This window comes from Marinicella rhabdoformis (assembly GCF_009671245.1).
Classification (GTDB): domain Bacteria; phylum Pseudomonadota; class Gammaproteobacteria; order Xanthomonadales; family Marinicellaceae; genus Marinicella; species Marinicella rhabdoformis.
Map to the genome: position 1 here is coordinate 1 of NZ_VTFS01000004.1, position 230686 is coordinate 230686.

195 protein-coding genes and 1 other RNA gene (1 of these 196 cut by a window edge) are annotated in these 230686 nt (G+C 41.7%); 82 read left to right on the forward strand and 114 right to left on the reverse strand.

What is annotated here, in order from left to right; genetic code table 11:
- Positions 1–192 (forward strand): hypothetical protein (locus tag FET73_RS15140; protein WP_218944313.1); only part of this gene is annotated, 192 nt, incomplete at its 5' end.
- A gap of 53 nt (positions 193–245) precedes the next feature.
- Here FET73_RS15140 and FET73_RS10605 read toward each other — a convergent pair.
- On the reverse strand, positions 246–4193 hold the full coding sequence (locus tag FET73_RS10605) for a DEAD/DEAH box helicase (RefSeq protein ID WP_154223934.1): 3948 nt from the start codon (positions 4191–4193) through the stop codon (positions 246–248).
- A gap of 88 nt (positions 4194–4281) precedes the next feature.
- On the opposite strand from FET73_RS10605, the gene FET73_RS10610 reads away from it, so the two are divergent.
- The 5 genes from FET73_RS10610 (at position 4282) to FET73_RS10630 (ending at position 10564) form a co-directional block, all read left to right on the forward strand.
- Positions 4282–4770 carry a c-type cytochrome gene (locus FET73_RS10610; protein ID WP_154223935.1) on the forward strand — a complete coding sequence of 163 codons (489 nt, stop codon included), beginning with the start codon at positions 4282–4284 and terminating at the stop codon, positions 4768–4770.
- Between the two features lie 141 nt (positions 4771–4911).
- Complete coding sequence (locus FET73_RS10615) at positions 4912–6243, forward strand: hypothetical protein (protein WP_154223936.1); 1332 nt, start codon at positions 4912–4914, stop codon at positions 6241–6243.
- Positions 6244–6249: 6 nt separating this feature from the next.
- Positions 6250–7662: a hypothetical protein gene (locus tag FET73_RS10620; RefSeq protein WP_154223937.1), complete on the forward strand. Its 1413-nt coding sequence runs from the start codon at positions 6250–6252 to the stop codon at positions 7660–7662.
- A gap of 138 nt (positions 7663–7800) precedes the next feature.
- Complete coding sequence (locus FET73_RS10625) at positions 7801–9120, forward strand: hypothetical protein (protein ID WP_154223938.1); 1320 nt, start codon at positions 7801–7803, stop codon at positions 9118–9120.
- A gap of 1 nt (position 9121) precedes the next feature.
- Entirely contained in the window at positions 9122–10564 is a 1443-nt protein-coding gene (locus FET73_RS10630) for a hypothetical protein (protein ID WP_154223939.1), read from the forward strand.
- Between the two features lie 99 nt (positions 10565–10663).
- Here FET73_RS10630 and FET73_RS10635 read toward each other — a convergent pair whose 3' ends face one another.
- A complete protein-coding gene (locus tag FET73_RS10635) occupies positions 10664–11656 on the reverse strand; it encodes a branched-chain amino acid aminotransferase (RefSeq protein ID WP_154223940.1) in 993 nt (330 codons plus the stop codon).
- A gap of 145 nt (positions 11657–11801) precedes the next feature.
- Here FET73_RS10635 and FET73_RS15145 point away from each other — a divergent pair, with 145 nt between their 5' ends.
- A complete protein-coding gene (locus FET73_RS15145; protein WP_218944314.1) occupies positions 11802–14009 on the forward strand; it encodes a mechanosensitive ion channel domain-containing protein in 2208 nt (735 codons plus the stop codon).
- Between the two features lie 33 nt (positions 14010–14042).
- On the opposite strand, the gene panD is transcribed toward FET73_RS15145, so the two are convergent.
- From panD to FET73_RS10685, 9 genes are all read right to left on the reverse strand, one after another.
- Positions 14043–14435: an aspartate 1-decarboxylase gene (panD, locus tag FET73_RS10645; RefSeq protein ID WP_154223941.1), complete on the reverse strand. Its 393-nt coding sequence runs from the start codon at positions 14433–14435 to the stop codon at positions 14043–14045.
- Positions 14436–14493: 58 nt separating this feature from the next.
- On the reverse strand, positions 14494–15267 hold the full coding sequence (locus FET73_RS10650) for a type III pantothenate kinase (protein ID WP_154223942.1): 774 nt from the start codon (positions 15265–15267) through the stop codon (positions 14494–14496).
- Entirely contained in the window at positions 15264–15926 is a 663-nt protein-coding gene (locus FET73_RS10655) for a phosphopantothenoylcysteine decarboxylase domain-containing protein (protein WP_154223943.1), read from the reverse strand. Before FET73_RS10655 ends, FET73_RS10650 begins: the two co-directional genes overlap by 4 nt.
- Complete coding sequence (locus tag FET73_RS10660; protein ID WP_154223944.1) at positions 15923–16456, reverse strand: flavoprotein; 534 nt, start codon at positions 16454–16456, stop codon at positions 15923–15925. Before FET73_RS10660 ends, FET73_RS10655 begins: the two co-directional genes overlap by 4 nt.
- Complete coding sequence (gene panC, locus FET73_RS10665) at positions 16453–17280, reverse strand: pantoate--beta-alanine ligase (RefSeq protein WP_218944315.1); 828 nt, start codon at positions 17278–17280, stop codon at positions 16453–16455. Before panC ends, FET73_RS10660 begins: the two co-directional genes overlap by 4 nt.
- Positions 17280–18065 carry a 3-methyl-2-oxobutanoate hydroxymethyltransferase gene (gene panB / locus FET73_RS10670; protein ID WP_154223946.1) on the reverse strand — a complete coding sequence of 262 codons (786 nt, stop codon included), beginning with the start codon at positions 18063–18065 and terminating at the stop codon, positions 17280–17282. The genes panC and panB overlap by 1 nt, the downstream gene beginning before the upstream one ends.
- Positions 18062–18937, reverse strand: coding sequence for a DUF2520 domain-containing protein (locus FET73_RS10675; RefSeq protein ID WP_154223947.1), 876 nt, complete (start codon positions 18935–18937; stop codon positions 18062–18064). Before FET73_RS10675 ends, panB begins: the two co-directional genes overlap by 4 nt.
- Positions 18938–19086: 149 nt before the next feature.
- Positions 19087–19674 carry a YhgN family NAAT transporter gene (locus FET73_RS10680; RefSeq protein WP_154223948.1) on the reverse strand — a complete coding sequence of 196 codons (588 nt, stop codon included), beginning with the start codon at positions 19672–19674 and terminating at the stop codon, positions 19087–19089.
- 18 nt (positions 19675–19692) lie between these two features.
- Positions 19693–20523 (reverse strand): outer membrane protein assembly factor BamD, encoded by an 831-nt coding sequence (locus FET73_RS10685; protein ID WP_154223949.1) that lies wholly within the window; start codon positions 20521–20523, stop codon positions 19693–19695.
- Positions 20524–20557: 34 nt separating this feature from the next.
- On the opposite strand from FET73_RS10685, the gene rluD reads away from it, so the two are divergent.
- The 4 genes from rluD to FET73_RS10705 all read left to right on the forward strand — a co-directional run bounded on the left by rluD (position 20558) and on the right by FET73_RS10705 (position 26618).
- Positions 20558–21562, forward strand: coding sequence for a 23S rRNA pseudouridine(1911/1915/1917) synthase RluD (rluD, locus tag FET73_RS10690; RefSeq protein ID WP_154223950.1), 1005 nt, complete (start codon positions 20558–20560; stop codon positions 21560–21562).
- Between the two features lie 160 nt (positions 21563–21722).
- A complete protein-coding gene (gene pgeF, locus FET73_RS10695; protein ID WP_154223951.1) occupies positions 21723–22430 on the forward strand; it encodes a peptidoglycan editing factor PgeF in 708 nt (235 codons plus the stop codon).
- An 89-nt stretch (positions 22431–22519) separates the two neighbouring features.
- Positions 22520–25594 (forward strand): efflux RND transporter permease subunit, encoded by a 3075-nt coding sequence (locus FET73_RS10700; protein ID WP_154223952.1) that lies wholly within the window; start codon positions 22520–22522, stop codon positions 25592–25594.
- Positions 25575–26618, forward strand: coding sequence for an efflux RND transporter periplasmic adaptor subunit (locus FET73_RS10705; protein ID WP_154223953.1), 1044 nt, complete (start codon positions 25575–25577; stop codon positions 26616–26618). Before FET73_RS10700 ends, FET73_RS10705 begins: the two co-directional genes overlap by 20 nt.
- Positions 26619–26644: 26 nt before the next feature.
- On the opposite strand, the gene FET73_RS10710 is transcribed toward FET73_RS10705, so the two are convergent.
- The 7 genes from FET73_RS10710 to FET73_RS10740 form a co-directional block, all read right to left on the reverse strand.
- A complete protein-coding gene (locus tag FET73_RS10710; protein WP_154223954.1) occupies positions 26645–27550 on the reverse strand; it encodes a hydrogen peroxide-inducible genes activator in 906 nt (301 codons plus the stop codon).
- Positions 27547–30168: an aminopeptidase N gene (gene pepN / locus FET73_RS10715; protein ID WP_154223955.1), complete on the reverse strand. Its 2622-nt coding sequence runs from the start codon at positions 30166–30168 to the stop codon at positions 27547–27549. Before pepN ends, FET73_RS10710 begins: the two co-directional genes overlap by 4 nt.
- Before the next feature lie 60 nt (positions 30169–30228).
- The gene (tatC, locus tag FET73_RS10720; protein WP_154223956.1) at positions 30229–30972 is read right to left on the reverse strand and encodes a twin-arginine translocase subunit TatC; all 744 of its coding nucleotides are present in this window, start codon (positions 30970–30972) and stop codon (positions 30229–30231) included.
- Positions 30969–31298, reverse strand: a complete 330-nt coding sequence (gene tatB / locus FET73_RS10725) for a Sec-independent protein translocase protein TatB (RefSeq protein WP_154223957.1) — start codon at positions 31296–31298, stop codon at positions 30969–30971. Before tatB ends, tatC begins: the two co-directional genes overlap by 4 nt.
- Positions 31299–31304: 6 nt before the next feature.
- Positions 31305–31523, reverse strand: a complete 219-nt coding sequence (gene tatA / locus FET73_RS10730; RefSeq protein WP_154223958.1) for a Sec-independent protein translocase subunit TatA — start codon at positions 31521–31523, stop codon at positions 31305–31307.
- A 78-nt stretch (positions 31524–31601) separates the two neighbouring features.
- The gene (locus FET73_RS10735; protein WP_154223959.1) at positions 31602–32492 is read right to left on the reverse strand and encodes an NHL repeat-containing protein; all 891 of its coding nucleotides are present in this window, start codon (positions 32490–32492) and stop codon (positions 31602–31604) included.
- Positions 32493–32610: 118 nt separating this feature from the next.
- Positions 32611–33189 (reverse strand): TetR/AcrR family transcriptional regulator, encoded by a 579-nt coding sequence (locus FET73_RS10740; protein WP_154223960.1) that lies wholly within the window; start codon positions 33187–33189, stop codon positions 32611–32613.
- 147 nt (positions 33190–33336) lie between these two features.
- Here FET73_RS10740 and FET73_RS10745 point away from each other — a divergent pair, with 147 nt between their 5' ends.
- Positions 33337–35805, forward strand: a complete 2469-nt coding sequence (locus FET73_RS10745; protein WP_154223961.1) for an acyl-CoA dehydrogenase — start codon at positions 33337–33339, stop codon at positions 35803–35805.
- Positions 35806–35884: 79 nt separating this feature from the next.
- Here the strand turns inward: FET73_RS10745 and FET73_RS10750 are convergent, their stop codons facing one another.
- From FET73_RS10750 to FET73_RS10760, 3 genes are read right to left on the reverse strand one after another with little or no spacing between them, the layout of a single operon-like run.
- Positions 35885–38308: a [protein-PII] uridylyltransferase family protein gene (locus FET73_RS10750; protein WP_154223962.1), complete on the reverse strand. Its 2424-nt coding sequence runs from the start codon at positions 38306–38308 to the stop codon at positions 35885–35887.
- Positions 38309–38312: 4 nt separating this feature from the next.
- Positions 38313–39416: a TRAP transporter substrate-binding protein gene (locus tag FET73_RS10755; protein WP_154223963.1), complete on the reverse strand. Its 1104-nt coding sequence runs from the start codon at positions 39414–39416 to the stop codon at positions 38313–38315.
- A 4-nt stretch (positions 39417–39420) separates the two neighbouring features.
- Positions 39421–39870 (reverse strand): DUF4124 domain-containing protein, encoded by a 450-nt coding sequence (locus tag FET73_RS10760; RefSeq protein ID WP_179952234.1) that lies wholly within the window; start codon positions 39868–39870, stop codon positions 39421–39423.
- A gap of 116 nt (positions 39871–39986) precedes the next feature.
- Here FET73_RS10760 and pssA point away from each other — a divergent pair, with 116 nt between their 5' ends.
- The 5 genes from pssA (at position 39987) to FET73_RS10785 (ending at position 47047) form a co-directional block, all read left to right on the forward strand.
- Positions 39987–40817, forward strand: coding sequence for a CDP-diacylglycerol--serine O-phosphatidyltransferase (gene pssA / locus FET73_RS10765; protein WP_154223965.1), 831 nt, complete (start codon positions 39987–39989; stop codon positions 40815–40817).
- Positions 40807–42504, forward strand: a complete 1698-nt coding sequence (locus FET73_RS10770; RefSeq protein ID WP_179952235.1) for a SpoIIE family protein phosphatase — start codon at positions 40807–40809, stop codon at positions 42502–42504. Before pssA ends, FET73_RS10770 begins: the two co-directional genes overlap by 11 nt.
- A gap of 45 nt (positions 42505–42549) precedes the next feature.
- Positions 42550–44514: an alpha/beta hydrolase family protein gene (locus FET73_RS10775; protein WP_154223967.1), complete on the forward strand. Its 1965-nt coding sequence runs from the start codon at positions 42550–42552 to the stop codon at positions 44512–44514.
- A 114-nt stretch (positions 44515–44628) separates the two neighbouring features.
- Positions 44629–44978, forward strand: an RNA gene (rnpB, locus tag FET73_RS10780) — RNase P RNA component class A.
- Positions 44979–44998: 20 nt separating this feature from the next.
- Entirely contained in the window at positions 44999–47047 is a 2049-nt protein-coding gene (locus FET73_RS10785; protein ID WP_154223968.1) for a RelA/SpoT family protein, read from the forward strand.
- A gap of 89 nt (positions 47048–47136) precedes the next feature.
- Here the strand turns inward: FET73_RS10785 and FET73_RS10790 are convergent, their stop codons facing one another.
- On the reverse strand, positions 47137–47916 hold the full coding sequence (locus FET73_RS10790; protein ID WP_154223969.1) for a thiol:disulfide interchange protein DsbA/DsbL: 780 nt from the start codon (positions 47914–47916) through the stop codon (positions 47137–47139).
- Positions 47917–47979: 63 nt separating this feature from the next.
- Complete coding sequence (locus tag FET73_RS10795) at positions 47980–48594, reverse strand: c-type cytochrome (RefSeq protein ID WP_154223970.1); 615 nt, start codon at positions 48592–48594, stop codon at positions 47980–47982.
- A 124-nt stretch (positions 48595–48718) separates the two neighbouring features.
- Here FET73_RS10795 and yihA point away from each other — a divergent pair, with 124 nt between their 5' ends.
- From yihA to uvrD, 3 genes are read left to right on the forward strand one after another with little or no spacing between them, the layout of a single operon-like run.
- Entirely contained in the window at positions 48719–49357 is a 639-nt protein-coding gene (yihA, locus tag FET73_RS10800) for a ribosome biogenesis GTP-binding protein YihA/YsxC (protein WP_154223971.1), read from the forward strand.
- A complete protein-coding gene (locus FET73_RS10805; RefSeq protein ID WP_154223972.1) occupies positions 49354–50463 on the forward strand; it encodes a hypothetical protein in 1110 nt (369 codons plus the stop codon). The genes yihA and FET73_RS10805 overlap by 4 nt, the downstream gene beginning before the upstream one ends.
- Before the next feature lie 11 nt (positions 50464–50474).
- Complete coding sequence (gene uvrD / locus FET73_RS10810) at positions 50475–52661, forward strand: DNA helicase II (RefSeq protein ID WP_154223973.1); 2187 nt, start codon at positions 50475–50477, stop codon at positions 52659–52661.
- Here the strand turns inward: uvrD and FET73_RS10815 are convergent.
- The gene (locus FET73_RS10815; RefSeq protein ID WP_154223974.1) at positions 52658–53386 is read right to left on the reverse strand and encodes a hypothetical protein; all 729 of its coding nucleotides are present in this window, start codon (positions 53384–53386) and stop codon (positions 52658–52660) included. The two genes, uvrD and FET73_RS10815, sit on opposite strands and share 4 nt — an antisense overlap.
- Before the next feature lie 151 nt (positions 53387–53537).
- Positions 53538–54491, reverse strand: coding sequence for a carbon-nitrogen hydrolase family protein (locus FET73_RS10820; RefSeq protein ID WP_154223975.1), 954 nt, complete (start codon positions 54489–54491; stop codon positions 53538–53540).
- 169 nt (positions 54492–54660) lie between these two features.
- Between FET73_RS10820 and FET73_RS10825 the strand changes: the two genes are divergently transcribed.
- Positions 54661–55422: a MipA/OmpV family protein gene (locus FET73_RS10825; RefSeq protein WP_154223976.1), complete on the forward strand. Its 762-nt coding sequence runs from the start codon at positions 54661–54663 to the stop codon at positions 55420–55422.
- Positions 55423–55463: 41 nt separating this feature from the next.
- On the opposite strand, the gene glnD is transcribed toward FET73_RS10825, so the two are convergent.
- Together glnD and map are read right to left on the reverse strand one after the other, a co-directional pair.
- Positions 55464–58079, reverse strand: coding sequence for a [protein-PII] uridylyltransferase (glnD, locus tag FET73_RS10830; RefSeq protein ID WP_154223977.1), 2616 nt, complete (start codon positions 58077–58079; stop codon positions 55464–55466).
- A gap of 17 nt (positions 58080–58096) precedes the next feature.
- Positions 58097–58867 (reverse strand): type I methionyl aminopeptidase, encoded by a 771-nt coding sequence (map, locus tag FET73_RS10835; protein ID WP_154223978.1) that lies wholly within the window; start codon positions 58865–58867, stop codon positions 58097–58099.
- An 88-nt stretch (positions 58868–58955) separates the two neighbouring features.
- Between map and hemB the strand changes: the two genes are divergently transcribed.
- Together hemB and aroE are read left to right on the forward strand one after the other, a co-directional pair.
- Positions 58956–59945, forward strand: coding sequence for a porphobilinogen synthase (hemB, locus tag FET73_RS10840; RefSeq protein WP_154223979.1), 990 nt, complete (start codon positions 58956–58958; stop codon positions 59943–59945).
- Entirely contained in the window at positions 59942–60751 is an 810-nt protein-coding gene (gene aroE, locus FET73_RS10845) for a shikimate dehydrogenase (protein ID WP_179952236.1), read from the forward strand. Before hemB ends, aroE begins: the two co-directional genes overlap by 4 nt.
- On the opposite strand, the gene nth is transcribed toward aroE, so the two are convergent.
- From nth to FET73_RS10935, 18 genes are all read right to left on the reverse strand, one after another.
- Positions 60752–61387 carry an endonuclease III gene (gene nth, locus FET73_RS10850; RefSeq protein WP_154223981.1) on the reverse strand — a complete coding sequence of 212 codons (636 nt, stop codon included), beginning with the start codon at positions 61385–61387 and terminating at the stop codon, positions 60752–60754.
- A 5-nt stretch (positions 61388–61392) separates the two neighbouring features.
- On the reverse strand, positions 61393–62433 hold the full coding sequence (locus FET73_RS10855) for a sulfotransferase (RefSeq protein ID WP_154223982.1): 1041 nt from the start codon (positions 62431–62433) through the stop codon (positions 61393–61395).
- Between the two features lie 21 nt (positions 62434–62454).
- Complete coding sequence (locus tag FET73_RS10860) at positions 62455–63669, reverse strand: hypothetical protein (RefSeq protein ID WP_246172731.1); 1215 nt, start codon at positions 63667–63669, stop codon at positions 62455–62457.
- 91 nt (positions 63670–63760) lie between these two features.
- On the reverse strand, positions 63761–65059 hold the full coding sequence (locus FET73_RS10865) for a glycosyltransferase family 4 protein (protein ID WP_154223984.1): 1299 nt from the start codon (positions 65057–65059) through the stop codon (positions 63761–63763).
- Positions 65056–66324, reverse strand: a complete 1269-nt coding sequence (locus tag FET73_RS10870) for a sulfotransferase family protein (RefSeq protein WP_154223985.1) — start codon at positions 66322–66324, stop codon at positions 65056–65058. The genes FET73_RS10865 and FET73_RS10870 overlap by 4 nt, the downstream gene beginning before the upstream one ends.
- Positions 66321–67709 (reverse strand): hypothetical protein, encoded by a 1389-nt coding sequence (locus tag FET73_RS10875; protein WP_154223986.1) that lies wholly within the window; start codon positions 67707–67709, stop codon positions 66321–66323. The genes FET73_RS10870 and FET73_RS10875 overlap by 4 nt, the downstream gene beginning before the upstream one ends.
- A 13-nt stretch (positions 67710–67722) precedes the next feature.
- The gene (locus tag FET73_RS10880) at positions 67723–68430 is read right to left on the reverse strand and encodes an ABC transporter ATP-binding protein (RefSeq protein ID WP_154223987.1); all 708 of its coding nucleotides are present in this window, start codon (positions 68428–68430) and stop codon (positions 67723–67725) included.
- 1 nt (position 68431) lies between these two features.
- Positions 68432–69214: an ABC transporter permease gene (locus FET73_RS10885; RefSeq protein ID WP_154223988.1), complete on the reverse strand. Its 783-nt coding sequence runs from the start codon at positions 69212–69214 to the stop codon at positions 68432–68434.
- Positions 69215–69219: 5 nt separating this feature from the next.
- Positions 69220–70590 carry a formyl transferase gene (locus FET73_RS10890; protein ID WP_154223989.1) on the reverse strand — a complete coding sequence of 457 codons (1371 nt, stop codon included), beginning with the start codon at positions 70588–70590 and terminating at the stop codon, positions 69220–69222.
- Positions 70591–70593: 3 nt separating this feature from the next.
- Positions 70594–71703 carry a membrane protein insertase YidC gene (locus tag FET73_RS15280; RefSeq protein WP_154223990.1) on the reverse strand — a complete coding sequence of 370 codons (1110 nt, stop codon included), beginning with the start codon at positions 71701–71703 and terminating at the stop codon, positions 70594–70596.
- Positions 71700–72815 (reverse strand): CDP-glycerol glycerophosphotransferase family protein, encoded by a 1116-nt coding sequence (locus FET73_RS10900; protein ID WP_154223991.1) that lies wholly within the window; start codon positions 72813–72815, stop codon positions 71700–71702. The genes FET73_RS15280 and FET73_RS10900 overlap by 4 nt, the downstream gene beginning before the upstream one ends.
- A 4-nt stretch (positions 72816–72819) precedes the next feature.
- Positions 72820–73599, reverse strand: a complete 780-nt coding sequence (locus FET73_RS10905) for a phosphocholine cytidylyltransferase family protein (RefSeq protein ID WP_154223992.1) — start codon at positions 73597–73599, stop codon at positions 72820–72822.
- Positions 73596–74213 (reverse strand): gamma-glutamyl-gamma-aminobutyrate hydrolase family protein, encoded by a 618-nt coding sequence (locus FET73_RS10910; protein ID WP_179952237.1) that lies wholly within the window; start codon positions 74211–74213, stop codon positions 73596–73598. The genes FET73_RS10905 and FET73_RS10910 overlap by 4 nt, the downstream gene beginning before the upstream one ends.
- Complete coding sequence (locus FET73_RS10915; RefSeq protein ID WP_154223994.1) at positions 74213–77212, reverse strand: PEP/pyruvate-binding domain-containing protein; 3000 nt, start codon at positions 77210–77212, stop codon at positions 74213–74215. The genes FET73_RS10910 and FET73_RS10915 overlap by 1 nt, the downstream gene beginning before the upstream one ends.
- Before the next feature lie 19 nt (positions 77213–77231).
- Positions 77232–77438 carry a hypothetical protein gene (locus FET73_RS10920; RefSeq protein WP_154223995.1) on the reverse strand — a complete coding sequence of 69 codons (207 nt, stop codon included), beginning with the start codon at positions 77436–77438 and terminating at the stop codon, positions 77232–77234.
- A gap of 92 nt (positions 77439–77530) precedes the next feature.
- The gene (locus FET73_RS10925) at positions 77531–79639 is read right to left on the reverse strand and encodes a sulfatase-like hydrolase/transferase (RefSeq protein ID WP_154223996.1); all 2109 of its coding nucleotides are present in this window, start codon (positions 79637–79639) and stop codon (positions 77531–77533) included.
- A gap of 84 nt (positions 79640–79723) precedes the next feature.
- On the reverse strand, positions 79724–80812 hold the full coding sequence (locus FET73_RS10930; protein ID WP_154223997.1) for a PilT/PilU family type 4a pilus ATPase: 1089 nt from the start codon (positions 80810–80812) through the stop codon (positions 79724–79726).
- A 16-nt stretch (positions 80813–80828) separates the two neighbouring features.
- Complete coding sequence (locus FET73_RS10935) at positions 80829–81275, reverse strand: tellurite resistance TerB family protein (protein ID WP_179952238.1); 447 nt, start codon at positions 81273–81275, stop codon at positions 80829–80831.
- A 70-nt stretch (positions 81276–81345) separates the two neighbouring features.
- Here FET73_RS10935 and FET73_RS10940 point away from each other — a divergent pair, with 70 nt between their 5' ends.
- A complete protein-coding gene (locus FET73_RS10940) occupies positions 81346–82641 on the forward strand; it encodes a transglycosylase SLT domain-containing protein (protein WP_154223999.1) in 1296 nt (431 codons plus the stop codon).
- Between the two features lie 14 nt (positions 82642–82655).
- Positions 82656–84422: an ArnT family glycosyltransferase gene (locus FET73_RS10945; RefSeq protein ID WP_154224000.1), complete on the forward strand. Its 1767-nt coding sequence runs from the start codon at positions 82656–82658 to the stop codon at positions 84420–84422.
- A gap of 9 nt (positions 84423–84431) precedes the next feature.
- Here the strand turns inward: FET73_RS10945 and FET73_RS10950 are convergent, their stop codons facing one another.
- From FET73_RS10950 to FET73_RS10965, 4 genes are all read right to left on the reverse strand, one after another.
- Positions 84432–85649, reverse strand: a complete 1218-nt coding sequence (locus tag FET73_RS10950) for an alpha/beta hydrolase-fold protein (protein WP_154224001.1) — start codon at positions 85647–85649, stop codon at positions 84432–84434.
- Positions 85650–85783: 134 nt separating this feature from the next.
- Positions 85784–86791 carry a DUF2333 family protein gene (locus FET73_RS10955; protein ID WP_154224002.1) on the reverse strand — a complete coding sequence of 336 codons (1008 nt, stop codon included), beginning with the start codon at positions 86789–86791 and terminating at the stop codon, positions 85784–85786.
- Between the two features lie 80 nt (positions 86792–86871).
- Complete coding sequence (locus tag FET73_RS15400; RefSeq protein ID WP_179952239.1) at positions 86872–87321, reverse strand: pilin; 450 nt, start codon at positions 87319–87321, stop codon at positions 86872–86874.
- Between the two features lie 153 nt (positions 87322–87474).
- Entirely contained in the window at positions 87475–88167 is a 693-nt protein-coding gene (locus FET73_RS10965) for a hypothetical protein (protein WP_154224004.1), read from the reverse strand.
- A gap of 353 nt (positions 88168–88520) precedes the next feature.
- Between FET73_RS10965 and FET73_RS10970 the strand changes: the two genes are divergently transcribed.
- Complete coding sequence (locus FET73_RS10970) at positions 88521–90182, forward strand: ArnT family glycosyltransferase (RefSeq protein ID WP_179952240.1); 1662 nt, start codon at positions 88521–88523, stop codon at positions 90180–90182.
- 148 nt (positions 90183–90330) lie between these two features.
- Here FET73_RS10970 and FET73_RS10975 read toward each other — a convergent pair whose 3' ends face one another.
- The 8 genes from FET73_RS10975 to FET73_RS11010 form a co-directional block, all read right to left on the reverse strand.
- Positions 90331–93324 (reverse strand): spermine/spermidine synthase domain-containing protein, encoded by a 2994-nt coding sequence (locus FET73_RS10975; protein WP_154224006.1) that lies wholly within the window; start codon positions 93322–93324, stop codon positions 90331–90333.
- A 278-nt stretch (positions 93325–93602) separates the two neighbouring features.
- Entirely contained in the window at positions 93603–94415 is an 813-nt protein-coding gene (locus FET73_RS10980; RefSeq protein ID WP_154224007.1) for a class I SAM-dependent methyltransferase, read from the reverse strand.
- A complete protein-coding gene (locus tag FET73_RS10985) occupies positions 94412–95353 on the reverse strand; it encodes a lysylphosphatidylglycerol synthase domain-containing protein (protein WP_154224008.1) in 942 nt (313 codons plus the stop codon). Before FET73_RS10985 ends, FET73_RS10980 begins: the two co-directional genes overlap by 4 nt.
- A complete protein-coding gene (locus FET73_RS10990) occupies positions 95337–96101 on the reverse strand; it encodes a class I SAM-dependent methyltransferase (RefSeq protein ID WP_154224009.1) in 765 nt (254 codons plus the stop codon). The genes FET73_RS10985 and FET73_RS10990 overlap by 17 nt, the downstream gene beginning before the upstream one ends.
- A complete protein-coding gene (locus FET73_RS10995; protein WP_154224010.1) occupies positions 96085–97131 on the reverse strand; it encodes a glycosyltransferase in 1047 nt (348 codons plus the stop codon). Before FET73_RS10995 ends, FET73_RS10990 begins: the two co-directional genes overlap by 17 nt.
- Positions 97118–97981 (reverse strand): glycosyltransferase family 2 protein, encoded by an 864-nt coding sequence (locus tag FET73_RS11000; RefSeq protein WP_154224011.1) that lies wholly within the window; start codon positions 97979–97981, stop codon positions 97118–97120. The genes FET73_RS10995 and FET73_RS11000 overlap by 14 nt, the downstream gene beginning before the upstream one ends.
- Positions 97978–99885, reverse strand: a complete 1908-nt coding sequence (locus FET73_RS11005) for a hypothetical protein (RefSeq protein ID WP_154224012.1) — start codon at positions 99883–99885, stop codon at positions 97978–97980. Before FET73_RS11005 ends, FET73_RS11000 begins: the two co-directional genes overlap by 4 nt.
- Before the next feature lie 88 nt (positions 99886–99973).
- Positions 99974–100405, reverse strand: coding sequence for a pilin (locus FET73_RS11010; RefSeq protein ID WP_154224013.1), 432 nt, complete (start codon positions 100403–100405; stop codon positions 99974–99976).
- 655 nt (positions 100406–101060) lie between these two features.
- On the opposite strand from FET73_RS11010, the gene FET73_RS11015 reads away from it, so the two are divergent.
- On the forward strand, positions 101061–101819 hold the full coding sequence (locus FET73_RS11015; RefSeq protein ID WP_154224014.1) for a sulfotransferase family 2 domain-containing protein: 759 nt from the start codon (positions 101061–101063) through the stop codon (positions 101817–101819).
- A gap of 512 nt (positions 101820–102331) precedes the next feature.
- Here the strand turns inward: FET73_RS11015 and FET73_RS15505 are convergent.
- The 3 genes from FET73_RS15505 to FET73_RS11030 form a co-directional block, all read right to left on the reverse strand.
- Entirely contained in the window at positions 102332–102877 is a 546-nt protein-coding gene (locus FET73_RS15505; RefSeq protein ID WP_154224015.1) for a transposase, read from the reverse strand.
- A gap of 80 nt (positions 102878–102957) precedes the next feature.
- Entirely contained in the window at positions 102958–105156 is a 2199-nt protein-coding gene (feoB, locus tag FET73_RS11025) for a ferrous iron transport protein B (protein ID WP_154224016.1), read from the reverse strand.
- Positions 105157–105170: 14 nt separating this feature from the next.
- On the reverse strand, positions 105171–105398 hold the full coding sequence (locus FET73_RS11030) for a ferrous iron transport protein A (RefSeq protein WP_154224017.1): 228 nt from the start codon (positions 105396–105398) through the stop codon (positions 105171–105173).
- A gap of 266 nt (positions 105399–105664) precedes the next feature.
- On the opposite strand from FET73_RS11030, the gene argS reads away from it, so the two are divergent.
- The 3 genes from argS to FET73_RS11045 are packed head-to-tail and all read left to right on the forward strand — an operon-like array spanning position 105665 to position 111470.
- Complete coding sequence (gene argS / locus FET73_RS11035; RefSeq protein WP_154224018.1) at positions 105665–107455, forward strand: arginine--tRNA ligase; 1791 nt, start codon at positions 105665–105667, stop codon at positions 107453–107455.
- Between the two features lie 3 nt (positions 107456–107458).
- Positions 107459–108037, forward strand: a complete 579-nt coding sequence (locus tag FET73_RS11040) for an SPOR domain-containing protein (RefSeq protein ID WP_154224019.1) — start codon at positions 107459–107461, stop codon at positions 108035–108037.
- 7 nt (positions 108038–108044) lie between these two features.
- A complete protein-coding gene (locus FET73_RS11045; RefSeq protein ID WP_154224020.1) occupies positions 108045–111470 on the forward strand; it encodes a trypsin-like serine peptidase in 3426 nt (1141 codons plus the stop codon).
- A 7-nt stretch (positions 111471–111477) separates the two neighbouring features.
- On the opposite strand, the gene FET73_RS11050 is transcribed toward FET73_RS11045, so the two are convergent.
- The 3 genes from FET73_RS11050 to FET73_RS11060 form a co-directional block, all read right to left on the reverse strand.
- Positions 111478–112452: a lysophospholipid acyltransferase family protein gene (locus FET73_RS11050; RefSeq protein ID WP_154224021.1), complete on the reverse strand. Its 975-nt coding sequence runs from the start codon at positions 112450–112452 to the stop codon at positions 111478–111480.
- A gap of 189 nt (positions 112453–112641) precedes the next feature.
- Positions 112642–115218 carry an ATP-dependent chaperone ClpB gene (gene clpB, locus FET73_RS11055; RefSeq protein WP_154224022.1) on the reverse strand — a complete coding sequence of 859 codons (2577 nt, stop codon included), beginning with the start codon at positions 115216–115218 and terminating at the stop codon, positions 112642–112644.
- Between the two features lie 116 nt (positions 115219–115334).
- Positions 115335–116309 (reverse strand): hypothetical protein, encoded by a 975-nt coding sequence (locus FET73_RS11060; protein WP_154224023.1) that lies wholly within the window; start codon positions 116307–116309, stop codon positions 115335–115337.
- A 151-nt stretch (positions 116310–116460) separates the two neighbouring features.
- Here FET73_RS11060 and FET73_RS11065 point away from each other — a divergent pair, with 151 nt between their 5' ends.
- Both FET73_RS11065 and FET73_RS11070 read left to right on the forward strand, forming a co-directional pair.
- Positions 116461–119052 (forward strand): choice-of-anchor D domain-containing protein, encoded by a 2592-nt coding sequence (locus FET73_RS11065; protein WP_179952243.1) that lies wholly within the window; start codon positions 116461–116463, stop codon positions 119050–119052.
- Positions 119039–119866 carry a sulfotransferase family protein gene (locus FET73_RS11070; RefSeq protein WP_154224025.1) on the forward strand — a complete coding sequence of 276 codons (828 nt, stop codon included), beginning with the start codon at positions 119039–119041 and terminating at the stop codon, positions 119864–119866. The genes FET73_RS11065 and FET73_RS11070 overlap by 14 nt, the downstream gene beginning before the upstream one ends.
- An 11-nt stretch (positions 119867–119877) precedes the next feature.
- Here FET73_RS11070 and rimI read toward each other — a convergent pair whose 3' ends face one another.
- Positions 119878–120354: a ribosomal protein S18-alanine N-acetyltransferase gene (rimI, locus tag FET73_RS11075; RefSeq protein WP_154224026.1), complete on the reverse strand. Its 477-nt coding sequence runs from the start codon at positions 120352–120354 to the stop codon at positions 119878–119880.
- A gap of 88 nt (positions 120355–120442) precedes the next feature.
- Here rimI and mgtE point away from each other — a divergent pair, with 88 nt between their 5' ends.
- Entirely contained in the window at positions 120443–121810 is a 1368-nt protein-coding gene (mgtE, locus tag FET73_RS11080) for a magnesium transporter (RefSeq protein WP_154224027.1), read from the forward strand.
- A 4-nt stretch (positions 121811–121814) separates the two neighbouring features.
- On the opposite strand, the gene tsaB is transcribed toward mgtE, so the two are convergent.
- Entirely contained in the window at positions 121815–122468 is a 654-nt protein-coding gene (gene tsaB / locus FET73_RS11085; RefSeq protein WP_154224028.1) for a tRNA (adenosine(37)-N6)-threonylcarbamoyltransferase complex dimerization subunit type 1 TsaB, read from the reverse strand.
- Positions 122469–122508: 40 nt separating this feature from the next.
- On the opposite strand from tsaB, the gene FET73_RS11090 reads away from it, so the two are divergent.
- Positions 122509–123318, forward strand: a complete 810-nt coding sequence (locus tag FET73_RS11090) for a M23 family metallopeptidase (RefSeq protein ID WP_246172732.1) — start codon at positions 122509–122511, stop codon at positions 123316–123318.
- Between the two features lie 81 nt (positions 123319–123399).
- Positions 123400–128232, forward strand: coding sequence for a beta strand repeat-containing protein (locus FET73_RS11095; RefSeq protein ID WP_154224030.1), 4833 nt, complete (start codon positions 123400–123402; stop codon positions 128230–128232).
- A 34-nt stretch (positions 128233–128266) separates the two neighbouring features.
- Here FET73_RS11095 and ttcA read toward each other — a convergent pair whose 3' ends face one another.
- Positions 128267–129076: a tRNA 2-thiocytidine(32) synthetase TtcA gene (gene ttcA, locus FET73_RS11100; RefSeq protein WP_154224031.1), complete on the reverse strand. Its 810-nt coding sequence runs from the start codon at positions 129074–129076 to the stop codon at positions 128267–128269.
- A 76-nt stretch (positions 129077–129152) separates the two neighbouring features.
- Here ttcA and FET73_RS11105 point away from each other — a divergent pair, with 76 nt between their 5' ends.
- Positions 129153–129356 carry a DUF465 domain-containing protein gene (locus FET73_RS11105; protein ID WP_154224032.1) on the forward strand — a complete coding sequence of 68 codons (204 nt, stop codon included), beginning with the start codon at positions 129153–129155 and terminating at the stop codon, positions 129354–129356.
- A gap of 105 nt (positions 129357–129461) precedes the next feature.
- On the forward strand, positions 129462–130316 hold the full coding sequence (locus tag FET73_RS11110) for a hypothetical protein (RefSeq protein ID WP_154224033.1): 855 nt from the start codon (positions 129462–129464) through the stop codon (positions 130314–130316).
- Between the two features lie 43 nt (positions 130317–130359).
- Here the strand turns inward: FET73_RS11110 and FET73_RS11115 are convergent, their stop codons facing one another.
- Together FET73_RS11115 and FET73_RS11120 are read right to left on the reverse strand one after the other, a co-directional pair.
- Positions 130360–131667 carry a DUF1501 domain-containing protein gene (locus FET73_RS11115; protein WP_154224034.1) on the reverse strand — a complete coding sequence of 436 codons (1308 nt, stop codon included), beginning with the start codon at positions 131665–131667 and terminating at the stop codon, positions 130360–130362.
- Positions 131668–131678: 11 nt separating this feature from the next.
- On the reverse strand, positions 131679–133469 hold the full coding sequence (locus FET73_RS11120; protein ID WP_154224035.1) for a DUF1800 domain-containing protein: 1791 nt from the start codon (positions 133467–133469) through the stop codon (positions 131679–131681).
- Positions 133470–133671: 202 nt separating this feature from the next.
- Between FET73_RS11120 and FET73_RS11125 the strand changes: the two genes are divergently transcribed.
- The 3 genes from FET73_RS11125 to FET73_RS11135 are packed head-to-tail and all read left to right on the forward strand — an operon-like array spanning position 133672 to position 136397.
- On the forward strand, positions 133672–134322 hold the full coding sequence (locus FET73_RS11125) for a plastocyanin/azurin family copper-binding protein (RefSeq protein ID WP_246172738.1): 651 nt from the start codon (positions 133672–133674) through the stop codon (positions 134320–134322).
- Positions 134323–134354: 32 nt separating this feature from the next.
- Entirely contained in the window at positions 134355–135203 is an 849-nt protein-coding gene (locus FET73_RS11130; RefSeq protein WP_154224037.1) for an AAA family ATPase, read from the forward strand.
- Positions 135204–135218: 15 nt separating this feature from the next.
- Positions 135219–136397: a vWA domain-containing protein gene (locus FET73_RS11135; RefSeq protein ID WP_154224038.1), complete on the forward strand. Its 1179-nt coding sequence runs from the start codon at positions 135219–135221 to the stop codon at positions 136395–136397.
- A gap of 5 nt (positions 136398–136402) precedes the next feature.
- Here the strand turns inward: FET73_RS11135 and FET73_RS11140 are convergent, their stop codons facing one another.
- The 5 genes from FET73_RS11140 to FET73_RS11160 all read right to left on the reverse strand — a co-directional run bounded on the left by FET73_RS11140 (position 136403) and on the right by FET73_RS11160 (position 141385).
- Positions 136403–137197, reverse strand: a complete 795-nt coding sequence (locus tag FET73_RS11140) for an MBL fold metallo-hydrolase (RefSeq protein ID WP_154224039.1) — start codon at positions 137195–137197, stop codon at positions 136403–136405.
- Complete coding sequence (gmk, locus tag FET73_RS11145) at positions 137194–137814, reverse strand: guanylate kinase (protein WP_154224040.1); 621 nt, start codon at positions 137812–137814, stop codon at positions 137194–137196. The genes FET73_RS11140 and gmk overlap by 4 nt, the downstream gene beginning before the upstream one ends.
- A gap of 64 nt (positions 137815–137878) precedes the next feature.
- A complete protein-coding gene (locus FET73_RS11150; protein WP_154224041.1) occupies positions 137879–139012 on the reverse strand; it encodes a hypothetical protein in 1134 nt (377 codons plus the stop codon).
- Between the two features lie 2 nt (positions 139013–139014).
- Entirely contained in the window at positions 139015–140172 is a 1158-nt protein-coding gene (locus FET73_RS11155) for an MBOAT family O-acyltransferase (RefSeq protein ID WP_179952245.1), read from the reverse strand.
- A gap of 346 nt (positions 140173–140518) precedes the next feature.
- The gene (locus FET73_RS11160; RefSeq protein ID WP_154224043.1) at positions 140519–141385 is read right to left on the reverse strand and encodes a YicC/YloC family endoribonuclease; all 867 of its coding nucleotides are present in this window, start codon (positions 141383–141385) and stop codon (positions 140519–140521) included.
- Between the two features lie 133 nt (positions 141386–141518).
- On the opposite strand from FET73_RS11160, the gene FET73_RS11165 reads away from it, so the two are divergent.
- The 6 genes from FET73_RS11165 to FET73_RS11190 all read left to right on the forward strand — a co-directional run bounded on the left by FET73_RS11165 (position 141519) and on the right by FET73_RS11190 (position 149806).
- Positions 141519–144788 carry a VPS10 domain-containing protein gene (locus FET73_RS11165; protein ID WP_154224044.1) on the forward strand — a complete coding sequence of 1090 codons (3270 nt, stop codon included), beginning with the start codon at positions 141519–141521 and terminating at the stop codon, positions 144786–144788.
- A 146-nt stretch (positions 144789–144934) separates the two neighbouring features.
- The gene (gene mutL, locus FET73_RS11170; protein ID WP_154224045.1) at positions 144935–146830 is read left to right on the forward strand and encodes a DNA mismatch repair endonuclease MutL; all 1896 of its coding nucleotides are present in this window, start codon (positions 144935–144937) and stop codon (positions 146828–146830) included.
- Between the two features lie 41 nt (positions 146831–146871).
- Positions 146872–147120, forward strand: a complete 249-nt coding sequence (locus tag FET73_RS11175; RefSeq protein ID WP_154224046.1) for a hypothetical protein — start codon at positions 146872–146874, stop codon at positions 147118–147120.
- Positions 147121–147145: 25 nt separating this feature from the next.
- Positions 147146–148051: a tRNA (adenosine(37)-N6)-dimethylallyltransferase MiaA gene (gene miaA, locus FET73_RS11180; RefSeq protein ID WP_154224047.1), complete on the forward strand. Its 906-nt coding sequence runs from the start codon at positions 147146–147148 to the stop codon at positions 148049–148051.
- An 817-nt stretch (positions 148052–148868) separates the two neighbouring features.
- The gene (gene dtd / locus FET73_RS11185; protein WP_154224048.1) at positions 148869–149309 is read left to right on the forward strand and encodes a D-aminoacyl-tRNA deacylase; all 441 of its coding nucleotides are present in this window, start codon (positions 148869–148871) and stop codon (positions 149307–149309) included.
- A complete protein-coding gene (locus FET73_RS11190) occupies positions 149306–149806 on the forward strand; it encodes a hypothetical protein (protein ID WP_154224049.1) in 501 nt (166 codons plus the stop codon). The genes dtd and FET73_RS11190 overlap by 4 nt, the downstream gene beginning before the upstream one ends.
- 276 nt (positions 149807–150082) lie before the next feature.
- Here the strand turns inward: FET73_RS11190 and FET73_RS11195 are convergent, their stop codons facing one another.
- Positions 150083–150700, reverse strand: coding sequence for a rhomboid family intramembrane serine protease (locus FET73_RS11195; protein WP_154224050.1), 618 nt, complete (start codon positions 150698–150700; stop codon positions 150083–150085).
- Positions 150701–150882: 182 nt separating this feature from the next.
- Between FET73_RS11195 and FET73_RS11200 the strand changes: the two genes are divergently transcribed.
- The gene (locus FET73_RS11200) at positions 150883–152805 is read left to right on the forward strand and encodes a S9 family peptidase (RefSeq protein WP_154224051.1); all 1923 of its coding nucleotides are present in this window, start codon (positions 150883–150885) and stop codon (positions 152803–152805) included.
- Between the two features lie 51 nt (positions 152806–152856).
- On the opposite strand, the gene FET73_RS11205 is transcribed toward FET73_RS11200, so the two are convergent.
- The 3 genes from FET73_RS11205 to FET73_RS11215 are packed head-to-tail and all read right to left on the reverse strand — an operon-like array spanning position 152857 to position 155175.
- Positions 152857–153264: a hypothetical protein gene (locus FET73_RS11205; protein WP_154224052.1), complete on the reverse strand. Its 408-nt coding sequence runs from the start codon at positions 153262–153264 to the stop codon at positions 152857–152859.
- 23 nt (positions 153265–153287) lie between these two features.
- Positions 153288–153917, reverse strand: coding sequence for a Pycsar system effector family protein (locus FET73_RS11210; RefSeq protein WP_218944316.1), 630 nt, complete (start codon positions 153915–153917; stop codon positions 153288–153290).
- A 10-nt stretch (positions 153918–153927) separates the two neighbouring features.
- Complete coding sequence (locus tag FET73_RS11215) at positions 153928–155175, reverse strand: DUF819 family protein (RefSeq protein ID WP_154224054.1); 1248 nt, start codon at positions 155173–155175, stop codon at positions 153928–153930.
- Between the two features lie 299 nt (positions 155176–155474).
- On the opposite strand from FET73_RS11215, the gene FET73_RS11220 reads away from it, so the two are divergent.
- Positions 155475–155948 carry a Slp family lipoprotein gene (locus FET73_RS11220; protein WP_154224055.1) on the forward strand — a complete coding sequence of 158 codons (474 nt, stop codon included), beginning with the start codon at positions 155475–155477 and terminating at the stop codon, positions 155946–155948.
- A gap of 744 nt (positions 155949–156692) precedes the next feature.
- Here FET73_RS11220 and FET73_RS11225 read toward each other — a convergent pair.
- Positions 156693–157154 (reverse strand): FKBP-type peptidyl-prolyl cis-trans isomerase, encoded by a 462-nt coding sequence (locus FET73_RS11225; protein ID WP_154224056.1) that lies wholly within the window; start codon positions 157152–157154, stop codon positions 156693–156695.
- A 38-nt stretch (positions 157155–157192) separates the two neighbouring features.
- The gene (locus tag FET73_RS11230) at positions 157193–160171 is read right to left on the reverse strand and encodes an aminotransferase class III-fold pyridoxal phosphate-dependent enzyme (protein WP_154224057.1); all 2979 of its coding nucleotides are present in this window, start codon (positions 160169–160171) and stop codon (positions 157193–157195) included.
- An 88-nt stretch (positions 160172–160259) separates the two neighbouring features.
- Between FET73_RS11230 and FET73_RS11235 the strand changes: the two genes are divergently transcribed.
- Complete coding sequence (locus tag FET73_RS11235; protein ID WP_154224058.1) at positions 160260–161297, forward strand: isoaspartyl peptidase/L-asparaginase family protein; 1038 nt, start codon at positions 160260–160262, stop codon at positions 161295–161297.
- A 63-nt stretch (positions 161298–161360) separates the two neighbouring features.
- Here FET73_RS11235 and FET73_RS11240 read toward each other — a convergent pair whose 3' ends face one another.
- Positions 161361–161768: a hypothetical protein gene (locus FET73_RS11240; protein WP_154224059.1), complete on the reverse strand. Its 408-nt coding sequence runs from the start codon at positions 161766–161768 to the stop codon at positions 161361–161363.
- A gap of 72 nt (positions 161769–161840) precedes the next feature.
- The gene (locus FET73_RS11245) at positions 161841–162989 is read right to left on the reverse strand and encodes a murein hydrolase activator EnvC family protein (protein WP_154224060.1); all 1149 of its coding nucleotides are present in this window, start codon (positions 162987–162989) and stop codon (positions 161841–161843) included.
- A 131-nt stretch (positions 162990–163120) separates the two neighbouring features.
- Here FET73_RS11245 and FET73_RS11250 point away from each other — a divergent pair, with 131 nt between their 5' ends.
- From FET73_RS11250 to FET73_RS11260, 3 genes are read left to right on the forward strand one after another with little or no spacing between them, the layout of a single operon-like run.
- Positions 163121–163543 carry a rhodanese-like domain-containing protein gene (locus FET73_RS11250; RefSeq protein WP_154224061.1) on the forward strand — a complete coding sequence of 141 codons (423 nt, stop codon included), beginning with the start codon at positions 163121–163123 and terminating at the stop codon, positions 163541–163543.
- Positions 163544–163589: 46 nt separating this feature from the next.
- Complete coding sequence (gene secB, locus FET73_RS11255) at positions 163590–164075, forward strand: protein-export chaperone SecB (protein WP_154224062.1); 486 nt, start codon at positions 163590–163592, stop codon at positions 164073–164075.
- Entirely contained in the window at positions 164075–165061 is a 987-nt protein-coding gene (locus tag FET73_RS11260) for an NAD(P)H-dependent glycerol-3-phosphate dehydrogenase (RefSeq protein ID WP_154224063.1), read from the forward strand. Before secB ends, FET73_RS11260 begins: the two co-directional genes overlap by 1 nt.
- A 102-nt stretch (positions 165062–165163) precedes the next feature.
- Here FET73_RS11260 and FET73_RS11265 read toward each other — a convergent pair whose 3' ends face one another.
- The 4 genes from FET73_RS11265 to lysM form a co-directional block, all read right to left on the reverse strand.
- The gene (locus tag FET73_RS11265; protein ID WP_154224064.1) at positions 165164–165646 is read right to left on the reverse strand and encodes a LabA-like NYN domain-containing protein; all 483 of its coding nucleotides are present in this window, start codon (positions 165644–165646) and stop codon (positions 165164–165166) included.
- The gene (locus FET73_RS11270) at positions 165643–167319 is read right to left on the reverse strand and encodes a DEAD/DEAH box helicase (protein ID WP_154224065.1); all 1677 of its coding nucleotides are present in this window, start codon (positions 167317–167319) and stop codon (positions 165643–165645) included. Before FET73_RS11270 ends, FET73_RS11265 begins: the two co-directional genes overlap by 4 nt.
- A 152-nt stretch (positions 167320–167471) precedes the next feature.
- The gene (locus FET73_RS11275; protein ID WP_154224066.1) at positions 167472–168365 is read right to left on the reverse strand and encodes an alpha/beta hydrolase family protein; all 894 of its coding nucleotides are present in this window, start codon (positions 168363–168365) and stop codon (positions 167472–167474) included.
- A gap of 115 nt (positions 168366–168480) precedes the next feature.
- A complete protein-coding gene (gene lysM / locus FET73_RS11280; protein WP_154224067.1) occupies positions 168481–168990 on the reverse strand; it encodes a peptidoglycan-binding protein LysM in 510 nt (169 codons plus the stop codon).
- Positions 168991–169139: 149 nt separating this feature from the next.
- Between lysM and FET73_RS11285 the strand changes: the two genes are divergently transcribed.
- Entirely contained in the window at positions 169140–171044 is a 1905-nt protein-coding gene (locus FET73_RS11285; RefSeq protein ID WP_154224068.1) for an MFS transporter, read from the forward strand.
- Here FET73_RS11285 and FET73_RS11290 read toward each other — a convergent pair.
- Entirely contained in the window at positions 170993–172207 is a 1215-nt protein-coding gene (locus tag FET73_RS11290) for a trans-sulfuration enzyme family protein (protein WP_154224069.1), read from the reverse strand. The two genes, FET73_RS11285 and FET73_RS11290, sit on opposite strands and share 52 nt — an antisense overlap.
- Before the next feature lie 172 nt (positions 172208–172379).
- Here FET73_RS11290 and FET73_RS11295 point away from each other — a divergent pair, with 172 nt between their 5' ends.
- The 4 genes from FET73_RS11295 to FET73_RS11310 are packed head-to-tail and all read left to right on the forward strand — an operon-like array spanning position 172380 to position 177714.
- Positions 172380–173849 (forward strand): TyrR/PhhR family helix-turn-helix DNA-binding protein, encoded by a 1470-nt coding sequence (locus tag FET73_RS11295; RefSeq protein ID WP_154224070.1) that lies wholly within the window; start codon positions 172380–172382, stop codon positions 173847–173849.
- Between the two features lie 10 nt (positions 173850–173859).
- Positions 173860–175569 carry a bifunctional sulfate adenylyltransferase/adenylylsulfate kinase gene (locus FET73_RS11300; protein ID WP_154224071.1) on the forward strand — a complete coding sequence of 570 codons (1710 nt, stop codon included), beginning with the start codon at positions 173860–173862 and terminating at the stop codon, positions 175567–175569.
- A gap of 1 nt (position 175570) precedes the next feature.
- Positions 175571–176476: a 5'-3' exonuclease gene (locus FET73_RS11305; protein WP_154224072.1), complete on the forward strand. Its 906-nt coding sequence runs from the start codon at positions 175571–175573 to the stop codon at positions 176474–176476.
- On the forward strand, positions 176473–177714 hold the full coding sequence (locus tag FET73_RS11310) for a sigma-54-dependent transcriptional regulator (RefSeq protein ID WP_154224073.1): 1242 nt from the start codon (positions 176473–176475) through the stop codon (positions 177712–177714). The genes FET73_RS11305 and FET73_RS11310 overlap by 4 nt, the downstream gene beginning before the upstream one ends.
- Before the next feature lie 115 nt (positions 177715–177829).
- On the opposite strand, the gene FET73_RS11315 is transcribed toward FET73_RS11310, so the two are convergent.
- The 3 genes from FET73_RS11315 to FET73_RS11325 all read right to left on the reverse strand — a co-directional run bounded on the left by FET73_RS11315 (position 177830) and on the right by FET73_RS11325 (position 181039).
- On the reverse strand, positions 177830–178444 hold the full coding sequence (locus tag FET73_RS11315; protein WP_154224074.1) for an HNH endonuclease: 615 nt from the start codon (positions 178442–178444) through the stop codon (positions 177830–177832).
- A 103-nt stretch (positions 178445–178547) separates the two neighbouring features.
- Complete coding sequence (locus FET73_RS11320) at positions 178548–179876, reverse strand: NupC/NupG family nucleoside CNT transporter (RefSeq protein WP_154224075.1); 1329 nt, start codon at positions 179874–179876, stop codon at positions 178548–178550.
- Between the two features lie 80 nt (positions 179877–179956).
- Positions 179957–181039 carry an FAD:protein FMN transferase gene (locus FET73_RS11325; protein ID WP_154224076.1) on the reverse strand — a complete coding sequence of 361 codons (1083 nt, stop codon included), beginning with the start codon at positions 181037–181039 and terminating at the stop codon, positions 179957–179959.
- 24 nt (positions 181040–181063) lie between these two features.
- Here FET73_RS11325 and FET73_RS11330 point away from each other — a divergent pair, with 24 nt between their 5' ends.
- The 6 genes from FET73_RS11330 to FET73_RS11355 all read left to right on the forward strand — a co-directional run bounded on the left by FET73_RS11330 (position 181064) and on the right by FET73_RS11355 (position 185048).
- Entirely contained in the window at positions 181064–182281 is a 1218-nt protein-coding gene (locus FET73_RS11330) for a porin family protein (RefSeq protein ID WP_154224077.1), read from the forward strand.
- Positions 182282–182316: 35 nt separating this feature from the next.
- Entirely contained in the window at positions 182317–182814 is a 498-nt protein-coding gene (locus tag FET73_RS11335; protein ID WP_179952247.1) for an FMN-binding protein, read from the forward strand.
- Positions 182814–183545, forward strand: a complete 732-nt coding sequence (locus FET73_RS11340; protein WP_154224079.1) for a PepSY domain-containing protein — start codon at positions 182814–182816, stop codon at positions 183543–183545. The genes FET73_RS11335 and FET73_RS11340 overlap by 1 nt, the downstream gene beginning before the upstream one ends.
- 65 nt (positions 183546–183610) lie before the next feature.
- Positions 183611–183796, forward strand: coding sequence for a hypothetical protein (locus FET73_RS11345; RefSeq protein ID WP_154224080.1), 186 nt, complete (start codon positions 183611–183613; stop codon positions 183794–183796).
- A gap of 26 nt (positions 183797–183822) precedes the next feature.
- Positions 183823–184266, forward strand: coding sequence for a hypothetical protein (locus tag FET73_RS11350; protein WP_154224081.1), 444 nt, complete (start codon positions 183823–183825; stop codon positions 184264–184266).
- Between the two features lie 182 nt (positions 184267–184448).
- A complete protein-coding gene (locus FET73_RS11355) occupies positions 184449–185048 on the forward strand; it encodes a LysE family translocator (protein WP_154224082.1) in 600 nt (199 codons plus the stop codon).
- Between the two features lie 25 nt (positions 185049–185073).
- On the opposite strand, the gene FET73_RS11360 is transcribed toward FET73_RS11355, so the two are convergent.
- Positions 185074–185310: an accessory factor UbiK family protein gene (locus FET73_RS11360; RefSeq protein ID WP_154224083.1), complete on the reverse strand. Its 237-nt coding sequence runs from the start codon at positions 185308–185310 to the stop codon at positions 185074–185076.
- Between the two features lie 99 nt (positions 185311–185409).
- On the opposite strand from FET73_RS11360, the gene rnr reads away from it, so the two are divergent.
- A complete protein-coding gene (gene rnr, locus FET73_RS11365; protein WP_154224084.1) occupies positions 185410–187599 on the forward strand; it encodes a ribonuclease R in 2190 nt (729 codons plus the stop codon).
- The gene (gene rlmB / locus FET73_RS11370) at positions 187596–188324 is read left to right on the forward strand and encodes a 23S rRNA (guanosine(2251)-2'-O)-methyltransferase RlmB (protein ID WP_154224085.1); all 729 of its coding nucleotides are present in this window, start codon (positions 187596–187598) and stop codon (positions 188322–188324) included. Before rnr ends, rlmB begins: the two co-directional genes overlap by 4 nt.
- Positions 188325–188340: 16 nt before the next feature.
- Here the strand turns inward: rlmB and FET73_RS11375 are convergent, their stop codons facing one another.
- The 8 genes from FET73_RS11375 to FET73_RS11410 all read right to left on the reverse strand — a co-directional run bounded on the left by FET73_RS11375 (position 188341) and on the right by FET73_RS11410 (position 196716).
- On the reverse strand, positions 188341–189078 hold the full coding sequence (locus FET73_RS11375) for a thioredoxin fold domain-containing protein (RefSeq protein ID WP_154224086.1): 738 nt from the start codon (positions 189076–189078) through the stop codon (positions 188341–188343).
- Between the two features lie 103 nt (positions 189079–189181).
- Positions 189182–189970 carry an oxygen-binding di-iron domain-containing protein gene (locus FET73_RS11380; RefSeq protein ID WP_154224087.1) on the reverse strand — a complete coding sequence of 263 codons (789 nt, stop codon included), beginning with the start codon at positions 189968–189970 and terminating at the stop codon, positions 189182–189184.
- A gap of 58 nt (positions 189971–190028) precedes the next feature.
- Positions 190029–190697 (reverse strand): OmpW/AlkL family protein, encoded by a 669-nt coding sequence (locus tag FET73_RS11385; RefSeq protein ID WP_179952248.1) that lies wholly within the window; start codon positions 190695–190697, stop codon positions 190029–190031.
- A gap of 137 nt (positions 190698–190834) precedes the next feature.
- Positions 190835–193240 (reverse strand): glycerol-3-phosphate 1-O-acyltransferase PlsB, encoded by a 2406-nt coding sequence (gene plsB / locus FET73_RS11390; protein WP_154224089.1) that lies wholly within the window; start codon positions 193238–193240, stop codon positions 190835–190837.
- 59 nt (positions 193241–193299) lie between these two features.
- Complete coding sequence (locus tag FET73_RS11395) at positions 193300–194127, reverse strand: hypothetical protein (RefSeq protein ID WP_154224090.1); 828 nt, start codon at positions 194125–194127, stop codon at positions 193300–193302.
- Between the two features lie 73 nt (positions 194128–194200).
- On the reverse strand, positions 194201–195532 hold the full coding sequence (gene hslU / locus FET73_RS11400; protein WP_154224091.1) for an ATP-dependent protease ATPase subunit HslU: 1332 nt from the start codon (positions 195530–195532) through the stop codon (positions 194201–194203).
- Positions 195533–195542: 10 nt separating this feature from the next.
- Positions 195543–196097 (reverse strand): ATP-dependent protease subunit HslV, encoded by a 555-nt coding sequence (gene hslV, locus FET73_RS11405; RefSeq protein ID WP_484502573.1) that lies wholly within the window; start codon positions 196095–196097, stop codon positions 195543–195545.
- A 103-nt stretch (positions 196098–196200) separates the two neighbouring features.
- Positions 196201–196716, reverse strand: a complete 516-nt coding sequence (locus FET73_RS11410) for a YkvA family protein (protein WP_154224092.1) — start codon at positions 196714–196716, stop codon at positions 196201–196203.
- A gap of 97 nt (positions 196717–196813) precedes the next feature.
- On the opposite strand from FET73_RS11410, the gene FET73_RS11415 reads away from it, so the two are divergent.
- Genes FET73_RS11415 through FET73_RS11425 form a run of 3 tightly spaced genes read left to right on the forward strand, consistent with a single transcriptional unit; the run spans position 196814 to position 200245 of the window.
- Positions 196814–197464, forward strand: a complete 651-nt coding sequence (locus FET73_RS11415; RefSeq protein WP_154224093.1) for a M48 family metallopeptidase — start codon at positions 196814–196816, stop codon at positions 197462–197464.
- Positions 197465–197493: 29 nt separating this feature from the next.
- Entirely contained in the window at positions 197494–198951 is a 1458-nt protein-coding gene (locus FET73_RS11420) for an Era-like GTP-binding protein (protein WP_154224094.1), read from the forward strand.
- A gap of 40 nt (positions 198952–198991) precedes the next feature.
- Positions 198992–200245, forward strand: coding sequence for a YcjF family protein (locus tag FET73_RS11425; protein ID WP_179952249.1), 1254 nt, complete (start codon positions 198992–198994; stop codon positions 200243–200245).
- Positions 200246–200272: 27 nt separating this feature from the next.
- Here the strand turns inward: FET73_RS11425 and FET73_RS11430 are convergent, their stop codons facing one another.
- The 7 genes from FET73_RS11430 to FET73_RS11460 all read right to left on the reverse strand — a co-directional run bounded on the left by FET73_RS11430 (position 200273) and on the right by FET73_RS11460 (position 208329).
- Positions 200273–202255 carry an ATP-dependent helicase gene (locus FET73_RS11430; RefSeq protein WP_154224096.1) on the reverse strand — a complete coding sequence of 661 codons (1983 nt, stop codon included), beginning with the start codon at positions 202253–202255 and terminating at the stop codon, positions 200273–200275.
- Between the two features lie 17 nt (positions 202256–202272).
- Complete coding sequence (locus tag FET73_RS11435; RefSeq protein ID WP_154224097.1) at positions 202273–205020, reverse strand: EAL domain-containing protein; 2748 nt, start codon at positions 205018–205020, stop codon at positions 202273–202275.
- Positions 205021–205118: 98 nt separating this feature from the next.
- Entirely contained in the window at positions 205119–205934 is an 816-nt protein-coding gene (gene mutM / locus FET73_RS11440) for a bifunctional DNA-formamidopyrimidine glycosylase/DNA-(apurinic or apyrimidinic site) lyase (protein WP_154224098.1), read from the reverse strand.
- The gene (gene nudC, locus FET73_RS11445; protein ID WP_154224099.1) at positions 205934–206818 is read right to left on the reverse strand and encodes an NAD(+) diphosphatase; all 885 of its coding nucleotides are present in this window, start codon (positions 206816–206818) and stop codon (positions 205934–205936) included. The genes mutM and nudC overlap by 1 nt, the downstream gene beginning before the upstream one ends.
- A 17-nt stretch (positions 206819–206835) precedes the next feature.
- Positions 206836–207171 carry an iron-sulfur cluster insertion protein ErpA gene (erpA, locus tag FET73_RS11450; protein ID WP_154224100.1) on the reverse strand — a complete coding sequence of 112 codons (336 nt, stop codon included), beginning with the start codon at positions 207169–207171 and terminating at the stop codon, positions 206836–206838.
- On the reverse strand, positions 207161–207601 hold the full coding sequence (locus FET73_RS11455; protein ID WP_154224101.1) for a bactofilin family protein: 441 nt from the start codon (positions 207599–207601) through the stop codon (positions 207161–207163). The genes erpA and FET73_RS11455 overlap by 11 nt, the downstream gene beginning before the upstream one ends.
- Positions 207602–207615: 14 nt before the next feature.
- The gene (locus FET73_RS11460; protein WP_154224102.1) at positions 207616–208329 is read right to left on the reverse strand and encodes a DUF6776 family protein; all 714 of its coding nucleotides are present in this window, start codon (positions 208327–208329) and stop codon (positions 207616–207618) included.
- Positions 208330–208392: 63 nt separating this feature from the next.
- On the opposite strand from FET73_RS11460, the gene FET73_RS11465 reads away from it, so the two are divergent.
- The 7 genes from FET73_RS11465 to FET73_RS11495 are packed head-to-tail and all read left to right on the forward strand — an operon-like array spanning position 208393 to position 214137.
- Positions 208393–208824 (forward strand): CopD family protein, encoded by a 432-nt coding sequence (locus FET73_RS11465; protein ID WP_154224103.1) that lies wholly within the window; start codon positions 208393–208395, stop codon positions 208822–208824.
- A 44-nt stretch (positions 208825–208868) separates the two neighbouring features.
- Positions 208869–210122 (forward strand): serine hydroxymethyltransferase, encoded by a 1254-nt coding sequence (gene glyA, locus FET73_RS11470; protein ID WP_154224104.1) that lies wholly within the window; start codon positions 208869–208871, stop codon positions 210120–210122.
- Positions 210123–210126: 4 nt separating this feature from the next.
- A complete protein-coding gene (gene nusB, locus FET73_RS11475; protein WP_154224105.1) occupies positions 210127–210579 on the forward strand; it encodes a transcription antitermination factor NusB in 453 nt (150 codons plus the stop codon).
- Positions 210580–210599: 20 nt separating this feature from the next.
- The gene (thiL, locus tag FET73_RS11480; protein WP_343032286.1) at positions 210600–211490 is read left to right on the forward strand and encodes a thiamine-phosphate kinase; all 891 of its coding nucleotides are present in this window, start codon (positions 210600–210602) and stop codon (positions 211488–211490) included.
- Positions 211490–211969, forward strand: coding sequence for a phosphatidylglycerophosphatase A family protein (locus FET73_RS11485; protein WP_154224106.1), 480 nt, complete (start codon positions 211490–211492; stop codon positions 211967–211969). Before thiL ends, FET73_RS11485 begins: the two co-directional genes overlap by 1 nt.
- On the forward strand, positions 211966–213048 hold the full coding sequence (locus FET73_RS11490; protein WP_154224107.1) for a saccharopine dehydrogenase family protein: 1083 nt from the start codon (positions 211966–211968) through the stop codon (positions 213046–213048). The genes FET73_RS11485 and FET73_RS11490 overlap by 4 nt, the downstream gene beginning before the upstream one ends.
- A 9-nt stretch (positions 213049–213057) precedes the next feature.
- Positions 213058–214137, forward strand: a complete 1080-nt coding sequence (locus tag FET73_RS11495) for a mechanosensitive ion channel domain-containing protein (RefSeq protein ID WP_154224108.1) — start codon at positions 213058–213060, stop codon at positions 214135–214137.
- On the opposite strand, the gene FET73_RS11500 is transcribed toward FET73_RS11495, so the two are convergent.
- Complete coding sequence (locus tag FET73_RS11500; protein ID WP_154224109.1) at positions 214124–214324, reverse strand: hypothetical protein; 201 nt, start codon at positions 214322–214324, stop codon at positions 214124–214126. The genes FET73_RS11495 and FET73_RS11500 overlap by 14 nt on opposite strands.
- Before the next feature lie 406 nt (positions 214325–214730).
- Between FET73_RS11500 and FET73_RS11505 the strand changes: the two genes are divergently transcribed.
- Positions 214731–216239, forward strand: a complete 1509-nt coding sequence (locus tag FET73_RS11505) for a YifB family Mg chelatase-like AAA ATPase (protein ID WP_154224110.1) — start codon at positions 214731–214733, stop codon at positions 216237–216239.
- Here FET73_RS11505 and FET73_RS11510 read toward each other — a convergent pair whose 3' ends face one another.
- The 4 genes from FET73_RS11510 to FET73_RS11525 all read right to left on the reverse strand — a co-directional run bounded on the left by FET73_RS11510 (position 216240) and on the right by FET73_RS11525 (position 220492).
- Positions 216240–216968: a helix-turn-helix transcriptional regulator gene (locus FET73_RS11510; protein ID WP_154224111.1), complete on the reverse strand. Its 729-nt coding sequence runs from the start codon at positions 216966–216968 to the stop codon at positions 216240–216242.
- Between the two features lie 152 nt (positions 216969–217120).
- Positions 217121–217324 carry a dodecin family protein gene (locus FET73_RS11515; protein ID WP_154224112.1) on the reverse strand — a complete coding sequence of 68 codons (204 nt, stop codon included), beginning with the start codon at positions 217322–217324 and terminating at the stop codon, positions 217121–217123.
- A gap of 165 nt (positions 217325–217489) precedes the next feature.
- Complete coding sequence (locus FET73_RS11520; protein WP_154224113.1) at positions 217490–219295, reverse strand: M2 family metallopeptidase; 1806 nt, start codon at positions 219293–219295, stop codon at positions 217490–217492.
- Between the two features lie 126 nt (positions 219296–219421).
- Entirely contained in the window at positions 219422–220492 is a 1071-nt protein-coding gene (locus FET73_RS11525) for a hypothetical protein (RefSeq protein ID WP_154224114.1), read from the reverse strand.
- 190 nt (positions 220493–220682) lie between these two features.
- Between FET73_RS11525 and FET73_RS11530 the strand changes: the two genes are divergently transcribed.
- From FET73_RS11530 to FET73_RS11555, 6 genes are all read left to right on the forward strand, one after another.
- The gene (locus FET73_RS11530; protein WP_154224115.1) at positions 220683–221588 is read left to right on the forward strand and encodes a DMT family transporter; all 906 of its coding nucleotides are present in this window, start codon (positions 220683–220685) and stop codon (positions 221586–221588) included.
- An 80-nt stretch (positions 221589–221668) separates the two neighbouring features.
- Entirely contained in the window at positions 221669–222106 is a 438-nt protein-coding gene (locus tag FET73_RS11535; protein WP_154224116.1) for a DUF4389 domain-containing protein, read from the forward strand.
- A 128-nt stretch (positions 222107–222234) separates the two neighbouring features.
- Positions 222235–222435, forward strand: a complete 201-nt coding sequence (locus FET73_RS11540; protein ID WP_154224117.1) for a hypothetical protein — start codon at positions 222235–222237, stop codon at positions 222433–222435.
- Positions 222435–223220, forward strand: coding sequence for an SDR family oxidoreductase (locus tag FET73_RS11545; protein ID WP_154224118.1), 786 nt, complete (start codon positions 222435–222437; stop codon positions 223218–223220). The genes FET73_RS11540 and FET73_RS11545 overlap by 1 nt, the downstream gene beginning before the upstream one ends.
- Before the next feature lie 4 nt (positions 223221–223224).
- Positions 223225–224670 (forward strand): aldehyde dehydrogenase, encoded by a 1446-nt coding sequence (locus FET73_RS11550; RefSeq protein WP_154224160.1) that lies wholly within the window; start codon positions 223225–223227, stop codon positions 224668–224670.
- A 278-nt stretch (positions 224671–224948) separates the two neighbouring features.
- A complete protein-coding gene (locus FET73_RS11555) occupies positions 224949–225479 on the forward strand; it encodes a hypothetical protein (protein ID WP_179952250.1) in 531 nt (176 codons plus the stop codon).
- Between the two features lie 16 nt (positions 225480–225495).
- Here FET73_RS11555 and FET73_RS11560 read toward each other — a convergent pair whose 3' ends face one another.
- The 4 genes from FET73_RS11560 to FET73_RS11575 all read right to left on the reverse strand — a co-directional run.
- Positions 225496–226080 (reverse strand): class I SAM-dependent methyltransferase, encoded by a 585-nt coding sequence (locus FET73_RS11560; protein WP_154224120.1) that lies wholly within the window; start codon positions 226078–226080, stop codon positions 225496–225498.
- Entirely contained in the window at positions 226077–227783 is a 1707-nt protein-coding gene (locus FET73_RS11565; protein WP_154224121.1) for a proline--tRNA ligase, read from the reverse strand. The genes FET73_RS11560 and FET73_RS11565 overlap by 4 nt, the downstream gene beginning before the upstream one ends.
- Before the next feature lie 70 nt (positions 227784–227853).
- Positions 227854–230208: a sialidase family protein gene (locus FET73_RS11570; RefSeq protein ID WP_179952251.1), complete on the reverse strand. Its 2355-nt coding sequence runs from the start codon at positions 230206–230208 to the stop codon at positions 227854–227856.
- 161 nt (positions 230209–230369) lie between these two features.
- Positions 230370–230686, reverse strand: the 3' portion of a protein-coding gene (locus FET73_RS11575; RefSeq protein ID WP_154224123.1) for a DUF4124 domain-containing protein. 205 nt of this gene lie beyond the right edge of the window; the window shows 317 of its 522 coding nt (coding positions 206–522); its start codon lies off the right edge, out of view; its stop codon occupies positions 230370–230372.

The window sequence follows — 230686 nt, forward strand, 5'->3', positions numbered from 1 at the left end:
ACCGCTTTCAAAATCTTTTCCCTTCATCTCGAAGGGCTGCGTATTATCGCTTTATTTTCACCTTATGCAAGCGGTTTTTTCATCTTTTTGAAATTTAATTCAAAGCCAATCAAAAAACCTTTTAAACAGTCACTTTTCGTGACCACTGCCTCACAAGGTGTGCGAATTATAGACCCAAAAACTTTCTTGTAAACCCTTTTGTGACACTTTTATGAAATTAGTTTTATTGGATTAAATGCAAGCCCTTATGCAGCAACAGTTTCACTCTTTTTAATCAGCTCATAAGCTTCAGGCAAGGCATATTGCATGCCTTCCATTCCTTCAATGAATCGGCCAGCCAATAATTCGCCCCTGGCTTCCATGCGTTGCAATGACCTTATCGCTACCGACCATTTGATGGGCTGCTTTTCTCTTTGCCATATATCATAACTCAGTACACCATAACGGGAAAGCATCCAATCTATACATTGTTCATAGTCAAACCGACCATTCGGCAGCACACTCCATCGACCCATCATCTCTAAATAGCCATATGGATTCGGACTCCTTCGCATTGAACGTTTTGCTTTTTGTATTTGACGCGTTCGTTCTGCCGGCGATTTACTGAAGACACGCGCTGCCTGAAATCCATCAGTAGCTATCAAGCCGTGTTTTAACAAATGTATCAAACACTGCTCTATGGTGATCGGCAACAAACTTAACTGCACCTTTATGTCTCGAAAGAACAAAGCGCCTTTTGTTTTCAGCAACTCATAAACAAGACTTGCTTCTGGAGCCAATACCAACTTATCTTCATCCACTGCTACAAAAGCGGCATTTTCTACGTTTAAAAATGTCAATTTAGTTTTTTGTAATGAACTTGATGCCAATGTTGAGCTTATTGACTTAATCTCAGCCCGCTTCCATAAGTAAGCCCCACTTTGACATAATTGATCCAACATCAAACCATCATAATTGGCCACCCTGGACTGTAATATCTCTTCTTCCCATTCTGATGCTGTTGCTGCGAACCCTTGAAACATTTCCAACACTGCTTGCACGCCTTCTAAACCAACCAAAGGTTCGGTTTTGTATTGCCACACGCTAAGGAATTGTTCATAGGCTTCAATTGATATGGTTTTGACCAGTTGACGCTTCTGTCCCAAATGCGTTTTTCGCAAACGCGCCAATATATGCCGCTCAATCCAGTAGTCATCTTGAAATCGAAAAACCACACCTTGTTGTTCTAATGCCAACAGGGCTTGGTGCATTAAACTCGCCGCCACTGGTAATCGCTTCAATAGGTCTGCTTCCGTCAAAGCACCAAAGATTGACAAGCGGTTCATCACCAACTCTTTTAATGATGCTTCAAAAGCAGTGAGGCTGTCATTCGCTGCCGGCTTTTTGAATGGTTCAAAAGCATCTGGCCATACATTATATATATGTGTCTGCTGTGACAATGTAAAATAGGCCGTTTCACCATGAAATCTGATTGGCAACAATCGACCGGTTGCCAACATATCTTTAATAGTCAGTTGATGTTCTTTTAGTTCATCCGGCCACACCACGCCACAATAACTGATCCATTCATATAACTCATCAGTATCTCTGACTTGTGGCTGAATACTGAGGTTGAATCGCTCAATCTCTTTTGGGCTCAAAACCTGCGCCATAAATGAATCATTCAAACCTTGCGTATGAATCGCCAGCGTTCTTCGCTCCTCTGCCGGTGCCTCATCCAAAAAGGCAAAATTCCTCGCATTGATGATAGCCATAGAAGCAGGTGATGGCGTTTGGCTGTCAACAAAATGTAGATTAACTTCTTGTGACCTGATTTGAGACAACAATTCGGCCAAACCTTCAATGTCCATGATCCCTTGGGTACAATCCCAAAGCGTTTGCCATACCAGTGGATGGTCTGGTACCGTGCGATTACCTGCCAAGTTCTCAGCACAGGCAATTTGGTCTGGAAACACTTCTGCCACCAAGTTTTCTGCTGCATTGCGCTGAAATTGTGGTAACACACGCTTGCTACCATTGCGCCGTTTAACCGCCAAAGCCACTGAAGCGTTCCAACGCCACTGGGTAACAAAAAATGGCGTGTCCAATAATGCTTGAATCAACACGTCTTTAACCGTTTCTGGATTGAGGTAATCTTTGATGCTGGCCAATTCGAAACTGTGGGTAGAGCTCAATGACAATATCAAAGCATCTTCGATAGCCGCTGCCTGTAACTCAAAATTGAATTGCTTACAAAATCGTTTGCGCAATGCCAATCCCCAAGCCCGATTTAAACGTGAACCATAAACCGAATGCACCACCAAGTGCATGTCGTTATTTCCGTCAAAGAAACGCTCTACCACAATGTCAGATTGACTGGGCATGCGTGCCAATACATTCTGGGTATTTAATGCGTAATTGATTAATTGATCCACGCCACGTTCTGGAATGTGCATCGCTTTTACCAATTGACCTACTTTTGTTGCCGATTCATTGTGCGATTGAAGCTGTTGCCTCACCCTTGACACAGCCTCACTCAATGTATCGGATCGCCACATCGTGACACCAAACCAAAAGGGTATGTTAGGCGGCTGCCCATTGGCGTCCTCGACAAACACGGTTCCGGTGGTGACTTTAAGTATTTTGTAAGAATGATTTCCCAGTTGAAAAATATCACCCGGCAAACTTTCAAACGAAAAATCTTCATTCAAAGTGCCAATCTTGATGTCATCAGGTAGAAGCCTGACATCGTAATCAAACTGATCTGGTATCGTTCCACCATTCAAGACAGCAGTTAACATGCTGCTTTTGCGCGCCCGCACTTCATCAGTGACGGCATCAAAGAACACCAACGCCTTTTGAAAAGTCGCCCGTTTAGAAAAGCCATCGGCCAACATTTGAATCACTTGATAAAACTGTGACGACGTCATATTGCGATACAAATAGGCAGACTTAAACAAATGGTAAAGCTGTTTAACAGGCCAAGATTTACCGGCCACTTCTGCCACAATTTGTTGTGACAACACATCCAAAGGCTGATCAGGAAAAGCTATGTGCTCAAGTTCATCACCAGCTATGGCTTGCATCAATGCTTCAGCCTCAAGTAAATCATCAACGGTCAAAGGAAACAACAAGCCTTTCGGAGTGCGGTTCACACCATGACCTGAACGACCGACACGCTGTAAGAAAGCCTGAATGCTGCCCGGTGACCCTATTTGGCAAACCAAGTCCACATCTCCAATATCTATACCCAATTCCAAAGAGGCTGTAGCAACTATGGCCTTCAACTGGCCATTCTTCAATGCTGTTTCAGCTTCTAAGCGGTGCTTCTTAGCCAGCGAACCATGGTGTGCTGTGACCAAGCCATCACCTACTCGCTCGGCGAGGTGTTTGGCTGCCCGTTCTGAAAGCCTTCGGTTATTCACAAAAACAACAGTGGTCCGATGCGCATTAATCTCTTTTGCCAAAGCATCGTAAACTTCTGTCCACTGCTCATTAGACATGATAATTTCTAGTGGCGTTTCTGGAATGACGACCTGCAGCACCATATCTCGTTTGTGACCTAAGTCGATGATCGATGAAAATTCTGGGTGCAAAATATAATCACGCACTTTCTCTATGGGCCGTTGCGTTGCAGAAATGGCGATTCGTTGCGGCCTCTTCAAAGTCAATGCTTCCAAACGCATCAAACTCAATAGCAAATGTGCACCACGCTTGTTCGGCGCCAACGCATGAATTTCATCAATAATGACCGTTTCAATACCGCCCATCATGGCACGACCCGCCTTTGATGTGATGATGTTGTACAAAGATTCTGGGGTTGTAACGAGAATGTGCGGCGGTTTTTTCTTAATTTTCTCTCGCTGATAGGCCGTTGTATCACCCGTCCAGACTTCAGCCCTGATTTCACTGGCACTTGCTTTTTCGCTGAACAAGCTTTGAATTTCGGCCAATGGTTGTTGTAGATTAAGGTGTATGTCATTGCTTAATGCCTTAAGTGGCGAGACATAAATGACTTTTAAAACCTCAGTTTCTGGCTTGATAAACAAGCGGTTGATGGCCGAAAGAAATGCCGCCAAGGTCTTACCAGAACCCGTCGGCGCTGCAATCAAAACATCCTTTCCCGTGTCAATTTCACGCCACGCCGCCTTTTGAACTTCCGTTGGCTGTTCAAATTTTTGGTCAAACCATTGTTGTATGAGGTGATTAAACATTTGGCAAAGTAAAGCTTAACAATTATAATGCCCCGATTAGTGAGGCCTCAAAGGTCTCTGGGCATGACAAATTAACAAAGGATAATTCATGAGTGATCAAGATTCGATATTTTTTAGAAACTTTTCTATTCTACTGGCAGTACTGATTTTATTGACCATTATTTTGGCAGTTGGTGCCAGCATGTTTCAAGATAACTTGGTAGAAAACTTAAAAGACCGTGCCGATCGCTCAGGCATACAAGCTGACATTAAGCCTGCAGCTTCTGTGAATACTGACCCAAATGCCGTGGTTGAAGTGGCTGTAGCTCAAGTTGCACCATTTGACGGTTCGACAGACGGCGAAATGATTTACAACAATGTGTGTGCAGCATGTCATGGTACAGGTGCTGGTGGCGCTCCGAAATTAGAAGCTGCAGCTTGGGCCGGTCGTTTGGACAAAGGAAGCGACGCGGTATTGGCCAATGCCATCAATGGTTATACCGGCGATGCCGGCATGATGCCAGCCAAAGGTGGTCGTGCTGACTTAACTGATGAACAAGTTCAAGCAGCTGTTGAATTCATGACCAGCAGCTTATAAAGCCACACAAACAACTCATTAAAAAGGCGGTCAATGACCGCCTTTTTTGTGCCAATCGAATACCACTTACCCCCCCCTGGTTTAACAATTAAATAACGTTCCGGCAACTATAATTTCTGTTCATTTACCTACATACTCATCATGAAGTTCAAATTAACACTCACATTATTGCTGACATCATGCCTCAGCCATTCAGCCATGCTCAACAACAATGGTACTGGAGAATTTCATATCATCCCGCTTTATTCCACCAGTAACAATTTATATTCAACGGTAACCATTTCCCAAATACCAGTTGATGGCTGGCGTGGTACAGCTGTAAAAATTCACGTCAAACCCTCCCTCAACAGCGAACCTATACTCAGTTATAATGTTTATTTGACACCCAATGACAAATGGAGTTTTGCTGTGGGGAGTCAGACAGTCGGGGGTGTAAGAAAGTTAATTCATTCGTCATTTGACAACAGCTGTACGCCTGAATTTGAGGCTGTCGCTTGGGAGAATGGTGAAACAGATCGTGACATTTCGGACCTGACCTTTGGTTATATAGAGGTTATTGAGATGGGTCAATTTGAATTCAACGAATCTAATCCTGATGGTGTATTTCCCATAGTCGACTATTTAGGAAATTTTGATTGCCAAGATATAGACAACGCTTTTCAAACTGACGGCGTTTTTGATTCTGATTCAACCTACACTAACCATGGCCTACTGCCGGCAAACAACTCGCTGTCTGTAGAATCTTCCCTTATCAACGTGCCAGAAGGTGTGCAATACACCGTTCCTGTCACCACTTTTTCAAACTTTTTCCCTGACGATGAAGCTTTCCATACACGCCCTAATTCAAATCTACCCACATTGAATGAAGCCAAACCAGAGTCCTTGATATGGCTGGACGGAATGGCCACCAATTTAACTTTTGAAAATGGCATCGATGCCATCAATGCCTTGTTATTAAAGTCTAGTTTGAAGACACCATTCATCACATTTGATGGCATTGCTGCAGCAACAGGTATTAGCCTAACAATGCCAACCTGGGCCTTCAACGAAAACAGCAGTCAAGGCCCGTCTTGTGATGCACAACATACATATACCTTTAAAACACGTACGATTGACAGAGAGGGCAAGTCAAATCCAGACAACAGTTCAACTCACGCCCTGTGTGGTAACACAACCCTAATTAACCTAAAAACTGAGCGAAGCCTTTTTGGAGAAGTCAATGAGCAAGACATCAGTCCGTCTAACAATCATGAGGGTATATTCGCCATCGAATTCACTGATGTGATGACAATAACAGGAACTGACGAAGCCACCGATAAACAATACGCACTTTCTGGTCTGCCCGTGATTGGTGTCACATTCAACAAAGCCACCAATGCAAATGCTGCCCCTGGGTTATTGGCACAATATGGTGTATCTCAAGCCATAAACGGCCGGATGAACATTTCTGTAATAGATACTGACAAGGAGTAAAACCAAATGAAAAAAACAACCTTATTATTGGTCACGCTACTGATGTCACAAAAGCTTTTTGCTGTGAACATCAGTCAGACAGGACAAGGTGAATTTTTATTGATTCCTTACTACACTGTGAACAATCAATATAACACCACAGTCAATGTTTTTAATCATGACAACAAGGGCAAAGCAATTAAAATTCACATACGAGAAAGCATCAATGGAATTTCAGCGCTCAGTTACAATGTGTATTTGGCACCCGAAGACTCATGGACATTTGCCCTCGGGCTCACTACAGACAGTGTTTATCACCCAATATTTGGCTGGCAAGATCAAGACTTTAGCACTCTTGTTTCTTTTGACAATTCTTGTGCGCCTATACTGAATAAGGCTGGGCACAAATTTTCAGGTGAAGCTTTTCAAAATGTCAGTCATAATGACAATGTGCCATTAAATAATTTATTTAGAACCTCTGAAGGATTTATAGAGGTTGTTGAAATGGCCACCGTTGATCCAAATTCCGAGTTACACCAAATGTTACTGGAAAATCAAAATGGCTTATCCTCTGGCTGCCAGTCGATAGCAGATTTGTGGCAACAATCAGGTCCATGGCAATCTGACAGCAACCAATACCTACTTCCACCTACTGGTACACTGTCAGCTGAAGCCACTTTGATCAATACACCCGATGGCATTCAATTTCCGATGGAAGCAACAGTATTTGAAAACTTCTTTGAACATGGCCTGATTCATCATACAGTGCCTACCAGTCCCGAACCCACTTTAAACAACGGCTCTAAAATTGCTAATTTGAACAGTAATGGCCTGAACCGCACCCTAAAGTTTGAACACAGTGTTGACGCGATAAGTGCACTGTTAATGAAAAAAGGGTTTTCATCTCAATACACTGTGACAACAGCAAATGCCGCTGAAACAGATACTGCAATTACAATCCCAACCAAAAGATTTTATTTACAAAACACAAACCTGCCTCCCTTCTTGGGTGACGCTTACTCTGGCAATTTTATAAATCATGCTACTGACCGCAATGGATTATCTACTCCACCTGGTGGCAGCGTGATGATTCCACCTCCGCCGAGGCTAAAAGTATCTGGCACCACTGGTGTATTAAAAACACGTAATTTTCGAGATCGGAATTCAAAGGGGGTTTTACACAGCAAAAATTCAGATACTATTTCTCCAGTTATTAATAACCCCGGGCTTACGCAAAGTGGAATCCACAATTTGTATTTTGATACAAGCCCCATTGTGGCATTGGACATGCACTCAAACGAGACAATAGAAATTGAAGGTTCTCCCATTATCGGCACCACTTTTCAAAAAGCCACAAATGCCAATGCAGCACCTGGCAAACTGGCCCAATATGGTTACTCAACCCCGCTGAAAAACATTCTACCAGCGAAAATTGAATAATTAATTTAATACTTCGGTATAGGTGGTTTACTAACCGCCTTTTTTATGTCTATTGAATACCATTTACCCCCCCCTGGATTAACAATTAAATAACGTTCTGGCAACTATAATTTCTGTTCATTTACCTACATACTCATCATGAAGTTCAAATTAACACTCACATTATTGCTGACATCATGCCTCAGCCATTCAGCCATGCTCAATAACCACGGCAAAGGTTCATTTCACATCATTCCATTCTTCTCCACCGATGAAAATTTAAACACCCAAGTAACTATCAGCAATACAGCCCACGAAATTTCAGCCGTAAAAATACACATAAAAGAGTCACAGAATGGCCAAAGCCTTTTGAGTTACAATGTTTACTTAAGTCATTATGATACTTGGACTTTTGCCTTGGGAGATGTTATGACTGAAACAGGCAGCAAAACTGTCCATGCCAGTACTGATCGATCTTGCCCACCATTCATGACACCTGTAACTGAATCGAATCCTATCAGTGTAACCACTATCAATGATAGTCCAACACGATTAAAAAATGGATATATTGAAATAATAGAAATGAGTACAGCTGATTTGCAAAATACAAACAATTATGGTTACTTCCCATTCACAAATGAGGGAGAGGTACATAATTGCTCCACACCCGAGGCGCAGTTTAACCAAGGCGGCATATGGCACGGTGATGCCACTTATGTAAATGCTGCTATGAAACCACCAGAAGACTCCTTAATTGTTGAGGCGTCAATTATAAACGTCCCACAAGGTACTCAATACCCAATTCCAGTAACCACCTTCTCTGACTTCTTTGAAGCAGGCAAAAGTTATCATACGCGGCCAGATTCTCCACTTCCTACATTGGCTCAAGCCAAACCACAAGCTTCCTTGATGGTTGAAGGCAAACTCAAAACGTTAGACTTTGATACTGGACTTGAGGCCGTCCAAACGTTACTGCTTAAAAACAAACTTGAAACACCGTATTTTGTTTCTAGAAATGTGGCGGCATTAGGCAGCATCAGTTTATTGAACATGGCAGGATTATCAAGTAATCCAAGCTGTGACATTCTCATAAATGGAAAGTTTTATCACCGCAGCGGCTACAGCGACCCAAATGACCAGTTGCAAGACTCTCCATTTTGTAATGACTTGACTCTAATCAGCTTGAACAGCACCAACGGCTTATTCGATTCAACCAATCAAATCAACATTGATGGCAGTGGCTTAACTGCCAGTGAGGGCGTTTTTGAAATTAACTTTGATAACCACATTCAAATCACTGGTACAGATTCCATCACACAGCAACAATACTCCTTCTCTGGTTTGCCAATTGTAGGCATTGTTTTTAACCGTGCGACCAATGCCAATGCATCGCCGGGTTTATTAGCACAATATGGCTTGTCATTCCCGATTAAAGGTGAAGCCAATGTAACTACAATAGATAACAACGATGAGAAATAATATGAAAAGGTTAGCTATAACGTTGATTGTCTTGTTGGCAGCATTCCAATCATCAGCAGTGAATATCAGCTCAACAGGGAAAGGTGAATTTTTATTGATCCCTTATTACAACTTGACCAATGAATACAATGCCACTGTAAATGTATTCAATCATGATGACAAAGGTAAAGCCGTAAAGGTTCACATCAGAGAAGGCATTTCAGGCTTGTCTGTGCTCAGCTATAATATTTACCTAGCACCGAAAGATTCGTGGACTTTTGCACTAGGACCTGTCCTTTCTACCCATGTAGGACATGAAAACCAAAAATCAGGAACTCATGTTTCTTTTGATCGATCATGCGCACCTGGCTTAAACAAATCTGGTAAGGAATTCTCAGGAGTCCCCTTCAATGTACCAGAGGAGCGTATTCATGACATGTACAGAACCCGTGAAGGTTTCATAGAAATCATTGAAATGGCAACCATTGACCCAGAGTCAGAAATTCATGATCATTTAATTGCTGATGCTTCAGGCGAGCCTGCAGCTTGTCAGTCCATTGAAGATTTGTGGCAAACCAATGGATTATGGGCGATCGATGGTGAACAGGCGACATCTCATTTATTACCACCTACTGGTTCACTTTCTGCAAATGCAACACTAATTAATGTACCAGAAGGCATTCAATTCCCTGTTGAAAGCGTTGTGTTTTCAAACTTCTTTGATGACAATGTGATCTACCACACTGCACCAAATAGCAGTGAACCCACATTGAATAACGGCACAAAAGAAGCATCGATGGTTATTGACGGCGAGTTCTTGAACCTACTCTTTCAGAATGGAGAGGATGCCATCAGTGCATTGATTATGACAGGTTATTATGAATCACAGTTCAACTTAGAGTCAACAACAGCAGCTGCAACAGAAATAGGGTTAAGCTTTCCCACCAGGCGTTTTTACATCCTGTCTAACAGCTTTCTCCGACCTCCATTTCATGGTTCATCGGATCCTTTCAACAACCACGGAAGCCCTTGTTCATTAACAAATGGAGGAACAGAAGTGTCGGGGTCAAGCATTGACAGAAATGGGGATTTTATTCCGCCTGGCGCTGGCTACTGGATTCCTTATATACCTAAATTTGCCTGTGGATCAACAGCAACCCTGAGGCTAAGCCAAAACGGAGACAGTCCACCAAACCTCATTTTTTACAGTGAACATGCTGAAACTATTGGTGCCTACCTGCCTTTCAATTCTACAGGCAGTGGATATTTTATAGGCCGCATAGAGAACAGACCAATGTGGCAAGTCACTAATCAAGCCACTGGACAACCAGTGACTTTGCATGGCTCTCCAGTTATAGGCACAACTTTTCAAAAAGCAACTAATGCCAATGCAGCTCCAGGTCTTTTGGCTCAATATGGCTACTCAGCACCTGTCATTACATATCCCCCTCGTATAACCAATTAGTGATTTCTTCTGGCTCAGGAATAAACAACATAAAAAAGCGGTCAATGACCGCTTTTTTATGTTGTCTTGTTGTCCCGTCCCAAAATAGATTGGCAAGATTCACATGAGCTTTGTTGTCCAAGAATATTGATCATTAACCTGACCTGTTTGAATGCCTGTTAACTCCGCTTTCAGTTTCATGGCTTTTTCACCCACTTCACCATTGCCGACCAAAAGCTCTTTGCCTTGATACACCACACTGCCTACTGGTGATAAAACAGCTGCCGTTCCAGACAATAAAGCTTCAGATTCAGGTAACCAAGACAGCAGTTCTGCTACAGTAAAGTCCATTTCAGTGATTTTATAACCTTGGCTTGCTGCAATTTTCAACAATGAATCTCGCGTGATGCCCGGTAAGATTGAACCATCTAATTTTTTGGTGATGATTTCATTGCCTTTAATCAACATGAAATTCGCCGCACCTGTTTCTTGTACTTGACCGCCTGGGCAGAATAACACCTGATCGGCACCATGATCTGCTCGTGCTTGGGTAACCGAATGCAAGGAAGCGGCATAATTACCACCTGTTTTCACTTGACCAAATTTAGGCGTTGAACGCATGTTTTCATCATCTATCAACAACTTCAACGGCCTGTCACCACCCGCAAAATAATCCCCTACAGGTGAAGTGATCACATACAACAAAGCTTCATGCGAACCTCGACCAGCTGCACCAATATTCAATTCCGTTCCAATCAATGTCGGACGTATATACAAAGCACCAGGTAATTCAGGTATCTCATCTTTGACAGCTTTGACTGCATCAAAAATCATAGATTCTAGCAATTCAAATGACGGCACGGGCAAGCACAATGCATGCGCACTGTTTCTCAAACGTTCAATGTTGTCGGCATAACGAAACAAATGGATTGAACCGTCTGGCCAACGGTAAGCCTTTAATCCCTCGAAACAGGTACTTGAATAATGCAACACATGTGTTGCAGGGTGAAAACTGAAAGGCGCTATGCCTTTAACTTCTGGGTTAGCCCACTGACCATTTTCAAATTGGCACACTGCCATTTGTGAGGTAAATTCTTGTCCAAATTCTGCCATCAGATTTTGCCATTAATTAAAAGCCGCCTATTCTACCTGATGACAAGGTAATAAGCCTTGCTAATCAATGTTTAACTCTTCTATTCACTTTGAAGCCAAATTGCACAGTTGCAATTGATACTATAAACATGCTATTTTCATCGTTATGGCAAAACATATCACATCACACAGTATACAAGTGCTCTTAGTCTTTATTATGGCCGCCAGTTGTCATTCAGTGATGGCTCAAAGTCCATTAGATCTGATCACCACAGAAAAGCAAGCTGAACAATATACACCACCTGATGTCAACAAACTCACGTCTAACTGGTGGCAATCCGCCATTCAATCCGCACCTAAAGACCAACCCTATTTATACTTGAATAACTGGGGCCAATCTTTATTTTCAGAGCTAAAGCAAACCCCTAATAGCTTCAGCTTAGAGGACAGCCAAGCCATAACGCAATTTTATACCAACATCCAAGAGTTACAGAAGCGTGCTCAACAAAAACCCAAGCCCCCATCAATAAGTCTGGAAAATAAGCCACCACACACATTAACTCAAATTTACGAACGACTGAAAGAATTGAGACAACTTAAGCAGCTGTTACTCAATCACAAAGAAGCGGAAGATGATTTCATTAGCGAAGGCAGTCAAAACAGAGAACGCATTGATCGTTTGGTGATTGAATATGGCGCACTGGCTGTTAACGACACCGAGCGTGTGAGCATTGGTTTGTTATGGATGGCTTATCGTTCATGGTTGGCTTTGAATCAACTTCAAGCCCAACAAGCCAATGACTTTAAACAAGCAACCGAAAAAAACATTCAAGCTTTAGAAAAGCACATCAACCAAATAAAGTCCGGACTCAAACCCAATATGGACTCCATTGACGGTTTAGAAAGGCAAATTCAAATCAATTTAACCGCTCTGGAGCAAAATCAAAAAACCGTATTACAAGGTAACTTGGCTTTTGCCCAGTCACAAAAAAATGCCAGTTTCAGTGGACTTGAGACAGACATTAACCGTTTGGACTTGGTTCAAGACATCATGTCACAAAGGCGATTAGAGCTGGCATTGGCTCGTGATCGTACACACATCACATGGATTGAGTTTAACTTGAGTGATGATAATGAAAAAACAAAAGCCATCAACGCAAGAATTGAAGAAAACCAAACTTTAATAGAAAACACCAACAAACAACTCACGCAATGGCAACTCTTGGCGCAACAAATGTTACTTTCGCCAGCGGCTCACTTGTTGTCCGATGATGATGAAAAACAAGCTTTTGCAAAACGCACCAACATGGCCCAAAATGTTTTGCTAGACCTAGATGAAATTTATTGGCAAAAAGACAAAGTGACTTTTTTACAGTCTTTGTTAACTGAAACTAAAATGGGAACTCAATCGGGCTTCTCTTTGTGGTGGTCTGAACTGAAAAACCTGAGTACCTCAACATTTTCTACAGTTTCAGAAATCATTAACAAACCCCTATTCCGAATCAATGACACCCCCATCACACTGCGTCCTTTGTTGCAAATACCGGTGATCATTTTAATCGGTTTCATACTCTCTAAGCTGGTGAGGGTGTTTCTTAATCGCATAGAATCCAGAAAAGATTCAGATGATGCGCCTCTGTTCTTTATGTTGAACAAAATCATTCACTACATCATCGTGATTGCCATTGTTCTGGCTTGTTTCACCACCTTAGGTATAAACCTGTCGAACTTGACCTTAATTGCCGGTGCGCTTTCTGTGGGTATTGGTTTTGGTTTACAAAACATAGTCAGCAACTTTGTTTCAGGCCTGACCATCATGTTTGAACGCAGTTTGAAAGTCGGTGATTACATAGAATTAGAAAGTGGTATCACAGGTTCGGTCAAAGAAATCAATGCCAGAAGCACACGCATCAATACCAACGACAACATAGATGTCGTGATCCCGAATTCAGACTTGGTGACCAATCAAATCATCAACTGGACGCTGCGAGATTCCATCAAAAGAGTCAAAATTCCTTTTGGTGTTGCTTACGGCACTGACAAAGATTTGGTCAGAAAAGCCGCGATAGAAGCGGCTGAAAAAGTGCCTTTTACATTGACCAACATGAAGGGCAAAGAGCCTGAAGTATGGATGAAAGGTTTTGGTGACAACAGCCTTGACTTCATCCTGCTTGTTTGGGTTTCAAAATACGGTGTCAGACGACCCAACCGCATAAAAGCTTCTTTCCTTTGGGAATTAGACAATGCTTTTAACAAGTATGAAATAGAAGTACCCTTTCCACAGCGCGTATTACACCACCCCAAAGACAAGGCACAAGGTGACAAGAGCGAAGACCAAAACGAAGACAAGGCCACTTTGGTAAAAGGCGACTGACTTAAAATGTCAGTCGCTTAAGGTCTCTTGCCATCAGGCTGCGTGTTCTAAGTTTTCCTTTTTATGGGTTTCCGCATTTTTCAAGCTGCTGATGTTGTTTTGGCTGTCGACAAAAACCAAATTGGGTTGGTGTGTTTTGGCCTCTTCTGCATCCATAGAAGCATAGGCTGCTAAAATCACTAAATCACCCGGTTGATTGTGACGTGCGGCGGCACCATTCAAGCAGATTTCACCTTTACCTCCTTCAATCACATAAGTGGTCAATCGCGAACCACAGTTGCAATTCAGTACGTCAATTTGTTGGTTGATTAACAAGCCTGCTGCTTTGATTAAGTCTGGACAAATTGAGATGGAACCTTCGTAGTTCAAATTGGCATCTGTGACTGTGGCACGGTGTATTTTGCTGTGTAACATGGTTAAGTTCATGGTTTTTCTCACTTCAGTATTTTAAATTTATTTGTTAGCATTTATTTGTTGGCATTGATCAGTTGTCATTCATTTTTTGTGCAATGAACAGTCCTTTGAGGACTAAATCTGGCACAATGTGATCGAATATGCTGCTGTCGCGGTAAATGGTAGTGAAACCACCCGTTCCAATAATCAGGGGCTTTTCCCCATTAAAGCTTTGTGCGGTTAAGCCTGTTATGATTTCTTTCATGGCTCCCAAAGAACCGTAGTAAAGACCAGATTGAATGCTCTCATTGGTGGTTTTACCCAAGACCTTACCTGTGTTGACGATTTCAACGGCTCCAAGTTTTGAAGCGCCAGCGGCTAAGGCATTCATTGACATTTTCAAACCAGGCAGTATCACGCCGCCTTGATAGACTTTACCTCGGCTGATGGCACAAAATGTGGTGGCGGTTCCGAGGTCAATCACGATGACATTTTGGTTGGCATACAAATGTGTTACTGCAATCGCATTGGCAATTCGATCCGCACCGACTTCTAAGGGATTTCGGTAGGCAATTTGTAATCCCGTTTTGACACCCGCTTGTAAAACAAATGGTTCAACCCCGAAATATTTTTGGCAACAGGCATTGATGGGGTATTGTACTTCCGGAACAACAGAACACATGGCAATCTGTTTGATCGCCTCTGGGTCAATGCCGTTTTCTTTCAAAACTGCACGCAAAAACACACCATATTCGTCAGATGAGGCGCCAGTCTTTGAGGCCATTCTGAATTGGACCAACAACGATTCACCTTGAAACACGCCGCCATGTAAGTGACTGTTTCCAATATCAAGACAAAGCATCATGCGGCTTGCTCCAATAAATAGACCACCTTGTCACACAACTGCTCAGGACTTTCACAGTGGTGCATGGTTCCAGAGTTGTCAAAGAGGTTCAGTTTGTGGAATGTGGGAGTGATGTCGGGTAAATTATTGTGCGCCACATAATCAACCATTCCTTTGCTTAATAATTTATCTACGGCTTTCTTAATCGCTTTTTGGCTGCTGCTGTTGGTCAATTTAAAGCCGACCAAGATGACATTCACATTTTTCGACCATGTCTTAATGTAATCAATCAACTTGGGGTTCCTTTCTAAATTAATTCTGGCATGGTCAGATGTTGGAATTTTACAGTCACGCCCAGCAGGTATTGTGGTGTTATTCAAAACCACAGAGGTGACTTTAAAGTCACTCACTGCTGCTGCATGAAAGACCACATCAAACTCATGGTCAGCCAATTGACTTTCCAATAAGGATTGCAGCTCTTCAAAAGTTTCATACTCAACTTGTGAGCAGTCAGTTGATGGTTTGATGGCATCTTTGGCACCCAACCAAGTCACTTGGTGTCCACATTGAACCATGTAATCCACCATTTGAGCACCGGTTCTTCCTGTGCTTGAATTACCAATGAAACGGACACCATCTATATATTCTTTGGTGCCACCTGCTGTTATCAAAATCTTCATGTTTTAGAATCCAAATAAGCCAAAATATCGACCACTTCTGGTAACCGACCAGCACCTTGCTCACCGCAAGCCAAATCACCTTCAGCTGTGGGCATCACATCAATCCCCCAAGCAACTAATTTTTTTATCGCTTCTTGTGTCGCCGGGTATTTCCACATCATGCTGTTCATTGCTGGAATCACCAGCATGGGCTTACCCAGACCATGGGCAGCAACCCATGAAGTGGTCAATACATCATCAGCGATACCAGCAGCTAATTTATTAATCGTGTTCGCTGTTGCGGGACACAAAATTATATCGTCAGCCCAACGACTGACATGGATGTGTGCCATCATGTCACCCTTTTCAAATGTATCTGTCATGACTGGTTTTTGACTCAATCCTTCTAACGTCGCTTCACCGATAAATTGCAAGGCAGCCTGACTCGCAATGACCTGCACTTCATCTCCTTTCTTTACCCACTCAGATATCAGTCCAGTGGCTTTGGCGCAGGCAATTGACCCTGACATCATCAATACATGTTTTTTCATTCTACATTGCTCGGTTTACTTGGGCACGTTTCAACAGATCGCAACTCAACAGGCTTTTTTAAAGTCCTTAAATTGTTATAAGGGACGTTATCTATCAGTCTGATCTCGCCTAAAGTCGCTGCCACCAATAGCCTGTCACCTTGTGTAGTCAAATAATCCAATTCAAAACCAGCGGCTTCTATCATCTTTTGCATGCGCTCAATACTTTGACCAGAACTGATGATTTTAAATAATTGAGGTGCAATTTCTCGTTCTTTTTTACTCAGTCTCATGTTGCGTGAACTCATGGCCAAGCCATCCTTTTCACGAATAATGGGACAAGGAACCACCTCAACATCAAGAAAAAAGGCTTTGACCATGCCGCGTATCAAGCGCAATTGTTGGTAATCTTTTTCACCAAAGAATGCTTTTGCCGGTTTGACCAAATTAAAAAGTTTCATCACCACTGTCAACACACCGTCAAAATGACCCGGTCGGTGGGCGCCACATAAGGCCATGCTGAAATCATTTTCAGACAATTGATAGCGATAATCATCTGGATACAACTGATCAAAATCAGGTAAAAAGACCGCTGAAACACCCGAAGCTTTCAAGAGCGTCAAATCATCATCTAACGTGTTTGGGTAGTTTTCCAAATCTTCTACTTCATCAAACTGAGTGGGATTAACAAAAATACTGACCAATACGGTTTCTGACTGCAATGTGGCCGCTTTTACCAATGACAAATGGCCTGCATGCAATGCACCCATGGTCGGCACAAAACCAATGCTTTTTTGGCTTGCACACCAGACTTTCAGTTCATTGATGTTTTTTAACAGTACCATCAGTACGATTCCTCATCATTTGGAAACTGTTGTGATTTAACATCCTTCGCGTAGGCATTAAATGCATCTTTAAACAATTGCTCTGTGTTTAAATATTTTCTGACAAACTTTGGGCTGAAACTTGAAGGGTAACCCAACAAATCGTGCATCACCAATACCTGTCCATCGGTACTGTTTCCTGCTCCAATACCAATCGTAATGATGTCAGATGATTTCGTGATCACTTCAGTTAATGCCGCCGGCACACATTCTAGCACCACAGCAAAGGCACCCAAGTCACTTAATAATTGAACTTGGTCTATGATTTTTTGTTGCGCAGCCTGTTCACGGCCTTGAACTTTGAAGCCACCAAACTGATTAATAGATTGTGGCGTTAATCCCAAATGACCCATCACTGGCACGCCAGATTGCACAATGTGTTTTATCAATTCCTCATTACCTGACACACCTTCCAACTTAATGGCATGTGCACCCGTTTTCATCAACTGCTCAACAGCAGTCATGTTGCTTTCCAATGATTTTCTGAACGACATAAAAGGCATGTCAGCAACAACAAACTTATCTGGTGCACCTTTAACCACGGCTCGCGTATGCATCGCCATGGTGGCTATATCAATTGGCAAAGTTGATGTCTCACCATGCATCACCATGGCCGCAGAATCCCCCACTAATATCATGTCCACATGACTTTGATTCAAAATCACAGCAGAGGCATGGTCATAACAGGTCACCATGGCAATTTTTTCACCTTGTTGTTTCATTTGTCTCAATTGGTTGATGTTCATGATGCCACCTTTTTGTTTTGTTTGTGTTCTGTACTGTTCTCTGGTGGTTGAACTGCTATCGCCGACCAGTCTAAATAAGCTTGATATATACTTTTCAACTCACCTGCTTGTAGCGCCTTAAGGTGTTTGTCTATTGTTTGAACATCACCACGCTGAAATGGACCAGTCGCCGCTGACTCTGGTGATTGAATATAGTTTATTGTGTTTTGTGCTATGTAGGCATGCAAAACATCATCCGGCAGCCCAAGTGATTCCATTTCTTGATCTAAAGCACGCCACATCATTTGTGAAAAATTTCCTGCCATCACACAATAGGCATGATAATGGCTTTGAAATCTTGAATCCAACTCGTAATGTGAGTTACTCAATGCGGGAAAAACCTCGCTGAAATCTAATTCTGGTTGATGGACAAACGGAATGTTCTGATAAGTTTGCAAGTCATAATTTGTGGTATTGAAGGTCATCAAAGGATGACAAGACTTAGCCAATGGTGTATTTAAAGCACCAGAAAAATGAATCAAATCATGGTCTTTTAATGAGGGGTTTTCTTGAATAAAGGACTCAATTTGATCATCTGAAATTAACAACAAAACATGGTCACAATTTTTTATGGCCTTATTCAGTGCCTTATTTTCAGACTGAAAGAATTCTTTGAATTGGTGTAATACAGAACGCTTACTGGATCGAAACCAACGGCTGTAGTTGATGTCCAGTAAGTCAAAATAATGTGCCATATGGCGAGCTACTTTACCGTCACCAATGAGGCAGTAGCGTTTAGGTACCTGTCGATTCACAATCAAGTCCTCAAAATAAGTCAGCGATTGGTCACCCAACCAAAAAGTCACTGCTTCAAAAGTCAGTGCTGGCTGCATTATAAGGTATCTTAAATGAATATCAAGTGAACGGCTCGTTCTAAAGCACTCAATGATTCAACTCACTGACAATTAAACTTTAAAGTGCGAAGCGACCCGCCCGCCTTATTGCTATATAAGCAAGACAGGTCAGGGCCTGGTTGCTTAAATCAAACTGTGGCTAAAAATGATTTAATGCCATCCAAAAACATCTGTACTGCAATCGCAATCAATATCATACCCATCAAGCGCTCAATCGCAATCATGCCATTTTTACCCAGGTATTTTTGCATCGCTGTTGCTGAAAATAATATGATCGCCGATAAAAACCATGCAATAAACAAAGCAATGGCCAATACATCAAATTGGTCAGGGTGTTTGCTGGCCAAAAGAATCAGCGTAGCAAGAATCGATGGACCTGCCACCAAAGGTATCGCCATGGGTACAATGAAAGGGACTTCATCAGCCGCTTCTTCATCACCATACTGTTTACTGGCTGGAAAAATCATTCGCAATGCAATGATAAACAATATGATGGCACCCGCCAAAGAAACGGACACTTGCTCAAGATGCAAGAAGGCCAGCATCTGTTTGCCAAAAAACAAAAACAAAAACAGGATAGCCAAAGCCAACAACAATTCTCTTGCCAAGACTTGATACCTGTTTTCTACTTTCTCTAGTTGAGACAGAAAAATGGGGATATTACCCAAAGGATCTAAAATCAAGAACAGCAATATGGTGGCTGATAAAATATCCATGGTTTATTCCTGATTTGATTAAAAAGGCCAAAGATCAGACCATTCGAACAATTCTGTGTCGAGGTCTAATTCGCCATTTTGTAAATAAGTGTGGCTTGGAAAGTCTGTCATCAGCTGTGTTTTTGCTTGCTCTGCCAATTCTGGCTCTTCCATCATGGTGTAAGACTCAACCATCAAAGCCAATGCATTCGCTGAGGCGGGCGTATCTTGAAAAGATTCTAAAACAAATTTACATCGATTCAATGCGGCAATAGGAGCACCGCGTCTTAAGTAGTATTTAGCCACATGAATTTCATACGCTGCCAACCTGTTTTTCAAAAATACCATGCGTTTGTGTGCATCAGCAGCATAATCACTTTCAGGAAAACGTTCTATGAAGTTTTTAAATGCAGTGAATGCATTACGGATATTCTCTTGATTGTGATCTGCCACTTCAGATGGGTTCGCACGCTCTAAAAAGCCACGGTCACTTTCAAAATATATCAACCCTTTAAGGTAATAGGCATAATCTAAGTTTTTATGTGCTGGGTAATTCTTTATGAATCGATCGACAGTAACGACTGCTTCTTCCATCTTATACAACTTATATTGGGCATACGCTAATTCTAAATATCCTTGCTCAGTATAATGTCCAAATGGGTAATGACTTCGCAAAGCTTTATACCTTTGAATGGCTGCATTCCAAACACCTGCATCGAGTGTTCTTTTGGCCTCTAAGTACATTTCTAAGTCCGTTTTTTTGGTCACTTCTACTTCACGCACTTCATTTTTTTTGCTACATGCTTGTAAAAACAGCAATGAACAAATCAAAGCAATTGTAAAAATCCGAGTTTTATTCTTGAGAATCATAGGTGAATTCCATCATTATAAGTAAAATAGCCGCATGAGTAATAATGACCAACACATACAACAACAATTTAATGTCGCTGCTGAACACATCGGTTTACGCATAGACCAATTTTTAAGCCACAAATATCCTGAGTTTTCCAGAGCAAACATTCAGCAATGGGTTAAAAAGGGCTGTGTCAAAATAAACGGCCATGATACCAAAAGCAAAACCCTTTTAAAAGGATTTGAAATCATCGACGTTGACATTGTGCTAAAACAAGCCGTTGAGGACTTGCCAGAGCCCATGGCGCTGGACATATGTTATCAGGATGAACATTTACTTATTGTTAATAAACCGGCTGGTTTGGTGGTTCATCCGGGCAGCGGCAACCCAAACGGCACCTTATTGAATGGATTATTGGCCCTCAATGACAAACAAGCCATGATGCCTCGTGCTGGTATTGTGCATCGATTAGACAAAGACACTTCTGGACTAATGGTTGTTGCTAAAACCATTGAAACACAAAACCGTTTGATTGAGTTGCTCAAAGAACATGATGTCAAACGACAGTACATATGCGTAGTCCGAGGCTCACTTAAGTTTGACGATGGCAGTGTGGACGCCCCCATTGGAAGACACAAAACACAAAGGGTCAAAATGGCTGTTACGCACGATGGTAAGCAAGCAGTGACGCACTACAAAGCTGTAGAACGCTTTGACCATTACACACAAGTTCAAGTGAACTTGGAAACCGGAAGAACGCACCAAATCAGGGTACATATGCACCACATAGGACACCCCTTGGTTGGCGACCCCTTTTATGGCAACCCCAAAAGGGTTGATCCTACAGTGAATAATGAACTGAAAGAAATCATACGTGAATTTCCTCGACAAGCACTACATGCCGAAACGCTGTCCTTTATTCACCCCATTACAGGTGAAGCCATTTCAGAGTCTTGCCCTCTACCTGACGATTTATGTCACTTGCTGTCAGATTTAGAGTTTTTAGACATGAAAAACAGTGATTTTAAAGAAATGGAGGTCGAATATTGCGAATGAGCGTTCGTTTTCTTGACAGTCGTATCAGTTATGCCTAATATAGCATGCACTTATTGGTTAAAACCAAAAGGGTCAATCAAACCAAACAAAATTGTGGCTTTACTCCCTCTACCACGAATTATCTTAGACTGGCCCTTATCTTTTTTCTGTACCATCCTCCATGACACATAAAATCAAAAGCCAATTTGCGCCTAATATTCACCTGCTACAAACCACCAAACAATTTGCTGGATTGACAGATTTTGATGTTCACCCAGCCCACATTCACATTGATCACATGCAACAGCTTCAAGATGAATTTGAACTCCCTCACCCTTTGATTATTCAGCAACAAGAACACAAAGACCGTGCTGTTGAATACAATGACATACCCACAACCAACTTCAGACACCGCGCTGATGCTTGCTTTACACGACAAAAAAACACCATCTGTGCAGTCATGACCGCCGACTGCTTACCTGTTATGTTGGCCGATAAAAATGGTCAATGGGTGGCAGCGATACATTGCGGTTGGCGAAGCTTGTTTCAAAATATCATCAGCAAGACTTTCTCTAAAATACAAGCCAACCCAATTTATACCCAAGCCTATTTAGGACCCTGTATCCAACAACCACATTATGAAGTCGATGAAGATTTTGTTATCAACTTTACAAACATCCACCCTGACACTGAATTGGCATTTTCACCAATCATTAACGGCAAAAGCCAGGCTAATTTACAAGAGATTGCCAATATTCAATTACATAAACTTGGTATTCTGGAAATACAAACCTGCACTGATTGTACTTTTGAACAGGCCCCAAAATACCCCTCTTGGCGTCGTGACCAAAGCCCTCAGCGCATGGCAACCTTAATTTGGATGACTTAAATTATCTCAACCTTAAGCATGTATGACTTATGACACAGACAATGGACATGCGCTATTGATACAATGAATTTTTTGTAGCAACAATCGCCGTGAAAATTACCCAAGCATCACTCAATAATAAAGTGGCCGTAGCCGTGGCGATCATCATGGTGGCTATATTTGGCTTTATCAGCCTGAATCGTTTACCGGTACAAATGGCTCCCAATGTAGAGCGACCAATTATCAGCATTCAAACGTCTTGGCCAGGTGCTGCGCCTCCTGAAGTTGAGTCTGAAATTCTTGAGCTACAAGAAAATGTCTTTCGTGGGATGCCCGGTGTAGAACGAATGGCAGCAACCGCCAGTTACGCTTCGGCCAACATCAACATAGAGTTTGACATTGATGTTGATATGCAAAGAACCTTGATTGAAGTCATCAACCGTTTGAACCAGGTCCCACGCTATCCTGTCGATGCCAATGAACCCAGATTAACGATTGGTGGTGGCGGGTTTGCTAACAGCATAGCTTGGTTTGCCATCAGACCCGCAGCAGGTAATGACCGACCTATCGCCACTTACCAAGATTTCATTAATGAAAATTTATTACCCAAATTGGAGCAGATCAATGGCGTATCAACTTCTTCTGCTTTTGGTGGCCGAGGATATGAGGTACGTATCAGTTACGATCCTTACGTGGCAGCCTCTTTGGGTGTCGACTTAACCCGTTTGATTGCTTTATCTGGTAATTTCACCAACACTTCAATGGGCACTAAAGATGTTGGTAAGCGTAAATACACACTGCGGTTTGAAAGTAAATATGACTATCAATCTCTGCTTGACTATGTCATTGACTGGCGTGATGGCAGACCCATTTACCTGAAAGACATTGCCGAGATTGATGTGGTCATGCAGGACCCAAGTGGATTAATCATACAAAACGGCGGCCCTTCGATCGCCGCAAATATTGTACCAGAAGCAGGCGTTAATTTACTCGACCTGATGGATGACATCAAACTCAAAGTGGACGAGTTAAGAGAAACAGTACTCGGCCCTGCTGAATTAACTATCACACAAGTTTATGATGAATCCATTTATACCAATGGATCAGTTAATATGGTTCGCAACAACCTCATCATGGGCATGTTGCTGGCCATTTTTATCTTGTGGGTATTTTTACGTAAAAAAACACCTGCGTTGATTGTTGCATTGGCGATTCCTATTTGTTTAATGGCTGCTTTTGTGATGTTGAATGTGCTTGGCAGGACACTCAATATCATTTCTTTAGCAGGATTGGCATTCGCTACAGGCATGGTATTGGATGCCGCCATTGTGGTACTTGAAAATATTGTCAGACACAGAGAAATGGGTAAATCCGCTGTTGAGGCTGCCATGATTGGCTCTGAACAAGTGTGGGGTGCACTGTTGGCATCAACTGCCACCACTGTTGCCATATTTTTACCCGTTGTTTTCTTAAAAGATGAAGCGGGTCAGCTGTTTACTGACTTGGCCTTGACCATTTCAATTTCTGTAACCATATCAATGATTGTTGCTGTTACTGTTTTACCTGCTGCCACAGTGCGGTTCATACACCGCTCTGATTTTGATGACAAACACCAAAGCATGTGGAAAAACATCACCACTTTTGTTGACCGGTTAACCAATAACCGCAAAAAACAAGTGACTTGGGTCATCTCTCTTCTGGCACTTCCTTTATTACTGGCATACATGCTCAAACCAGCAGCAGATTACTTGCCTGAAGGTAAACGAAACTTTGCTTTTGCAGGTGTCCAAGCCCCACCTGGCATGTCATTTGACGTTGCCAAAACTGAACTGGCCGAAGTGGTTGCCGCAAGACTTAAACCATATTTAGACGGTGAAAAACAACCCAAGCTACAAAATTACTTTTTTGGCGTCTTTGGCTCTGGTGCCTTTATGGGCTTCAGGATGGAAAATAACGATGACATGGATGAGATGTTACGGATTGTCAACACACAAATACTTGCAGGCATTCCAGATGCCAGAGGCTTTGCAGGTAGGCGTGGCGTCTTTCCAGGCTCCAGGGGTGGGCGTGCCATCAATGTTGACATTCAAACAGAAAACTTCGAAGAACTGTTGACTGTTGGCCAACTGGCCTATGATAAAGCCGCAGCATTGATTCCTGGCTCAAGACTGGATACCACACCAGGACTAGAGCTTGGCGCACCTGAAATCAAAATCCAGCCCAATGACAGGGCCATCTCTGAAGCTGGTTGGACTCGAAATCAACTGAATACCGTTCTGCGGTCTTTAGGTACTGGCACATTTGTGGGAGAATATTTCGATGGCAACAGGCGCATGAACGTGATGCTCCGTGCGGAACATTGGGATACACCAGAAGAATTATCTAGCACGCCACTTTATACCAGCAATGGTGATGTGGTTCCTCTAGATGAGCTTACCTTTATCAGCCGAACAGCAGGACCCACACAAATCCTACGTGTCGATCGTTCAAGAACACTGAGTTTACAAATTACTCCACCGGGTGACATGCCATTAGAAATTGCCATCGATAAACTCAAAGAAGAACTTACCCCCTTTGTTATGGAACGGCTGCCAGAAGGAAGCAGCATCAGTTACCGAGGAACAGCCGAAGCTTTGGATGGTGCTTTATCAAGTTTAACCGGATCATTTGCTCTGGCTATTGTGATTTTGTACTTACTCATCAGTGCCATGTTCCAATCATTTAAAGATTCATTATTGGTTGTCACCACCCTACCAATGGCCACCGTTGGCGGCATCATAGGACTGCGTGTATTAGACTGGGTTTTGATTACGTTTGGACAATCCAATCAACCCATGGATTTACTCACCATGATAGGCTTTGTGATTTTATTGGGCTTGGTTGTTAACAATGCGATTCTCTTGGTATTGCGTGCACGTGATGCTGAAAAAATGGGCATGAGCACACAAGATGCTGTCGCCAACGCCATCAGGTTGCGCCTTCGCCCCATATTTATGAGTACATTCACCAGTATTTTTGGCATGCTGCCGTTGTTATTGGTACCAGGCTCTGGAACTGAATTATACAGAGGCTTGGCAGCCGTTATTGTTGGTGGCATGCTGATCAGCACATTATTTACCTTGGTATTATTACCAAGTTTATTAAAACTAACCGGAAATAGAAAAAATGAAACCGCTACTGTTTAAAACCTTAATCAGCTTTTGGATGATTGGCTGGCTTCAAGGCGCATCCGCACAAATGCCACCAGCATTGGTCACTGTGGCTCCTGTAGAAAGCCAACAAATGGCTCCTTTGCGCAAAATTGCCGCTTATTCAAAAGCCAAATACATTACCACGATAAAGGCTGAAACATCTGGTCGAGTGATTGAACTGGCTTCAATTGGTGAACAAGTTGAAACAGGTGAATCATTGGGGTTGATTGCTGATGAGACCTATGCCCTGCGTATTACTGAACTGAAAAATGCCATCACTTCTGAACAAGCCAATTTAGATTTTTTAGAATCTGAGTCGAAAAGACTACAAAGTTTATCGGCCAAAAACCTGACATCACAATCGGCATTGGATAAAAACAAATCTGACTTACTCACTTCAAAAGCAAAGTTGGCACAGGCGCAATCACGATTAGCCCAACTGCAAGACAGCATCAGTAAACTGAACCCCAAAGCACCTTTCAATGCTTTTGTGACTGAACAGTTTGCTCAGCCCGGCCAATACATTGACCAAGGCCAAAATTTCTTACGCATCATGTCTAGAGATCAAACTGAAATTATTGCTCATTTGCCGGTCAAGTTTAAACAACTCATACAAGGCGGAAAAATATGGCAATACCAAAATCAATCCGGTCAAATATTTGAGGCCAAAGTGACTGGCTATGTTCCTGCAGCCACGTCAAACAGTCGCCAGATGCAAGTCCATTTATCCGACCTCAGTGATCAGTTGATCCCTGGAGAAGCCATCACACTACTGGTGCCAGAAACCGAACCAAAAACAGTCATTGCGGTACACAGGGACGCATTGGTCTACCGCAGACAAGGGGCATCAGTATTTATTATAAAAGACAATACAGCACACAAAATAGATGTCGAAACTGGGCTAGCTCAAGGCCATTATATTCAAATCAATGGAAACATTAAACCGGGTGATTCAGTGGTTATTCGGGGCAATGAGCGCCTCAGGGACCAACAAAGCGTTGAACTGGGCAACAATTAATCACCTGAAAAAAAGGTCAGTTAGTTTTAACTGACCTGACAAGCTTCTTTTATCAGCTCACCTAACTGTTTAAATTCTTCTGCGCGTGTACTGGATTGACGCCATGCCAATCCAATGTCTCTACTGGCCGCAAAGGGTAATTTTTTTACTGACAATCCTGATTGTTTTATCAATGGAGATTGCAAAGCCATCTCAGGCACAAAACTGATACCCAGATCTTGTTTCACCAACTCAACCAATGTCAACAAACTGCTGCTGGCCAGCTGGCTGACTTTATCAATATGTTTGATATGACATGCGCTCAATGCGTGGTCTCTTAAACAATGTCCATCTTCAAGTAATAAAACACTTCCATCTGCCACCTGCTCTAAATCGAATGGCTTGTGATTTAACCACTGACTTTTTTCCGAAGAAATCAAACAAAAGTCATCTTGCCACAAAAAATGCGTCTGAACCGATCGCATTTCATATGGTAAAGCCAACAAAATAACATCCAATTGCCCTTGCATGAGTTGTTGGTATATTTGCTCTGATTGCCCTTCGTGAATGTCCAAGTCTAAATCTGGTTGCTTTTTTTGCAATAGAGGTAATAACGCACCCAAAACAAATGGGCTGATGGTGGGAATAATACCCATAGACAGGTTTCCACTCAATGGCTTCAGTTGCCCTTTGGCAATGTCCAACATGTGGTTCATTTCGCGCATGACTTGTTGCGCCTGTTGGTTGATTTCTCTGCCCAGGTTGGTCACAGTGACTTGTTTATTGGTTCGGTCAACCAACTGTCCTCCCAATGCATTTTCTAAATCTTTTATTGCCACACTGAATGCCGATTGAGATACAAAACAACTGTCAGCAGCTTTACCAAAGTGATTGTGCTCAACCAGTGCCAAAAAATAGATCAGTTGTTTTATGGTTGGGTAATGCTGATTCAATTTTTTAACGCCTTTTCAACAATTTCATACACATTCGCAGATAAATTGGCCTTTGTATGAATGCCTTTTAATGCCGTCAACATGGCCATTTGGGTATCTGGTTTAAATTGCTTGTAATCATTAAACAAGCTGACCATTCGAGCGGCCACCTGTGGATTGAGTTCATCTAGCGCCATTACATTATCAGCTAAAAATTGATAACCACTGCCATCTTCGGCATGAAATTGTGTGATATTAGCAGCACAAAAAGCGCCAATTAAACTGCGCACCGCATTGGGGTTTTTCATACTGAAACATTCATGGTTCATCAAGGATTCAATATTTTCCAATACGCCATCGTGTGGAACCGTTGCTTGAATTGAGAGCCACTTATTTATCATCAATGCATTGTATTTCCAATTGTCGTAATAATCTGCTAACAGTTGTTCGTGGCCATCAACTTGATGATGGACTAGCAGTGTTAAAGCAGTAATTTTATCGGTGTAATTATTTGACTGATGGTATTGCTCAAAGCACAGCTGCTGCATTTCCTTTTGATCGGTATGCATCAAAAACCACAGGCATCGGTTTTTTAAACTGCGTCTGGCAACCTGCTCAGGCGTCACTTGGTAAGGGCCATCTTGAAAGTTTTGGTTGTAAACTGATAAAAACTCTAGCTGTAGGGCATTTACTAAATGACTCACAACCCACTCTTTTGCTTGATGTAACTGAGCCACATCTACACCTTCCATATCAACCATCAAACCTTTTAATGCCGGTAAAGTGATGGCTTCTGCCACCAAAGCCGGATCACTTCCATCATCTAATAAAACATGCCTAAAAGCATCTAACAAATAGTCTGGGAACGTATATTCAACACCATTTTGTACCGCTTGGTAACGAGACATAATCACTTCACGCTGCATCAATTGTGACGCATCCCAACGATTGAAATCATCGTTGTCGAATTTCATCAGGAACGACAGGTCTTTGGTGTCGATTTCTTGCTTGACTTTGACAGGCGCAGAAAATCCTCGAAAAAGCGAAACCACAGGCAATGTGCTGATGTTATCAAACACAAACTGTTGCGTTGCCTCTGTTATTTCTAACACAATTTGTGTATCGCCTCTTTTATTTAATGATAACGGCAGCCCATCTTTCCCAAATAATGCTGTTTTCATAGGAATGTGCATGGGTTGCCAGCTTTCTCCTTGAAAACTGGCTGGGGCTGATTGCTTGGTCGTGATGATAAATTGTGCTTTTTGCTCATCAAATTGGTAATCAACCGCAACAACCGGCGTGCCATTTTGTGAATACCATAATTCAAATTGAGACAAATCGATGTTGTTGGCATCTGCCATTGCTAGCCTGAAATCATTGCAACTGACTGCCATTCCATCATGTCGCTCAAAATAGAGTTTCATTCCTTTTTGAAATCCGACCTCACCCAGCAAAGTGTGGTACATCCGAACCACTTCAGAGCCTTTTTCATAGACAGTTAACGTATAGAAATTATTAATTTCAATGAATGAATCTGGCCGGACTGAATGTGACATTGGACCGGCATCTTCAGCAAACTGTGCACTGCGTAAATAACGAACATCTTCTATCCTTTTCACAGCTCGTGACTGTAGATCAGAAGTAAACTCTTGATCCCTAAAAACAGTCAGTCCTTCTTTTAAGCTGAGTTGAAACCAGTCTTTACAAGTGACTCGATTACCTGTCCAGTTATGAAAATATTCATGCCCAATAACCGCTTCCACACCGATGAAATCATGATCTGTGGCTGTATCTGACTTAGCCAAAACATATTTTGAATTAAATATATTCAAGCCTTTGTTTTCCATCGCCCCCATATTGAAATCATCTGTGGCAACAATATTGTATTGATCAAGGTCATAAGCCAAACCAAACCTTGTTTCATCCCATTGCATGGAATTGATGAGCGATTTCATCGCAAAATCACAAGCATCAATATTGGCTGCTTCAGTATAAACCCTGAGTTGCACATCACGCCCCTCCATTGTCCGGTAATGGTCTTCAACAAACGCCAAATCCCCAGCCACCAAAGCAAATAGGTAACTGGGTTTTGGATGGGGGTCTTGCCATTTTGCATAATGCTTCCCGCCTGACAGCTGCCCTTCCAGTAGCGCATTTCCATTAGACAAAAGTACAGGGTACTTATTTCGATCAGCCACAATCGTCACTGTAAAAGGGGCGAGCACGTCAGGTCTATCGAGGTAGTAAGTGATTTTCCTGAACCCTTCTGCTTCACATTGCGTCAGAAAAAAAGCGCCCGACTGATACAATCCTTCGAGTGCCGTATTTTTATGGGGGTATATTTTGACTTCTGTTTGAAGTAAAAAATTATCTGGTAAATCAAACAAATGCAAATGCGTGTCATCGACTGAATATTCGTCATTGTTCAAAACTTTGTCATTCAGTTTGATGCTGTTGAGTTCTAAATCAATACCGTTTAAGGACAATTTATTGTCAGCACCTGATCTGATTTTGAAATTTATTCTGGATTTGACCAAGGTATGGTCGGGGGCAATCAAAAATGCCAAGTCGACATTTTCAATCCAATAATTAGGTTGTTGATAATCTTTTCTATAATGTGTGGTTTTTGTTATAGTCATTAAAGTATCTGGTTATATCCGATACTTGATTGTAAACCATGGTATGGCCGGAACAAAAGCCTAAGCCCCGTCATTCTTCCTTTTTTTCTTTAAAGACCTGCCCATCAATAACCCACACTCAAACAACAACCACATAGGCAATGCCAAAAGTGTTTGCGAAGCAGGATCTGGAGGCGTTAGCAACATGGCAATGACAAACAAGGCTATCACCACATATGGCCTAGAGTCTGCCAACTTTTCTGCAGTCGTTACACCTAAAACAATCAAAATCACCACGGCAACAGGTATTTCAAAAGCCAAACCAAATGCAAAAAATAATCGAACAACAATATCTAAATATGAATTGATATCTGGCATGTATGTCACACCTTCTGGTGCGATATTCGGCAAGAAATCAAACAGTATTGGAAATACCACAAAAAAAGCGAAACCACACCCAGCATAAAACAAGAAAACACTCGAGAATAATATTGGGCGAGTGATTCGAATTTCACTCTTATACAAACCTGGTGCAACGAAAGCCCACATTTGATAAATAATCACAGGCATAGAAATAATGACTGCTAATATAATTACCATTTTGAATGGCGTTAAAAATGGTGACAGAACACCTGTTGCAATCATCTCTCTGCCTTGAGATAAATTATTCAATACAGGCTGTGCGATGAGTGTATAAATTTCACCCGCAAATGGAAACATCACAACAACAAGTATCAACACACAAAACACACCCCTTAGTAATCGGGTACGTAATTCAATCAGGTGAGACACCAAGCTTTGCTCTTGGTCAGGTTGTTTCGTCATGATTTGTTATCAAGCGATTCTGCATTTTCATCTTCAAATTCGTCACTGGCAGCTTGACTAGGCTCAAAAGCATCAGAAACATCTTTGTCCAGTTCTTGCTTCAACAACTCAGCTTCTTTTTTCATTGCATTATCTTTCAGTTGTGCTTTCACGGCTTCGATTTCCAGTTCTTGCTCAACTTCTGCTTTCACTTGTAAAAATGAACGCCTCATTTTCCCCAGATACAAACCAATTTTTCTGGCCACTATTGGCAGTCGCTCAGGTCCAACCACTAACAGCATCACAACAAAAACCACCAGCAGTTCACTGAAACCTACATCAAACATAAATGGTTACTTCGATTCTTCTTTTTCGGCGTTGTTGTGAGCTTCTTTTTGAGCTTGTTGCTCATCAGACAATTCTTTGGCTTCTTCATCTTCTTCCATTCCCTTTTTAAATCCTTTAACCGCACTGCCTAAATCGCTGCCAATATTCCTGATTTTTTTTGTACCAAAAACCAATGCAACAATAATTAAAATGACTAACAGCTGATAACCACTGATTCCGCCCATAACAACATCCTATGATTCTAAAAAGCTTATTATAACGGTTTATGACTTAAAAAAGGGTGAAGATGAATTGGAATCAATTCAATCTTTCTTGATTTGTCTTGAAGCCACAGACAGCGTAGCCAGCAACAGTGCCAACATTGCCCACCATTGATTGCCTGGAATAGGCTGTGGTGCAGGGCCAGCAATTTGACAACCGCCAGGAGGCGCAATCGCTAATGATTCTATGCCAACCAATGTTTCTGCAACCCAATCTGCTGCGCCGGATTGTGTGTTAATTTTAAATATTCGACTAGGAAATGGGTTCAAAGGGTCAGACAGACGTAAATTAATCACCATCCACAGCTGACCTTGGTCATCAAATGCCAGTCCTGAACCTGCTAAACTGATGTTTCCGCCCAAGTCTCCCATGTTACCGACAACAGTGGCATTGGCACTCTCTTTATCAATTCGATACAGGTTGAAATCATTAGAGGCTACTGCATACAATTCTTCGCCCCATGCAGCGACTGAAGTGAAATTATGGCCTGTGTTACCAATCAAAGTGGCTTTGCCAGAAGTGGGGTTAACTTGGAGTAAATTATTGGTGTGCTTAACCACCATATACATATTTGAGTCACATGCAAAGGTCATACCAAAATCGTAACTTTCTGGCACGGCTCCAAAACCCAAGTTTTGATTGGCATTACCCACTGCGAAAGCATCTGCATGTGTTGTTTCAATTTGAACCAAAGTTTTGGTATTGTCATCAGCGCCATACAACTTGCCGGATGCTGACATAGCCAAACCTTCAACTGCAATATATGGATCAGGCAACTTGCCTTTGCTGACATACTCACCTGTTTCTAAATTAATCTCTACCAAATGATCTGGCATATCAAAATTGTCATCAGCCACAGAAAATGCGGTCACAGCACCCACTGAAGTGGATGCAGTCATTAAAAACAATAATGAGATGGACAAGCTTTTCATGATTAACTGGCAGTATTTAAGCAATTTTATTAGTATCTTGCCGATATTAGCAAAGAACACACAACATAACAACTAACTTTTTGTTACCTTTTGTTGACTTTTGTGTACCACTGGTAAATTACATCACATCTGGTAACAGTTGGTTAGCGACATATTGAACATAGTTCTGTATGTTTTCATTGTCTTTAAGCTTGCCATGTAATGTTTTGGCCATGTGCAAATACCCTACATAAACTGAATAAGCCAATAAAGATTGCTGCTTGGCATCGGTTTCATTCATACCCGTTTCTTGATAAGCTTTCTGTAAGTAATTAAGCCGTTCAAGCGTCACTTCCTTCAACACCTTTGCCACAAATCCATGTTGCCTGTCAGCCAACAACGTTGCATACACTAAGTGACTTTGAGAGGGCTCTGCACTCAGAAAAAACCAAGCCTTCAACCTATCATGAGGACTGTCTAAAGAAAAAATTCTGTCCTTTATGAGCAACTGGTCATCATTACGCCAGCGCTTCAATGCCGATTGAATCAAATCTTTGCGGTTACTGAAGTGCCAATAAAAGCTGCCCTTAGTCACCCCCAAAGCCTTGGCCAGCGGCTCTACCGCAACAGCCCCCACACCTTGGTGAGCGATGACATCGAGTGTAGCCAGCTCCCAATCTTCTGGGTTTAATGACTTTTTTTTGTTGTTATTTTTCATAAATGGCCAAGCTGTTTCGTCCCTTTATCATAATCACATACCAACGCAGGTCAACTGAAAATTCTATTTTCCATACGCATGCGTATTGACATTCGATATTTTTTATACCATACTGTGCCGTATGTTATTAATTCACAGGACTACGTTATGAGTTTTTTGAGCTTATTTTTATTAATACTGGCAGCCACTTTGGTTGCTGGTTATGCCAGAACCAACATCAAAAACTGGACCATTGGTACAGCCATTACTTTGGTATTGGGCATTATATATTTTGATACCGGCTTTTGGTCTTCATTATTAGCAGTTTTGCTTTTTGCACTTCCTGCTTTTTTCCTGAACAACAAAGCCTTTCGACAACAACAATTCACCAAACCTTTTTTAAAGTTTTTCAAAAAAGCTTTACCTGAGCTATCAGAAACTGAAAAAGTGGCACTTGAAGCAGGGACGGTTTATTGGGATGCTGAATTGTTCAGTGGAAAACCTGACTTTAAAAAACTGCATGACATCAAAAAACCAGAACTAACTACGGATGAGCAAGCATTTATTGACGGTCCTGTGGCTGAATTGTGTGCCATGCTTAATGAACATGAATACAATCATGACCGTGGCGACATGCCACCAGAAACTTGGGACTTCATTATGAAAAACAAGTTTTTTGCAATGATCATTCCAAAGAAATATGGCGGCCTAGGCTTCACTGCCCTTGCCCACAGCGCTGTATTACAAAAAGTTTCCTCTCGCAGTTCGGTAGGTGCAGCTACAATTGCCGTTCCCAACTCTTTAGGCCCTGCTGAATTACTCTTGGAATATGGAACCGAAGAGCAAAAAGACCATTACTTGCCTCGCTTGGCTGAAGGCAAAGAAATTCCATGTTTTGGCTTAACTGGGCCTACCGCTGGCTCAGATGCCACTTCTATTCCAGATGTGGGCCGTGTATGCAAAAAAACCATAGATGGCAAAGAAGTTTTAGGTATCAGCCTGACTTTTGATAAACGTTACATCACTTTGGCTCCTGTTGCCACTGTTGTCGGTTTGGCATTTCAAATGATGGATCCAGATGGTCTATTGGGTGACGAAAAACAATTAGGAATCACCTTGGCTTTGGTTCCTCGTGACACAGAAGGACTCGATATTGGTCGCAGACATTTACCGTTAGATGTGATGTTCATGAATGGACCTGTGCGCGGAAAAGACATATTCATTCCAATGGATTACATTATTGGCGGCCAGCCTATGATAGGCCATGGTTGGCGCATGTTGGTTGAGTGTTTATCAGTAGGCCGTGCCATATCCTTACCTTCTTGTTCTACCGGTGGCGCCAAAATGGTCTCTTGGGGAACTGGCGCATACGCCAGAATCCGTAAACAATTTAATTTACCGATTGGCCGCTTTGAAGGCATAGAGGAAGCTTTGTGCCGCATTGCGGGCAAGACCTACTCTTGTGCAGCGACATCTACCATGACCGCCTTGGCTGTTGATCGTGGTGAACGTCCTGCCGTTCCCTCTGCCATTGCAAAAATGCACGTAACAGAAATGACCCGCAGTATCATTCAAGATGCCATGGACATTCATGGTGGTAAAGGCGTTGTTATGGGTCCTAAAAATTACTTGGGACGTGCATGGATGGGCTCACCTATTTGGATTACCGTTGAAGGCGCTAACATCTTAACCCGCAGCATGATTATCTTTGGGCAGGGTGCCATCCGATGCCATCCATATGTTTTGAAAGAGATGGAAGCGGCCAGATTAGAAGACCCTAAAGAAGCCTTAACCACCTTTGATGATGTGCTGTTTAAGCACATCGGCTATTCTTTCCAAAATGCCGTGCGGTCGTTTTTCCAAGGCCTTGGGACTTGGCGTTTGGAAAGAGGACCTGGTGACAAATTCACTAAACAATTTTATTCAAAAATCACCCGTTACAGTGCCGCTTTTGGCTTTGCTGCTGACGTTTCCATGTTGACTTTAGGCGGTTCAATGAAGAAGCGTGAAAAGACTTCGGCTCGCTTGGGCGATGTGCTCAGCCATTTGTATATGGCATCAGCTGTTCTGAAGCGTTACCGTGACCAGGGTTCACAGCACGCTGATCAGCCTATTGTCGCTTGGGCGTTACATAACCATTTCTATGAAATTGAGCAAGCATTGAAAATGTTAGCGTATAATTTCCCCAATAAATACATTGGTATGTTCTTACGCAGAATCATCTTCCCTCTTGGCACTCACGAATTGCCACCAGGTGATCGCTTAGGCCATAAGGTTTCAAGTTTGTTATTAACGCCAAACGAAACAAGACAGCGACTCACTGATGGCATCGACCGTGATGAAACAGAACATCATTTTGTAGCACACATGAATCGCGTGTTATCTAAAGTTATTGACACCGAGCCTTTAGAACGACGTGTATTAAAGGCAATCAAAAGTGGTGCTATAGATGAAATTGACCCACGTGATCAATTAAAACAAGCATTAGATAAGGACATCATCAGTAAGAATGAGTATAATTTGCTCACCAAAGTTCGCCAAGAAGTTTCAGAAATGATATCAGTTGATGATTTTCCTTTTGAAGCCTTTGACCGCTACCAAGCGCAGTCCGATGACGAACAAACTAAAGTAGCATAAAACAGATTATTTAAACAGTCACAGAAACTGTCACCCATCACCTCGTAGCCCGATTTGGTAGAAACTTTCAAAGTTGAAACTAAATTGGGCTTTTTTGATTCAACAATGAATCCGCCAATGACTGGTTGATTACCGAGCATTCAACCCCTTTTGAAAGCAATTCTCGATAGTTCACTGCCTCTAATAAATCAGGATGTTCTGGTAGTGAAAGCAAAATTTGCTCTAAAAACTGTAAGTCATCATGGTGGTTCACACTACCAAACTGCGTTAACTTCTCAGCCATCTCTCTCATCGCCTGCCGGACAGCATCAGGCGATCTTTTTGGATCACACAACACTTTAAATTTTAATTTCTTGAACCACAATTGCTGTGTTTCATTTTGACCTAACAACCTTGCTTTGATTAATGCTGCATGCTCCCAAACCCAAGCTTCACTACACTGGTATGACTCAAACTCTTTTCGACTGGTAACCAACGCACCTGCATTGCCATTAGGTCTTAACTGTAAATCTAAATCATACAAAACCCCATGGTACATTTTGACCATTAAATGGTGACTGATCCGCTTGGCCCAACGTTGCAAAAACATCAATTGATCCGCATTCAGCTCATCTGCATCCACAACAAAAACCAAATCAACATCGGAGTGTAGACCCATGTGCCTCATTCCAAGCGAGCCATAGGCCAACACCATCATTTGTTCTGCCTGCAAACCACAGAGTCCCAATCTATCAGATGTTTCTTGCCACCCTTTTTCAACCACTAGTGCAATAAAAAAATCTGCCAAAACACTGAAGCCATCGCGCAAATATTGACCAGAAAAGCCCAGAGTCAATGCCGTTTGAATCAGTCTAAATTGTTGCTTGTGTTTGAAAAACCTGACCGCCTCCATCCATTCCTCTTCATCACTTTTTGAAACAATTATTTTTTGCCAAGCTTGTTCAAAACAAGACCGATCGACTGACTTTGGCAATAATTCAGGCTCAAATAACAACTCCAATAAAGCAGGGTGTTGCACCCATGTTTTAACAAAATATTCGTTTTGTTTTATCAATTTGAGCAATGACGGTAACAAGCTTTTTTCCTGCAACAACATCAACACATAGCTGGGGCGGCGCATGATGGCTTTCAGTATAGGAATCAAACGATCCTCAAGTACATCAATTTCATCCAATTGAGCTGCTCGCTCTAAAAGCTTTTGCATATGATCTGCCCTGTCTTGGGTCATTTTTTGAGTAAAATGCACTTCCATAGACCTTTTAATCCAACGAACAACCTCGTCTGGTAAATGCTGCTGTGGTTCATCAGCAACAAACAAAGCATTGAATAACTTTTGTACCAATTTTTGATGAACCTGCCATTGTTGCTCACATGATTTCCAACTAGCTAAACCCATCAAATTCGCCATAGCAAGCAACTGGCCTGAATCTCTTGGCGTCACATGAGTTTGTTCATCATTGATGATCTGACATAAATTCTCTAACCGCCTCATAAACAGCCAAGCCGATTTCAATCCTTGGGCATTGTCTTTTTGAATTTTTTTATACTGCATCAACAAGTCAAATTGCGGCTCAATAGAAACCCCTTGTAATTCAGGTAAACGACCACCAAAAGTGACCTGTAAACTTTGCACTATGAATTCAATTTCTCTGATTCCACCTGCTCCCAACTTCAAATCATGTTGGTGGTCTTTTGCAGACAACGCCATATCCCTTTTGATCTTGGCGAGTGAGTCAAAAACCGAATAGTCCAAGTGCTTGCGATAAATAAAGGGATTAACTGAAGCCAAAACTGATGCAGATAACTTGGCATGACCTGCCACAAAACGAGCCCGCATCCAAGCAAATCGCTCCCACTCTCTGCCCTCTGTAATGATGTAATGTTGCAAGGCCGCATCAGTACAAACCAATGGTGCTGCTGACCCAAAAGGTCGCAGACGCATATCTACTCGATATACGCGACCATCAGCAGTGAACTGATCTAACAATTTGATCAACCGCCTTCCCAACTTTTCGAAATACCTGGTGGCTTCTAAACTTCGCTTACCATCAGATTGACCATCACCACTACAAACAAAGACCAAGTCAATGTCTGAAGAATAATTAAGTTCATTGGTGCCCAGTTTACCCAAAGCCAACACAGCAAACGTTACAGGCTCATTGCTCTCATCAAATACCCGTCCATACCGTTCAACCATGTACTGTTCTGCAGAGGTCAATGCATGCTGCACTAAACAGTCAGCCAGTTGTGATGTTTTCAGCATCGCCAAACCATGCTCTGCTGTTGATAAATAACAATCGAGCTGGGCAATTAAAGCCAATCTTGACTGCCTAAATTCTCTCAAGTTTTTGAACACATCATGGTGGATGTGTTGCTCAGAAAATGTTTGCCAGTCGGCATCCACATCATAAGCATTCAATGAAGGGTATAACTCCATCAAAGGTTCAACCGCTGCTTGCTGTTGCACCACAAAAGGAAAAGTTTCAAGCCATTTGGAGCCCATCAAATTACCTGGCTTGTAAATAAGCCATTTCAGAAACGTTGAGCCAGGCCTGAGTTTTTTCTGCAAAATCAAAATAGGATTGGTGTATGCGCTTGGCCAACTGACTTGATTGGCTGAGTTCCAACATCACCGCTTCAGCATGTTGCTTGAAAGTAGCTAACACATCTTCAGGGAAGGCTTTCATTTTGATATGATGCACCTTCTGCAAAGTATCTAATGCCCTTTGATTGTTGGCCATGTATTCAGACAACATGTTTTGGTTGGCTGCCATGGCCGCCATCTCTACCACTGTTTGTAAATCTTCAGGCAATGCGTCGAATGCATCTTGATTGATGATGGCTTCTAAACATGCCGTTGGTTCATGCCAACCTGGATAGTAATAAAACTGTGCCGCTTGATACAAACCGAAAGCCAAATCATTATATGGTCCAACCCACTCTGTGGCATCAATGGTTCCAGTTTGTAATGCAGTAAACAATTCTGCCCCAGGCAGGACTTGCGGGGTTCCACCAGCACGCGACAACACATCCCCAGCCAATCCAGGAATCCTCATCACCAGTCCTTTGATGTCTTCTATGCTGTTGATTTCTTTGTTAAACCAACCACCCATTTGAACACCGGTTTGGCCCGCTGGCAATGGTTTCAGACCAAAAGGTCGATAAGTCTCTTCCCATAACTCAAGCCCACCACCGTGATAAAGCCAACCATTCATTTCATTGGCATTCATACCAAATGGCACTGCGCCAAAAAACTGAGCTTCTGGCGCCTTCCCTTTCCAATAATAAGCAGCACCATGTCCCATTTGTGCTGTACCTGATGACACCGCATCAAAAACCTCAAATGCAGGAACCAGTTCATTGGCTCCAAATACCTTGACGACCAAGCGACCACCTGACATTTGGTTTATTTTATCGGCTAAAAACTGTGCCCCCGTACCTAAGCCAGGGAAGTTTTTGGGCCAAGTTGTGACCATTTTCCACTCAACAACATCAACACCAGCGACTTTCGACTCACAAGCAGATGTACTGTTGTTTGACTTTTTACATGCTGACAAACCAGCAACGGCGCCCGCAAGCGCCGCTGTTTTTAATATTTTTCTTCTGTTCATGTGTTTAATTACAATTGTCCCTAACCGCTTTATTGGCTTGCTGAAATGCTTTTATGCGTTGTGCGTCTGTCATCATGGTTCTGGCGCCAGTTTCCTCATCAACTTGTGCAACCCTTGTGCTCGAGTTCAATGCATTCAGGTTTTTTCTGGCGGTTTCACATTGTTTTTTTCGATTTGCTGCATCCACTTTGGCCATTTGTGCTTTGGCTTCTTTTTCAGCTTCTGGATCAACAGGCTCCTCTGCTTCAGGTGTCACTTCAACATCTTCTTCAGCTGCTTTCTTGGCCACCACTTTAGGTGCTTTTCTTATTTTGACTGTTTTGACATTTTGATCATCTGGCTTATTAGATGAGTAATGAATTTGACCATTTTCATCCACCCACTTATAAACTTTTCCAGCATTTGCTGTACAAAAAACAGTCAAAAACAAAGCAAAAACAAACAATTTTTTCATGAGCTTTCTCCTTATAAATAGCTTTTCTGCCATTATCTTAGGAAGTTTAAAACCAAATAGCAAGCGAAGCGATAATGAATTAAGGTACAATGGAAGCAGTTTAAATTCAATGTTTTATGACTAAATTAGATCAAGCCAAACGCAAAGGCATTTACTTATTACCTAACTTATTTACCACCGGCGCCATGTTTGCCGGTTATTACGCCATCATCGCCTCTATTCAAGGTAAATTCGGCATGGCCTGCTTATCAATCTTCATTGCCGCCCTACTTGATGGTTTGGACGGCCGAGTCGCGCGCCTGACCAACACACAATCCGCATTCGGTGAACAGTATGATTCACTGTCAGACTTGGTCTCCTTCGGAATTGCGCCTTCAATACTGGCTTTCAACTGGTCGCTCTACTCATTAACTAACGTCCACCCTGTTTTGGGTAAATTGGGCTGGTTAGCTGCATTTATATTTGCAGTCAGTGGTGCGTTGCGTTTGGCACGTTTTAACACTCAAATTGGTGTTGTTGACAAAGCCTACTTCCAAGGCTTGCCTTCACCAGCGGCAGCAGCCGTTTTGGCCGGGTTTGTCTGGGTCTGTGTTGACATCGGGTTTGAAGGCGCTTCGTTGCGTTATGTCATGCTTCCTTTGACTGCAATTGTCGGTTTACTGATGGTCTCACGTTTTCGCTATTATTCATTCAAGACCATCCCGTTTAAGGAAGGTGTTTCATTTGTTTGGTTGATTATTTTGGTACTTATCATCGTATTATTAGCGATTAAAACTGAATGGGTGTTATTTATCGTCTTCAGTTTATACGGACTTTCTGGCGTGGTGATGACCTTATTACACATCAAAAATAAACGTGCTAGAAAAAAGAATAAACTCTCAAAAAAAGCTGAAAAAAATAACACATCACACCAAGATGAACCTGAGGACAAGACTGATGAGGCCTGAGACCTCATTATTCAAAGAACCTAAAAACAAGCAGGAATCTGCAGGCACACTTGAGCAGCTCTCATTACTGGCTGACTTGAGCCAGGATTTTGTTAAATCGATGGACATTGATGTGATTTTAAAACGTGCGGTGGTGCGCATCAAAAATTACATGCAATCTGAAGCAGCCAGCGTATTTTTGCTGAACAAAGAAAACAAACTCTTGTGTCGGGCCAGTTCAGGCCCAGTTGATGTCACCAACATGGTCATAGAAACCCATGACGGCATCGTGGGCCGCACGTTTATTCAAGGCGAATGCCAAATGATCAAAGACGCCAGTAAAGACGCAGACTTCATATGTCATGTCGATGAACTGACGGGTTTTCAAACCAAATCGGTACTTTGTACGCCGTTGATTTGGAATGACAAAACCATCGGCGTGATACAAGTGCTGAATCGATTAGATGACGGTCTATTCATGGCTCGCGACCGAGACATTTTGCGGTTACTGGCACCACCCATCGCATTAGCAGTGCAAAATGCCAGATTCACTTTAAATGTAGTAGAACAAAAAAGAATCCGCAAAGAACTGACGCTGGCACGAAAATTACAACGTTCCTTGCTTCCCAACCGAATCAAGCCACCCTTTCCAGTGGTGGGGACCAATGTATCAGCGAATGAGGTTTCAGGGGATTTCTATGATTATTTTGAGCTCAATGATGGCACCATAGGGTTTTTCATAGGTGACGTCTCAGGCAAAGGACTAGATGCCTCCATGCTGATGGTCAGGGCCAGCAGCCTGTTGCGCTGGATTGGAAAAGACAAGCTGCCACCAGGCCAGTGGTTAGCAAAAGCCAACAAAGAGTTGTGTGAAAAAGCCTCGCGCGGCCTGTTCGTTTGTGCAGCGGTTGGTTATTACGACCCTAAAACCGACACGGTCACATGGTCGAATGCCGGTTTACCACCCGTCATATATAAATGCCCAGCCTGTCAGATAGAGTCTTGGCGTGCAGATGCACCACCATTAGGCATCAAACACAGCGCCCTCTCTTTCGAACAACAAAGCCTAACCTTAGAACAAGGTGGCCTATACTTTTTAACTGACGGTTTAACTGATGCAAGAAATGATGAAGGTGAACGATTAGAACTGGACGGTTTGATCGAGCACATCAAAACGGTAGAGTCTGATTCTCCAGAAGTGCGGATTGGAAAACTCATTACATTTGCTAGGCGACACAAACTCAATGACGATGCCACCATGTTGTTGATCGAAAAGCGAGACCACCTCAAAGAAAAGATTATTGATAACATGACATTTCAATCTGACCCTGGCCAGCTAAAAGAAGTCAGGTGTCGGGTCAAACAAGCCTGTCAGGCGGTTAATTTTGATGAAACCACTTGCCAAGAAATCATACTCAGTCTAGATGAAGCAGTTACCAATATCATCAGACACGCCTACAAAAACAATACTGAAGAAAGCATAGAACTTGAAATCAAAAAACAAAACAACACCTTGGTGTTTTACTTGAGGGATTTTGCTCCCGAGGTCTATGACAGCCAGATCAAACCGCGTGATTTAAACAATCCTTTGCCCGGTCAAATGGGCATCAATTTCATTGATTCCATCATGGACTCTTGGGAGTTTGCCACACCTAAAGACGGCTATGGCAACCTCCTTATCATGAAAAAAGAAATTAAAGTACTCTAGAATCCGTTACAATGTTTGGCGATTTAAATTGCATAAACATAAACGATGAAAAAAATTCTATCCCTTATGGCCTTGCTGATATTAAGCAACAGCGCATTGGCCGCAAAAAAAGTTCCACTTGAAGCATTCGCGGCTAAAGCCAAATTCAAGTCAGTAAAAATTTCACCTGACGCCAAACACCTGGCCTTTACTTTCGAAGAAGGGTCAGAAGTTAAGCTCGGCATCATGAATATGAAAACTAAGAAAGGCTTGTTTGCGTTCGACGTGGGTGATGATCGAGAAGTGGCTCAATTTGATTGGGTCAGCAACAAACGAATCGTCTTCGTTAGCCAATACATTACTGGGTGGTTAGATGGCAGACCTAAAAAACCTGAAATGAAAGCCGTGGATATTGATGGCGAAAACGCAACCATGCTTCATGACTTTCAAAGATCTGGTGTTCGAATCATCTCATTACTTGAAGACCAACCTGATCATGTTTTAATTTCTAAAAGCCATTATGCTGATGGCGGCAGTGCCAAATTAAATAAAATGAACATCCACAACGGTAAAATGAGCTACATGAAAGGCGCCCCAAGCACTGTTGGTGGGACTTTGTCTCGAATTTATTCTATTCGGGTTGATCACAATGATGAACCTCGTGTTGCTGTTGAATACGATCCGGTCGATCGTTTTAATTTTGACGACGATGTTATTTATTTGCACATCAGAAAATCTGGTGGTGATTGGAAATTAATGACATTACCAAACAACAAAACTGAACCTCCTCAAGTTGCTGGTTTAGGTTTCAGTAAAGACAATAACATTTATTACTTTGCATCGAACCATGATTTAAAAGACGAAGGCACCACTGGCCTATTCTCTTACAATTTCAGCACTGATAAAATCACCAAGTTATTCAGACATCCTGATGTTGATATAGCTTCTGCCATCACTGGCCGTAATGATGAAGTGATTGGTGTTAACTACGAAGCAGGCTATCCTGATTACTTTTACTTAGAAGATGAGTCTGTTAAAGGCGAAGTTGCATTCCACAAATCAATTCGTGCATCATTCAAAGGCCAAGCCATTGGCATAGGTACTTATACCAAAGACAGAAACATCACCACTATCAGTGTTCGCAGTGACAAAAACCCTGGTGATTACTACTTGATTGATCGACGTGATAACAAAGTCACTTATGTTGCCAGCCGCAACTCTCAAATTGATCCTAAATTAATGGCTGCAGTAGAGCCTTTCACCATGACTGCACGTGATGGTTTGAAGATGTATGGACTGATGACCATTCCAAACGGTAAAGAATTAAAAGACTTACCCATGGTAATTTACCCACATGGTGGCCCTTATGGTCCAAGAGACCGCTGGGGCTTTGACAACCGCGCACAACTACTCGCACACCATGGCTACTTAGTGGTTCAATTGGATTTCCGTGGTTCGGGCGGGTATGGTAAGAAGTTTGAAAAAGAAGGATACACCTACTGGGGCACCAAGATGCAAGACGACATCACTGATGCCACAAAATGGGCCATCAACCAAGGTTATGCTGACAAAGATCGTATTTGTATCCATGGCGTGAGTTATGGTGGTTATGCCTCTATGCAAGCGGTAGTACGCGAACCTGACTTGTACAAATGTACCATTCCTGATGCGGGTATTTACGAAGTAGAATTGCAATGGAAAAAAGCCGACTCTTTCAAAGGCAACCGCAAAGCGAGACAAAACTATTTCAAACAAATGTTTGGCACATATGAAGACCAAGCCGTATTGGACTCACGCTCTCCTGCTTTGAACCTGGATAAAGTGACTGCAGATATCTTCTTGGTTCATGGCACAGAAGATGTTCGAGTCCCTATAGAAAATGCTTATTTCTTAGAGAAAAAATTGAAAGAAAAAGGCATCAAATACAAAACCATGTATAAGAAAGACGGGCACGGATTCCAAAAAATACCACACAGACTTGACTTATACAAAGCCATATTAAAGTTTTTAAAGAAAAATATTGGTAAATAATACAAGCTAATAAGCCAATCAAAAGGCACTTTCGGGTGCCTTTTTTTATGTTTAAATTTAAGCATAATCACAGATAGTGATTGCTTTTTATTCAAAAAACACCACAATAGCCTCTGAGTTGGTCGGGCAATCGCGGTTGGTAACAATCGAGGAAAGTCCGGGCTCCACAGGGCAGGGTGCCGGATAACGTCCGGGAGGCGCGAGCCTACGGCCAGTGCAGCAGAAAAGATACCGCCAAACTTCGGTTTGGTAAGGGTGAAATGGTGCGGTAAGAGCGCACCGCGACTTTGGAGACAAAGGTGGCATGGTAAACCCCACTTGGAGCAAGACCAAATAGGAAAACGCGAGGTGTGGCCCACACTGTTTTCGGGTAGGTTGCTTGAGGCATGCAGCAATGTATGACCCAGATGAATGATTGCCACGTTTTTAACGTACAGAACCCGGCTTACAGACCAACTCAATTAATTTTACAAATTCAGGTATTATGAATTTTGAACCACCAATACAAGATCATTGGATCATTGATGACACACACCGTTCTGAATCGCATTACTCACAAACTGTAGCTGTGCTTGAGGCACTCAAAGCAGACGAAGAAATGCTGATGATTTACGCGCTTTTTCATGCCTTGAGAACAAACCACCCTCAGGCAAAAGCGCAACTCCAAACACTGACATCGAAACAACAGCAAATCATTGATGATTTGCTAAAAATTCACCAAGCTGACTGGCTCATCAATCCAAAATCCAACAATGCCGAAGGATTGCGCCGCCTGTTATTCGCCATGATAAATGACGTGCGTTTGGTGCTGATCCTTCTCGCAGAACAAGTGGTCTTGATGCGAGCGGCTATTTCTTTCAGTGAAGCGTGGCAAAAACAACTGGCCACATCAACCATGACCTACCATGCTGCTTTAGCTAATCGATTGGGTGTATGGCAAATCAAGTGGGAATTGGAGGACTTGTCTTTCCGTTTTCTTCAAGGCGAACAATACAAAAGCATTGCCAAAAAACTGGCTGAGAAAAGAAAAGCCAGAGAGCAATTTATTGCAGATTGTTCGTCGCACTTACTTGAAGTAATGGCACAGAACAACATTCAGGCTGACATTGCTGGCCGTCCCAAACACATTTACAGCATTTACAAGAAAATGCAGAAAAAGAACCTCTCTTTCGATGGTTTATACGACATCAGGGCGGTACGGGTGCTTGTAGATTCTGTTGCAGACTGTTATGCCACTTTAGGCTTGGTCCATGGCACATGGTCTCATATACCCAAAGAGTTTGATGATTACATAGCGCAACCCAAAGGCAACATGTACCAATCCCTACACACTGTGGTGATGATTGACGGTAAAACCTTGGAAGTCCAAATCAGAACCCATCAAATGCATGAACATGCTGAGTTGGGTGTGGCGGCTCATTGGCGCTACAAAGACGGCAGCAAACAAGACCAAAACTATGACAGCAAAGTTAACTGGATGCGCCAGCTGCTCTCTGAAAACAGCAGTTCAGAAGACCTTTTAGGCGCTTTTCAATCTGACACTCAAGAAGAACGCATCTATGTCTTCACACCGACAGGTGATGTGATTGATTTGCCTCGAGGCTGTACAGCTGTTGATTTCGCTTATCATGTACACACCGAAGTGGGGCATCGCTGTCAAGGGGCCAAGGTTAACGGTTCCATCGTACCACTGACGCGACCACTCTCCACTGGTGATCGTGTAGACATTTTAACTGCCAAAACAGCCAAGCCATCTCGAGATTGGTTACATGAGCAGTCTGGCTATTTACACAGCGCCAAAGCAAGGGCAAAGGTACGCCACTGGTTCAGAGAAAACGACTTTGACAAAAACTTGGTCATTGGTAAAGAACTTTTAGACAATGAATTGAAAAAGTTCGCCCTCACTGACATTGACTATGATGCTATTTTGCAGCACTTCAACTTACATCAATTAGATAAGTTGTATGCAATGATTGCCACGGGCGATATCACCGTAACTCAAGTTGTCAACCGGGCCGAGTTTCAAACCAACCCTCAAAAAAGATTCAAAAAGAAGACCAGCAAAAAGAAAGTTACCAACAAAAAAGCACATATCATTGTTGAAGGCGTTGATTCACTGAAAACCACCATCGCGAGTTGCTGCCAACCCAAGCCAGGTGAACAAATCGGAGGCTACATTACACGCATAAGAGGTATCAGTGTTCACAGCATACATTGTGACAATTACCTTCACATGATTTCTGAAGAACCTAACAGGTTGGTTAATGTGAACTGGGGAGATGAAGACAACTGGGGCATGCAAAGTCAACTCAAACTGACTGCCCAAAACAAAAAACACGTCATCAAAGACATCAGTATCTTGGTTGCTCAACTTCAAGCACAAATTGTTTCACTGAATGCCAAAAGTGATACTGAAGCGGGCCTTTTACACATCAGTATCAGCGTTCAAGTCAAAGACTTTGACCACCTTAAACTGATCATCGATCGCGCTTCCAGCCTAGAAGGCTTGATAGATATAGAACGTGTAGCTTAAGTAGAGTATCTCACTTTTTTTAGGTCATAAAAAAAGCCGGTCATTCTTTAAAGATTGACCAGCTTTTTATTTTCTGAGGTGTTACTTACTTATTTGCTTTCAGCATCAATCAAGTAATCAACCAAATCCATCATGCCTTCACGTGTTTTCAACTGTTTGGCATTGGGTTTGAATTTACCATTAACAACAACAGTAGGTGTTGACTGTACTTGCATCTGACGCATCATTTGATCACCTTTGCGAATCATGCCATCAATCATAAACGAGTTTGCTGTTGATAAGAATTTATCTTTATCTACACCGAAACTTGAAGCATACCAGTCGGCAATTTGTTCAATGGTTCTGAATTGTTTCTTATGCTGATGAATGGCTTCGAAGAAAGCATTATGAGACTTTTCTAACAAATCCATTGATTCTGCTGTGTAGTATGCTTGTGCATAGATTTTCCAGATGGGTTGGAAAACGACAGGAACACGTACCAACTTCACATTGTCTTTCTTTCTTTGCTCAAAAGCCTTCATATAGGGTTGGAAAGAATAACAATGAGGGCACAAATATCCAAAAAACTCATAAACAACGACTTCATCTTCAGTCTCTGTATCCCACGCTGGGTTTAAAACTGTGTAATGAATCCCAGCCTGATAGTTCACTTCCGCAGGCATAACTTTCTTAGCCACGGTATTTGTCGCTTTGGCCACTTGCTCAGTGACTGCTTCCTCAGCAGCCTCTTTGACTTCTGACTTAGCCGTTTCAACCGCTTTTGTCGCTTCTGTTTTAATAGCCTCAACTTTAGCTTCTGCTTCTTGTTGATCAGCATTTGAACAGCTGATAACTAAGAACAGCGCTAAAAATAAAGTTAGTTTTTTCATGTTTTCCTCTTTCAATTGTTGAGCCGCTTGGACAGCAAGCGACTCAGTTAGTTCGTTTTAAGTTTATTTGGCTTTTTGTAAGCCTTGAATGTAGCTGGCTACGGCGGTGATTTCTTCATCACTCAAATATTGAGCCACTTCTGCCATGACACTGTCATTGGGGTTGTCACTGCCCTCAATCACTCGGCCAGCACGGTACAATTTCAACTCATTCACTGTGTATGCCGCATGCTGGTTTGCCAATTTCGGGTAACCCGACAGTGGATTGCCTTGACCTGTTGGGCCATGACAGGCCAAACAAGCAGGAATGTTGCGGTCTTTGATGCCACCTTGATAGATGCTTTGACCCAACTCAACCATTTCAGGATCAGCTGCTTTTAACTTCATTTTTTGTGAAGCAAAGAATGCTGACAAATCTTTGATGTCTTGGTCAGACAAAGCCGCCACCATCGGTGCCATGTTGGCACTTGGGCGCGCACCCGATTTGAACAACTTGATTTGGCGCTCAATGTACTTTTCATGCTGACCGGCAATCGAAGGCCAGATTGGGTTGACGCTGTTACCGTCCATGCCATGACATGCGCCACAAGTGGCTGATAAGGCTTTACCTTTTTCGGCATCTTGTGCCAAAGCATGAGTAGATATAACCAGTAACAAAGACAGAATGATGTGTTTCATATTGACCCCTATTGGAAATGCTGACTTAAAAAAGCCGATATTATAGCCGATAAGCCAACCGTGAACATATCAAATTTTGGCTCAGTCCTTTAAAATAGCCGCTTTTGAATGTTCACAATTTAGCATGGCCAACATATTCAATCGCTGCGAATTTCTCATCAGTGCCTATACCATTGCACAATTACCTGCTGATTCTGGTATGGAAATTGCTTTTGCAGGTCGCTCAAATGCAGGAAAATCGACCACCATTAATGCCTTGACCAACAACAAAGGCTTGGCCAAAGTGAGTAAAACACCGGGTCGTACCCAATTATTTAACTGTTTCGAGTTTTCACCTGGCTTACGCTTAGTCGATTTACCCGGTTACGGTTACGCCAAAGTGCCCATCAAAATGCGCAAACATTGGGACCAAGAAATCAATAACTACCTGATGAAGCGTCAAAGTTTGATTGGTGTGGTGATTATCCAAGACATCCGCCACCCAATGAAGGACTTCGATAAACAGATGATTACTTGGGCGTTCAATTCAGGCATGCGATCACACGTCATCTTGAACAAATCAGACAAAATCAACAATGGAAAAATCAAACAAACCTTGGTCGATGTCAAACGCCAAATCAAAGCACTGAGCCCAACAACAACTTGCCAAACTTTCTCAGCATTGCGTCGCGTTGGCACTGAAGAATTATCAACAATCGCCAAATCATGGTTTGCTGAAGAACAATCTTTTATGGACCAAGGCAAAGAGTTCGAAGAAGAATGAGCTACAAACACCAACTCAATGGCCTATTCGCCCTTGAATGCCAACAATCTATTACACAAACAGTAGACAAAGAATCGGCTGACCACATTGGCCAAATGTTGGCCCGTGATTTACGCGCCATCATGCCATTGGATGAGGATGATTCTGCTTTGGCTTTTGCAGCCGCCGCCTTCCCTGTTGAACAAATTTTGCAACCTAAATGGCCTGTTCATGATGCCTTGAAACAATATGCCGAAGCCGCATTTCAGGGCGAATTGCAAATGAACAAGGTGCTGACCATTGGCTCAGATAATGGTTTTATGCCACAAGGTTTGCACCCTACCGACTCTGATCAGGTGTTGATGTTGATGCCATTCGTATTGTTTACAAACAATGATGAACTGGCTGAACAGTTTGAAGCTGATTTGATGCACAAAGGCATGATTTCACCGCCTTGTTTTGAAGCCATCAGTGCTCACTTGACACCCAACATCAACCACGCCAATTACATGACCACATTGGATTTGTTGGCCATGATGCACAACCATTATGAGCAGCTGGGAATGGATCCTGTTTGGCAAGTGATTGAAGCGGCGTTGTTGCAAAAACAAGCCAAAATGGCGAGTCAAAGCCCGCAACACAACCATTTCTTTTTGGTTGACCACTTGGTCTTTTCACCGATGTTCAGCTATGGTCAGATGGCCAGTTACTTTAATGCCGAGAGTAAGGCTTATATGGAATGGTTGATTGCACAAAGAACCGCCATGTCAGCATTTCAAGCTCACGGGCTAGAATTACATTTATTTCAAGCAACGGAATGGCCGTTGAGCGATGAAAAAATCTGTTTGGGTGGTTTTGAAAAACATCGCCTGACCGGTGATTATTGGACAGAAATACAAGGTGAAATCAGACCTGACTTACCCGTTGAACTTAATTTTTTTGAAAGTCAGCAAGCAGGTTTAGTGGCCATCAGCGTCAAAAACACCGATGCCCAAAGTCAACACATTTACTATCCGCTGTCACCGCAAGGTATTAACAGCATAGAAAAAAGCATCAAATCACAATTTACTGACATCAGTGGACACCAAATGGTGGTGGTTGAAGAACAACAGCAACTTCCTTTATAAAAGATCGCATTATGAGCCTAAACACTGAAGACATATTACGCAACCTGAATGAAGTTCAGGCACAAGCAGTGACTACAGATGCCCAACATGCCTTGGTGCTGGCCGGTGCTGGCAGTGGTAAAACACGTGTTTTGGTTCACCGAATTGCTTGGTTGATTGGTGCTGAATTTGTATCACCTTTCAGCATCTTGGCTGTGACTTTTACTAACAAAGCTGCCGCAGAGATGCGCAACCGCATTGCTTACATGTTGAAACAAGACATCAACAACATGTGGATCGGCACCTTTCATGGTATCGCTTTGCGTTTGTTACAAATCAATGCCGAAGCCGCAGGCCTTCCAAAGAATTTTCAAATTTTAGACTCAGATGATCAATACCGCTTAATTCGTCGCTGCCTGAGTGATTTAGAACTGGATGAAAAACAATGGCCACCGCGTTCAGTGCAAGGTTTTATCAACGACAAAAAGAACGAGGGCCTGCGTGCCAATGAGGTCGAAGATTTTGGCGATTTCAACAACCAAACTTTAATTAAGGTTTATCAGCAATACGACGACCACTGCAACCGTGCTGGCTTGGTTGATTTTGCTGAAATGCTACTGCGAGCACACGAATTGCTGCTCAATAACGAAGATGTTTTACACAAATATCAAATGCGTTTTTCGCACATCTTGGTCGACGAGTTCCAAGACACCAACAGCATCCAATCAGCTTTCATTCAACTGTTGGCCGGTAAAAACAACAAAGTACTGGTCGTCGGTGATGATGACCAATCGATTTATGCATGGCGAGGTGCCAAAGTTGATCACATTTTGGATTACCAAACACTGAACGCCAATACTGCACTTTATAAATTAGAGCAAAATTACCGCTCCACCCAAACCATATTGGATGCCGCCAATGGCGTGATCAAAAACAACAACAAAAGATTAGGCAAAAACCTGTGGTCTGCACAAGAAAAAGGCGAACCTGTCAGCATTTATGGCTCACACTCTGAGTTTGACGAAGCTTTTTATGTCGGCGAAACCATTGATGCCCTACTGGCCAACACCACCCGGCCTGATGACATTTGTATTTTATATCGCTCAAATGCCCAGTCTCGTTTACTCGAAGAAGCGTTAATCAAGCGCCAGATTCCTTACCAAATCTATGGCGGCTTGCGCTTTTTCGAACGCATGGAAATCAAAGACGTGATGGCCTATGCCCGCCTGATCAATAACCGGCATGATGACATCGGCTTCGAACGTGTGATCAACACACCCACACGCGGTCTCGGCTTAAAAACCATCAACATGATTCGCAACTATGCGGCCATGAACCAAAGCAGTTTGTGGCAAGCTGGTTTGGACTTGGTTAAGCAAAGTAAGTTAGCCAATCGCGCTGCCACATCATTTGCCGCCTTTGCCAACTTAATAGACGAGTTACAGCAAAACAACCAAGACCAACCCTTGGCTGGCCTGTTCGCTGACATCATTGAACGCACGTCATTAAAAGACCATTACCTCAAAGAACCACCTGAAAAAGCCCAAACACGCTTGGAAAACTTGGATGAATTACTCAATGCGGGCGAAACGTTTGAAATCAGTGACCAAGATTTAGAGCTGGGCCTGACCCCATTGTCTTCTTTTTTGGCCGCCGTGTCCTTGGATGCCGGTGATCGAGACAACAAAGACGAACCACATGTGCAGTTGATGACTTTGCACTCAGCGAAGGGCTTGGAATTTCCAGTGGTGTTTATTGTCGGCATGGAACAAGGCTTATTCCCGCACCAAAACTCAATGGAAGATTTAAACAAACTACAAGAAGAGCGCCGTTTGGCTTATGTCGGCATCACCCGCGCAGAAAAACAGCTGTTCCTCAGTTACGCCACATCAAGGCGCATCAGGGGTAAAATATCTCCCTGCCAACCTTCTCAGTTTTTGCGCGAAATTCCAAAAGAATTAACCAAACAACAACGCGGCAACATTCATCCCGCTCGTCCCAGCAGCCACTACGGACAAAGCACACCCTACCAACAACAAACAAAACCAGACAGCGATTCACCCTATCGAATAGGCCAAAATGTCACACATGCCAGTTTTGGCGAAGGTGTCATCACCGACATGAGCGGCAAAGGCGATTACTTACAAGTACTGGTTCAATTCAATCAAGTCGGCCCTAAAGTATTGGCCGCCAAGTTTGCTAAATTAACCGTTGTTTAAAACCACCTTTCTCGAAAAGGAAAACTCGATATCAATAACAAACAGGTTAAAGAAATAACAGCCCAAAAAGAAAAGGCAGGAACAGCTGTAACTTGACTGCCTCGCACCATCAAAGGAAACTGACCGACAACGTTTCTTTGTTGTTGCGTTACAGGAAATGCATCAGCATTATAAACATGGTTGACCATAACGGTATAATCACCGGTTGGTAAAGAACCTAGGTTGTAAGCCGAAAGTTGCGTTGGACTGATTGAACAAATGGTAGTACTCGGTAAAAAATTCCGGTATGCAGAAACATCCAATTCAATGACTGAACCATTTATGGTGACATCATAATCTTCACCGGATGAGTTTGTTGGGCTAGGATAATCGCAACCAAATGGTAAATACGACAAATTAACAACAATGTCTTCTTCAGAGCTCGGCTGCTCAGGTTGAATTTCCAATGGATTCAAGGTGAAGTCAAAATAAACCGATTCAACCGCTTCATGTGAAGATAAATTATCCAACACAGCCGTCAAATCTTGCGGATAATTAAACCTGATAATCAAACGACGTGCCAGTTGTGCAGCCGACCAATCAGGTGATGCAATCATCAATTCCAATCGCTTTCCATAGGGTCTGTTTGAAATTAAATACCTCACTTCAGCAGGCATGTGGTCATTTAATACAGTTAATATACTTTGTGGCTGCTGTGAATTGAATTCATTGTAAATGGCATCCACTGCATCAAATCCTGCTTCAGGCGTAATTTAAATGTGAAAAGATTGTGAATAAGCTACTGAAGTACAGCCAAGCATTAAAAATAATGCAACAAAAATTTCTTTCATTTCCGCTCCAATCTAAACTTTAACTACAATCATATTATACCTTATATTACTCGCCAAACCCCTGCCTGTCCTTATTCACTTTAAACTCAAATACATCGGGTCGTGAATAATGACCGACGGGGTCAAAATTTTGACGTTCTTCGTATACTTTGTTGTGATCAATTGTCGCAGAAAACACACCTTCCACATTCACTTGCGGCTCAATAACAAAACTGCCGTCTGGGGCACACAAACAAGAACCACCATCGGTTAAAAAGTCGATGCCTACACAACCTTTGATGATCGCATCATAATGTGGCGTGTCTTTAGGAAAATCTTCGGGTCGCATCAAACCGCCTACCGACATAACAAAAGAACGGCCTTCTTTGGCCATCATCGGCGTGATGTCATGGGTGTTCCTGATGCTGCCAGGCCAATTGGCCACATGTAAATCTTCACCTTGGGCGTAAAGCGCGGTGCGCGCCAAGGGCATCCAATTTTCCCAGCAATTCAAGCCACCGACAGTAAAAGGCCCTAACTTATGTGTCTGTAAACCATGCCCATCACCTATTGACCAAGTCAACCTTTCTTCAAAAGTTGGCATCAATTTACGGTGTACCGATTTCACCACACCCTGTTCATTAACATAGACAATGGAGCAATACAAACTGTGCCCACCACGATCGACAGGCCTTTCTATGATGCCCAAGTACAAGGCCATTTTGTGTTGTTTGGCACGCTGACAAATGCTGTCCAAATCGCCACGTTCAATTTGCACTGCTTGTTGACAATAATGTGCGTGAAGTTCTTTTTGATCTTGGGCATTGAAACGTGCTCCCTGGGTCAGTTCAATCCAAAAAGGATAGCCGGGCAAAACCCCTTCACCAAAAACAAGTAATTCACATCCTTGAGATTTTCCTTCATCCATCATAGACAACATTTTGTCAATGGATGCTTCCCTGTTCAGCCACACAGGTGCCATTTGTGCTAAGCCGACGATTAATTGATTAGATTTTGACATGGTTTCACTGATAGTTTGACAACGCATGATTGTAACACTGAGACAGGCACTCTTCGGACCACTTTACGAGAAACACACCCACATAAATGCCTTGGCATATTTGCAACTGAACGATCACTCAATTTTCACGCAGGTGTGATACCATTTACACTTTTAAAATTGACCTAACATGACAAACAAAATCATCACCTCTAGTACATTGGGATTACTGCTTTGCACTTTTTACACACCATCTTTTGCTGAAAAAGCCCCCACTCATGAATTGTCACTGGGTCTCGCTGTGGCACGAAGTCAATCAATTTACGTGGGCGGAGAGGACAGAACCCAAGCTTTTCCAGCCATTGATTACAAATACAAAAAATTTTATTTCCAAGGTGGAGAATTGGGGTTTCAGGTTGTTGACAGTAAACATTGGGACTTAAAAATTGGTATTGGCGCTGACTTCATCGGAGACAAAGACCGAGGCGACAGCCCCGAGTTGAAAGACATGCCTGGCCTTGGCTTTCCTGTCAGTGCAGGTGTAGAAGCAACTTATAAAAGCCCCATAGGTTATTTTTCTGCTAGTCAAACCCAAGAAATCACCAATAAACATGGTGGACACAGTTTCAAACTGGGCTATTCTGCATACATTCCTGTGAAATCATGGGTGTTCATCCCCAGCTTGAGCTGGCAGAAATACAGTGGTGATGTGGTGAACTATTATTTTGGTGTTGACTCAGGATCAGTTACAGATAACAGGCCATTTTACCAAACAAGTAGCAGTGCCACACAAAGTGCTGGTGTCATGGTACTCAAGCCCTTGACAGAGAAACTTCGCTTTTTGGGTAACATCGGGATCACTCAATATGACAATGAAGTAACCAATAGCCCAATCGTCAGTGATGACGAGTCTTTGAGCGCATTCATGGGCTTTACATATAAAATATTCTGAGGGGGTGTGTTTTAAAACGAAATAGCTTTCTGGGTAAGAATTCAGTCGTCTGACAAGGCTTGGTTTAATTCGACCATCAGTTGACTGGCCTTGTCTTTACTTAAAGCTTTGTTGTCATGGCTCAACCAAAACACATCTTCGGCTTGATGGCCAAAAGTGGCAATTTTAGCCGCATGTACTTCAATGTCATGTAGTAAAAAGCAAGCGGTGATATTTGCCAATAAGCCTTGTTGATCAGCACATTTAATTTCCATGCGCGATTCAAAGTCACTGCGTCCTCGCGTAAAACTTATTTCCGTGGCAACAGAAAAATGCTGTTCACGGCGGTCACTTCGGTGTTGAGGCACAAGTACTTCATAATTCTGAGACTTCAATACTTCCAACAATTGTGCTGTCAAAGAAACCAATAAATCATCATCATATTCACCTAAGCAATGGAATGAATCCATCACATGTGCTTGCTTACCACTGTAAATACGGGCATTCACAATATTAATCTGATATTGGGTTAATAATTGCACCACATGATGGAACAACCCTTTGTGATCTTTGCCGTAAATCACCACTTCGAAACCATCGTCATGTTGGTCGGTAATACACACAGTCTCTTGGTTATTGTTATTGGCAATCGCATCACTGATCAGTGCAATTTGGTCAACAGAGGTATAATCAAAGAACTTATCAGGAATGTCTTGCCACAGTGTTTGTATGATTTTGTGTTTGTCATCATCTAGCATTTCTAAAGCTTCAGTCTTACTTTGCGCCACTTGATCCGTAGGTCCGCTGCTGTCCAAGTACTGACTGGTCCTTTGGTACAACTCAGACAATAAACTGTCTTTATATGAGTTCCACAATTTAGGGTCTGTACCAGAAATATCTGCTATGGTTAAGACATATAAAGCATCTAAATGTCGCTGATCTTGAACCAATTCAGCAAAATTTGAAATCACTGCAACATCACTGATGTCTTGCTTTTGAGCCACTACCGACATGATGAGGTGGTATTTAACCAACCAAACCAATAAAGACTTATCATGCTCAGGCAAGCCAAACTCAACTGCAAAAATATCAGCCTCCACAGCACCCAATTCTGCATGGTCACCGCCCCTTCCTTTGGCTATGTCATGAAAAAAACCAGCCAAGCAAAGAACATAAGGTGCATCAAAAGATTGGGCCACGTCATGTGCCAAGACATGAGGGTTTGAATCACGAATGATCCGCCTGATATTCCGCAACACAAATAAACTGTGTTGATCCACTGTGTACATATGAAATAAATCATACTGCATGCGGCCAACAATTTTTCCAAATACTGGCAGGTATAAGCCCAATACACCCAAGGCATTCATTAAACTCAGTTGACTGTATACCAAATCTTTTTGTTTGAATACAGTTAAAAATTTATCCTTAATTTCTGGGTCAGCTCTGAATTGGTCATCAATCACATGTAATGATTGGCTCAAATAACGCAGGGTATTGGCACGGATTCCTGCAGTTTCTGGGTGTTGTTGATAACACAGAAACAGGTCCATAATAGCCGCTGGTTTTTTGATGAACAACTGTGGCTTTTGAGCTTCTATATAGTGGTTAATGATAACGAAATCTTCATTCAGTTCAATGATATTCTTGTCTTCGTCATTTTGTAAAATGTTTTCTTTGAACAGTTGTAGCAAACGCATGTTCAACAATTCCAGCTGCATCGCATTGCGGTAATGACTTTGCATGAACTTTTCTACTGCCAGCGAATCTTCATCATCTTGATAGCCAAAAATCGCTGCCAACTTTTTTTGATACTCAAACAAGATGCGATCTTCTTTTCTGCCAGCCAATAAATGCAAGGCAAAACGAATCTTCCAAAGTTTTCGCTGTCCCCTTTGTAAACTGATATATTCATCTGGTAACAAAAAACCCACATCAACCAAGCCATGCATGGTGCGCACATGAAAATGCCGCTGTGCCACCCAAGTGATCATTTGAATATCCCGCAATCCCCCTTGGCCTTCTTTGATGTTGGGTTCTAGATTATAAGCAGTATCACCACACTTTTTATGTCTCAACCCTTGCTCTTTGTATTTGGCTTGAAAAAAGTCTCGGCCAGACCAAATGATGTCATCACTGCACTGGCGTATCATGTCATCAAATAAGGTTACACAACCCGTCATGAAACGCGCTTCCATTAAATTGGTGGCCACTGTAACGTCATTATCAGCTAAAGTCACTGACTCGGCCACTGTCCGCACGGCATGCCCCACATCCAAACCCAAGTCCCAAAGATCTTGAATAAACTGTGCCACCTGAGATTGGGGTAATTCACCATCAAAAAGTATCAACAAATCCACATCAGAATGCGGCTGCATTTCCCCCCGACCGAAACCACCAACGGCAACCAAACTGAGTCCCTTATAACCAGCCAAGCCTTGCCGCCAAAAAAACAAAACGAACTGTTCTACCACCCAGGCACGGGTATGAACCAATCGAGAAATGTTTTGCCATTGATAAAAGTGTTCATTGAGCTTTTCATCGGCAGCTGCCAACACTTTTTTTAAAACAAAAGCCTGCGAGGAGACGTCAGTGGTTACATTGGCACCGGCCATGATAGACAATGACAACACATCAAAGTAGTCATCGGCGTGGTCAGGTGGTGCCAGTAATGCCATAACTTATTGGTTAAATATCAGAGCGGAAAATTAGGAGACTCAGTCAACACATCATAACCATCTTCAGTGACCGCAATGGTATGCTCCCACTGGGCTGATAAGCTTCGATCTTTAGTGACAACGGTCCATCCATCACCCAACAACTTAGAATGCCGCTTACCAATATTTATCATTGGCTCAATGGTAAAAGTCATGCCTTGTTCCAGCTTCAAACCTGTGCCAGCTCGCCCATAGTGCAAGACTTGTGGATCTTCGTGGAATGTTTGACCAATACCATGACCACAATATTCATAGACCACAGAGTAACGGTTCTTATAAGCATGGGCTTGAATCGCCGCCCCAATGTCACCCAAAGTCACACCAGGTTTAACCATTTGAATGCCCAATTTTGTTGCCTCATATGTGACATCAACCAATCGTTTAGCGCGCTGTTTGGGTTCACCCACAAAATACATCCGTGATGTATCACCATGCCAGCCATCTTTAATCACTGTGACATCAATATTGACGATATCGCCTTCTTTCAAGATTTTCTTTTCGTCCGGAATGCCATGACAAATCACATGATTAACCGAAGTACAAATCGATTTAGGGAAGCCACGGTAATTCAAGGGTGCAGGAATGGCATTTTGAACCTCAGTAATGTGTTTATGACAGATGTCATCTAAGGTTTGCGTTGACACACCCGGCTTAACGTATTCACCAATCAGGTCCAATACTTCTGCGGCCAAGCGTCCCGCTGCGCGCATTTTTTCAATTTGTTCTGGGGTCTTTATGATAACGGCCATGTTCTTTGTGGTTTTTAAAAGGTGAAATTTTAACCCAAATTCAATAAACTATCACCTTTAGTCATGCCTTAACCGGCCATATCAGCAGATGCAATACCCTTTCACTCGAAAAAGACGCTTAAGAAGCTCACAAGCCATCAGAAATTTATCGGCAGAAAATCACCTGACAGTCAACGATTTGATTTGGCCAGTCTTTGTATTGGATGGTTTTAACCGCACTGAAAAAATTGATTCCATGCCGGGCGTCCAGCGCATGAGTGTTGATGTTTTACTTGAAAAATTGGTGCCTTTGCATGAAAAGGGGTTGAATGCGATTGCCCTCTTCCCTGTGATTGACTCCCAATTCAAAACAGATGATGCCGCTGAAGCTTGGAATACCGAAGGCTTGGTACAGCGCAGTGTCAAAACCATCAAGTCATCATTACCTGAGTTGATGGTCATCACCGATGTGGCTTTGGATCCATACACGTCTCACGGACAAGATGGTATCATCAATGAACAAGGTGAGATCCTTAATGACGTCACCATCAAAGCGCTGGTGATGCAGGCCAAATCACACGCCAAAGCCGGTGCTGATGTGGTTGCCCCTTCAGACATGATGGACGGTCGTGTTGGCGCCATTCGTGAGGCATTAGAAAACAACAAACTGTATAACACCGCCATCTTATCTTACGCCGCCAAATATGCCTCCAGCTTTTATGGGCCATTTCGTGACGCCGTCGGTTCTGCTGCAAATTTAGGTAAAAGCTCAAAAGAAACCTACCAGATGAATCCCGCCAATGCCTTAGAAGCGATTGATGAAATCGCCATGGACATAGACGAAGGCGCTGATATGGTGATGGTCAAACCTGGTATGCCTTACCTTGACATCATCTCAATGGCCAAGTCACACTTTAATGTACCTGTCTGCGCCTACCATGTATCAGGCGAATATGCGATGTTACAAAGTGCCATAGACAATGGCTATCTGGCTGAAAAACCCGCCATTATGGAAGCTTTGATGTGTTTCAAACGTGCCGGAACCGATGCCATATTGACCTATTATGCCGACCGTGTCACCGAATGGTTGAGCGAGTGAACAAACCAGACACTTCAACAACAAATCAAACAAGGCCGTATCAGTTGGCTTTGTTTGGTCACCCAGTAGCGCACAGTCAGTCACCCAAAATCCACCAAGGTTTTGCGGCACAATTTGACTTAAACATTGAATACCATTTAATTGATGTTGAAAAAGACATACTTTGGGCACAAGTACATCAATTCTTTGCCCAAGACGGAAAAGGTGCCAACATCACCGTGCCACACAAACAACACATCATTCCAGCCTTAGATGCCATCACTGAACGAGCTGAATTGGCCGGCGCTGTCAATACATTGTTTATTCAGAATAATCAGTTGTGGGGCGACAACACCGATGGTGCTGGCTTTGTCTTAGACTTGAAGTCTAAAGGCATAACAATTAAAGGCCAATCCATCCTCATCATTGGCGCAGGAGGTGCCAGCAAAGGCATCATTCCAGCATTACTTACAGAATGTCCAAACTCAATTCATATCACCAATCGTACGCAGGCCAAAGCCATTGAACTGGCCAACCAGTTTGACTCATGCTCAGCCGTTAACATTGATACGACAGGCCCAAGTTATGACCTCATCATTCATGCCACTTCCATTGGCCACCAAGGTTTATGCCCTCATTTAAACAGTGATTGGTTCAACGAACACACCACTGCTTACGATTTGAGTTATGGACAAGCGGCAAAACCATTCCTTGATACTGCCAAAACCTTAGGCGCCAAAGCCAGCCACGGCGGACTGGGCATGCTTTATGGGCAGGCGGCTTTGGCTTTTGAAATTTGGTTTAATAAAAAAGCGAAAATTGACTGATTAATCCAGCACTTTCTTATTAAACTCACACAAATCCACAATCACACATTCTTTGCAGTTGGGTTTGCGCGCTTTACAGGTATAACGGCCATGCAATATCAGCCAATGGTGCGCATCGAGGATAAATTCTTTGGGTATCAAACGCATCAAGCGCTTTTCGACTTCCAAAACATCTTTACCCGGTGCGATTTTGGTTCGGTTACTGACGCGGAATATGTGGGTATCCACGGCCATTGCAGGCTGCCCAAATGCTGTATTCAAAATCACATTGGCAGTTTTTCTACCCACACCGGGCAAAGATTCCAAATCTTTGCGGTTTTCTGGCACCACAGAATCAAATTCCTCAATCAGAATTTTACAAGCTTGAATCACGTGTTTGGCTTTTGAATTAAACAAGCCTATGGTTTTAATATATTCTTTTAAGCCCTCTTCTCCCAAAGCATAAATCGCTTCTGGTGTGTTCGCCACTGGAAATAATTTACGCGTCGCTTTATTGACACCCACATCAGTGGCCTGTGCAGACAATGCCACGGCAACCAACAATTCAAAAGGCGATGAATATTCCAATTCGGTTTCGGGTTTTGGGTTGATGTTGCGCCAGCGTGTAAAAATTTCGGTGCGTTTTTGTTTGTTCATTTTGCTTAGTTATTATGCTGACTGTGTTTCAGTTGTTGTAGCTGCTCTGCCAGGTCATTTTTGATTGCCATCAGATTGGTTAACTCGGTTTGTTGTACCGCCATGGCGTGTAACATTTCTTCATTTTGCCATTCAACATCCAAGGACTGGCTGTCCCAAAATTCAGAAAATTCACTTTTTATTTGTTCCAGTGTTAATTGACCACAATGCGGTTTTAATCCGGATTGCGACAACAACGCATCAACCCCTGCCATTATTTTTGTTAACTTGGACATTTCATTAACATCCATACCCATCAAAGGGGGAACATGCTTTTGTCCCTGAGCTTTTAACCAGACATCAGAAGTTAAACCCACATGCTTTTCGAGCTTTGCTGCGAACTTATCACTTTCAAACACATCCTGTTCGAGTGACAAACACAAATCAGCACACTGCGCACCCATCAAGTCAGAAAGTTTGTGTAATATGTAGCTGCGGTAAAAAGCGTGCGGATGGTTGCGTTTGGCTAAAAAAGGAAACCTAGATGATAAAGCCACAGACCATTGCATCAATTCATAAGCATCAGGAGCCGATGGGTTATTCCTTTCAGATTCGGGCAAATGTTTTCTTTGAGAGTACCAAAGTTGCATGGGCTTTCGCTTGATATGAATAATAATCGCATCAGGGTAATTGGCTCTTAACCATTTCAAACGAAAATCCACCCGATTGAACTGTAAAACAGCTTGCTGCCCTCCAGATAATTCAATCAAACCGTCTATGTACTGTTTAAGTTCTGGGTATTGACTGTCTGACTCTAACCATAACCCGTTGTGAGCAAAATCTGAATTGAAGCCATCTACATACTCAGGATGAAGGCTGTAACTGCGCCAATAATCCTTGATGCCCACATGATCTGCTTTGGGCTTGATGTACTTCACATGTGAAGGCAATTGTGGATGCAATGGCTCATACCAAGCACAAAAATCTGGCAATCGATCAAACAATTGCCACAAAAAAGAGGTTCCTGCACGGAACCTTCCTGTTATAAAAATGGGCGGTTTACCCATGTGTGGGCAGTAAATATAAAATCATGTCATGAATTTTAGCCAATGAACAGCCACACCAACAAGTCTTTCATCATCTGATTGAAATGCTTCTTGATGACTTTGTGTTTTAGGCAATGAGATTTTTACTCGAGCCAAACCATTGGGTTTGATGTGTGACTTGGGTACATTTGCAGTAACCAAACGCACCACACCCTCAGCATCTGAACTCCATTCAACCTGCTTACCGTTGATACTCAGTTCCATCATGTCTAAATCTTCTGGTGAAAGTGCATTAATCACCCGCATTTGTAAGCGACAATCTGAAGGTTTGACCCACAAATCTACTGTGCTGACAGCTTCTGGCCCTGTCCATCGAAAATAAGAACCATCTTCAGCTAACAATTCTCTGCGATGCCATTGTGAGCCCACCATTTTTTTATCAAAGGTTAACTCATACGCAGTACGTTTGGGGTACTTTTGATGCTGCTGATATTGTTTGTCCAACAGGTCATCAATATGCTGACTCGGGTGACTTCTGAATGATTCAAGATCGTGTAACATGTCCTGATACCTTTTCTCAAAAACTGCTGTCGCATATCGATACAGCTTAATGTCCCATGCATTCAGAATTTCTATTCTGCGATGCGCTTTTTCAGAGATATCTAAAGCTATTGGCTTGGTATTTAATTTTTGACTTTTACCTAAACTGGGTGTTTTGAAATAATGACACAGCATATCCATTGAGCGGTCAAAATGCTCTACCAAACCAAACCAAACACAGTTGTCGATAAATGATATAGCACGCTGATACCTTTGCTCAGGTGACAAGGCTTTTTGCGACTCAGCCAGCAAGGGTTTTAAACTTGTAATGGTTTCCTCTGACAGAAATACTTCTTGTGCGGAAGGGTCTTCAATGAAATCAAAAGACAAATTTCTCACCATGCGATTATTAATCAAATGACAAGTTTTGCTGTCAGTGACAAACGCCTCCAAGTCGAAATCATCTTGAGAGACGACATCATGTGCCAGGGTGTTTTTTTCCCTTTTGATGAATTGGAAAGTTGAAACAGACAGTGCATATGGATCACGTAACAAGGTGAAATAATTCAATGGCCTTTCTGTTAACGAGCTGACGCCACCACCACCAAAATGCCCCCTGAATAATTCAAATACCTGATTCGATTCTTTGTTGATTGATCCAACTTCACGCCATAACTGACTAGGGAAGATATCAGATTGTTTAAAAAAACGATCCAACAAAACAATAAAACTGGTCCCAGCCGTTTTTGGTATGTGCGTAAAGTAATTTGCGTTTTGTATATTTGTGCTGTGGTTTGTCCACAAAGAACTAACTTTTTGAATAAAGTTTTTCATACGCCTGATTTAATCTTTTAACGTAATTTTCAGGACTGAAAAATGACACACGATCGCGCCCTTTTTCAATCATCCCCCTGCGTAATTCCTCATTTGAAATCACTTCTTTTAATTTATCACGAATTTCAGTAAATTTATAGGGATTTACGTACAAAGCAGCATCACCACCCACTTCAGGCAAAGACGAAACATTTGAACAAATCACTGGACAATCATGGGCCATCGCTTCTAATACAGGCAGGCCAAATCCTTCATACAAAGAAGGAAACACCATACACAAAGCATTTTTATACAACATGCTTAATTCTTCTTCAGAAACATAATCTAAAAAGACATATTCTTTTTTCTTTAAGTATCTGGTCAAATCTGAAAGCTGCGATTCATGCATCCAAGCCTTTCTTCCAACGACAGCCAACTTATAACCTTTGGGTATGTATGCCATGGCTTGAATTAAAGCTTTAATATTTTTCTTGGGCTCAATGTTACCGACAAACAATACATATTTTTGTGCGGCTAATTTTTTAGCTTTCAAATAAATTGAATCATCTTCTTCAGTGGTTACGACATCAGATTTTTTATATGACTGATAGGTTACTTGAATCTTTTCTTCAGGAATGCCATAAATTTCCATGATGTCTTTTTTTGTGTGCTCTGAAACAGAAAAAATCATATCCGCAGATTCAGCCGCCCATTTGAACAAATGGTAAAAATGGTTTTTCATATCCAGTGTCGTAAAAGGCACCTTTAATGGAATTAAGTCATGAATTGTTACCACCGTCTTTACGCCTGGAACTTTGACAGGCCAAGGCGTGGTCAAGTGAAAAATGTCTGGCTTTTGCTTGAGCTTAAGTGACGTTACTTTTTTAGTGACTGCAAACAAGCGGTTGGCAGAATGAAATACGTCTGGAATGTTTTCAATATACTGATAACGACTGCCAGAAACCTGTGATAAATAATTCATAGGATCTGGCTCAGTCACTTGAGGTTTTATTAAGTGACCAGAACGCTTGCGTATTAAATAACTCAATGCTTTTATGTTATTCAGCAATTGAAACTTAAATTTACTTTTTGGCCTAATTTCATCTTGATCAAACAAATTCACCTCATCCAAAATGACATTTTTACCTGTGGTGAACTCATTATCTAACAAGACATCTACTTGATTGTCCATCGATGAATAGGCATCCAACAATGTGATGCCGTAAGTTTTAATCCCTGAGCCTTTTTTTAAGTTTAAATTAAAGCCATCCACTAAAATTTTTGGTTTATTCATAGTATGGTAATCCTGTTAATTGCAATGCCGAATTGCCGCTTGTTTTGACTTAAAGCCCTTTGTTTCTTCGTCGAAAACAACACCCTCAACAAGCCATCATTTTTAAGTAATGACTTTTGTACTTTTATTTTTAATATCCAGCTTTTTGACATTTTAGTTACAGTATAAAGCAACTCAGCACCATTCACTTGAAGGACTAAATCTTCCCAAGAAGGTAAAGCAAATTCAGTTATATAAATATTGATTTCATAATCTTTTTTCACCACCCAAAAGTCAATGAAAGACGCTTTGTTTAGACTTGCCCACCTGGTAACTTCAGAACTGTCTTGGTCAAATTCTCGATCAGACCATTGGTCACCGATCATGGATTGATTCATACTGAACTTGACTTCATTCTGCAGTGTTTTATTAAATGCGGATAAATGTTTCTGCTGATAGTTTTTTTCAATCTGGGCATCACTTAATGTCACAGCTCCTGTTATTGATTTAATTTTCGAAGCAGTTTGCTCTTTAGCCCAAGTTAACAATGCCATATCATAGCTGTTAATTGACTCCAGATGCTTTATGGCTGCATCAGATAAAGTGTTCGTTTGCTGGCGACTTTTGTTTAATACTGGAATAGCGCCTAAAGGTGGGTGAGCGATTTGATAACATAACAGGCCTAAACACCTAGGCAAATCTTCTAATACACCAACCCAGAAACAACGCTCCAAGTAAGCCAGCGCCAATTTAAATTTTTCGTCCAATTGCGGTCTATTTTGTTGTATTTTCTTTTCCCTTCGAAATTTACCAAAAGTATCTTCATTTAAATTTAGCGCTTCACTGTGGTATGCCACATTGGAACCCAACTGTAAAAATTTTGTCATTCTGTTGCTGACTAAGTTTTTAGACTCAGGATTAAAAATAAAATCTTCAAAACTCCAGTTTTCACCAACCACCTTTGCATGCAACTTGGTTTTACTGTCATTACATACGTGTTTATAACTAGAATAAGCCATATCAACTGGGGCTCTTAATATCGTTAGGTTTCTGGTTTTTCTGTATGCCAGCTGCTCTCCAAAAGCATTAAAATGCCCCCTAAAGAAGTTGAATTTTTTACAAAGTTCGGGAGATATCTTTCCAACTTCCCACAACAGTTGAGGCTGAAATATTTCACTTTCATCAAAAAGTCGGTCAAACAATGATGTAAAAGTTGTGCCCCCCGATTTGGGTATGTGTGCAAAATACCAAGGATAACTTGAAAATGTTTGGTCTTCTTTAATCAAAATCTTGGCCTGATACTGATATCACTCAAAGCTATTCCTACCAATCGACTGTCGTCAAAACCAAAAACTGAATAATGTGTTTTGACTTCCTTACAGTGGAAGGTCATTCTCAACAAACCCTTGTCAGTGAAGTGTCTTGTATTGACTTTGAATGACAACTTTCTTGACCTGCCTTTACCAAGATGTTGTAAATTGACTCTCTTGCCTTTAATATCTAATGACAGCTCATTAATTATTTGTGGATTAATCGCATCCAATAAAGTGATGGTAACCTCGTAATCTGACGGCTGCATCCAAAAATCAAGAGAAGCACGCAAACCAGGTCCAGACCACCTAAAATACTTTTGATCAATTTCACTCCATTCTCGCCTGTGCCACTGGTTACCAAGCAACACTTGTGAACAATCAAAACTAACTTCTTGTGACAAGCTGCCCATGTTTGATTGCAAATGATTTTCTTGATAATGTCGGTCTATGGCCTGATCCAAAATTTCAGCCGCATCGCTACTGTTTACACCCAAGGCTTGATACATTTCCTGCAGCTCTTTATTAAACTTTTCTTTGGCTTGTTGGTATAAAAGCATGTCATTTTTATTCAGTTTCATGGCCAGTTCATAGGCTTTATCACTGATGACTGGCGGACTTTTATGGGTATTCAACTTCTGTGAAGCGCCCATAGGAGGCCAAATCATTTTAAAGCACAGCAACCTCACTGCATGCTCAAACTGTTCTAAAATACCAACCCATCGACACTGTTCTAAAAACTGCTGAGACAACTCCAGTTTTGCATCATCAGAAAGTAATTTCATACCTTGATTGAATTGCTTTCTTAACTCAGGAAATGTAGATTCATTGACAGGGAATTGTATTGAATCTTTATCTACACCATAGCCATAACAATAATTGTGAATCAATCGATCTGATACCAAATGTTGTGTTTTGGGATGTGCCAAGAATGTTTCAAAACTCATGTTTTCTTTGACAACCAAATCATGAAGCGCGGTTTCCTTTATTCTTTTGACAAATTGATAAGTTGAATAGGCGAGTTTAACTGGATCTCGAAGTAAAGTGATGCTGTCTACTTCCTGGTCAGTTAGCAATGAATTTGATTGACCACCCAAATGGCCTCTAAAAAGTTTATAGTTCGCAGTCCTCACTTGTTTTAAATCACCTACTTCCCACCACAATTGGGGTTGGTGAATCGCATGGGATGGATAAAACCGATCCAAGAAAACAATAAAACTTGTCCCCCCTGTTTTAGGTACATGAGTAAAAAAACACACGTTACCGGCTGCTGTTTCATCAGCTTTGTGTTCATTGTACTTTAACTCTGTTTGAGGTCTGATTTTCTTTAAAATGTGATTTAAGATGCTTTTAATTCTCATGACTATCCTTCAATCACTTAAGTTGATTATAAGTTGCTAAAACTTCTTCAATGTTACCAAACGCCTCAACTTTTGCATCATTCATCAACAGTGCCTTATTACAAAAACGACCTAATAATTGTTGTGAGTGATTCGCAAAAATTAATATTTTGGATTGATCTAATAATTCATCAATAAATAAACGTGTTTTCTCTAAAAAAAATTGATCTCCCGCTCCTAAACCTTCATCTATCAGCAATATATCAGCCTTCACAAACATCAACATACCGAAAGTCAACCTGGCTTTCATTCCTTGTGAATATGTTGATACAGGCCTATTGATCGCACTACCCAACTCAATAAAACCTAAAATTTGACTCAGTTTCTTCTGAATTTTTTCTTCTGATAGGTTTAATAACAAACCCCTAACGTGAAGGTTGTCCATACCTGACAATTGAGGCATGACACCCACATTCCTACCAAAAAAAGAATATATGGTGCCTACAGTCTTAACCTCACCTGATTCTGGTTTAAAGACGCCTGAAATCAACTTTAATAACGTTGATTTTCCTGCACCATTGACGCCCAGTAACGCAACCCGATCGCCTTGATTTATATGAAGGTTCACTTTATCTAATGCCATTTTTCGCTGAAGACCACCGTTGCTTTGAAATAAACCACCGGCAATTGAAGAAAAATACCTGTAGCTGAATGACACATCTTTTAATATTATTTCACTCATTTCACATCCACAAAACCAACTTGTCTTTAACTTTTCTATAAACCATCAAACATATCAATAGATTAATCAACAACACAACCCCAGCAACAGCAAATGATTCATAAGGCACCTGCCCATGTAAAATGGGGGCCCTAATCAATTCCAATAAATGATAAAAGGGATTTAATTGAAAATACAAACTGTCTATATATTTTTCTGGAGGTGGCCACAATACCGGTGTAACTAAAAATAAAATCATTACCACACTGGCCATTAAAGGTTGCACATCTGGAAAACGAATTCCAGCCCAGCCCAGCCACATACTGACAAAAAAACCATTGATTACAATAATCACATAACCCAACAATGCCCACAACCAAACCCAAGAGACCACATCAAACCCATTAATCAGAATCACCAGTGGTATGGCAAACAATTGATATAACACCAAAGATATCACTTCTCTGTAGGTATTTTGAAACACAAAAATTGAATGGGGCAGCTTCATTTGCAGCATGAAGTGGCTTGCTTTTTTAAACAAAGTTCCGCTGGTTACTAAAATGGCAGAAATGTAATTCCAGGTTAAAACACCTAATGCCAAAAACATGACATATGTTTTAAAGTCTTTATCTAAAACCATTGAATAAACCAGTGATAACGCCCCCACTTTAATCATCAAAGCCAAGACAATCCAAAAGGCCCCTAAATAAGCCCCTTGATACCTCGCTTTTAATTCAAGAATGGCCAATTTCTTCCACAGCCGTTTGCGGCGATAACCTGCGGTTATATCTTTAATAAAATCCATAATATTTAATTCTCAAGCCCTTTGGATTGAAACTGACTGACAGCTACCCTTTTAGTTTCTTCGTGCATAAAATGGTATGTTTGACCCATATGTTGATTTTGTGGTGTTGAATTGATTTGCTTAAAACCATCCGTTAATACAATCAATTGCTTTAATACAAACGACCTAACCCACGGATCTAAAAAGCCATAAATTAATCGGTATTGAAATTTTAAATCAGTTGTTTTTGATACTTTTAATTTTAAATCAGGTAACCAAAAAGGTAATATCACATCGCCCACGTCTATACCCGGTGCCAAGAAAAAAGCTGAAGCTGATGTTCTACCGTAAATCAATTGAGACCATAAAACACAATCGGCACCTCTGACATCTGGCAAATAACCTGGATGAACATGAATCAACTTTTTATTTCCAATTTTAAGCAATGAATCTGGAACGATTCCACCACCTGTAAATAAAAAGAACTCGCTTTGTTCTTGCTGCATTTTCTCTAACAAAACTATGTCTTTAAGACCTGTTATCATTAACTGCTCAACGCAGTCACTGTAACGTGTTAATGATTGTTCTTGGGTTGCAGCTGATAAAATCTGTTGATTAATCCCGAAAGCATCTTGTACTGCTTGTTGTGTTGCTTTCACATCATCGCTGAGCTTTTGCTTCATTTGGTTAGACCAAAAAAACATCTGTTTGTATTGTTTACTGGCAGCATAACTGACACGCATTGAACTGGGCAAAAACTTTCCTACTGGTTTTTTAGAGACCAAATCTAAGGAGGAAACCAATTGTATGACCTTTTTAACTTTAAGCCCCATACCATTGATGGTTTCCAGATAAGCCCTGGCAATGGGCCCTTCTGAAAAAAGCACAGTAATTGGAAGCACTTTCTCAATTGTTTCTTTTTCTTCTAATAATTGGCTCGCTTGACGTTTAATGGGTTGAAAACGATTCAAAAGATTTTGTATCGACTCTTTTATTAACTCATTTTTCAAGCCAAAAACACCATCAACTCGATTTAAAACTTTGAATACCACATTGCTCGTTTTCATTGTCTGGCCAAACTCGTCTTTTGACGCAGACAATGAAGATAAATAGCGAATTGCGAGTAATATACTCAATCGATAGCAGCCTTCATCCAACAGCAACTTTTCTGGAGCAGGCTTCCAGTTATTTAAATAAACTTTAAAATGTGTTTTGGCAATATCCAGCTTTTTCATCCAAGCATGGTAAAAATCCATTTGATCCGCGCCCCAAGTGTCAGAGTGCAATAAATTACTTAAGGATTCGATGATATGGAAGTCACCCAGATTCTCTAGTGAGTCAGACTTTAAAAATTGTTTCTTTGCTGTTGCTACAGCTGAATTTAATCCTTCAATCATCAATTAATTTCCCAACACTTTTTGCTGAATAAATTGTAATACATTCGCCATTGCCCAATACAAAACCATTGCAGCTGGAAAAGGATAAAACAACACAAAAAACGCAAAAGCCATCAAGTACAAATTAACTTTTTGTTTCTTTGTTTCTGATGCTGGTGCCAAATCATTCCTGTAGTAAATCGTGGAAAATAATGTGATCAGTGTCATCAAAATTGGCAGCAAATTCAAACTTGAACCTAATAAAGGAACGGCAAATCCAAAATCTATTAATGCGTCAGGTATGGATAAATCATGTACCCAGAGAAAACCTTGACCCTCTAAGGCACTCATTTCACCTAATGCATTAAAAATAGCCACGAGAATTGGAATTTGAATAAAATTTGAAAACAATGGCTTCAAAGTGTAGAACGGTGAAATACCTAACTCTTTATGAGCTGCCATCATTTCATTGTGTGCTTTCTCACCTTTGTATTTTTGCTTAATTTCAAGCAGTCTAGGAGCCAATAAAGTCTGATTTTTACTGACATTCCTTTGAAGCCTCAATGTCATCAGTCCCACTGGCATCAACAAAAACTTCATTACAACTGATAACAAAACGATTGACCAACCCCAATGGCCTATCGCATTATTTATGGTTGTTAATAACCACTCAATACCTAAGGCAATTGAACGCAACCAACCCCACAAATGCGCATATTTCAACTCAGAAAAAGCACTTACAGAGTCTGTATATCCCACCGTTTTGTTCAATGAAGTAGCCGCATCAGTCTTTAATTCAAGTCGATTGTTTTTGAATGTCGCCATCATGGACTTATCCAATGAAATCATTGCCAATTGATACCTGGATTTCCAACCCACATAGCTGGCTTCACTGGGAACCACAAGGGTACCTTCAGGGTCAATAAAAGTGACTTCATCATCTATCAAATAAACTGGTTGCACCGAATTATAAATAAAGGCTAAACCAAAAAAAGGCTTTTCATGGGTAACCATAAACATCGGTGTATCGATGGTTTCTGCGCCGTCAACTACATTCAACATTCTGATGTCTTTGGCTGTTGCCGCTGTCACGCACAACATCAAAGTTAAAACCATATACTTTCTATAAGTCACAACAACTCCAAAACAGCTTCAGCAGCTGTTTTACTACTGTAGCCAAGGTTATAAACATGCTCATTTGCCAGTGTTGCTAGCTGTCCTGACCAATCCTGCTCACTGTCCAGCAACTGTTTAATATTTTGCCCCAATCCAACCAAGTCGACAGATTGTATTGCCCCGATCTGACTACGAATAGCAGATTCAAACGGTTCAACAGCAAGTGTTTCATAGGCTTCATTTTGAATCTTTTTGGGTACATCAATAAATAAAACAGGCTTATGTAGTCCAAAAGCATATTCCAAAGCAGCTCCCGACCAATCAGAAATCATCAAATCAGATTGATGAAGGGATGTCTCAGATGAAACGCCAGATTCATAGATAAACCGGTCATCAGACAGGTGCTTTGATAATATTCGATCAATGACTGCTTTAGAAAATTTGACTGTTTGAGGGTGCGGGCGCAAAACGACTTGATAAGGTAACGCCATCAGTGCATCTATTAAACGCTCACCCATTAATTCAATCGTGCCATTTTCACCCCAGGTTGGCGCCACAAGAATGCTTGGCATTTTCTTCATTTGTTTAACTTGCTTGTTGGCCATAATTGAATCTAACCGACCATAGCCGTGGTTCACCAACTGTTTTGGCGGCATATTCCACTGCTTAACCATCGCCTCGATTTCTCTATTGTGGTGAGGCCCGGAACAAAAAATAACATCAAAAGCATCAAATGCCTTCGGCCTATATACCATGTGGTGGCTGACAAGAGAGTGATGAATGTATACAAAACGCTTAACCGCCTTCGACTTTTTGATTTGATATTGATCTAAGTCTGGCATCGTCATTATCACTAAATCGCTGCTGACATTGTCAAAAAAGTAATTCCTGATAAAGCCATCACCAATCACAAAAGCATTGAAGTTTGTATGTTTAATTTGGGTTCCAGGATCACTATCTTCTGAAGACACATAATTAATGGTTTTGTCTGTTTTAGTCAACAAGGCTTCAACCACAGGCTTTAAATGTGGCCAATAGTTAGCACCCTCACAATAAAAGCATATTTGATTGTCACTTTTTCCTAGCTGATTGAACCTCAATACATCTTTAAAGTGTCGAATAAATCTCATGTTTTTATCCTAAGTCACAAAACGGCTTAAGTAACCCTTGATCTTGTAACGATTGATAAGCCTCCAAATCAGAAACAGAATCAATTTCTAGCCAACCGTTGTGAACCAAGGCCGCTTTGACTTCCCAATTGGCGTCAATCAATTGCTGGATAAATGACGTCATGTACATGTTATCGAAATCTTGACCATCAAAAGTGACAGATTTATCTAGGGCATGATAGAAAGCTATAAAATCTTTAACCTTATCTTTTCTGATTTTTATCAGTCCAGTGTATTGGCCCTGTATTTCGTCGTAACTTTTGGGTTTTTTTCCTAGCTCCAGCACATCTTTTGAATCAGTTAGCTTCAATGTTTCTGCATCTTCTAATGGGTTTTCTAACCTCAACTCCCATAACTTACGCCATGCTTTATCTACCATCAAGACCACTTCACCATCGGTTTCTAAAACTTTTGTTAAGTTCTCAGGCTGATAAATGATGTCTCCATAACAAATCAATAAATCCTCGTCAGCATTCATTACACTTTCTGCACAAAATAAAGTGCTCACCATATTTGTGCTTTCAAACGCAGAATTTTCTTTGCATTGATAACCCAGAGCTTTGATTTGATCTATTCGATAGCCTCCAATCACTGTGATGTCAGTCACCCCAGCTGCCTGCAATACACCAGATTGTCGTTCCAGCAATGTCTTGCCATCAATAGGTGTTAAACACTTAGGTTTGTCATTTGTTATGGGGCGCAGTCGTGTACCCTGGCCTGCTGCCAATATGATTGCTTGTGTCATAAAAATAATTCCTTAATGATGGACAGCCCAATATCTGAATTTTGATTCATTCTTTCAGGGTGCCACATGATGCCTGTTATTGGTAAGCATTTGTGCCTGCAATATTCGATTATACCGTCTTTAGCTGAACCCAATGGAGACAGCTCTGCTGCCAAGTCATTTGGCTTGATGCCCCAATCATGGTAAGAATTAACCTGAATGGATGTGCCATCAGTAAGTTCAACTTCATGGTTTTTACATACATGTTCGGTAGTTGAAGAAAGACTGCCACCAAAATGAACATTTAACATTTGCATGCCTCGGCACACTCCCAAGATTGACAGTTTATTTTCTATACAAAATTGAATCAAATGTGATTCAAACGCATCTCTTTCAACCGCTGCTTTGGGGCTTTGGGTGAATGACAAATCATTACCGCCAGTTAAAATCACGCCATCTAAATTCAAACAAGCCAAATACTGAAACGCCACTTCTTTGTTTGCAATATTCAATAATGGAACGCCTGCACAATCCAAGCTCAATAAAACACTTCCCCAGCTTTGGTCTAGACAATCACGACGTTCACCATAAGATGCAATCACCTCAACCCGCTGTGTTAGACCAATTTTTTTCATCATTTAATCCTGATGATTTGTTTCAATCCACAGTTTAACCGAACCACAGAAGCAGTTTTTAATTCATCATAAATTTTATCACCCACCCCAATAGCAGCAGGTAAACTCAGCTCAGCTGAGCGAATCGCCATATGTGAATTGGCACCACCGTATTTTGTAATTAATCCCGCCAAATCATGCGCAAACATCCAGTCATACCCTGGGTCAGCTTGCTCAATAAAAACAATCTTACCTGCCAATGCTTGAGGCTCATCTGATAAACAAACACTGTCTGCTTCAACCGCCTTGCTGGTGATGAAATTAGGCTCAGATGCATTCCGTTCAAAAGCATGAAAATCTGTTACGCAAGTTATCAACTGAGGTAGTTCAACCATTTTTGATAGTTGAAATTGTTTTTTATTTGACTTAATAACTTTTTTCAATCCTGCAATGTCTTTAACGCCTAACCGGTACTCCTTCAAGTTTTCTAAGGACAGATAAGCCATTTTTTTTCTGTTGATTCCGACACTCTTTCCAAATTCAACCATCAAATCCAAGGCCTTACTTAAGTTTTTGGAAAACTCGAACTTCACTGATTCTCTGGCTTGAGTTGCGGCTTTACAATAGGACATCAATTGATCAGCATCATTACCCAACTTCATACTTTCTAGCAATGCATTGATTTTTAACCTTTGATTTGCACTTAATTCAAAACAGGTGTTGTTAACAACTTTTGACTGATTAGCACACGCCTTTGAAAACAGGTATTGCTTAGGGTTTTCCCAATAGGCTTTGGCTGTTATATCATATGTACCTGGCCTCAAATGACCATAAGAATTGACATAATCTTCTTTAGAAATATTACCTTCAGCCACTGCCGTTGCATCTAATTCAAATTCACCCGCCACCGTGTTAAATGATGACAAAAACGAGTTTTTATCATCTGCTGATAAGATGCCCATTTTGACCAAGTTATTTAAAAATGTCATGGCGACGAAGCCGGCCCTGGCCGCATGTGAAAATGCTAAAGTGCCATATTTTTTACACTCATCCAACAACAACAAGGCTTTATTTAATGCAGGAGCATTTGAAGCTAAAATGTCATTCCTGCTTTGAGTTAAAGTCTCAATACTGTCGATGTCTGCTGTTAATCGATAGAATGCTGCCTGAGTTATGTCTCTTAAACCCGACTGCAATGCTTCCAAGTCTGACTCCTTCACGCCATAGGGAGATAAGCGCTTTCTGGCACTTTCAATAAATTTTGGTGTTAAGACAGTGAATGCCACATCGAATTCTAATTTATCATGACATTGTGGATTGGCTTTTAAAACAGCTAGGTAAGCATTGCAAATACGTTCGGCTGCTTCATCTGATACCGTGGCTGGGATAAAGGAATTTAAACTGGTTCTGATATTCACATAAGGCTGTCCAGCAAAAACCCTGATCAACTGATGTTGACTGACATCGCGGTACCCAAATTCAGCGCGCTGCACGGCCCAAATTTTATCTACAATCAAATGGCGGTATAAACTATAAGCCAAAGGTTTTGGCTTGACGCCGATGATTTCAGCAGGATTCCAGTCAGGCATAACACCAAAGAAGGCGGCATTGCCAACAACATTCAAGCTTGCAGCTTGCTCATCTTTGAAAGCTTGAACACAGTGATCAAGTGTTGTGATGACATGCGCATCATCAATGAAATCATTCTTGTGACTGACTGCAATAGGTCTTACTTGAAAAATGTGTAATTGACCTTTGCCATCAACAGCAAACTCTATGTCTAATTTATCATAGCCTAACAAAGCTTCAATTTCGGCGACACCTCGTAACACTTTCTGAATGTCACTTTCCAAATGTTTAACTACCAGGCTATCCTTCTTGCTGACAACGATGGTTCTTAAATGAGCACCCGATCCTGAAGTGACTGATTCAGTTGACTGGGTTTGGTCATCAAAATTTATTCTGTAGTATGGTGCACCTGTCTCTAAAGAACGCGTAAACACAACACCAGACATTTTTACTTCTGATAAACAAGCCTGTACCAGAATCTGATCTTCTTCAATTGAATCTGAATTGATATACGAATCAACAACATTTTCAACAGCCTTGATCACAGCTGCTTCGCTTTTTGAGTCAACATTAAGTACGCTTTCAAACCCACCCGCGTGTGACTCATCCCAACAATCTTCAGCGTATGAACTGCTTCTGACTACCAAAGGCCTACCCTTAAACCTTTGCTGAATTTTTTCTAATTGATGATGTGGATTCGATTGCCATTGCTTGACAGTAAAGGTCACTTGTTCACCGATATGAGATTTCTTTACCAAAGGATATAATCGATACAAAGTTTCTGACTTAGTTCCCAAAATAAAATGGGCAATATCCATATCAGAATTAAATTCAGTCCAATCGCCTTTGACATCAAAAAGTTGAATGGACAAACCTTGTTCAGACAAATGATTGATTAAAGACAGCAAATTGGTCACCTTATCGGAGCTGATTTGCTTTACCGCAGCGACTGCACGTTTAGAGAACTTTAACAATCCTGTAAATTCAACCTTAGAATCTGAATCTATATTTTCAAAAACCGATGAATCCAAAACTTCAGATGCGTTAATATCTTTATCTGACCGTTGCTCAAATCGCGTCAGCCATGCACTGTCAACCCCTACCACCACATCGGCAGAAACATCAGCAAACTGAGCAACAGTTTTGGGCCTGAACAATGTATCAGAATACAAAACAAGGGCCTCTCTTTGTTCACTCAATGGGGCTTTTAGAAGAGAGTGAACAACATTGTTGTGCTGCCAATCTGCAACCACTGTGTAGTTCAATTGAGGGTATTGTTCCGCCACTGACTCAATATGGTAGCCACCAATGAAATTTACAGATTCAAAGTGTGTTCGTTCTAGACTTTGTAACTGCCAATCCAGCGCTTTACGATTTTTTGAAATGGCCCTAAGTGCGGAAGGCAAACTACCTGTTGTAGACGCGGCCGCGCCCAGAAAAAAAACGTCCATATGCGTCAATCAACCTGACTTATTCTTCAGAGTCCGATTCGGGCTCAGCCTTTTTACCTGTGAAAAAGGATTTGATTTTGTACCAAAAAGTTTTAATCACCAAACCAATCGCTACAAAAAAGCCAATGATGGCTGACATGATGGCGCTGCCTGAACCTGGATCAATATAACCCCAAGAAACAGCAGGAAAAAGCAATAATAAGCAAAGACATATAAACAACTTCATGAGAAACTCAATAGGCGAAAAGTTTTGGCATTATATATCTTATTCGCCTTATTGTCATTTGATTGTCACCTTCCTTAAAAGCCTCAAATACTTTACTGGTCAATAACTATTTTTTCTATATAAACACCCAGCTTATGTTTTACTTTATTCACACCTTTCTCTTTACCCGACTTCACTTCTGGCATCAATAATTGCAACTCATTTTGACCTGAGTGCCATACTGATGAATCAAAAGTAAAATTTACAGTTTGCATTTTATTCTCCTTCAAAACAATACTGCCTACCCTGATACCATTAATATTCACATGCAATAACACTTCATCTGATTCATAATCGATACGAGGTTTCAATCTAAAGGAAATTTTGGACTTTTGCTTTTCATCAAACCCACTTGAATCTAATCCAAAAATAATTCGACTATCCAAATACTTAGTCCAAATACCTTGAAAGCTCTTACCATATTGCTGAAATCCAAACGCACCACAGTATCCAGACCTATTTGCACGCCCAAAGGTCATATGAATCGGCAAACTTTGCTTTAAACAATTGTTGGTATAAAAACCCTGCAACTTCCAACTTGAAGGATCAGTATAGTCAGCATCAACCAAGTAAACAGGTGCGTCATTCAAATATCCTTCTGCAGACTTTTGAATTGGCTGATATGCATAAAACATCCTGTCTACGTCAACCATTTGACTAAAATCACTGTCATGCATTGCTTCATTAATGATGTTTTCTTTCAGTTTTAATAACGAAAATGGCTGCTTAACTTCTTTGAAAGAGCTGTTCTGTCCTTGCCCTTTAATCATAAATAATATGCCTGATGCGCTTAATTCAAAATCAGATGGAAACCCAGTGTTTTCCGGGTTATCGTACACCCTAGCACCATGATCTGAAGTTACTACAATAAGAGAGTTATCATATACACCTATAGATTTATATTTTTTAAATAAGTCACTTAATAGCTTTAAAGCACACTCAGATTGTTCAAGCATTTTTTCATCGGATCCAACCTTTTTGCCTGGCTTTCTTCTATTACAACTTGAATCATAAACAAATTCTGGGTGAGGGATGGTTGCATGAATAATTTTATATCTTGGGGTTTTACCTGATACTGTTGCCTGTGAAGTCACATAATCTAAAAACACCTTACCACGCTCAGAATAGGTATTTGGTAATGAACTTTGCAGCGCCAGTTCTTGTGATAGCATCCACTGCCCTTGCCCATAAATATAAGATTTAAACTGGTGCAAAGAAGCCCTAAAAAGTGAATAGTCAAGCAGCTTATATGAGTTATACTTTTTCAACATCTCTTTATCAGCTGTTACATCCGACAAAAACCTATCTGGATAAATGCTTTTAAAATTTAAGCTGGGAGATATAAAACTAACCAAATAGCCAAGTTGCTCAAAAATTTTAGGCATTCCATTATTGGCAACATTTTCTGAAATAAATGTCTTATATTTGACATTCAATGGATACATTTCTCCAACCAACATGGAAGGAATACTGCCAACTGTTGCGGCATAATTACTGATGGCATCTGAATAACTCACAAACCCTTCAAAATCAGTCTTTAACTCAGGATTTGATTTGATTATCCTTTGAAAATATTCAGCACCAAAACCATCTAGAACAATAACTATGATATTTTTTGATGCTGAATATTGATTAAATTCTGCGTCTATGTTTTCAGAATAAGGGGCAGAGACAGGTGTAATAACAGATTTATAAACCACCGAGCACGACAACCCTAGCAACAAAATCGTTAAAATAAAAACATTATTGTTTGAAAGCCAATTCCTAAAAAATATAGCCATTAAGACAGATAAGAAAAGAATAAGCAATTCCAAGTAGCCACGAGAATCAAAGAGCGCAAAGTCCAAATCTGACCCATCTAAAACGCCATAGCTAACTGCAAAAAAGTCAACCTGTAACCAGATTAATATTGATAACACAAAAATCACTGGAGAAATTAATCGTAATACAACCAAGGGAAATAAACTCAAGACAGCGGCCGAAATAATACAAAAAACCAACGCCTTTAAAAAGTTACTTGTAACTAAACTCCAAAAGTCATTATTAAAATATTCTGTTTGAGAAAAGAAAATGAGGTGCGGTGTGTATACCGTTATAACAAAGGCGAGAAACAGCAAGGATAAACTTGTGGAAAGGACAAGTTGCTTTTTTGAAAGATTCATTAATAATTAATTAAACAAAATTAAGTGAATAATACAATATAAACAAGCCATATTGTAAGTTAACGATTGTAGTAAAAATTCTTGTTAGAAATAATCATCACTTGCAGAATCATCTTCACTTGTTAAGTTGATTTTAACCTCAAGACCTTGTCTGGAATCGGCATTACTCAACGCTTCTTCAAGTTCAATGATGCCGTCTTTGTACATGTTGTATAAGGCCTGGTCAAAAGTTTGCATACCATCTGAAAGAGAGGCTTCCATCGCTGGTTTCAACTCATTGATTTCGCCGCGGCGGATGATTTCTTTAATCTGCGGTGTGTTCATCAAGACTTCACAGGCAGGACGACGTTTACCATGAACATCAACAACCAAACGTTGCGAGATAACAGCACGCAGGTTCAAGGCCATGTTCATCAACACGTTTTTATGCATATCGCTAGGGAAAAAGTTCAATGCACGTTCCATGGCTTGGTCAGAGTTATTGGCGTGCAATGTCGCCATACACAAATGTCCGGTTTCAGCAAATGATACCGCCGCTTCCATCGTTTCAGCGTCGTTAATCTCACCAATCAAAATCAAGTCAGGAGCTTCACGCAAGGCATTTTTAAGAGCCGGTGCATAACCCAAAGTATCAATCCCAATTTCACGCTGATTAACCACTGATTTTTTGTGTCTGTGAATGTACTCAATCGGGTCTTCTACCGTCAAAATATGGCCTGACTTGTTACTGTTCCGGTAATCAATCATAGATGCCATGGTCGTTGATTTACCTGAACCTGTTGCACCCACCACAAGAATTAAGCCACGCTTTTCTAAAATCAAATCATACAGATGCAAAGGCATGTGCAACTCATCCAACTGAGGAATCTGGCTTTTGATGGTTCGAATCACCATACTTGTTTCGCCTCGTTGTCGAAACACATTGACACGAAACCGACCCACTCCTTTAATAGACACGGCCAAGTTACACTCCTTGGTCTCTTCAAATTCTTGGATTTGGTCATCGTTCATCAAAGAGTAAGCAATTTGCTGAACAATCCCAGGCGGCAAGCCGGTACTGCTCAATGCATTCAATTTTCCTTCGGCTTTGACATTGATGGGCGCTCCCGTGGACAGGTACATGTCTGATCCATTGGTTTCCCTCATGATTTTTAAAAAGTGCGTTAAATCCATTGTTCCCTCCCAGTAATCAGCTGTTGTTGCACAGCGATTTTAATTCTTGTTGATTGAAACCCAATAACTGACCTGCTTGTTCAATTAAATTGGATTCTAACAAATGCAATTCATCATCTGCATAAGCCAACTGCCACATGTGTGACAACAAAGCCGCTTTTTCAGACTTGCCTAAATAATTATTGATGACATTGGTCTGTGTTTTAATTGATAAAGAAAAGTCAGCCCTCAACTCTGCTTTATCGATATATTCAACCACTTCATCTGCACCTAATTGTAAAGATTCCGACAACAGATCAACCAAAGCCGTTTTTTCTGTATGTAATTCTACAAAATCAGCGCGCACCATTTCCAGCATTAATTCAACTATGGCGTGATTGAGCTCTTTTTTTTCACTTTCAGTTAAAGGCCGATCAGAATGACCGACTTTGAGCATAGATTTAAGGCTTTGGAGAAAATTCATGCTTGGTGGCTTGATGAAATGCTTAAAATACTGATAATACACAATACCCTGACCAACTGCAAAGCCATTTATGCGACAAATATTTACCCTCATCACTTTGATATTTTTTTCAGGATGTCAAATTAACCAACAAAAACCCACTTCAAATATAGAGCAAACGCCCACAAAAGCGGTCAACAGCATTGACTTGATAGCAGAAATCAAACGCTGCCAAAACAACGAAGTGTGTCTAAGCGAACTCGAAGCGTATTTAAAAACCAGTATCGCACCACAAGTGGAAGCCGCACAGGCATCAGGCCAGAGTAACCCCTTACCAGAAGTGACCGAAGCTGCCCATCAATTCAAAGACCACTCCAGTGCCACATCTTATAAAGATCCCAAACTGAACAACAAAAGAATCCAAGCCACACTCAATGAGTGGTTAACTTGGAAACGACCTCAATTGATTGAAACATGGAATAACTACCAATTCCTCAAAGCACACGTTTACCCGCCTTTCAAGCAACTGGACATACCTGAAGCACTGATACTGGCCATCATTGCCCAAGAATCAGGTGGCCGCGTGCACTCTTCTTCAAAAGCCGGTGCAGCTGGCTTGTTCCAGTTCATGCCCGCCACGGCGCGCAGATTTGGTGTTCGGGGAACCATCGGAGATTATGATGCCCGCTATCATCCAGGTAAAGCAGCCGTCGGTGCTGCACACTACATCGAAGAACAACGCCAAGCTTATGGCAAGGAATATGCCAAAATATTAGCCGCCTATAATTCTGGTGAGAACCGTTTCAAAAGGCTGAACAAGAAACATAAAAATGGTGACATTTGGAACAACGATTTCTTTTATGACTTACCCAGTGAAACCCAACACTATATCGCCACCGTCTTGTCTGCGATGATGATTTTTGAATCTCCTGAAAAATTCAATGTCACCCTCAATGAGCAAGATGGTAAAACGGCTTTGGTGCGGACAAACAGTGACACCTCTTTGAGTGAGTTAGCTGTTTGCTTTGGTCAGTTCAACAATGAAATGGGCTGGTACAGAATCCTACGAAACCTCAATTCAAGCGTCAAAGCCAAAAGGGTCATTAAGGCCAATACCACAGTGGTTATCCCACAAGAGTTACAAGAAATCTATAACAACAACTGTCAAAACTCAGAACTCATGGCATTGGCAAAGGTCATCCATGATGCTGACTTTCCCGACCGGCCAGAATTCACCTATTACAAAATTAAGCAAGGCGACTCCTTGAGCAGCATCAGTAAAAAATTCAAATGTACCAACAAACGTGAAATCGCTCGCTTAAATAAGATCAAAGCCCCAAGGTACCTTATCAATGCGGGTAAAAAACTCAAATTACCCAAATGTTAATCTGCTGAATACCAATGAAGCAAAAACATGACAACATGGTGTTTTATCTTGTGTTTGCCTTGTTGGCATGCTGCCAATTGTTTGTCATGTCACAATTTGAACTGTTTGGAGACGAGGCTTTTTATTGGTTAGAGGGACAGCATTTGGCTTGGTCTTATGCCGAGCTACCCGGACTTACAGCATGGGTCATGGCATTTGCTGAATGGCTATTCCCCCACCACCCTTTCTTTTTGCGATTAATTCCTTGGCTTGCTGCTGCTTGTTTGCCTTTTTTGGTATTGGCCGTAAACAAACTGATTCACCCACAATCTGCAAGCCATCACCCAGCCCACTTGTTTTGGTCTTTGCCCTTGGTCGGGCTGGTCTCGGTGTTGTCACTGCCAGATATTTGGTTGTTATTCTTCACGGTTTTGTGTGTATTTTTGTTCCTTCAGGCCAGCAAAAAACACCACACATTCTGGTTTATTTTACTTGGTTTAGCGCTTGCCCTCGGCATCAATGTCCACCTCAGGTTTTGGTTAGTCGCAGCCATCATCGGCACCGTCACTTTAATCACTTACTGGCACCACAAAACCACCCTATTCAAGTTAATCACCATCAGCCTGCCTTTGGCTCTGATCGGTTTAATACCCATACTGTATTTTAATTTACAACACGATTTTCCACTGCTGGCATTTCAATTAAAAGACCGGCACCCTTGGGAGTTTCAGCTCGACCATTTGTACTTTATTCCTGTTCAAATTTTGGTCACCACACCTTTCGTGATGCTGCTTTTTTTGAAGTTGATACCAAAATCCAAATCCTATTGGTCCAAGCTGAAAGCCGACCAAAAGCTACTGATTTCTACTGCTTTAGCCCACTGGATGCTCTATTTTTTACTCGGATTCTTTTCAGATAACTTGCGACTTAATTTGCATTGGCCACTGCTTTCTTATGTTTTATTGTTCTGCGCTTTTTCATACAACAAACCCAGTACATTGGTCAAATGGGCGATTGGCTCAGGCACCATCGCTCACTTCTCACTGTTGATCACGCTGGCCTTCTGGTCACAACAAACACCCTTATCTCAAGCCAACCAACGCATCACAGGACATGCACAAGGTTGGTCAGAATTGGCAGAAACGACCCAGCAATTAATGCAAGCCCACCGAAAAACGGACATTCTGGCGGATCACTTCATGACCAGTGCAGCATTGGCTTACCAATTTGACAGTATAAAAAACATCAATACGCTGCCACACCCATTGAGCGACAAACATGGTCGCAGCCTACAGCTACAAATCATGGGATTTCAATCACCAAGCCAACACGCAGAAAACAGCCTGATAGTGATTGAACAAACCGCAATTAAACTTCAGGATCAGGTTGAATACTATCAAATGCTTTGCCAACAGTTGGGCGGCTTGCAGCTGTTATCACAAATGAATACAAAAAGCGGCAACAAGACTTACCACTTTTTTGAACAGCACAAAGGTCAGTGTGACATGCCAGCACTGTTCTATGGCAGTAACAAAGACAGTATTTATCGTGGTTGGGTTTTAACTGAAAAAGACCAGCTGGCCAGCTTAGCATGGGCACATACGAACCAAAAACGCACCGTTCCATTTGTACAGCAAGGCATCGAAGGTCATGAAATGTTCAGCGTTTTAGACCCAAATGACTATGTACTTAACAGTTTTGAAGCCAGTATCAGCGACTGCTCAAATTGTGACTATCAACTGACAGCAACTTTCAAAAATCACAGCCAACCCAAACAGACAAGTCAACGATTTTACCCCTGACATTAGCAGTTAATTCACTTTCATCTCATTACGCTGCCATTGTCTGATACGCTGTGTTTTTAACATGTTTTTGACTTTGGCTCTTGCCTCTTTAGCCAGTATGTTTCTACCTTGTTTTTCATATAACTGTGCCAAGCCATGGTAAACCGCGACATAGTCAGGAGCCGATTTTTGAGCCTGATTAAACCATTTTAAAGCTTCATCAAGTTTGTTTTGTAACATCAGATGTTCTGCCACCAACACACGAAAAAAAGCCACATCCACAGGAAATAATGCGGCCAATGCTTGATCAATCTCATCTCGCTGCTGCTCATCTCCACACCAAGCATAACAACTGTTTCTTAAATACCCCGTTGGAATGGGCATTATCCTACCCAGCGATTCCTTCAATTCATCAGCATAGGTTTTAACCGCATCTGCTGATTCAAAATATCGGCCATCCAACCTCGACGCTTTAAAAATGTCAAACAAAGCCCACTCATAGCTCGCCAGTCCAGTTGAACCATGGGTTTCATCAGGAAACTGTTTGAATTTGAAGTCGAATCCATTGCGCCTTTGAGACTCTATCATTTCAACGAATCCATGAACGCCCATGCCCTTTTCATTGGCTAAAGTCATATACAAATGCACTGGCAGCTTTGGATTTTGAGTCAATACTTCGGCGACATGGTCCTTCATGATTTCATTTTGCCACCACAAAGACGGACTGACCGCGATAAAACGATCAAACATTTGAGGTTCATGTACAGCCGCGTAGGTAACGAATAGCCCACCAATAGAGTGTCCGCCTAATATTTCAAAATCATTGACCCTATATGTTTGCTGTACAAAAGGCATGATTTCTTTCTTTAATGCATCCAGCATCACATCTGCATGGCCAGCATCACCCTTACCAGATTTTGGTTCTAAGGGTGGTTTAGCTGATTTTCTATATGACTGGGTATCTCCGCCAGATATACCTACCACAACCATTTCAGGCATGAATGCACTGAGGTTAGACCACAGTTCAATCAAACCAGTCAGGTAATGAAAGTTGTAATCTCCATCAACAACATAAAGCACAGGGAAGGACTGACTTTTATTGTAGTCATAAGAAGGCGGCGTATAAATCAGCAATTCATGCGACTTGTCTAACATTGCAGATGGCACAGTGACCCGCTCACCAATTGAAACCGCTAAACTGGACGCACAAATACACAATAAAAACAGCACTAAGATTTTTTTCATCACTTTACCCGAGTAAAAAAATCAGTTTATCATCAAGTATTTGATTTGGGAGTGCCGTGCCCACATAAAATCCCAAATCTATAGCCGCAAGGTTTGCCCTGCATTGCACCGCAAGAGGTTAAATGATAAGACAATCAACCGTCTTCTAATAACTGCCTTAAATCAATCACACCGGCATTGGCGCGGGAAATATACGACGCCATCACCAAAGAATGGTTAGCAAAAAAACCAAAACCAGAGCCATTTAAAATCATCGGTGTCCAAATCGTATCTTGAGCAGCTTCTAATTCACGCACGATTTGACGCATTGAGACCAAGGCATTTTTTTTCTCAAGTACCGGCTTGAAATCATGCTCCATCGCTTTCATGAAATGAATCAATGCCCATGTAGCACCACGTGCCTCATAAAAATTGTCATCAATTTCCATCCAAGGTGTCTGCACACGCAGCTCACTGGGTTTATAGGTAGACGTAGTTGCCACTTCGTCACCACCACTGTCTGTGTTGATGCGGTCTTGACCGACACTGGCACTGAGTTTTTGTGACAAAGCACCCAAACGTTTCTCAACCAGGTTCAACCAAGTGACTAAATTATCTGTGCGAGCGTAAAATTGCGCTTCAGGGTCTGTTGTATCTGCCAGATGAGTCAAATATTGGTGAAAATGTTCTTGGCCTTTGCGGTATTCAGATTCAGTTCTGGGCAAAACCCAAGAACCATTGTCGTAATGAAATTTTGGGTCAGCCTCTGCCAGATCCAAATCTTCAGAAGATTGGCTTTGAGAACGCGAAATGTCATTGCGCATCACCCGCGCTAAATCACGCACCTGTACCAGAACACCAAACTCCCAATTCGGCATGTTATCCATCAAAACAAAGGGTGGCATCACATCATTGGACATGTAACCGCCAGGCTTGTCCAACATCACATCAACCACTTCCATAAATGCTGCCGTCGTAATAAAACCCGTGACAGGCTCATGCCCGTGTTTCGCCGCACGGTTTTCCGCATTCAATTTGACATCAAAAAAGTCTGGTTCTTGATCATAGTACATCGCAAAAACCACCTGTAAAATCACGAAAATGACCAAACCATATAACCAAAAGCGTTTGCGCTTTGGTTTTCCAGAATACCTGTTTTCCATATTAATTAGACTTGAGAATTATAAATATTATAGCCCAACCAGAACGATTGGGCATGTGCTGGAAGTTAGTAAACCATGATTTAAGGTGTACGGCACTCTACTGGTAAAAAGCGGTTATTTAATGAAGACGTACATTCCCAGAATAAACTGGAGCTGGCATTGGTGCCAGTCCCAGGCAGAACGGGAGAAAAAGTCATCGTTTGACCGTTCAAAGTTGCATCATTAGAAAAAGTTACTTCAATCACACCAGCAGAGACTTGTACTTGGCTGACATTTGAACCAGTGATTAAATTTGCAGCAGGAATCCCATTTGAGCCACTATTCAAACTTGTAATTGTACCTTCATTAACCCAATACTCTGAAACAACAGTTTTAACAGCCCCAACTACACTAAAAGCCTCTCCTGCTTTCGTTCTTACAGTATAGTCTCTATACGCAGGAATCGCATATGACATTAAAATGGCAATAATAGCGATCACAATCATCAACTCGATCAACGTGAACCCTTGCTTTTTTCTTAAGTGCTTCATCTTCATTCAAGGTAATATTTAATATTAACTATCTTCCTAAACTGAATTTTAAATGTAAACAAACGACAGATTTTTTAACATTCAATAGACGGAGAATCGAATTAAAGCCACTTTCTTTAATCATAAGCTTTAAACACCTGACAATTTTTGTCCCTATGGTGTCAAAACAGTTTTAAACTGTAAATTGCTTTTATCGATGATTAACACACCATAAATTTGTTCAAACTTCAGCTCATAATAAATATAGTTTTTGTTTTTTTGATTGATTAGGTCAAAATCTTTTTTAGTCTCAGTACTTGAGTTTTTAAATGTGTCTCTGGCCTGATCTAAGGTCAAAGGTCTGGTAAAACTTACCTTATTTTGAACATCAAAAGGCGTCACTTGAGACAAGTAGTCATGAACATTTGAAACTGGGGATAGCAAGTCAGATTCAATTTTTCCATAAACAGGAAATAACCAAAATCCTTGTTCATTCATTTCATCACTCAACAGGTCGTAATCAATATCTTTCTCAATAACCACTTCAAGGTACCCGGTTCTGTGAATTACTAAGCTAGGCTTCCCTAAATAAATGTTGTAGACACCATAGAAAAAAGCAATCAATTGAAACAAAGCAATCAATAGCAAATCCATTTTTAAATACTTTTTCCCTTCTTTATAAATGATCAATGTCAACAATGGCCCTAAAATAACATCAACAACAAACAATAGCTTTAAAGGCACACCCACACCAGAAACGTTGAAATAAACTTGTTGATACCAGACAAAATAAACGAAAGCGCAAAATAAAAGAATAAAAATTGCACTGATTAGAAAATGTACAAATGAAACTTTAACTTTTGACATGTTAATTCCTCCAGCTTAGGTTTGAGAAAGTTCGCGCCATTACCTTTTTCCACATAAATAGTCAACAGTGCTTAAACACAGCCGAAATTATACAAACAGTTCGCCACGTTTTCCAGCGTCACAAAAAAAGTAAGAAAACATATATTTACTGCATTAATAATTTAACATCGAACCCACTATATTCACGAATGTTATTGTTATGACTTTGCCGATTTCATGCTCACCACCCTGCTTTATAGCCAGCTAAACACCATCCTCTTCGACATCCATGAAGCCGTTCATATAAAGCCTTTATTATCAATTTTGCTAAGAAGAAATTTGCTACAATGGCTGTAAAATTGGTAATTGATAAAATGAATAAAATACAAAAAACACTTTTTACTTTCGCATATGCGGCAATCATTGGCTTCGTTATTATCATATCCTCCGTTCCTCCTGTTAGCAGGGATGCACAAACGCACCACTTGGCACTTCCTAAAATCTGGCTGACCGAAAGTGTTTTAAGTGTCGTTCCTGAAATGGAGTTTTCTTATTATCCTCAATTAATTGACCTGTTGTATTATTTTCCGGTGGCTTTAAATTTTGATATTGCTGCTAAATACATCCACTTTCTCTTTGCCCTCGCTACGGCTTTTTTGATTTTCTTATTCATTCGAAGGTATTTGAATAGCTTTTGGGGTTTGTTGGGTGGCCTCATGTTTTTAACACTACCTCTTATATTAAAGCTCTCAGTCACTGTCTATGTGGATTTGGGCTTGTTGTTCTTTACTACTGCCGCCTTGTTTTCTGTCATCATTTGGTTAGAAAAACCCGAAAAAATGAAGTGGCTAATGATTGCCGGCATCAGTTGTGGTTTGGCTTTATCAACTAAATACAATGCCATGATGGCAGTGACCATACTGGCATTATTATTTGGGTATTTTTATATCAAGATTCACAAAAAAAACACAAATACCCAATTAAAAATCATCAAGTACTTGTCTATTTTTTCTATTTTAACGCTACTGATATTCTCTCCTTGGGCTATACGCAATACCACACTAACTGGAAATCCTATTTACCCGTTGTATGATTCATTCTTTTCTCAATTCAGCGAAAATACTACAGCTGAGACAGAACAGGTTCTTTTTCCAAGTAATGAAGAAAAAATGAAACCCCTCACCTTCAGGCGACTGGCGTACCAAGAGAACCCTATTTACTCTTTAGCACTCCCACTCAGGGTGTTTTATGAAGGTCAAGATGACAACCCCAAGTATTTTGATGGTAAATTAAATCCCATGCTCTTGCTCTTCGCTTTGTTGTTATTGCTCAGAATAAAAAGCAATTGGCGTCATCAATTTTTTGCCAGCTTTGTTGTTATTACATTACTATATACCATGTTTGCTGTGGACATGAGAATCAGATACATCATTACCATAGTGACCCCGATGATTGTATTAGCCGTATTTGGCATACATCACATTAGCCAATGGTTAAAGGGCCAATTATCCTTATCAGGTGCTAAAGCCATCATAGCAGTGTTTTTGGCAATCTATTTTGCCTTTAATTTATCCTATGCTGTCAATTTATATAAAAAAATCGATCCTTTGCCCTATATTTTGGGAGAGATCAGTAAGGATGATTATATTTCCAATCAATTGCCTTATTACTCACTCAATCAAATGGCAAACGAACTGGTTCCACAAAAGGGTAAATTATTGGGCGTATATACAGGTAACCGACGCTATTACTTGGATATTCCACACACTTTACAAAGTGAAATGATTTTTCACTATGCAAGAAATGCCTCTGACACAAATGATTTAGCACAAAAACTCTCGAATCACCAAATAACGCATATCCTCGTCAGAGTTGACTTATTCAACAATAAACTATCTGGAGAAAATGAAGAAGTTAAATCATTGCTATTAAATTTTTTCAAAAATAATTTGAAGCTACTTGCTTCTAAAGGTAGGTTTTCGCTTTTTGAAATGACTCAATCTTTTCCTCAATTAAAGCTCTTGGAAGAAACTTGAACTTATCAGGGTAAAGTTAATTTACAGACATATCATCTATAACCAAAATGTCACGTGGTGACGCTTGAAATCCGCCATTTTTTCAATACATAATGACGGATTTTGATTTAAAATAATTTGACTTTAAAACATTCAAAATAGCGTTTGTTCAAATGCCTTCTAATTGAGCCAACAACCAAGCAGAGTGTTGCTGCCAGAACATTCCTCGGTCCCTCAAATATAAGTCAGCAGTTAATGGCAGCTCGCCATTGGAACTTTGTAACATAATAATAGAAAATAGACCGTAATTAAACAGCTCCTTCTTTATGTTTATATGCAGGTCAACATCTACTTTCAATATTTCATTAGATAACTGAATAAAAGAATAATAATCTTTTTTATAAAATAGATTTAATAACTCAACAGTACTTTTTAATTCTTTATTATTGATTAAGTCCAAACAGTTGATAACTTGGGTGTTTTCAAAAATTTTGCTGACCTGGTCTGTCCCTAAAATGGCAACATGGTTCAATATATCGATTAAATTTCCAGTCCATTTTTGCTCTTTAGCAACATCATTTTGACCGCAATAGTAATCTGACTGTGAAAATATGTGTACATATCCACTTTCTATTGTTGTTAAATCTTTATTTTCATTGCTTACAAGATATTCAAGAAGATTCATTCTGCTACTCATAAGTTTTAGGTATGGATGATTTTTGTCATACCCGCTAAAAGATTCAGTAGAATAATCGGCCTGTGTGCCTAAGATTTCAAAAACAGGCAGGCCAAATTTTGTATATTCAAACAAATGAATGGAAGAAACATTTTTATATCTATCCTTTGGTGCCTGTAAACTAAGAATTGGAAAATAGTCGCTGTTTACAGCCTTACTTAAAAACCTAAATACATTTCCAAGTATTTCACTGTTTCCAGCTTTTCTTGTTGTGATGTGAGACAAATGAGAAATCCCAATCCTTTCTAAATCAGATTTAAGCAAACTTGGCAATTGTTCAAATTGCCCATATTTAAATTTTGGTATTTGGCTGTCACTGACAACCATGATTACATCGCCACTGTTAGCACGGTACAAGTCAAAGTAATTAAATTCTTGCGTAATGGCGTTAAAAGCTGAAGCCAGCACCGTAGGACTGATCTCATACAGCTGCAACCATTGCACTAATACACCATCTTCATTTAAATAGTTTTTTATATGACTGTAGAAATTTTCAGTAAAAAGATTACCTACACCCATTACCCAAGGATTAGAAGGTTCTGAAACTATGATGTCATACTTTTTATTGTTTGAAGCAAAATATGTTTTAGCGTCATCAATCACTAAATTAGATCTTTCATCCTTAAATACCCTCTCGTTTTTTTCACCAAATAATTTAGCACCTTCAATCATGTTAGGCTCTATTTCAATGGTATCCAAGGTCTCTAAAGATTCCGAAGCCAAAAGCGTATTGGTGGTTAACCCTGAACCAAAACCAATATTAGCAACATTTTTCACATTGGGTTTTATCAATAAAGGAATGGCTCCTGCGAGTACCATTGTGGGCTCATCAACAGAATAAGCTGTATCGCTACCTACAATTATTCCTGCATCTGGCTTTCCATTTGTTGCTATCACCAATGTAGCTAAATTATTTTTAACTTCTTTGGTTACACTGATACTTGCTGACTTTCCATCTTCATAAAAAAGAACCTCTGATTTGTCAGAAATGGTATCTCTTGCATACCTATAAGTACCTGATGCCAAGGTTCTGGGTGAAAAATCTGCAACCACAATGACCAAAATCAAAGCAACAAGATAAACCGCAGGAGATACGTTTGCCAACCTAAATTTGCCTTCATTTCTGGCTTTCATTATTAAAAGTAAACCCAAAACAAAATCAACCAATGATGCAAATACCAGCATATACTTCAGACCCAAATAGATCATTCCTAAATGGATCGCAAACCAAACACCTAATAACGCACCGACAGTGTTGAATGCATAAACTTTACCGATTGCAGTTTCATTCTCACCTTTTTTCATTAAGATCATAGTCAACAATGGCAATGTCATTCCAGCAAAAAAAGCAGCTGGCATCATGATTAGCATCGCTAACACTGCTGTTAAAATGTTATAAAACGTATACCCTGTGTCGGTGGATTTCAAAACATGCTTTAATATTTCTGCAACCCACGAGAATGATTCAATATACATAGGCATAGTTAACAAGGCCAATGTTCCCATAAGAATTTGAATCACACCCAAGTACTTCACAATATCTTGAATATGATCAATACGCTTTTTAATCCACAGCCCACCCAAGGCAAGACCCAATATAAAAGCACTCAACATGATTTCAAAGGAATGCAATGTGGTACCAAGCACCAAATTCAACATTCGAATCCATGAAATTTCGTAAACAAATGAGGCAAAACCCGTGAACAGAGCAACAGAAACAATCAAAGTTTTAGAAATTGAATTAGCATCAAATTTGCTTTTTATGTCTATATTTGATCGATTGAAAGACGGCTCTTTGGCTTTAGCAACAATATAAATTGCTAAGGCTACAAAAAGATTTAAAATCCCCGCCACCAAAAGGGCTCCTGGCATACCTACTGCAGGAATCAAAACAAAAGTTGCAAGAATTGCACCAAAGGCGGCACCCAAGCTGTTTGAAAAATAGAGCATTGAAATGATTCCACCTTCAGAGCGACCCGCCCGTCGAATGATGCCCGAACTCAACAACGGAAAAGTTGCACCTAACAATATAGACTGCGGTAGTATCAAGAAACTGGCGATTAACCACTTCAAAATCGTTATGAGCGCTGGAGAACCTAAACTGGGGAAAATGACATCGAAAGAATAATGAATTGTAAAGTCAAAAACATTGTGAAATACCAAGCCCAATAATCCAAGAATTAACTCTATGACTGCATATGCCAACACCGCATTTTTAAACTTATTAATATTTTTGCTAACGATCCAAGCACCTAAGGCCATACCACCCATAAAAATGGCTAAAGTTAATGTTTGTGCAAAAGCGGCATGCCCTAAAAAAAGCCCTAAATATTGGGACCATACTGATTCGTAAACTAAGCCGGCAACACCTGAGACAATAAAGGCGCCAAAAACTAGGAACCTATGAGAAAGTGGAAAATTTTGCATATTTAACTCTTCATTATAAAAATATTATTAATAAATTGGGTGGACTCTTGTATCAAGAGCTAATAAATAATTCATAGATAATACCTTAATTTTCGTTCAAGTACCCAAGAAATTTTATAGAGTCTCTATTGACATGGTTCAATATTTTCCCAACCTCTTTCACCTAAATATACCCACCCAGAGATTGCCGCATATTATCTGACTCTGAAAACACTGTAAAGCTGTTGAAAACGAAACAATTTTAGGCCGAACACGTATTATTATAGTGTGCTTACTTTTCAGTCCTTTGTGGTTACAATAACTAAATTGATACTTTTATCATGATCGTTGGTTAAATAAATGTCCTTATGGTCAAAATCAAATTTTTGTTTTTCTTTATTTTTCTTCTTGCCATTATATTTTTTCAAAAATGTCAAAAACATGATTCTCAACTTCTCTGGAATAAACCACAAAGTAAATGGCAAAGTAAGCAACCTAAGTTTTTTAGTTCTTTTGATTTCCATGTCAACCAAATCTTTTCTTGCAGTCATATAAATTGCCTTATTGACTTTAAAATACTGTGACGCATTTGCTACCAAAGTGCTCATGTCATATTCACGAATATGGTATTGGTTCCATGGTTTTTGAAATGAAAATAGCCTGCTTGTTTTATCTGGTGTAGCTACAATCAATACACCTTCTTTTTTTAATACCCTGTTCAATTCTTTAAAAAAGTGCTCATCTTTTTTTAAATGCTCTATCACTTGAAATGAAATCACTACATCGAAAGTGGCATCTGGAAAGGGTAAATCTGTTGTGTCTATATCATCTATACGTTTGAATTCTAAGTTATCCTTTTTGTATTTTTTTTGGGCATACGATATGGCTTGCTGAGAAATATCAACAGCAACAATCTCAGAACAACTGTCAGCAACATAATGACTCCCATAACCTGAACCACAACCAAATTCTAATACATTTTTATTTTGCAGATAAGGAATTGCAAACTCATAAGTAGCTATGTGGCACTGATAAATAAAAAACTCATTAATATCATCAGAATATTTATCAGCTATTACCCGCTCTCCTGTCTTCTTTAGTTTCGTTTTCATTTTGTAATTCTTATATAAGCTTCCGCAAGTAAGGAATATAGCAAATCCCCAAAAACATTAATACTTCTTAGTATCAAAGCCACAAGTGTAATGGTAGCTAATGGGTATACAGGTGAGAGTAAATTAATAAAAATAAATTCTCGAACACCCAAACCTCCTGGAGGTCCGGGGAGTATGAAACCAATGGTCCAACTCAAGATATAGACCAATAACAAATTCATAAAATCAATGAATTTAACTTCATTATCTAGAACAGCATAAATAACAGTATTACATAACCCCATAATGACGTATGCAAGACAAAATGCCACTGTTATCAAAAACATGACTTGCCTATTTTTCAGCACAAGTTTAGATTTTTCAGCGAGAATCATCACCTTATCCTTGAAAAAAATGATAAAGAACAAAGCAAAAACCGCAATCAGTGACCAAATCAATTGATTGGAACCAGAACCAAAATCCATCCTGAAAACATCTATATTTGAGGCTCCTGATAACATAATAAAAACCATCATCGCTGAACCAATAAATACAGATATACTCACTTCAATCAAAGTACTCAAAGCCAAATTTGAGTGCGTGTAACCTAATTTTTTCCCTAATAAATTTCTACCAACAAATTGCATGAAATTTCCAGGAATATATTTCCCAATATTTGACCGAGAATGTACTAATATCAATTGATCAAAATGATAAAAACAATGCTTTTGTGACAGTGTATTTATTATCAAAGACCATATAAAGACTCCAATCAACATCACAACCACATACAAAATCAAAACAACCAGCAATAGTAAGACATCCATATCATTTATGAAAGTGGTCAATTGTTCCCAGTTGAGGCCAGTTTCTCTTATGGTTTTTATAACAAAATAAATGGCACCAATTCCAAGGAGATAGCCAAGCCACTTAAAAATATTTTTATTTTTTAACCACATGAATCAGATAGCCTGAACCCAAATCTTTATTGAAAAAGATTTTTTGAATGACATAAAAGGGGAACATAACAAAATCATTAAACAACAACCTATAGATCAACCTGTTTTTTCTTTCGGTACCACTTTTTTTAGATAATTGTTCTTTTTCAATTGCTGCGTCTTTGCCTTTAACTTCCGACTTTTTACTCATTCCCAAAAACTTATCCAGCAACAAGGAAATAGGAAAACCATAATTCCACAATTGAATGATTTGATATTCATCACCACTGAACGCCTCAACCAACTGTTTTCGCTCGTACCGTCGATAATGACCAGCCCAAACATCACTGTCATTCCATTTTGACATGTGGGCTGGAACTGAAATAATGAGTGAACCTCCAGGGTTCAACATATTGCCCCATTCTTTGATCGTCTCAACATCGTTTTTTATATGCTCTAACACCTCAAAAGCACAAACAAAATCAAATTTTTGATTTGATATTTCAGACGATTCTGAATGAAGTTTAATATTTTTCAATATGCCAGCTTCTTGCAACCTTTGGGAAGCCATCATCAGTGCGTCTTCAGAAAAATCCACACCGGTTACATCTGCACCTTTACCATGAAACCATTTAAGCATTTCACCTGCGCCAAAACCAAACTCCAAAACTGTTTTATTTTTCAAATCAAGACGTTTCATTATCGAGATTATGGCCGCTTTTCTCAGTAGAAACCGAGGCATTGGTAGCCAATTAACTTTTGTTGTCATTTTGCGCTCCTGCAACTGATAATATTGCTTCTTTCAATGTCTGTGAAGAGCCCATTTCGACAAATTTCACATTTTTATATTGTTGTGGATAACGTTCCTTGTTAGCCTCATTCTCACCCAGCAACATCTTCTTTTCCATGGCTTCGAAAATATATGCTTTGCCTGGGATGGTTCTTTTTGCTTTTTTAATGGAGTCATTAAAGTGGCCTGCCAAACAGAGGTCGGCTTGTGCAATCAATTCTGCCAAATTCACTTGTTCCAACCAAGGATAATAAGTCAGCTTTTCCTGCAAATGGAGTTTGTCTTTTTGTGATTGGCTTAATGGCCCAACAAAAACAAAGTATATCTGAGCATCACTTATCTGAGTAATGGCATCAATCACCACATCAACACCTTGTAAAGGCAAAACCGTAGCAAAATAGAAAACCACAAAATCATTTCTGTATTTTTCGTGCTTGGGAACATTTTGAGGGAAATAATATGTAGAGTCTGCCTCTAAATACAAAACCGTAGTCTTCGATCTGTTTGCGTTCAAATCTTGAATAAAATATTCAGCATGGTGTGCTGTATCAGCTATTATCAAATCCGCCTTACGCAAGGTAAATTTATCTAACCAGAGTAATCTATTTGATACAAAACCTTGGTCTTTGAACTTCTTTCGATCATGTACCAGGGTGTCATGAAATGAAATAAAAAAGTCAATGATGACTTTGTTTTTCCTAAATTTCCACCACCAAATACATTGTACAAGCTGAGGAGCAAAGCCTAAAAAAACAACGTCATATCTTTTTATAGATTTAAATAACAATTTAAAATATACAGTGAACAGTCTAAGCAGATATGTTTTGTTTTTTGAAACAATCACATCTACTTGTTTAGCATGTAATTTAATCAGCTTGAGTTCTTGTTGAATCCTCAGGTAATCCAGATATGTCGTTGCAATAAACAACACCTTTTTGCCAGCCACCTCTCTAATGAGACGCTCCTCGCCTGCCTCCTTTTTTGTGACAGAGGCACTACTTTTTGTCATTTTCTCTTGTTTGGTACATCAAGGAAGTAATTTGCTCAGACACCAGTCCCAATAAAAAAATCATGACAGATGTACTGAATAACAGAACTCCCATGTTGGTGAAACGGCCGTCTGTAAAAAAGGTATAAATGTAATAAATCAAACCAGTCAGAAAAAACGTCAAACTTGCCGGGAAAAACAGTTTCATTGGCGAATACAAGGTGCCAATTTTAAAGATAATCAAAAAAAACCGCGCGCCATCTTTTAAGATATTAATATGACTTTCACCAATCCGTTCTGGGGCCACAATCGGTAAGTAGCCAACAGAAAACCCTGCCCTAAAAAAAGCCATGGTTGTGGTTGTCGGATAAGAAAAACCATTGGGTAACAGGTACAAGAACTGTTTAAACTTATCTGCTGAAACGATGCGAAAACCAGAGGTTAAATCTTCAATCTTATGCCCAGTCATATAACTCGCAATCCGGTTGTACATGCCATTACCGAATAATCGTGCCAATGAGGCTTGTGATTTTTTATCCCTAGCACCAACCACCATATCGAAACCTTTTTCATACTCCTCAATTAATCGCTCGATGTCTTTGGGTTGATGCTGGCCATCGCCATCCATAAACACCAAAACCTCACCGGTAGCAGCTCTGGCACCTGATTTAATGGCAGCCCCATTACCTTTGCTGTAAGGATGATCAACCACAATAATGCCTTCTGCTTCACAAATTGATTTTGTGTCGTCGGTCGAGCCGTCATTGACTACCACGATTTCAGCATTGGGTTGTTGCATTTTTAATTCAGGAATAAGAGTAACTAAACTCTCTGATTCATTTTTTGCTGGTATGATAATTGACAATTTCATTTTTTTTCCTCTAAATCTTCATAGGCTATCCGCTCAAAGTATAACAACTCTTCTTTATGTCTTTTCCAATCAATTTTATACTTAAATTCCTCTGTGTACCTGTCTTTACCAAGTTTAATTAAGTTGAGTGCCAGATCTGGCCTACCAACCACTAAAAACTCAGATACTGTTTTAATCATATTTTCATAATCCATCCCCAAAGCAAAAGCTTTTAGGAAGTATTCGGAGGCAACATCAAACGATTCTTGCTTAAAATAATACCTACCAAAGCTCAAACCCAATAACAACTGACCTTTAGAGTTGTTATTTTCTACTGAGTACTTAAATGAATTCAGCACCTGATATAACTTTTCTGAATGCAAACTTAATCCACATTGAGCATTTAGTATTTGCCCAATGATCATTCCCAATACCTTTAAATCTTTCCTAATCAGTCGCTCTTTTCTTAACATGGCATTCAAAGCATTGTATTCCTCATTAGAAAATTGATGTTTTTGGCATGAAATCAGCAACAGGTTCAGTTTTAACTCCATATTATCATTGTTGCTTAAACCTTCTTTAAGCACCTTTTCAGCACTGTTATAGTCGCCCCAACTTGAATAATAGTTTGAGGTCCAAACCCTTGCTCTGTTTGACTCAGGAAATGCCAAAACAGTTTCTTTGTGCATCAGAAAATCATTTCCCCATAAACTGGCCCTTAAGAAGGTTTGAAACGATGTGAACAATAAAACCACGGATAATATAACCGTTCCAATTGTAGACCACTTATTGAACAAAAACGAAACCATTGGTAATGCCAAAAACGCAAATGCCAAATAATTGCGGTGCTCAAAATAAAGCTCGAGAGGAAATATTGTTGACTCAAGCAAATGCGAAACAAAAAAGAAAAAAACTGAAAAACTAAAAATAGGCCACTTTGCTCTTTTAACAAATGCCAACAAAAACATCGCAACAATCGAACAAACAGAAATGATTGTTGTTACCGGTTTGAATAATCCTGTGGACTTGATAAAGCCATCAGTATAAATGCCTTCTGTAAGGTAATATGGTGTCACATAATGATGCAAATAATTTACTATCGCTCTTGGCTGTGATATCAAACGCTCATAAAGTGTAAATTCTCGGTCTGCATAACCACTCATATAACCAGGTATCTGCAAAATGAAAATAAATACAAAAGTGGTTACTGGTAGCCAAAATAGCAGCAAACGCCAAGTCTTGGGGAGTTGAGAAAAGCCCCAATAATTTTGCACGACCTGTTTTTCAAGTAACGGAATAAGCAAAAGTAACAATATTCCGTTTTCTTTACTTAATACAGACAGCATTGTGCACCCCAAAAACACAACAGCAATCAGATTATAAGTTCTATTATGGGGACTGATTTCAGCTTTCTTTCGCAATAACAAAAAAGTCAACACCCCCAAAAAGACAAATGTGGCTGATAACATTGCCATCCTTTGAACCACATACATGGAAGTAGATAATAAATAGGGATGCAAAACCCAAAAAGCCACAGAAAATATGGTAATTATGGCTGTCTGCTTTGTACCTAAAGAAGATTGATTAAGAATCACCAGAATTATAAAATACAGAAGAACAGCATTGAAAATATGGATGATTAAATTTGTTCTTTTAAAAGGGAATGGATCTGTGGGCCAATTGTTCCCATCAATCAAAAAAGACAAGACAGAAATTGGTCGCTTGAGCGGGCCGGTATCAGCAAAGGAAATGAAATTAAGTACATTGTCTAAGTTCACATCGCCATTAATGTATTTTAAAAAGCTTAAACTGTGGTAGTCATCAAAAATAAAGGCACCCGCCAAAGCAGGGTAATATAGAGCAGCTGTAAAAGCAATTATGAGACACAAAGCAACTATATGAGGAATATAGCTTATTTTTTTCATCTTTTTCCTTGAGACTTGACTTATTTTTTCTATATAAAAAAAGGCATGGAAATCCATGCCTTTATTCTTTTTAGATTGTTACAATCACTTATGGTGTATTTCTACAATCAACAGGAACATAACGGAAATCTAAACCAGTTTTACAAGTCCACTCAACACTTCCTGCTCCAGCAGCAGATGCTGGTGATAAAATAACACTTTTACCTGCCAGAATTGGGTCATTTGCAAAAAGCACCGTCAAAACACCACTAGCATTAGTAATAGAAGCTACGTTTGCGCCTTTGATATCGGTATTAACTGCCATTCCAGCTTTAACATTATTCGTAGGCCATGCACCTTCATTAATGAAGTACTCAGAAACTGCTAATTTTGCACCAGCAGCCAAAGCAACACCTTCACCAGCTTTCGCACGGATGGTGTAATCACGATATGCAGGAATAGCATAAGACATTAAAATCGCGATAATTGCGATTACGATCATTAATTCAATTAATGTGAAACCTTGTTGATTCTTTTTCATTTTATTTACCTCAAAAAATTTTTTGTTTAATTTAAACAAGCTAATTAACCTTGTTGAGCTATAGGTTAGGCCAGATGACACTTCCACACAACGACAAGTTTGATTATTTTTACTCTAAATGTGGTCTACGTCACATTTAAGGTGATTCTATAGTAAATCTTTTCGATTTCCAAGCTTGTATATTTTTGTGCTGACACTTTTTGTCACGAATTAACATTTTGTAACAACATATTCACGTAATTACAGACCAAATCACCACCATGCCCCCACTTTACACTGCATCAATGGATCTACATGATCAATCAACTAACAGCAAGAGATACCATCCTGAAAAATCTGTAGTTGCACTGCCCTGCACCGCAACAATGTTCGACACACAGAACAAATCAACCCGGTAAGCAAACCCTTTCGTAGAAACACAATGCCAGGTCAGGCACCCGCAAGGGGTGCAACTACAGTTCACCGTGTACCGAATCATTTGTAGCTGCAGGGCTTGCCCCTGCCCATTGCACCGCAATATTTCTTTATACCAACCATCAGGCACCTACAAGGGGTACAACTACGGTTAGGTGTTTTTGAAGACACACTCAAAAGGGGTAATTACGGTTTTTGGAAAACTCATGTACAATGGCTTGATTTTGAATTCTGAGTTGTTATGGATTGGTTTTCGCGCAGTGATGCTGAGAATTTTGCTTTGAACGTGGCTTTTTTAAAGCAATACGTTAAGCCTTTAGGCTCTGACCACAGTTTACCCTTGGTTTTTTCACACGTACCTAAAACCGCAGGCACCTCTTTTGAGTCGTATTTAGCATCACAATATAAGATGTCAGAATCATTGCACATCAATGCGCCCGATTTAAACCGTTTACCTGAAATCATTAACATCAAGAAAAACTGCCCACGCCTGATTTGTGGCCACCACCCGATGCATGGCATGTTGTATCAATTGATACCTGCTGAGCCTTTGTATCACATCACTTTATTGCGTGATCCTATTGACCGTGTTTTGTCCTACTATAATTATGTCTGCGGTAAAACGGATCATCCGATGCACACATCAGCTATGTCTTTAGGCTTCGAAGATTTCCTGTCGCAAGCACCCAGCCCTGAATTACACAATGGTCAAACAAGGCGTTTTGCTGGACAGTTACATCACACTGACAACAATCAAATTGACTTGCTTGAAACGGCCACAAACGTGCTAAATGACTGTTTTTCAGCGGTGTTTACCACTGGCGCTTTAAATGCAGCCATAACCACATTACACAATGACTTAGGTTTTGAGAATAAACCCTTACCCAAAGCCAACCAGTCACTCAAACGGATTCAACGCAGTGATTTAAGCACGAACCAAATAGCATCTATAACAGAGCACAACCAAGCAGACATCGCCCTGTTCAAAAGATTCTCGTAATTACAGGCCAAATCACCACCATACACCCCTGCCTTGCACCGCAACAATGTTAGATACACAGAACAAACCAACCCAGTAAGCAAACCCTTTCATAGAAACACAAGACCAGATCAGGCACCTGCAAGGGGTACTACTACAGTTCACCGTTTATCGAATCATTTGTAGTTGCAGGGCTTGCCCCTGCCTTGCACCGCAACAATGTTCGATACAAAGAACAAACCAACTCGGTAAGCAAACCCTTTCATAGAAACACAAGACCAGATCAGGCACCCGCAAGGGGTACAACTACAGTTCACCGTTTATCGAATCATTTGTAGTTGCAGGGCTTGCCCCTGCCTTGCACCGCAACAATGTTCGATACAAAGAACAAACCAACCCGGTAAGCAAACCCTTTCATAGAAACACAAGACCAGATCAGGCACCCGCAAGGGGTGCAACTACAGTTCACCATTTACCGAATCATTTGTAGTTGCAGGGCTTGCCCCTGCCCATTGCACCGCAACAGAAAGTCATCATTCAATGAAATATTTGTCTTTATCCCATTGTGCGGGGTTGGTTTCAATGTATTCAGTGATGGCTTGGAAGGCCTTATCATTCCTGATGACATGTTCATAAAAATTCGGTTGCCACAATTTAGCTAACTTTTTTTCCAGAAAAAACGCCCTTCCATATTTGTGTGTCAAAGATTTATAAGCACCAATAACTTGACTTAACTGTAATTCACTCTTAACCGAATTGTGCAACTCTAATATTCCATGCATGTGGTTAGGCATGATTTGGTGAGCATGACATTTAATTTGAGGATACCTACTTTCTAAACCCAACCATTGCGCTTGAGCTACTTCCCCCAATGCATTCAACTTCATCACTTCATGCTCAATCTTGCCAAAAAGTGGTTTGAAATAGTCACAACAAATGGTTATGAAGTAAAAACCATTACTGGAATAGTCGTATGACTCAAGCCTGATGTGTTTTCTGAATTGCCTTGGCATGAAACCTATTTTTCCACAATTTGGAACGGTTTGTCCAGATTCGGCATCCGCAAGGGGTGCAACCACAGTTCATTCTACAACGAATCCCATAACGTAGTTGCAGGGCTTGCCCCTGCCTTGCACCGCAACAGCCTATAGACAAATGCTTACTGAATGTTCAAAGGAATGGTTTTGTTTTTCGGTGAATTAGCCACTTTTTTCAAGACCATGTAAAAACCAACAAACAACACCACCGAACCTGACAACCACAGACCTGAAAACACTGGATGTGCGGTAAATGTCACCACTTGATAAAAACAAGTCGCTACCACATAGGCCAACACGGTACTGTAGGTTGCTGAAAATGTGGCCCAGTTTTTACCCGCTTCTTTAGCCGTGGCGCCGACCACTGTGACGCAAGGAAAATACAACAGTACAAACAACAAATAAGCAAAAGCGGCATAGCCATCTTTGAATTTATCTCGAATGATGCCGAATAACTGGCTCGACACTTCTTGAGTGGCTGCCATATCGGTTTCATCACCCACCTCGGTCAATGACAGCCCCAATGGGTCGGTTAACGCACCTGCCAAATCAGCTGCATTGGCAGGAATGGTAGCAAAGGCTTCTGACAATTCTTCTATGATACTGGGCGGTGTTTCGTCTTCGACTTGGGTTGAATACAATGAATCTAATGTGCCGACCATCACTTCTTTGGCCAACAAGCCGGTAAACAATCCAACAACCGCCTGCCAGTTATCTTCATCAATGCCCATGGGTGCAAAAATTGGTGTGGCCATTTGTGAACCCACTGCCAACAGCGAATCGTCGCTGCCTGCTTTATTCCAAGAGAGGTCTTTACCAACAGACGAAATAACCTGTAGTATCACCACAATCACTATGATGATTTTACCGGCGCCTACCACAAAGCTTTTCAAACGAAACCATGTGGTTTTTAAAACGTATTTCATGCCAGGGAAACGCCACTTAGGCAATTCAATCACAAAGGGATCGGGCTTTCCTGGCAATATCGTCTTTCTCATTAACAGCCCTGTGGCAATGGCTACCAATATACCTATGACATACAAAGCCAACACAATCAGCGCCGCATGTTCAGTAAAAAAAGCAGCGACAAACAAAGCGTACACACTCAATCGCGCACCACATGACATGAAGGGTGCCATCAAGATGGTGATCAACCGCTCATCTTGTTTGGCCAGTTGTCTGGTTGCCATAACAGCCGGCACATTACAGCCAAAGCTGACCAACAGGGGAACAAAGGCTTTTCCAGAAAGGCCAATCCCTTGCAACCAATCATTCATAACAAAAGCCGCTCGGCTCATGTATCCAGACTCTTCTAATAAGGTCAGGAACAAGAACAAGAATCCAATCACTGGCACAAAGGTCGCAACGGTTTGAATGCCACCACCCACACCATCGGCCAAAATCACACTGATCCAATCAGGCGCACCCAACCAAGCTAAAAACTGCGATACACCATTGATGAATACAGCACCCGCTGCAATGTCCAGAAAGTCGACGAACACATTGGCCACATTGATGGCAAAGAAAAACATCAAATACATGGCGAACAAAAATCCCAACAATCCTGTAATAGGCTTGGTCAACCAATAATCTAACTTTGAGAACGACTCTTCTGTTTTTGAATCTGTATTTTTACTGCTGACTTTTTTTGCCAACTCCATCGATTGCGCAAAGCGTGCATCAAACACGGCCTTGGTTTCTGCAATGACATCTTCTGATTCGCTCAAGTATTTCGTTACGGCTTCTGATCGCGTACTGGCTGCCGGCAAAGTCAAGCCTTCTGGCAGCTCAGCATAATAGTGTGTTACCCGCCCAGAACCTGATAGCATCAATTGGATTTGCTCAATCAATTGGTTCAAGCCCGCTCCGTATATAGCGGTAGTCGCTATCACTGGACAGCCTGTTTCTGTGCTGAGTTGCTGGACATTTATGGTTTTGCCCGCCTGTACACGCTCATCGTCCATGTTGAGCACCAAAATGGTTGGCTTGTCTAATTCCAGTATTTCTGTGGTTAAAAATAAATTTCGTTCAATCGCTGCGGCATTCAACACATTGACATATACATCTATATCGCCCTGCTCTACTGCTTGCTTGACCACCAGTTCATCTTGAGACAATTCAGCCACGGACAAGCCATAAATACCTGGCAAATCAACCAAATCGAAATTTTGTTCAGGGTGCTTGATGTGGGCTTTGGTTTGACTGACTGTGACGCCAGCCCAGTTACCTGTTTTGCGGTTTTGACCCGCTAAGGCGTTAAATAAGGTGGTTTTGCCGCAATTGGGGTTTCCAATCAGCGCCACTTGCGGTGTTTTGTTCATCAATGATGCCGTGTTTAAATCAGCGCGACTGAAATGGTATCGATTAAATCAGATCCAACGGCGATGTTCCCAAAGGGTGTTTGAACAACTGCACCATGCTTATACAGTGCAATCAACTCAACAACCATGCCCATGCCCAAACCCATCAATGTGAGCTTTTGGTTCAAAGCATCTGAACATTGTTTGTCACAAATTTGGTAACTGTTTCCCTTGGTGGCTTGTGATAATTGCATCGCTTTCATGTCTGACTGTTAATCATAATAGGAATGGTTCTCATTATTACTATTTATTATGTAATTTCAAGTGTTACGATCATATAAATACGTTTTATTGATAATTGTCAAATACCATGCCACCTCAACACTCCCCTAAAAAAGAACATTACCCTCCCAACCAGTGACATCAGAAATAATTCATGCAAACTCATGTGTCTTGTTGATTTATAAAGGTGACCTTTAGCTGACGCTTTGCTAAAATGGCAGGCTTAACTAAATTTTTGAGAATTTTGATGATTGGACACATTCGAGAGTTGATTACCAACGCCATTGAAGGCTTACAGCGCAAAGGCAGCTTTGATATTGAAGGAGAAATCAATTTCAACATCGAACGCACGCGCGACAGCAGTCATGGAGATTATGCTTGTAATGTGGCTTTGGTTTTAGCCAAACCATTGAAAAAAGCACCCAGAGACATAGCTAAAATGGTGACAGATGAATTGGCTGACTCATCTCATGTGTTAAAAACAGACATCGCTGGCCCTGGGTTCATCAATTTTTACCTTACCGACGCTTGTCGCTTACAAGTGGTCAAACGAATCTTACAAGACAAAGACACATATGGCAGCAACAAATCAGGTGAAGGTAAAAAAATCACCGTAGAGTTTGTTTCAGCCAATCCAACAGGGCCCTTACATGTGGGACATGGCCGTGGTGCCGCTTTTGGCTCCAGCTTGACCAATGTCTTGCGCCAATCAGGTTATCAGGTGCATGACGAATATTACGTTAATGACCATGGCCGTCAGATGGACATTTTAGCCACCTCTGTTTGGCTGCGTTACCTTGAGCTGTGTGGTGAGCAAATTCCTTTTCCAAGCAATGGTTACAAAGGCGATTATATATTTGATATTGCCAGGAAAGTGCGCAAAAAATGTGGAGATGATTACCGCCATGACAAAGTGGCTGCCTTTGCTCAAGTTCATCCCGATGAAGGTGCAGGGGGTGTCGAAGGCAGTGGTGACAAAGAAAAGCACATTGATGATTTGGTACTGAATGCCAAGGAATTGCTGCAAAAAGGTTACGACAAAATTTTTAAGACTGCGCTGAAAACCATCCTCAAAGGCATAGAAAATGACCTTGAAGATTTCAATGTGTTTTATGATGAATGGTTTTCTGAAAAGTCTTTACATGATTCAGACACCATTGATCGTGCTTTAGATAAATTAAAAGAAGGCGGCCACCTTTATAAAAAAGAAGGGGCTTTGTGGTTCAATGCGACGCACTTTGGTGACGAGAAAGACCGTGTGGTGATGCGTGAAAACGGTTTAAAAACCTACTTTGCCTCTGACATTGCTTATTTAATGAATAAATTTGAGCGTGGTTTTGATCACCTTATATATGTATTTGGAGCTGACCATCACGGCTACATTGCACGCATGAAAGCCGCAGCCAAAGCCATGGGCTTTGATGCAGATCGAATTACCATTTTATTGGTTCAATTCGCTCATCTGTTTAAAAATGGAGAAAAACTGCCTATGTCGACCCGATCAGGTCAGTTTGTCACTTTAAAAGAATTGGTTGAAGAAGTCGGCTGCGATGCGGCGCGTTTTTTCTATGTGATGCGCTCACATGACCAGCACTTAGATTTCGATATGGATTTGGCTAAATCAGAAACCAATGACAATCCAGTGCACTACATTCAGTATGCACATGCCAGAATTTGTAGCATATTCAGAAAGCTGGAGGAGCAAAGTTGGCCACACAATGAAGAAATCGGCCATGTATCAATCCAAGAACTAAATGAAGAACACGAGCAAGACATCATTAAAATGTTGTCGCAATACCCTGAAACAATTCAAAAAGCAGGTCAAAGCTACAGCGTTAACACGGTCGCCAATTACCTGCGAGAGTTGGCTCAATTGTTCCACAGCTATTACAACGCGCATCATATTCGAATCGATAACGAGAATTTACGTAACGCACGGTTAAACTTGTGTGAAGCCACCCGTTTGGTGCTGGCTAATGGGCTCAAACTGTTGGGTGCTTCTGCGCCTGAAACCATGCATGCTGAAGACAAAAAATAAATAATGGCCAAGAAGAAAACCACAAAGAAAAGAAGCGTCAGAAAAACCAGTCGAAAAGCCGGCCATAAAAGACCAGTTCCCGGTTGGATTATTTTGGTTGGCGGCATTTTGTTCGGCTTGTTACTGGCCACATTTATTTATGTTAAAGGCTGGGTGCCACAACCCATAAGCCACCCTGACCAACCAGTACCTGGACAAACTCAAACACAAGGCAAACCTGTTGAAGACGTCAGTCAAACAGTGAAAAAGAAAAAAAATGACTATGATTTTTACAGTGTTTTACCAGAAATGGAAGTGGTCATCCCCAAAGAAGAATTGAAACAACACGCCGCTCGTGACACCAAAAAATACTCCTTTATTCTTCAAGTGGCTTCATTTAAAAACTTAAAAGATGCAGAAGAACTGAAAGCGCGCATTGCTTTTTCTGGTCAAATAGCACACATACAATCCATAGACGTTAATGGCACACAATGGCACCGCGTGCGAGTGGGACCTTTTGAATCAGGCAGAGAAGCTGACAAACAAAAACGCGCACTGGAAGGCAATGGTCATCAAGCGTTGATACTGAAAGAAACCTTATAGGTGTAACATGAACAAATTAACCTTTATATTAATCAGCCTGTTTTCTATAGCTCAAGCTGAAGTGGATTACCTGCTGCCTGAGACTTTAATAGCAAAAGAGAAATTGTCGGCAACGGACAACCCCAATGGCCTGATTAAAGTGGCTGCAGCCACACTGATTGATGACATTTCACTCAACAAAGGCCAAGCCACCAGTGGCCAATGGATTCAATTAGATGCAGACACTTGGCAGTGGATCATCAATTTCCACAGTAAAAATGCCGTCAGTTTAAACATTGGCATGTCAGATGTTTTTTTACCGTACTCAGCAGAACTACAGGTTTTTGGTAAAGATAAATTTTATCAACCTCATTCTTTCAGTGATGAGCACAACACAAAACACGGCTTCTTATGGTCTGGTGAAATCCTTGGTGACCAAGCAAAAATGGTATTGACCGTTAACGCCAAAGAAAAAGCGTTTGTTAAATTCAACATCCAAAACGTCGCTCGTGGCTTTCATCAACATGGCAGTGAAACCTTAAATCAAAAAAGTGGCAGCTGTAATATAGATGTAGCATGTCCTGAAGGTGAAGGCTGGGAAGCTGAAATCAACTCAGTAGGGCGTTATGTGTTTCAAACCAATGGTGGTGGATATTACTGTACTGGTCAGCTGATTAACAATACAGCAAAAGATGGCAAACCTTATTTCTTAACCGCGGACCATTGTGGCTATTCAGGAGAAAATGGCCAGGCTTCACTAAATGAAAGGCAAAATGTTGCCGCTTCAATTCAACTGATTTGGAATTACCAGTCTCAGACTTGTCGGGCACCAGGATCCAGCATCAGTGGCAACAGCATTTCAACCAGCACTTTCAATAATCGCCAAAGTGGCGCCACATACCGTGCCAGCAATCCATATTCCGATGTTGCCTTGGTTGAACTCAATCAAACACCTCTTTTGGCTTATGGTGTTGAATACACGGGTTGGGATCGCTCAAATACTGTGCCCAATTCAGCAACCTCAATTCACCACCCCAGCGGTGACGCCAAGCGCATCAGTCATGAAAACGATGCTTTAAGCCTCACTTCATACGGCGGTGAAACTGGCTCAGGTAACAGTCACTTTCGTATCAATGACTGGGATTCTGGTACAACAGAAGGCGGTTCTTCAGGTGCTGGCTTATGGAACGCCAACAACTTACTTATTGGACAATTGCATGGCGGCAGTGCGTCATGTGGCAATGACGAACCTGACTGGTACGGTCGCTTCTCAGAATCATGGGATCAAGGAAGTTCAGCTCAATCCAGACTCAAAGATTGGCTGGACCCATTGAACACGCAACAAATGACCTTACAAGGTTCTGCAGGCTGTGAAGCACCCACACTGGAAATCAGTGTATTGGGCGACCAAAAAGTGGGCGTACCTTTAACATTATCGGCTCAAGCTACAGGTGGTTCCGGTGGCTATCAATTTGAATGGGACACCAATGCCGATGACATCATTGATGCCAAAAGCAAAGATGTTAACATCACCTTCAATCAAGCTTTTATTAACAATGTAAATGTTAAAGTGACAGACAGTGAAGGCTGTTTTTCACAAGCAACGCAAGCATTGGCTATTCAATCTCCTGACATAAAAATCATGGATGTCCAAAACATCCAAAGTGAATTGATGCAAATGTGCGGCAACAATGACGCTGTCATCGACCCAGGTGAGCGCTGGAAGACAAGAGTACACTTTGAAAATCAAGGACAAACCACTGCTTCTGGAACATATGCCGCCTTGTCAAAAAACAGGGGTGTTACAACAGCCCCCTCTGGCAGCAGCGACCATTATGGTAACAGCAGCGGCACCTGCCAGAGTCACTTTATCGACATCAGTAACTCCGGCGAATTAATCGACTGGAACATCGGTACCAACGAATATCCAGCTCATGATGAAGGTGCCACAGCCAATATTGAAATTCAATACAGTAAATTGTATGGCATTGGCTTCACTAACTTGCGTGCATCATCTAATGGTTACCTCAGTAACGGGAACATAACTGGCATAGACTTTTCTAATGACTGCCCATTACCACAGGTGGCGAGTCACGATGCTGGAACAGCAAGAATTGCGCCCATGCATGGTGACCTACAAAACAGCGATTTCTATCACCAATCATTCACTGACTGCCCGCGAGCAGCTGAATCAGGCAACAACCTGGCTTGCGAAATATTCATGTGGAAAGGTGCGGATTTTTGGAATACAGATGCCATAGAAAATGTAGATTTTCAAGCCATTTTGTATCCAGCAACTGGTCAGTGGACTTACCAGTACCAAGGACAAGACATAGATGGCAGCAACAGCACCACAGGCATACAAAATGCCGAAGGCAATGACGGCATTTCATTTGCCTGTAATCAAACTGGAAGCATCAGTCAAAACCAAGCGGTGTGTATTTTTGATAAAAACCACCCCAATTTAAGTCAAGATCCTCAAAGCATATTCATAGAAACACCTGCATTGGCACTGGGCAAACTGGCAGCCAACGCCACAACCAGCGAAGACTTGGTCTTTTCAGTCAGGCCTGATGCCGCTTGTGGTAAGTCTTTTTCCATAAACCACGAAGCCACCGTCTTTGATGAAGGGTTTAATCCAGGCGGCGGCAGCATCCTTGAAGCCGAGATTGGAGACAATGGCATGTGCAGTGTCATCACGCACTGTGACATCAATGACCGCTCCGACATCACAGCCAATAATGGCCTGTGGTGGAACCCCGTACGTTCAGGTAACGGTACAGACTTTCACTTCATCGACAACCAAAGATTGGTCTATGTCAATTATACCGGCTTGCCTGATCGCTCCCCCATTTGGTACATCACGGGTGCTGAAGATGAAGAAGCAAACCAATATTACAACTCCTTATTGTATGTCCACCACAACGGACCATTTACAGTGGGTCAAGGCATTAATGAATCTGTAGGCTGGTCAAATACCACCTTGATTGATGAAAACAACTTGATTCAAACGCGCCAAATTGGTGATGATTTCAGTGCAGAAAAAATGCAATGGTATCAATTTGCCGCCCCGCCAACTGTGTCACAACACACGGGACTTTGGTACACCCCAAGTCAAGCCGGCTGGGGAGAGAGCATCAGCACCCAAGGACAAGTCAGGGGTGTGGTTCATTATTTATATGATGCATCAGGCGAACCCTATTGGACCATTGGTTGGGGAGAAAATAATGACAGCAGTTTGGATATGATTTACACCCAATCATTTTGCCCAAGCTGTCCACGAATTGAGCCTGACAACACCGTTGTAGGCAGCAGTCAATTAACATTGACCGATCAGTACTCAGGTACATTAAACAACATCAACATCCAAGTTCCTAGTAGCCTAAAAAATAACGCCACATGGCAGAAAAACAATTTACCTGTCAACAACTTGGCACCAACAGACAATCAATAATTGGTTTTTAACTTTCAGGTCGACGGTACAGTTTGCTGCCGTCGGCTTGGATGCTGAAGCGGCGGTAAGTCCACTGATATTGTGCCGGGTTAATCGCCACCATTTCAGCAATGGCTTGATTCATGCATCGCACACCTGATTCATCTATTTGATAAATTGCATCCGACACCCTTTTGATGTGGATATCAAACCCTTTACCATCGGACAATCTTTCAGCGACTGCCATGACCACAGGAACGTGTGTTTTTGCTGCTATTTTTGAAAACAAACTCATGGTGTAGGCTTGTTGTCCCATGAAATCAACATAAACACCCTGGCCTGCTTTTGGTTGTTGATCAGGTAAGATGGCCATCAAATGTTTGTCTTTAAGTGCTTGTATGATTTGACGAACACCTTTTTTATCTGCAATGATTTGGTTGGCACCACTTTGGCCTCGATATCGATACAACAGCTGTTCTATTTTGGGGTTTTCGGGTGGTTTGTATAAGAATGAAAAAGGTTCATATTTTGCCAACCACAAATTCAACACTTCCCAATTACCAAAATGCGGTGCGGCCAACAACACACCTTGACCTTCCCCCCATGCCTCCTCTAATGCTTCTTGTCCATGCACATTAACAATCAATGCCTCTATATTTTTGGCATGCTTCTTCCATACTCGCCCTAACTCCAAAAACGTTTTAACCGTTTCTATCAATGCCGCTTTGGCTAAGACCTGTTGTTCTTGTGTGGTTTTATTGGGGTAGCACAACTTGATATTGACCGTGGTAATTCGCCGCTGTTTTTCTGATAAACGCCAAACCATGCGACCCAGAAAAGCCGCCCATTGGTGAGCGCGTTTAAGGGACATGTGGCTGAAAACACCAACAATCATTTGAAAAAAGAATCCTTGCATCTGCCTATTGTAGCCAAAGTTTACTTTTTTCACAGCCAAAAAAAAACCGCCACTTAAATCAGTGGCGGCTAATTTCTGTGGAAGCATAACAACTTCCTCCTTTCACCCCGAGTCTCCCACATCTCCATGGCAGGAGTAAGTTAATCCCATAACTGTTCAACATCTCTGTTCCCGTCTCCAAGACTTCGAATCCTGAACACCATTATGACAACCGGGTTCAAAAATATCTGTCCATATTTTCCTACATGCTTGTAGGAAAATATGGACAACATGGGGTCAATTTCCTACAGAAAATTTCATTTGCCCCCCTTCATACCGTGCCTTGATGACTTGACCAGCCACAAAATCACCCGCTAATAACCTTGATGCCAGTGGGTTTTCTAGTTCATCTTGAATCGCCCGTTTCAGCGGTCTTGCCCCGTAAACAGGATCAAAGCCTACGCTGCCCAAGAAATCCAATGCCGCATCATCAATATCTAAAATCATGTCTTTGGCTGCCAATCGTTTTTGCACTTTCTTAATTTGAATGCCGGCAATCATGCGGATATGCTCTTGCTTCAACGGATGGAATACCACAATGTCATCAACACGGTTGATGAACTCTGGCCTGAAGTGCGTACCTACCACACCCATCACTGATTCTTTGATGACTTTGTAAGGTTCATCAATTTGACTTTGAATCAAATCAGAACCCAAATTCGATGTCATGATGATAACCGTGTTTTTAAAATCCACTGTACGGCCTTGGCCATCAGTCAGACGACCATCATCTAAAACCTGTAACAAGACATTGAAGACATCAGGATGCGCCTTTTCAACTTCGTCTAGAAGTATCAATGAATACGGCTTACGTCGAACAGCCTCAGTTAAATAACCACCTTGGTCATAACCAACATAGCCTGGAGGCGCACCAATCAAGCGTGCCACCGAATGTTTTTCCATGAATTCAGACATGTCCAAACGAATAATAGAGTCCTCAGTATCAAACATGAACTCACTCAAAGATTTACACAACTCCGTTTTACCCACGCCAGTGGGGCCTAAAAACATGAACGAGCCAATGGGACGGTTCGGATCAGACAAACCTGAGCGTGAACGCCTGATGGCATCCGCCACAGCATTCACTGCTTCATCTTGACCAATCAGACGCTTGTGTATGATGTCCTCCATTTGCAACAATTTTTGTTTTTCACCTGACATCATTTTTGACACCGGAATACCAGTCCACATCGAAACAATTTCGGCAATTTCAGCCTCTGTCACCTTGTTACGTAACAGTTGGAATTGAGTCATATCAACCTCAGTCGCTTGCTCGATTTGCTGCTCTAATTGGGGTATTGTGCCGTACTGTATTTCAGACATTTTCGCCAAATCACCCGCCCTTTTGGCTTGATCAAACTGTGCTTTGGCTTCTTCTAGTGCTTCTTTCAAATGTGTTGTGCCTTGGACCGCCGCTTTCTCACTGTTCCAAATTTCTTCTAAGTCAGAATATTCGCGTTCCATGATTTCAATATTGTCTTCAAGTTCTTTCTGGCGTTTTTTCGATGCTTTGTCTTTTTCACGCAACAGCGTTTCACGTTCCATCTTCAATTGAATCAAACGGCGATCCAAGCGATCTAGTTTTTCAGGCTTGGAATCAATTTCCATGCGAATGCGACTGGCTGCCTCATCCATCAAATCAATGGCCTTGTCAGGCAAATTTCTGTCTGTGATGTACCGATGCGATAAGGTTGCCGCCGCAATAATCGCAGGATCAGTAATTTCAACCGCATGATGCACTTCATAACGCTCATTCAAACCACGCAAGATGGCAATGGTGTCTTCAACCGAAGGCTCGTCCACCAACACTTTTTGGAAACGACGTTCCAAAGCCTTGTCTTTTTCAATGTACTGGCGGTACTCATCTAATGTGGTGGCACCAATACAATGCAACTCGCCTCGAGCCAAAGCAGGCTTCAACATATTACCTGCATCCATGGCACCTTCGGCCGCACCTGCACCCACCATGGTGTGTAATTCGTCGATGAATAGGATAATCTGACCTTCTTGTTTGCTCAAATCATTGAGCAATGCTTTCAGTCTTTCTTCAAATTCACCGCGGTATTTTGCTCCAGCAATCAAAGCCCCCAAGTCCAATGACAACAATCTTTTGCCTTTAACACCTTCTGGCACTTCGTTATTCACAATGCGTTGCGCCAGACCTTCAACAATGGCCGTTTTACCGACACCCGGTTCACCGATGATGACCGGGTTATTTTTTGTGCGGCGTTGTAAAATTTGAATGGTGCGGCGAATTTCTTCATCACGCCCAATGATGGGGTCCATTTTTGATTGTGCAGCGCGCTCAGTCAGGTCAATGGTATATTTTTCCAAAGCCTGACGGTTTTCTTCAGCACCTTGGTCATCCACATTTTGTCCACCACGGATGTCATCAATGGTCTGTTCTAATGAGTCGCGTTGGGCACCTGCTTTTTTCAAAGCTTTGCCCATGCTGTCATTGGCATCTATCGCCGCCAAAGCAAACAACTCACTGGCTATGTATTGATCGCCACGCTTTTGGGCCAACTTGTCACACAAGTTCAAAACACGAATCAAGCCGTTGGATAAATTCACCTGCCCTGCATTGCCCGAAACCGTTGGCATGTTGTTAATGGCTTGCTCTATTTCATCTGACAAAGCGCCCACTTTAACGCCTGATTTCATCAAGACATTTTTCAGTGATGAATTTTCTTGGTTCAACAGCGCCTTAAATAAGTGCGCTGTTTCAATCATGTTATGGTCTTTTCCAACCGCAATGGACTGTGCTTCATTCACTGCTTGTTGGAAATTGGTTGTTAATTTATTGATATTCATAATTTCCAAATTAATTTATAAGATGTTATTAAATTGGGGGTAGATAACATTTTTTTCAACAGGCACAAAAAAGGGAGCCTGATACTCCCTTTCAAACTTTGTCATTGCAGCAATGCTTATTCAAATGAATCTTCAAATATTAAATCCAGTAAATTCAGTTCATCAATACCAGAAATACCCAAACGCAACCCGACTGAAAATGCATCATTGATGCCGTCTTGGTCAGTATCTAAATCCAAAGCCAAGCCCAAAACAGGTGCATAACCACAGACATGCGTTAAGGTTGAACAATAATCAGCCTGGGAACAACTTGATGCCTCAACGTCTTGTTGACATGAGGCTATCAGGCTGCCTGCAAAATCATTGGCTTCCCATGTGAGCAGGTCTTGTGTTGGGTTAACGCCCGCACAAGCACAAAAACGGTACTGTTCATTCATTGCAGAAAATACTTCTGAGGCTGGCAATACACCACCCAGTTTTCCACTGCCAACGACGGTTTGGTCCTTCAATTCTTGCTCAGTACACACCCCTTGGCACAAACCTTCATCTTCAACCAAATCAGCTTCAAACTTGACATCATAAAGCGTCAAAGCATCATCTCCAAACGGGCCTTCCATGCGCAAGAAATTGGTCAACATCGGCGCAGTAGCCGTGACTTTACGGTTCATCAATTCGCCCGAGAATAGGTTGTGTGTCAAAGCCGTATCAATGGTTAAATCTGCATAGCCATAATACCTTTGAATAAAACCCACTTCAGGGTTATTGATGGTGGCATCTGTTATCTGAAAAGTGAAGTTGTTGTTGTCTTGTGCCAAATTCAAACCATGCCAATGAAAAGCTTTGACCACTTCGTTATCCAATAAAATACGGTCGGCAATTTGCTGGTAATTGTTTTCATTCAACTCTGACATCAAGGCCAAAGCCGCGCCCAAACCATCATCATTGACCCCATCACCATCGTAATCAAAACAACAAGGTGTATCTGGGGTTATCAATGCTGGAAACTGGATGCCCCAAAGGTAGGAATATTTATTTTCAGCTGATGCTGAAAAAAATGTGAGTAACAAACTGAGCAAAACAAATTTTTTCATGGCGTGTGTTTTTGATAAAAAAGGGATTCTACCTGAAGCGAGTCTATTACACAATTGTACAACTACAAACAATAAGCAATTACATTGTAAGTATTTGATTATAGGCACACTCCATGGTTTAATCCTTACCTTTAAAAAAACACGTCCGCTCATGATAAAAAATCGCCTTTCAAAAGCAATGGCATTGTGCTTAGCCTCCTCATCTGTTTTATCTGTCAATACAGCCCAAGCTGGCATATTCCCTGTCACTGTAAACAATGACAATGGTACGGGTTTGGTCGCCAACACCCTCAGCTGGGCTATATTACAAGCCAACCAATCGCCTGGCGCTGATGAAATTTTATTGCAAACTGATGTCACCGTCACAGGTGTCATGAAGCGGCTGATTGATTCAGATACCACACTGACCAGCGACACCACCCGCAGAACCATCAGCGGCAATGATGAATTCCGACCTTTGTTTATCAAATCAGGTCAAGTAACCATCAAAAATGTAGATATCAGAAACGGTTTAGCAAAAGGAGGTGGCAGTGGTGAGGGTGGGGATGGAGCCGGGCTAGGTGGTTGTTTATTTATATATGATGGTGATATAAGTATCAACAACAGCGGCTTTAACCATTGCAATGCGATTAACTCTGAGCAGCACTATTTTGGTCAGACTGGCGGCGGAGGTATGTTTGGAAGATCTCATAGAGGCGGTGGTGGCTTGTTTTCAAGGGCAACCAATAATAACGGTGCTTATAACGGATATGGAAACTATCAAAATATCGACTCTGATTTTGCTCAAGGTGGTCGTTATGGAGATCTTTCACATGGCGGTAATGGTGGATTTGGTGCGGGAGGCGGTTATGGCTATTACGGCAATGGTGGAAACGGTGGCTTTGGCGGAGGCGGTGGCTATACTTTAGACTTTGGCTTATCCTTATATTTTGGGGGTAAAGGAGGGTTTGGGGCTGGTGGCGGTAAAGCTTGGGAAAATTCACCAAATGATGGAGAAGCCGGCTTCGGTGGCGATGGCCAAAACTCAGCAGGAATGGGTGGAGCGATTTTTATACGCTCAGGGTCTGTGGATTTTTTAAACTCAGAGATTCATAACAGCTCTGCAACAAAAAACAACTCAACTCCAAATCAAGCCGAAGCATTTGGCGGCGGCATTTTTGTTTTACATACATTACAAAACACCAATGGCAACAACCAAGGCATGCCAGCTAGTTTGCCAGCAGTCAAAATCTGCGACCTGTGGTTTGACGGCAATCAAGCCGAAACAGCCCCCCAAAGCAGCAACAATAACAATGATTATTTTGATTTAGCTGACCTGATAACTTTTAGCTGTGAACTCCCCTCTGAAATATCTGTGCTTTCAAATGGAATTGAAATTTCTGATGGCGATGTCACGCCCAGTGAGTCAGATTCCACTGATTTCGGCTCTGTTGCAGTCAATGCACAGCTTGTTTCTAAAACATACACCATCAACAATTCAGGTCAAGGTGAGTTAAATTTAACCGGCAAACCTGTAGTTGAAATTCAAAATAGCAGCGGTCAATTCACTGTCACTCAACAGCCTTTAAGTAATACTTTGAATTACCAAGATGAAGTGACATTTGAAGTGACTTTCAACCCAACTACCGAAGGCAGCGACACAGCGACCATTTCAATTGCCAACAATGACCCTGACGAAAACCCTTTTGATTTCGTCATAGCAGCCGAAGGTGTCGAGCCGCAACCCAAATTAATTGTCACCCACAATGATCAAGTCATTGCTGCTGAAGATGAAACACCATCTGTTGATGATGGCACTGACTTCGGCTACACGCCAGTGGCTGGTGGTTTGATTGAACAAACCTTTGAACTTCACAATGTCGGATTTGCTCCTTTAGAACTAAGCAATCAAGCCAACAGTATCACAACAACAAGTCAATTCAATGACATGACCATCACGTCGCAATTGTCACAATTTGAGCTACAACCCAATGAATCACTGCCTTTCACAGTGGCCTTTGACCCCAATCAAGTTGGGCCTTCAGGCATCAATTATGTCAACATAACCAGCAATGACCCAGACTTCTCAAATTATTATTTTCAAGTCACTGGCTATGGCCAAGCCACCATGTACCTCAACGCTGTTCAAACTGACATCCAAGAAGGGGAGGTTTTGGTATTTGAAGTCGCCACTGATTTACCTGTTTATGACCACGCTTCATTCCAATTTGCTTTAACAGGAGGTGTCGATGAATCTGATTTCACCCAGTCTTCCTCTGTACTTTCAGGCCAAGCTTTTTTAACCGCAGGCTACAGCAGAACCATTTTCAACTTTTCAACAGTGGCAGATGGTGTTTACGAAGGGGTTGAGCATTTAACTTTTGGCATTTTATCTGATGACCCTGCCATCAACCAAACCACCCCTTTTATACTTGCAGGCAGCATCGATGATGATTATATTTTTGACAATGGCTTTGAAACACTGACCGTTCGTCAGCTGAATAAAAAACTCAACCAACAGGCAGGTGAGCAAACGGTGACTTGTGATTTTTCCAGCTTGAACTGTACTTTCTTGGAACAACAGATTAACTTGGCAAACTTCTCTAAAGACACACAAACGCAACAGTATGTTTATTGGCTTCAGCACACCCTTCAGTCACAAGAGCCGCAAAAAGACTCGGACAATGACGGTTTAATCAATGAACATGACGCTTCACCTTTGGGTCTTACATTTGACATAATAGTCGACCATGAAACTGAATAAATCACCGTTGTTTGTCTCAGGTTTGCCCCGTTCTGGCTCCACTTTGATGTGTCAGCTACTGGGCATGCACCCTGAAATTTACTCGACTGGTCACAGTTCGCCATTGGCTGCATCTTTGAAAAAAATCCGATCTGGTTTTTCAGAAGACCATTTCATGATGGCGCAGCTTGATGTCGATTTTGATTTGGGTTATCAACGCATCCACAATGCCATGATTGGCTTTATTAATGGTTGGCAAGCCGAAACTGACAAGCCTTGGGTAGCCGATAAAAATCGAGGTTGGTTGGCCGATTTGGATTTGCTCAAAACTTTGGTGCCAGATTTCAAAATGCTGGTTTGTGTCAGACAACCTGATCAAATTTTAGGCTCAATTGAATCAAGACACAAAAAAACGGCTTTGATTGATTTTCCTGATAACATGGCCAATATGACGCCTTATCAACGTGCCGATAAATTGTTTGCCGATCAAGGTGTGGTTGGCGGCCCATTACAATTAATCCAAGCCATGCAGGACCAAGATCAAAAAACGCAGTCACAATTGTTTTACGTGGTGTTTGAAGATTTAATGAGCCGACCAGTAGAGGTCATGCAAAACATTTACCAATGGCTGGGTTTAGACAACCTTATTTTTGATGCCAATCAATTACCAGTCAAAGCCCACGAAAGTGACAGTTATTATCGCTTCAAATACCCACACAAAACACACAAACAGATTGCGCCGCCGAAGGCGCACCAGGTTCCTCTGCGCATTCTCAAAGAAGTCAAAGATAAATACGCTTGGTTTTACCAAACATTTTATCCCGGGATGCTTTAATTATATTTTGGTTAACTGTTTTTGTGTACCGCACATGACATAACCACGGCATCCTCTTTGGTGCCGTTGTATTGGTAATAGTTGCGGCGGTTACCTATCTTTTTAAAGCCCAGTTTTTGATACAAACCAATCGCCGCTTCATTACTGGCCCTGACTTCTAAAATCATTTGTTTTCCACGGTTGATTCGACTGATGAGGAACAATCGGTGCATCATTTGCTTTGCCAAGCCTTGGCGTTGTAATTGTGGGTCTACTGTAATGTTAAGCAAGTGTGACTCTTCAACACCTATCATTAAAAAAGCATAGGCTATGATTTTTTCAGGCTCCTCCTCACGCATCATTTTAATGCACTGATAGCCTGCATTGATGCAATCTAACATGATGCGATCGGACCAAGGGTTTGGGTATGCTTGCCGCTCAATATCTTGAATCAATTTGACATCTTGTGCGGCTATTTTATTGAAAATGATTGTTTTTTTGTCATGCATCTTGCAAGCAGCTTGTTTACAATAGCTAATGATTTAACAAAATATCCGTAACAAAAGCCACAGTTATTAAAGCAAAAGGAAAGCATTTATGGTCGAGTCCGTACCCAATGAAGCCACAGAAAAAGACATCCATGCACTAAACCAAGCGTTGAATGATGAACGGATGGGTGCGGTCACACGCATCATCAATGGCATTCCTGGTGCAGAAGTGGCTTTGTTTTTGGAGTCCTTGCCGAGCGACAAACGTAAATTGGTTTGGGAACTTGTGGAGGACACTTGTCAAGGTGAAGTCTTGGTTTCGCTGCATGATGAGGTACGCGAAAGCCTGATTGAAGAGATGGAAACTGAGGAGTTGGTGGAAGCCACTCGTGATCTTGACCTTGATGACATGGCCGATTTGATTCCCGATTTGCCTGAAGAAGCCACCAACCAATTGATGCTCTCAATGGACATTGCATCTCGTGACTTGTTGGAACGTGTGCTGTCATATCCTGAGGATTCAGCCGGTGGTCTGATGGACCCGCATGTGGTCACTGTGCGAACAGATGTGACGGTTGAAGTGGTCAAAAGGTATTTGCAGTTCCGTGGTGATTTGCCTACGCCTGTCGGTGATTTTTTTGCAGTAGGTCGAAAAGGACATTTTAAGGGGCGTGTACCATTGGTCGATTTTCTGACCGCAGACCCCAAGACGCAAATTCGTGATTTGTTAGATGAATCTTCATCAGCCATTTTAGATACCACACCGGCCTCTGAAGTGGCTCAAGATTTTGAGCATTCAGATTGGATTTCTGCGCCTGTGGTCGATGACAACAACATGCTGATTGGCCGAATTACGATTGATGATGTGGTCGATGTGATTCGTGAAGAAGCCGAACATTCAGTGATGCGTATGGCCGGTTTGGATGAAGAAAGTGATATGTTTGCGCCTATTTTGGTTTCATCAAAGCGGCGTGCTGTCTGGCTGGGCATTAACTTGATTACGGTGTTGTTGGCTGCATTGGCTATTGGTATGTTTGAAGCGGTATTAAAAGAAGTCGTGGCATTGGCCATTTTGATGCCAGTGGTGGCATCAATGGGTGGTATTGCAGGCTCTCAAAGTCTGACCCTGATGATACGAGGTATGGCCACAGGTCAGGTAGGTAGTGGCAACATCAAACACTTGCTGAATCGTGAATTCATGATTGCCTTTCTTAACAGTGTACTCTGGGCTGGCGTGCTGGCAGCCGTGACTTTTTTCTGGTTCAAAGACCCTAACTTAGGCATGGTGATTGCATTGGCTTTGGGTATCAATTTATTGGCAGGTGCTCTGGCAGGTGTGGTTATTCCTGTCATGTTACGAAAAATGGGTATCGATCCAGCCATTGCCGGCGGTGTGGTTTTGACTACCGTTACTGATATCGTTGGCTATGTATCATTCTTGGCATTGGGTTCTTGGTTTTTGATTCAATCTGCATAAGACTTTAACTTCTGACGACCTGGTGACGCACGTAATTGGGTTCAATTTCATGAACGGCCATGGCTTGATCATTAAAGTCATTATGAGCCATTAACAATAAATTTTTAGCATTGGGTAGCGCCTCAGCATCACAAGTCATGCTGGCCTTTTCAATCAACTCAGGAAATGTTTTAAAGGCATTGCCCATAGCATGATCAAAACCTGATAAAGGTAAATCATCAGGGGCCGCCAATTGATCACCCTGCTTTTGATCTATGCCTGCATCTGATAATTCAAAACTGGCCCAATACACTTCATTCATGCGTGCATCATTGGCCACCAACAATTCACCGCGAATTCCCGCTTGCCAAGCACCTTGTGCCATATTTCGCAGGGTGGATACACCCAAAACAGGGACATCCAAAGCCAAAGCCAAACCCTGAACCACTCCAATGGCAATGCGCACACCGGTGAAAGCACCTGGCCCATTGCCAAACACGATGCCCTCAATGTCCTTTTTCTGCACACCTGATCGTTGTAACAATTCATCTAAATAGGGCAACACCAATTCGGCATGCTTTCTCGGTTCTTCAGCTTGTTTCTGCGATATTTGGCCTTCGCTTAACAAGGCAACAGAACAATTTTCCGTGGCAGTTTCTATGGCAATCAGCTTCATCATTTTTTAATCAATGGTAGAATCGTAATTTTTACCGTAGAAGATGATGATTGCAAGGATTTGTTTGTTGTTACTTTTGGGTTCTGTTTGCCAAGCTGAAGGGTATTTTTTAAAACTCAAAGGAAAACCTGTTCAAGGTGCCCTATTGATTGGTCAAACCAACCCCGGCGCAAAAGTAATTGTTGAAGATAAAAATGTGGCTGTCACTGAAGACGGCTACTTCATGTTTGGTTTTGGCCGTTTTGATGAGCAAGCCAAAAACATCACCATCACGCATCAAGGCCAAAAATACCAAACCACTGTTCCTGTTTCACTTCGAGACTTTCCAACAGAAGTCATTAATGGCTTACCTAAATCTAAAGTCAACCCGCCACAACAAGATTGGGATCGCATAAAAAGAGAACAAGCCGAAGTCAAATCAGCACGCCAAGCTTGGAGCGAACAAAGGGCGTTTTTACAGCAATTTATTTGGCCTGCTGAAGGCCGTATCTCTGGTGTTTATGGCTCACGCCGCATATTAAATGGTGAACCCAAGCGCCCGCATTACGGCATGGACATTGCCAATAAAACTGGGACACCTATCATAGCACCCGCTGATGGCATAGTAACCATGGCGGTGACTGACCACTTTTACACAGGCGGCACCGTCATCATTGACCACGGTTATGGTTTGAACAGCACCTATTTACATATGAGTCAAGTTAATGTAGAAGCTGGCACACACATAAAACAAGGTGAAAAAATTGGCGAAATTGGTGCCACTGGACGCGCTACTGGACCTCATTTGGATTGGCGTTTGAACATTGGAACAAGCTTGAGATTGGATCCGGAATTAATCATACCCAAAAAATAGCAGCTCTCTACCCCTTTAAAGATTTTGTTAACGAGTGTAAAATCATTGCCTTTATCACATCATCCGTAAGGGGAACAGGGCATGAAAAAAATGATGCTTGGCATGGCTTGTGCATTTTTTGCACAATTATTTTCTGTTGCGCACGCACAACCGAGTTTTTCTCAACAGTTTCAACCTGACACCATAGGGCCAGGAAGCCACACTGAGCTGTTATTTACGATTGACAATCAAAATGGTGCTGCCATTACTGATATGGCATTCACAAACAACTTACCTGCCGGACTCAGCATAGGCTCACTGTCAAGCAACAGTTGTCAAGGAAACTTAACTGCACCCAATGGTGGCAGCACAATTACTTTGACTGATGGTACTTTAGGTGCAAGCCAAAATTGTTCAATCAGTGTTTCTGTCGTCGGTAGCACCATCGGAACACATATCAATACTTCTGGAGACTTAACCTCTTCTGCGGGTAATTCAGGCACTTCAACAGATGACCTAACAGTGGCAGATGACCGCCCAAGTATCACCATGTCTTTTTCACCCAATGCCATCAATTCAGGCAGCCCAAGCACATTAACCTATACAGTGGATAACTCAGCAAATCCTGATGCAATCTATAACCTACAACTCACCCAACAGCTTCCTCCTGGTTTGGTATTTGGCCTGCCTGATTTAAATACTTCAGATTGTCCCAGTAGCTTAATGATTGACCACCAATCACAATCATTTTCAATTCCCTTTGACAACAACTTTCAAAACACGCTTGCCGCTGGTGCATCATGTGCACTCACTGTCAATGTTGTGGGTGTTGGAAACCAGTCTATCAAGTTAAAATCAAGTGATTTAACCACTACTGTCACTGGAAACTTTCAACCTTTGAACTCAGGCTTCGCTAAAGCAGTAATCGATGTTGTCGGACAAGAGTTACAGGTGTCCAAATCTTTTGTTAATGACCCCACTGTTCCAGGTAGCACAGTACAAGTTGATTACCAATTGACCCTATTAAATCGAAACGACAGTGCTTCTGATATTAATTTTACCGATGATTTTGGTGCTTTGGTTGCAGGAACCCAGTTCAGTCAAGTGGTCAACAATACCTGTTCTGCAAGCGTGACAGGTACAGGTTCTGGCATGTTGTCATTTTCATCAGGCTCTTTAGCAGCTGAACAAAGTTGTCAACTGAGTATTCAGTTAACCACAAGCAGCGCCGCCATTTCAGGAACCTACCTCAGCACCAGCAGCAACATCAACTACCAAATCAATGGTCAAAATGCGTCATCCGCCAGTGCCAGTGCCAACTGGGTTATTGAACCTTCACCACAACTTACCATGGCATTTTTAAGCAATCCTGTCATCGCTGGCAACAGTACCGACATTGAATACACCATCACCAATACATCATCCACATCTGCTGCTACTGATGTCACATTCTTACATCAGATTGTGCCTTTTCTACCCTTTCCTGCCAATGCCACCTTCCCTGCCAATGACTTTTGTGGTGTTGGCTCATCAGCCAGTATGGCATTCATAGACACTGACCAACAAGGCATTCAAGTGTTAAATGGTCAACTCAATCCTGCAGGCATGCCAGGCGACAGTTGTACCTTTGTTGTCACTGTTGATATACCTGCATTCATGCCGACAAACACCTATGACTCAGCAACTCAAAATATATCTGCAACTGTTGGCGGCACCACGCGCGTAGGACTTCCAGCATCTGACCAATTACAAGTATTGAACGCACCCGCATTCAGACATAACTTTGTTGATGATCCTGTGATACCCGGCGACTCAGTCACCCTAGAATATGAAATCATTTTACCTGCAGAAAGCCCAAGCGACGCCTCTGATTTGTCTTTTACCCATGATTTGGATGCCGTTTTGAGTGGTTTGACAGCCACAGGACTACCCATTAATGTGTGCGGTGGGTCCATTACAGGCACGAATTTATTAACATTTACAGGTGGCACTTTGCAAGCTGGTGACACATGTGTATTCGATGTCACTTTGCAAGTTCCAGCTGCTGCTACTTTAGGTACATACCCCAGCGCAACATCTGGCTTATCGGCGACTGTGTCAGGTATTTCACTCAACGGTCCAGCTACCACCAATGAATTACAACTTTCAGCCATTGATTTTCAAATGAACATCATACCTGGGCAGGTTGTCGCCGCTGAACAAAATGTCGCTATTGAATTCACCATTGACAACCTAGACCCCAACAATGATGCCTCTGCCATATTTTTCACAAACAACTTGACCAGTGTTATCGCGAATTGGGCAGGTGATGGCGTTATTCAAAATGATATTTGTGGCATGGGCTCTCAATTATCAGGGACAACATTTCTGATATTTACAGGTGGTACTTTATCCCCTTCGACAAGCTGTACTTTCAGCATCAACACCACCATACCTGTAGCAACTGCTTCTAATTTATACAACAACATCACAAGCAACTTATCTGCCACAATCAATGGCAGCGCATTGACTATTGACCCAGCCACAGATACCTTAGATGTGATTGACGGTTTGAGTTTCAGTCAACAGTTCATTGATGACCCTGTGGCTCCAGGCGGCACTGTAACGCTAGAGTTCACCATTCAGAATAATGCAATGGATGCGGTTAATGGCATCACATTCACAAATGATTTAGATGCCACATTGACTGGCATGGTTGCTACCGGACTGCCCATCAATGACGTTTGTGGAACAGGCGCACAATTGACCGGCACCAACCTGTTAACACTTACCGGTGGGAATTTGGCGGCTTCTGGTAATTGCACATTCAACGTCACATTACAAACGCCCGCAAATGCCACACTGGGGAACCAACACATCAACACCACCAGTGCCATTTCAGGAACCTTAAATGGTGCTCCGGTATCGGGACCTGCCAGCAGCGATGCATTGAGTGTGTTCAGTTTAGAATTAACCAAGTCTTTCCAAGGTTCTGTCTATGCAGGACAAATGGCCACTTTGGATTTTCAGCTGTTTAACTTAAGCAACAACCCCAAACAGGGAATCAGTTTCAGTGATGATTTAAATGCCATGATTCCAGGCGCTGTGGCTGTGGGATTGCCCGTAAATGGAAGCTGTGGCAATTTATCTCAATTATCAGGTACAAATACCATTTTGTTTAATCAAGGTGAATTGCCAGCAGCTTCTGATTGTCAATTTTCTGTACAAGTTCACATCCCCACGGCAACCCCTCCAGGAAATTATATAAACACCACAAGCATGCTCAACTCGTTTGGATTAGCAGACGGTGGAGAAGCAACAGCGACCTTAAGGGTGAATTCAGCACCCGCATTCAGCATGCTTTGGACACCGGATGTGATCAATCTATCACAGGTCAGTCAGGCCTCGTTCACTATTGACAACAGTGCCAGCACATTGGCAGCATCGCAACTCTCTTTTACCAACAACCTGCCAGTCGGATTAACTGTTGCTACACCCAATAATGCCAGCTCCACATGTACTGGCGGAACACTGACTGCCGTATCAGGTACAACGACAATAAATTACACAGGTGGCAGCGTATCAGCATCAGGTAGCTGTATAGTTTCGGTCGATGTCGCTCCACAAAACAGTGGTCAATTCATCAATACATCTGGAGATTTAACTTCAATAGCCGGTAACTCAGGGCCAGCTTCTGATACATTAACTGTTGAAGGCGCGCCAGCATTCAGCAAAGCATTCAATCCGACCACTGCAATTCTGAACGAAGTGGTTAATTTGACATTCACCATAGATAATAGTGCCAACAGTTTGGCCACAACCAATCTTGATTTTACTGACAACTTCCCTGCAGGAATGACCGTTGCTACACCACCCAATGCAAACACAACTTGTACAGGTGGAACACTGACAGCCACGTCAGGATCTGCTTCAGCTCAATATTCTGGTGGTTCAATAGCTGCCAATTCAAGTTGTACTGTTTCGATTGATGTCTCCAGTGCCACAATGGGATTGAATCAAAATGTCAGTGGCAACCTGACCTCCTCTGGTGGTAACAGTGGCGTCGCATCAGCTGACCTTACGATTTCTGGTTTACCCGTATTCTCACAATCATTTGCAGAATCTGCACTGTTTGTTGGACAAGAAACCACGTTGACATTTGACATTGATAACAGCGCCACCCCAAGCAGCTTTACGGGGTTGTCATTCACCAACAACTTACCAGCGGGCATTACAGTCGCCACACCTAACAATTTATCAAACAGTTGTGGTGGCACAGTGAATACCAATGGCAGCAGCATTGATTTATCCAATGGTACGGTCAATGGCAACAACAGTTGTGAAATTTCTGTATCAATCACTGCACAAACTGCTGGCCAGTATAATAATATCACCAGTACTTTAGTAACTGATTTTGGCACTGTTGCTGCAGCCAATGCGAATGTTGATGTGTTCGATTTACCCGCTATTAACAAGTCATTTGACTCTGCCCAAGCAGTAGAAGGGTCAATAATTCAAGTGATGTTTACAATCAACAACCCCAGCAACATGCCACTGACAGCGGCAACATTCAGTGATGATTTAGGTGCGTTTATCAGTGGTGCAACGGCATTGGGCTTACCACAATCAAACGTGTGTGGTGCGAGCTCATCAGTGACTGGAACCAGCGTTATCCTAGCGACTGATCTTGAAATTCCAGCACAAGGACAATGTCAGATTACAGTAGATGTACAGTTGCCTTCATCAGTAACAGGTGCTTTCACTAACACCACCTCTGCTTTTGACTTCAGCTCAAATGGTCAAAATTTCTCAGGACCTGCAAACTCCGCAGGTTCAGCACCGATTACCATTATTCAAGGCGGACCACCTGCCATGGTACCTGTTAATCAGTGGTATTTGATGTTGACGTTGGTCTTGTTGACTCTGCTAGTTGCGCGCAGGAAAAAGATTCATTAAACACAGACAATCAAAGCCTTAAAGTCGGATTACTTTAAGGCTTGACCACTTTTAATGATGGGTTTGAACTCAAAGATTTAAAGTCAAACAGCTCAGGGTCACACATGTGTGAGGGTGCGATGTTACCCATGGCTTTGGCGATGTTATCGACTCGACCTGGTTGTATGCGTTCCCAATCACGCAGCATCATTTTGATGGCTTGGCGTTGCAGGTTTTCCTGCGAACCACACAAATTACAAGGGATGATGGGAAATGCCATGGCTTGTGCATACACTTCTATGTCACTTTCTTTACAATATGCCAAAGGCCTGATGACCACATTTTGACCGTCATCACTGCGTAATTTAGGCGGCATTGACTGTAGTTTTGAGCCAAAAAACATGTTCAGGAACATGGTTTCTACCATGTCATCTCGGTGATGGCCCAAAGCAATTTTGTCAATATTGAGTTCATTGGCTACGCGGTACAAAATACCTCGGCGTAAACGTGAACACAAACCGCAGGTGGTTTTACCCGCTTCAATCTTATCAGTAACTATAGAATAGGTGTCTTCTTCAATGACATGAAATTCAACGCCTTGTCCAGCTAAGTACTCTGGTAATACATGTTCTGGAAAACCGGGTTGTTTTTGATCCAAGTTAACCGCAATCAGCTCAAATGCAAACGGTGCTTTCTTTTGAATTTCTTGAAGTATCGACAACATGGCATAAGAATCTTTGCCTCCCGACAAACAAACCATGATGCGATCACCTGGCTCAATCAACCCAAAATCAGCCGAAGCTTTGGTCACTTGACTGCGCAATTTGCGCTGAATTTTGCTGAAAGCATGAGAAGCTGTGTCCATTTTTAGGTTTGTACAGTTGGAAAAGGCTGAACCTTAGGCTAAACTTAATGAATAATCAATATTTACCCTAATATTCATGAGCCTAACACAATCAGAAATCCGTCATTTCATACATGACCTCAAAGAAGAACACCGTGAATTGGACGAAATCATTGATGTTTTGATTGACTCTGGCCGCATCGATGAAATCAAAATCAAACGACTCAAAAAGCGTAAACTTAAAATCAAAGACATGTTAAATGTCTATGAAAACATGTTAATCCCTGACTTAGATGCCTGACGGGTATGCGTCTTTTTAATTTTTATCCTGACACTCCAAACATGGTATCTTGAACTTTTACACAAAACCCTCATCTAATACAAACACTCACCCACCCTACTGACAATGAACAAAAAATCCTTGATTACTTTTATACTAATATCCTTTTGTGCTATTGCGACCAGCAATGAACTTCCGGTTAATCCAGACAACTTAGTTTTTGGACGTTATGTAGAAAATGACTCACAACATGCCCTACAGATGCCCATTGTCCGCTACCAAGACCAACAAGGCAGGTCTGTTGATCTTGTGGCTGCGGTTCATGTAGGCGATGCCGCTTATTATGCAACCCTGAATGAAAAATTCAAAAATTACGATGCCGTGTTATTTGAAGCCGTTATGCCTGAAAATGCACGCATACAAAAGAATACAAAAATGAGCGAACAAGGCCCCATCACCATGCTACAGCATGGCATGAAGAACGTTTTGGATTTAACCTATCAAATGGATCAAGTAGACTATTCCGCCAAAAACTTTGTTCATGCCGACATGACACCTCAAGAAATGAGTAAAAGCATGGCTGACAAAGGCGAGTCCATCATAACCATGATGATCAAACTTTGGCGCGCAGGCGTGGTTCAACAACTCAAAGGTGGCAGCATGAGCAACACCGAAATGATGATGGCTTTGATGTCTGGTGACGCATCGCATCAGTTGAAAATTTTGATGGCCAAAGAAATGATAAACATGGATGAAACACTGGGCATGCTCGAAGGCAGCGAAGGTTCAACCTTGATAACGGAACGCAATAAAAAAGCATTCAAAGTGTTGCGCAGAGAAATGCTCAGCACCAAAAACAAACGCTTGGCTGTATTTTATGGTGCTGGACACTTGAAAGACATGAGCCAAAGGTTAATCAATGACTTTGAAATGAAACCCGTTTCAATTGAATGGATTGATGCTTGGGACTTAAAAAAATAATTAAAAAAAGGTGGTTTGAACATGACAAACCACCTGATTTTCCTCAATCGTCAAAACCAGCCTTAAATATCACATCAAAAGAATCGTCATAAATGGGTGTTAAATTAGGACCATTCACCACACCTAGCTCTGTATAGTCACTATAACCTGGGAAAATATGTCCTAAATAACGGTTACCCATGCGTTTCATAATGATTTCACTGACCACATCACGGTAATCTACCGTCACATCCACATCATCCCCTTCAAACAACTCACTGGCATCTAAGCCAGGGAATTGACCATGGAACCCAGGCACCACTTCATCACCAATGATAAACATAGGATTCCCATAACCGTGGTCCGTACTGTTATCAGAGTTTTGATACGCTCTGCGGCCAAATTCTGATTGAACAACTACCGTAAATTGCCCTTCGTGAGAGGCTGTCAAATCTTGATAAAAAGCATACAAGGCGCTCGACAAGTCACCTGCCAAACCGTTAAACACACTGGTTTGGTTATTGTGCGTATCCCAACCGCCCGTGGGCACATAAGCCACCTCTAAATCCACATTCGCTTTGTACAGCTGCGCCACTGTTTGTAGTTGCTCACCAATAAAACTGTTAGGATATGACGCCCCATTTCCAGGCGTGTAGCTGTCCCAGTCAATACTTTGTATAATCGAAGAGGCATTTAATGTTTGGTATGCACTCATCCTTTCAAGAGAATTCACTTGGCTGTTAATTTCAGTCAACGTCGCCTGAACTTCGTCCTCCCAGCTGTAATGACCTGCCTGTAATGCAAAATCTTGAGGATTAGCCAAAACCAAAGAAGCCGCATCACCCAGCACCGCATCAGAGTTACTGTAACTGGGCACCAATGACGGTAAAATGGCATTACTTGGCGTACTGATGGATGATTGAAAATAACGGGTTAACCAGCCTGAACTGGCACCAGAGGCACCAGCCACCCCAAGCTCTAAATAGCGCGTGGCCTCAAAGTGACTTCGATTTGATTCTATTAAACCAGTGGCATGTACAATCGCCATTTTGTCATTATTAAATAATTGAGCCAGTCCTGATGCTTGTGGGTGCATACCAAATGCCGAAGTACCATTCAGTGGCAATGATGTATTACTGGGAATATATAAGCTGGGTCGCAAGTTTGCATAATGACTGTAATCCGCTCCAGAACGAGGAGGTACCATATGTAATCCATCCATACCGCCATTCAAAAACACATAAACCAACAAGTCTTTGCCAGTGCCACCTTTATTCATGCCTTTAGCAAAGCCAAGTTGCAAACCACCCATGCCAGCCAAGGTCAGCATACCTGAGCCCTTGATAAAATTTCTTCTGTTCATTTTTTTCATCTCATCACTCCTTATCGATAGCTGAATTCTGCTGTCATACAAATCATTGAAACCAAAGCCATCAATCGTTCAAGGTTAAACTCAGGCCAACTGTTTTCGCTCAAATCTATTGGCTCATTACGTCCAATCGGGTTGCCGTCATTCAAGTGCTGTAAAGACATAAATTGTGCCAGCTTATCTCGTGAGTGGGAATCAGGTGAAACGCCACACAGCCGTTCATACCAATAATCAACCAAGTTGTTGGCAGTGATGTCATTGCTGTTGGGAAAAGCAGCCTCAGTTTGCTCTAAAATGTTGTTGTACGGTATATTGCCATTGTCATCATCTCGGTCTTGACAAAACCACTGGATATAACGCCATGTCATCATTTGAGCAGAAGAGCCCAACCAGTGAGATTTCGTATCTGGATAACCATTTGGAGATGACCAGCTGAACGGATAACCACCTGACTCATCAAAAATCCAACGGTGGGTGTTAGAAGTACTTTCGGTTGGATTGAAAGTGAAATTAAATCCTATTTGACGCATCACAGAAACCGATTTTTCAAAGGGTCTTTTTATTTTCTCTCCCCATGTACTTAAAAATTCAGGTGATTTTAAAAGCACGTCCATGGCTTGTTTAATCTGATCATCTGCATTCCAATTTTGCTGCAAAACATCTGCCACTTGAGCGACCACATTTTGGGGCGGACTGTCTGAAATGAACCGGCGACAGAGTTTGGTTGCTAAGAATTTTGCTGTTCCAGGATGCGCAGCCAGCATTTTTAATATTGCACGCACATCACCTAATGGGAATGCCGCGTCAAATTCATAGTATTCACCCAAAACCCGAGATATGCCATCATAATGCCAATCTTCGCGAAATTTAAAATTCCCAGTAGGTGCATGACCATCATCGTCATCTGACCAATGCGCACCATCATAAGACCAGCCAGTTAAAGCCCGAGCCAGATAATAAACATCCCTTTCTACATATCCCATTTTTTGACCATTGCCATCTTCTGGCACATCTGCCGGATCCATATGGCCATAATAATTTTCAGCACCTAATGTATGTAATTCCATTAACTCTCGAGCAAAATTTTCATTCGGCTCTGTAACATTATTCAAAGCATTACCGAGGTACATCATCATACAAGTAGAGCGAGTCATCGCATACAACATGTCATGAAAGTTTCCTAAGGCATTGGCACGAATAACATCCCTGTCATACTCAACAAACATACCTTGGATGCTGTCGCCGTATTGATACACACTGAAATGGTTATGCCAAAAGTCAGTCATGGTTTCAAATAGCTGTCGTTTTGAATGAACGCTGCGTATAAACGTTGCAGCCACCGTTTCTCTACCCGGCCTGATGTGGTCCTCCCAATCAATTGGATTTCCATCAGGTCTTCTGACATGCTGTTGATACAATTGCTTCCTGGTTTTGTTTAAAGTTGTGAAGCCGTTACTTCCTTGAAGCAATGAATCGGCATAACTGTCATCTATATTTTCATAATTCAACTGTTCATCAATATAAGACAATACTTTGGCTTCATTATTAGCACCAGGTAAAGATTGAATGTGAGACGCATCCTCTGGTGATGGGCCAAAAGCCATTTTACTCAAAACCAAATGTATCAAATCAGGTGAAGCGGCAGCGCCCTGAAAGTTTGGATATGTGCTGTTGGCTTTCAATGAAGCTTGACGTTTTTGCCTTAATGTCAATTGACTTTTTTTGAATTTATTTTTATTGAGTTGCGACAAAATTCGCTCAGACCGCTCCGCTCTTGGGATATATTTTTCTTTGAAAATGCCCATAAATTTACCTTCAATTATTATGATTGTTGTTTAATATTTTAAAGCGTCAGGACTTTTGGAGTGGGAATTGCTTCACATAATTTACTGTGATTCAGTCTGATTTAATTTTTATTTCTAATTTTTTAACGATTTTATTGACCTAATAAGTCAAAATACTCAATTCATTACCGTTTTTTATAGCATGAGACTATTTTTGTCACTGATGATTTGTTCAAGCACCAGTTATGCAGCAACACATGACGTGATTGTACAAGACAACAACTTTTCCCCAGCCAACATAACCATCAAAGCCGGTGACACTGTGAGATGGGAAAACCAAGGTTTCAATAACCACAATGTCGCCTCACAAAACTTAGACTTTATGTTCAGGTGTGCGTTTGGTTGTGATGACAGTGGTGGCAATGGTGATGATGGTATTGGCTGGACAACGCAAGTTACGTTCCATCAACCCAGTAACACCATTCCCTATGTGTGCGAACCCCATCAGAGCATCATGACAGGTTCCATTTTTGTCAACAATCCGGTGCCAGATGAAATCATTACCATTGACAACAATGGGTTTTCACCACAGACCATATCTGTTTTTAAAGGGTCAAGGGTATTGTTCATTAATAATGAAGGCGAGCACAACATCAAAGCCGATGACGACAGTTTTTTGTGTGCTGACGGATGTCGTGAAGATGGTATGAATAACAGCCAAGCTTATGATGGGTTTCCATGGCAATTCTTTAAAGTTTTAGATGAAATAGGCAGCATCAGCTACCACTGTGAAAATCCCAACCACACAGAAACCGGTGTGATTCATGTGATTGAAGAGCCGCCAATCTTTGCCAACGGCTTTGAATCACCTTAAAATACCCCCTTTAAAAAAAACATCGACAACCCATGACAAATAAATTCACAGGCAGTGACCAATATGTAGCCACTGACGACCTACAAATGGCAGTGAATGCCGCAGTCACATTACAAAGACCGCTGCTGATCAAAGGCGAACCTGGCACCGGAAAAACCATGTTAGCCGAAGAAGTGGCCAAAACCATGGGGATGAAATTGTTATCATGGCACATCAAATCCACCACCAAAGCCCAGCAAGGCTTGTATGAATACGATGCGGTATCACGCTTGAGAGACTCTCAATTGGGTGATGAAAAAGTCCATGACATCAAAAACTACATCAAAAAAGGCATGTTGTGGCAGGCTTTTGATTCAGAAGAACAGGTCGTTCTGTTGATTGATGAAATAGACAAGGCCGACATTGAATTCCCCAATGACCTGCTGGTAGAGTTGGATAAGATGCAATTCAGCGTCTATGAAACTGGCGAAACCATTATTGCCAAACAACGTCCCATAATTATCATCACCAGTAACAATGAAAAAGAGTTACCCGATGCTTTTTTGCGTCGCTGCTTTTTCCATTACATCAATTTTCCTGACAAAAAAACGATGCAACAAATCGTTGAAGTACATTACCCAGACCTCAAAAAACAATTGCTTAATGCCGCACTGGAAACGTTTTTTGAATTGCGTGAAGTGTCAGGTTTGCGTAAGAAACCTTCAACATCTGAGTTGATTGACTGGATTAAATTATTACTCGCCGACGACATCCAGCCTGAAGTCTTGCAAGGCAAAAACATCAAAGAAGCCATTCCACCTTTATATGGCGCCTTATTGAAAAATGAACAGGACGTACACATGCTGCAAAAATTGGCCTTTATGATGCGTCGTGAAAGCTAAACACATGATGCTATTATGTTGATTGATTTTTTCTATACAGTAAAAAAAGCCGGTGTTCCTGTTTCAACCAAGGAACTGTTACTGCTATTAGAAGCCTTAGAAGCCGATGTGGCTTTTGGCTCAGCTGATGAATTTTATCAGTTGGCTCGTTTGTGTATGGTCAAGGATGAAAAGTATTTTGATCGTTTTGACGTTGCTTTCGGTCACTTTTTTCATGGTTTGGAGATGCTCGATGATTTAGAGTCGTTTTTGATTCCTCATGATTGGCTGGCACCTGATTGGATTAAAAATCTAAGCGAAGAAGACAAGAAAAAAATTGAAGCATTGGGCGGTCTTGATAAATTAATGGAAACATTAAAAAAGCGCCTCGAAGAACAACAAAAACGCCACCAAGGTGGCAACAAATGGGTAGGCACAGGCGGCACCTCCCCTTTTGGAAATTCAGGTTACCACCCTGAAGGCATCCGCATAGGTGGTAAAAGTCAGCACAATAAAGCCGTCAAGGTGTGGGAAAAACGCCAGTTTAAAAACTTGGATGATTCAGTTGAAATCGGCACCCGTTCGATCAAAATGGCGCTGAAGAAGCTGCGCAAATTTGCTCGTACCGGCGCTGCTGATGAATTGGATTTAGACAGCACCATCAAATCAACAGCTCAAAATGCGGGGTTGCTGGACTTACAAATGCGGCCTGAAAAGCACAATGCGGCCAAATTGCTGATCTTCTTTGACGTCGGTGGCTCGATGGATTGGCACATTCAACTGTGTGAGGAACTGTTTTCAGCAGTTAAAACTGAATTCAAACACTTAGAATATTTTTATTTTCACAATTGTATTTACGAAAAACTTTGGAAAAACAATCAAAGGCGTCATCAAGAAAACATCAGCACTTGGGATGTGATTAACACCTATGGCAAAGACTACCATGTCATTATCGTCGGAGATGCTGCAATGAGCCCTTATGAAATTTCCGAACCTTTTGGCAGTGTCGAACACATGAATGAAGAAGCTGGTCATGTGTGGATGCAAAGGGTTTTAGATACTTGGCAACATGCCATCTGGTTAAACCCTGTTAATGAAGGTCATTGGCGCTACACTTATTCAACACAAATGCTACAACAGATAATGGATAACCGCATGTTCCCTCTATCCTTGGCAGGTTTAGAAAACGGCATCAAACAATTATCAACAAGCTAACGCTGTTAGTGACCCGCTTTGACGTTATGAATCAATGAAGGTTTTATCAATTTTGGTGGGTCTAATTGGGCATCACGCTGTGTTCTGATTGCTATATATTGCTCTGCTTCAAACGGGGTTTTACAATGTATATTGCTTTCTTTTTGTTCGGCCACAGAAACGGTTGCAACTGCAGCTCTGTTTTCTGGATAATCATGAGCCAAACACAATTTAGTGTCCGCAGGCAGTGATAAAATTTTTTTAATCGAGTGGTACAAAACTGCCGCATCACCACCTGGAAAATCGCATCTCGCTGAACCTGAATCAGGATGAAACAAGGTGTCACCAATCACAGCAAAATCTTCAATCAAATAAGTCAAACTATCACTGGTATGACCTGGAGTCGTCATCACTTCAATAGGAAAACGACCACAACACAACACATCACCTTCAGACAACAATAAATCAAAGTCACTGCCGTCAGCCTTGAAATCATCACCCAAAGGCAATCGATCTTTGAATGTTTGTTGCACTTCCACGATGCCACGCCCAATGCATACTTCTCCACCTAAACGTTGCTTCAAAATTTGAGCAGCAGTTAAATGATCCGCATGCGCATGCGTTTCTAAAATGTATTTTAACTGCCAATCATTGGTTTCAATCAACGCGATCACTTGATCAATGCTTTCTGTGTTGGTGGTTTTGGTTTCAGCATCGTAATTCAATACCGAATCAATAACGATACAAGTGCTTTCTGTCGGACAGGCAAACACGTGAGTCCATGTGCCCGTATCCACATCGTGAAAAGTATTGTGAATCATTGCACCAACTTTGCTAACAACCTGCGATTGATGATTTGCTGCTTGGTGGTGGTCAGCCTGTTTGACTTAATGATGGCTTTCATCCCTTTCAAAGCTTCTTCAAAATCATCATTGACGACCAAAAAATCCGCCATCGGGTGGTGTTTCAACTCAGCCTTGGCTTTTTCCATGCGGTTATCAATCACTTCAGGTGAATCTTGATCGCGGTTCTCTAAACGTTCGCGCAATGTTTCAATACTTGGCGGCAATATGAAAATCATCACGGCATCTGGCATGCGTTTAACTACCTGCTGAGCACCTTGCCAATCAATTTCTAAAACCACATCATGACTGTCTTCCAACATTTTAATCACAGTTTCTTGCGAAGTGCCATAGTAATTACCAAACACCTTAGCCGATTCCATAAAGACACCCGCCATCTCCATTTGCTTGAATTTGGCTTCATCTATGAAATGATAGTTATAACCATCAATTTCCTTTGGGCGCGCTGGGCGTGTGGTATGTGAAATCGACAATTTCAAATGATTGGTGTCACGCACCAATGCATTAACCAATGAAGTCTTCCCCGTCCCCGACGGCGCCGAAACAATAAATAAAGTGCCCACCAAATGCTTCATAACAACCTATCCAGAAAAAACGCCTTATTATAAATCATTTATCTTATACAGTCATATTGCCGGCCTATCCGCTTTGCCCTAACTTAATAATTAAATTTTGTGTTAAAACAGTCTTTCCTAAGTTGCTGTAGTGCGTTGGATCTTTATAGTATTCACACTCACCTCCCTTGGCTTCACTGAAACTTTGGCTTAAATCATGTACCTCTACTTTTGTATTTGACTTAAATGATTTCAAAACATCCATCATAAAATCAAAATCCTCCAAAGTACCAAGTCTATAAGTAAACATACTATGAGAAGGCAAAATTACAAATTTTATTGCAACACCCTTGCTGGTTGTAGAATTAACTAAATCATTCCAATTATTTCTGACCGTTAACTTTTTAGCCTTAGGGAGATATTTTACAGGACCCTGAAGTCTGGCTTGGTTTGAACCCTTTTCACATGCCCTTATTATCAAACGATCCACGTATGTTAATTTAGTGTCCTTATTTTTTAATCGATTCGCCTCCATGACGCATGTTTCCATGCTGCTTAAATCATACTTACATGTATTTTGAGTTCGATTTCGATTATAGTCCAGCGTGTCTAAGTGGCTACTGTAGCTATGTTTTTTCAGTTTTTCAACTCGAAGAAATGGGTCTTTTAAGAAATCTTTAATGTCATTAAAAAACGCGAACCAAGCAAATGAGTAAAAGTAACGCTTAAGGTTTTTTTTCATTGACATTGATTGATATAAAACCAAATCAGAGTCATTCAAAAAAGGCCAGGCCACCAAGAGGGACCTTTCAGAAACAGTAGAGTTTATGAAGCTGCTCTTATTCACGCCTATTAATACACCTTTTAGGTTTGGCATATTTTCAATTGACCAGTTGACTGTTGCTTGCATAGAAAAATAGTCGGCCCCCTCAAAAGACATTCTGAGTACATTTTCACCCGCCTTCATTCTTTCTTTTCTTAACTTTCCGTGATTAATTCCCCAGTCAAATCGAGAGTCTCCAACAGTTATCCAGTCTATTTTTTCAAGTCCGAACGCCTTAACTGCTTTTTCTCTGTGAATAGCATTTCCAAGGTATGATTTTGGTTTGATTAACTTATCCCAATATCCAAAACTTAACAAATACTCACTTAAAATAAAGAAAACCAACAACACAATAATGGGTGCCCAAAATTTTTTATTTAATAAAAACTTAATCATGCTTAGAACTGAAAATACATAAAGGAATCCCCTCCTTTAGAATAAAAGAACACCAAAAACAAAGCAAAAATTGACTGCCAAAATATGTAGGGTATTGTTCCCATTTTTTCACTGTTACCTGCAAGGTCAATTTTAGCGCCAAACCAATGAACTGCGGGCATCAATAATACCAGTGAGGCAGTAAATATTGTGGAAGCATCAAGTATAAAATCTCCTTTCATCATTACAATGTTTGAAATGATTTTTGTACTATAAGAAAAGTCATTAGCCCTAAAAAATATCCACGCAAAACACACCAAATGAAAAACAATCAGCCATTTGGTTAATCTATACCAAACAGACTGTGAATTAAATACCATCCTCTTTCCTAAGGACCTTTCTATAGCAAGATAAACCCCATGTAACACACCCCAAACAGCAAAATTCCAAGAGGCACCATGCCATAAACCACCTAAAAACATCGTTAAAAACAAATTTCTTTGTGTTTTCCAAGCCCCTTTTCTGTTCCCTCCTAAACTGATATATAAATAATCCCTCAACCACCGCGATAAGGTCATGTGCCACCTTCGCCAGAAATCTTGAATTGATAAAGCCAAATAGGGGTGGTTAAAATTTTTAGGAAATGTAAAGCCAAGTAGTTTCGCCACACCTATAGCGATGTCAGTATAGCCCGAAAAATCAAAATAAATTTGAAAGGCGAAGGCATACACAGCCAACAAAGTTTCCATACCACCAGCAGCTTGTGGGTTGTCAAACACGGGATCTACAAACAAAGCTAAATTGTCAGCAAACACCACTTTTTTGACCAACCCCAGCATGATTAACATGACGCCCGATTGGGCCATTGCAAAGCTGAAGCTTCTCTTTTTATCTAACTGTTCAAAAAATTCCGACGCCCTAACAATGGGTCCTGCGACCAACTGAGGGAAAAATGAAACAAACAACGCGTATTCAGAAATTTTTGTTCTAGGCCTCAGTTGCCCTCTATAAATATCAACAGTATAGGATAAGCTTTGAAAGGTATAAAAAGAAATGCCTACAGGTAAAAGTATGTCAAATAGCTGTAATGGCTGATATCCAACAGCAACCACTACACCATTGGCAGAGTCTAAAAGAAAGTTAGCGTATTTGAAAAAACCTAAAATTCCTAAATTGATCAACAAACTAAGGTTTAAATATTTATGAGGCTGCTCGTGCCGATAGCATTTAAGCCCAATAATGAAATCTGCCACTATAGTGACATAGATGAGTATGAGATAAGTCCAGTTCCATTGGCCATAAAAGAAGGCACTGGCCAAAACTAAAAACCATATTTCTGACTGTTTATTAACTTTTCTAAGAGCGGCAGAAATGACTAAAACGACAACCAGGTAAATAAAAAAATATATGCTATTAAAATACATGGCTCATAATGAGTTGGTTATTACTTTGCTTAATAAAATATCCTTAGAAATCAATTTGAGGGTTAATACTTATCTTGCCTTAATAGTCAGCTATGGAGCCAGGTTATTCAATATTCTGAACCTGTTCGCGCATTTGTTCAATCGCCACTTTCAGGTCAATACTGGCCGTTGATGACAAGATGCTGGCGGATTTCGAACCGATGGTGTTTGATTCGCGGTTCAATTCTTGAATCAAGAAGTCCAATCGACGACCCACAGGTTCGTCTAACTCCAATACCCGTTTAACCTCGATAACGTGTGCATCCAAACGGTCGATTTCTTCGCCCACATCAATACGTTGTAATTGGAATGCCACTTCTTGTTCAAAGCGTTCTGGATTGACATCAACATCAAAATCTTCAAGTTTTTGTCTCAACTTGTCTTGTAAGGCTTGGTTGATGGCCGGCATAAATTCACGTATTTCGTTGGTTTTGGCTTGAATGATGTCAATCTTCTCAGTCAACACATCTTTCATTGCCTGTCCTTCTCGTTTGCGGCTGGCAATTAAATCAGCGACACTTTTTTCCATCAGTTCAACAGCTACCTTTTGCAAAGCCGACGTATCAGCAGGTTGTTGAATGATCACATCTTGCCAGTTCATCGCTTGTGATACACCGAAATTATATTGACCACCTAAAGTGTCATGAACAGCAACAGAACAAGCTTGTATCTGTTTTAACAATGACTGGTTAACTGTCAATTCATTCAAATTTACGTCTTGATTAGGGTAAAAGCGAATGAATACAGATACTTTGCCACGCGAAATGTTTTTGTTGAACATTTTGCGAATTGCTTCTTCTGTTGTGCGCAAAAAATCTGGGGCCTTGATGGTCAAATCTAAAAAACGTTGGTTCACAGATTTAATTTCACAAGTGAGTTTACCTAAATCTGAATTGATTTCTTGTGCCGCAAAGGCCGTCATGGATTGCATGGGTTCGCTTACCTTGAATAAAAGAAGCTATATTATCGGCCAAAAGTTCAGAATTCAAAGACATTTATGACTATTTACCTATACAATATTTAGCTCACACGCGTAACAATTAAGGGGATAAAAAGAGGATAACATGAAAAAATACACCACATTGATATTATTACTGGCACTTTTTGTTGTCAGCAGCTCAACCTTAGCCAAGGCAACTAAGACCCCAGAATCAGATCCATTGTCAGGCATCAAACTTCGCAACGTTGGCCCTGCGTTGATGTCAGGACGCATTGCTGACATAGCCATTCACCCCAACGATGAGAACACTTGGTATGTTGGCGTAGGCTCTGGTGGTGTTTGGAAAACCACCAACGCAGGTACCACGTGGATACCCATATTCGATAAAGAAAAAGTCTATTCTATTGGTTCAGTCACCATAGACCCGAGTAATCCCAATCGAATTTGGGTTGGTACTGGCGAAAATGTCGGCGGCAGACACACCTCATTCGGTGATGGTATTTACCTATCAACCGACGGCGGTGTCAGTTGGGTAAACAAGGGTTTGAAAGATTCAGAACACATTTCAACTGTGGTGATCCATCCCAATGATTCAAACACACTTTGGGTGGCAGCCCAGGGCCCTTTGTGGTCAAAAGGTGGTGACCGCGGCTTATACAAAACAAGCAATGGCGGTGAAGATTGGAAAAAAGTACTCGGTGATGATGAATGGACCGGAGCCACAGACGTTGTTATTGACCCCAGAAACCCAGACAAATTATATGCCGCCACATGGCAGCACCACAGAACGGTTGCTGCATACATGGGTGGTGGACCCAAAACCGCCATCTATTCAACTGACGATGGCGGTGAAAATTGGGATCAACTGAAAAATGGTTTACCCAATGGCCCAATGGGCAAAATAGGTTTGGCCATCTCTCCACAAAAACCAGATGTCGTTTATGCAGCTATAGAATTAGAACGACGTACTGGTGGCATCTATAAATCAACTGACCAAGGCCGTTCTTGGGAAAAACAATCTGATGCCGTTTCTGGTGGTACAGGCCCGCATTATTATCAAGAACTGTATGCGTCTCCTCATGCATTTGATCGTTTGTATTTGGCCAGTAACATCATGCAAATATCTGATGACGGCGGTAAAACAATGCGCTTTATGAATGAAAAAAACAAGCATGTGGATAACCACGCCATTGCCTTCAAAGCCAGTGATGATGATTATCTATTGGTTGGTACAGATGGCGGCTTATATGAAACTTTTGATTTAACCAAAACTTGGCGCTTTATTGATAACTTGCCATTGACCCAGTTTTATAAAGTGGCCGTTGATGACGCTGAACCTTTTTATAATATTTACGGTGGCACCCAAGACAACAACACCCAAGGCGGTCCATCTCGAACTGATAATGTACATGGCATCCGCAATTCAGATTGGTACATTGTGTTATTCGGTGATGGCCACCAACCAGCGACAGAACCGGGCAACCCAGATATCATGTATGCCGAGTGGCAACAAGGTAATTTGGTACGGGTAGACCGCACAACGGGCGAAATTGTTTATATTCAACCACAAGCAGGTCAAGGTGAAGCCCCTGAGCGATTCAATTGGGATGCCCCCATCTTGGTCAGTCCACACAAAAACACCCGCCTTTACTTTGGCTCACAACGTTTGTGGCGTTCAGAAGACCGGGGTGACTCTTGGACTGCTGTTTCTGGCGATTTAACCCGCGACCAAGACCGCATGCAGCTGCCCATCATGGGTGACACACAAAGTTGGGACATGCCTTGGGACATGTTCGCTATGAGCACATACAACACCATCACATCTGTCAGCGAATCTCCTGTTGAAGAAGGTTTACTTTATATAGGCACCGATGATGGCATCATTCAAGTGTCTGAAAATGGTGGCGATTCATGGAAAAAAATTGAAGCAGGTGACTTACCTGGCGTTCCAAAAACCGCTTTTATCAACGACATAAAAGCCGATTTACATGATGCCGATACCGTTTATGTGGCCTTAGATAACCACAAATACGGTGACTACCAGCCTTACTTATTGAAAAGTAGCAACCGAGGAAAGTCTTGGTCAAAACTGAGCACAGGATTGCCTAGCAAAACATTGGTTTGGCGTATCGTTCAGGACCATGTCAAAGCTGACTTGATGTTCGCTGGAACCGAATTTGGTCTTTTTGTCACATTCAATGGTGGCAAACAATGGCAAGCTTTAAAAGGCGGCATGCCAACCATTGCCATTCGTGATTTGGCAATACAAAAACGTGAAAATGACTTGGTCGCAGCGACTTTTGGACGTGGTTTTTACGTGCTTGATGACTACAGTTTTTTAAGAAATGTCACTGAATCACAATTAAAGCAAGAAGCCACTTTATTCTCAAGCCGTGATGCTTGGTGGTATTTGCCGCGTGCCGTTTTGGACAGTTCCGAAAAAGCATCTCAAGGTGATTCATTTTATACGGCCAAAAATCCACCTTTCGGTGCGGTGTTTAATTATCACCTTAAGGAAGGCATGAAGTCTGCTAAGAAAAAAAGACAAGAAACAGAGAAGAAAGCCCTAAAAGACAAACAGTCTATCAGCGTTCCCAGTTGGGATGCTTTAGAGAAAGAGCGTACAGAGCAAGGCCCTGATGTCTGGCTGATTATTAAAGACAGCGAAAATCAAGTGGTTCAACGCGTCAAAGGCACGGGTAAGAAAGGCTTCAATCAAGTGGCATGGGACTTGCGTTATCCAGAAATGACACACATTGAAGCAGGTGGTTTTTTTGGTGATGAACCTCAAGGCATGTTGGCCGCTCCAGGTGAATACACAGCCACATTGATGAAACAACACAATGGTCAGTTTGAGGCCTTATCTGAAACTCAAAGCTTTACTGTTAAAGCTTTGAGAAGCGGTGCTTTAAAAGGCAAACCGGTTGAAGAAACGGTGGCATTCTGGAAGCGATTGAGTGGACTACAAAGACAGTTAGGCGCAGCGAACAGTAAAATAGCAGCTGCCATGAAACGCACTGAGCAATTGGGTCAAGCATTGGCGCGCAGTACCGCCATGCCGGGTGAGTTAGACCAACAGTTATTGGCAGTCAAAAAACAGTTAGATCAACTGAACTTCCAATTCAATGGCCACGTTTCAAAACAAGAAATTGGCGAAAAAGGTAAGCACATGACTGCTGGTGACCGATTAGGCGTTGCCTTGTTAGGCACTGCCATGTCGACATACGGCCCAACGGCAACCCATATTGAAGCGGTTGAAATTGCTGAAAGTGAATACCAATCAAGCCACGCTCTCATGCAAAAATTACTTGAGCAAACCATTCCACAACTGGAACAGAAAATCTATGAGGCCGGTGCGCCATGGATTCCGGGAGCAGATTTGCCCCAGAACTAAGCTATGTACTGAGGTATATTCTGATACCAGCATTGAAACCAACATTTAAATTAAACAGAGGATTCAATCTTCAAACAAAGGCGCAGATCAGCGCCTTTGTCTGGTTATAGTGCAGCAAAAAAGTTAAAATTTGCCCATGAGGATTTATGATGATTAAAAAATTACCTGACCAATTGGTTGACCAAATTGCCGCCGGAGAAGTGGTAGAACGACCTGCTTCTGTGGTCAAAGAATTGGTTGAAAACGCACTGGATGCTGGCGCGACTGTCATAGACATTGATGTTCAAGTGGGTGGCAAAAAACGCATCAAAATAACGGACAACGGCTGCGGTATCGCACGTACCGACTTGGCCATGGCTTTACAACGCCATGCCACCAGTAAGATTTCTTCTTTGCATGATTTAGAAGCCTTATTATCTTTAGGTTTTCGTGGTGAAGCCCTACCCAGTATTGCCTCTGTGAGTCGTTTTGAAATCACCTCCAAGCATGAAGATGCTGAGATGGCCTTTCAAGTCAACGCCCACGGTGGTCAAGTGGAAGCACCGACACCTGCGGCACACCCCATTGGCACCACAATTATTGTTTCAGATTTGTTCTTTAATACACCCGCACGCAGGCGCTTTCTGAAAACCGACAAAACTGAATTTCTGCGCATAGATGAGCTGATTAAACGCGTCAGTTTGTCTCGCTTTGATGTCACTTTTCGCTTATCGCACAACGGCAAAGTGGTACGCAATTCACAAGGCGGCAATGCCGATGCCTTAAAACACCAACGCATCAATTTACTCTGTGGCAAAGACTTCATTGAAAACGCCATCTTTATCGAACAACAACGTGGCACCTTGAAAATGTCAGGCTGGGTGGCCAAACCGAATTGGAACCGTGCCCAACCCGACCGCCAATTTTTCTACATCAACGGCCGCATGATCAAAGACAAATTGGTCGGTCATGCGATTCGCCAAGCCTACCAAGACGTGCTGTTCCACGGTCGCTTCCCAGCCTTTGTGTTGTATTTAGACATGGACCCAGAATTGGTTGATGTCAATGTCCATCCAACCAAACATGAAGTCCGTTTTCGTGATTCACGCTTGGTACATGACTTTATTTTTGGCTCAATTCACCAATCTTTGGCCGAAACCCGTGTGGGTCAAGTACATGAATTACAAAACGAAACACCACAACCTGATCTTTCTCAAGCCCAAGGCCGATTGCACATGCCACAGGGTAGCTTCCCTACTGGCGGTTCATCATCACAAGGTGGCGGCTTTCCGGGCAATGCGACAATCAATAACCAATTCGGCAACCAAGCTGGCAGTCATGCCAATGACCAAAGCGCCGGCTTTGATTACTTACAAGCCGCAGCCAACAGCAGCAATCAACTGCCACCTTTTCCAAATGCCAACCAGAATGCCGATCCAAACAATCCATTTAATGCCAGCATGGATGAACAGAATGACATGCCGCCTTTGGGGTTTGCCAAAGCCCAAATTCACGGTGTGTTTATCATCGCAGAAAATGCCCATGGCATGATTGTGGTGGACATGCATGCCGCCCATGAACGCATCACCTATGAGCGCATGAAAATCAAGTTTGCAGAAGATGCTTTAAAAAACCAAAAACTGTTGGTACCGATTCAAGTCAATGTCTCAGAACGTGAAGTTTTGGCCGTAGAAAGCCACCAGGAATGGTTTGCCAAACTGGGCTTTGAAGTCACCGTTGCTGGCACCGAAAGCGTGGTGATTCGAAAAATCCCTGCACTGTTGGCGAATGCTGATGTTGAAAACTTGATCAAAGACGTGTTGTCTGAAATAGTCGCTTTGGGTTCGAGCCAGAAAATTGAAGCCCAAATCAATGAAATCATGTCCACCATGGCTTGCCACGGCTCGGTGCGTGCCAACCGCCATTTGTCCATCATGGAAATGAACGCACTGCTGCGCGACATGGAAAACACCCTACGATCAGACCAATGTAACCACGGGCGACCCACTTGGGCACAGCTTGACATGAAACAATTGGACAAACTGTTCATGCGTGGCCAATAATATTAGCACAAAAATAAGCTCATCACACAAGAGGGAAAAACATGAAAACTGAACAGTTCAATAACCACATAAAAAACATCAACAAAAGAAGCATGGTCGCCAGCATAGTCATCGTACTGGTCGCTTTTGCCCTCCGCTTTACCGCCAGTCCTGAAGAAGTAGAACAATACATGTTTCAATTCGCCTATACCGTTTTATTCCTATTGGTCTTGGTGCATTTAAAAGCCAATAATTTAAAACAAAAAGCCATCATTCGGTACATCACCGACTCCATCAGTGACAACGAATAAAGTGCGGAAAAAAGCCATATTCCTGATGGGACCCACTGCCGCCGGCAAAACCGACGCGGCAATATTGCTCCACCAAAAATATGGCGGCGACATCATATCCGTAGACTCGGCCTTGGTATACAGAGGCATGAACATTGGCAGCGCCAAACCCGATGCCGAAACCTTGACTAAAGCACCACATGCCTTGGTCGACATCTGCGAAACTTGGCAACCCTATTCCGCATCAAATTTTTGCAGCGATGCGAAACTGTTAATGCAACAAAGTCATGATGCTGGCCGAATACCTATCTTGGCAGGTGGCACCATGCTGTATTACAACGCGCTACAACATGGCTTGTCATCCTTACCTGAAGCTGATCCCGCCATTCGAGAGAAAATTGAACAAATTGCCCAAGAAAAAGGTTGGCAGCATGTGCATGATTTACTCGCTGAAGTTGATCCCACCAGCGCCAAACGCATCAACCCCAATGACCCACAGCGCATCAATCGCGCCTATGAAGTCTTTTTGGCCACCGGAAAAACCATCACCCATTGGTATGCCCAAGACCAAGGCCAATCTTTGGACATGGATGTGTTGAAAATCATCATTTCACCTGAAGACCGTAGCGTGCTACATGAACGCATCGCCTTGCGCTTTGACATCATGATCAAGCAAGGTTTCTTAGACGAGATGAAAACACTGATGGCCGAACCCAGAAACCACCCCGAACTGCCATCGATGCGATCGGTCGGTTACCGACAGGCCTGGGAACACCTAGAAGGCAAAACCACATTCGAAGACTTCAAATTCAAAGGCATCGTCGCCACCCGACAACTGGCCAAACGCCAACTCACCTGGCTGCGCAAAGAAGAAAACGCCATTTGGCTTGACCCAATGAAACCCGGCTACCTAGACCAACTCAAACAGCAAGTCGATACATTTCTAAAATAAACGCTGATTTAAACCTAGACCACTGCTTCGCAGCATGCATGATAATACTTTCCAGAATTATTTATCTGACCGAGCCACAGCCCCTTTCGTCATTCCAGCCGAACAACAAACCCTACCGTCATTCCAGCCGAACAACAAACCCTACCGTCATTCCGGCCGAGCTCCTAACCCTACCGTCATTCCAGCCGAGCTTTAGCGAGAGCCGGAACCCAGTTTCCGCAGGAAACATCACGAAGTGATCTCAATTGTTGACAGTATTTCACCAAATTCATTTGTTTTGTATGACAGGAAATTCTCTGCGATTGAAGCAATTAGAATTCTGCCCCTCGCTAAAGCTCGGCCGGAACGACGGATGTGTATGAATGGTTAACCCAGAAATTTCATGACCTGTCAAAGCCACCTGTCTGCGTAAAGAAAAGAACGCCATTTGGCTCGATGCCATGAAGCCCAATTATTTAGACCAACTCAAACAAGTCGAAAGTATTTAAAATTAACCGTCATTCTGAGAGAGCCAAAGGCGAGTCGAACGAATCTCTGGCTTTACATCAGATATCCAAAAATATTCACAGACTGAAAAAGCCGCAGCCGAACCCTTACGGGTGCATTTATAATAATGTTTATGATGGTATCTGCTGTTCGTTTTGACTGTTCCTTTGCACTGAACAACGATACGGGACATGGCAGAAGCAAGCCCTGTTGTTGCGATTTATACGGGACCTCCGGCCAGTGGCTCGCCGGCAATTTACAATTAAGCACCTACAACGTATTCTATTTTCAAAGCAACACATTGAAAATGATTTTTTGCTATCATCACCTCATGAAAATTTTAATTCAAAGGGTCAAGCAAGCCCAAGTCGATGTCGATGAACAAACAGTGGGCCAGATTAAACAAGGCATCTTGGCCTTTGTCGGTGTCGAGCGTGATGACACGCCAAAAATCGCTGAACAGTTGTTGGCCAAGATGTGCCGTTACCGCATCTTCTCTGATGAAGATGGCAAGATGAATTTGTCGCTCAATGACATCCAAGGTGAGTTGTTATTGGTATCACAATTTACCTTGGTAGCTGACACCAAAAAAGGCAACCGCCCCGGTTTTTCTCGTGGTGCCACGCCAGAACATGGCGAACTTATTTTCAATGACATGGTCAAACAAGCGAAAGAAACTGACCTCAATGTTCAAACAGGCCAATTTGGTGCTGACATGCAAGTCAGTTTGACTAATGACGGGCCGGTCACTTTTTGGTTGGAGAGTAAATGAAACACACCTTAATTATCGCTTTATCATTGGGCTTGGCAAGTAACGCACTGGCAAGCCGCTGTATTCCTGAAGTGAAAAAATCAATCCCACCGCGCATGGTCAATGGAGAATGGGTTCAAGCAGAGAAACCCTCGGCCAAAGCATTGGCAAAAGCTGACTTTGAGCAATTAAAGAAAAAGGATTATGCTTTTGTGTTTTCAGGCATTTACAGCAAAGAAGCCAGCTTTTCCGGCAAGAAATTAAGCTTTATCAAAACCAAAAACATTTGGAATGGCAAAGTCAAAGACACGGTCGATATTGAAGTCGGCAAACCACCCACTGACCCTGAATGCAGCACACTCAAATACGACCAAGAATACGTCTTCTTCGCCAAACTCGGTGGCAGGAACAAACCGATACACGTAAAAACCTTCAGAAAAGCCACACCCGAACTCAAAGCCTTACTCGGCAAACCCAAGAAACAATGGCTACGTGGTCGCCTTATTCACAACAGGTGACACTTAAGAGGCCATGACCTACTGACAATATATAATTTCTTGGCTCATCACTTCAATCCTGCTTCAGGTAAAACACAGGTTTTATTGTAGCTGCTGGGCTTGCCCCAGCCTTGCCCTGCATCACTTTTGTTTCAAAGTGCTTACTGAACAACAAGATCATTACGCTGCATGAATATTTTCATAAAGGCACCCGCAAGGGGTGCGGCTACAGTGATTCCTTACTATCAAGCATAAATACTAGTGAAACAGTACTAGAGTACTGAGCCATGTATAAGATTATCCCGTCCAACCTGGGTTCATCAGTTGGTGAAAGAACACATTGATGACCCTGGGCTCTAAAGCAATGGTCATGATGACGCCAAACAAACCACCATATAAATGGGCGCTGTGGTTGATGTTGTCGTTGTTTTTACTGCCTGCTTTGATACTGTACCAAACATACAAAACCGCGAACAAGATTGCAGGCACAGGAATGGCTGCAAAAATATAAATCATGTCCCAAGGCCTGAACAAAATATAAGCGAACAACACAGCAGAAACTGCCCCCGATGCCCCAAGGCTCATGTAATTCCTGTCGTTTTTGTGCTTGATATAGGAAGGAATCATGGCAACGACTATGGCAGCCAAGTAAAAAATGACAAATCCCGCACCACCAAAAAACGCCCGGTAAAATGACTCCAATACCGAACCAAAAAAGTAAAAGGTGAACATATTAAAGAGCAAATGCATGCCATCGGCATGAATGAACCCATGGGTGATAAAGCGTTCTATTTGACCTTCTTTAATGGCGGGTGACCAAAAAATCAAACGTTGCATCAACTGCCTATTTTCCCATGCCAAATAAGAAACCAAGCAGGTCACAGCAATGATGATAACGGTTTGATTAATTTCCATAGTACATATCAAGACAAATAAAACAGTTTATCCTTCTGGCTGTTTTTAGACAAGTAATACAAAAGTGCTTCACACCTAAACGATTGACTTATCGAATGCTTAATCAGTTGCGGGATTGGCTGTAGTTGAAATTTATGTCGTTTTGCTTCAATATAATGTGTCACAAAAAGAACGAGGACACCATGAATCATCATATTAAAATGTTAGCTGTCAGCTGCACTGTGCTGCTGTCGGCTTGCCAACATCAACCTGCTAAAGTTGAAGCTCAAAGTGCGCAAGAAACTCAAGCAGAAACCACTTTTCAAACTTACAGTGCCGAAGCTTTTTTCAAAACCACTTCAGTGTTTGGCTCATCCATCAACCACGACAACACCGCAGTTTTAATCAGCAGTGATGAAACTGGCATTTTCAATGCCTATCGCATGCCCTTAGACGGCTCACCCAAAAAAGCGTTGACAAATTCAACAGAAGAATCAATTTTCGTTAACAGCTGGTTTCCTGAAGATGACCGCATGCTATATAACGCCGATCAAGGTGGTAATGAATTAGACCATGTTTATGTGCGCAATTTAGATGGCAGCATTGTTGACCTCACGCCGGGTGAAAACCTGAAAGCCAGCTTTGCTGGATGGCATCAAGACAATCAGCATTTTTACATCACCACCAACGAGCGCGACCCTAAGTTTTTTGACCTTTATGAATACAAAGTGTCAGATTACAGCCGTAAAATGATTTTTCAAAATGATTCAGGTTACCAAGTAGAAGGTGGCAGTAAAAATGGTAAGTGGCTGGCATTAAGTAAAAATAACAGCAATGCAGATACAGATTTGTTTGTTATTGACTTAGAAAGTGATGACCAATCACCCATCATGGTAGGTGGTTCAGAACCAGAAGATGCAGCTCTGGGATCTTATACGTTCACACCAGACAGCATGCACTTGATCTATGGCAGCAACGCTGAAGGCGAATTCAATCAAGCCTTGTCATATGACCTAAACACAAAAGAACACTCACCCAGTTTCAAAGCCGATTGGGACGTCAGTTTCTTATATTTTTCTGATGACGGCAAATACCGTGTAACGGGCATCAACCAAGACGCTCAAACAGTTTTAGATATCATAGAAGTTTCTACAGGAAATAGTGTGACCCTCCCTAATTTACCCACAGGTGACCTGCGTGGTGTGAATTTCAGCAAAGACTCAAGCCGCATGGTGTTTTACCTGAACTCTGACACTTCCCCTTCTAACCTTTATACTTACACAATGGGTGCGGATAATGCGCAACGCCTGACTGACAATGGCAACCCTGAAATCAATGAAAACCACTTGGTAGCAGGTCAAGTTAAACGCTTCAAGAGTTTTGATGGCTTGGAAATTCCGGGTATTTTGTATAAGCCAAAACAAGCTGTAAATGAAAAAGTCCCTGCTTTGGTCTTTGTTCATGGTGGCCCGGGTGGACAATCACGCTTCGGTTATTCAGCCTTGACCCAACACTTAGTGAACAATGGTTATGCCATCTTCAAAATCAACAACCGCGGTTCCAGTGGTTATGGAAAAACTTTTTTCCACCTAGATGACAAAAAACATGGCGACCATGATTTGAAAGACGTGGTTTACAACAAAAAATATTTACAGTCTTTAGACTGGATTGATGCCGAACGCATTGGTGTCATGGGCGGCAGTTATGGTGGTTACATGACCATGGCTGCGATGGCTTTCACCGATGAGTTCAAAGTGGGTGTTAATATTTTCGGAGTAACCAATTGGGTCAGAACCTTGAAAAGCATTCCACCCTATTGGGAAGCCTTCAGAAAGTCTTTGTATGACGAGTTAGGTGATCCAGAAACGGATGAACAGCGCTTACACGACATTTCGCCGGTGTTTTTTGGCCACCAAGTGAAAAGTCCTGTATTGGTTGTACAAGGTGCCAATGACCCCCGCGTGTTACAAGTCGAAAGCGACGAAATGGTTGAGGCCATTCGCAAAGGTGGCACCCATGTAGAATACTTGTTATTCGATGACGAAGGCCATGGTTTCAGTAAGAAAGCCAACCGCATTGCAGCCTCTGATAAATATTTGAAATTCTTAGACGAATACCTAAAATAACTTGAAAATAAACTGATAACGTAAAACGCCCGCAGTACTTGCGGGTGTTTTTTAAAATATCAATGCCACACCCAAAAGTACTGCCATAATAATCAGCAAAAATTTGTAGATGGACGATTTATCTGGAATTTTTGGTCTGTCTTTTTGACCCTCCATAACAAACCGTTCCATCATGCTGTCAATGTCAGCTTCACTGGGTTTAACCTCTGGATCAAGTTTTACTGCTGTGGTAGGTGGTGGTGTGGTTGCTGGTTCTGAATTTATATTCGCCACATGATTGTCAGGCTGAATTTTGTCTTCAGCTTTTGGTTTGATATGCTCAGCCTCTTTGATGGTTTCCAACAAAGATATTAATTGTTTTCGGTCTTTCCAAGGCATTTCTTGAATGCTTGCTTTGTCATTAAGATTTAAATCAAACCGTTTACCCGACAAGACTATAGTCACTTTATTTTCACTCATCATTCACCTTTATATACCTATAATTAAACGCCTATCTGTATCATCAACATCAAACCTGCTACTAAGGCCAAAGCAATGCCAGCTAAGGCAAATAAATAAGCCCAACGCAACAAGGTGTATTTGCGTTTTAAAATCACACCAGTTTGGTAAATATCTGATATCAACAGCTTGTGTGCACTGTCATCATCCACCAAATGCTGTGCCAAAAAATCTTGATATTCAGATTCTGAATAGCGGGTAAAAAAACCGAAAAAGAACGGGTTGAGCATATGGGCGATGTCTGTGGCTTTTCCTTTACCAATATGACCATTGATGTTTTTTGGTAATAAAACTAACGTGGTAAGTATCAAAGCGACCATCTCACAAAATAACAATATAGCAATAGGCATCAGGTACTGAAAAGGCTGATCAGCCACCGTCATCAATTGAGTCAAAACCACGGTAAAAACCAATACCAAAGTACCAATCAGGATATTGGCTTTTTGATCAGCCATCAAATTCAGTTGGGTTTGGTTTTGGTGCACCGTCCTGAGTGCTTGGATTACGTCTTTGTCTGCTGCTTTTTCTACCATAAATTTTTTGCCAATAAAAAAGGGCAACTCAATCAATTCAACTGCCCTATTATGGTAACAGTCAGCGCTTTGTGCTGACAAGTACTTTTGCCTATCCCGCTAAATACTGCAAGATAATGCCGGTTAACATCGCTGCTGATGTACCGACCACATAGCCAAACACGGCAAGTAATACACCCACAGGTGCCAAAGCAGGATGGAATGCCGATGCCACAACAGGCGCAGAAGCCGCACCGCCTACATTGGCTTGTGAACCCACAGCCAAAAAGAACAGCGGCGCTTTGATCAACTTACCCACCACCAGAAGTAATATGGCATGTATGCCTATCCAAATACCGCCAATCACGAATAAGAACGGCTTGATTTCACGAACGTCCATTTTCAAACCAATCGTTGCGACCAAGACATAAACAAAAACCGAACCCATGGCCGATGCACCTGAGCCTTCATATTTCTTGGCTTTGGTGAAGGACATCAACACACCACCAATGGTCGCCAAAATAACCAACCAAAAGAAGGTCGAATGTAAATTCACTTGCGCCAAAACAGGTATGCTTTCTTTGATGAACGGCCCCAAGGTATTCGCTATGGCATGAGCCAATCCCGTGATGCCGAAGGCAATAGCCACCATCATCATCAAATCGTGCATGTTGACCACTTTGCCATTTTCTTTTTGAAAGGTTTCCATTTTCAATTTAATGCGTTCAATGGCTGACACATCAGCACCAGTCTTCGCATCAATCGATTTAGCTCTTTGAGCCATCAACAACAATGTTGCCATCCAAATGTTAGCCCATACCACATCAATCGCCACCATTTGAGTGAATGCAGGACCTGAAACCTCCCATACTTCTTTCATGGCCGCCTGATTCGCACCACCACCAATCCAAGAACCAGCCAAAGTGGTCATGCCACGCCAAATGTCATCGGCACCAGAGCCTACAAAGGCTTCAGGAAACAACCACCTCGTCACAATAAAAGCGACTGGGCCTCCAATAACAATCCCCAAAGTACCGGTTAAAAACATGATGACCGCTTTGGGTCCTAATCGAACAATACCTTTTAAATCAACACTCAACGTCAACAACACCAAAGCTGCAGGCAATAGATATCTCGAAGCCATGTAATACAACTGCGAGGCATCGGCATTAATTAACTCAAACGAAGTCAATAATGAAGGCAATAAATAACACAGAAGCAAGGCAGGAACGTATTTATAAAATTTTACAAAGAAAGGATGTTTACTGTTTTTGGTGTAAAAAACCAAACCAAGAATGGCGGCCAACACACCGAACAACACGGCATCACTTTCGATAAAATAGCTTGTTTCTGGGGTCATGGAGTGGTCCAAAGAAAAAACAACAGTTTATCAAATTTTCACAAGCCGAAGCAGGCTAAACTGAATAACACTTCAAGACTCGGGCTTTTTTGTGAATGGATACAGTAACTTTTTCATAATTAACAGCCTTTGACTTCTAACAAAGAGCAAAAGCTTATATTGACTCACTAAACACAAAACATTCAGTAACCACTCATTAATTTAAATCCCAATCTTTCACAATTTATTTATTCAGCATGAATTCAGACAAATGAAATTAACATTAAATACCATCAAAAAATAACAACTGAGGAAAGCATATGTTTAAAAAAGTATCAACCATCGTCATTTTAGTATTTTTACTCAATCAGATCGCTTTCGCTGAAACCACTTCAGTTGCTGGGGTTAACAATGAAGCCACCAAACAAGAAGTCAGCTGGCCTGGCTTTGTGGCACAATCATTTGATCACCAAGGTTCAAAGTGTTACGAAATAATAAAAACCCAAACATACACGAATCAAAAACCCATACCTGGACAGTTCATTGATGATTCAAGGTATATCTCTTGTGCAAAACCTCAAAAAGATTTAATAAAATCTACTAATCGATATGTTACTGTCTCAGGAAAAATTATTGGTTCAGTAAAAAATGATGACTATGAATACCCAGTAGTTATGACCGATAAAGTTCGCAAATGGCACTACAATTATTTTAATGATAAAGGTGTAGGTACAATAAAACCAAGAATTGATAGAAGAAGACTTGATTTTGTACTGAACCATAACGGCCTTTAATTTTCTTCAATAGCACGGATGTCACACAATGATTTCCGTGCTTTTAAAACCAATATGGCCTAGGCCCTTTAAGCTCTAATAAAAGGGCCTTCTTGATTTAGTGATAAGACACTAACCATACAGCTGGCGGATAGAATCCAAATAATCGGAGCCATGTTTTGCCTTGGTGAGCGAAGCGAATCAGAAAGCAAAACTCATTAAAGACTGCGCAGAGGTTACGGTTTTTTGCTAGCCATAAACATCAGTTTGGCATAAATCTTATGAAGCAAAAAGAAGTGGCCTCGTAGCAACCCTTAAGTGATCGGTGTATGTCGACCCTTGGCGTACTGGCTATTTGAGTATATTTTTAAATTTATGATTCAGGCTAGATTTCCTAGTGCATGGCGAGGTCCATTCGACTCGCAGAAGGTTAAATTCATTCTTTTTTCTTTTTGAGGTTTCAGTAATTAATCTTTTGTTTCTAAACTATTCAGGCTCGCTCAGGATGACAATCCTATATTTGTATAGATTCAAGAAATGAATAAAGTTTGCTTCCTGATGAAATGATGAGTCATTAACCACACGGTTGGTGGATAGAACCCAAATGACCGGTGTTATGGTGCGCCTTGGTGAGCGGAGCGAATCAGACAGCGCAGCTCATAAAAGTCTGCGCAGCCAGTACGGTTTATTTAAAGCGGTTTGAAACTTCAATAGTAAGAAAATCACTCAACCGCTTTAAATAAGAAGTGCTTGCGTAGCAATCACTTAGTGGGCATGCTGATGCTGCTTCTCTTCTTCTGTTGCTTCACGAACTTCTTCAATTGATACGTTGAACGTCAAACGCACGCCGGCCAATTCATGGTTGGCATCAACTGTAACGACTTCATCTTGAATTTCTGTGATTTTTACAGGTACTGGGCCTTGTTCAGTTTCTGCTTGGAATTGCATACCAACTTCTAATTTATCAACGCCTTGAAAAGCAGATTGAGGTACTTTTTGAACCATTTGCTCGTGGTGTACACCATAGGCATCTTCAGCTTCGATTACGGCTTCGAATGCGTCGCCAACTTTTTTACCTTCCATGGCTTTTTCCAGGCCTGGGATGATGTTGTGCGCGCCTTGTAAGAATTTCAATGTATCACGGCCCTCTGATGAATCTAAAATTTGGCCTTCGTCATTGGTTAATTTATAGTGCATGGCTACCACGCAACCGTCTTTGATTTCCATAATGTGTCCTGTCTGTAGATTTAAAGCGCGACATTCTATCACAGTGACATCAAAGTCTCATTCATTACGGCCGCTAATCGCCCCAACAGTTCATCCGCGTGCTGTCGATCAAACGTTATGGGTGGCTTGATTTTGATGACGTTGTGATCAGGGCCATCGGTGCTGATGAGTATGCCCTGTTCACGCATCCTATTCGCTAAGTAGCTGGCGTGTTCTGGCAAAGGCTTTTTGTCATCGTTACATAATTCAAAACCGAGAAATAACCCTACACCTCTTACGTCTGCAATAATGGGGTGTTTTTGTTTCAGTATATTTAAACCATCAATCAGGTATTGACCCACTTCAGCGGCTTGTTGCTGTAGTTGCTCTTTATCTATGATTTCCAACACCGCCCGACCTATTCGTGCTGAGACTGGGTTGCCTCCAAAAGTATTGAAATACTCCATGCCGTTGGCGAAACGCTTGGCCACTTCTGACGTGCAAACGACAACAGCAAGTGGATGACCGTTACCAATAGGCTTTCCAATGGTAACAATGTCTGGCACCACATCATGACGTTGGAATGCCCAAAAGTGTGAGCCAACTCGGCCACATCCAGTCTGTACTTCATCTGCAATGCACAGGCCACCGGCAACTCGGACTGATTGATAAACTTGTTTAAAGTAACCAACAGGCGGTTCAATTTGGCCGCCACAACTGACGATGATTTCAGAAATGAAAGCAGCGACTTGCTTGTTGTCTTTGGATAATGCATCTAACACATCATCGGCATGTTGAGCATATTTTTGTGCAGCATTTTCTCCTTGATACAGACCACGAAAAGTATCTGGCAAGGGCAATATGTGGGTTTGTTCAGGTGCGCCTGCGCCACCTGTTCCATCAAATTTATATGAACTGATATCAATGCAGGCATTGGCATTCCCGTGGTAGCCTGATTCTAAAGCGATAACATCTTTTCCTCCCGAATAGGCTTTGGCCATGCGCATGGCCAGTTCATTGGCCTCTGAACCTGAATTAACACAATGTACCACTGACAACTCATCAGGTAAGGTTTTGAGTAAAGCCTGTGTGAACGCCACTATTTCTGGGTGTAAGTATCGACTGTTGGTATTCAATAAAGCCATTTGTTCTTGGCCTGCTTGAACGACAGCGGGATGTTCATGGCCGACATGGGCCACATTGTTGCACGTGTCTAAATACTTTTGACCCCATTGATCCAACATATAAACGCCATCACCACGCAACATTTGTATCGGATAGCCATGGGCCAAACTCAAGGAATAACCGAGATGTTTTTGTCTGTAGGCAAATAAGTTTTCATTGCCTTGAGCTTCTGGTGCTTTGGTTTCTGGCGTTAATAAATGCATCGGATCGAGACAAATTTGTTTCATGATGGGCCAGTCTTTGGGTCGGCAAGCACCCGCAAAATCATGTGTATTCCCAAGCAGATTACTGATGATTTGAAAATGTAAATGAGGACTCCAACCACCATTTTCATGTGGCAAGCCCAAAGTACACAATAGGTCTCCTCGTTTGACCTTTTTCCCCACTGGACTGATACCTAAACTCTCATGACTGAGGTGACCATATAAAGTATAAAAAGCCAAGCCATTTATCTCATGTTTCACAATCAACGTGGGACCGTAATCTTTATCACCTGGATTAATATGGGCTGAAATGACTTCGCCATCCAATGGTGCGTGTACTGGTGCATGAGCTGATGACCACACATCTAAACCCAAATGGCAGGTGCGGTATTCATAACCTTGGTTACCCTGTAACTTAAATGCATCACTGGTATAAAAAGGACGGCATTCACCATAACCTCCGGCTATATGGGCATCTGGATGGCATTTTTGCAGTTGATTGATTTTGAAATCAATCAGGTCAAAATTACTGTAATCGGCAGAATTACCCAAAAACACACTGCCCACAGACATGTCTGGATGATGGCATCGCGATTTGTTAATTTGGCTGGGCATCATGTCATTCAAATTAAACCGGCTGTCATTTAATGTTTTCACCAAAACTGAGTAATTCACATTGGCATCAAACCCACAGGCATGTCTGAATGTTGCCTCAGCCCAGTCAGGATGGACATTTGACCAACGTTTTAAAAACAACCAAAACCCGGCTTCTGATACATTTTTATAAGCATTGTCAGGTTGAACTGTTCGCGCTTGTTTGGACTTGACCACACTGACCACAGCCCGCATGGCAATCAAATGGTACAAATGAGCCAACTCAGTTTCTGTTAATGGCAACACGCTGTGAAACCCTGTCACCACTTCTGTAACAGCTTCTAAGGGTTGAGCACAATCTGAAGCAGCATAAGCGCTGGCGATGGCCACTTCGTTGATTAATTGCGATTTAACGGCATCACCAAAATCAATAAAACCTGTGACTTCACCAGACTGTTGATTAACCACAATATTGTGGTCATTGATGTCGTTGTGAATCACCTGTGACCTTAATTCTTGATAAGCACCTAAGTGAACTTTAAATCGATCCACAAAAGGCATAACCAATTGTTGTTCATCTTCAGTAAGTAAAGCCAATTCTGTTTCCACCCACAAAGCCTGTGCCAAGTCCCAGTCGAAAACTTTATCAGCACTCGTGTATTTGAAATCTTTCAAGGCCAAATCTAATTGCGCTGCTTTTTCACCCAATTGATAACGCATAGATGATGATTTTGGTGAATAACTGGCCCACAAATCACCCGACAGCCACGTTAACACGCGTAAGGTTTTATGACCTGGTGTATCAAGCGAAGTAATCGCCTGCTGTGACGTGTTTTTAATCAATTGAGGTGTCTGCATGGGTGGTTTTTGTTCCGCCATATGACCCAACATGCTTTGTTCAAAGTTTAAGCCCTCGGCATTTTCCGCACTGAGTTTAACTGTGTATTTTTTATTGCCTGTATCTAATAAAAAATTCAAATCACAATCACCGACCAATGCAATCAACTCACCTTTCAGTTGGTAATGTTGCCACAATAATTTTTTTATGTTTTCCATCAATGCCACCAAACACACCCTAAAAGTGGGTCGCTATTCAAAACAAAGTATGATATTTTAATCCGCACCAATGACCAAGGAATCTTTTATGAAAAAATCTATTGTATTACTCGCCACACTGATCGGAGGTGCTGTCATGGCTAATAATGAATCAATCAATCAAGTTGAAACCAATAAAACGGTTGCCATTGTGATTCATGGTGGAGCTGGCACCATCAAAAGAGAAAACCTCAGCGATCAGCAGGAAAAAGACATCAAAGCCGTTTTACAGCAAGCTTTAGATGCCGGACATCAAGCCTTGTCTGAAGGCAAAGAAGCCACAGCCGGCGTCATTGCAGCCATCACCATTTTAGAGAACTCCCCATTTTTTAATGCCGGACATGGTGCAGTTTTCACCAAGCATGGCAAGCACGAACTGGACGCTTCTATCATGCGAGGCAGCGACCTAAATGCTGGCGCTGTAGCTGGCGTTTCTTATACAAAAAACCCAATTTTGGCGGCAGAACAAGTGATGTTAAACTCTCCACATGTGATGTTATCTGGTTCAGGTGCTGATACTTTTTCCAAATTAAGAGATTTGGAACAAGTTGAAAACACCTATTTTGATACAAAATTCAGGCGCGATGCCTGGAAAGAGGTTGACCGAAAAACCAAAGCAAAAAAAGCTGAAACGGCTTCTGCTGATGACATTTTAGCCGCAGAGTTTAAATTTGGCACCGTTGGTGCTGTGGCTTTGGATCAAAATGGACATATTGCTGCAGGCACTTCAACCGGTGGTATGACCTATAAAGCATGGGGCCGTGTTGGGGATTCACCCATCATTGGTGCAGGAACTTATGCAGATGATCGCAGCTGTGGCATTTCAGCCACTGGTCATGGTGAATTCTTTATTCGTTACACGGTAGCCAGTGACATTTGTGCTCGTGTCCGCTATCAAAACAAAAGTATTGAAAAAGCAGCTGATGAAGTGATCATGCAAGAGTTAAAAGGTGTCGGTGGTGATGGCGGTGTGATTGGACTTGATCCAAAAGGCAATATCATCATGACATTCAATACCGCTGGTATGTACCGTGGCTATAAAAAAGGTAACGAAAATGTGGTTCAAATATTTGGTGACGAAAAATAATTAAATAAAAAAGGCGATACTCAATTAAAGTATCGCCTTGATTTATTCCTTTCTGTTTGTGGTTTATTCTGTTTTGTAGACCACTGGTTTCCAGTTATCAGCATCTGAATCTTTCGCATCAAACGCTAAATAATAAGTTTTTCCAGCTTCTAAAGTAATGTTCATGTCATTATTGAAATCTTTAGACCGTGTTTCCGCACGAGACAATTGCCCTTTTGTAAAATTTTGATTAACCATGGCATTGAAACTCAGGTCATATTGCCCTGGTTTTAACCAAACCACACCGCCTCGGTTTTGAACATTATTACCGTCTACCTGTGTCAAAGACATGGTAAATAATTGCTTGGTAACTTGTGGTTTATTCATTACCAGTTTTGCCGATGGTTTTTTAGGCGACGTGAATGGAGTTGCCAATGCAGAAACTGAAAAAAACAAAACTGTCATTGTAGTGAAAAACATTTTATATTTCATGAGTGTTCTCTTTTGTTTGGAGTCATATAGATTGTATCACTGAAACCTGAATGAATTATGAATGAGCATTCACTACTTAAACCAAGGTATTGGATTTGTAGGGTCTGCTGCTTTTCGAATTTCAAAGTAAACACCACTGGGATTGATATTTCCTGAGTTTCCGACAGTCGCAATGGCATCATCTGGCTGAACCCAATCACCCGGTTCAACCAAGACTGATTCATTGTGGCCATATAAAGTCATGTATTCATCACCATGATCAATCACGATTAACAAGCCATAACCACGCAACCAATCTGCAAACGCCACGCGTCCGTAGGCAGGTGTTTTAACAGTTTGCCCTGCTTCATTTCCTATGACAATACCATCCCAGCGACTGTTTCCAGCTCGTAAGGAACGGTAAGAACGGATCACATTCCCATCCAATGGTCGATTGAGCTTGCCTTTTAACCGTTTGAATGTTGTATTTGACCCCAAATCATCAGGCAAATCAGTCAGTAATTGACTGATTTCAACCAACAACTGATTCAATCGCTTTTCATCTTTCGTCAACCCTTCGCTTTCTGTTTGATATTGCGCAATGGTTTCGCGTAAATTATTCAAAACCAGACGTCGCTGACTTTTTTGTTCCTGCATGTGTTGCTGAGAAGATATCAACGTTTGTTGTTTAACTTTCAATTGTTCCTGTTCTTTACTCAATTGAGATTTGATTACTTGAAGTTGCGAAATCTGAACGGCGATATTTTCAATCAATCGATACAGTTTATCCTGCAGATAATTGAGTTGATGTTGGGTGATTTCGGCTGTTTGGGTGCTGCTCTTTAACAGCAACATTTTCAAGATTCGATCATGGTTGATGTAAATATGTAAACGGAGAAGCTCTGCCATTTGCTCTTTTTGACTGCCGATGCTGTCATTCTTCTTTTTAATTTGAAGACTGAGCGCTTCTATTTGATCTTTAGCATTGGCCACTTGCTGTTTATTTTGATGAATTTCTTTACCCAATTCGTTAATTGCCAAGTCTTGATTTTCAAGCTCTGTTAATAATTTGGCTTCTTTACCTTCAGCTTGATTAAGCTGGTTTTTTAAAGCAGTGAGTTGGTTTTGAATTTCATCCAATCGTTGGTTTAGTTCCGCCTCATTCAAAATTTTTTCGGTTTTCTGCTGTCCCATAACAGGCCAAGCAGCAAAAAAAATCAAAAGCAAAATAATACGGGACATCAGGTCATCAAGAGGCAAAAATTAAGCGCATCCATGTTATCAAAGACTCATAAAGTATAAAAGGCTTGTTTTTACCTTGATTTTTTCTCAGTGTACCTTATATTGTCCCTTTTATTTTTCTCGGTACTTCAATGGCTCAATTGGCAGAATTTATCGGTAACCACATCTTTTTGGTTACATTGTTCTTAGCAGCATTATTTTTATTTTTAATTTCTGCATACAAACAAGCCAGCAATGGCTTACAAACCGTCACAGTTGAACAAATGACTCGATTAGTGAATCAACAAAATGCCAAGTTAATCGATGTCAGGCCAGCAGAAGCTTTCGCTCAAGGTCACATCGTCAATGCCGTAAACATACCTATGGCAGACATTGAAGCCGGAAAAATCAAAACAGATGGACTCAAAAAACGACCTGTGGTTATTTATTGTCAAATGGGTAGGACCTCGTTGAAAGCATGCCAAGCAATGAAAAATGCGGGCATTGAAACAACTTTCAGCTTACAAGGTGGTGTGAATGCATGGCTGAACGATAAAATGCCTTTGAGCAAATGAGCACCAAACAACCACAGAACACATAAATTTTTAATAGGAAAATACAATGACTGAAGAAAACCAAGCCGCAGCGGCAGAAGAAAATAATGGACCAATGATGTCTTTACAAAAATTGTACGTAAAAGATGCTTCTTTTGAAGCACCCAATGCGCCACAAGTTTTCCAAGAGCAAGGCCAACCAGAAATTAACTTGAACATGAACCAAAAAGTGAACAAGTTAAATGATGAAACTTATGAAGTGACTTTAACAGCTACCGTGACTTGTAAAGTTAACGAAAAGACTGCTTATTTAGCAGAAGTGGCACAGGCTGGCATCTTCAACATGAAAAACTTTGATGATCAATCATTGCATCAAACTTTGGGCATCTACTGTCCTAACGTTTTATTCCCATATGTTCGCCAAGAAATCAGCAACAGCGTGGTTGCAGGTGGTTTCCAACCTTTGGTATTACAGCCAGTTAACTTCGAACAAATGTACGCACAGCAAATGCAAAAAGCACAAGCTGAAGCTGCTGGCAGCACCAAACAGTAATGCAGTTTGCGGTTCTGGGTGCGGGCTCTTGGGGCACCGCTTTGGCGATGCAAATGGCACGAAACGGCAACACATTATTGTGGGGCCGTGATGCCGATGCCATTGAACACATGCAAGCATCCAGAACCAATGATCGCTACCTCCCTGGCATACCATTTCCAGATCAATTAACACCAACAAACGATTTAGCCCAAGCCATTGCTGACGCCGATGCTGTGTTGGTGGTTTGCCCTTCTCATGCCTTTCACGACATTTTGAATCAAGTTAAACCCTTGTTGAACAACAAGCCTTTGGCATGGGCAAGTAAGGGATTTGAACCCGGAACAGGTCGCTTCTTACATCAAGTTGCAGAAGAAGTATTGGGTAATGACTACCCTACCGCATTGGTTACCGGCCCTTCATTTGCAAAAGATGTTGCCGCTGGAAAGCCTACATTGGTCGCCGTTGCGTCCAAGCACAAAGATTTCGCCAAACAAGTCAGCAATGCCTTACTCAATGATAACTTCAGAACGTATCTATCAGATGATTTAGTTGGCGCAGAGCTCGGTGGTGCTGTAAAAAATGTTTTGGCATTGGCCACAGGTATTGCAGATGGCATGAATTTGGGAGACAACAGTCGAGCAGCATTGATAACCAGAGGCATGGCAGAAATGATGCGTTTGGGTCAAGCATTAGGCTGTCAGCCAGAAACCTTAATGGGACTGGCAGGTTTAGGCGATTTGGTTTTGACATCTACCGGTGATTTATCTCGTAATCGACGCATGGGACTGGCTTTGGGTCGTGGCCAAAGTATCAACGAAGCGAAAACAGAAATTGGTCAAGTAGTTGAAGGTATAGGGACCACTGATGAAGTGATGCGGTTGGCAAAAAAACATGGAATAGATATGCCCATTACCGAACATGTTTGGAAAGTGGTTCACGATGAAATGACCACCACAGAAGCCCTCTCTTCATTGATGGGCAGAAAACTCAGGTCAGAGTTCTGATACAAGCTTTCAAATACAGCACTTATTCTACACCTTCTGAGGTGTTATAAGTACGCTCCCAAACAACAAACCAAGTATCAAACCTGTAAAAATTAGGCTTATTTACTTAGGACTGATTAACAGCGGCGCGTCAATAGGAATATAAAGGTTGGCACTGTTAATCAAGGCTTGAGCCGTGAGTTTAGGTGCGCCGTAAACGGTGGTTTTTACTTTGTGCTTTACTTTGATATGGTCAAGAAGCATGGCGAAGTCTCCATCACCTGAAAGCAAGATAACTTCATCCAATTGCCCAGCCTGTTCCATGATGTCGATGGTGATGCCTACATCCCAATCGCCTTTGGCACTGCCATCGCTTCTTTGAATAAAGTTTTTTAATTTGACTTCAAAACCTATGTATCGGAGTGCATCTTGGAATTTGATTTGTTGGTCATCGTTGCGCCTTACCGCATAGGCGAAGGCACATTCAATGTGGTGCCTGCCTTTAATTTCTTGCCAAAATTTGCGGTAATTGAAGGGGCGTCCAAAACACTCACGCGTGGTGTAATAAATGTTCTGAACGTCTACGAATATACCGACTTTGTTCATCTGTTGGGCTTACTTTGCGTGCGACCTTGGCCCGCTTTACCCGCTCCACCCTTACTTCCGCCACGCTTATTACTGCCTTGGCCTTTGTATGGGCTGTTTGATGAACGCGGTTTAAAACCAGGTTTTTTACCTTTCGGCTTGGCATTGCGGCCTTCAGATGAACCACCTTCTTTGTTCTTTTGCCAAGGGCCTTTTTTCTTGTCAGCGCTTTTTGTGTTGCCTTGTGCTTGCAGTTCGGCGTGGCTTTTGGCGCGATTTCTACCGCGTTGGCCTTGTTGTGCTTCCTGACTGCGCGCAAATGCCAATTGATTTTCCTCTTCACTGCGCTCTGCCCACTTGGCTTTGACGCTGGCTTTGACGAAATTTTTCGGCTTGGCACGTTTGGCATTTTTGGGTTTGTGCTCTCTGCGTTCCTTGCCACCTTCTGCTTGGCGCTCTGCCCACTTGGCTTTGACACTGGCTTTGACAAAGCCTTTTGGCTTAGGTTTTTTGATGCGTTTTGGCTGTGTTGTTTTAGACGGTACTGGGGAATCAGGTAAGTCATGATCAGGCCAATAATCATCCACCAGTTCACGGTCTAATTTTTTCTTAATCAATTTTTCAATGTCTTTCAATTGTTTGATTTCATCTGCACTGACTAATGATATGGCTTGACCTGTGGAACCTGCACGGCCGGTACGACCAATGCGATGCACATAGTCTTCAGCCACATTCGGCAAGTCGAAGTTAACCACTTGAGGCAATTGATCAATATCGATGCCACGTGCAGCGATGTCTGTGGCCACCAATACTTGAATCTTTTTGTTTTTGAAGCCTGCCAAAGCTTTGGTTCTTGCCGCTTGGCTTTTGTTACCATGAATGGCCGCTGCATTGATTTTGTTCTTTTCTAAAAATGTCGCCAACCTGTTTGAACCGTGCTTGGTACGACAAAAGACCAAAACTTGTTCCCATGCTTTTTCATTGATCAAGTGCTTTAACAATGCAGACTTTCGCTTTTTATCCACAGGATGAATCCAATGTTTAACGCTTGCTGCTGTTGAATTTCGGCTGACGGTTATTTCTACAGGATCGTTTGTTATGGTTTTGGCTAACTGTCTGATTTCAGGTGAAAATGTCGCTGAAAACATCAAGTTCTGACGTTTGTTAGGTAATAATTTTATGATTTTCTTGATGTCATGGATAAAACCCATGTCCAGCATGCGATCGGCTTCGTCTAAAACCAAAACTTCTAAATCATCGAACCGCACCGCTTTTTGACCATATAAATCCAATAAACGACCAGGGGTAGCCACCAAAACATCCACACCACGACGCAGTTTCATCATTTGAGGGTTGATCTTTACTCCACCAAACACCACTGCCGATTTCATGTTTAAGTTACGACCATAAGTGGCTACAGAATCTGCTACCTGTGCAGCCAGCTCTCTTGTCGGAGTCAGCACCAAAGCGCGTGCCCTGTTTGATTGTGCAGGCTGTCCTTCGCTTAACAATTGTAAAATTGGCAAGGTAAAACCTGCTGTTTTTCCTGTACCCGTTTGTGCTGCTGCCATCACATCTTTGCCTGCCAATACAGGTGGAATGGCTTGCTCTTGAACGGGTGAAGGTGTGTCGTAGCCCTGTGCATCAATGGCTTGTAATAAAGGCTTGATTAAGCCCAATTCGGTAAATTTCATGAATCTCTCTTAGAATGTTCGATCAGCAGCTTAATGCAATGCTGAAGTATGTTGTCTTTTGAGTGCAACATTCGAAGAGGAACGCTGCCGGGTTTTAAGGCCGAGGCCAAAACTGGGACGCAAGCTTACCCGATATTGAACCACTTAGCCAATCATTTTGCCTCTGTAATGTCTTGTTCCGTCGATTTTTCTTCAATCAGTAGCTTCAACAGCATGTCAAATGCCTGACTTTTCGGATGAATCCAGTCAAAGTGCCCAGATGATGCCAGCTTTATGGCTACAGCGCCATCCAACTTCGCCTGTGATTCAGGCACGATCACATCGGCCTGACCCTGAAGTAAAACCGTCTGTTGATAGGGTCCATGCACTTTAGGATCTGCGGCTTGATAAGCATCAGGCTTTTCTTCAGCAGTTCCTCCCATAAATTGTGGCCCAGCCGTTTGGCAACTGTTCTGACCAGCGGCATAACTGCTTAAATCGGTGATGGCTGCCAACCCAATGGCTTTAATTATTTCAGGCTGAGTACCTGAGTCATGTTTTTGTTTTGCTAACAAAGCCAAGTGCCCACCTGCTGAATGCCCAACCAAAATCACTTCTTTATGATTAATATGACCAGGCAATTGATTGACAAACTTAATTCCGGCCTGCACATCTTCGAAACTACCAGGCCATCCACCACCTTCATCACCGGTTCTGCGGTATTCCAGTGCCCAAACATCAAACCCTGACTGTGCCAAAGCACTGGCCATGGGTAGAGCGTGATCAACTCCGAAAGCATTCAACCAACAACCACCATGAATCAACACAATCAATGGTTGTTTTTCTTGTGATGAGGGTGCTTGCCACAACAGGCCATATTGCAACGGATCTGAACCGTAACTGATTTTATGACTGGCCTCAACGAAAGGCAGCTTGGTCACCGATGAAAATGACACATTGGGAGGAACAAAGTCATTACCCTCAGCAACTTGTATTTTCGACCCTATCAACAATAAAGCCCACAGCAGCATCCATTTTCTTTTCATCAAATCAAAATGCATGTGCATGATTCATCTCCTCTACTGTCAGTGCCAAAATTAGCACAGAGATTATAGCACGGTGTTTTTTGCACAAAAAAACCACGTGAATTCACACGTGGTTTTAGGCATTTGAATTGCGTAATTATTCAGGAATGCGTAACACTTGTCCTGGATAAATTTTGTCAGGATCTGACAACATGGGCTTGTTGGCTTCAAAAATTTTTGGATATTCCATGGCGTTTCCATAAAATTCTTTGGCAATTTTACCTAAGGTATCACCCGATTTAACTGTATATGTTTTTGATTCCCAAGCAGCTTCACCTGCTTTACCTTCTTCTGCCGCGGCAGCTTCTGCTTCCGCCTTTTCTACTTCAACAACATCAGCTGGTGGTGCACCTAGAATTAAATTGTCTTGTACACCTGAGACACCTGCAATGTTTCCAGCTGTTAAAACGGCCTTTTCTTTTTGCTCTTGATTCGGCACATAACCAGACAAAGTGACTTTACCCATAGAAAAATTGGTTTTAAGGTGAGTGATATCCACGCCGCTGTTTTCTATGTGTTTAATGACTGGCATGGTGATTTCTGGCTCTTTTTCATCGTCACTGAAAATCTTTGAACCTGCATCGGCAATAAAATCGAAAAATCCCATATTTATTCCTCTTTATAAATGTACAAATAGCATAGCAATTCATTTTTAAGTGGTCAAATGCTGTGCGCTTGAATTGACAAAATATCACATTGGCAGATGACATCCCTCAATGATACACTGTAATTGTTTTATGCTTTATGATTTGATTCATGTCTAAACAATTTGCCTTACTAAAAGAGCGTCGTTTCTTTCCTTTCTTTTTAACCCAATTCTTGGGTGCATTCAACGACAATGTATTTAAAAACGCCTTGGTAATTATGATTGCCTTTAAGGTGGCAGAACAGCAAGTTGACGGCTTAACCAACTTGGCTTTTGGCCTGTTTATTTTACCCTTCTTTTTGTTTTCCGCTTTCGCTGGACAAGTGGCGGATAAATACGAGAAATCAGCCCTTATTCAACGCGTAAAAATGTTTGAAATTATGGTGATGTTGACCGCTTGTGCCGGCTTTTATTTTCAAAGTGTGGGTTTGTTGATATTTGTCTTGTTTTTGATGGGTTCACAGTCCTCCCTATTTGGTCCCGTTAAATATGGTTATTTGCCTGAAAAGTTATCCACAGACGAACTGATCGGAGGCAATGCCATGGTTGAAGCAAGCACATTCATATCCATCCTTTTGGGCACCATATTGGGTGGTATTTTGATTGCTAAAGCCACAACCATTCCAATTTCTTTTGCTGTGGTTCTCTTTGCCGTATTGGGCTTTATTGCTTCTAAACAAATTCCCAACACGCCACCTGCTGATGACAAAATCCAATTAGATTGGAACATCTTGCGTGCCACTAAAAATAATTTAAAATTTTTACCTGGCAACCGGGTGGTGTTTTTATCCATACTGGGCATTTCTTGGTTTTGGTTCTTCGGCTCAGTATTTTTGGCACAAATGCCAAACTACACGCGCACTGTTTTGAATGGAAACGAGCATGTTGTAACGGTGCTATTAACCATGTTTTCGATTGGCATCGGTGCCGGCTCACTTTTATGCGAGAAATTATCAGGCCGCCGGGTAGAAATCGGCTTGGTACCAGTAGGCGCTATAGGTCTTGCTTGGTTTTCATTGGATTTATATTGGGCCAGCATGGTTTGGGTAGACCAGGGCAATTTAAATTTTGAATCATTTTTGTCTGCACAAGGTGCCTGGCGCGTGTGCCTGGACTTGATGTTAATTGGCGTTTTTGGAGGCCTATATATTGTCCCTTTGTATGCATTAATCCAGGAAAGGAGTGACAAAGGCTGTGTGTCTCGTGTCATTGCTGGAAATAACATCATCAATGCCCTGTTTATGGTGGTAGCGGCTTTACTCGGCATTGTGGTCCTCGTTGTTTTTGAGATGAGCATCCCACAACTGTTTTTGATCACCACCCTATTACATGTCATAGTTTGTCTCTATATTTTCACTGTAGTGCCTGAGTTTTTGATGCGTTTGGTTGCTTGGTTCCTAGTCAGTATGGTTTATCGGGTTAAAACAACAGGATTGGATAACATACCCACTGACGGTCCAGTAGTTTTGGTGTGCAATCACGTGACATTTGTTGATCCCATGATTTTGGGTGGCCGCATCAGGCGACCTGTCAGATTTGTGATGTACTATAAAATATTCCAACATGGACTGATGAAACCACTTTTTAAAGCAGCAAAAACCATCCCCATAGCCAGCCCCAAGGAAAGCGTAGAAATAATGGAAAATGCTTTTGCCAGTGTTAAGACAGCCCTAGAAAACAATGATGTTGTAGGTATTTTCCCAGAAGGTGCATTAACCAAAGATGGGCACATGGCACCATTCAAAAAAGGCATTGAACGCATCATCACTGAAACACCTGTAACAGTGGTGCCAATGGCACTTAATAATTTATGGGGTAGTTATTTTTCTCGGTATGACAAAAAAATCATTCATCGCAGACCCAGAAAGCTGTGGGCCAAAGTGGAATTGATTGTAGGCCAACCCATTCCACCAGAGGAAGTCACTGCCGAACGTTTGTTTGAAGCCGTCACAGAGTTAAAGACTCAAGCAGATATTGCCAATCCATTGGCACCGAAAACAGACTCAAATGCTTGATTCAAATCATTGATAATGTCCTCAACATGCTCCAAACCCACCGACAGCCTGATTAAATTCGGGCTGATTAAATGCTCAAGTAGCTCCTCTTCCGTATAAGTGGAGTGTGTCATAGATGCAGGATGTTGTATCAAAGTTTCTGCATCACCCAAACTGACAGCGCATAAAACCAATTTCAGCGCATTTACAAATTGAGCAGACTGTTCTCGCGTCGCATTCAACTCAAATGCAATCATGCCCCCAGGCCGGCTCATCTGTTTTTTAGCCAATGCCCTTTGAGCAAATTGAGGCAAGCCAGGATAAAAAGTGGTTTTGACATGTGGTGATTGATCAAGGAATTCAGCCACAACCTGTGCGTTTTCACAATGCCGGTCCAAACGGACATGCAAGGTTTTTAAACCACGCAATAACAATGAAACATCAAAACCAGAAATCACCGCGCCAGTCATGTCCTTTAATCCAAAATACCTGATGTGATCAATGTCATCTTGTTTACCTAAAACAAATCCAGCAATCAAATCGCCATGACCACCCAGGTACTTGGTGGCTGAATGTACTACCAAGTCGGCACCCCATGTGATTGGTTGTTGCAAATAAGGTGTACAATAGGTGTTATCAATCATCAGTCTGGCTTGGTGCTTATGACACAAATCGGCCAGCGCCTGAATGTCAATCAGTCGCATATTGGGGTTACTTGGTGTTTCAGCATACACCAAAGCTGTTTTTTCATTGATGTGCTTGGCCAGTAAGTTTTTGTCGGTTAAATTCAAATAAGTCACCTTGATACCCATTGGCTTCAAGCCATGCTCAAAAAAACTGAATGTACATCCATACAAACTTAAGTCAGCTATCAATTCATCACCAGGCTTCACAAAAGACCAAATCGTTGATGTGATGGCTCCCATGCCTGATGCCGTCGCCAAACAAGCTTCCGCAAGCTCTAAAGATGCCATCCTTTTTTCAAGAAGCTGCTGTGAAGGAGACCCCAGTCTGGCATAAATGAAGCGGTCATTTTCTCCCTCAAAGGCGGCGCCTCCCTGCTCTACATTTTCAAAAGCATAAGTGGAACTGATGTGAATAGGCGGTGTTAATGCCCCGTGATTTTCAAGCGGTTGATAGGCTTGATGTATGGCCCTGGTGGCAAAGTGTTTTAAATCCGACATAAGCTTATGGTTTTTTTGTATTTGAAAGTTTGTTTTTTACTTGTATATTTTAGGTTGAGTTGCTGTAACGACAAAGCTACAATACGTAAATTTATCATTACACAGCATTTATGAAATTCTGTATGTAATTGATAAACAACACTTTAATGAATGTAACGAATAGTTTACGAAAATGAAATTAGCAGTAACTACAGAAAATAAACTGGGAATCACGGACGACGTGCTGTCAATACTCAGAGAAAAGCAAGCCGATTTAATTAAGTTAGAGGTTGGTGATGGAAAAATGTTTTTACAGACTCAAGACTTAGACAAATCCACTCAAGGTATGATTGCCAGCTTATTGATGAAAATTCCGGGTGTTAAGTGGGTCAATCAAATAGATGTGTTGCCTATGGTTGAACAGCAAAACATGTTAGATTCACTTTTAGAATCTATCCCCGATCCTGTCATGGGTATCAACACAAAAGGTCAGATTGCCTATGCCAACAAACAAGCTAAAAAAATCTTTAAATCAGAATCAGAAAACAACAAAATGCCCAGCAAAATGAAAAGTATTTTTTGTTGTGAAGATTGGCAAGAGAAAATCAATGCTGCAGGTTCTTCTCATTTACCAGTCACCATTAACACGATTGCTGGAAAAATGCTGCTAGATGTTCAGGCAACCAAAAGTAAAACCGGTCAAATGACAGGTGCCATGCTGCACTTTCGCAACCAAGAAAAAGTCATGACCAGCGGTATGGTAATGCAAGGTGAAGAAATTGAAGGCTTGGATGCATTGGTGTATCAATCTCAAGTCTTCGAGCAGTTGTTACAACGGGCAAAATCGGTTGCCTCAGTTGAAGCACCCCTGTGCCTGATTGGAGAGGCGGGTACTGGAAAGACTTTACTGGCCCACGCCTGTCACAAACTCAGTGACAGAAAAAACAACTTGTTTACCACTGTCGATTGCCAGGCAGTCAAAGCAGAAGAGCTTGAGCAAATGCTTTTTGGCACCAAGCACAAACTGGGCATATTAGAGCTCAATGAAACCGGCACGATTTACTTTTCACACTTAGAGTATATGTCGCTACACGTACAACACAAGCTGTTTAAATTAATTAACAGGGTAGAAAAGCAAAAAGCCAGAATCATCACTTCATCTGCCAAGCGCCTCCATCAATATGGCACACAAATGGACAGTGGATTGGTATCAACATTGGACATATTGCGCTTGGATGTGCCTGCTTTGCGCGACAGAAAAGAAGACATTGAACCGCTGACTATTAAATTTGTTTCTGAATTTTCAGAACAAACCGGCAAACAAGTTAGCCTTTCATTGGATGCCATCAGCCGCATGAAACGCCATTATTGGCCAGGTAATGTCAGCCAACTGAGAAACAGCATCTACAAGGCCGTTATGGTCGCCAAAGATGGCGTCATCAAAGCAACCGATCTAGACTTGGAAGCTGGTGTTAATATCGAAGCAGAACTTGAAGGCCTCACTTTACCTGAAGCCGTCAATGAATTTGAAAAACATTTCCTACAACACTGGTATCAGAAATACCCATCAAGTCGTAAGTTAGCGGCTCAACTGGGCGTCTCTCATACCACCATTGCACAAAAAATTAACAAATACAAACTCAACAATACTGTTGAACAATAAAGAGAAAATTATGAGTACAACAACTGCCCATGGTGGCGAATTAATTAACTTAATCCCAGATGCTGCAACCAAAGCAGAAAGACAAGCTTTGGCTAATTCCTTACCTGAGTGGAGTTTAACACCACGCCAAATATGCGACTTAGAACTGATTTTAAATGGTGGCTTTTCACCCTTAACAGGCTTTATGACTGAAGCAGATTATGATTCAGTTTTAAAAGACATGAGGCTTGCCAATGGTTTGTTGTGGTCTATGCCAATCACCCTAGATGTTGATGAAGCCACAGCTACCAAAGCCAAAGAGGTTGGTCAATTGACGCTGAGGGATCAAGAAGGCGTTGTGCTTGCCATTTTGAATGTTTCTGATGTTTGGCAGCCTAACAAGGCAGCAGAAGCCGAAGCGGTTTTTGGCAAAAACGATAAGAAACACCCTGCCGTGAACTATTTAATGAACCATGCCGGTGACTATTATTTAGGCGGAGAATTATTGGGTTTGCAATTGCCTACGCATTATGACTATCAGCAACACAGACACAGCCCCGCAGAAGTGCGCGCGCAATTTAAAAAAACAGGCTGGAGTAAAGTGGTTGCTTTTCAAACACGCAACCCGATGCACCGAGCCCACCAAGAAATCGCATTTCGTGCAGCACAAAAAGTAGAAGCCAACTTGTTGATACACCCTGTGGTCGGTATGACCAAGCCTGGTGATATTGACCATTTCACGCGCGTTCGCTGCTATGAAAAATTGATGGAACGCTTCCCTGAACGCACCACCGCATTGTCATTATTGCCTTTAGCGATGCGCATGGGCGGCCCTCGTGAAGCCCTATGGCACGCCATTATCCGTAAAAACTATGGCTGCACACACATTATCATTGGACGCGATCATGCTGGCCCCGGTGACGACTCTGATGGCAATCCATTCTATGACCCATACGGTGCTCAACATTTATTAGAAAAGCACCAAGAAGAGCTAGGTATCGAAATGGTTGAGTTTGAAATGATGGTGTTTTCTCAGGACAAAGCACAATACATTGCCTTGTCAGAAAAACAAGAAGACGAAAATATTTTAAACATTTCAGGCACAGAATTACGCCGCCGTTTACAACAAGGACTGGATATTCCTGAATGGTTTTCATATCCAGAAGTTGTGGCTGAATTGCGAAAGAGCTATCCACCACGTAACAAACAAGGATTCACTGTATTTTTCACAGGTCTTTCGGGCTCAGGTAAATCCACCATTGCCAACGCTTTGTTGGTTAAGTTGATGGAAATGATCAATCGTCCTGTGACCCTTTTAGATGGTGATGTGGTTCGTAAACACTTGTCCAGTGAACTGGGGTTTTCAAAAGAACACAGAAACATCAATGTGCTTCGCATAGGCTATGTTGCTTCTGAAATCACTAAAAACGGTGGCGTGGCGATTTGTGCACCTATTGCACCCTATGAACAAACACGCGATGAAGTTCGTGAAATGATTGAGCCCTTAGGCGGCTTCTTGGAAATCCATGTTTCAACGCCATTAGAAGAATGTGAAAAACGAGACCGCAAAGGCCTTTATGATTTGGCCAGAAAAGGCGTAATCAAGGAATTTACAGGCATCAGTGACCCCTATGAAGCACCCAAAACACCAGAACTGGATATTAACACATTGAACTTTAAACCCGATGAAGCCACTCAGCAAATCGTTTTGAAATTAGAAGCCATGGGTTTAATCGCTTAATATGACAGCCATCAGACAAGACAAACCGGCAACGGCATTTTTGATTGATGCCAGCATATTTGTTTTTCGAAGTTATTATTCGATGTCTGATGAGTTTACTGATGTCAATGGACAATCGGTCAATGCCGTTTATGGTTTTGGCCGATTTTTGGCCCGGTTTTTAGCACAAACTCAGGCCCGACATATCGCTTGTGCATTTGACGAGTCTTTGACTACATCTTTTCGCAATGAGATATACCCACCCTATAAAGCCAATAGGGAGCCGGCGCCCGATGATTTAAAGCGTCAGTTCAAAGATTGTAAGCAATTGGCCAAAAACTTGGGCATCGCCACTTTTGGAGATGACCATTATGAAGCGGATGATTTGATTGGGACTTTACATGCTCGCCACTCAAACAAAGGCCTGAATGTTTGTGTTGTCAGTGCTGATAAAGATTTGGCTCAATTGGTCAGACCCACAGACTGGTGGTGGGATTATGGAAAAAGTAAGCCGCTCGGTTTTCGTGCCCTTACCGATAAATTTGGTGTTAGACCCGATCAAATTGTTGACTATTTGGCCTTAGCTGGCGATTCAGTTGACAACATCCCTGGGGTCAAAGGTGTTGGCCCAAAAACGGCAGCACATTTACTTCAACACTTTGGTGACTTAGACAGTATCATCGCTCGTCATCAAGAAATTGCCTATTTGAGCTTCAGGGGCGCCAAGTCATGTGCCTTAAAAATCAAACAACAAATTGATCAAGCCAGGTTATCAAAACAATTGACACAAATTGTCCTTGATGCCCCCATGCCGAATGATGATATAATAAAAAAACAAGGCAATGAACAGGCATTGATGGCATTTTTCAATCAGATGAATTTTGGACCCTTGATGCGAAGACAATTAACTGAAGCAGCCAAGCTATGACACAAGAACAAAAGCGCATCCTGATTGTTGATGACGAACCAGACATTCTACAATTACTTGAAATCTCATTGAGCCGCATGGGCCTGTCTGTTCACAAAGCAGAAAGTGTGGGTTCAGCTAAATACCTTTTAGAAAAAACGACTTTCCACCTGTGTTTGTCAGATTTTAAATTGCCAGATGGCACGGGTATTGAGTTGGTTGAATACATAGCAGAAAAGTACCCGGCCACTCCAGTTGCTGTCATCACTGCTTTTGGCACCATCAACCACGCCGTAGAAGCGCTAAAAAAAGGGGCATTTGATTTCATTACCAAACCCATCAGTCTTGATACTTTGAGACAACTGGTCATCAATGGATTAAAACAAACTGATGCCCAAAATGCAGAACAATCATTTAAGCCTCAATTATTCAGCTCTAAAACAAACTATTTCCAAGAAATAAACCGTAATATCAGCGCCTTTGCCAATACACAAGCGCCTGTTTTGATTTATGGTGAGGCCGGTACTTGGAAAGAAAAAATTGCTTCTTTAATCCATGCCAATAGTAAATTAAGAGAAGCGGCATTCAAAGTCATTGATTGCAGTGATGAAAACGCTGAATTGGTATTAGCAGAAGCTGGCACCACTTATTTTAAAAACATAGAGCACCTGCACAATGGTCGTCAATCATCATTGGTTGAAAATATTAAGCTCAAGAATGACAATCAACGCATCATTGCTGGTACTTGTTGGAGTGAAGAAGAGTTTAAAAACTCTCAAGCCATCAAAAAATCCATGATACGCCACTTAACCGTGGGAGAAATCACAACCAAACCATTGTTGAGAAGGAAAAACGACCTGCTGGAGTTAAGCAAAGAAGTCCTCGATCAATTGGCACAAGCGTGGAACAAACTGCCATGCAAAATTCATCCAGCTGCCATGGCTAAATTAAAGCAATATGACTTCCCAGGAAACATCAAAGAGCTGGATCACATTTTGTCTAAAGCGGCTGTCAATTGCCAAAACCAATTGATTCGTGAAGAGGACATAGACCTGTCTGGAACTGGATATAAACCGAGCATTACTAAGGAACATAACCTAGATCAGTACATTGAAGAAATAGAAGTTCGTGAAATCACCAATGCATTGGCAAAAACCAAAAACAACAAAACAAAAGCCGCAGAACTCTTAGGCATCAGCTTTCGCGCCTTGCGTTATAAAATCAAAAAATTAGAAATAGATAAATCTGAAGAAGACTGATTGATTGGCTTTGAGCTATCAGTAAGTAAGCGCACAGTAAAAAGTACAAAGGAAATAAAGCCAAGACACCATTGAATGGTGTAAAAAAGATGCTAGATGGAAGGTTAAATTTTAACTAATCCATAAATCGATTCCTGAAAGGTGATTGACGCGGAAAATGATTCATCAAAAAATGCATCTGATCTGCAATGATGTGCTTGCCTTGAAGGTAAATATATTCTGCATAATTTGGGGCGAAAGGAATCGCCAATAATTTCATGTTGGCTTGCAAAGGCGTTCTGTCTGCTTTGTGGTTGTTACACCGTTTACAAGAAGTAACCACATTTTCCCAAACATCTTTTCCGCCTTGTGAAACAGGCGTCACATGGTCACGCGAAAGCTGCTTGTATTGATGGACTTGGCCACAATACAAACACAGGTTCTGATCACGCTTAAACAAGGTTGGGTTGTTTAAAGGTGGAACATAGCCTTGAAGTTTCTTGTGAAAGTGGTGGTTTTTCCCTTTGGTGCCAATAATGGCAGGGATGTCTAAAATGCTTTGCTTGCCTGATAAGGCATTGATTCCGCCGTGAAGTCGTGTGAGTGTGGTGCCAAATGCGTATTGCACCATGTCTAAAGATATGAGCTTGGCGACTTGCTCTTGATTCAGCCACTCAAGTGGCATGCCCGTAGCATCAGTTCTGAGGGTTTGATGCGCACCCTGGTTTTTGCTAAAGATTGTTTTCTCCATAGGTGGTTTATATAATTAGAAACCACCTTTGGATGAATTGCAAGTTATTGCCACAAAATTCACACACTTGTCATTTTGCATGACTTAATAACTTCAATGAACATCAACCAACTAACATGCCTGCCATGGTGGCTGAAAACAAAGATGCCAAAGTACCACCAATCAAAGCCTTCATTCCAAATTTTGACAACACTTTTCTTTGACCGGGTGCCAATGAACCAATACCACCCACTTGAATACCAATAGAAGCAAAATTAGCAAAGCCACACAGCATATAAGTGGCCATCAAAATAGACTTCTCATAAGTCAAGTGAACAGCAGCGGCCGCATCTTTCATGCCCGCTAAATTTTCATAACCAACAAATTCAGAGGCTATGATTTTTACACCCAATAATTGACCTAATAGGGTGATGTCCTCTGTCGCCACACCAATCAACCACATCAATGGTGCAAACAAATAACCCAACAAAAACTCCAATGACAAAGCTTGATAAGCCGTATTGTTAGCAATCCATTGATTAATTGACAATAAATCTCCAACTGCTGAAAGGCCAAAGTTCATCATCGCTAAAAATGCAAAAAACACCAATAGCATGGCACCCACATTCATCGCCAACTTCAGACCTTCAGTGGTACCATTGGCCAATGCATCTAAGAAATTCGACCCCACTTCTTCATGAGAGATTTCGACATTAGAATTGATTTCTTCAGTCTGTGGGTACAACATTTTCGCCACCACAATGGCACCAGGAGCAGCCATCACAGATGCGGCCAATAAATGCTTGGCGTAAAACAATTGTAGCGCTTTATCTTCACCACCAAGAAAGCCAACATAGGCAGCTAAAACGCCACCTGCGACTGTTGCCATACCACCAATCATGACCAAAAGAATTTCTGACTTGTTCATTTTCTCAAGGTATTTTTTGATCATCAATGGCGCTTCTGTTTGGCCCAAAAAGATGTTGCCTGCAACTGACAAACTTTCAGCACCTGAGATTTTCAATGCTTTGGTTAATAACCACGCCAATCCTTTAACGATTTTCTGAATGATGCCCATATAGAATAGCACCGAGGTCAAAGCCGAGAAGAAAATAATGGTCGGCAAGATCATCACGGCAAAGTTAATCAATGGTGATTCAATTTCCCCGCTTCCAAATGATCGGAATAAAAAGTTTGTACCTTCTTTGGTGAAATCCATGATATGAATAAAAAATGCGCCCACAGCTTTAAAAATAGATTCAACAAATGGCACATATAATACGCCAATGGCCAAAACCACTTGGATGGATAAACCCACACCAACCACTTTCCAATTGATGTCTTTTCGGTTGCTACTGAATGCGTAGGCCAATGCCAACAATGTCAGCATGCCGATGCCGCCACGTAACAACGATTCCAATGAAAAACCCGCTGATGGGATGATTTCTGTCATGGTTTGCTCCTTAATATGGACACTTTTAATCCCCAGAGTGAGTGACACGGTGTTCTGGGGCTGTCAAAATAACCGACAGATTATAAACCACCTGTCAAGGGTTTTGGGGTTTCACATGTGATACGTCTATCTGACAGGCGTACCCGCATCGCCTGAGTTGCAAAACACCGATTATCTGCATCAACCACCAAAGCCTCTGCAATCCCCATTTGCTCCGCCACCAGATGCCATTTTTTTCCCGCCACAACCAAGGCTGTGGCTGCTGCATCTGCCAACATGCCATCTTTTGCAATCACGGTTGCAGAAACAATTTCTGAAACGGGATAATAAGTCAGAGGGTCAATGATGTGGGCATAACGCTTACCGTCGAATGCCTTATAGCGCTGATAATTTCCAGAGGTAAAAATGGCCTCATTTTCGTTCACTTTAATCAGGGCAAGTGGCTGCCAATTTTTTGGAGACTGAATCGCAATGGTCCAAGGGGTTTCACCTTTTTGACCCAATGCTCGTAAGTCACCACCAGCATTGATGATGGCGTGCTGTATGCCGTGTTGTTGCAATATTTCAACAGCCACATCAACTGCGTATCCTTTTGCAATGCCACCCAAATCAAACCAAACATTGGGATTTCCACTAGATATTTCATTGTCGCTCCAATGAATGTCACTGACTTGTGGTGCAGACTCAAGTAAAGAATTTATCGACTCAAGAGTAGGTGGCGGTGTTGTGATTGGGTACTCATCATTGTGAAATCCCCACAAATTTATCACCGCTCCCATCAAAGGATTAAAATGGCCTTGTGACAATTGACTGAATTTGAGGCTACTTTTAAGTACTTTAGATTCTTCTACAGTCAATTTAACTGCCTGTCCACCTTGCAATTGTTTATTAATGGACTGTAGGCGCCCAGGTTTCCAAGCATGCCACTGTGTGTGCATTTCGTTGAACCGTTCACTGATGACCGACACAGCTTCAGAGGCCCGCGCCTCATCATCTGACCATATCACCACATCTATCACCGTTCCAAAAACGAACAGTTGCCGCTTATTGGTCAAGTCATCCTGTGGCTGACATGCTGCCAGCATGATAAATATCAAAATAATTGCTGCTTTTTTTGTAATCGTGTTGATAATCGTTCTCAATAGCATTAGAATTCGCGCCATCTTAACCAATTTAACGATAATCTAATGAAAAAAATCAGTATTTTAGCATTAACCATGTGTTCAGCGATGGCTTCAGCCGCTGAGAAAACACCCAGTATGGAAGACATGTGGAAAATCATACAAGAACAACAAAAAACCATCGAAGCATTACAAAACAAATTAAATGTTCAAGAAACAGAGATTGCTGATACCACCAAGAAAGTTCAAGCCCAAGTGGTTGCACAAGAAGAAGCTTTGGCTGTCGTATCTGACGCCATAGAAGACACTGTGGCAGTAGAATCAAAAACCAAAATTGGTGGTTACGGCGAGCTACATTACAACAACTTAGACTCGGGTGAAGACATCGACTTTCACCGTTTTGTGATGTTTTTTGGTCATGATTTCAATGAAAAAACACGCTTCTTTTCTGAATTTGAGTTAGAGCATGCATTGGCAGGCGATGGCAAACCAGGTGAAGTAGAATTAGAGCAGGCTTACATTGAGCACATGTTCAACGACACAACCAAAGCCACATTTGGTGTCAGCTTGGTGCCGGTTGGTATTTTGAACGAGACCCATGAACCCAATACCTTTTATGGTGTAGAGCGAAATGCCGTTGAAAAGAACATCATTCCATCTACATGGTGGGAAGCCGGTGTTGGCATGAACAAACAAGTGAATGACAAACTGGGCTTTGATTTGTTTTTATCAAGTGGATTGAACACGCCTGTTGATGGCAGTAAAGCGTTCATTATACGAAGCGGCCGTCAGAAAGTGGCGGAAGCAAAAGCATCAGATTTGGCTTATACCGCTCGTGTGCGATTTAACCCGTTCAAAGGTTTACAATTGGCAGCCACTTACCAGCACCAAACAGATTTAACCCAAGGCGCTATGGACGTAGCGGCTGATTTGTTTGAAGCCAATTTACAATACAACATCGGTGGTTTTGGTTTGCGCGCTTTGTATGCTGAGTGGAACCTAGATGACAATGTGGCCGCAGTCAATGCAGCTCGTGAAGAACAATCTGGTTTTTATATAGAGCCTTCTTACCGTTTTGGTAACAGTGATCAGTTTGGTGTATTTGCCCGTTATTCGGTTTACAATAACAACGCCGCTGATGCCAGCAGCAAAGACAAAAAACAAACAGACATCGGTATGAACTTTTGGCTAACTCCACAAACCGTATTTAAAATTGATTACCAAGATCAAAAAGACGGCGCTTCAAACGATGGATTTAATTTAGGTGTAGGATACTCGTTCTGATAAAGCAAATAGCACATTTCATTTTCATCAGCCTGTTGTTACTCAATGTTTCAACAGGTTGGTGCTATTCAGATGAAGAAAAAAATACCATTAAACAGTTCATCTCCGATCAGTTCAATGGCAATGCCCCTAAACCCAAACGCCTTTGGGTTAAAGCTGAATTGAAATCCCAAATTCAAAAAATCCTCAGCAGACCAATCAAGCAACTCAGCTACCGCTATTGGCATGTTGATAACAAAAGCATCTGGATTCTTGACGAGATCGGTAAAGAGCGCGATATCACTACCGCCGTCATCATCAAAGGTCAACAAATAGAACAAGTCAAAGTCCTGGTCTATCGAGAATCTCGTGGCGGAGAGGTTCAAGTGCCTTGGTTCACACAACAATTTGTCGGCGCCAGTCCTGATGACAATTGGCAGAAAAAAATCGACAGCATTTCAGGTGCCACCTTGTCGGTTAATGCGATGAAAAAGCAAGCAGAACTGGCCCTTTTTTTACAAAAACAAATCTCACAGTCTAAGGATAAACCCTGATGCGCTTACGCCAATTCTTACGCAAAATTCACCGATGGGTAGGCTTGCTATCTGCCCTGTGGTTATTACAACTGGCGACGACTGGCTTGTTGTTACAACACGCCGATGATTTTGGCTTGTCTCATCGCTATGTCAGCAGTGCCACGGTTCTACAATGGTTTGATTACGGTAAAAACCAAACAGCATGGGAAGTCAACGAGGAAAAACTATATCAAATTGATGACCAAATCATCATGAGTGAAAATAAAGCCGAATTGACCGCACAAATTATCTCTGTCGTAAAAGACAATGAACAGTGGTTGGTGGCAACAAAAAACAGCATCACATGGCTCAACCCGCAAGCAGAAATTATCAATCAGATAGACGATTTTGATGGCCTACCTACACCGATAAAAAACATCAATATTCTGAAAGGAAAGTTGAATGTCATGACTGAAAAAGGCAGCTTTTCACAAAATGAACAAGGTGAATTTTTACAACACATGTATCCAGCCATTGAAAGTGAAACACCATCAAGACCACTGACATCTAAAGAATCCTCGGAAATCATACCCTTGGCTTTTGAAAACAAACTCAGTTATGACAAAGTCATATACGCCATCCACTCAGGACTCAAAGGCATACCACCCTTAAATACATTCTCAGCATTGGCTTTGATTTACTTGTCATTATCAGGCATCTATTTATTTTTAAAGCCTTCATTCAGGCGTAAAAGGAAACACCCAAACTGACTTTTGGCATGCGATATTTATTGGTGATCATGGCATGATAATTAGACTCAATAAGCGAGTTAATTATGTGGTTTTTTATTCAAGATATTTTTATGGTCAAAGACCCTTCCATTGGACGGGCTTTGGTTGAAGCCAATAGGTTCAACAAACAAAAAGTAAAATACAACGTTTCCAGATTGACCAGGCGTCGAAACAGAAGAATCAAATTCAAAACCCACAACAGTACACAGCTAAAAACAAAAGTTAAATAAAGGCAGACATTTAAGGAATCTAACTCATGAAAAAAATAAGCACCGTTTTACTTTTCATCGCCATCACTTCGTCTTGCTTCGTTGCAGGTTTGTTCGTGGGATTGGATCAAAAAGAAACCATGAAACAATCTTTTCGGAGTGCATTGCACCAAGCACAAACCCATTTGAAATCACTGCAATTACAGACTCAACCCGATAAAAGTGAGGCATTACTGGCCTTAACACAGCGATCACTGGAATTAAACTTACAATCTATGGTGCTTATGTATATGTCGGATTATGAAATTGATCAGCACAGCTTCCAGTCAGCACAAAAGCTGATTAAAGACATGAATGAATTTTCTGAACAGCAAAACATGACCTTGTTTTCAGATAAAAACCATTGGCGCTTCCCAGAAACAGTGGCATACATTCAGAATAATCTAGTAAACATCACAAATGGAGCACCTGCTGATAAGCGTGAAAAATAAATGTAAAGTAATCATTTTGGATGTAAATTTGTAAACTCAGTCCAACCTGACAGTGTATACAAAAACGGGTGCCTGCCAGAATAGGCCATAACTCTTACACTTAATATATGCATCGCAATTTTTTTGAATACAGATACAATAACGTTTTATTTTATTCCTCCAATTATTAGCTTGTAATTTCCATGATTGAAGCCACCTTAACACTGATCTTTACAACCTTGTTGCTATTGGGTTCGCCAGGCCCTGCACCTTTGGCCTTGGCCGCCACTGGGGCGACTTTTGGTGTGCGTGGTGGTTTGGCGTTTTTAGCTGGCATATTATTGGGTTTGGCGGTGGCCATATTGGGTGCCATTTTAGGTATCAATGCTTTGTTCCTGGCTTTCCCCAAGGCCGCAGTTGCAATGCAAATCATAGGCGCTGCTTATATTGTTTTTATTGCTTATAAGATAGCAACAGCAGCTGTGATTTCTGGTGAATCGTCATCACAAAAAAACGCGCCTACTTTTATCCAAGGGTTCATCCTGAACTTATTAAACCCCAAAGCTTATGCCGCTTTTTTGGCTTTGTTCACACAATTCCTTTTGCCTTTTGAAAATCAATTGACCGCCTATGCCTTGACTGGATTGGTATGTTTTCTGGTCGCAGTGATTGTGGATGTTATATGGCTTTGCTTGGGCAGCTTGATTAAACCCATGTTCACCCAGCCCAAACAAGCCCGATTATTGCGCGTGTCTTTTGCACTTTTAATGCTGGCCTCAGTTGCTTGGGCTTTGTTAAAGTGAGCCAATTCTTAGACCACAATTTAAATTAACCCTCTGATTGAGACAACTGGGCTTCAATGGCTTCCAGTTTGGCGCGGGTTTTGGCCAATACGGCTTTTTGTACTTCGAATTCTTCTCGTGTCACTAAATCTGCCTTTTGTAAGCCAGCTGTTAGGATAGATTTGATGTTTTTGTGGAAATCTTGGCGCATGGTTTTCAAATCTTCAGGAATCAATTGCTCCACTTTATTGACCATGTCTTCGACCATTTCTGCTTTTATCATGCTGTTTTCCAAGTGTTTTGTATTAAGAATTGGCTGCTATTTTAACATTAAAATACCCAATATCATCATGTTGTCAAAATCACACGTTATAATGGCGCCATGAAAAATCCTTTTAATATCCCAGACCCAGAGTTTGCGGAGCAAGTACAGAAATACCCCAATCCTATTCCCAGCCGACGCGCCATTTTAGACTTCTTAAGCAAGGAGAATAAATTGCTTAAATTGGAGACCATTGCGATAAAAATTGGCATCAGAACCGAAGAAGAATTCGATGGTTTACGCTTTCGTTTGCGCACCATGGTTTCAGATGGTCAACTCATGGTTAACCGAAAAAACGGTTATGGCGTCAGGTCAAAATTAGACTTAAAACAAGGACATGTACAGGCACACCAAGATGGCTTTGGCTTCTTTATTTCCAGCGAGCTGGATGATGATGCTTTTGTCAGTCCAAAACAAATGCGCAAAGTGATGGACGGTGATGAAGTCTTGGCCGATGTGCAAGCCGCACGCAAGGGACGCGGTAAAACCGATGCTTTTATCGTAGAAGTCATCAAACGAGCCCATAAGACCGTAGCAGGCAAGCTTGTGGTGGAAGATGGCATGGCTTATGTCAAAGCAGACAACACGAGACTCGGCGACATCATGATCCCCAATGACGTGATGGGCAGCGCCAAGAACAATGACTATGTCACCGTCAGCATTAAGAAATACCCAGACAAACACAGGCCTGCTTTTGGAGAAGTGATTGCCATTTTAGGACAACAGCTTAACCATGAACTGTCGATGCAGTTAACCATCGTCAGTGAAAACCTGCCTGTAGAGTGGCCTGAAGCAGTTGAGCAAGCGCGCCAGTTAATTCCAGAACAAGTGGATGAATCGACACTGGGACCACACAAGGACATCAGGCATTTGCCTTTGGTCACGATTGATGGCGCCGACGCACGTGACTTTGATGATGCGGTTTATGCAGAACCCACCGACAATGGCTATAAACTACTGGTGGCCATCGCTGATGTGTCCAGTTATGTGCAGCCTGACAAAGCTTTAGACAAAGAGGCTTATGTGCGCGGTACTTCGGTTTATTTTCCAGGTCGTGTTATCCCTATGCTGCCTTTGGAGTTGTCCAATGGTATATGCTCTTTAAACCCGAATGTGGACCGTTTAAGCATGGTGTGTGAGATGCATATCAATGGCATGGGCGAGATACAATCTTATGAGTTTTACCGTGGACTGATGCACTCGCATGCCCGCATGACCTACGACCAAGCTTGGGCCTATTTGGATGAAAACAGCGAATCACCCAAAGAAGCAAGCTCGTGGCCAAAAGCCGCGATAGATTCTTTGACTCATATGTATCATTTGTTTCAATCGATGCAAATGGAGAAGTATGCGCGCGGCGGTATAGAGTTCAACTCCAGTGACGTTTATATTGTTATTGGTGAAGACGGCATGGTCGCAGACATAAAAGGCTATGAACGCAATGACGCACACAAACTGATTGAAAACTTTATGATCGCGGCCAATGTGTGTGCTGCTAAGTTTATTGAAAAACACGATGTGCCAGCTGCTTTTCGTTGTCACAATTCGCCACCTGAAGGCAAAGTCAAAGACCTTGTTGCTTTCCTTAAAGGATTGGGTGTTACACCCAAGTTCAAAGATTCACCAACACCTAAAGATTTAACCAAACTATTAAATCAAGTCCAGCATCGACAAGACCGCAATTTAATTGAACAGGTGGTATTGCGTTCTCAGTCATTGGCCACTTATGAAAGCAGTAATGCAGGTCATTTTGGTTTGGCTTTGACTCATTATGCGCACTTCACCTCACCCATCAGGCGTTACCCTGATTTGATGGTACATCGGGCCATTGATCATATTTTGTACCACAAGGACAGTCGCTATCGATACACACCCGAGCAAGCTGATGCGATTGCCAAACAGTGTTCTATGACAGAACGCCGTGCTGAAATGGCTTCTCGTGAAGTCGATGCGCGTTTGAAATGTTTGTTCATGCAACAATTCATTGGCGATGTCATGACGGGCACAGTTTCAGGCGTGACACGCTTTGGTTTGTTTGTTCAGTTAGAGCAGTATCAGGTTGATGGATTGATCCATGTGACTTCTTTACCCAATGATTATTATCACTACGACGGCGTGAAGCACCAGCTCACTGGCGAACGCGGAGGTAACCTGTTCCGTTTGACTGATCGCATTGAAATTCGCGTGGCTCAGGTTGATTTGGATGACCGAAAAATTGACTTTGAATTTGTACAAAAAATAAAACAATGACCGCACAAATCATTTTTGGTATCCACGCTGTAGAAAATGCCGTCAAATCCGGCCAAGTCACTGAAGTCTGGATTCTCAGGGAAAGTAAAAACCAACGCCTTAACAAGTTGAAACAACTGTTAGATAAATCAGAAGTGAACAGCCATTGGGTTGCCCCTGCAGACTTAGATAAACTGTGTACAGAAAAACACCAAGGCGTGGTGGCTAAAGTTGAACACCTGCAGATTCACGGCGAAAAACAACTCAAAGAACAGTTGGACACTTGGCAAAACCCACTGCTGCTTATTCTGGACAGCATTGAAGACCCAAGGAACTTGGGCGCTTGTTTGAGGTCAGCAGATGCGGCTGGCGTTACGGCCGTCATCATCACCAAAAACCAATCAGCACCTATTACTGCTGTTACACGAACCACTGCCGCTGGCGCTGTAGATAATTTGAACTTATTTCAAGTGAGTAATTTAGCACGTGCCATTGAAACAATAAAACAAGCTGGTGTGTGGGTATATGGCACGGATTGTAGTGAACGCAGTCAAAGCTTGTTTCAAACTGACTTATCTGGTGCGGTCGCTATTGTGATGGGCAATGAAGGCAAGGGTTTGCGTCACTTGGTGAAGGAAAAGTGTGACCACTTAATACACATTCCAATGGCTGGAGAAGTACAAAGCTTGAATGTTTCAGTGGCCACTGGCGTCACTTTATTTGAGGTGTTACGCCAGCGGCTTTAATTTTTATGTCATTATTTTATTTTTCTTTCAATTGATCCAGCTTGGCTTTTAAGTTTTTAGGTGGCATATAGCCTCGAACCAAAGTCCCGTCAGTAAGCACAATTGAAGGCGTACCCACTTTGTGAACACCTGCCTGAATGCCCAGATTAAATTGGGAAGTGATTGGATTCTCACACATCATCGGTTTAATTTCCCCACCTGATTTGGCATCACTCAAAGCTTGCTGCTGATCTTCGGCACACCACACATTAACGGCTTTATCATAAGAACCTGAATTCAACCCACCACGAGGGAAAAACACATAAGAAACACCGATACCCAAATCATTGTATTGATCTATTTCTTCATGTAGTTTTCGACAATATCCACAGTCTATATCGGTAAATACAGTTACATGCTGTTTCATCGCATCTGGATAAAAGTCTATACTTTGTAAGCTTTCCGCATGATCTGCCATCAACTCTTTTCGCAATGAGCGTTCGGTTTCAGTTTTTAAATTGATTCCGCTTTTGATGTTAATGATATTGCCTTCCACAATAAATTGGCCATCATCAGACATGTAAATAATTTCATTTCCTTGCTTTGCCTTAACCACAATTTCCTTGACGCCATTCATGGCTGTTTTGTTAACCTGAGTGACCTCTACTTTTTGTCCCGAAAGCTGACTTAATGTCGCCGACATTTCCGATTGTTCTGATGCCATCACGTTACAAGTAAGACCCATTAACAAACCCGTTTGAACCATTTTCCTCATGCTTTATATTCCCATTAAAAAAGATAGGACAAACATCTGCGCTGAATGGTTCAAACTATTCACTGACTACAAATCCATCATATCCATTGAAACCTACTCAATACTATTTCGGCGCTTGGTAGCTCCTTTCATCAAGCAAGTCAATTCCACATGACAAGCCGCCTATCCAGTCTAAAAATAAGCCTATCATTTCTTTACCTTTAAATGCTCGCCCATGTTGAGGGACCAAAATATCTATATCCAGATTTCGTACCGCATCAGCCCATAATTTCGTCGCCTTCGAAGAACACATATAACGCTGATGAAACCCCTTCATCAATGGTATATGAGTTTCAAAATCAGTTACAAAAAACCCCTCTTCTTCGCCTCCAATAGATGCACCCATGTCACCTGAGAACAAGATTTTACTTGTAGGGTCATACACCTGAAAATTTCCAACTGAGTGTAAAAAGTGTGCAGGTACAAAAACCAATTGACTGTCACCAAAGGCCATTCTTTTGCCTTTATCTGACAGTTCAATTAAACGGTCTGAAAAATTACCCACACTTTTTCCAATATGACTTGAGAGCAAGTGTGGAAGAAAGCGCCCCCACAGTTTTGAAACAACCACATCACATTTAGTATTCATCACCCAACGATCAATAGAAGCAATAATATCCGGATCTTGATGCGATGCAAAAATATAATCGAGGTCGCGTAACTTAATATACCTACTGAGTGCAATACTCATGGGTATATAGGTCAAATCACCACCCGGATCTAAAAGCATAGTGGTGTCTCCGTTTTTGATCAAAAATTGATTAGATTGTACTCCCTCACCTTCAACTAAATCGTTAAAGGCCATACAAACATGATTGGCATCACTGTAGAGAATAGTCGGCTTTCCGCTCATTTTAACTCCTAAATAAACTCAAGAAAGTGGCTCACAACTGAGTAAGCCACATACTCATTCAAAATGTACGACCGAACCCAATTCCGAATACTGTTGGATTGATGTCCACATCAACTGATGCTCTACCTATCGCTGTATCAAATTTAGCTTCTGTATCAATTTGTATGTACTTTAAATCTATATTTAAAAACCAGTCATTCTTCATTTCAAAATCAATACCAAACTGTGCACCTAAACCAAATGACGACTCTAAACTCAATCCACTTGCACCCAAAACATCTTTTGCAGCGGGTGTTAATTTATCACTAAAAAACAAAGTATGATTCACGCCAACGCCCATGTAAGGCCTGACTTTTTCGCTTGGTCTGAATTGATACTGTAAAAAAACAGTAGGCGGTAAAACATTCGTTTCAACCACGTCAGTACCGTTTGGTACTCCCAAGTCGCTCAAACCATATGCGGATACATTGTGCTTAGAACTTAAATCTGCCAATAATTCAACCGCCCAATGATCAGAAAACATATAAGCCAAAGACAAGTCTAAGGAAAAGTTATCGTCTACATTGACCCCTGTTCCCGGAACACCAGCACCATCTACTCTGATCAAACTTGAATCGTCATTGGGACTGATATTTATGGCTCTGGCATGGAATATCCAGTCACCTTTATCGACAGCAATTGATGAGCCACACAAGAGGGCCAGTGAAAGTGTTAACGTTTTTTTCATGTGCATTTCTCTGTTTTTAAAAATGCAAATTATAGGCAACAAGGTACAAAACAGACATGACAATTGTCATGTTTAAATTCACAGCATAGCCTTAATCGCTGGCAACATGACAATTATCAATTTTTGAGGGTAAGGCATCACAGTAAATGCAGAATGCTGTGCCTTGTTCGCTTGGATAATATGGTTTTAGCACCATCAAACAGGGGTGTGATGTTATCACTGGGAACAATTTTTCCTTGCCCATCTGTGCTGATGATAGATTCAGACTTAAGGACGTTAATGAACTGCTTGAACAAAGCTTTATCAAAAAAATCTGGTGAATTGAATTCATATAACAAAGACAGTTGACTGGCCACTTGATGACACTTTGATTCCAATTCTCCACTGCTGAGACTCCCAACAGGTTCGTTTTTCAAAACGGCAATCACAATAAAGAACCGTTCATAAGTTTGCATCAAGGCATTGGCCAAAACCCGTAACTGAGCGGCTTGCTTTGAGCCGCCGATATGACGTTTCATGGTTAAACGGTCTGTGGTAATCAAGTTAAGTTCACGGAACACCTTAATCACATCTCGACCATAGGCCACAAATTCTTCACGCGTCCACTTTAAGAACAATTCATTTTGAACATAAGGATACACGATGGCCATCATGCGCAGCACCTCTTTGCGTGACACATTTTTTGTGTTCACAAAAAACATGGCAATAAAAGAACTGGCGGCAAACAAATGAATGATGTTATTGCGGTAATAGGTCATCAATACCGCCATTTCATCACGGACTTTAATGACATCCCCCAGCGGATGTTCGATGCGCTCAATGAATTTCAAACGAATCCCTGTTTCGATGATTTCATCTTCATTTAATGAAGTAATCGTGGTCCGTTCTGAATAAGGTGCTTTGTGCAACAAATCTCGATACAAACGAATTTGAGTCATCAAATTTTCTTCTGTCGCTGACCTGTTAGGCGTAGACAACAAGGTAATCGCTAAAAAGTTAATGGGATTGACGTGTGCCGACTCATTGATTTTGGTTAATATCTGCTCACCCGCCTCGTTTACCACTTCTTTAAACCACTGAGGCTTTTCTTTGACTCCTAAAGTGATGTTTCTCCAGTCGGGCTGGTACTTGTCTAAAATGTCATCAAGCTCAATTGGCTCTGAAAAATTGACTGTCAAACGACCGTATTCGTCTTTGAGTAGTTTTCTGGTTTTAAACAAGCCGCCAATCGACTCTTTTTTCTTAGAACCCCCCCCCAACTCACTTTTGTAAGAAGTCCCTTCCATCAATTTTTCATAGTTCAAGGATGATGGCTGAAACACCAGTGGCAGGCTGCGCTCATTCAAATAGCTTCGGACAGTCATCGCCAACATGCCTGCTTTGGGGTGTAATAATCGCCCTGTTCGACTGCGAGTACCTTCAATAAAATATTCAACCGCCACACCATGTGCAATCAGCGAACTTAAATATTCAGAAAATATCGTTGAATACAAAGCAGAATTAAATGATCGTCTGATAAAAAAAGCACCAGACTTACGCAATATATTCCCCACAACAGGTAGGTTTAAATTGATTCCTGCCGCAATGTGCGGTGGTACCAACCCTTTCTCATACAATGAGTAAGATAAAATCAAATAATCAATATGACTGCGGTGACAGGGTGTATAAATCACTTCTTTGGTGGTGGCCACAGTACGCAATTCATCTAAAAAGTTTAACTTCACTCCGTCATAAACTTTGGTCCAAAACCACCTGAATATGCGATGCATCAATTTGATTGTATTGTATGTATAGTCGGCAGCGATTTCCCTGATGATTTTTTCTGCTTCTTTTTGTGCTTTTTCTATGGGAATTTTTCTACGCTTAGCATAACCTTGAATTTCTATTTGAACAGCTGGACGTTTGATGATATTTTTCGCAATGGTGCGCCGGTGTGATAAATCCCTACCAACCACAGAGGTCTTAACACGCATGGCATGCACCCTCAAAACACGAGAAATCTTTTTGGATAACTTTTCTGCGTCTTGGCCTTGGGTCATTTCTTCACTCAAGATAATGGGCTTACCTAAACGAACCAATGTGTGCTTGCCATGAATCAAAAATGACATGAATTTTCTGAAACGTCCCGTGATGCCCCATTTTTCTGAAAACAAAATTTTGAAAGCACCATGGTCTTTATCTGGCGCTCGCCCCAAAAACACGGATACTGGAATCAATTGAATCGACTGCTCCGGCTGAGAATGGTTGTGTTCTATCAGCTTGGTAACTTGTTGTTCAAACGTTGCATAGTCAGTTGTGCGGTTCCAAATGCCTATTAGTTTTTGATTTGCGAGGATTTTTTTATCCAATGGGAAATGGTTGGTTTTAGGAATCGGCAAATTCCCCCTGTTGATTTCTTCCCACAAAATACTGCGGGAAATAGATGAATCGCTCGATAAAACATAAGCAAACGCTTGATCTTGTTGAATACCCAGGCTGTCCAGCTTTTGTGGACTGTATTCAACTTTAACTCGCAGGTAGAGCAGTTTGCTTAATAATGACATAACAACAAAAAGGGGTCAAAAAGACCCCTCATTTTAACACTTTTTGTGGATTTGAACGATTATTTCTCGCTGACCCACTTGCCATTTTTTTGAACCATGTTCACAGCTTGGGTAATTTCTTCACCAAACAATTCCATCGTCATGTCCATAGTAGCCGTTTCACCGCTCACTTGAACATTACTTACTTCTACAGAATCTAACATGTCATCCATTGAAATGCCGTAAGCACCCATGATGTTTTTCACACCACCTAATACAACCGCACCTTTCTCTAATGCCTGATCAAAGCTCATGTCTTTTACTTCATTCAAAGATTTCATATCCAACGCTTTGGCAGTAGCTACTGCAGCAGCAATGGCACCTTTGGTCACTTCTTCGCTCAAAATATCGTTTTCACCAACCCAATCAATGACTGCACCACCAACCTTAATTGCTGATTCTTGTTGTGCTTGATCTAACATGCCATTACTTTGAACCATTTGACTGATTTGGTCTTTACCCATCATCAGTGCCATTGGCAAAAACGCCCTGGCTTGTTCTAACTGTGGTGCAGCCATAGCATACAAAGTATCTTCAGCACCTTCTGATGTCAGCATGCCCATCATTTGTTGAAACTGCATCTCATCAGATTGAGAAAACTGAGTGGCTTTGCCTTTTTCAAACTCAGCAACCAATTCATTGTACTGCTCTTCACTCATTGACGTTTGAATCATGGTTTTCAAATCATTACTTCGCAGTGAAGCAACAACTGCTTTGAATGCACCATCAGGTGTATTGGTATCTAATTTTGCCACTTCATTGGCAGCAGCACCCGGGCCCTGATCTTCACCACAAGCCATTAATGACATCAATGCCACTGAAATAAATAATAATTTTATTGTGTTCATGCGTATCCTCTCTTACGAATTTATAAAATGTAGCCGCACATTATCCTTGTTTTAGGTGAAATACTCAATCAATCTACAAGATATATCGACTCAAGTCTTCATCTTCAACCACGTCACCCAACACCTTATCCACATGCGCAGCGTCTATCACATAACTTTGGCCTGACTTATCAGGGGCTTCAAATGCCACCTCATCTAAAACTGTTTCTAAAATGGTATGCAATCTTCTGGCACCAATATTTTCAGTTTTTTCATTCACTGACCAAGCAATTTGAGCCAACCGCTTGATGCCGTCTGGGGTGAATTGCAAATCCACCTCTTCAGTCCCTAACAACGCCTTGTATTGATCAGTTAAAGCATATTCAGGTTCAGTCAAAATTCGCTCAAAGTCTTCAGCCGTTAATGCGCGTAATTCAACACGTATAGGTAAACGGCCTTGTAATTCAGGTATCAAGTCGGATGGTTTACTTAAATGAAAGGCACCCGATGCAATGAACAAAATATGATCAGTTTTGATTTGACCGTATTTGGTATTCACAACAGACCCTTCAATTAATGGTAACAAATCCCGCTGCACACCTTCTCGAGAAACCTGTCCTGAACCACCGCCCATGGTGCCTGACTTGGCCACTTTATCAATTTCATCAAGGAATACAATGCCATTGTTTTCAGCTTGTTCAACAGCTTTTTGACGGATTTCATCTTCATTAATCAGTTGCTGTGCTTCTTCTTCTAACAATATAGGCATGGCTGCAGCAACCGTCATTTTTTTGGTCTGCTTTTTCTTTTTACCTATATTCTCAAACATACTTTGTAATTGATCAGTCATCTCTTCCATACCAGGAGGACCCATGATGTCCACGCCGCCCATATTGGCACTGACTTTGATTTCAATTTCTTTGTCATCTAACAAACCATCACGTAACTTGGTTAAAAACTTACTGCGGGTTTTGCTGTCATCGACCTGTTCTCCTGGAATCGGCGACTCTCGCTTGGGCAACAAATAATCCAGAATACGCTCTTCAGCAGCTGCCTCTGCTTTTTTAGTCACCAACTTCATTGCTGACTCACGGGTGCGCTTCATTGAAGATTCCACCAAGTCACGAATGATAGACTCCACATCTTTACCCACATAGCCGACTTCAGTGAATTTTGTGGCTTCAATTTTGATAAATGGTGCATCAGCTAAAACAGCCAGCCTTCTGGCAATTTCAGTTTTACCCACTCCAGTAGGCCCAATCATTAATATATTTTTGGGTGTGATTTCTTTCGCTAAATCCGCATCCAGCTGCATGCGACGCCAGCGGTTTCGTAAAGCCACAGCAACTGATCGTTTGGCATCTTTTTGGCCAATGATGTGCTTGTCTAATTCTTGTACAATTTCTCTGGGAGTCATGTTTGACATAATGTATTCCTTAATCCAATTCCAAAGTTTCTATAGTGTGATTTTTGTTGGTATAGATGCAAATATCGGCCGCAATATTCAGCGACTCTTTAACGACTTTTTCAGCCACTAAATCTGTGTTTCTTATCATCGCCATGGCTGCAGATTGTGCAAAAGGACCACCTGAACCAATAGCAATCAAACCATGCTCTGGTTCAATCACATCACCATTTCCTGAAATGATTAATGAAGTTTCTTTGTCAGCCACGGCCAACAAGGCTTCTAAACGCCCTAAACGACGATCAGTACGCCATTCTTTAGCCATTTCTACAGCAGAACGAACCAAGTGTCCTGAATGTTTTTCTAATTTGGCCTCAAAAACTTCAAAGAGGGTAAAAGCATCTGCAGTGGCTCCAGCAAAACCCGCCAACACTTGATTCTTATATAGGCGACGAACTTTTCTGGCATTGGACTTCATCACTGTATTGCCCAAAGTGACCTGACCGTCACCGCCAATCACCACCTGCTTGTCATCTCTGTAACTGACAATGGTGGTGCCCCTGTAATTGTGCATGGATTCTTTCATGGTTGTATTTTTTAATGAGAACCACTTAGATGGGTTGTTTTATTGAAATTTCAAATAAAAAAAGCACCCCAGGAGGTGCTTTTTTATGGAAACATGGACTGTATTACCAGCCGCGAGACCTTTTAGATTTGCGGTAACGGCGATTTCGAACCCGAGACACGGCTTCTTGGTCCTTGATTTTACCCCAATCATCTAAAGTAAAAGGCCCATTTTTTGCATACACCATGCGGGCACGGCAAAAATCTTTATATTCCAACATTTCTTCTTCTGCATCATCCATGGTGCCATCAATAACAATACAGTCATCAACATAACCAATGCCCGGAATATGATCAGGAATCACATCATTGTCATCGACAAAATAACGGATGGTCGCGTTTATTTTTTCTTTGTTTGCCTCACTGACTTTCCAAGTTTTGTCTTCAACCATGCTCAACATCATCTGTAAACAGCCCACTTGGTCAACCACATAGCCGTCATCACAGCTGTTGCGAATTTCAACAATTTTTTCCTTGGCTTCTTTAACGTCACCGGCATCAATATTACTGCCGTGCTCTTCGATAAATTTATTAAAATGTTCTTTGACTTGATCATCAATGTCAATTGAAATGGTCGCCATACAATACTCCCAAAATATGTTTAATTAATAATTTTAAACTAAAACCTTTGGAATTCCGTCTTCCAAAAGTCATGTTTAGTCGTGATAAACTCAATCTATGAGCAAAAACTTTAACTTATTATACGTATTCATCGCCTTGTTGTTACTTTTTTTTATGGCAACTTCAGAAGCGGCTACGAAAACAACGGCAGTCAAACAGCGCATTGAATTGATTAAAAGAAATGGTTTGATTGAAGCTACCATTTTCAAACAGCGGTGTCAAAAAATTACAAACCAACTCAAAATCACAAACCAGTGTCTGCTCTTAAATAGTGATGACATCAATGCTTTTGCTTTTTCCGATGGGGTGATCATGATTACATGGGGGCTGCTTAAACGCACTCATAACCCTGACCAATTGGCTCATATCATTTCACATGAAAGCAGTCACATTATACTCAAACACCACCAACATTTAGCCAACTTCATCAATAAGCCACCTGTCTTCTTTCCCAAAACAAAGTTAAAAAAATTACGACAAAGTCAAGAAATAGAGGCTGATCAAATCGCAACCAAACAACTCAAACGGTATGGTTTTGATACCGCTCAAATTCACCACCTTTGGCAACAGCTTTTAAACACAGAGACAGAAAACAAATGGGCAGACCATCAAAGCCTTAACCAACGCATTGAATCCAACATGCTTAAAATCCCTTTAGATAATGACAGCTTGTGGCAAACCATGATTCATGACCTTTCGCAGAGGTAATTCCTACAAAAGCCACTTATAATCACCTAATGAAATGGAACCCTAAAAACTTAATCGCATTGGCCGCCGCCTTTATGGGCTTGCTGGCTGTTGTGTTGGTCTTGGTGTTGGCAGAAAAATTATTGGCCATATGGCATTATTTACAACAAGCGCCGTTGTGGCTGGTTTTTATTTATGCCACCATTCTGGCTTTTGTCGCTTTATTCCCTTTGTGGCTGTTGCTCAAAATCAATCGCAAAAAAAGCACGCATTCAGCAGCACCAAGTCACAACTTTAATTTAGATGAATCAGGTTTAAATCAACACCTGATCACAGAACAACAACGGGGTGTTGATACCCAAGCGGCAGAAAGTGAGTTATCAGAATTAAACAGGCGCCGAGATCTCGGCTTATTCCATTTAACTTTATTTGGTCATGCCTCAAGTGGTAAGTCCAGCTTAATCAAAGCCCTGATGCCAAACAGCGACATCGAAACTGATGTCATCAAAGGCACCACAACATCAATCCAACAATACCAATATGGGCAGTTGATGCTTGCCGACGTGCCTGGCTTTGATGCCGTTGATCAAGTGGAATTAACCGAGCGTGCTTTGGAAGAAGCACAGCGTGCACATGTGGTGGTTTTTCTACTGGATGGCGACCTCAGTCGCACTGAGATGAACTTATTCCATGCACTCCGACATGTGAATAAACCGATGGTTTTGGCACTGAATAAAATTGATTTGTATGACGAGGACCAAAAACAAGCCTTAACACAAGCCATTGAAGACAAAACGCGCTCACTCTTTCCCGTTGTCCGCATCACCACTGGTGGCCAAGAAACACTGACAGTTCAAAAAACAGATGGCACCACCAGCACCCAAACACGTCCGAGAGCGAGCGACATCAAACCACTGATTGATGCCATAGAACAAGTCATAGCAGGCAATGAATCTGCGTTGCACCGATTTCGTGATGCAGGCTTCCTCATGCTGGCAGAACAAAAACTCAACCAAGCCAGTCAATCATATAACGACCAAAAAGCCAAAGACATCATCCAAAGTCATACGCACAAAGCGATTGTTGGCGCCTTGGCGTCAGTGGCACCTGGTTCAGATTTGGTCATTCAAGGCACCATTGGCACACAATTGGTCAGGTCACTTTGTCAGCTGTATCAAGTCGAAGTCAACCAATTGCAAATTGATACCGTGCTTAAAGCCACCGGTGGCAAACTCAAAACCTCTACTTCGTTGATATTAGCCATATCTGGTAATGCATTGAAATCTTTTCCTGGGTTAGGCACCGCAGCCGGTGGTATCATGCACGCTGTGGCCTATGGCCTGATTTTTAATTCACTGGGTCAAGCAGTACACCTAAGCCTTCAACAACATGGGCAACTGGACAGCGAGAAGACCCAAAAAACATTTGAGGAATTGCTCATTGGCTCTTCGCACGGCTTGGCAAAAGATTTGGCGAAAATGGCGCTCAAAATCAGCCGAAAAAAATAAACAACCTGTCGCAATAGAAGCCTCAGATCAACAAAAAGCCTTGAACAGTTTGAGGCAATTGTTCGATGACGACTCCATTCCGGCCGCCGTCCGTGCCCAACTGAAAAACCAATACGCTTCTGTTCAACAACTGATAGAAAAGCTAGAAAAGCAACAAATTCATATCGTCGCTTATGGCAAAGTCAGTACAGGTAAGTCATCATTACTGAATGCATTGATGGGTTCACACCATTTTGCTATCAGTCCGCTTCATGGCGAAACCAAGAACAACCAGCCCTTGGACTGGCAATCCATGCAACAACAGTCCATCGTCTTGATTGACACTCCAGGCACCGATGAATTTGATGGCGAGGTAAGGGAAAAAATGGCCAAACAAGCGGCACAACAAGCAGACATTGTTCTGTTTGTGTTGGCAGGTGACTTAAGTGAATCAGAACTCAATCAATTGAATTTGATTGCGTCTCCTGAAAAAGCCGTACTGCTGGTGCTCAACAAATCTGACCTTTACAGCCCTGATGAAATACAGCGCATTCAACAATCTTTGAATGAAAAAACCCAACATTTGAATGTGCGATTGGTGACGGCCGCATCTGACCCCAGGCCTCAAGTTATTCTGATACAACAACCCGATGGCAGCGAACACCAAGAAACCAAAAATGTTGATCCTGATGTGATTAATTTGAAAAACGAAATTTGGCACATATTGGAACAAGAAGGGAAAACATTATCAGCACTGAACGCCAGCCTGTTCGCCACTGATATTAACAGGCAAGTGGCAGAAAACATCGTCCAATTAAGACAAAATGCCGCCACAAAAATCATAAAGACCTACTGCTTAGCCAAAGGCATTGGCGTTGCTTGCAACCCCATACCTGTCGCCGACTTACTCTTTGCAGCAGGCATTGATGTGGCCATGATCAGACAATTATCAAGGCTTTATGGATTAAATCTGAGCAAATCTGATGCGGCCAAATTGACCGCAACCATCATGGCACAATTGGCCTTGTTGATGGGTGCAGTTTGGGGTGTAAACCTGCTGTCATCCGCCCTGAAAACTGTCAGCGTCGGCCTGTCAACAACGCTCACCGCCACTGCGCAAGGTGCTTTGGGTTACTATGCCACTTACTTGGTGGGGAAAATTGCGCAACAGTATTTTGCTCAGGGCAATTCATGGGGTGATGACGGTCCAAAAGCTTTGGCACAAAGCATAGTCAAAAAACTAGACAGGAATTCGATACTCCAAGAGGCCAGCGATCAAATCATGGCGCTATTAAAAAACAAACCCAAAAAATAATATTTTCAAAAGCTTTCTGCCAAGGTGTTATTCCTTCAACATCGCCATGATGGCATCAAAATTTTGCTGACTTTGTTCTTTTTGATCGGCTTCAGATTTTTTAACACCGGGGTGTCCAGCAGCCAGTTCATGGGGGATTTCATCTAAGAAACGGCTGGCACCTTTTGGACCCGATTCGTCTTCACCAAACCGACTTTTGCGTTTTTTAATGTAAGAAATTCTCAAATTATTCATTGCACGGGTCATGCCGACATACATCAACCTTCGCTCTTCCTCTACGCCTTGTTCACCACCATTGTCTTCATCGTCGGCTATGGAATTTCTGTGGGGCAAAATACCTTCTTCTACACCCACCATATACACTTGAGAAAACTCCAGGCCTTTGGCTGCGTGTAGGGTCATCATGCGGATACCAGGCTCGCCCTCTTCTTCATCATTGCTGGTTTGTAAAGACAAGTAATTCATCAGTTCATCCAAATTACTGGCTTTATTCTTACTCAAGGCTTCAATCCACTTGAGACAATCTTTGACTAATTTAACCTTACTGATTTTTGCCACTTTATTATTCGCATTGATGTTGACCCAGTTGACAAAATCTAACTGCTTAAATAAGCTGTTAGCAATGTCGTTCGGTCGGCCTTTCATCTTCTGGTGTTGCTTTATCAAATGACAAAAGTGAGCCAACTTCTTTTGTACTGCAGGGGTTAAACCCGCTGCGATGTGCGGTGATTGAGCTGCCTGTAAAAAGGTCATTTTTTGTTTAGCCGCAGCCCCTGTGATGTGTTTTACTGACTGTAGTCCGATACCTCGCTTGGGTGTGTTGATGACTCGTAGAAACGCCGCATTGTCTCTGGGGTTTACCAGCAACCGCAGGTAAGCCATCATGTCTTTAATTTCTGTATAATCAAAGAATGACCGGCCACCTGACATTTGATAGGGCAAATTATGACTGCGCAATTGTTGCTCAAATAATTTGGCTTGGTGGTTACTGCGATAAAGGATGGCAAAATCGGTATAAGGTAATTGTGACACCCTGTGGTGAAACATGATGTCAGTAACTATCGCTTCAGCTTCAGCTTCTGGACTGTCATATACCAGAATTTGAATCGCATCACCTGTCCCCAAATCACTCCAGATTTTTTTTTCAAAAGGGTGTGGATTGTTTTGAACCACTGCATTGGCTGCTTCTAAAATCGTACTAGAAGAACGGTAATTTTGCTCTAATTTTTGCACTTTCAAACTTGGGAAGTCTTGTTGTAGCAACTGTAAATTCTCTGGTTGTGCACCTCGCCAGCCGTAGATAGATTGATCATCATCTCCCACACACGTGAGGTGGTCACCATTCCCCATTAAGGCCCTGAGCATTTGATATTGACTGGCGTTGGTGTCTTGGTATTCATCCACCATCAAATAACCAATATGACTCTGCCACCTTTTTCTGACTGTTTCATTTTGTTGTAACAACCACAAACTTTGTAATATTAAATCATCAAAATCCATGGCATTGATGTGTTGCATGTGGTCTAAATAGTGTTGATATAATTCAATGGCCATCGGTACAGAGCTTTCAGTTTGTGTTGGTGCCAGACCGGCATTTTTCCAACCCGATATCTGCCATTGCAACTGGTTTACCACTTCTTTTTTTATCCCTGAGGGCAGTAAATCTTTGATGATTTTTTGAGTTTCAGATGCATCTAAAATACTGAAGCCGGCATGGTATGGTGTGTGTGTTATTTCTTGCTGAAGTATTTTTAAGCCCAAGGCATGAAATGTTGAAATCCTAATTCGCTCTCCCCCTTTGACTAAGGCTGCTGCCCGTTCACTCATCTCTTTGGCTGCTTTGTTAGTGAATGTGATGGCAAATATCCGCTCAACTGGGCAAGCGCCTGTATTAACCAAATGGGCCATTTTTTCAGTGATCACACGTGTTTTTCCACACCCGGCACCTGCCAATACCAATAAGGGACTGGCGGTATACGTGACCGCTTTTTGTTGTTGTGAGTTGAGCATATCTCAGATTCGAAAAATTAAGCGCTTAATTTTATGCCAGCGGGTTTACCGAATAAATACCCTTGGAAATAATCACAGCCTAAATCCAACAACATCTTGTGCTGAAAATCTGATTCAACACCTTCTGCCACCACCTCTAAATTTAGGTGTTTCGCCATCGCAATGATGGTTTCAATAATAACTTGTGCTGATTTGTCAGCATGTAAATCTCTGACAAAACTCTTATCAATTTTAAGGTAGTTAATGGGGATTTTTCTCAAATACTCTAATGAAGAATATCCCGTTCCAAAGTCATCAATGGCTATCTGCACGCCAATCTCTTTCAATCGATTGAATTTATATATAATTTCATGCAAATTACCCACCACCACTCCTTCGGTTAATTCGACTGTTAACATGTCCTTGCTGATGTTGTTTGTGGCCATACATTGTTCAATATGCTTAATAAATCCTTGCTGATGAAACTGATGAGAACTGACGTTGATGGTGACGGGCTTATTCAAAGTATTCACCGCACGACAGGCTTCTTCAATCACCCACCGCCCCATTTCTTGAATCATGCCCGTTTCTTCAGCTACAGGAATGAATTGATCTGGGAAAATCACTTCACCATTATGAAAAATTCGAATCAGTGATTCATATGAAATGATTTCTCGGTTTCGGTTGGTGATGGGCTGGTATTTTAATATAAAATTATTATTGGCTACTGCCTCCCTCAATATTTGTTCTATAAACAGCACCTGATCATTGTGGGCCTTCATGCTGTCATGGTATATGGTTAATTGATTTCTGCCTTGTTCTTTGGATCGATACATTGCCGCATCTGCATGTTTGATGATGTCGTTGACATTACTCCCGGGACTGGGGTAGACCGCCAAACCCATACTGACAGTGCAGGTGTGCTTATGCTCTCCAATTTGATAAGGTTCTGCTAACTTTTTAATGATATCTTCAGCCAACATAATCACATTCACTGCCGTGTCATTAGGGGTCTCATACTCAACTTGAGTTGCAATAACGAATTCATCCCCACCAAATCGAGCCACCACCGCCACTTCATCCGTAAACTCATTCAATCGTTCAGCAATATTGACCAATAATTGATCGCCAAAATGATGGCCTAATGCATCATTTAATATTTTAAATCGGTCCATGTCTAAAAACATAACAGCACCGTAATGCCCTTCTTCCTGGCCCTGCTTCATCAAACGTGAAAGCTTACTTTGAAAGTTTTGTCGGTTGGGCAAATTAGTCAAGTAGTCATAAAATGCCAGATGTTTGATTTTATTCTCTGCATTTTTTTTATCCGTAATGTCTATCATCATGCCCATACATTCGACACTGTCTTGGAATTCTGATGGTATATTCAAAACATCTCTGAACCAACGGTATTCACCACTGGCATGCTTTACCCTGTATTCTAGTTCCATCCGCTCTCCTGTGGCGAACGACTCTTGAATGTTCCATTTCACTTTTGACAAATCATCTGGATGAATTTTTTTCGACAAGAAATGAGGCTCTTCATGCCATTGCATTATTGGATAACCTAATATGGACTCTGCTTCTTGATTCACATATACGATGCGGTCTTCCAGCATGTTAATTTTCCAAAATACAACCGGTTGACGATCTACTATGTGTCTGTAGTTCTCATTACTCACTGCCAAGTCTTTATTGGCCTCATTCAGAAGTTTTGTTCTGCGCTTAATTTCCAAGTCAGTCAAAGCATTTCGCCCGGTCATTGCCAATAACCCAGCACCTACCAAACCTGTATAAAGCATACTGACAAAAACTATCGACCACAAACTCCATGAATATTGACCATCATAAAACCTGTTTATGGGTGTCAATTTCAGCGAATAATGGTCATCTTTAATTCTAAACTTTAAGGTATTATTGATGTTTGGAAATCGAATAGATTGCCCAGTATTGAACCCGTATAACAATTGACCATTGGTTTCATCATTCAACTCAATACAGTAATCGTCCATAACCAGAGCTTGGTGATTTGACTCTAAAAAATCGATCAATTCAGGTTGTGACAATTGCTGAGAAGTACCCACTTTCTCAATATACCGACTCTTTAATGCCATGGTGTTTTTAATTTGGACTTCGTCATTAGCCCGCAATGAATCAAAGAGAAAAAACACCAAACAAAATCCAGCTAAAGTGGGAACAGCCGCTTGCCAAATTCTGGGCTTCCAAATGCTTCTGGGCTTGGCAAACAAGCTGAAAACCATAGGACAGACAATCATGATACTGAGTAAATCCCCCACGTACCAGGCAACAAATTTGGTCACCACATTATCAGCGGTGTAATGGCCATCAGCCATCAGCAACCCTGAAAAGATCAAAGTGGTAATAAAACAAGGAATGACTGCAGCAAAAAGAAAAAAACGAATGATGTCCCTAATTTTCATCAAACTCAGATCCATACCCATCAGCTTTCTGGCCATGAAGCCTGCAAAACAGGGTCTAAAAATACTGGTCGCCAAAAGCAATAGATCAAACATAAATGCTTGATTGAACCCCATGGCATCTAGGAACCGATAAAGCAAAATACTGGAAATTAATTCACCCAAAACAATGCCGAGAATGAATTTACGCCCCCAAATCACAATAAAGGCGACACCAAGACCAGTTGCTGGCCAAAGTGTTACAGCCAAACTGGGTCTGACCATCATTTTGTAAGCGAGGTAAGTTACCGCAGTGTAAACAACCGCAAACAGCAAGTTTAATAATATCAGTCTAACAGTTTGATTCACACCTTTTCCCTGAGCGCCTTCTAATGATATTAACGAAAATGTATTTTTATTTCAAGGTGAAAAGCATGGCATAACCCACTCTGAGGCCTACAATGAGTTTATCTTTGGCAATGAGGGCAATAAAAGGTGCTTCTTTGCCCGGTAATGACTTTTTTTATCAGTGAATTGCAATTAAAGCATTTTTGCTCATGACGTCCATAAACCATTAATTTTTGCTGAAAATAACCTGGCTTACCATCACTTTGATGAAAATCCTTTAAAGTGGTGCCACCGGCATTGATGGCATCAGTCAGCACTCCAATCACAGCTTCATGTAACTTTCCAAATCGTTTCAGGCTGATATTACCAGCCTTTCTGTGTGGGTGAATGCCCGCCTGAAAAAGGGCCTCAGAAGCATAAATATTGCCAACACCCACCACCACATCATTGTTCATGATAAATGTTTTAACGGGTGTGGTTTTATTTTTAGACAGCCGTTTTAAATAAGCAGGCGTGAAAACCTCATCAAAAGGCTCTGGGCCAAGCCTTTTAATCAAAGGATGCTGGTTGATCTCATCATCAACCTTCACAACACATCCAAAACGTCTGGGGTCATGGAAAACCAATTCAGGTGCAGCGGAAAAACGGATGATCACATGATCATGTTTTTCTGGCTTATAGCCACTGTCACGCAAGCGCATCATGCCCGACATACCCAAGTGATATAACAAGTGACTGCCATCATTGAGTGCTATCAACAGGTATTTAGCCCTTCTAGATACGTCAACCACTGACAAACCAGTGACTGCAGCCAATTTTGGACTGATTGGATAACGCAGGTTTTTTCCTGAAGTCCAAACACCAGATATTTCATTTCCAATGATTGCTTTCTCAATGCCACGTTTGGTGGTTTCTACCTCAGGCAGTTCTGGCATCAGTAAGCTTGACCGAGAAAATTAGAAATCAAGCTGTTTGCCACGCTGAACCGTGGCGACAATATGATACTGCCCTGTTTGACCCACTCAATCAAGTCATCTTTGTGAAACCAGCGAACATCTTCCATTTCATCATCTAATCGAATGTCATCACTTCTGGCTTCCGCTTTGAAAGCAACCATTAAAGAGGAAGGAAAGGGCCAAGGCTGAGATCCAAAATATGCCAAATTTTTTAACCTGATGTTTGATTCTTCATAAACTTCACGGTGTACTGCATCCTCAATGGATTCACCAGGCTCAACAAAGCCTGCCAATGTAGAGTACACATTCGGCGGCCAAGAATGCTTTCGCCCCAGCAAACATTTATCCCCTTTTGACACCAAAACAATAACGGCAGGTTCAATATGAGGAAACTGTTCGTGACCATTTTCACACACCATTTTATGCCCCGAACTGGCTGCTTTATTTGGTGTTCCACATATAGAACAATAAAGTCGACGGCGATGCCACAAGTCCATGCCACGTGAATATAAGGCCACATGCCCCTGATCGTCATCTAACGCCAAAGCATACTGCCTCAATGACTGAAATGAGGCATCATGTTGATCTTCTAAGGCCCGAGCCTCTGACTCTTTCACCGAACAACTGAACCACAATTCATCGTTCAATATACCCAAAAAGGTTTCATTTTTACTGCTACCTATCGGCTTGCTGTCAGTAAAAAAATGTTCAGCACCCTTGAGGTAAAGGTGATTCCCTAAATAAACAGGTACATAATGACATGTTTTAAATTTTTTCAGCTGTTTAAGTCGCTGTTTTTGGTCACGCATATTCGCACAACGATCCAGTTCAGTACGAGTGAAATAAATTTCTTCAGGAGTCATTCTGCAGTGGCCACCAGTTAAATTGAGAAAGAACTGCCACAACCACAAGTGGTTTTGGCATTGGGGTTACTGACAACAAATCGTGAACCTTGTAAATCTTCTAAATAGTCGACTTCAGACCCCATCAAATACGGAAAGCTCATAGGATCAACCATCATTTGTACTCCATGTTGTTCGCTCACCAGATCACCGTCAACGATTTCTTCTTCAAATGCAAAGCCATACTGAAAACCAGAACAACCACCACCGATAATATATACCCTGAATTTTAAATCTGGGTTCATCTCTTCTAAAACCAATTGGCTGATTTTTGTTGCTGCGCTGGATGACAGCAGTACCCCATTATTTTCCATCTTTGTTTTCTTTTTTGATTGGTGTCACCACATCTTTGCCTTGATAGATCAACTGACCATTAACTTGTGAGCCCGCTTCCATTTCGATGTTGGTGTAATAAATATTGCCTGTGATTCTGGCTTGTGATGCCACTTCAATTTTTCCAGAAGCGGTGATATCACCTTCAATGCTGCCATTAATTACCATGTTACCGGCTTTGATGGTGCCATGAATGCGACCCGTTTCACTCACCATCAAGGTGTCTGTATCAGTTTCAGCAACTAATGAGCCTTCAATGTGACCGTCAACATGCATCGAACCTGAGTACTTCATATCGCCTTTGATTCTTGTGCTGTGACCGATTAATGTTTCAATGTTTTGAGGATGCTGTGTTGCCATGTTACTTTTACTCTCTTTGGTGTTTTTGTTGTTGGGTTTTGAATTAAACATGTTTGTCCCGTGATTCAGTTTTTAATTATTTTAGACCAATCAAACTGCTCAGTAATTTTTTTCGGTTTATTCGTACTGCTTTCTAATTCTACTAAAAGCACGGTGGGATTAAAACCATCTGGCACTTTAATGCTGTAGTTGAACACTTGAAAATATTTTAATGAGAAGGATTTTTCTAATGAAAATTGCTCTGTCAGATTTAAGGTTTCACCCTCTTCACCTTTTATGCCCTTGAGTTTTAATATGATACTGCCCGTTTTTTCTCTGACTTTGGTTAGTTTTTGGGCCAAAACCACTTGCACATGATGCAGGTCTCCTCGCGAATTGACTTTGGCACTCAAGACGCTCAACTCACTCACTTGTTCTTTACCACTTAATAAGCTTTCAAAAAACTGAATTTCTTGTTTCAAAAGCGCTTGTTGCTTATCAGTATCTTCTAACATTTTTTGCAATGCTCTGATTGCTTCATCTTTTACTTGAACTTCTGTCTTCCAGCGGCTGAGCTCAACTTTCAAAGATTCATTCTCTGTTTCAAGTTTTTGGTTCTCTTCAACCAAGGTTTTTTGCTGCCCTTTGAATGCTTGAAGTACATCAATGTTAGTATACCGCCCCAAAAGGTAGGTAAGCACTGCCAGCACCATCAATGAAACCATCAACCAGTGACGGCGTACAAATGAGGCTTTTTCAGGTTGCTGTTGAATGATGTAACGGGGTGTTTTAACACTCATGATTGCAAAGTCAAATCAAATCGCGCATTATACATCTTCATTTGTTATCTTGAGGTGAAGACCTTGTTATTGATCAAAACTTTTCATGTGTTTTTTGTAGTCAGCTGGTTTGCTTGCTTGTTTTATTTGCCCCGATTGTTTGTTAACCACGCTCAAAATCAGGATGCAGCCCAAAGAAAAATGCTTTTAGGCATGGAGTTTCGCTTAATCAAAATGATGAAATTCACGTTCATTGGCACAATCATTTCGGCCGTGTTATTGGTGTATGCTTTGGCGGGCGAACATTGGCCGACTTACATCAAACAAGGTTGGTTTTTGGCCAAAATGGTTCTGATTGTATTGTTGATAGGTTACCACCATTGGTGTATTAAAATTCACCGTGATTTTAAACTTGAAAAGGAACAACACAGCCATGTTTGGTTTCGGGTTTTCAATGAAATGCCCGTTTTTGCTCTTTTTGCTGTGATTTATTTGGTATTAGCCAAACCATTTTAGTCATGGGCATGTAAAATACAGCTTTTTTTAACCTGTTGGACATTATGTTTGAACGTTCGATAACGCTGGCAAAAGCCGACCCAGAATTGCATGCTGCAATTGCTGCCGAAACCCAAAGGCAAGAAGATCACATCGAATTGATTGCCTCCGAAAATTACACATCACCTGCTGTTATGGAAGCACAAGGCAGTCAGATGACCAACAAATATGCCGAAGGCTACCCTGGCAAACGCTATTATGGTGGTTGTGAACATGTGGATGTAGCAGAACAATTGGCCATCAGTCGTGTCAAAGAATTGTTTGGCGCAGATTACGCCAATGTCCAGCCTCACTCAGGCTCTCAAGCCAATCAAGCGGTATACTTTGCGTTATTGCAACCAGGCGACACCATTTTAGGTATGTCTCTGGCTCATGGCGGACACTTGACCCATGGTGCCAAAGTTAATGTTTCTGGAAAAATTTTCAATGCGGTTCAATACGGCATTGAAGAGGATACGGGTGAAATTGACTTTGAAAACGTTCGTGAAATGGCCTTGAAACACAAGCCAAAACTGATCATTGGTGGATTTTCTGCCTACTCTAAACGCATTGATTGGCAAAAATTTCGAACCATTGCTGATGAAGTCGGCGCTTATTTCATGGTTGACATGGCCCATGTTGCGGGCTTGATTGCCGGTGACGTTTACCCTTCTCCTGTAGGCATAGCTGATGTGACAACCTCTACCACCCACAAAACGCTGCGTGGACCACGTGGCGGCATCATTTTAGCCAAAGCCAATGAAGCGATTGAGAAAAAATTAAATTCGGTGGTTTTCCCAGGTATTCAAGGCGGCCCTTTGATGCATGTGATCGCAGCCAAAGCCGTCGCTTTCAAAGAGGCTTTAAAGCCCGAGTTCAAGACATACCAACAAAATGTGGTTACCAACGCTCAAGCCATGGCTGAAGTGTTTATTGACCGTGGCTATAACGTCGTTTCCGGTGGCACAGAAAACCATTTGTTTTTACTGGATTTGGTTGATAAAAACATCACAGGTAAAGATGCGGAAGCCAGATTGGGCGACGCCCACATCACCGTGAATAAAAATTCTGTCCCCAATGACCCTCGATCTCCTTTTGTGACCTCAGGTTTGCGCCTGGGCTCCCCTGCTGGAACCACGCGTGGCTTTGGTGTTGAAGAATTCAAACAAATCACCCACTGGATGTGTGATATATTGGATGACATGAATAATGAAGAAGTGATTGCACGAGTCAAGTCGGAAGCTGCTGATTTGTGCAAAAAATTCCCTGTTTACGGATGATTTCATGAGCCATAAAAAGAACAAAAGATTACCTGAACCATTGGCGCGAAAGCACCGTGCACGCAAACGATTGGTTCAAGCCTTGTATCAAATGCATTTTAACGACCTGAGTGCCAAAACAGTGATTGAACAATTTCTGGAGGAACAGGATTTTGCAAAAGTTGATACTGAATTTTTTAAACAAGCTTTGCGTTATATAGAAGCCAACCGTTCAGAAGTTGAATCGATTATTGACCCGCATTTAGGTCGTGACAAAAATGCCATCGGTGCTGTTGAATATGCGGTACTCAACATGGCAACTTATGAGTTTTTAAATCACATTGAAACACCTTTCAAAGTCATCATCAATGAAGCCATCCTGATGGCAACTGAGTTTGGTGCAGAAGGCGGCCATACTTTTGTCAACGGCGTATTAACACAAGTTGCCAAAAAAACCCGCGCTGCTGAAATGGAGTAAGCACCATCGAATTTGATTTAATCGAAAAAATCAACAAACATTGTCACTTTGAAAAAGACAATGTTTGTTTAGGTATTGGGGATGATGCCGCCATTTTAACGACTGACCCAAATAAAAAGCTGGTCATCACGACAGATACTTTGGTTGAAGGCACCCACTTCAAAAATGACGATGATGCTCAAGACATTGGCCACAAAGCACTGGCCGTTAATTTAAGCGACTTGGCTGCCATGGGTGTTAAACCACAATGGGTAACGCTGAACCTCACCATGCCAGAGGTTCAATCCTATTGGCTTGAAGAATTTATCAAAGGTTTTGCCTCTCTGTTACACAGGCACAATGTCGCTCTGATAGGTGGTGACACCACACAAGGACCATGCAGCATCACGGTTACAGCCATGGGCGAAGCCCCTCTTGAAGACATCAAAACCCGAAGTGACGCACAGGTTGGTGATTTAATCGCAGTGACTGGAAATTTGGGTTGTGCCTCTTATGCATTAGCTCACCCATATATGGACCTCAACTGTGACAAAAGGCTACACAAACCTGACGCCCGCTTAGATATGATTCCCTTTCTTAAACCCATCGCCAAGGCCATGATTGATGTGTCTGATGGTTTACTGGCTGACTTGGGCCATATATGTCTTGCAAGCCATGTGGGAGCTCAGATAATAACAGAAAAATTACCCGTATCTAATACCTTAAAAACCCAAAGTGACTGGCTACAGCATGCCTTGGCCGGGGGAGATGATTATGAACTGTGTTTCACAGTTGACCCCGAACATGAAGCCCAACTGCCCTCATCTTGCACTGTCATCGGCACCATCACGAATTCAAAACGTGTTGAGGTGCTGAATAATGATCAGCCCATTATTTTAAAAAAATTCGGTTTCACACACTTCAAGAATTAATGATTAACAAAACCACACAAGTGGCGCTGGGATCCATATCGGGCTTTTTAGCCTTTGGCTTTGGCAGTGGTCTGGCACCAAAAGCACCTGGAACTTGGGGCACATTGGCCGCGATTCCCTTCCTGTTTTTATGGCAATATTTTCCTTGGCAAGCCTATTTGGTGATGCTTGCTGTCACGTTTACAGCTGGTATATACATCTGTCAGTCCGTCACCAATAAACTGGGGGTTCACGACCATGGCGGCATCGTTTGGGATGAATTTGTTGGCTTGTGGTTGACTTTTTTCATGGTTGAATTGACATGGCAAAGCATACTCATTGGCTTTGTTTTGTTCAGGGTTTTTGATATTTTGAAGCCATTTCCCATAAAATGGCTAGATAGCAAAGTCAAAGGTGGCTTTGGTATCATGATTGATGACGTATTGGCAGGTGTTTTTGCTGCTGTGATTTTACACATTTTAATGGCATATATTCTATGAAAAAAGTTTTGGTATTAGGTGGTGGACGTATTGGCTCTGCCATAGCGCACAATTTGTCTTCTGACCACAAAGTCACACTTGCAGATTTGTCAGTATCACACCTGAACCACTTATCAGGCTGTCTTGAATTGGAGGCTGTTAATGCTTGTGATAATAATGAATTGGCTCTAGCTGTGGCCGACATGGATTGTGTGATTGGCGCATTACCCAGCAAACTTGGGTTTGATCGTTTAAAACAATTGATTGAATTAAAGAAAAATGTCGTAGACATCTCGTTTTTTTCAGAAGATGCTTTGGCTTTGAATGACTTGGCCAAAGAAAATGACGTTACCGCCTTAGTTGACTTCGGTTTGGCTCCCGGTATTTCAAACTTATTTGCTGGCCATTTTGTTGATCAATTTGATCAAGTCGATGACTTTACTTGTATGGTTGGCGGCGTTCCCGTAGAACGCATCAAACCTTTTGAATACAAGGCTCCATTTGCTCCATTGGATGTGATTGAAGAATATACACGACCTGCTCGAATGATGCGAAATGGTATAGAAGTCGTATTCCCAGCCATGAGCGAAATAGAATCTGTTTATTTCAAAGGCATAGGTCATATGGAGGCATTTAATACCGATGGTCTGCGTTCGTTGTTACAAACTGTAGATATTCCAAACATGTCTGAAAAAACCATACGCTACAACGGTCACGCACAATTAATCCAACAGTTGATTGATGGTGGATTTTTCCTGCCTCAACACATCGACAACACCGCCAAAGTACTATTAGATCAATGGCAGTTTGATCATAATGAAGCTGACTTAACAGTTATGCAAATCGCAGCATCTGGTGTTAAAAATGGTAAAAAAACGTCAGAAGCCTATCAACTAATTGACCATTATGATGACAAACAAAACATCTCTTCAATGGCAAGAACGACAGGCTATACTTGCGCAGCTGGCGTTAGGCTTTTACTCAATTCAAACTTACCTACAGGTGTATTACCTCCTGAACTTATTGGAAAAAATAACGACTGGTTTGGGCGCATCATATCAGAGCTGGCAAGCCAGGACATTCAGATTAACAAAGTTTAAAAACAGCTAATGATCAACTCACTCATCTTGTATTTTGATACCTTATCTGTCTTTGGTAAGACGGCAGTCGTTTTAAATATTGTTTTGTTGTTGATTGCCTCATTTCTGTTTAATTATTTAGCACCTTCAGACAGCAGTACTTTGAACGCCAAAAGAACCCGTTCATTAAGGATAATGAACCTGATTCTATTGTGTGTCTATGGCATTGACTGGTTAATAAATTTCTATTTTAACAACCATGGCCACAGCGATGTATTTATTCGCATTTCTCAAACTGGACTGATTCTTGTTTTAGGCTATTTATTTACCCAGTTTTCCCATACTTGGATGATAAGGAAATATGGTAAAGAGCGCAGTGTTGAAAGTGAAAAAGTAAAAACCAGAACCTATCAATCAGAAATGGGTTACATACTGGTCTTACTGGTAACACTTATTGTATCTATTCTGTTGCTTATCAATATCTGGCAAGTCACCTCTTGGCTACAAGCCACTGGTGTGATTGGTGGTTTATTGGTGATTTTATTCGGCACCAAAGAAGCATGGGCACATGATGCGGTAAGCGGACTTATTTTGCTCTATCATGGTGACATAACACCAGGTGTTGTTTGTCGTATCCCATCAATGAACATTCTGGCTGTTGTTAGGCGGATGTCACTGACAGAGACCACTTTTCATGACGTGATTCAAAAACACAACATCATCGTTTCAAACAGCCGACTTAGGGCAGCTACCATTGAAGTCTTGAATAAGGTGGATTCGCCTCATTGGAACGACTTTGTTACTTTTAAAATTGGCTATGACAGCTCATCAGAACAAGTGGAAACATATATTGATGCCGTGTGGAACAAGGCCTGTGAACTCGAAAAGCATTTAGACCCTCAAAAGAAGGCCAAACTGGTATTGTTTAATCCAGGAGACCATGCAGTTGAATGGCGAATGAATTACCGAGTAGAATCTGTTTATCGCATCAAACAAGCCAGATTTGCCATCAATCGTGCAGCATTTGACTTACAAGGTGAATATAAGGTATCCCTTGCTACCCCGTTAACATGGGTTCAAGCTGACAAACAACAACTCAATCTACAATAGTTGGATTACTCTGTGCAGAATGACTTGATGCTTGAGGGTTTTCTAATAATTCCTGTGAAGTAACTTCTGTACTTACTGATTGATAAGCAAGCCAATTCAGAGCCAAAATAATCACCACCAGAACTGCCATCACAGCCAAGATTTTATTTTCAGAAAGTTTTCCTTCAGTTTGCATGTCTTTTTGCACGTTAAACCTCTTTTATTATTCAAGACTTGTATCCAGTGTTTTAAAGAAACAATTAATCTCAACCAAAATTAAAAAAAAGGCCTTTAATTGATAGATGAACGAAAAAATGAACCATAAACAACGTCTCTTCTCAATAAAGGCCTTAAAAGCTTCTTGTCACAACAACGCACTATCCAATCAAAGCGCCATTGCAACCCCCTGTAGAAGCCGACTAATAATTTAACAACTTGTTATTTTATTGTCTATCACCCATATGGGTTAAAAGAGACCAGTTTTTCATCCCTTTTAAAGTTTACACCTCAGTTTGCCACCTGATGTCTATATTTACCTACACATACCATCGACAATCACAGTCGTTTAATTTTTCAAGCTGAATACAATTGATGATTTTACTGGTTGAAATAACATGACTCAATTAGCGACCGTCTTATCTCGTGGTGCATATGGTGTAGAAGCGCCACAAGTACGCGTTGAGGTTCACATTTCTCGAGGTATGCCTGGCCTTTCTATTGTTGGTATGCCAGAAACTGCGGTTAAAGAATCTAAAGACCGTGTCCGAGCTGCTATTATGAATTCAGGTTTTGAATTCCCACAACACCGCATCACCATCAATTTATCTCCAGCTGATATTCCTAAACATGGTGGACGCTATGACTTGCCAATTGCAATAGGGATTCTGGCAGCTTCAGAACAAGTAAAAACCAACCGCATGGCCGATGTAGAGTTTGTTGGTGAATTGGCATTAGGTGGAGAATTACGCCCCATCAACGGCATACTCCCGGTTGTTAACGCCACTGCAGCCGAAAACCGCTGTTTGGTTATACCCAGTGATAATGCCAATGAAGCGGCTTTGGTCAGTCAATGCGAGAGCAGGGTAGCAGCCCACCTGCTACAGGTTTGCGCCTGGTTAGATGCTGTCGACGATTTACCCGTGGCTCACGTGCCAGTTAAGGGCCATGAAATTTTAAGCTTTCCCGACTTAAGCGATGTAAAAGGTCAGGAGCAAGCGAAAAGGGCGTTGATCATTGCGGCAGCTGGTGGTCATAATTTGCTGCTTTTTGGACCACCTGGCACAGGAAAAACCATGCTGGCCAGTCGGCTACCAGGCATTTTACCGCCATTAACTGCCCAACAAGCCCTGGAGACCGCACAAGTGGCTTCTATCAGTGCACAGGGGTTTGATACCAAAACATGGGGCAAGCCACCTTTTCGCAGCCCCCACCATACCGCATCCGCTGTTGCTTTGGTCGGTGGCGGTTCAAACCCACTTCCTGGAGAAATAAGCTTGGCTCAAAATGGCGTGTTGTTTCTAGATGAGTTGGCCGAATTTTCTCGCCATGTTTTGGAAGTGCTAAGAGAACCTTTAGAGTCTGGAAAAATCGTCATTTCTCGTGCTGCTAGAAGTGCAGAATTTCCTGCTCAATTTCAATTGATAACCAGCTTAAACCCCTGCCCATGTGGCTATTACGGAGACAAAACAAGAAACTGTAGGTGCACACCTGGGCAAATACAGCACTATAGAAATAAAATTTCTGGCCCCTTATTGGACAGGATTGATTTACAGGTTGAAGTGCCAAGAATTCCACACAAAAAATTAAGACAAGACAGTGCCAAACAAGTCAGTAGTGAAGAAGTTCGTAAACAAGTCATACAAAGCCGAAACATACAACTCAAACGGAATAAAGGGAAAACAAACGCCCTACTGAATACCAAAGAAATAGAAAAGTGGGTGGCTTTAACCGAACTACAACTGGACTTCTTAGAACAGGTGGTAGATAAGCTTAAACTGTCGGCACGGGCCTACCACCGCATCATCAAGGTAAGCAGAACCATTGCAGACTTGGAAGGGGCAGATAATGTGACACAAACACATTTGATTGAAGCCATTGGCTATCGTGGCTTTGACCAACAGTAACTACTTTTGTAACAATTTTTTTATCAATCCCATCTGACTGTGAGTGTGGGTTTTTTTAAAAATGGAAGCCAATTGTGTTTTACTGGTGTTGTAACTGCGACCTAATTGATGAGAAGCTTGAATTAAACTTTCTTCTTTAATCAAAGCCATTGCTAATGAAGATTCTGCAGCTGATAAACCATATTCACTGCTCAAAGCCGTTTGATAAAAGTGTGAAGGTAAAGAGTGGCCGGTAATACCATCTAAAAGCAATGCCCGCTTGATGTGTGATACATAAAAGTTCATTTGCCGTATTTCAAATTCACTATAAGCTGGCATACATGTCAACCTGGGAAATCCCAACATACACTCAGTCGTTTTGGTTTTAATGCGCCCGCCTGCAGTATATTTAAATCCCATATCTTGCCAATAATCATTATAAAAACTAGATTTTTTATACTCGGAATAGTTTAACATCTCCTCACCTGGCAACATGACATTTGCTTGTTGTAAGTCAATCGCTTGTTTCCAAGGGTCTAAACGATAAAAATGTTGATTATAAGTGTCCCAGATACTGTCATCAGCAGGTTCAGTTGCAAAAATGACTGGTGCACTGTTAGCAGGCAGTAGGTACATCAACACCAATCCTGCTTGAAATTCGTCTCTGAGCTTTAAAAGAACATCAACCCAATGGCTGTTTCCCAAAGGTACATCATAGATCAAATCAATTAATTCAGAGCTTAGGTTCATTTTGTACAAAGAATGAGAACCTGAGATATTATAAATGAATATTTAGACGAATGCAGTAGAAAGGCCTTAACATGGACGAACTGCTAAGGCATTAGATTGACTGCTGGACAGACCCAAAAAATCAAGGGACTGTATGGGTTCAGAAGAATTTTTTAATCTTCTAAAACAAAGGTGACTTTCATCGCCACTCGGTACTCTTTTACCTCGCCATTTTCTACCACAACTTTTTGACTCTCAACCCAGGCACCGGTGACATTTTTCAATGTTTTATTGGCCCGTTCTATGCCATTCTCGACTGCTTTTTCAAAACTCTTTTTAGAACCTGAAATGATTTCTGTAACGCGTGCTACGCTCATATTATTCTCCTTAGTTATTAAGTTCATTAAGGGTAACAAGCCTTATCAAGCTTTTCTACCGCAAAGCCTATAAGTTAACAATTGTTGGCGGTTTGATTAGCTTTTAATCCAGCAAAAAAAAAGGCTGTGCCAAACAGCACAGCCTTTGAAAATCATAAAGGCTTTTTACCAACCGCAGTTACGGCCTTTGTTTTGCTCATCTAACCAAGTTTTCAATGGAGCAAAGTAGTCAACCACAGCAGTGGCATCCATTTCACGTGAGTTGGCTAACACTTCCAGCGCGTCTTGCCAAGGTTGTGAAGCACCCATTTCCAACACTTGATTTAATTTTTCACCCGCAGCTTTGTTTCCGTAAATTGAGCATTGGTGTAAGTCTCCTTCAAAACCTGCTGTTTTACACAGTTCTCTGTGGAATTGAAATTGCAAAATGTGTGCCAAGAAATAGCGTGTATAAGGTGTGTTTCCTGGGATGTGGTATTTAGCACCGGGGTCAAAATGATCTTCTGTACGCTCAGAAGGTGCTTTAACACCTTGGTATTGATTGCGCAAACGCCACCAGCCGGCATTGTACTCTTCTGCTGAAATTTCACCGTTGAACACTTTCCAACGCCACTGATCAATCATCAACCCAAAAGGAACAAAGGCAATTTTTTCCAATGCTTTTTTCATCAACATACCCAAATCATTACTTGAAGTAGGTACTTCATCAATTAAGCCAATGTTTTTCAAATATTCAGGCGTGATCGACAGGGCAACTGTGTCGCCAATGGCTTCATGAAAACCATCATTGGCGCCATTGCGGTACAAAATACTTTTGTCATTGTAGGCACGTTGATAGAAATTGTGGCCTAACTCATGATGAATGGTCACAAAATCTTCATAATCTTCTTTGATACACATCTTGATGCGGATGTCTTCAATGTTATCAATATTCCATGCACTGGCATGACATTGGACATCTCGATCTTGTGGCTTAGTAAACAGTGAACGGTTCCAAAATGTTTCAGGCAAGGGATCCATGCCTAACGAAGTAAAGAATCCTTCTGCCGTTTTTACCATTTTTTCAGCATCATAATCATGTTGCTTAAGTAAAGCGGTTACATCGATGGTACTGCCTGCATCAGCAGGTTTGACTAAATCATAAACACCCATCCAATCTTGAGCCCACATGTTACCCAGTAAATGGGCAGGAATCATGCCATCATCACCCATCACTTCTGAACCATAATGGTCGGTCAGTTTGGTTCGAACATGACACTGTAATGAGTCGTACAATGGTTTAACTTGTGTCCATAAACGATCAAGCTTAACAGGGAATTCACTGGCAGGCATGTCATAACCTGCTCGCCACATGGCACCCGTATCTTGGTATCCTAAATCTCTGGCACCTTCATTTGCCAACTCAACCATACGTTGATATTTTTCACGCATAGCTGGTGAAACCGTTCTCCAACCTTCCCAAGCCTTTAATAATTCATCGGCGTCTTTGGATTCAGCAATCGTTTTTGATAATTCGCCCAACGACTGGCACTTGCCTGCTTCACAATATTTCCCGGCACCATACATGGCATCCAAGTTTGCCATTATCTCTGCGATTTCTGCATTTTTTTCAGCATCATCTGGTGCAGCCAATGGCGTACCCAGTTTGATGATGCCCAGTTTGCGACGCATATCATCTGATAATTCCAAGTTGTCAAATTTCTTGGCTTCATTGGCAAACTTCACTGCCAAGCCAATCATTTTTTCTGTGCTTTTAGCACCCAACCAAATGGTGTCTTCAGTGATAAAATTAGCTTGAACCCAAGCAATACGTGCGGCATATTCAGCATCTTTTAATAATGTATTTTCTACCTGCTGTATAAACTGCTCCGCATCGGCAACAGTAACGCCTTCATTTTGTGGTTTTTGCTGTTGAGGTTGACACGCGGCAACGGCCAATGTTGCAGCCAGAACCATAGATTTCTTAATCATGTAATTGTTCCCAAATTTTTAAACCAGTCGATTTTACATGATAGCGGGTGTTTCTACATCTAGATAACACATAAAAAGCCAACGTTTAACACTGGCTCTTCTCTTCTTCTGGCTATTGGTCACCTATCAATTTCTGTTTTTCCTTTCATTGCGACTTGAAGCGCGTTGGCGGTCATTTGATCTACTTTTACTTTTTGTGCGCTGTTTGTGGGTGTTTGTTTGCTTGGACCTGGGTGGATTTGTTCTGGGTTTATTTGACCCTGCTTGGTTTGACCGACTGCGAGCATTTGACGCCTGCGCAGGCTTATTCATTCGATTGGGCCGATTATATAGAGCTGCGGAATTGGTATTGACATTTTGATTGACTTTTTGTTGATGTCGAAGCCTCTGCGAGGGATTCTCCATTACATTGTTACGGTTATATTCTGTGCCGGTATATCGGTTTCTTTCGTGCTGATTCTGACGGTTAGGCAGATCTAAATCACGTGCCACCCAATTATTTTGCGCCCTTTCCCTGGTTTGACGTCGTAATTCGTTACGGCTGTCTGTCGCTTCGATAGATTGTGACCCAGTTGACCTATTTCGATAAGTTCTATTTTCAATGACAGCTTGTCGATTTCTTTGTGGCTGTCTGCTCCTGTTTTGTTGGCGGTTACTGGGCAGTTGACGAACTCGCTGCTGACGAACAGGCTTGTTGTACCGGCTTCGCTCACGGCTCACTCGATTCCGGTTAACTGTATTTCTTCTTGTGTTATTGTTTTTATAACCACGTCCCCTTTGCCTGTCTGCCAGCCTTAATACTTCACGACGGCTATCATTACGCCCGCCATAACGTGGGTGATTTCGGTTCCGCCAATGGTTATACCACCAGTAGTCATCATAATGCCAAGTTGAATAAGCTATACCACCATAATACCAAGGAGACCATGATGACCATGTATTGAACGACCCATAGCCGTAACAACCCCAAGTCCAACTGAAACAGTCATTGTAATAAAAACCTATACGAGGGTACCTGTAGGGACTGTAGTATGCACTGCTGTAATTGATTCCCCATCGGTCAGGGTAGTAGTTATAACTGTTGATATAAGCAACATGTCCTTCATAATCATCATAATAGTCATCTTCTACATGGTGTGTATGATAGGTAGCACACGAAGCTAAAAAAAGGCTCAAAAAGGGTATTATTTTCTTCACGGCTCTGTTCCACAATATTCAACACTTTAAATTGTAATGGATTATTTCTGAATTGTGTCTGAACATTTCCCACATTTAATTCCAAAAACGCTCAGTTAGAACGAATATTTATTTACTTTACTTTTATATATATTATCTAATACCGCTTTTGTTATTTGTTAACCCAACGGGTTGATGTCAGGATGCCTACATGGGAAACACACAAAATAATTGGAAAATCGGTTTGATTTTGTCCTTAGTTACGGTGCTGTTTTGGAGTACGTTACCTGTCTCTCTAAAAATCAGTATGTCTGCCATGGATGCGTGGACTTTAACTTGGTTGAGGTTTTTGTTTGCTGCATTGGTCACTTCTGTTTTACTGCTTTTAAAAAAACGTTATCACCAGTTTTTAACACTTAATTCAAAAGAGTGGCTTTGGTTAATCGTTGCTGCCACCATGTTAGTGGCAAACTACTTGTTGTTTTTATATGGTTTAGAAATGACATCACCCGCCAATGCTCAGGTTTTTATACAAATGGCCCCCCTACTCATGACATTAGGAGGCGTACTCATTTTTAAAGAGTCATTTTCTAAAATACAGTTTTTTGGTGCCAGCTTGATTGTTGTTGGTATGGCCTTTTTCTTTAAAGATCAATTGACACAAATACTTAACAGCGATTTTTCCCTTGGCTTTGCTGTGATGTTTGCTGCCGCATTGACCTGGGCGATTTATGCTTTGATTCAAAAAAAATTAGCTTCAAAACTGTCTTCTCAAACCATTTTATTGTTTATTTATCTGTTTGCTTCTTTGAGTTTACTTGGTGGTATTGATACAGTTCAATTTCAACATGTCAGCAACACTCAATGGTGGGCTGTTGCCTATGCCTGTGTCAATACGGTTGGCGCTTATACTGCCTTTGCTGAAGCATTAAATTACTGGCAGGCTTCTCGTGTCGGCATGGTGTTGGCCATGACACCTGTCTTCACTTTACTGTTCATCAATGTCTTTGCCGGCATATTCCCCGACTTATTAGATCATGAAACCATCAGTTTGATAGGCTACCTTGGCATAGGCTTTATTGTTTCTGGCTCTATGTTGGCCAGCTTGAAAAAGTAACGCAATTCACTGACTTTTGGCACTGTGAATTCAGGTCCAATTGCTTCAAAATAATTAGAAACAGACAACACGAGGTTTCTATGACTGAACAAAACAACAACAAAAACACTGATACCGATACAGACGACAAGACCGTCAATGTCATCGAATCAGAAGCAACTGATGCCAATGAATCAACAGCTGAAAAATCATCAACTGAAGCACCTGCCACAGAAAAAAAAGAGCCAGTGGTCAGTAACGAAGTAATCACTCGAATTTTCGTTACACTGTTATTTGCTTTTATTGGTTGGTTGTCATTATGGGTGTTCGGCGTGGTGGTATTGGTTCAATTCGGTTTCTTGTTAATCACAGGTCAATTGAATAAAAACTTAAAAGCTTTTAATGGAGAGCTCGGTGATTTCTTGGCTGATATCATCAAATACGTTTCTTTCCAAACCAATGACAAACCCTTCCCGTTTCAATCGTGGTCTTACGGTGAAACTACTGAAAGCGATCAATCAGAAGCCAAATCTTCTTAATTTGAATACACTTTCGACTCAGTGATGTCCCAAGTCTAAATTGAACAATTTGGGTTTGGGATTTTTTTTCGCCTGCGAATTGTCTAGATTTCAGGTAAGATATTTGATTTTCTGAGGTCTAATCCTTTATGAAAACTTATGAACTAAAAGGATACACTTTGGTACTTCAGCACGTGGTGTTTGTCACTGCTGTTTTTGAAGCCGATGCCAGTCAAGGGACACAATTCAATTTGCGCTTGACCAGCGACATCATTAAATTTAAATTCGCAGCCCGAACCGATGCGGTTTTGGCGCGTGAACTACTCATTAAAGCAATCAAGGAGGCATAATGGACATTTTACTTAATGGCAGACGGGCATTGGTTTGTGGTGCATCACAAGGCATGGGATTAGCCATCGCACAGCAACTGGCCACACAAGGTGCTGATGTGGTTTTATTGGCACGAAACAAATCGTCATTAGAACAAGCTGTTGAAACTTTGCATCAACAAGAAGGGCAACATCACCAGTATTTGATCGCTGACTTCAGTGAACCTAAACAAGTTCAAGCAGCCATTGACGGATTCATTGCGGATAACCCTGTTCACATATTGGTCAATAACACAGGAGGCCCACCACCTGGTTTGGCCATCAATGCACAGCCGGCTGACTTTTCTGCTGCCTTCAATCAACATTTGATTTGTAATCAAATATTGGCTCAAGCGGTGATTCCATCCATGCAACAAGCCGGTTTTGGACGCATACTTAATGTCATTTCCACTTCAGTTAAACAGCCCCTTCCCAATCTGGGTGTTTCAAACACCATTCGAGGTGCTGTTGCGAGCTGGGCCAAAACATTAGCCAATGAACTGGGGCAATACAACATCACTGTCAACAATGTTTTACCTGGAGCCACTGAAACTGGTCGATTGTCTGCTATTTTTGAAAACAAAGCCAAGAAAACAGGTTTATCCGTCGATGAAGTGATTGCTCAAGAAAAAAGCATCATACCCATGAAACGATTTGGCTCTCCTCAAGAATTTGCCAATGTGGTTGGCTTTTTAGCTTCTCCAGCTGCGGCCTATGTGAACGGCATCAATGTGCCTGTGGATGGTGGCAGAACCGCCTGCCTTTGACCTTATGATTACCATTGAAAATTACATCAACGGAAAAAATACAACGCCTTTATCTGGTCAATATTTAGATGATTTTGAACCTGCTACCGGACTGCTGTATGCCCAATGCCCGAATTCTGATAACGACGACTTAGACCTTGCTGTACTGGCTGCTGAAAATGCAAAAGCGGCCTGGTCTAATACACCAGCAGAACAACGGTCGGCCATTTTGTCTGGTATTGCAGATTTAATTGATGAGCATGCTGATGATTTGGCACGTGCCGAGGCCATCGATAATGGCAAACCCATCACTTTTGCAAAAAATGTTGATATATACCGGGCTGCAGCCAACATTCGTTTTTTTGCACAAGCAATAACACAATTTTCGAGTGAGTCACATGGCATGGAAAATACCGCCATCAACTACACTTTACGTGACCCCATCGGTACAGTGGCTTGTATCTCTCCGTGGAATTTTCCTTTGTATTTATTTACTTGGAAAATTGCCCCAGCATTGGCAGCTGGTAATTGTGTCATTGCCAAACCCTCTGAAGTCACGCCAATGACGGCTTATTTATTCTCTAAGCTTTGTATCAAGGCAGGGTTACCACCCGGAGTTTTAAATATTTTACATGGCTCTGGCGCTCAAATTGGTGCTGCCATTACCCAACACCCCGCCATAAAAGCCATCAGCTTCACTGGCGGATCAGCCACTGGTACACTCATCAAACAAACCACAGCCAATAGCAATAAAAAACTGTCATTGGAACTGGGCGGCAAAAATCCAACCTTAGTCTTTGCCGATTGTGATTTTGACAAAACCGTTAAAGAGGTGGCCCGTGCCGCTTTTTCAAACCAGGGTCAAATTTGCCTATGTGGTTCTCGAATTTATATTCAGCAACCGATTTACTCAAGGTTTATAGCCGCTTTAACCAAGGAAGTGGAAAAAATGAAAATTGGCGACCCCTTAGATGAAGCCACTCAATTTGGTGCCTTGGTTTCAGCATCCCATCAGAATAAAGTCCTCTCTTATATTGCTTTGGCTCAACAAGAAGGTGGAACCATCCTTACAGGTGGAAAAAAACACCCCATGACAGGCAGGTGCGAACAGGGTTATTTTGTTCAACCCACATTGGTTGCCAACTTAAGTAACGATGCCCGCTGTAATCAAGAAGAAATTTTTGGCCCAGTGGCAACAGTCCAAGCCTTTGAAACAGATGAAGACGCAATAAAACTGGCCAATGATTCGCAATATGGCCTCGCTTGTAGTGTTTGGAGCCAAGACGTTTCTCGATGCCACCGCGTAGCAAAGCAACTTGAAGTGGGTATTGTTTGGGTTAATTGTTGGTTACTCAGAGATTTACGCACACCATTTGGTGGGGTTAAGTCATCTGGCCAAGGTCGTGAAGGTGGCTTAGAAGCCTTGCGCTTTTTTACAGAAACAAAAAATGTTTGTATAAAGTTTGGTTAAATTTTCATAAAACCAACCCAAAACAGGCTATTTGAAGGACTTTCGGCACATTTTTTGTAACTTTTATGGGACTACAATGGTCTATATATTAAACGGCAATTAACCATTTAATTAAGAAATCTTATATAAAATAGTAATTGACGTACGTAGTAATTAGTAGTAGTATGAACCATAAGCAAGCAACGGAGTTACAGAAATTATTCCTCCCCTAACGCTTTTTAACTCTCTTGATTTCTGTAACTCCACCTCTTTAATCTTCGATTGATTACACTCAACAATTGTTTACAATAGGCTTTTTGTCTCGAGTCATCATGTCGTTTTCTGAGCACAGCCAACTCACATTAGTAGAAGTCAATGATGCAGCCCCTTTTGCTGCAGAATTATTCCAACAATCTTTTGGTGACCCCGTTCCCAACTTCCCGAAACACTTTGTATTATTGCTCAGCGAGCAAGGAAAAACTTTGACCTTAGGCTACGTACACTTTACTCATAAAGACAAAATATATTTGGGTGGAGGCATGTGTGTTAACACACGCGCTCTAAGACAAGTACCTAAAAACTTACGTCAACAATTATCAGCACAAGGTGGTGTTGCCTTTGTGATGCTATCAGAATCAGTCAAACTGCTGACAGATTGCGATGCTGTATTTGGTCATGTAGGCCACCAAGGTGCTTACAAAATTGACATGGCAGTTGGATTTGAACAAACCAAACACCCACACCTGATTGTATATTGGCAAAACAACAACTTAAGCAACCACGAAAAAGCGGCACTCGTAGGTGCCGCTCATGATGAAGGTGCTTTTTAAAATAAACGACAGAAGCTTACTTTTTTTCCCAAGTGTAAATCCGCATGGGCGGTAGGTTTTTATACTCAACCATTTTGAACGTATAAGGACCAAACAGCGGTTCAGCTAATTTACTCACATGATCCCTGAGTTGGTAGGCCAAAAACATGCCCTCAGGTTTTAGTGTCTCATGTATACCATCCATAATCGCCAAATCTAATCCTTTGGGTAAGGTTGAAAATGGTATGCCAGATATGATGACATCCACGTCTTCCCAACCTTGGTCTGTGATAATTTCTGGTAAGTTCTGAGCACCTTTATCACTGATGGTTAAGCGCTTGTCATCTATGGTTTTATTCATGTGCTCAATAAACTTAGCATTGATTTCTACACTCACCAAGGCCGCATCTGGTGACATTTGTTTCAAAATAGCACGCGTTGTACCGCCAGTACCAGGACCCAATTCTATGATTCTTTTGGCTTTATCCAACTTGGCCACTTTTGCCACTTTATTAACCAACCAAGGTGAAGAAGGAAAAACATAAGCCACCTCCTTAGGATTGGCCATGGCATTCTTTAAAAATACCGCGCCTTCTTTAATTGAACCTTTGATTCGTTTCATGCGTTGATGGCTTGTGATAAGAATGAAATGATTGTATCACGTGACACATCTTTTGACGCCATATCAATACGTGCACGGTATTCCACTTCATTCCTGTCTAAGGCGCGATCACCAATGATGACCTGATGTGGTACTCCCAGCAATTCAAAGTCTGACATCATAAAGCCTGGACGCACTTTTCGGTCATCCAAAATAACCTCAATACCTAACGCCGTTAACTCAGCATATAATTCATCAGCTGCTAAACGTACACGCTCGGACTTTTGATAATTCATCGGTAAAATCGCCACTTGAAACGGAGAAATTCCAGCAGGCCAGATGATGCCTTTCTCATCATGGTTTTGTTCAATCGCCGCAGCCACCATGCGTGTTACGCCCATCCCGTAACAACCCATTTCCATCGCTTGTGACTTGCCTTGTTCATTCAGAACAACTGCTTTCATTGCTTCTGAATACTTACTGCCCAATTGGAAAATATGGCCCACTTCAATACCACGTGCCATTTTCAAAGTACCAACACCATCTGGACTTGGATCACCCACTTGAGCATCACGTAAATCTTCAACTTGCTGAAAACTGGCATCTCTGTCCCAATTCACACCCGTCAAATGATAACCGTTTTCCGAAGCGCCACATACAAAGTCTGACATGTTTGCCACCGTTGCATCAACGATGACATGACAATTCAACTCTTTAACACCTATAAAGCCGGCATCACAGCCCGCCACTGTTTTGATTTCATCGTCATTCAACATGCGGAATGGTGTTGCTACCGCAGATAAATTGTTGGCTTTAATTTCATTCAATTGGTGATCTCCACGGACGACCAAAGCCACAGGACCCTCTGAACCCTCTACCAACAAGGTTTTAATCGTTTGGTCTTTAGTGACAGTCAAGTGAGCAGCCACTTCTTCTATCGTTTTTTGTGTAGGTGTTGACACTTTCTCGATTTCTTTTGTCGCCTGCGCACGTTCAGCTATCAATGAAACAGCCGTACATTTTTCAATATTAGCTGCATACTCACCCGTGTCAGAATACATGATTGCATCTTCGCCAGAATCAGCAATGACATGAAATTCCTGTGAGCCCGATCCTCCAATGGCACCTGAGTCAGCCAACACACAACGGAAATCCAAACCTATGCGGTTGATGATGTTGGTGTAAGCATCATGCATTTTTTCGTAAGTATCTACCAATGATTCTTTATTCATGTGGAAAGAATAAGCATCTTTCATAATGAATTCTCTTGAGCGCATGACACCAAAACGTGGTCTGATTTCATCGCGGAATTTGGTTTGAATCTGATAAAAGTTAATGGGCAATTGCTTGTAAGAATTAACTTCATTTCGGACAAAATCAGTGATCACTTCTTCATGCGTAGGGCCAAAAAAGTAGTCTCGCTCAGCACGATCATGAATGGCCAATAACTGTCCACCAAAATCATCTATCCGGCCTGTTTCTTCCCACAACTCCTTTGGTTGTACCGCTGGCATCAACATTTCCAAGGCGCCGGCTTTATTCATTTCCTCACGAATAATGTTTTCGACTTTTTGCAAAACTCGAACACCTAAAGGCGACCAGGTATACAGTCCCGCTCCTAATTTACGGATCATACCACTGCGTATCATTAACTGATGAGAAATGATTTCAGCGTCTTGCGGTGTTTCTTTCCTTGTAACAATGTGAAATTGAGTGGTTTTCATGACCGTAATCTTTAAAAAATAAAACGGTGCATTTTAACTGATTATCTGCGTATCTTCAGTGTTTTCCTCATCAATCAGGCAATTCACAATAAGAATTTATCGCCAAAATAAACTGTTGTTCTATTTCTCCAGTGGGTTTAGTCACTTTAAAGCCAGTTGAATGACTTTGTCTGATCTGCTCTTGCCCCACAGTAACAATGTTTGGAGATAAGCTTGTGATTTCAAAAAAACCCACACCTCCTGTTGAATAATCAATTTGATTATCGACATCTCCATTATCAGATACCCCTTCATTCAAAGAATTTAGTGTATACCAAACAGGTTGAACCTTGCCATTCTGATCTAACAACAAACTGACATTTCCTTCATCATCAACGGCTTTCTTATAGCTGAAATCGGCTCCAAACACATTCAACTTATCCCCTCTTTGAAAACTGAATTGAACCCGACCTTCAGATGACTCTCCATCTGCAATCAACGCCTGGCCTTGTGGGTGACAAAAGTCATCACGGACTTGATCAATAGGCACCAAAGGTTCTAATTCTATGGACTTGGATGTGCCATAAAAAACATTATTAACATAAAATGATTCATCGAAATATGATGTTCCGGCAGTCAAACTCATCACTTGATTTTTAACTGTTTCTGTCATATCAAACTCATAATGCATGCGGTGTGGTATAAACTCACCTTCATCATCATACATCCGCGACTTTACTGCCAGTCCCACAGCACGAATTTGCGGTTTTCCATCAACCATTTCACCTGAAGGCATTAAGACTGGGAATGTGATGCTGTCCCCCGTTAAAGGGTGATCATTTTGTAATGTAAACCAGATTGGGTCACCTGCTGGTGTGTAAGTAAAGACTGCCTCAAAATTTTGTAGCTGTGGGTTGGTACTGTTAGGGTTTAACACCAACGTTTTGGTAAATATACCTTGGTTTGGGCTGTTCGGGTTGTACCAGGCGTTGTCCATTTCATGTGCTGGAAAATTGGGGTTTTCTTCGTGCAATGTTGGCCTTGCATATACATAATATACATCTTGCCCACCATTCAATGTCGCCGCATAAGCTATATGTGCCCCTCCATTGTCTGAAACAATATCTATGTAATCACCCAATTTTTGCTGAACTGGATAGCCCCTGTTATGCCAAAAAACAGGTGTAATCGGCTGCTCTTTAGCAAATGTCAATCCGCCATCATAAGAATAGCTATAATACAGTTCAGAGCGCTTAGGCTGGCCCATGGTTTGATGATCTCGCGTATCGTACCAAGTCACATCTATGCGCCCGTTCGGCGCAACTCCCATGGTTCCAAACCATTGATAGTTTCTTCGGGATGGATCTGAATTGATTTTTTTGAAAGGTTCAAAACTGATGCCTCCATCAGTACTCCTTTGGAAATGAACGTCCAAAGGATCAGAATGCGCCCATGGCTTAACAGATGCGAAAACATACACATTCCCCCTGCTGTGCCGTTGTGATTTATCTGTCGCCACCCACAATTGACCTAATAAACCCACTGGGTTGATTGCTCCTGTTCTTAAACCACCTCCTAAGTCAAGTGAAGTAATTTGAGCAAAATCCGGAAACATAGTTGCTATTGGATTGTTAGAACGAAGCACATAACCCGCACCCAGGTGACTTAAATCTCCATCCACACCAGCCACATAAACTTCTCCATCAAAGCCCACTGCTACTGTACCAAAGATTGGCTTCATTGGTATTGTAATTGGGGCATGAAAACTTTGTCCGTTGTCTGTAGAATAGTTAAAAGTGTGTGGATAAAAACCATTCCCAGCCACATTCCAAGCAGCATAAATATTACCCCTATCGGCTGAATTATTTTCATCAATGGCAAACCAACTTTTATCACCAGCATATGCATAGGTTTTGTCAGTCCATGTTTTCCCACCGTCATTAGAGCGCCATTGATCCACATAAAAATCAGCAGTATTCAAGTTATTTGGATTCACAACCCGTAATGATTGATAGAAAAAAGTACCATCTGCGTCACTACTCAACACCGGGTCTGATCGAAACTTACCCGCTTCAATAGGACCATTTTTATGCCATGTTTTTCCGCCATCTGATGAATAGGCGCTTCCTGCTTCTCTGAAGTCACTTTGGACACTGCCAAATTGTCGCCAACCTATGGCCATTTGACTGGGATCGAGTGGATTAACTGCAATCGATGGTTCATTAGCCGCATCGCCAAGAACATTATCACCTTGATTGTTTATGCTGACTTGATAGCTGGTATGAATACCTCTGTTCTTAGATGGTGCTGCTGAAAACTGCTTAGACTCTGGCAACTGCTTCATGTGATGAAATTGTTCACCTTGCCCCCAGGTTTCATGAGCCTTTTTATCGGCAAAAGACATTGATGAATAAAGGCACAATAACGATAAAGCAAATTTAGACATAACCACTCCGTACAATAAGAACATAACTATTATATGCTTCGTAGAAGTTTTTGGCAAATGTCGTTTAATTCCCTAAATTAGGTTTCAAGACAAGGCCCAGCGCGGTTAATTTTTCTTTTTTATTTCAAGACGTGATCGACTGGGTAATACACGCCTTTGGGTTACTTTTTTGATTGCTGATGCATGAAAAATGTCACCACTTGGGTTTTTTTCACCACCCGATTACTGCCTTTTTCTACCAACTGGCCATAGATTTTGTGTTCACCACGGTAAATATTTTCAAACTTTTGTGTGGCTCGGCTATTCGCTGGCTTGCTTTTACCATCTATCACATATTGGATATCATAAATTTCTAGTAAGCCAGGCTCAACATCCACTGAAGCTGTTACTGAAAGCCCAGTACCCCATAAATTTTCTTCTTGTTTTGGCTTGGTTAATTTAAAAGATTTGATCAGCTCTTTAGAAGACACTTCTTTTT

Excerpts from the sequence above, each read along its gene's own strand:
- FET73_RS10605 (WP_154223934.1), bottom strand. The coding sequence starts at position 4,193 with ATGTTTAATCACCTCATACAACAATGGTTTGACCAAAAATTTGAACAG.
- FET73_RS10610 (WP_154223935.1), top strand. The coding sequence starts at position 4,282 with ATGAGTGATCAAGATTCGATATTTTTTAGAAACTTTTCTATTCTACTG.
- FET73_RS10615 (WP_154223936.1), top strand. The coding sequence starts at position 4,912 with ATGAAGTTCAAATTAACACTCACATTATTGCTGACATCATGCCTCAGC.
- FET73_RS10620 (WP_154223937.1), top strand. The coding sequence starts at position 6,250 with ATGAAAAAAACAACCTTATTATTGGTCACGCTACTGATGTCACAAAAG.
- FET73_RS10625 (WP_154223938.1), top strand. The coding sequence starts at position 7,801 with ATGAAGTTCAAATTAACACTCACATTATTGCTGACATCATGCCTCAGC.
- FET73_RS10630 (WP_154223939.1), top strand. The coding sequence starts at position 9,122 with ATGAAAAGGTTAGCTATAACGTTGATTGTCTTGTTGGCAGCATTCCAA.
- FET73_RS10635 (WP_154223940.1), bottom strand. The coding sequence starts at position 11,656 with ATGGCAGAATTTGGACAAGAATTTACCTCACAAATGGCAGTGTGCCAA.
- FET73_RS15145 (WP_218944314.1), top strand. The coding sequence starts at position 11,802 with ATGGCAAAACATATCACATCACACAGTATACAAGTGCTCTTAGTCTTT.
- panD (WP_154223941.1), bottom strand. The coding sequence starts at position 14,435 with ATGAACTTAACCATGTTACACAGCAAAATACACCGTGCCACAGTCACA.
- FET73_RS10650 (WP_154223942.1), bottom strand. The coding sequence starts at position 15,267 with ATGATGCTTTGTCTTGATATTGGAAACAGTCACTTACATGGCGGCGTG.
- FET73_RS10655 (WP_154223943.1), bottom strand. The coding sequence starts at position 15,926 with ATGAAGATTTTGATAACAGCAGGTGGCACCAAAGAATATATAGATGGT.
- FET73_RS10660 (WP_154223944.1), bottom strand. The coding sequence starts at position 16,456 with ATGAAAAAACATGTATTGATGATGTCAGGGTCAATTGCCTGCGCCAAA.
- panC (WP_218944315.1), bottom strand. The coding sequence starts at position 17,280 with ATGGTACTGTTAAAAAACATCAATGAACTGAAAGTCTGGTGTGCAAGC.
- panB (WP_154223946.1), bottom strand. The coding sequence starts at position 18,065 with ATGAACATCAACCAATTGAGACAAATGAAACAACAAGGTGAAAAAATT.
- FET73_RS10675 (WP_154223947.1), bottom strand. The coding sequence starts at position 18,937 with ATGCAGCCAGCACTGACTTTTGAAGCAGTGACTTTTTGGTTGGGTGAC.
- FET73_RS10680 (WP_154223948.1), bottom strand. The coding sequence starts at position 19,674 with ATGGATATTTTATCAGCCACCATATTGCTGTTCTTGATTTTAGATCCT.
- FET73_RS10685 (WP_154223949.1), bottom strand. The coding sequence starts at position 20,523 with ATGATTCTCAAGAATAAAACTCGGATTTTTACAATTGCTTTGATTTGT.
- rluD (WP_154223950.1), top strand. The coding sequence starts at position 20,558 with ATGAGTAATAATGACCAACACATACAACAACAATTTAATGTCGCTGCT.
- pgeF (WP_154223951.1), top strand. The coding sequence starts at position 21,723 with ATGACACATAAAATCAAAAGCCAATTTGCGCCTAATATTCACCTGCTA.
- FET73_RS10705 (WP_154223953.1), top strand. The coding sequence starts at position 25,575 with ATGAAACCGCTACTGTTTAAAACCTTAATCAGCTTTTGGATGATTGGC.
- pepN (WP_154223955.1), bottom strand. The coding sequence starts at position 30,168 with ATGACTATAACAAAAACCACACATTATAGAAAAGATTATCAACAACCT.
- tatC (WP_154223956.1), bottom strand. The coding sequence starts at position 30,972 with ATGACGAAACAACCTGACCAAGAGCAAAGCTTGGTGTCTCACCTGATT.
- tatB (WP_154223957.1), bottom strand. The coding sequence starts at position 31,298 with ATGTTTGATGTAGGTTTCAGTGAACTGCTGGTGGTTTTTGTTGTGATG.
- tatA (WP_154223958.1), bottom strand. The coding sequence starts at position 31,523 with ATGGGCGGAATCAGTGGTTATCAGCTGTTAGTCATTTTAATTATTGTT.
- FET73_RS10735 (WP_154223959.1), bottom strand. The coding sequence starts at position 32,492 with ATGAAAAGCTTGTCCATCTCATTATTGTTTTTAATGACTGCATCCACT.
- FET73_RS10740 (WP_154223960.1), bottom strand. The coding sequence starts at position 33,189 with ATGAAAAATAACAACAAAAAAAAGTCATTAAACCCAGAAGATTGGGAG.
- FET73_RS10745 (WP_154223961.1), top strand. The coding sequence starts at position 33,337 with ATGAGTTTTTTGAGCTTATTTTTATTAATACTGGCAGCCACTTTGGTT.
- FET73_RS10750 (WP_154223962.1), bottom strand. The coding sequence starts at position 38,308 with ATGGGCTCCAAATGGCTTGAAACTTTTCCTTTTGTGGTGCAACAGCAA.
- FET73_RS10755 (WP_154223963.1), bottom strand. The coding sequence starts at position 39,416 with ATGAACAGAAGAAAAATATTAAAAACAGCGGCGCTTGCGGGCGCCGTT.
- FET73_RS10760 (WP_179952234.1), bottom strand. The coding sequence starts at position 39,870 with ATGAAAAAATTGTTTGTTTTTGCTTTGTTTTTGACTGTTTTTTGTACA.
- pssA (WP_154223965.1), top strand. The coding sequence starts at position 39,987 with ATGACTAAATTAGATCAAGCCAAACGCAAAGGCATTTACTTATTACCT.
- FET73_RS10770 (WP_179952235.1), top strand. The coding sequence starts at position 40,807 with ATGAGGCCTGAGACCTCATTATTCAAAGAACCTAAAAACAAGCAGGAA.
- FET73_RS10775 (WP_154223967.1), top strand. The coding sequence starts at position 42,550 with ATGAAAAAAATTCTATCCCTTATGGCCTTGCTGATATTAAGCAACAGC.
- FET73_RS10785 (WP_154223968.1), top strand. The coding sequence starts at position 44,999 with ATGAATTTTGAACCACCAATACAAGATCATTGGATCATTGATGACACA.
- FET73_RS10790 (WP_154223969.1), bottom strand. The coding sequence starts at position 47,916 with ATGAAAAAACTAACTTTATTTTTAGCGCTGTTCTTAGTTATCAGCTGT.
- FET73_RS10795 (WP_154223970.1), bottom strand. The coding sequence starts at position 48,594 with ATGAAACACATCATTCTGTCTTTGTTACTGGTTATATCTACTCATGCT.
- yihA (WP_154223971.1), top strand. The coding sequence starts at position 48,719 with ATGGCCAACATATTCAATCGCTGCGAATTTCTCATCAGTGCCTATACC.
- FET73_RS10805 (WP_154223972.1), top strand. The coding sequence starts at position 49,354 with ATGAGCTACAAACACCAACTCAATGGCCTATTCGCCCTTGAATGCCAA.
- uvrD (WP_154223973.1), top strand. The coding sequence starts at position 50,475 with ATGAGCCTAAACACTGAAGACATATTACGCAACCTGAATGAAGTTCAG.
- FET73_RS10820 (WP_154223975.1), bottom strand. The coding sequence starts at position 54,491 with ATGTCAAAATCTAATCAATTAATCGTCGGCTTAGCACAAATGGCACCT.
- FET73_RS10825 (WP_154223976.1), top strand. The coding sequence starts at position 54,661 with ATGACAAACAAAATCATCACCTCTAGTACATTGGGATTACTGCTTTGC.
- glnD (WP_154223977.1), bottom strand. The coding sequence starts at position 58,079 with ATGGCATTACTGGCACCACCTGACCACGCCGATGACTACTTTGATGTG.
- map (WP_154223978.1), bottom strand. The coding sequence starts at position 58,867 with ATGGCCGTTATCATAAAGACCCCAGAACAAATTGAAAAAATGCGCGCA.
- hemB (WP_154223979.1), top strand. The coding sequence starts at position 58,956 with ATGCAATACCCTTTCACTCGAAAAAGACGCTTAAGAAGCTCACAAGCC.
- nth (WP_154223981.1), bottom strand. The coding sequence starts at position 61,387 with ATGAACAAACAAAAACGCACCGAAATTTTTACACGCTGGCGCAACATC.
- FET73_RS10855 (WP_154223982.1), bottom strand. The coding sequence starts at position 62,433 with ATGGGTAAACCGCCCATTTTTATAACAGGAAGGTTCCGTGCAGGAACC.
- FET73_RS10865 (WP_154223984.1), bottom strand. The coding sequence starts at position 65,059 with ATGAATAAACCAAAAATTTTAGTGGATGGCTTTAATTTAAACTTAAAA.
- FET73_RS10875 (WP_154223986.1), bottom strand. The coding sequence starts at position 67,709 with ATGAGAATTAAAAGCATCTTAAATCACATTTTAAAGAAAATCAGACCT.
- FET73_RS10880 (WP_154223987.1), bottom strand. The coding sequence starts at position 68,430 with ATGAGTGAAATAATATTAAAAGATGTGTCATTCAGCTACAGGTATTTT.
- FET73_RS10885 (WP_154223988.1), bottom strand. The coding sequence starts at position 69,214 with ATGGATTTTATTAAAGATATAACCGCAGGTTATCGCCGCAAACGGCTG.
- FET73_RS10890 (WP_154223989.1), bottom strand. The coding sequence starts at position 70,590 with ATGATTGAAGGATTAAATTCAGCTGTAGCAACAGCAAAGAAACAATTT.
- FET73_RS10900 (WP_154223991.1), bottom strand. The coding sequence starts at position 72,815 with ATGAGATTTATTCGACACTTTAAAGATGTATTGAGGTTCAATCAGCTA.
- FET73_RS10905 (WP_154223992.1), bottom strand. The coding sequence starts at position 73,599 with ATGACACAAGCAATCATATTGGCAGCAGGCCAGGGTACACGACTGCGC.
- FET73_RS10910 (WP_179952237.1), bottom strand. The coding sequence starts at position 74,213 with ATGAAAAAAATTGGTCTAACACAGCGGGTTGAGGTGATTGCATCTTAT.
- FET73_RS10915 (WP_154223994.1), bottom strand. The coding sequence starts at position 77,212 with ATGGACGTTTTTTTTCTGGGCGCGGCCGCGTCTACAACAGGTAGTTTG.
- FET73_RS10920 (WP_154223995.1), bottom strand. The coding sequence starts at position 77,438 with ATGAAGTTGTTTATATGTCTTTGCTTATTATTGCTTTTTCCTGCTGTT.
- FET73_RS10925 (WP_154223996.1), bottom strand. The coding sequence starts at position 79,639 with ATGAATCTTTCAAAAAAGCAACTTGTCCTTTCCACAAGTTTATCCTTG.
- FET73_RS10930 (WP_154223997.1), bottom strand. The coding sequence starts at position 80,812 with ATGGATTTAACGCACTTTTTAAAAATCATGAGGGAAACCAATGGATCA.
- FET73_RS10935 (WP_179952238.1), bottom strand. The coding sequence starts at position 81,275 with ATGAATTTTCTCCAAAGCCTTAAATCTATGCTCAAAGTCGGTCATTCT.
- FET73_RS10940 (WP_154223999.1), top strand. The coding sequence starts at position 81,346 with ATGCGACAAATATTTACCCTCATCACTTTGATATTTTTTTCAGGATGT.
- FET73_RS10945 (WP_154224000.1), top strand. The coding sequence starts at position 82,656 with ATGAAGCAAAAACATGACAACATGGTGTTTTATCTTGTGTTTGCCTTG.
- FET73_RS10950 (WP_154224001.1), bottom strand. The coding sequence starts at position 85,649 with ATGAAAAAAATCTTAGTGCTGTTTTTATTGTGTATTTGTGCGTCCAGT.
- FET73_RS10955 (WP_154224002.1), bottom strand. The coding sequence starts at position 86,791 with ATGGAAAACAGGTATTCTGGAAAACCAAAGCGCAAACGCTTTTGGTTA.
- FET73_RS15400 (WP_179952239.1), bottom strand. The coding sequence starts at position 87,321 with ATGAAGCACTTAAGAAAAAAGCAAGGGTTCACGTTGATCGAGTTGATG.
- FET73_RS10965 (WP_154224004.1), bottom strand. The coding sequence starts at position 88,167 with ATGTCAAAAGTTAAAGTTTCATTTGTACATTTTCTAATCAGTGCAATT.
- FET73_RS10970 (WP_179952240.1), top strand. The coding sequence starts at position 88,521 with ATGAATAAAATACAAAAAACACTTTTTACTTTCGCATATGCGGCAATC.
- FET73_RS10975 (WP_154224006.1), bottom strand. The coding sequence starts at position 93,324 with ATGCAAAATTTTCCACTTTCTCATAGGTTCCTAGTTTTTGGCGCCTTT.
- FET73_RS10980 (WP_154224007.1), bottom strand. The coding sequence starts at position 94,415 with ATGAAAACGAAACTAAAGAAGACAGGAGAGCGGGTAATAGCTGATAAA.
- FET73_RS10985 (WP_154224008.1), bottom strand. The coding sequence starts at position 95,353 with ATGTGGTTAAAAAATAAAAATATTTTTAAGTGGCTTGGCTATCTCCTT.
- FET73_RS10990 (WP_154224009.1), bottom strand. The coding sequence starts at position 96,101 with ATGACAACAAAAGTTAATTGGCTACCAATGCCTCGGTTTCTACTGAGA.
- FET73_RS10995 (WP_154224010.1), bottom strand. The coding sequence starts at position 97,131 with ATGACAAAAAGTAGTGCCTCTGTCACAAAAAAGGAGGCAGGCGAGGAG.
- FET73_RS11000 (WP_154224011.1), bottom strand. The coding sequence starts at position 97,981 with ATGAAATTGTCAATTATCATACCAGCAAAAAATGAATCAGAGAGTTTA.
- FET73_RS11005 (WP_154224012.1), bottom strand. The coding sequence starts at position 99,885 with ATGAAAAAAATAAGCTATATTCCTCATATAGTTGCTTTGTGTCTCATA.
- FET73_RS11010 (WP_154224013.1), bottom strand. The coding sequence starts at position 100,405 with ATGAAAAAGAATCAACAAGGTTTCACATTAATTGAATTAATGATCGTA.
- FET73_RS11015 (WP_154224014.1), top strand. The coding sequence starts at position 101,061 with ATGGATTGGTTTTCGCGCAGTGATGCTGAGAATTTTGCTTTGAACGTG.
- feoB (WP_154224016.1), bottom strand. The coding sequence starts at position 105,156 with ATGAACAAAACACCGCAAGTGGCGCTGATTGGAAACCCCAATTGCGGC.
- FET73_RS11030 (WP_154224017.1), bottom strand. The coding sequence starts at position 105,398 with ATGAAAGCGATGCAATTATCACAAGCCACCAAGGGAAACAGTTACCAA.
- argS (WP_154224018.1), top strand. The coding sequence starts at position 105,665 with ATGATTGGACACATTCGAGAGTTGATTACCAACGCCATTGAAGGCTTA.
- FET73_RS11040 (WP_154224019.1), top strand. The coding sequence starts at position 107,459 with ATGGCCAAGAAGAAAACCACAAAGAAAAGAAGCGTCAGAAAAACCAGT.
- FET73_RS11045 (WP_154224020.1), top strand. The coding sequence starts at position 108,045 with ATGAACAAATTAACCTTTATATTAATCAGCCTGTTTTCTATAGCTCAA.
- FET73_RS11050 (WP_154224021.1), bottom strand. The coding sequence starts at position 112,452 with ATGCTTCCACAGAAATTAGCCGCCACTGATTTAAGTGGCGGTTTTTTT.
- clpB (WP_154224022.1), bottom strand. The coding sequence starts at position 115,218 with ATGAATATCAATAAATTAACAACCAATTTCCAACAAGCAGTGAATGAA.
- FET73_RS11060 (WP_154224023.1), bottom strand. The coding sequence starts at position 116,309 with ATGAAAAAATTTGTTTTGCTCAGTTTGTTACTCACATTTTTTTCAGCA.
- FET73_RS11065 (WP_179952243.1), top strand. The coding sequence starts at position 116,461 with ATGATAAAAAATCGCCTTTCAAAAGCAATGGCATTGTGCTTAGCCTCC.
- FET73_RS11070 (WP_154224025.1), top strand. The coding sequence starts at position 119,039 with ATGAAACTGAATAAATCACCGTTGTTTGTCTCAGGTTTGCCCCGTTCT.
- rimI (WP_154224026.1), bottom strand. The coding sequence starts at position 120,354 with ATGCATGACAAAAAAACAATCATTTTCAATAAAATAGCCGCACAAGAT.
- mgtE (WP_154224027.1), top strand. The coding sequence starts at position 120,443 with ATGGTCGAGTCCGTACCCAATGAAGCCACAGAAAAAGACATCCATGCA.
- tsaB (WP_154224028.1), bottom strand. The coding sequence starts at position 122,468 with ATGATGAAGCTGATTGCCATAGAAACTGCCACGGAAAATTGTTCTGTT.
- FET73_RS11090 (WP_246172732.1), top strand. The coding sequence starts at position 122,509 with ATGATGATTGCAAGGATTTGTTTGTTGTTACTTTTGGGTTCTGTTTGC.
- FET73_RS11095 (WP_154224030.1), top strand. The coding sequence starts at position 123,400 with ATGAAAAAAATGATGCTTGGCATGGCTTGTGCATTTTTTGCACAATTA.
- ttcA (WP_154224031.1), bottom strand. The coding sequence starts at position 129,076 with ATGGACACAGCTTCTCATGCTTTCAGCAAAATTCAGCGCAAATTGCGC.
- FET73_RS11105 (WP_154224032.1), top strand. The coding sequence starts at position 129,153 with ATGAGCCTAACACAATCAGAAATCCGTCATTTCATACATGACCTCAAA.
- FET73_RS11110 (WP_154224033.1), top strand. The coding sequence starts at position 129,462 with ATGAACAAAAAATCCTTGATTACTTTTATACTAATATCCTTTTGTGCT.
- FET73_RS11115 (WP_154224034.1), bottom strand. The coding sequence starts at position 131,667 with ATGAAAAAAATGAACAGAAGAAATTTTATCAAGGGCTCAGGTATGCTG.
- FET73_RS11120 (WP_154224035.1), bottom strand. The coding sequence starts at position 133,469 with ATGGGCATTTTCAAAGAAAAATATATCCCAAGAGCGGAGCGGTCTGAG.
- FET73_RS11125 (WP_246172738.1), top strand. The coding sequence starts at position 133,672 with ATGATTTGTTCAAGCACCAGTTATGCAGCAACACATGACGTGATTGTA.
- FET73_RS11130 (WP_154224037.1), top strand. The coding sequence starts at position 134,355 with ATGACAAATAAATTCACAGGCAGTGACCAATATGTAGCCACTGACGAC.
- FET73_RS11135 (WP_154224038.1), top strand. The coding sequence starts at position 135,219 with ATGTTGATTGATTTTTTCTATACAGTAAAAAAAGCCGGTGTTCCTGTT.
- FET73_RS11140 (WP_154224039.1), bottom strand. The coding sequence starts at position 137,197 with ATGATTCACAATACTTTTCACGATGTGGATACGGGCACATGGACTCAC.
- gmk (WP_154224040.1), bottom strand. The coding sequence starts at position 137,814 with ATGAAGCATTTGGTGGGCACTTTATTTATTGTTTCGGCGCCGTCGGGG.
- FET73_RS11150 (WP_154224041.1), bottom strand. The coding sequence starts at position 139,012 with ATGATTAAGTTTTTATTAAATAAAAAATTTTGGGCACCCATTATTGTG.
- FET73_RS11160 (WP_154224043.1), bottom strand. The coding sequence starts at position 141,385 with ATGCAATCCATGACGGCCTTTGCGGCACAAGAAATCAATTCAGATTTA.
- FET73_RS11165 (WP_154224044.1), top strand. The coding sequence starts at position 141,519 with ATGAAAAAATACACCACATTGATATTATTACTGGCACTTTTTGTTGTC.
- mutL (WP_154224045.1), top strand. The coding sequence starts at position 144,935 with ATGATGATTAAAAAATTACCTGACCAATTGGTTGACCAAATTGCCGCC.
- FET73_RS11175 (WP_154224046.1), top strand. The coding sequence starts at position 146,872 with ATGAAAACTGAACAGTTCAATAACCACATAAAAAACATCAACAAAAGA.
- miaA (WP_154224047.1), top strand. The coding sequence starts at position 147,146 with ATGGGACCCACTGCCGCCGGCAAAACCGACGCGGCAATATTGCTCCAC.
- dtd (WP_154224048.1), top strand. The coding sequence starts at position 148,869 with ATGAAAATTTTAATTCAAAGGGTCAAGCAAGCCCAAGTCGATGTCGAT.
- FET73_RS11190 (WP_154224049.1), top strand. The coding sequence starts at position 149,306 with ATGAAACACACCTTAATTATCGCTTTATCATTGGGCTTGGCAAGTAAC.
- FET73_RS11195 (WP_154224050.1), bottom strand. The coding sequence starts at position 150,700 with ATGGAAATTAATCAAACCGTTATCATCATTGCTGTGACCTGCTTGGTT.
- FET73_RS11200 (WP_154224051.1), top strand. The coding sequence starts at position 150,883 with ATGAATCATCATATTAAAATGTTAGCTGTCAGCTGCACTGTGCTGCTG.
- FET73_RS11205 (WP_154224052.1), bottom strand. The coding sequence starts at position 153,264 with ATGAGTGAAAATAAAGTGACTATAGTCTTGTCGGGTAAACGGTTTGAT.
- FET73_RS11215 (WP_154224054.1), bottom strand. The coding sequence starts at position 155,175 with ATGACCCCAGAAACAAGCTATTTTATCGAAAGTGATGCCGTGTTGTTC.
- FET73_RS11220 (WP_154224055.1), top strand. The coding sequence starts at position 155,475 with ATGTTTAAAAAAGTATCAACCATCGTCATTTTAGTATTTTTACTCAAT.
- FET73_RS11225 (WP_154224056.1), bottom strand. The coding sequence starts at position 157,154 with ATGGAAATCAAAGACGGTTGCGTGGTAGCCATGCACTATAAATTAACC.
- FET73_RS11230 (WP_154224057.1), bottom strand. The coding sequence starts at position 160,171 with ATGGAAAACATAAAAAAATTATTGTGGCAACATTACCAACTGAAAGGT.
- FET73_RS11235 (WP_154224058.1), top strand. The coding sequence starts at position 160,260 with ATGAAAAAATCTATTGTATTACTCGCCACACTGATCGGAGGTGCTGTC.
- FET73_RS11240 (WP_154224059.1), bottom strand. The coding sequence starts at position 161,768 with ATGAAATATAAAATGTTTTTCACTACAATGACAGTTTTGTTTTTTTCA.
- FET73_RS11245 (WP_154224060.1), bottom strand. The coding sequence starts at position 162,989 with ATGTCCCGTATTATTTTGCTTTTGATTTTTTTTGCTGCTTGGCCTGTT.
- FET73_RS11250 (WP_154224061.1), top strand. The coding sequence starts at position 163,121 with ATGGCTCAATTGGCAGAATTTATCGGTAACCACATCTTTTTGGTTACA.
- secB (WP_154224062.1), top strand. The coding sequence starts at position 163,590 with ATGACTGAAGAAAACCAAGCCGCAGCGGCAGAAGAAAATAATGGACCA.
- FET73_RS11260 (WP_154224063.1), top strand. The coding sequence starts at position 164,075 with ATGCAGTTTGCGGTTCTGGGTGCGGGCTCTTGGGGCACCGCTTTGGCG.
- FET73_RS11265 (WP_154224064.1), bottom strand. The coding sequence starts at position 165,646 with ATGAACAAAGTCGGTATATTCGTAGACGTTCAGAACATTTATTACACC.
- FET73_RS11270 (WP_154224065.1), bottom strand. The coding sequence starts at position 167,319 with ATGAAATTTACCGAATTGGGCTTAATCAAGCCTTTATTACAAGCCATT.
- FET73_RS11275 (WP_154224066.1), bottom strand. The coding sequence starts at position 168,365 with ATGCACATGCATTTTGATTTGATGAAAAGAAAATGGATGCTGCTGTGG.
- lysM (WP_154224067.1), bottom strand. The coding sequence starts at position 168,990 with ATGGGATTTTTCGATTTTATTGCCGATGCAGGTTCAAAGATTTTCAGT.
- FET73_RS11285 (WP_154224068.1), top strand. The coding sequence starts at position 169,140 with ATGTCTAAACAATTTGCCTTACTAAAAGAGCGTCGTTTCTTTCCTTTC.
- FET73_RS11290 (WP_154224069.1), bottom strand. The coding sequence starts at position 172,207 with ATGTCGGATTTAAAACACTTTGCCACCAGGGCCATACATCAAGCCTAT.
- FET73_RS11295 (WP_154224070.1), top strand. The coding sequence starts at position 172,380 with ATGAAATTAGCAGTAACTACAGAAAATAAACTGGGAATCACGGACGAC.
- FET73_RS11300 (WP_154224071.1), top strand. The coding sequence starts at position 173,860 with ATGAGTACAACAACTGCCCATGGTGGCGAATTAATTAACTTAATCCCA.
- FET73_RS11305 (WP_154224072.1), top strand. The coding sequence starts at position 175,571 with ATGACAGCCATCAGACAAGACAAACCGGCAACGGCATTTTTGATTGAT.
- FET73_RS11310 (WP_154224073.1), top strand. The coding sequence starts at position 176,473 with ATGACACAAGAACAAAAGCGCATCCTGATTGTTGATGACGAACCAGAC.
- FET73_RS11315 (WP_154224074.1), bottom strand. The coding sequence starts at position 178,444 with ATGGAGAAAACAATCTTTAGCAAAAACCAGGGTGCGCATCAAACCCTC.
- FET73_RS11320 (WP_154224075.1), bottom strand. The coding sequence starts at position 179,876 with ATGACAGAAATCATCCCATCAGCGGGTTTTTCATTGGAATCGTTGTTA.
- FET73_RS11325 (WP_154224076.1), bottom strand. The coding sequence starts at position 181,039 with ATGGCGCGAATTCTAATGCTATTGAGAACGATTATCAACACGATTACA.
- FET73_RS11330 (WP_154224077.1), top strand. The coding sequence starts at position 181,064 with ATGAAAAAAATCAGTATTTTAGCATTAACCATGTGTTCAGCGATGGCT.
- FET73_RS11340 (WP_154224079.1), top strand. The coding sequence starts at position 182,814 with ATGCGCTTACGCCAATTCTTACGCAAAATTCACCGATGGGTAGGCTTG.
- FET73_RS11345 (WP_154224080.1), top strand. The coding sequence starts at position 183,611 with ATGTGGTTTTTTATTCAAGATATTTTTATGGTCAAAGACCCTTCCATT.
- FET73_RS11350 (WP_154224081.1), top strand. The coding sequence starts at position 183,823 with ATGAAAAAAATAAGCACCGTTTTACTTTTCATCGCCATCACTTCGTCT.
- FET73_RS11355 (WP_154224082.1), top strand. The coding sequence starts at position 184,449 with ATGATTGAAGCCACCTTAACACTGATCTTTACAACCTTGTTGCTATTG.
- FET73_RS11360 (WP_154224083.1), bottom strand. The coding sequence starts at position 185,310 with ATGATAAAAGCAGAAATGGTCGAAGACATGGTCAATAAAGTGGAGCAA.
- rnr (WP_154224084.1), top strand. The coding sequence starts at position 185,410 with ATGAAAAATCCTTTTAATATCCCAGACCCAGAGTTTGCGGAGCAAGTA.
- rlmB (WP_154224085.1), top strand. The coding sequence starts at position 187,596 with ATGACCGCACAAATCATTTTTGGTATCCACGCTGTAGAAAATGCCGTC.
- FET73_RS11375 (WP_154224086.1), bottom strand. The coding sequence starts at position 189,078 with ATGAGGAAAATGGTTCAAACGGGTTTGTTAATGGGTCTTACTTGTAAC.
- FET73_RS11380 (WP_154224087.1), bottom strand. The coding sequence starts at position 189,970 with ATGAGCGGAAAGCCGACTATTCTCTACAGTGATGCCAATCATGTTTGT.
- FET73_RS11385 (WP_179952248.1), bottom strand. The coding sequence starts at position 190,697 with ATGAAAAAAACGTTAACACTTTCACTGGCCCTCTTGTGTGGCTCATCA.
- plsB (WP_154224089.1), bottom strand. The coding sequence starts at position 193,240 with ATGTCATTATTAAGCAAACTGCTCTACCTGCGAGTTAAAGTTGAATAC.
- FET73_RS11395 (WP_154224090.1), bottom strand. The coding sequence starts at position 194,127 with ATGAACACAATAAAATTATTATTTATTTCAGTGGCATTGATGTCATTA.
- hslU (WP_154224091.1), bottom strand. The coding sequence starts at position 195,532 with ATGTCAAACATGACTCCCAGAGAAATTGTACAAGAATTAGACAAGCAC.
- hslV (WP_484502573.1), bottom strand. The coding sequence starts at position 196,097 with ATGAAAGAATCCATGCACAATTACAGGGGCACCACCATTGTCAGTTAC.
- FET73_RS11410 (WP_154224092.1), bottom strand. The coding sequence starts at position 196,716 with ATGGCGACCATTTCAATTGACATTGATGATCAAGTCAAAGAACATTTT.
- FET73_RS11415 (WP_154224093.1), top strand. The coding sequence starts at position 196,814 with ATGAGCAAAAACTTTAACTTATTATACGTATTCATCGCCTTGTTGTTA.
- FET73_RS11420 (WP_154224094.1), top strand. The coding sequence starts at position 197,494 with ATGAAATGGAACCCTAAAAACTTAATCGCATTGGCCGCCGCCTTTATG.
- FET73_RS11430 (WP_154224096.1), bottom strand. The coding sequence starts at position 202,255 with ATGCTCAACTCACAACAACAAAAAGCGGTCACGTATACCGCCAGTCCC.
- mutM (WP_154224098.1), bottom strand. The coding sequence starts at position 205,934 with ATGCCAGAACTGCCTGAGGTAGAAACCACCAAACGTGGCATTGAGAAA.
- nudC (WP_154224099.1), bottom strand. The coding sequence starts at position 206,818 with ATGACTCCTGAAGAAATTTATTTCACTCGTACTGAACTGGATCGTTGT.
- erpA (WP_154224100.1), bottom strand. The coding sequence starts at position 207,171 with ATGGAAAATAATGGGGTACTGCTGTCATCCAGCGCAGCAACAAAAATC.
- FET73_RS11455 (WP_154224101.1), bottom strand. The coding sequence starts at position 207,601 with ATGTTTAATTCAAAACCCAACAACAAAAACACCAAAGAGAGTAAAAGT.
- FET73_RS11460 (WP_154224102.1), bottom strand. The coding sequence starts at position 208,329 with ATGAGTGTTAAAACACCCCGTTACATCATTCAACAGCAACCTGAAAAA.
- glyA (WP_154224104.1), top strand. The coding sequence starts at position 208,869 with ATGTTTGAACGTTCGATAACGCTGGCAAAAGCCGACCCAGAATTGCAT.
- nusB (WP_154224105.1), top strand. The coding sequence starts at position 210,127 with ATGAGCCATAAAAAGAACAAAAGATTACCTGAACCATTGGCGCGAAAG.
- FET73_RS11485 (WP_154224106.1), top strand. The coding sequence starts at position 211,490 with ATGATTAACAAAACCACACAAGTGGCGCTGGGATCCATATCGGGCTTT.
- FET73_RS11490 (WP_154224107.1), top strand. The coding sequence starts at position 211,966 with ATGAAAAAAGTTTTGGTATTAGGTGGTGGACGTATTGGCTCTGCCATA.
- FET73_RS11495 (WP_154224108.1), top strand. The coding sequence starts at position 213,058 with ATGATCAACTCACTCATCTTGTATTTTGATACCTTATCTGTCTTTGGT.
- FET73_RS11505 (WP_154224110.1), top strand. The coding sequence starts at position 214,731 with ATGACTCAATTAGCGACCGTCTTATCTCGTGGTGCATATGGTGTAGAA.
- FET73_RS11510 (WP_154224111.1), bottom strand. The coding sequence starts at position 216,968 with ATGAACCTAAGCTCTGAATTAATTGATTTGATCTATGATGTACCTTTG.
- FET73_RS11515 (WP_154224112.1), bottom strand. The coding sequence starts at position 217,324 with ATGAGCGTAGCACGCGTTACAGAAATCATTTCAGGTTCTAAAAAGAGT.
- FET73_RS11520 (WP_154224113.1), bottom strand. The coding sequence starts at position 219,295 with ATGATTAAGAAATCTATGGTTCTGGCTGCAACATTGGCCGTTGCCGCG.
- FET73_RS11530 (WP_154224115.1), top strand. The coding sequence starts at position 220,683 with ATGGGAAACACACAAAATAATTGGAAAATCGGTTTGATTTTGTCCTTA.
- FET73_RS11535 (WP_154224116.1), top strand. The coding sequence starts at position 221,669 with ATGACTGAACAAAACAACAACAAAAACACTGATACCGATACAGACGAC.
- FET73_RS11540 (WP_154224117.1), top strand. The coding sequence starts at position 222,235 with ATGAAAACTTATGAACTAAAAGGATACACTTTGGTACTTCAGCACGTG.
- FET73_RS11545 (WP_154224118.1), top strand. The coding sequence starts at position 222,435 with ATGGACATTTTACTTAATGGCAGACGGGCATTGGTTTGTGGTGCATCA.
- FET73_RS11550 (WP_154224160.1), top strand. The coding sequence starts at position 223,225 with ATGATTACCATTGAAAATTACATCAACGGAAAAAATACAACGCCTTTA.
- FET73_RS11560 (WP_154224120.1), bottom strand. The coding sequence starts at position 226,080 with ATGAAACGAATCAAAGGTTCAATTAAAGAAGGCGCGGTATTTTTAAAG.
- FET73_RS11565 (WP_154224121.1), bottom strand. The coding sequence starts at position 227,783 with ATGAAAACCACTCAATTTCACATTGTTACAAGGAAAGAAACACCGCAA.
- FET73_RS11570 (WP_179952251.1), bottom strand. The coding sequence starts at position 230,208 with ATGTCTAAATTTGCTTTATCGTTATTGTGCCTTTATTCATCAATGTCT.